The organism is Nocardia brasiliensis ATCC 700358 (assembly GCF_000250675.2).
GTDB classification, from domain to species: Bacteria; Actinomycetota; Actinomycetes; order Mycobacteriales; family Mycobacteriaceae; genus Nocardia; species Nocardia brasiliensis_B.
This window is the reverse complement of the sequence record NC_018681.1, coordinates 5,051,812-5,282,497: the sequence shown is the minus strand read 5'-3', so window position 1 is coordinate 5,282,497 and position 230,686 is coordinate 5,051,812. Positions and strand designations below refer to the sequence as shown.

Annotated in this window: 151 protein-coding genes and 2 pseudogenes (2 of these 153 running past the window's edge); 95 read left to right on the top strand and 58 right to left on the bottom strand. The window is 68.2% G+C overall.

The window, feature by feature from the left end; all coding sequences use genetic code 11:
- The 10 genes from O3I_RS23195 to O3I_RS23150 form a co-directional block, all read left to right on the top strand.
- Positions 1–419 carry the end of an ATP-binding cassette domain-containing protein gene (locus O3I_RS23195; RefSeq protein ID WP_041564216.1) on the top strand. Its footprint begins 499 nt before the window's first position, so the window shows 419 of its 918 coding nt (coding positions 500–918); its start codon lies off the left edge, out of view; the stop codon is at positions 417–419.
- The gene (locus O3I_RS23190; RefSeq protein WP_014985420.1) at positions 416–1,195 is read left to right on the top strand and encodes an ABC transporter; all 780 of its coding nucleotides are present in this window, start codon (positions 416–418) and stop codon (positions 1,193–1,195) included. Before O3I_RS23195 ends, O3I_RS23190 begins: the two co-directional genes overlap by 4 nt.
- Positions 1,192–2,334 carry a sensor histidine kinase gene (locus tag O3I_RS23185; RefSeq protein WP_014985419.1) on the top strand — a complete coding sequence of 381 codons (1,143 nt, stop codon included), beginning with the start codon at positions 1,192–1,194 and terminating at the stop codon, positions 2,332–2,334. Before O3I_RS23190 ends, O3I_RS23185 begins: the two co-directional genes overlap by 4 nt.
- A complete protein-coding gene (locus O3I_RS23180) occupies positions 2,331–2,987 on the top strand; it encodes a response regulator (RefSeq protein ID WP_014985418.1) in 657 nt (218 codons plus the stop codon). Before O3I_RS23185 ends, O3I_RS23180 begins: the two co-directional genes overlap by 4 nt.
- A 21-nt stretch (positions 2,988–3,008) precedes the next feature.
- On the top strand, positions 3,009–4,451 hold the full coding sequence (locus tag O3I_RS23175; RefSeq protein WP_014985417.1) for an FAD-dependent monooxygenase: 1,443 nt from the start codon (positions 3,009–3,011) through the stop codon (positions 4,449–4,451).
- A 72-nt stretch (positions 4,452–4,523) separates the two neighbouring features.
- Positions 4,524–5,591 (top strand): hypothetical protein, encoded by a 1,068-nt coding sequence (locus O3I_RS23170; protein ID WP_141692045.1) that lies wholly within the window; start codon positions 4,524–4,526, stop codon positions 5,589–5,591.
- Positions 5,592–5,928: 337 nt separating this feature from the next.
- Positions 5,929–6,741: an SAM-dependent methyltransferase gene (locus tag O3I_RS23165; RefSeq protein ID WP_014985415.1), complete on the top strand. Its 813-nt coding sequence runs from the start codon at positions 5,929–5,931 to the stop codon at positions 6,739–6,741.
- A 108-nt stretch (positions 6,742–6,849) separates the two neighbouring features.
- A complete protein-coding gene (locus O3I_RS23160) occupies positions 6,850–7,329 on the top strand; it encodes a hypothetical protein (RefSeq protein WP_014985414.1) in 480 nt (159 codons plus the stop codon).
- Between the two features lie 15 nt (positions 7,330–7,344).
- A complete protein-coding gene (locus O3I_RS23155) occupies positions 7,345–8,082 on the top strand; it encodes an ABC transporter ATP-binding protein (protein ID WP_014985413.1) in 738 nt (245 codons plus the stop codon).
- Positions 8,079–8,918, top strand: coding sequence for a hypothetical protein (locus O3I_RS23150; RefSeq protein ID WP_014985412.1), 840 nt, complete (start codon positions 8,079–8,081; stop codon positions 8,916–8,918). Before O3I_RS23155 ends, O3I_RS23150 begins: the two co-directional genes overlap by 4 nt.
- Positions 8,919–9,667: 749 nt before the next feature.
- Here the strand turns inward: O3I_RS23150 and O3I_RS23145 are convergent.
- Positions 9,668–10,975 carry a cytochrome P450 gene (locus tag O3I_RS23145; protein ID WP_081594085.1) on the bottom strand — a complete coding sequence of 436 codons (1,308 nt, stop codon included), beginning with the start codon at positions 10,973–10,975 and terminating at the stop codon, positions 9,668–9,670.
- 417 nt (positions 10,976–11,392) lie between these two features.
- Positions 11,393–13,030, bottom strand: coding sequence for a PucR family transcriptional regulator (locus O3I_RS23140; protein ID WP_014985410.1), 1,638 nt, complete (start codon positions 13,028–13,030; stop codon positions 11,393–11,395).
- 229 nt (positions 13,031–13,259) lie between these two features.
- Here O3I_RS23140 and O3I_RS23135 point away from each other — a divergent pair, with 229 nt between their 5' ends.
- From O3I_RS23135 to O3I_RS23095, 9 genes are all read left to right on the top strand, one after another.
- Positions 13,260–14,132 carry an ABC transporter ATP-binding protein gene (locus O3I_RS23135; protein WP_081594084.1) on the top strand — a complete coding sequence of 291 codons (873 nt, stop codon included), beginning with the start codon at positions 13,260–13,262 and terminating at the stop codon, positions 14,130–14,132.
- On the top strand, positions 14,113–14,928 hold the full coding sequence (locus O3I_RS23130; protein ID WP_014985408.1) for an ABC transporter permease: 816 nt from the start codon (positions 14,113–14,115) through the stop codon (positions 14,926–14,928). Before O3I_RS23135 ends, O3I_RS23130 begins: the two co-directional genes overlap by 20 nt.
- Positions 14,925–15,953, top strand: a complete 1,029-nt coding sequence (locus tag O3I_RS23125; protein ID WP_041562794.1) for an ABC transporter substrate-binding protein — start codon at positions 14,925–14,927, stop codon at positions 15,951–15,953. The genes O3I_RS23130 and O3I_RS23125 overlap by 4 nt, the downstream gene beginning before the upstream one ends.
- Entirely contained in the window at positions 15,946–16,764 is an 819-nt protein-coding gene (locus tag O3I_RS23120; protein ID WP_041562793.1) for a polysaccharide deacetylase family protein, read from the top strand. Before O3I_RS23125 ends, O3I_RS23120 begins: the two co-directional genes overlap by 8 nt.
- 3 nt (positions 16,765–16,767) lie before the next feature.
- Positions 16,768–17,538 carry an ABC transporter ATP-binding protein gene (locus O3I_RS23115; protein ID WP_014985405.1) on the top strand — a complete coding sequence of 257 codons (771 nt, stop codon included), beginning with the start codon at positions 16,768–16,770 and terminating at the stop codon, positions 17,536–17,538.
- Positions 17,535–18,356 carry an ABC transporter permease gene (locus tag O3I_RS23110; RefSeq protein ID WP_014985404.1) on the top strand — a complete coding sequence of 274 codons (822 nt, stop codon included), beginning with the start codon at positions 17,535–17,537 and terminating at the stop codon, positions 18,354–18,356. Before O3I_RS23115 ends, O3I_RS23110 begins: the two co-directional genes overlap by 4 nt.
- A 98-nt stretch (positions 18,357–18,454) precedes the next feature.
- Positions 18,455–19,348 (top strand): ABC transporter substrate-binding protein, encoded by an 894-nt coding sequence (locus tag O3I_RS23105; protein WP_014985403.1) that lies wholly within the window; start codon positions 18,455–18,457, stop codon positions 19,346–19,348.
- A 91-nt stretch (positions 19,349–19,439) separates the two neighbouring features.
- Positions 19,440–19,673 (top strand): hypothetical protein, encoded by a 234-nt coding sequence (locus tag O3I_RS23100; protein WP_193364879.1) that lies wholly within the window; start codon positions 19,440–19,442, stop codon positions 19,671–19,673.
- Positions 19,674–19,856: 183 nt separating this feature from the next.
- Positions 19,857–21,251 (top strand): amidase, encoded by a 1,395-nt coding sequence (locus O3I_RS23095; protein ID WP_051066730.1) that lies wholly within the window; start codon positions 19,857–19,859, stop codon positions 21,249–21,251.
- Between the two features lie 69 nt (positions 21,252–21,320).
- On the opposite strand, the gene O3I_RS23090 is transcribed toward O3I_RS23095, so the two are convergent.
- Complete coding sequence (locus O3I_RS23090) at positions 21,321–21,992, bottom strand: TetR/AcrR family transcriptional regulator (protein WP_014985400.1); 672 nt, start codon at positions 21,990–21,992, stop codon at positions 21,321–21,323.
- 160 nt (positions 21,993–22,152) lie between these two features.
- Between O3I_RS23090 and O3I_RS23085 the strand changes: the two genes are divergently transcribed.
- The 4 genes from O3I_RS23085 to O3I_RS23070 all read left to right on the top strand — a co-directional run bounded on the left by O3I_RS23085 (position 22,153) and on the right by O3I_RS23070 (position 25,543).
- Positions 22,153–23,832 (top strand): hypothetical protein, encoded by a 1,680-nt coding sequence (locus O3I_RS23085; protein WP_014985399.1) that lies wholly within the window; start codon positions 22,153–22,155, stop codon positions 23,830–23,832.
- A gap of 51 nt (positions 23,833–23,883) precedes the next feature.
- Positions 23,884–24,282, top strand: a complete 399-nt coding sequence (locus tag O3I_RS23080; RefSeq protein ID WP_014985398.1) for a VOC family protein — start codon at positions 23,884–23,886, stop codon at positions 24,280–24,282.
- A complete protein-coding gene (locus O3I_RS23075) occupies positions 24,282–24,650 on the top strand; it encodes a VOC family protein (RefSeq protein WP_014985397.1) in 369 nt (122 codons plus the stop codon). The genes O3I_RS23080 and O3I_RS23075 overlap by 1 nt, the downstream gene beginning before the upstream one ends.
- Positions 24,651–24,910: 260 nt before the next feature.
- Positions 24,911–25,543: an SH3 domain-containing protein gene (locus O3I_RS23070; RefSeq protein ID WP_014985396.1), complete on the top strand. Its 633-nt coding sequence runs from the start codon at positions 24,911–24,913 to the stop codon at positions 25,541–25,543.
- A 36-nt stretch (positions 25,544–25,579) separates the two neighbouring features.
- On the opposite strand, the gene O3I_RS23065 is transcribed toward O3I_RS23070, so the two are convergent.
- The 3 genes from O3I_RS23065 to O3I_RS23055 form a co-directional block, all read right to left on the bottom strand.
- Positions 25,580–26,833 carry a cytochrome P450 family protein gene (locus O3I_RS23065; RefSeq protein WP_014985395.1) on the bottom strand — a complete coding sequence of 418 codons (1,254 nt, stop codon included), beginning with the start codon at positions 26,831–26,833 and terminating at the stop codon, positions 25,580–25,582.
- Between the two features lie 58 nt (positions 26,834–26,891).
- Positions 26,892–27,506 carry a GNAT family N-acetyltransferase gene (locus tag O3I_RS23060; protein WP_014985394.1) on the bottom strand — a complete coding sequence of 205 codons (615 nt, stop codon included), beginning with the start codon at positions 27,504–27,506 and terminating at the stop codon, positions 26,892–26,894.
- Between the two features lie 213 nt (positions 27,507–27,719).
- Positions 27,720–28,088, bottom strand: coding sequence for a hypothetical protein (locus O3I_RS23055; protein WP_014985393.1), 369 nt, complete (start codon positions 28,086–28,088; stop codon positions 27,720–27,722).
- A gap of 412 nt (positions 28,089–28,500) precedes the next feature.
- On the opposite strand from O3I_RS23055, the gene O3I_RS23050 reads away from it, so the two are divergent.
- The 7 genes from O3I_RS23050 (at position 28,501) to O3I_RS23020 (ending at position 34,888) form a co-directional block, all read left to right on the top strand.
- A complete protein-coding gene (locus O3I_RS23050) occupies positions 28,501–28,866 on the top strand; it encodes an STAS domain-containing protein (RefSeq protein WP_014985392.1) in 366 nt (121 codons plus the stop codon).
- Positions 28,867–28,910: 44 nt separating this feature from the next.
- Positions 28,911–29,357 (top strand): ATP-binding protein, encoded by a 447-nt coding sequence (locus O3I_RS23045; protein ID WP_237748390.1) that lies wholly within the window; start codon positions 28,911–28,913, stop codon positions 29,355–29,357.
- Positions 29,358–29,403: 46 nt separating this feature from the next.
- Complete coding sequence (locus O3I_RS46100) at positions 29,404–31,065, top strand: PP2C family protein-serine/threonine phosphatase (RefSeq protein WP_014985390.1); 1,662 nt, start codon at positions 29,404–29,406, stop codon at positions 31,063–31,065.
- Positions 31,062–32,144: a cobalamin B12-binding domain-containing protein gene (locus O3I_RS46095; protein ID WP_014985389.1), complete on the top strand. Its 1,083-nt coding sequence runs from the start codon at positions 31,062–31,064 to the stop codon at positions 32,142–32,144. The genes O3I_RS46100 and O3I_RS46095 overlap by 4 nt, the downstream gene beginning before the upstream one ends.
- 148 nt (positions 32,145–32,292) lie before the next feature.
- Positions 32,293–32,622, top strand: coding sequence for a hypothetical protein (locus O3I_RS23030; RefSeq protein ID WP_141692044.1), 330 nt, complete (start codon positions 32,293–32,295; stop codon positions 32,620–32,622).
- Between the two features lie 78 nt (positions 32,623–32,700).
- Entirely contained in the window at positions 32,701–33,639 is a 939-nt protein-coding gene (locus O3I_RS23025) for a TIGR03619 family F420-dependent LLM class oxidoreductase (RefSeq protein WP_014985387.1), read from the top strand.
- 277 nt (positions 33,640–33,916) lie between these two features.
- Entirely contained in the window at positions 33,917–34,888 is a 972-nt protein-coding gene (locus O3I_RS23020; RefSeq protein ID WP_014985386.1) for an alpha/beta fold hydrolase, read from the top strand.
- Between the two features lie 8 nt (positions 34,889–34,896).
- Here O3I_RS23020 and O3I_RS23015 read toward each other — a convergent pair.
- Positions 34,897–35,325: pseudogene (locus O3I_RS23015) on the bottom strand (TetR/AcrR family transcriptional regulator C-terminal domain-containing protein); the annotation flags it as partial.
- A gap of 250 nt (positions 35,326–35,575) precedes the next feature.
- On the opposite strand from O3I_RS23015, the gene O3I_RS23010 reads away from it, so the two are divergent.
- Together O3I_RS23010 and O3I_RS23005 are read left to right on the top strand one after the other, a co-directional pair.
- Positions 35,576–36,316, top strand: coding sequence for a TetR/AcrR family transcriptional regulator (locus tag O3I_RS23010; RefSeq protein WP_014985384.1), 741 nt, complete (start codon positions 35,576–35,578; stop codon positions 36,314–36,316).
- Positions 36,317–36,358: 42 nt separating this feature from the next.
- Complete coding sequence (locus tag O3I_RS23005) at positions 36,359–36,811, top strand: STAS domain-containing protein (protein WP_014985383.1); 453 nt, start codon at positions 36,359–36,361, stop codon at positions 36,809–36,811.
- Here O3I_RS23005 and O3I_RS23000 read toward each other — a convergent pair.
- Positions 36,808–37,266 (bottom strand): ATP-binding protein, encoded by a 459-nt coding sequence (locus O3I_RS23000; protein WP_014985382.1) that lies wholly within the window; start codon positions 37,264–37,266, stop codon positions 36,808–36,810. The genes O3I_RS23005 and O3I_RS23000 overlap by 4 nt on opposite strands.
- A gap of 620 nt (positions 37,267–37,886) precedes the next feature.
- On the opposite strand from O3I_RS23000, the gene O3I_RS22995 reads away from it, so the two are divergent.
- Positions 37,887–38,690 (top strand): LLM class flavin-dependent oxidoreductase, encoded by an 804-nt coding sequence (locus tag O3I_RS22995; protein WP_014985381.1) that lies wholly within the window; start codon positions 37,887–37,889, stop codon positions 38,688–38,690.
- On the opposite strand, the gene O3I_RS22990 is transcribed toward O3I_RS22995, so the two are convergent.
- From O3I_RS22990 to O3I_RS22980, 3 genes are read right to left on the bottom strand one after another with little or no spacing between them, the layout of a single operon-like run.
- Positions 38,677–39,564: a fumarylacetoacetate hydrolase family protein gene (locus tag O3I_RS22990; protein ID WP_014985380.1), complete on the bottom strand. Its 888-nt coding sequence runs from the start codon at positions 39,562–39,564 to the stop codon at positions 38,677–38,679. The two genes, O3I_RS22995 and O3I_RS22990, sit on opposite strands and share 14 nt — an antisense overlap.
- Complete coding sequence (locus O3I_RS22985; RefSeq protein WP_014985379.1) at positions 39,561–40,517, bottom strand: MBL fold metallo-hydrolase; 957 nt, start codon at positions 40,515–40,517, stop codon at positions 39,561–39,563. The genes O3I_RS22990 and O3I_RS22985 overlap by 4 nt, the downstream gene beginning before the upstream one ends.
- On the bottom strand, positions 40,514–41,050 hold the full coding sequence (locus O3I_RS22980) for a YbhB/YbcL family Raf kinase inhibitor-like protein (protein WP_014985378.1): 537 nt from the start codon (positions 41,048–41,050) through the stop codon (positions 40,514–40,516). The genes O3I_RS22985 and O3I_RS22980 overlap by 4 nt, the downstream gene beginning before the upstream one ends.
- Before the next feature lie 122 nt (positions 41,051–41,172).
- Between O3I_RS22980 and O3I_RS22975 the strand changes: the two genes are divergently transcribed.
- On the top strand, positions 41,173–41,871 hold the full coding sequence (locus O3I_RS22975; protein ID WP_014985377.1) for a GntR family transcriptional regulator: 699 nt from the start codon (positions 41,173–41,175) through the stop codon (positions 41,869–41,871).
- A 64-nt stretch (positions 41,872–41,935) separates the two neighbouring features.
- On the opposite strand, the gene O3I_RS22970 is transcribed toward O3I_RS22975, so the two are convergent.
- Positions 41,936–42,667, bottom strand: a complete 732-nt coding sequence (locus O3I_RS22970; RefSeq protein WP_014985376.1) for a cyclase — start codon at positions 42,665–42,667, stop codon at positions 41,936–41,938.
- Between the two features lie 447 nt (positions 42,668–43,114).
- On the opposite strand from O3I_RS22970, the gene O3I_RS22965 reads away from it, so the two are divergent.
- The 10 genes from O3I_RS22965 to O3I_RS22920 all read left to right on the top strand — a co-directional run bounded on the left by O3I_RS22965 (position 43,115) and on the right by O3I_RS22920 (position 72,479).
- Positions 43,115–44,095 carry a tetratricopeptide repeat protein gene (locus tag O3I_RS22965; protein WP_041562790.1) on the top strand — a complete coding sequence of 327 codons (981 nt, stop codon included), beginning with the start codon at positions 43,115–43,117 and terminating at the stop codon, positions 44,093–44,095.
- A 139-nt stretch (positions 44,096–44,234) separates the two neighbouring features.
- Entirely contained in the window at positions 44,235–44,510 is a 276-nt protein-coding gene (locus tag O3I_RS46090) for an acyl carrier protein (RefSeq protein ID WP_237748115.1), read from the top strand.
- Entirely contained in the window at positions 44,510–45,604 is a 1,095-nt protein-coding gene (locus O3I_RS22955; RefSeq protein ID WP_014985373.1) for an acyl-CoA dehydrogenase family protein, read from the top strand. Before O3I_RS46090 ends, O3I_RS22955 begins: the two co-directional genes overlap by 1 nt.
- The gene (locus tag O3I_RS22950) at positions 45,601–46,584 is read left to right on the top strand and encodes a 3-oxoacyl-ACP synthase (RefSeq protein ID WP_041562789.1); all 984 of its coding nucleotides are present in this window, start codon (positions 45,601–45,603) and stop codon (positions 46,582–46,584) included. Before O3I_RS22955 ends, O3I_RS22950 begins: the two co-directional genes overlap by 4 nt.
- Positions 46,584–47,606: an HAD-IIIC family phosphatase gene (locus tag O3I_RS22945; protein WP_014985371.1), complete on the top strand. Its 1,023-nt coding sequence runs from the start codon at positions 46,584–46,586 to the stop codon at positions 47,604–47,606. Before O3I_RS22950 ends, O3I_RS22945 begins: the two co-directional genes overlap by 1 nt.
- Positions 47,603–49,459, top strand: a complete 1,857-nt coding sequence (locus O3I_RS22940; protein WP_014985370.1) for a non-ribosomal peptide synthetase — start codon at positions 47,603–47,605, stop codon at positions 49,457–49,459. Before O3I_RS22945 ends, O3I_RS22940 begins: the two co-directional genes overlap by 4 nt.
- 8 nt (positions 49,460–49,467) lie before the next feature.
- A complete protein-coding gene (locus tag O3I_RS22935; protein WP_014985369.1) occupies positions 49,468–53,793 on the top strand; it encodes a condensation domain-containing protein in 4,326 nt (1,441 codons plus the stop codon).
- A 26-nt stretch (positions 53,794–53,819) separates the two neighbouring features.
- Positions 53,820–54,665: a 3-hydroxyacyl-CoA dehydrogenase family protein gene (locus O3I_RS22930; RefSeq protein ID WP_041564193.1), complete on the top strand. Its 846-nt coding sequence runs from the start codon at positions 53,820–53,822 to the stop codon at positions 54,663–54,665.
- Positions 54,652–65,061: a non-ribosomal peptide synthetase gene (locus O3I_RS22925; RefSeq protein WP_014985367.1), complete on the top strand. Its 10,410-nt coding sequence runs from the start codon at positions 54,652–54,654 to the stop codon at positions 65,059–65,061. Before O3I_RS22930 ends, O3I_RS22925 begins: the two co-directional genes overlap by 14 nt.
- Positions 65,058–72,479 (top strand): non-ribosomal peptide synthetase, encoded by a 7,422-nt coding sequence (locus O3I_RS22920; RefSeq protein WP_014985366.1) that lies wholly within the window; start codon positions 65,058–65,060, stop codon positions 72,477–72,479. The genes O3I_RS22925 and O3I_RS22920 overlap by 4 nt, the downstream gene beginning before the upstream one ends.
- Here O3I_RS22920 and O3I_RS22915 read toward each other — a convergent pair.
- On the bottom strand, positions 72,476–73,105 hold the full coding sequence (locus O3I_RS22915; RefSeq protein ID WP_237748114.1) for a MerR family transcriptional regulator: 630 nt from the start codon (positions 73,103–73,105) through the stop codon (positions 72,476–72,478). The two genes, O3I_RS22920 and O3I_RS22915, sit on opposite strands and share 4 nt — an antisense overlap.
- Positions 73,106–73,228: 123 nt before the next feature.
- Here O3I_RS22915 and O3I_RS22910 point away from each other — a divergent pair, with 123 nt between their 5' ends.
- Genes O3I_RS22910 through O3I_RS22900 form a run of 3 tightly spaced genes read left to right on the top strand, consistent with a single transcriptional unit; the run spans position 73,229 to position 77,732 of the window.
- The gene (locus tag O3I_RS22910; RefSeq protein ID WP_014985364.1) at positions 73,229–75,007 is read left to right on the top strand and encodes an ABC transporter ATP-binding protein; all 1,779 of its coding nucleotides are present in this window, start codon (positions 73,229–73,231) and stop codon (positions 75,005–75,007) included.
- Positions 75,004–76,746: an ABC transporter ATP-binding protein gene (locus tag O3I_RS22905; RefSeq protein ID WP_014985363.1), complete on the top strand. Its 1,743-nt coding sequence runs from the start codon at positions 75,004–75,006 to the stop codon at positions 76,744–76,746. The genes O3I_RS22910 and O3I_RS22905 overlap by 4 nt, the downstream gene beginning before the upstream one ends.
- Entirely contained in the window at positions 76,743–77,732 is a 990-nt protein-coding gene (locus O3I_RS22900; RefSeq protein WP_014985362.1) for an ABC transporter substrate-binding protein, read from the top strand. Before O3I_RS22905 ends, O3I_RS22900 begins: the two co-directional genes overlap by 4 nt.
- 31 nt (positions 77,733–77,763) lie before the next feature.
- Here the strand turns inward: O3I_RS22900 and O3I_RS22895 are convergent, their stop codons facing one another.
- Entirely contained in the window at positions 77,764–78,654 is an 891-nt protein-coding gene (locus tag O3I_RS22895; RefSeq protein WP_014985361.1) for an alpha/beta fold hydrolase, read from the bottom strand.
- A gap of 122 nt (positions 78,655–78,776) precedes the next feature.
- Here O3I_RS22895 and O3I_RS46410 point away from each other — a divergent pair, with 122 nt between their 5' ends.
- On the top strand, positions 78,777–79,358 hold the full coding sequence (locus O3I_RS46410) for a CGNR zinc finger domain-containing protein (RefSeq protein ID WP_237748113.1): 582 nt from the start codon (positions 78,777–78,779) through the stop codon (positions 79,356–79,358).
- Between the two features lie 13 nt (positions 79,359–79,371).
- Here O3I_RS46410 and O3I_RS22885 read toward each other — a convergent pair whose 3' ends face one another.
- Positions 79,372–79,941, bottom strand: coding sequence for a QsdR family transcriptional regulator (locus O3I_RS22885; protein ID WP_202804865.1), 570 nt, complete (start codon positions 79,939–79,941; stop codon positions 79,372–79,374).
- A 97-nt stretch (positions 79,942–80,038) separates the two neighbouring features.
- Between O3I_RS22885 and O3I_RS22880 the strand changes: the two genes are divergently transcribed.
- Both O3I_RS22880 and O3I_RS22875 read left to right on the top strand, forming a co-directional pair.
- Positions 80,039–80,908: an SGNH/GDSL hydrolase family protein gene (locus tag O3I_RS22880; RefSeq protein WP_141692043.1), complete on the top strand. Its 870-nt coding sequence runs from the start codon at positions 80,039–80,041 to the stop codon at positions 80,906–80,908.
- A 237-nt stretch (positions 80,909–81,145) separates the two neighbouring features.
- Positions 81,146–81,859 (top strand): class I SAM-dependent methyltransferase, encoded by a 714-nt coding sequence (locus tag O3I_RS22875; RefSeq protein ID WP_235210881.1) that lies wholly within the window; start codon positions 81,146–81,148, stop codon positions 81,857–81,859.
- On the opposite strand, the gene O3I_RS22870 is transcribed toward O3I_RS22875, so the two are convergent.
- Positions 81,846–82,457 (bottom strand): cyanamide hydratase, encoded by a 612-nt coding sequence (locus O3I_RS22870; protein WP_014985356.1) that lies wholly within the window; start codon positions 82,455–82,457, stop codon positions 81,846–81,848. The two genes, O3I_RS22875 and O3I_RS22870, sit on opposite strands and share 14 nt — an antisense overlap.
- Before the next feature lie 92 nt (positions 82,458–82,549).
- Here O3I_RS22870 and O3I_RS22865 point away from each other — a divergent pair, with 92 nt between their 5' ends.
- Complete coding sequence (locus tag O3I_RS22865; protein WP_014985355.1) at positions 82,550–83,506, top strand: GlxA family transcriptional regulator; 957 nt, start codon at positions 82,550–82,552, stop codon at positions 83,504–83,506.
- Positions 83,507–83,524: 18 nt separating this feature from the next.
- Here O3I_RS22865 and O3I_RS22860 read toward each other — a convergent pair whose 3' ends face one another.
- Both O3I_RS22860 and O3I_RS22855 read right to left on the bottom strand, forming a co-directional pair.
- The gene (locus tag O3I_RS22860) at positions 83,525–86,236 is read right to left on the bottom strand and encodes an ATP-binding protein (protein WP_014985354.1); all 2,712 of its coding nucleotides are present in this window, start codon (positions 86,234–86,236) and stop codon (positions 83,525–83,527) included.
- Positions 86,237–86,412: 176 nt separating this feature from the next.
- Positions 86,413–88,398 carry a leucine--tRNA ligase gene (locus tag O3I_RS22855; RefSeq protein ID WP_041564189.1) on the bottom strand — a complete coding sequence of 662 codons (1,986 nt, stop codon included), beginning with the start codon at positions 88,396–88,398 and terminating at the stop codon, positions 86,413–86,415.
- Positions 88,399–89,089: 691 nt separating this feature from the next.
- Here O3I_RS22855 and O3I_RS22850 point away from each other — a divergent pair.
- The 4 genes from O3I_RS22850 to O3I_RS22835 all read left to right on the top strand — a co-directional run bounded on the left by O3I_RS22850 (position 89,090) and on the right by O3I_RS22835 (position 119,334).
- A complete protein-coding gene (locus O3I_RS22850; RefSeq protein WP_014985352.1) occupies positions 89,090–90,787 on the top strand; it encodes a fatty acyl-AMP ligase in 1,698 nt (565 codons plus the stop codon).
- The gene (locus O3I_RS22845; RefSeq protein WP_014985351.1) at positions 90,784–92,118 is read left to right on the top strand and encodes a MupA/Atu3671 family FMN-dependent luciferase-like monooxygenase; all 1,335 of its coding nucleotides are present in this window, start codon (positions 90,784–90,786) and stop codon (positions 92,116–92,118) included. The genes O3I_RS22850 and O3I_RS22845 overlap by 4 nt, the downstream gene beginning before the upstream one ends.
- A 23-nt stretch (positions 92,119–92,141) precedes the next feature.
- Positions 92,142–117,992, top strand: a complete 25,851-nt coding sequence (locus O3I_RS22840; protein ID WP_014985350.1) for a non-ribosomal peptide synthase/polyketide synthase — start codon at positions 92,142–92,144, stop codon at positions 117,990–117,992.
- Between the two features lie 139 nt (positions 117,993–118,131).
- Positions 118,132–119,334: a DUF3558 family protein gene (locus O3I_RS22835; protein WP_081594080.1), complete on the top strand. Its 1,203-nt coding sequence runs from the start codon at positions 118,132–118,134 to the stop codon at positions 119,332–119,334.
- On the opposite strand, the gene O3I_RS22830 is transcribed toward O3I_RS22835, so the two are convergent.
- Positions 119,306–119,761 carry a MerR family transcriptional regulator gene (locus O3I_RS22830; RefSeq protein WP_014985348.1) on the bottom strand — a complete coding sequence of 152 codons (456 nt, stop codon included), beginning with the start codon at positions 119,759–119,761 and terminating at the stop codon, positions 119,306–119,308. The genes O3I_RS22835 and O3I_RS22830 overlap by 29 nt on opposite strands.
- Before the next feature lie 121 nt (positions 119,762–119,882).
- Between O3I_RS22830 and O3I_RS22825 the strand changes: the two genes are divergently transcribed.
- The gene (locus O3I_RS22825; protein ID WP_014985347.1) at positions 119,883–121,184 is read left to right on the top strand and encodes a flavin-containing monooxygenase; all 1,302 of its coding nucleotides are present in this window, start codon (positions 119,883–119,885) and stop codon (positions 121,182–121,184) included.
- A gap of 82 nt (positions 121,185–121,266) precedes the next feature.
- Here O3I_RS22825 and O3I_RS22820 read toward each other — a convergent pair whose 3' ends face one another.
- The 6 genes from O3I_RS22820 to O3I_RS22795 form a co-directional block, all read right to left on the bottom strand.
- Positions 121,267–122,997 carry an acyl-CoA dehydrogenase family protein gene (locus O3I_RS22820; RefSeq protein WP_014985346.1) on the bottom strand — a complete coding sequence of 577 codons (1,731 nt, stop codon included), beginning with the start codon at positions 122,995–122,997 and terminating at the stop codon, positions 121,267–121,269.
- Positions 122,997–123,788: an acyl-ACP desaturase gene (locus O3I_RS22815; RefSeq protein ID WP_014985345.1), complete on the bottom strand. Its 792-nt coding sequence runs from the start codon at positions 123,786–123,788 to the stop codon at positions 122,997–122,999. The genes O3I_RS22820 and O3I_RS22815 overlap by 1 nt, the downstream gene beginning before the upstream one ends.
- The gene (locus O3I_RS22810; protein WP_014985344.1) at positions 123,785–124,039 is read right to left on the bottom strand and encodes an acyl carrier protein; all 255 of its coding nucleotides are present in this window, start codon (positions 124,037–124,039) and stop codon (positions 123,785–123,787) included. Before O3I_RS22810 ends, O3I_RS22815 begins: the two co-directional genes overlap by 4 nt.
- Before the next feature lie 39 nt (positions 124,040–124,078).
- A complete protein-coding gene (locus O3I_RS22805) occupies positions 124,079–124,936 on the bottom strand; it encodes a class I SAM-dependent methyltransferase (protein ID WP_014985343.1) in 858 nt (285 codons plus the stop codon).
- Positions 124,920–126,620: an AMP-binding protein gene (locus tag O3I_RS22800; RefSeq protein ID WP_014985342.1), complete on the bottom strand. Its 1,701-nt coding sequence runs from the start codon at positions 126,618–126,620 to the stop codon at positions 124,920–124,922. The genes O3I_RS22805 and O3I_RS22800 overlap by 17 nt, the downstream gene beginning before the upstream one ends.
- Before the next feature lie 115 nt (positions 126,621–126,735).
- Positions 126,736–127,626: a helix-turn-helix domain-containing protein gene (locus tag O3I_RS22795; RefSeq protein WP_014985341.1), complete on the bottom strand. Its 891-nt coding sequence runs from the start codon at positions 127,624–127,626 to the stop codon at positions 126,736–126,738.
- A 203-nt stretch (positions 127,627–127,829) separates the two neighbouring features.
- Here O3I_RS22795 and O3I_RS22790 point away from each other — a divergent pair, with 203 nt between their 5' ends.
- Complete coding sequence (locus O3I_RS22790; RefSeq protein WP_014985340.1) at positions 127,830–128,195, top strand: peptidase inhibitor family I36 protein; 366 nt, start codon at positions 127,830–127,832, stop codon at positions 128,193–128,195.
- 199 nt (positions 128,196–128,394) lie between these two features.
- Positions 128,395–130,158 (top strand): flavin monoamine oxidase family protein, encoded by a 1,764-nt coding sequence (locus O3I_RS22785; protein ID WP_014985339.1) that lies wholly within the window; start codon positions 128,395–128,397, stop codon positions 130,156–130,158.
- Between the two features lie 47 nt (positions 130,159–130,205).
- Here O3I_RS22785 and O3I_RS22780 read toward each other — a convergent pair whose 3' ends face one another.
- The 4 genes from O3I_RS22780 to O3I_RS22765 are packed head-to-tail and all read right to left on the bottom strand — an operon-like array spanning position 130,206 to position 134,781.
- Positions 130,206–131,765 carry a phytoene desaturase family protein gene (locus O3I_RS22780; RefSeq protein WP_014985338.1) on the bottom strand — a complete coding sequence of 520 codons (1,560 nt, stop codon included), beginning with the start codon at positions 131,763–131,765 and terminating at the stop codon, positions 130,206–130,208.
- A 45-nt stretch (positions 131,766–131,810) separates the two neighbouring features.
- Entirely contained in the window at positions 131,811–132,857 is a 1,047-nt protein-coding gene (locus O3I_RS22775; protein WP_014985337.1) for a methyltransferase, read from the bottom strand.
- Positions 132,854–133,984: an aminotransferase class V-fold PLP-dependent enzyme gene (locus tag O3I_RS22770; protein WP_014985336.1), complete on the bottom strand. Its 1,131-nt coding sequence runs from the start codon at positions 133,982–133,984 to the stop codon at positions 132,854–132,856. The genes O3I_RS22775 and O3I_RS22770 overlap by 4 nt, the downstream gene beginning before the upstream one ends.
- Positions 133,981–134,781 carry a tryptophan 2,3-dioxygenase family protein gene (locus tag O3I_RS22765; protein WP_014985335.1) on the bottom strand — a complete coding sequence of 267 codons (801 nt, stop codon included), beginning with the start codon at positions 134,779–134,781 and terminating at the stop codon, positions 133,981–133,983. Before O3I_RS22765 ends, O3I_RS22770 begins: the two co-directional genes overlap by 4 nt.
- A gap of 296 nt (positions 134,782–135,077) precedes the next feature.
- Between O3I_RS22765 and O3I_RS22760 the strand changes: the two genes are divergently transcribed.
- Positions 135,078–136,259 (top strand): acyl-CoA dehydrogenase family protein, encoded by a 1,182-nt coding sequence (locus O3I_RS22760; RefSeq protein WP_014985334.1) that lies wholly within the window; start codon positions 135,078–135,080, stop codon positions 136,257–136,259.
- 8 nt (positions 136,260–136,267) lie between these two features.
- Here the strand turns inward: O3I_RS22760 and O3I_RS22755 are convergent, their stop codons facing one another.
- Positions 136,268–136,726, bottom strand: coding sequence for a DUF6299 family protein (locus tag O3I_RS22755; protein ID WP_014985333.1), 459 nt, complete (start codon positions 136,724–136,726; stop codon positions 136,268–136,270).
- Between the two features lie 249 nt (positions 136,727–136,975).
- On the opposite strand from O3I_RS22755, the gene O3I_RS22750 reads away from it, so the two are divergent.
- Positions 136,976–138,262, top strand: a complete 1,287-nt coding sequence (locus tag O3I_RS22750) for a hypothetical protein (RefSeq protein ID WP_141692042.1) — start codon at positions 136,976–136,978, stop codon at positions 138,260–138,262.
- A gap of 19 nt (positions 138,263–138,281) precedes the next feature.
- Here O3I_RS22750 and O3I_RS22745 read toward each other — a convergent pair whose 3' ends face one another.
- Genes O3I_RS22745 through O3I_RS22730 form a run of 4 tightly spaced genes read right to left on the bottom strand, consistent with a single transcriptional unit; the run spans position 138,282 to position 146,505 of the window.
- Positions 138,282–138,695, bottom strand: a complete 414-nt coding sequence (locus tag O3I_RS22745; RefSeq protein WP_014985331.1) for a hypothetical protein — start codon at positions 138,693–138,695, stop codon at positions 138,282–138,284.
- On the bottom strand, positions 138,692–145,474 hold the full coding sequence (locus tag O3I_RS42850) for a putative T7SS-secreted protein (RefSeq protein WP_014985330.1): 6,783 nt from the start codon (positions 145,472–145,474) through the stop codon (positions 138,692–138,694). Before O3I_RS42850 ends, O3I_RS22745 begins: the two co-directional genes overlap by 4 nt.
- 2 nt (positions 145,475–145,476) lie before the next feature.
- Positions 145,477–146,097 (bottom strand): type VII secretion target, encoded by a 621-nt coding sequence (locus O3I_RS22735; protein ID WP_014985329.1) that lies wholly within the window; start codon positions 146,095–146,097, stop codon positions 145,477–145,479.
- Between the two features lie 21 nt (positions 146,098–146,118).
- On the bottom strand, positions 146,119–146,505 hold the full coding sequence (locus O3I_RS22730; RefSeq protein WP_014985328.1) for an SseB family protein: 387 nt from the start codon (positions 146,503–146,505) through the stop codon (positions 146,119–146,121).
- Between the two features lie 452 nt (positions 146,506–146,957).
- On the opposite strand from O3I_RS22730, the gene O3I_RS22725 reads away from it, so the two are divergent.
- On the top strand, positions 146,958–147,407 hold the full coding sequence (locus O3I_RS22725) for a hypothetical protein (RefSeq protein ID WP_141692041.1): 450 nt from the start codon (positions 146,958–146,960) through the stop codon (positions 147,405–147,407).
- Positions 147,408–147,423: 16 nt separating this feature from the next.
- Here O3I_RS22725 and O3I_RS22720 read toward each other — a convergent pair whose 3' ends face one another.
- Positions 147,424–149,376 (bottom strand): FAD-dependent oxidoreductase, encoded by a 1,953-nt coding sequence (locus tag O3I_RS22720; protein ID WP_014985326.1) that lies wholly within the window; start codon positions 149,374–149,376, stop codon positions 147,424–147,426.
- A 297-nt stretch (positions 149,377–149,673) separates the two neighbouring features.
- Between O3I_RS22720 and O3I_RS22715 the strand changes: the two genes are divergently transcribed.
- The 3 genes from O3I_RS22715 (at position 149,674) to xylA (ending at position 151,652) form a co-directional block, all read left to right on the top strand.
- Positions 149,674–149,982 carry a hypothetical protein gene (locus tag O3I_RS22715; protein WP_014985325.1) on the top strand — a complete coding sequence of 103 codons (309 nt, stop codon included), beginning with the start codon at positions 149,674–149,676 and terminating at the stop codon, positions 149,980–149,982.
- 26 nt (positions 149,983–150,008) lie between these two features.
- Positions 150,009–150,338 carry a hypothetical protein gene (locus tag O3I_RS22710; RefSeq protein ID WP_041562788.1) on the top strand — a complete coding sequence of 110 codons (330 nt, stop codon included), beginning with the start codon at positions 150,009–150,011 and terminating at the stop codon, positions 150,336–150,338.
- Between the two features lie 132 nt (positions 150,339–150,470).
- Positions 150,471–151,652: a xylose isomerase gene (xylA, locus tag O3I_RS22705; protein ID WP_014985323.1), complete on the top strand. Its 1,182-nt coding sequence runs from the start codon at positions 150,471–150,473 to the stop codon at positions 151,650–151,652.
- Positions 151,653–151,705: 53 nt separating this feature from the next.
- Here xylA and O3I_RS22700 read toward each other — a convergent pair whose 3' ends face one another.
- Positions 151,706–152,617 (bottom strand): alpha/beta hydrolase, encoded by a 912-nt coding sequence (locus O3I_RS22700; RefSeq protein WP_014985322.1) that lies wholly within the window; start codon positions 152,615–152,617, stop codon positions 151,706–151,708.
- 230 nt (positions 152,618–152,847) lie between these two features.
- On the opposite strand from O3I_RS22700, the gene O3I_RS22695 reads away from it, so the two are divergent.
- Positions 152,848–153,480, top strand: a complete 633-nt coding sequence (locus tag O3I_RS22695) for a hypothetical protein (protein ID WP_141692040.1) — start codon at positions 152,848–152,850, stop codon at positions 153,478–153,480.
- A gap of 44 nt (positions 153,481–153,524) precedes the next feature.
- Here O3I_RS22695 and O3I_RS22690 read toward each other — a convergent pair whose 3' ends face one another.
- The 6 genes from O3I_RS22690 to O3I_RS22665 all read right to left on the bottom strand — a co-directional run bounded on the left by O3I_RS22690 (position 153,525) and on the right by O3I_RS22665 (position 161,536).
- Positions 153,525–154,685 carry a 4-hydroxybenzoate 3-monooxygenase gene (locus O3I_RS22690; RefSeq protein WP_014985319.1) on the bottom strand — a complete coding sequence of 387 codons (1,161 nt, stop codon included), beginning with the start codon at positions 154,683–154,685 and terminating at the stop codon, positions 153,525–153,527.
- Between the two features lie 136 nt (positions 154,686–154,821).
- Complete coding sequence (locus tag O3I_RS22685; RefSeq protein ID WP_014985318.1) at positions 154,822–155,604, bottom strand: AraC family transcriptional regulator; 783 nt, start codon at positions 155,602–155,604, stop codon at positions 154,822–154,824.
- A 49-nt stretch (positions 155,605–155,653) separates the two neighbouring features.
- Positions 155,654–157,108 (bottom strand): NAD-dependent succinate-semialdehyde dehydrogenase, encoded by a 1,455-nt coding sequence (locus tag O3I_RS22680; protein ID WP_014985317.1) that lies wholly within the window; start codon positions 157,106–157,108, stop codon positions 155,654–155,656.
- On the bottom strand, positions 157,101–158,468 hold the full coding sequence (gene gabT / locus O3I_RS22675; RefSeq protein WP_014985316.1) for a 4-aminobutyrate--2-oxoglutarate transaminase: 1,368 nt from the start codon (positions 158,466–158,468) through the stop codon (positions 157,101–157,103). The genes O3I_RS22680 and gabT overlap by 8 nt, the downstream gene beginning before the upstream one ends.
- 72 nt (positions 158,469–158,540) lie before the next feature.
- The gene (locus tag O3I_RS22670) at positions 158,541–160,094 is read right to left on the bottom strand and encodes an APC family permease (protein ID WP_014985315.1); all 1,554 of its coding nucleotides are present in this window, start codon (positions 160,092–160,094) and stop codon (positions 158,541–158,543) included.
- Between the two features lie 11 nt (positions 160,095–160,105).
- Positions 160,106–161,536 carry a gamma-aminobutyraldehyde dehydrogenase gene (locus O3I_RS22665; RefSeq protein ID WP_014985314.1) on the bottom strand — a complete coding sequence of 477 codons (1,431 nt, stop codon included), beginning with the start codon at positions 161,534–161,536 and terminating at the stop codon, positions 160,106–160,108.
- Between the two features lie 134 nt (positions 161,537–161,670).
- On the opposite strand from O3I_RS22665, the gene O3I_RS22660 reads away from it, so the two are divergent.
- The 10 genes and pseudogenes from O3I_RS22660 (at position 161,671) to O3I_RS46405 (ending at position 174,707) form a co-directional block, all read left to right on the top strand.
- A complete protein-coding gene (locus O3I_RS22660; protein ID WP_041562787.1) occupies positions 161,671–163,197 on the top strand; it encodes a PucR family transcriptional regulator in 1,527 nt (508 codons plus the stop codon).
- A gap of 90 nt (positions 163,198–163,287) precedes the next feature.
- A complete protein-coding gene (locus O3I_RS22655) occupies positions 163,288–163,794 on the top strand; it encodes an Lrp/AsnC family transcriptional regulator (protein ID WP_424769587.1) in 507 nt (168 codons plus the stop codon).
- A gap of 116 nt (positions 163,795–163,910) precedes the next feature.
- Positions 163,911–165,299: an aspartate aminotransferase family protein gene (locus O3I_RS22650; protein WP_014985311.1), complete on the top strand. Its 1,389-nt coding sequence runs from the start codon at positions 163,911–163,913 to the stop codon at positions 165,297–165,299.
- Between the two features lie 34 nt (positions 165,300–165,333).
- Positions 165,334–166,965, top strand: coding sequence for an amidohydrolase (locus tag O3I_RS22645; RefSeq protein ID WP_014985310.1), 1,632 nt, complete (start codon positions 165,334–165,336; stop codon positions 166,963–166,965).
- 86 nt (positions 166,966–167,051) lie between these two features.
- A complete protein-coding gene (locus O3I_RS22640; RefSeq protein WP_014985309.1) occupies positions 167,052–168,521 on the top strand; it encodes a purine-cytosine permease family protein in 1,470 nt (489 codons plus the stop codon).
- Between the two features lie 61 nt (positions 168,522–168,582).
- Entirely contained in the window at positions 168,583–169,581 is a 999-nt protein-coding gene (locus O3I_RS22635) for a nitrilase-related carbon-nitrogen hydrolase (protein WP_014985308.1), read from the top strand.
- Positions 169,578–170,606 (top strand): agmatine deiminase family protein, encoded by a 1,029-nt coding sequence (locus O3I_RS22630; RefSeq protein WP_014985307.1) that lies wholly within the window; start codon positions 169,578–169,580, stop codon positions 170,604–170,606. The genes O3I_RS22635 and O3I_RS22630 overlap by 4 nt, the downstream gene beginning before the upstream one ends.
- Positions 170,607–170,664: 58 nt before the next feature.
- A complete protein-coding gene (locus O3I_RS22625) occupies positions 170,665–171,261 on the top strand; it encodes a TetR/AcrR family transcriptional regulator (RefSeq protein WP_014985306.1) in 597 nt (198 codons plus the stop codon).
- 263 nt (positions 171,262–171,524) lie between these two features.
- Positions 171,525–173,840: pseudogene (locus O3I_RS22620) on the top strand (MMPL family transporter); the annotation flags it as partial.
- Between the two features lie 30 nt (positions 173,841–173,870).
- A complete protein-coding gene (locus O3I_RS46405) occupies positions 173,871–174,707 on the top strand; it encodes an MSCRAMM family protein (RefSeq protein ID WP_237748388.1) in 837 nt (278 codons plus the stop codon).
- Here the strand turns inward: O3I_RS46405 and O3I_RS22615 are convergent.
- On the bottom strand, positions 174,702–175,925 hold the full coding sequence (locus O3I_RS22615; protein WP_014985304.1) for an FAD-dependent monooxygenase: 1,224 nt from the start codon (positions 175,923–175,925) through the stop codon (positions 174,702–174,704). The genes O3I_RS46405 and O3I_RS22615 overlap by 6 nt on opposite strands.
- Positions 175,926–175,948: 23 nt before the next feature.
- Positions 175,949–177,379, bottom strand: coding sequence for an MFS transporter (locus O3I_RS22610; protein ID WP_014985303.1), 1,431 nt, complete (start codon positions 177,377–177,379; stop codon positions 175,949–175,951).
- Positions 177,380–177,500: 121 nt separating this feature from the next.
- Here O3I_RS22610 and O3I_RS22605 point away from each other — a divergent pair, with 121 nt between their 5' ends.
- Together O3I_RS22605 and O3I_RS22600 are read left to right on the top strand one after the other, a co-directional pair.
- Complete coding sequence (locus O3I_RS22605; RefSeq protein WP_014985302.1) at positions 177,501–178,067, top strand: TetR/AcrR family transcriptional regulator; 567 nt, start codon at positions 177,501–177,503, stop codon at positions 178,065–178,067.
- A gap of 122 nt (positions 178,068–178,189) precedes the next feature.
- Positions 178,190–179,431, top strand: coding sequence for a glycosyltransferase (locus O3I_RS22600; protein WP_014985301.1), 1,242 nt, complete (start codon positions 178,190–178,192; stop codon positions 179,429–179,431).
- Positions 179,432–179,604: 173 nt separating this feature from the next.
- Here the strand turns inward: O3I_RS22600 and hutH are convergent, their stop codons facing one another.
- The gene (hutH, locus tag O3I_RS22595) at positions 179,605–181,176 is read right to left on the bottom strand and encodes a histidine ammonia-lyase (RefSeq protein ID WP_014985300.1); all 1,572 of its coding nucleotides are present in this window, start codon (positions 181,174–181,176) and stop codon (positions 179,605–179,607) included.
- 732 nt (positions 181,177–181,908) lie between these two features.
- Here hutH and O3I_RS22590 point away from each other — a divergent pair.
- From O3I_RS22590 to O3I_RS22565, 6 genes are all read left to right on the top strand, one after another.
- A complete protein-coding gene (locus O3I_RS22590) occupies positions 181,909–185,046 on the top strand; it encodes a type I polyketide synthase (RefSeq protein ID WP_014985299.1) in 3,138 nt (1,045 codons plus the stop codon).
- 23 nt (positions 185,047–185,069) lie between these two features.
- Positions 185,070–186,038 (top strand): AfsA-related hotdog domain-containing protein, encoded by a 969-nt coding sequence (locus O3I_RS22585; RefSeq protein WP_014985298.1) that lies wholly within the window; start codon positions 185,070–185,072, stop codon positions 186,036–186,038.
- A 93-nt stretch (positions 186,039–186,131) separates the two neighbouring features.
- Positions 186,132–192,650, top strand: a complete 6,519-nt coding sequence (locus tag O3I_RS22580) for a type I polyketide synthase (RefSeq protein WP_014985297.1) — start codon at positions 186,132–186,134, stop codon at positions 192,648–192,650.
- A gap of 30 nt (positions 192,651–192,680) precedes the next feature.
- On the top strand, positions 192,681–194,717 hold the full coding sequence (locus O3I_RS22575; RefSeq protein WP_014985296.1) for an AMP-binding protein: 2,037 nt from the start codon (positions 192,681–192,683) through the stop codon (positions 194,715–194,717).
- Positions 194,714–201,112: a type I polyketide synthase gene (locus O3I_RS22570; RefSeq protein WP_014985295.1), complete on the top strand. Its 6,399-nt coding sequence runs from the start codon at positions 194,714–194,716 to the stop codon at positions 201,110–201,112. Before O3I_RS22575 ends, O3I_RS22570 begins: the two co-directional genes overlap by 4 nt.
- A 33-nt stretch (positions 201,113–201,145) precedes the next feature.
- Positions 201,146–202,468 (top strand): FAD-dependent oxidoreductase, encoded by a 1,323-nt coding sequence (locus O3I_RS22565; RefSeq protein ID WP_014985294.1) that lies wholly within the window; start codon positions 201,146–201,148, stop codon positions 202,466–202,468.
- Here O3I_RS22565 and O3I_RS22560 read toward each other — a convergent pair.
- From O3I_RS22560 to O3I_RS22515, 10 genes are all read right to left on the bottom strand, one after another.
- Positions 202,462–203,688: an FAD-dependent oxidoreductase gene (locus O3I_RS22560; RefSeq protein ID WP_014985293.1), complete on the bottom strand. Its 1,227-nt coding sequence runs from the start codon at positions 203,686–203,688 to the stop codon at positions 202,462–202,464. The genes O3I_RS22565 and O3I_RS22560 overlap by 7 nt on opposite strands.
- 100 nt (positions 203,689–203,788) lie before the next feature.
- A complete protein-coding gene (locus O3I_RS42840; RefSeq protein WP_167829162.1) occupies positions 203,789–204,379 on the bottom strand; it encodes a TetR/AcrR family transcriptional regulator in 591 nt (196 codons plus the stop codon).
- A 200-nt stretch (positions 204,380–204,579) separates the two neighbouring features.
- On the bottom strand, positions 204,580–205,020 hold the full coding sequence (locus O3I_RS22550; RefSeq protein ID WP_237748387.1) for a nuclear transport factor 2 family protein: 441 nt from the start codon (positions 205,018–205,020) through the stop codon (positions 204,580–204,582).
- 124 nt (positions 205,021–205,144) lie between these two features.
- Complete coding sequence (locus tag O3I_RS22545; RefSeq protein ID WP_014985290.1) at positions 205,145–206,560, bottom strand: aldehyde dehydrogenase family protein; 1,416 nt, start codon at positions 206,558–206,560, stop codon at positions 205,145–205,147.
- Positions 206,557–207,372, bottom strand: coding sequence for an HpcH/HpaI aldolase family protein (locus O3I_RS22540; RefSeq protein WP_014985289.1), 816 nt, complete (start codon positions 207,370–207,372; stop codon positions 206,557–206,559). The genes O3I_RS22545 and O3I_RS22540 overlap by 4 nt, the downstream gene beginning before the upstream one ends.
- Entirely contained in the window at positions 207,357–208,142 is a 786-nt protein-coding gene (gene hpaH / locus O3I_RS22535; RefSeq protein WP_014985288.1) for a 2-oxo-hept-4-ene-1,7-dioate hydratase, read from the bottom strand. The genes O3I_RS22540 and hpaH overlap by 16 nt, the downstream gene beginning before the upstream one ends.
- 11 nt (positions 208,143–208,153) lie before the next feature.
- Positions 208,154–209,188, bottom strand: a complete 1,035-nt coding sequence (gene hpaD / locus O3I_RS22530; RefSeq protein WP_237748386.1) for a 3,4-dihydroxyphenylacetate 2,3-dioxygenase — start codon at positions 209,186–209,188, stop codon at positions 208,154–208,156.
- Between the two features lie 113 nt (positions 209,189–209,301).
- Entirely contained in the window at positions 209,302–210,828 is a 1,527-nt protein-coding gene (hpaE, locus tag O3I_RS22525) for a 5-carboxymethyl-2-hydroxymuconate semialdehyde dehydrogenase (protein WP_014985286.1), read from the bottom strand.
- Positions 210,829–210,848: 20 nt separating this feature from the next.
- On the bottom strand, positions 210,849–211,547 hold the full coding sequence (locus O3I_RS22520; RefSeq protein WP_041562785.1) for a GntR family transcriptional regulator: 699 nt from the start codon (positions 211,545–211,547) through the stop codon (positions 210,849–210,851).
- Positions 211,529–213,016, bottom strand: a complete 1,488-nt coding sequence (locus O3I_RS22515) for a fumarylacetoacetate hydrolase family protein (protein ID WP_014985284.1) — start codon at positions 213,014–213,016, stop codon at positions 211,529–211,531. Before O3I_RS22515 ends, O3I_RS22520 begins: the two co-directional genes overlap by 19 nt.
- Positions 213,017–213,161: 145 nt before the next feature.
- Between O3I_RS22515 and O3I_RS22510 the strand changes: the two genes are divergently transcribed.
- Genes O3I_RS22510 through O3I_RS22475 form a run of 8 tightly spaced genes read left to right on the top strand, consistent with a single transcriptional unit; the run spans position 213,162 to position 224,345 of the window.
- Positions 213,162–214,517 carry an MFS transporter gene (locus tag O3I_RS22510; RefSeq protein WP_014985283.1) on the top strand — a complete coding sequence of 452 codons (1,356 nt, stop codon included), beginning with the start codon at positions 213,162–213,164 and terminating at the stop codon, positions 214,515–214,517.
- Positions 214,518–214,520: 3 nt separating this feature from the next.
- Positions 214,521–216,449 (top strand): FAD-binding monooxygenase, encoded by a 1,929-nt coding sequence (locus tag O3I_RS22505; protein ID WP_014985282.1) that lies wholly within the window; start codon positions 214,521–214,523, stop codon positions 216,447–216,449.
- Positions 216,446–217,918 (top strand): APC family permease, encoded by a 1,473-nt coding sequence (locus tag O3I_RS22500; RefSeq protein ID WP_014985281.1) that lies wholly within the window; start codon positions 216,446–216,448, stop codon positions 217,916–217,918. Before O3I_RS22505 ends, O3I_RS22500 begins: the two co-directional genes overlap by 4 nt.
- Positions 217,911–219,575 carry an amidohydrolase gene (locus tag O3I_RS22495; RefSeq protein ID WP_014985280.1) on the top strand — a complete coding sequence of 555 codons (1,665 nt, stop codon included), beginning with the start codon at positions 217,911–217,913 and terminating at the stop codon, positions 219,573–219,575. Before O3I_RS22500 ends, O3I_RS22495 begins: the two co-directional genes overlap by 8 nt.
- A gap of 23 nt (positions 219,576–219,598) precedes the next feature.
- On the top strand, positions 219,599–220,732 hold the full coding sequence (locus tag O3I_RS22490) for a tyramine oxidase subunit B (RefSeq protein ID WP_014985279.1): 1,134 nt from the start codon (positions 219,599–219,601) through the stop codon (positions 220,730–220,732).
- An 11-nt stretch (positions 220,733–220,743) separates the two neighbouring features.
- A complete protein-coding gene (solA, locus tag O3I_RS22485; protein WP_014985278.1) occupies positions 220,744–221,865 on the top strand; it encodes an N-methyl-L-tryptophan oxidase in 1,122 nt (373 codons plus the stop codon).
- 6 nt (positions 221,866–221,871) lie between these two features.
- Positions 221,872–223,410, top strand: coding sequence for a GMC family oxidoreductase (locus O3I_RS22480; protein WP_014985277.1), 1,539 nt, complete (start codon positions 221,872–221,874; stop codon positions 223,408–223,410).
- A complete protein-coding gene (locus O3I_RS22475) occupies positions 223,407–224,345 on the top strand; it encodes a helix-turn-helix domain-containing protein (RefSeq protein ID WP_014985276.1) in 939 nt (312 codons plus the stop codon). The genes O3I_RS22480 and O3I_RS22475 overlap by 4 nt, the downstream gene beginning before the upstream one ends.
- On the opposite strand, the gene O3I_RS22470 is transcribed toward O3I_RS22475, so the two are convergent.
- The 3 genes from O3I_RS22470 to O3I_RS22460 are packed head-to-tail and all read right to left on the bottom strand — an operon-like array spanning position 224,342 to position 226,381.
- Positions 224,342–224,737 carry a nuclear transport factor 2 family protein gene (locus tag O3I_RS22470; protein WP_014985275.1) on the bottom strand — a complete coding sequence of 132 codons (396 nt, stop codon included), beginning with the start codon at positions 224,735–224,737 and terminating at the stop codon, positions 224,342–224,344. The genes O3I_RS22475 and O3I_RS22470 overlap by 4 nt on opposite strands.
- 14 nt (positions 224,738–224,751) lie before the next feature.
- Positions 224,752–225,567 (bottom strand): molybdenum cofactor biosynthesis F family protein, encoded by an 816-nt coding sequence (locus tag O3I_RS22465; protein WP_014985274.1) that lies wholly within the window; start codon positions 225,565–225,567, stop codon positions 224,752–224,754.
- A gap of 10 nt (positions 225,568–225,577) precedes the next feature.
- Positions 225,578–226,381: an SDR family NAD(P)-dependent oxidoreductase gene (locus tag O3I_RS22460; protein ID WP_041564170.1), complete on the bottom strand. Its 804-nt coding sequence runs from the start codon at positions 226,379–226,381 to the stop codon at positions 225,578–225,580.
- Between the two features lie 179 nt (positions 226,382–226,560).
- On the opposite strand from O3I_RS22460, the gene O3I_RS22455 reads away from it, so the two are divergent.
- The 4 genes from O3I_RS22455 to O3I_RS22440 all read left to right on the top strand — a co-directional run.
- Positions 226,561–227,610 carry an ABC transporter permease gene (locus O3I_RS22455; RefSeq protein WP_202804864.1) on the top strand — a complete coding sequence of 350 codons (1,050 nt, stop codon included), beginning with the start codon at positions 226,561–226,563 and terminating at the stop codon, positions 227,608–227,610.
- Between the two features lie 30 nt (positions 227,611–227,640).
- Positions 227,641–228,708, top strand: a complete 1,068-nt coding sequence (locus tag O3I_RS22450) for a sugar ABC transporter substrate-binding protein (protein WP_014985271.1) — start codon at positions 227,641–227,643, stop codon at positions 228,706–228,708.
- Entirely contained in the window at positions 228,705–230,210 is a 1,506-nt protein-coding gene (locus tag O3I_RS22445; RefSeq protein ID WP_041562783.1) for a sugar ABC transporter ATP-binding protein, read from the top strand. Before O3I_RS22450 ends, O3I_RS22445 begins: the two co-directional genes overlap by 4 nt.
- Positions 230,211–230,274: 64 nt before the next feature.
- Positions 230,275–230,686 carry the 5' end (the start) of an AraC family transcriptional regulator gene (locus O3I_RS22440; protein WP_041562782.1) on the top strand. It continues 575 nt past the right edge of the window, so the window shows 412 of its 987 coding nt (coding positions 1–412); the start codon lies at positions 230,275–230,277; the stop codon falls past the right edge of the window.

Genomic DNA, 230,686 nt, shown 5'->3' with positions numbered 1-230,686 from the left:
GCGGACTGTTGCGATCGATGGCCGAGCAGGGCCGCACGGTGCTGCTGTCCAGCCATGTGATGAGCGAGATGCAACTGGTCGCCGACCACCTGCTGGTGATCGGCGCGGGCAAGTTGCTCGCGGACGAGCCCATGACGCGGTTCGTCGAGCGGCATGCGGACCCGGTGGTGCGGATTCGCGCGGCGGAGCTCCCGGTGTTGGTCGACGCGATCGGCGCCGAGCCGGCGCGGGTGGAGCTGCACGGCGATTCCGCTGTGGTGCAAGGGATTTCGTCGCGGGCAATCGGCCGGGTGGCGGCGCGGTGCGGCATCGTACTCGATGAGCTGACGCCGGTACACGCCTCGGTGGAGGACGTGTTCACCCGGCTGGTCGAGCAGCATCAGCAGTTCGCGTCCGGCGACCAGAGGCGGGCGGCATGAGCGCGGTGCGTGTCGCCGTGCCGCACCGATCGCTCCTGGGCGACCAAATCCGTTCGGAGACCGTCAAAATCAGGTCGGCACGGTCGCTGTCACTACTGCCCGTGGCGGCGTCGGTGCTGGGCCCGGTGTCGGCGGTGCTGGTGGGGGTGACCGGCAGCATGTCGCCGGGCGACACCCTGATGGGGGGCGCGCTGACGGGAGTCTCGGCAGCACTGGCGGTGGTCGCGGCTTGGGGTGCGCTGGTGGTGACGACCGAGTACTCCGCGGGCACGATCCGCCCGGTACTGGCCGCCACTCCGCAGCGGACCGTGGTGCTGGCGGCGAAGGCGATCGTGGTCGCCGTGGTGGCCGCGGTCGTGGGCGTGCTGTCGCCGTCGGCGTCGCTGCTGGTCGGGCTGGCGACCATCGATGCGGCGAAATATCCAGTGGGCGAAGTGTTTCCGGGCCTCATCGGGATCTGGTGTTGTTTCCCGTTGGTCGCGCTGTTCGGCGTCGGCGCCGGGGTGCTGCTGCGCGGTTCGGTGGGTGCGGTGGCGATGGTGTCGGCACATGTCGTGGTGCCACAGCTGACCGCGGCGCAGGCGTTCGGGGAGTTGCACAAGTGGATGACCGTGCCCGCACCGAGCGCCGTGGTGGCGAAACTGTCGCACAACGCCGATGCCGCCCCCGAGCTCATGGGTTCGCTCGGCGGCTGGCCGCGGCTGGCGATCGTGGCCGCCACCACTGTGTCCGCGCTGTATATGGCGCGGCGGGCGCTGGAACGCAGGGACGTATGACGATTCGGATCGGGGAGCGGTGGATGGTGCCGGCGGTGCTGGCCGTCGCGGTGTTCGTGTTCGTGGTGGTCGACCACACGCTGGTGTCCGACACTGACCTCGGCCTTCGGCAGTCCACCGGCTTGGCGTTGCTGCAAGCCCTGGCGATCGTGTTGCAACTGCGGTTCGCCGTGCTCGGCTGGCTGGTCAGTGCGGTAGCGCTCGGGTACGCGTCCATCGCGGTGGGCGGGCCGTCGTGGGTAGAGCCGATGTTCAACAGCTACCTGGTGGTGCTGGCCCTGCTGGCGGTTCGCGTGCCCTGGCGCACCGCCGCGGTGGTGTGGGCCGCCACCGCCGGTATGGGCGCCGTGCTGACTTTTGCGATGCCGCACGCGCAGTGGACCGATATCGTCGGGTCCGCGGTGCTGGCGGGTTTGGTGCTGGTGGCCGCGGCGGCGGTGCGGGCGGTGATCGACGCCCGCCGCGCCGCGTACGAGCAGGCGCGGGCATCGGCGCACCAGCAGCAACGCACCGTGCTGCTCGAGGAGCGGGCCCGGATCGCGCGTGAGTTGCACGACGTGGTCGCCCACCACATGTCGGTGATCGCGATCCAGGCCGAATCCGCGCGCTACCGTGTCGCCGACCCGCCGCCGGAGTTGCTGACGAGTCTGTCCGCGATCCACGCGGGGGCCTCGGCGGCCCTGAGCGAGATGCGGCGCGTTCTCGACGTCCTGCACGCCGAAGCCGACGGGCCCACCCAGCCGCAGCCCCGCATCGCCGATATCGACGGCCTGGTCGAGGGCATCCAGGCGGCTGGACGCCAGGTGTTCTTGCGCCGCGAGGGGTCGGTGCGGGAGCTTGCGACGGGCGTGGAGATCTGCGCGTACCGCATCGTGCAGGAAGCGCTGAGCAATGCGGTACGGCACGCGCCCGGGGCCGATATTCGAATCGAACTGTGTTATCGCACTGCGGAACTGGAGATATCGGTGACCAACGGGCACGGGGGCACCGCTGTGCCGTCGCGAAGCGGCGGTCGTGGGCTGATCGGAATGCGCGAACGCGTCGCCGTCTTGGGTGGCGGTCTCGAGACCATGCCGACACCGGAGGGCGGCTACTCCGTCCGGGCCGTCCTGCCGCTCACGGAGACGAACACACGATGACTATTCGCGTGCTGATCGCCGACGACCAGCCCCTGATCCGCGATGGACTCTCGGTGCTGCTGAACGCCCAGCCGGATATCGAGGTGGTCGGCGAGGCCGCCGACGGCGTCGAAGCGGCCCGGCTGACGGCCGACTGCCGACCGGACGTGGTGCTGATGGATATCCGGATGCCGCGACTCGACGGGCTCGAGGCCACCGCTCGCATCGTCGCCTCCGGCGCACCCACCCGGGTGATCGTGCTGACCACCTACGATCTCGACGAATATGTATTCCGCGCGCTCCGCGCCGGAGCCAGCGGCTTTCTGCTCAAGGACGCCAGCGGGCTCGCGATCGTGGACAGCGTCCGCACGATCGCGCTGGGGGACGCGATGCTCGCGCCTTCGGTCACCCGGCGTCTGCTGGACGAGTTCGCGCGCTTACCCGCCCGGCCCCGGCCGGACGCGGCGCGCCTACGGGCACTCACCGACCGCGAAACCCAGGTGCTGACCCTGATCGCCCGCGGGCTATCCAACGCCGAAATCGCCGAAACCCTCGGCATCGCAGAGGAAACCGTGAAGACCCACGTCGGCCGGATCCTGGCCAAACTGCGGCTGCGTGACCGCACCCAGGCCGCGATCGCGGCCTACGAAACCGGTCTCGTCACACCCGGCTGACCCACCCCGGAGATATTGCCCATGCGCACCCACACTCTCATCAGCGGGGCCGGACCCACCGGCCTGACCTTGGCCATCGACCTCGCTCGCCGCGGAATCCCGGTCCGGATCGTCGACAAGGCGGTGCGGCACGCGACCGGTTCCCGGGGCGATACCCTTCAGCCACGCACGCTCGAAGTCTTCGACGACCTCGGCATCATCGACCGCGTGCGGCATGCCGGTGCGCCGCAACCGATCGTCATCGCCTACCGTGCCGGCACCACGCAGCGCGAACTGCGCATGACCGACCCGAAACCGCCGAGTTCTGCTGTGCCTTATCCGAATCCGTGGACACTCGGCCAAGCCGATACCGAGGCGATCCTGCGCGCACGCTTGGCGGAGTTCGGTGTCGAGGTCGAACTCGCCACGGAATCAGCAGGATTCGCGGCTGACGACACCGGAGTCACGGCGACCCTGGTACACGCGGGAACCACCGAAATCGTCCGAGCCGACTATCTGATCGGCGCGGACGGCGCGCACAGCCTCGTGCGCCGCACGCTCGGGATCGAATTCGACGGTTCCACAGACGAATCCACCCGTCTGCTGCTCGGTGATGTCCGTGCCGACGCCCTCGATCACACGCACGGTCACTGGTTCGCTTCCGCCGACGCCACCACCGGGATCGTCTTCTCTCCGCTACCCGGGCGCCGGCACTTCCAAGTCGGCATGCCGCTGCACGCGGGGCTCGAACCCGGCCTCGACCTGCTCCAAGACGCCGTCGACACCTACTCCGGCCGCGCCGATATCCGCCTGACCGACCTGAACTGGTGCACTGTGTGGCGCCCGAACATCCGCCTGGCCAGACGATTCCGGTCCGGCCGGGTCTTGCTGGCCGGCGACGCCGCCCATGTCCACCCGCCCACCGGCGGGCAGGGACTGAACACCGGCATCCAGGATGCCTACAATCTCGGCTGGAAACTCGCCACCGGCGACGACGATCTCCTCGACACCTACGAGGTCGAACGCCGCGCCGTCGCCGCCGATGTCCTCGGCATCAGCACGGCATTGCTGCACCGCGCCACCAGCGGGGCCGAGGACGCCCACCGCCGGGACCATACTCACCAGCTCGACATCACCTATCGTGATCCGGCCGCCACCGGCACCCTCGTTCCAGGCGACCGCGCACCCGACGCATCCGTCACCGACACCGCCGGACAGCGCCTACGGCTTTTCGACCTCTACCGCGGGCCGCAGCACACCCACCTGTCCTTCGGCGAAAACGCGCCTTGCACAACCGATCCCGATGTCCACGTCTGGGTGGTGCACGGCCCAGGGCAGTGCCCGGACGATCGGGGAATCGGCCGCCACGTCATCGACACCGACGGTCACGCCTTCCGCGACTACGACGCTCGACCTGGAACTCTCATCGTCGTCCGGCCTGACGGCCATATCGCCGCGCGCACCGACCCCACTTCGTGCGGATGACCCTCGGACGGTCCTGGTGGAGAGCCGATGTGCAACACTGGCGCGGTGCAGCCTAAGCGCAGGATTCACTTCGTGGGCAGCTTGCCCGGACAGTTGGACACTCCAGAGAAGGCTATGGCGTTCGCCGTCGATACCGCCGGTGAATATCTGGACGGCGTACTACCCGGCGGTGAGGCGGATCCCTATCGCGCCCAGTGGTACATCAGGCCGATCATCGACCGGCTCGACAACATTCCGGCGCTGGCGCCCGTGCGCCGCGGGGATTGGTCGACGCTGCGTTCCCGCAACACCTTTCGGCTGAAGGAAGGCCGGTCGCTGACCGAAGCCGATCTCGACGCCGCGCTCGGCTATGCGGCGGAAACCGACCGCGCCCTCGAGGCGCTGGCTGACATGCGGCGAACCGATCCCGGCCTGCGCTTTCAGGTCGGCATACCGACGCCTTTCGTCATCGGCTTCATTGCTTTCGAGGCGCGGATGCTCGTGTGGCGTCGACGCTCGGCGCAGCGCGGTGCCCGAGCCTTCCCCTATTACCGTCCGATCGTCGACGCCACCGTCCGGGAAATCGTCCGAATCCATGAGAAGTTGGGGAACAACGTCGTCTTCCAACTCGAGCTGGCCGCGGAGACGCTCATCTGTGCGCGCATGCCCGGGGTCCTGCGGCAGGGCCCGGCCAACGCAGCGGGCCGCGCGATCGGCCGGCTCGTCGCCCGGGCGCCCCACGATGCCCACTTCGGCGTCCATCTCTGCTTCGGCAGTCTCGACGACAAACCGGCGGTGGCGCCGAGGTCGGCGGCGGCGGTCGTAGATCTGGCGAACGCGATAGCCCGATACTGGCCCGCGGGAAGACATCTCGATTTCGTCCACATGCCCATCGGCGACGGCAAACAGGCGCCGGTCCGGCCGCGGTACTACGCGCCCCTGGCCCGTCTCGAACTGCCCGCCGATACGCGTGTCGCCGCCGGGCTCGCGCATGCGGCGCAGCCGCTCGCGCAGGCCCGACAGGCGCTGGCGGTCGCGGAGGCGGCCTACGGCGGGCCGTTGGACGTCGCGGCGCCTTGCGGTCTAGGGCGCTATACGACCGTCGAGCGGGCGCGCTCCGCGGTCGCGCACGCGGTCGCCCTGGCGGAAACGGATCTGTGAAACGAACTTTGGTCACAGTGGCCGTTGTCGGTCGTCGCCCACCGAGGTGAACACGCGCAGGCATAGTGCGCACCGTGACGGGAACGATCCGAACCGCGGCGAAAGGCGCAGCCGCACGCCGGAATCGGCTCATCGGCGCTGCGAAATCGGCGTATATCGGACGGCCGGTGGCGTAGCGAACACCGTTGTGCCGGAGCGCGGTTCGCGCCCGGCACAGACCGAAGGGCCGGTTTGGAAGGGGCGATTCGGGGTACGGTGCCGCGAATTCCAACACATCCGCGTGCCAGATCCGTGGAGGAGCACACACCTGCGGGGGTGATCGGCTACGGTTACACCCGTGGTCGAAGCAACTGAAGGGCCTGCGCCGGAGAGCGACCGAAAGCCGGAACCGTTCGACCCCGGCGCGCTGAACTCTGCGCGGGTGTACGACTACCTATTGGGCGGGAAGGACTATCGCGAGGTCGACGAAGACATGGGCAACGAAATGCTCACTCGCGCACCCGAAATCAAGACCGTGGCGTGGTTCGCCCGCAGCTTCATGCTCAAGGCGGTCCAGATGGCTGCCGATGCGGGCATCCGGCAGTTCATCGATCTCGGCTCGGGTATCCCGACCTCGCCCAACGTGCACGAGGCGGCTCGCGAGATCGAGCCGTCGGCGCAGGTGGTGTACGTCGACTACGACCCGGTCGTGCACGCGCATTGTGACGCGCTGCTGGCCGGCCCGCGCGGTGTCACAGCACTATTGGGCGATGTTCGTCATCCCGACAAGATTTTCGATCAGCTGAAGAACCAGACCCTGATCGATTTCAACGAGCCCGTGGCCATCACCATCATCGGTGTGCTGCACTACGTGATGGACGAAGAGGGCCCCGGCGACATCATCGCGGCCTTTCGTGATCGGTTGGCGCCGGGCAGTTTGCTGGCGATCACGCACGGCTCCACCGATTCCGCCCCCGAGGTGCTCCAGGTGCTCACGGCTACCAAGGAAACATCCGCCCAGGTCTGCTTCCGGTCCCCGGCACAGACGAAGTCCTTTTTGGACGGCTTCGAGCTGCTCGAACCCGGTGTGGTCCCGGTGCAGGAGTGGCTGCGCCCCGACTTGCCGAAAACTCGGATGATCATGGACGCCGCCATCGGCCGCAAACCCTGAGAATCCGGCAGCAACAAGAGTAATGTCGGGTACGCCAATTTGTTGTTGGCCGCCTGCACATTCGAGCGTGCATCAGGTGCTGTCCCAGTCGATCAAGAGGATGAAACAATGAAGACCCTCACAACTGTCGCTGGTGTCGTGTCGTCGATCATGACGGTCGCCGTGGTCACGACCGGTGCCTCGGTTGTCAATGCCCCTATCGCCGCCGCCGCGCCGGGGGATCTCATCACCGACGATGTCCCGACCCTGGGCGAACTCGACGATCAGGTCGCGTTCCTGATCGAGCTGCCCGGCTCCGACGAGGCCAAGGCCGCCCATATGGAAGGCGGTACGCGGGCGGTCGTGGTTGCCCGCACCCTGTACAACATCGGCTGGTACCGCGCGCCGCGCGGATCGAACGAGATCACCGGCCCGGAAACCCACGAGGGCAACGTGCACACCGCCATGTTGCGCAGCAAGTCGGCGGGACAACCAGATCTCGTTGCGCGCGTGGTCTGGAAGCGGATCGATGGTGTCTGGAAGCTGTCCAACAGTTCCGTCTGCGAGGGCGTCAAAGCCGTCGGGCTGGCCATGGGCTGCGACTTCTGACCGACTCCGAACGCCGTGATCGAAATCCGTGACCTGACCCTGGGCTATTCCGGCGTCACCGTCCTCGAGGTCCCCGAACTGAGCGTGGCAGACGGGGCACTCACCTACCTCATCGGTCTCAACGGCACCGGCAAGACCACGCTGCTGCGGTGCGTCTGCGGCGTTATCACGCCCGCTGTCGGTACGGTCCGGGTCGACGACACCGTCGTCCGGGCCCACCACAGCACGCCGGCCTCGCTCGGCATGCACCTCAACTACCGGGCCTTCGACCCGCGCCACACCGCACGCCGGCACCTGCGCTGGATCGCCCGGGCTCGTGGACTGCGCACCGGCCGGGTCGACGACGTACTCGAGATCGTCGATCTCGTCCGGGTCGCCGATCGCCGGTTGGGGCACTATTCGCTCGGCATGCTGCAACGGGTCGGCATCGCCGCCGCATTGCTCTCCGAGCCGCAGACCCTGCTGCTCGACGAACCGCTCAACGGCCTCGACATCGCGGGTATCCGGTGGATCCGCGGACTGCTGCGCGACCTCGCCGATGCGGGGACGTGTGTCCTGGTCGCCACCCACCTGCTCGATGAGGTCGAACGCAACGCCGACCACATCGTCATCATCGGAAACGGACGCGTTTTGGCCGACCAGCCGTTCGCTCACCTCATGAACACCCTGGAGCCCGGCGAGGCCGGTCTCGAAGACGCCTACCTGCGCATCGCCGGACTGCCCACTCAACTCCCGTCGGGAGTGACGCCATGAGCGGCCCCGGCCCGGCCACCCTGATCCGCCGCGGCATCGCCGCCGAATGGACCCGCACTGCGGGACGCAGCTTCCTGTGGACCGTGTCCGTCCCCCTCACCTTCGCGCTGCCGCTGATCGTCACGTTCGCGATCGCCGCTGTCGCAGAACGACTTGCCGATCTCCCCGGGCAGAGTTACGTAGCCACGGTCTCCACCACCAACTCCGTGTACTGGGTGATCACCCTGTCCGTGTCGGTCATGATGGTCACCGCCGCCTACGCCCACGCCACCCAATGGCGCGGTCAGACAAGCGATCTCAACGCCTTCCTGTTTCCCCGGTCCTGGACGGTCGCGTTGGCCCGGTGGCTGTACTACGGCGCCATCACGGCGATAGCGACGACGGTGCTGCTCGTCGTCGTCATGGTCACGCTGCCCGCTCAGTTCCCCAAAATCTATGGGGCGGTAGACATTACGGACGCCGCCGGGATCCGGTTCCTCTGGACCGTCCCGAGCTACGCGTTCGCCGCATGCGGAGTGGGGATCGCGGTCGGGTCGGTGATCCGCACCCCGTCCGCCGCCATCGCCGTCCTGCTGTTCTGGGTCTATGTAGCCGAGAACTCCGTCAACCTGCTACCGCATGGCCTCACCCTGCAGGCGTACGCCCCGTTCCTCAACGCCGTCGCCGCCACGGGTCAGGAGGTCGCCTTCCTCCCGCGTTTCGGCCGTAACGGATCCCTGCTCTATTTCGTCGTCGTCGCCACGACCCTTTTCGTCGTCACGGCCGCCCTGCCGATCCTGCTTCGCCGCGTGTCCGGACAACGCAAAAGGACCCTCACCAAATCTGGCACACCCTGACCCGAGCGTCGTGGCTACGGCGTCGACTGTTCGACTGGGCTCTGTCTCGAAGTCCAACCGCGCCTGCCTAGTTCGGTGCACCTGCTGCGGGAGTTGCAGGGATAGTGCTGAGCACGTCGTGTGCCGTACCCGGCTGTAGGTGCAGGTCAGGTGTATTCGGTGGGGTTCCGGCGTGGTCATCTGGCTGTGGTGGCGTCTCGAGCGGCTTGGGAAAGACAGGGCGGTTGGGTAGCGGACCGTTTGGTCTGGACCAAGCGACAGATAGGTTGGGGATCACAGAGTTTTCGTACTGCTCACAGGGTTTATAGCTGCTGTGAACCGTATGGAAAGTCTGTGACCCCGTGACTCGCCCAGCAAAGCACGCCGAGCCATAACCCCACCCACCCGAAACCGCTGTTACCTCGTCAAGGAACTCTCGAAAACAGCACCACAGCCAGACGACCACGCCGGAACCCCACCTAATACACCTGACGTGCGCCTAAAGCCGGGAACCCCACCTGACGCGCCCAGCACCATCCCGGTAACTCCCGCGGCAGGCACACCAATCCGGGCAAGTCACACTTCGGCAGCCAGCCAACAAGCCCGAACGCAAGCAAACCAAGCGACAGTTAGCCCCGTGCCGACACGCGAAAGCCACACACCTGCACCACTTCTCGGGATCAACACCCCTTCTGGCCGCCCAGAAAAGGTGTGAATCCCGAGAAGTGGTGCAGCTGCTAATGGCCGGCCTCACCACTTCGAGACAGAACCTAGCCGGAGACTGGATCAACCTGGAGCGGAAGCCTTTTCATCACCGGGATCGGTCCCATGGCTCGCCCTGGCCTCTTGATCGGGACGGGCCGGAACTCCCACTTCGACAGCAGACTGAAGAGCGTGGTTTGCAACGCCATCCAGGCGAAGTTATTGCCGATGCACATCTGCTTGCCCATGCTGAACGGAGCGAAACTCCGGTGTTTCACGTCGGCGGCGGACCACCGATCGGGGTCGAAAACGTCCGGATCGGGGAAGATGTTCGGGTTGCGGTGAATGGCCGCCAGGCTGTAGCCGATATCGGTTCCGGCGGGGAATTCGAAACCGTCGAGTTCGACCGTGGTGACGCTGCGCCTTGTCTGCAGCAGTGCCGAATGGGAGCGGGTGACCTCGTTCAGGAACTGGTTCAGGTAGTCGAGTTTGTCGAGGCTGCTGGGACTGAAATCGCCTGCGGCGGAGATCTCTTCCCGCAGTCTCGAAGCCACCGCGGGATGGTGTGCCAGCTCGTACAGCGTCCAGGTCAGCGTGGCGGTCAGGGCGTCGATCCCGCCGAAGAGCACCGTCATGGCCTGCTCCACCAGGAACTCGTCGCCACGCTGTGCGGCTTCCGGTGAGTCCAGCAGGATGTCGATCAGGTCGTTCCGGCGGACACCACTGGCCCGGCGCGCGACCAGCAGCTGCCGGCAGAAGCCGCGCAGTCGCGCTCCTCCCGACCGGAAATTGCGGTTCACCGGCAATGGCAGGCTGGCCACCCGCTTCGGCAAGATACTGCCCACGATGGCGCCTGCGCCGATATCGCTGATCAGACCCGAGATGAGTTGGATGTCTTCGTCGCTGGGTTCGTGCGAGAACATGGACCCCAGCAGGTCGGTGATGACCAAACGCAACAGAACAGGAGTGAATTCGATGACCTGGCCCGGCTGCCACGAACTCGCCAACGCATCCGCGTTACGCTTCATGATGTGCGCGTAGCTTTCCAGCTCGGTGCGATGGAACGCCGGCTGGAGCATGCGACGAATATCGTTGTGTTCTTGGCCGTCCGCGACGATGAACGATTCCCCGAATATGAGACGAATGCGTTCGAAGAGGAGTCCGCGCTCGTAGGTGCTGGAATTCTCGATCAACACCCGGTGCAGGAGCTCGAAATCGGTGATCACATAGATGACCAGGCTGCCGATATCGACCCGGGCTATCTTTCCGACGCTGGACAGATCCACCATGAACTGGACCGGATCACGCACCAACCGCCAACCGTGTCCGACAACAGGCAAACGTCCGGGACCGCACGGGACGTCACGAAGGTCCACTGTGTCTTGCCCTTTCTCCGGGTAGGTCCAAGGTCAAGGACTTCGGCGGATCCGACCGCTATCGCTGAGGCCCGTTGTCGATCGATACGTTACCTTAGCTCGGATTTCCCTGACGGCGGGGGCGACAAGCGAAAACGTTTGTCCTACTGCGATCATCGCGGCACGGGCCACGCCGTTCGACTCCCTGCGGTGTACTGATCCGGGCCGCGATATGGACGGCGACACACTGAACTGTTACCTGTTCGGACTTGCGGCGGAACGATTTACGCGATAACAGCACCGAACAATGGCGGGGCGAAAATATTCGCCGCGCCGGGCGCGTCTGGTCCGGAGCGGGTGCATGGCTTGCGGCACTACCACGTCGCCTGCGCGATTTTCGAACCAGCGCAACAGGTTCCGCGCGAACAGGGGAGTCGCTCAGTGAGGCGCCGAATGGTTGCGGCGTCGTAGCTCGCGCACGCGGAGTTGGAGATGGGCGAGCAGCATCGCATCGGCGTCCTCGGGGTCCAGGCCGCAGACCTCCCTGATCCGCCGCATCCGATACCGCACGGTGTTGACGTGGAGCTGCAGTGTCTCCGCGGCGACCTCGGCCCGGCCCGCGCTGTCGAGGTAGGCCCGCAGGGTGGCCAGGAGCGGTCCCTGCGCTCCGTCCTGATCTGCCAGCACCCGCAGTGCGCCGACGAATTCGGGAAGCGCGATGGAATCGGCGTAATTGGCGAGCTGCAACAGATCCAGCTGCAGCAACGTACCGTCGAGATTCGCCACGGCATCGGCGGCGCTGGCGGGGTGGCACATCGTCCGCAATATTTCCTCGGCCTGAATACGCGCCTGGCTCAAATCCGAAACGGACTGGGCGGGCGGGCTCACCGCTATTCTGCAGGAAACGGGAAGCGGCGTTCGTCCGGCGAAGTCGGCAGCCAAGGATTGCGCCGCGGCGCATGCTTGCTGACGCGTCCGGTGCGGCCACGCGAGTATTCCGTAGACCATATGGTCCGATCGGATTGCCACGCCCGAGGTGTGTACCGCGGCCAGATAATGGGCGAGCGAATCCTCGATGCGGCGCAAATCGGCTGTTTCCGCGCAGATACCCGCGGAAGGCGTCGCGCCGCGAGCTGTCGCGGACCGTGCGAAGCCGAGCGCCAGCACCGACACCGGTCCCTCGGACAGGCCCAGCTTTTCCGCTGTGGCGATCCGGGTGGGCCCGCCGGCGATCAAGGCCTCGGCCAGTTCGCGGCGACGTCGCTGCGCTCGTCCGCACGTGTCGTGTCCCGCCGCCAGTAGGTGCGCGGCGACCAGTTCGCCGGCCGCGGTCAAGCGCTGGGACAGCCGGGCCGACAGCGGCTCCGATACGACGAGCCAGACGTAGCCGAGGACGGATCCGCCGCCCCGGACCGCGAGCGCCACCCGGGCCGCGGCACCGTCGCCGGCGACGCCCTGGGGGACGAAAACAGGATCGGGGCTGGTCCGCAGCCGCTCGAAGATGCCGTGCTGTTCCAGCGCGCGGAGATGTTTGCCGGGAACAGTGCGCGCGAAGATCGATTCGGTGCGCATCGGGTCGGCCGTCGTCTGCTGCGCGGACCATGCGAGCACAGTGGAGCGCCAGTCCTCGATCGTCACCGGGGCGCGCACCGCGGCGCTGATGGTGTCGGCGACCGCGAACAGATCGGCGGCGGCTTCGGCGGGGGACCATTGTCTTTGCACGTGCTCGAGTAGCTGTTCACGTAACGCACTGGCCAGATCCATCCAGGAAACGTCGGACCGGACCCGCACGATCGTCAGCGGCACCGAGGCGGGCAACGGCGGTATTTCGCCTTTGACGGCAACCGCCGCGGCATTGTGGCGCGACGCGTCGTAGACCACGTCATGCAGGCAATTCGCCCCGAGGTCGGCGGCGACCAGGATGAACGCCCCGTCTCGGGGAACACCGCGCACCGGATCGTAGAACTCGATGGTCGAAACCTGCCGATCGCCGAAACGGGCACCGGCGACCACGGTGAGCGGCTCCATGGCGAGGCTGCTGACGAGACTGTCGACCGTTGCTGTGCCGGTGAACACGAAGCCTGCTCCTTTGGTTCGAATGTCCCGCCGACCGACAGTACGGAACCGGGCCGCAGATCTGCCCGACGCCGTTCGGCATTGTCGAACGACGCGTCGAGTATCGCGGTTTGTCGAAACCGACAAACCGCGTATCGCACAACGTTGGCTTGCCACAAGAGGCCCGTGATCGTTTCTGGCACGCTGATTTATCGGCTGCTTATGCGAAGGGAAAAGAAATGTGCAAGGGATGGGAAAAAGACGCTGGCGCAGCGGCTTTCGCTACGGGCGTCACCCTCGTGCGGGCGTCTTGATCCGCGCCGGAGAAACGGCGGTATCGCTCGACTCGCTGACCGTGTCCTACCCTACGGCGAGCGGCGCGCATTGTGCGTTGTCCGAGCTGGACCTCACGGTCGAAAAGGGGCAATTCGTTGCCATTGTCGGCCCGACCGGTTGTGGCAAGTCGACCGTCCTGAACGCGGTGGCGGGCCTGTCGGCACCCTCGGCGGGGCGGGTGCTGATCGATGGGAAGCCGCTGTACGGTCGAAACCGCAAGGCGGGCTATCTGTTTCAGCGTGAGCCGCTGCTACCGTGGCAGACGGTGCTCGACAACGTGGCCTTCGGGCTACGGCTGCGGGGGATGCGCTCGGCGGAGCGGGAGCGACTGGCGCTGGAGTGGCTCGCCCGAGTCGGCCTGTCCGGCTTCGAACGTGCCTTCCCGCACCAACTTTCGGGCGGCATGCGCAAACGGGTGGCGCTCGCGCAGATCTGGATCGTCGATCCGGAGATCCTGCTCATGGACGAGCCGTTCGCCGCCCTGGACGTACTGACCCGGCAGGTGATGCAGCACGAGTTGCTCACGTTGTGGACCGGCAGCGCGAAGACGGTGCTGTTCGTGACCCACGACCTCGACGAAGCCATCGCGCTGTCCGATGAAGTGGTGCTGATGTCGGCCGGACCGGGCAGTCGCGTGGTCGGCCGCTACCGGGTGGACCTGCCGCGGCCGCGCGACCTGTTCGAGATCCGGGTACAGCCGGAATACGCGAAGATTCATCGCGCGATCTGGACGGCACTGCGCGACGAGGTCCGTAAGACCTTCGCCTATGTCGCTACAGCGCAATAGAAGTCGGCGTCAGGTCGCCGCGATCCGGATCGCGCAACTGGGGCTCGGGGCCATCGTGTTGCTCGGCTGGGAACTCGCTGCCCGATACGGGGTCATCGACGAATTCTTCTTCTCGCGGCCCGGTGATATCGCTGTCCGCCTGGGCGACTGGTTCGGCTCCGGTTCTATCTGGCGACATATGCGCATCACTGTGCTCGAGGCGGCACTCGGGCTGGGCATCGGCGGTGTCGCCGGTCTCGTGCTCGGCTTCGCCTTGGCCCGAATGCGATTCGTCGCCGCGGTGGTCGAGCCGTATGTGCGGATGGGCAACGCGCTCCCGCGTGTGGTGCTGGCGCCGATCTTCCTGCTCTGGTTCGGGCTCGGGATCTGGTCGAAGGTCGCGCTCGGCGTTTCGCTGGTGGTGTTCATCGTCTTCTTCAACACCTATCAGGGTGTGCGCGAGGTCGATCAGCTACTCGTCGACAACGCTCGGATGCTCGGTGCGACCGAGCGGCAGCTGTGGCGGTATGTGCTGTTGCCGAGTGCGTTGACCTGGATTCTCGCCAGTCTGCGCCTCAGTGTCGGTTTCGCGGTGATCGGGGCGGTCGTCGGCGAATACCTCGGTGCCGCGGATGGTCTCGGCTACCTGATCGCTCAGGCCGAGGGAACCTTCGACACCACAGGTGTTTTCGCGGGCATCGCCGTGTTGTGCGCGGTCGTGGTGGTCGTCGACGTGGGTGCCGATCGGGCCGAACGTCATCTGCTGCGTTGGCAGCCCGTGCGCGGCACGGCAATTACGAAAGGCAAGCAAGGATGAGAAAACACAGATGTGCGGCGGTGCTGCTGGCAGCGGTGGTGCTGGTGCTCGCCGTCGGCGGTTGCGGCCGGAAGCCGGAAGGCGGCCAGCGCATCGTCGTCGGAGTCGGCGGGCGGACGCTGCCGGTGTATCTGCCGCTCGTGCTGGCCCAGCGCCTCGGCTACTTCGGCGAGGAAGGAGTGTGGGTCGATATCCAAGGCCTGCAAGGCGGGTCGAAAGCGTTGCAGGCGTTGGAAGGCGGCAGTGTCGATGTCGTCGCGGGATACTACGACCACACCATTCAGATGCAGGCCAAGCGCCGGGCACTGACTTCGTTCGTGACCATGCTGAACCGGCCCGAGCTGGTGCTGGCGGTTTCGCCCGCGGCGAGTAAGCCGATCAAGTCCATCGCCGACCTTGCCGGTGCGAACGTCGGAGTCAGCGCGCCGGGATCGTCCACGGACTTCTTCCTGAAGTACGTGCTGAGCAAGCACGGTCTGGCGGCGGACGCGGTGCGCGTGCAGGCGATCGGGACGGCGGCGACCGCGGTGGCCGCGATGGCGCACGGCCGGGTCGACGCGGCGGTGCTGGTGGATCCGGCGTTTTCGCTGTTGCAACGGCGGGCCGGCGCCGACAAGGTCGAGGTGTTGCTCGACGCACGCAGCCGCGAGGGCGTCGAGCAGACCTTCGGTGTCTCGAAATACCCTGCCTCGGTGCTGTATTCGAGCAGCCGATGGCTCGACGGCAACCGAACGACAGCGACCGCGCTGGCCAAGGCGATCGTGCGGACCTTGCAGTGGATCCAGGGGCATTCCGCCGAGGAGATCGCCGCCCGGATGCCCGCGGAGTTCGCACAGGACGACCGGCCGACCTACGTCGAAACGATCGCCAAGATGAAGGACGGCTTCTCCACCGACGGGTTCCTCGCCGCCGACGGCGCCGAGGCCGTCCGCAGGGTGCTCGCGCAGTCCGACCGAACCGTCGCTACCGCCGAGATCGACCTGTCGCAGACCTACTCCAACGACTACCTGCCCAGCCATGCGTGAGGGCGGAAGGGATTCGTCGCGGCGCAGGCTGCTCGCCGTGCTCGCTGCCGGTGCGCTCTCGCTCACCGCAGGGTGTTCGCTGGACAACGACGAGGCAGAACGGCATGTCTTGCGTCCCGCGGCGAGCCCCGTGGTCCACGGCGGACCGCCGGTGCCGCCGTCCCGCCAGCCGGGTGTCGCACGGATTCCGATGCCCAGCGGGGTGGTATCGGCGATTCCGGGGGAGGGCGACAACATCGCGCTCACCATCGATGACGGCACCAGTGCGGACGTCGTCGCGGCCTACATCCGTTTCGCGAAGGACAGCGGCGCGCGGTTCACCTTTTTCGTCACGGCGTGTTACTCGTCGTGGACAGTCAACAAGTCGATGCTGCAGCCGCTGGTCGACCGAGGGCAGATCCAGCTCGGGAACCACACGTGGGATCACCCGGATCTGACCCGGCTTTCGGACACGGACGTGGCGGCTCAGTTCGCGCGAACCAAAGCGTTGTTGCGCAACAACTTCGGCGTCGACGGAACCCCGTTCTACCGGCCGCCGTACGGCTACCGCGACGCCAGGATCGACGCGCTCGCCGCCGATCACGGCTACGCGGTGCCGGTCATGTGGTACGGAACGCTCGGCGATCATCGCATCATCACCGAACAGGAGCTGGTGGCGAACGCTCGCAAGTACTTCACAGCGCAGTCGATCGTGATCGGCCATGCCAATCAACGACCGGTCACCCGAGTCTATGACCAGCTGCTGCAGATCATTCGAGATCGGCGCTTGACGATGGTCACGCTCGATGACGTGTTCGAGCGGAGGCACTGAGCCATGGTCTTCGTGGCGGAGGATGTCTCGAAAGTCTTTGTGGGCGAACAGCAGCCGGTGTGGGCGCTGCGAGATTGCTCGCTTCGGGTGGCGGCCGGTTCGCTGACCTGCGTCGTGGGTCCGTCGGGGTGCGGGAAGTCCACGCTGTTGCGCATATTGGGCGGTCTGGACACGCCGACGTCGGGGCGCGTGCGGATGCCGTCGGCGGAAGGGCGAATTCCGGCGTCCGCGTTCGTCTTCCAGGAGTACGGCGTGTTCCCGTGGTTGAACGTGCTGGACAACATCGCCTTCGGCTGCCGGATGGCCGGAATGCGGCGCGCCGAGTACACCGGGCGGGCACGAGAGTGGCTGGCGCGGACCGGTCTGGCGGGTTTCGAGCGTGCTTATCCACACCAGCTGTCGGGTGGCATGCGGCAACGGGTCGCGCTGGCACGCGCTTTCGCCCTCGAGACACCGGCACTGCTGATGGACGAGCCCCTCGGCGCCCTGGACGCGCAGACCCGGCTGCTGATGCAAGAGCAACTCGTGCAGCTGTGGGAGGCCGAACGCAAGACGGTCGTGCTCGTCACCCACAGCATCGACGAGGCGTTGCTGCTCGGCGATCACATCGCCCTCATGTCGGCGCGGCCGGGCCGGGTGGCAGCCGAGTTCGCCGTGCCGTTCGCGCGGCCGCGCAGCCTGGAACTCACCCTGACCCCCGAGTTCACCGCGCTGCGGCACCGGATCTGGACCGCGCTGCGCGCGGACGTGGCGGCAGCGGTGCAGGCCGGATGAGCGCCGAGGTCGACGCCATCCGGAGCCGTGAGCGGTATCGCCGCCGCCGCGACCTGCTGCTCGCGCTCGGCTGCCCGATCCTGCTGCTGGCCGGCTGGCAACTCGCGGCACGGCTGGACCTCGTCGACGCCCAGTTGTTCCCGCCGCCGTCGGCGGTCCTGACCCGCTGGGTGCGGCTCGCGGGCAGCGGCGAGCTGCGCGAGCACGTGAGCGCCACCCTCTACCGGCTTTCGGTCGGGTACTTTTCGGGTGCGTGCGGCGGTGTCGTCGTCGGCTGGGTCATGGGGCGCCGGCGCGCGGTCGCGGCGGCGCTGGGTCCGTTGTTCTCCGCCCTGTACGCGCTGCCGAAGGTCGCGGTATTACCGTTGCTGCTCTTGATTTTCGGGCTCACCGAAACGCCGAAGATCTTGTCGGTCGCGATCACGGTGTTCTTCGTGCTGCAGATCAACACCTTCGCCGGTATGCGCCAGATCGACCCGCGAATCCTCGAAGCGGCCACCGCCTATCGCGCCGTGGGCTGGCGGCTGTGGCGGTTCGTCCTGCTGCCCACCTGTGCGCCCGCCATCTTCACCGGCCTGCGCGTGGCCGCGGGGCTCGGGGTCGCGGTCGTCATCGCGGTCGAGTTCGTCGCGGCCAACAGCGGGATCGGCTACTTGATCTGGAACTCGTGGCAGCTGTTCCAGCCCGAACGAATGTATGCGGGCCTGTTGACCGCGGCCCTCCTCGGTGCCTGCCTCACCGGTGCCATCACCGCCGCGGAGTTCGTCGCCATGCCGTGGCGTCGCAGTCTCGAAAGGATCAGTGGAAGGAAACAATGATCGCCAAACGTCTTCTCTCAGCGGCCATTCCAGTTCTGGTGCTCGTCGCCGCCGGCTGTGGCGGCAGGGCGGCACAACCTGTTGCACCGGCAGGCAAAGTGACTGTCGCGCACGTCCCGTCCACCTTGTTCGCGCCGCTGTACGTGGCGGCCGGCAAGAAGTACTTCGCCGAGGAGGGTTTGACCGTCGAGTTACAGACCATGAAGGCGGGGCAGGACGCGATACCGCTCGCGGCGGCGGGCAAGGTGGATGTGGTCGTCGCCGGTTTCTCCGCCGGTCTGTTCAATGCCGTGCACAGCGGACTGCGCCTGAAAGTGGTGGGCTCCATGGGGATTGCGCCCGGGGATCCGCAAGCCTCGCCGTCCGCGTTGGAGGTCTCGAAGAAACTGGTCGACGCGGGCGAGGTGACCTCGGTGGCCGAGCTGCGTGGCCGCAAGGTGGCGGTGTCCGGCGGCGCGGCCGCCGCGGGCGGCTACCAATTGGCGGCGATACTGCGGCAATCGGGGCTCGCGCTGCGGGACGTACAGATCGTCAACATTCCCATCCCGGATCAGCGGACCGCGCTGGCGAACGGCGGCGTGGACGCGGCCTTGACGGCCGCGCCCTTCACCACCCGGATAGAGCAGGCCGGTATAGCGGTACCGCTCGCGGTACCCGCAGCGGGTGTCTCGGCGACCGGCGTCATCTATGGCGGTGCGTTCACCGAATCGCCTGCGGCGCATGCGTTCTTCCGCGCGCTACAGCGGGCGAGCCGGGATCTCCAGGACGGCGGCGTCAAGTCGCCGGAGAACCTCGCCATCCTCGCCCAGGCGACCGGCCAGGACCGTGCGGTGCTGGAAGCGACCCCGGCGTATCGCTGGCGACCCGATCTGCGCCCGGACGCGGAGCAACTGACCGCCCAGCAGCAGGCCTACCGGGACGCCGGACTGCTCGACTACACCGATGTCGTCGAGGCGGGCACTTACGTTTCCACCGCCTTCTCCGCCGGTTGACCACGCTCGGCGGCCGCGGACGGACTCCCGTCGTCGCCGAGTTCAGCTGCACAGCAGCGGGATTGGTCTGATCATGTGGTGGTTCCACCCGATGGCACCGAGTGGAACCACCCACTACGGCTTGTCCGTGCGTGGTCAGGACTACACGCACGGCCTGCCCGGTGAGCAGGAGTGCGCCTACGGTCGCGAGCTGCTGGGCAGCGGCGCGCGCTGGCATGAACTGCCAGGGGACCGCGACAATCCGGTTTTCGACGGTCGGACCACGTTGGTCGGGACCGCCGACCAGCGCCCGTACATTCTGCTTCCCGTCATTCCCCACGCGTAGTTTCTGGAACGCGCGCGCCGGTTCCGGCTACCCTCGGGCAACCAGGGGCAGCCGCGGCGGCATTCTATCGCACGCCGTTGTGGCCCAATCGGATAACGAATCCGGGCGCGGAGCTGCCGGAATGACAGCGAAGTGAGGCCGCCGTTATCCGCTGGTGTTAGGACCGGTGTTAGACACGATGGAGTGAAGTTGATTTCAGAACTGACTCGTTGGTTGGATGCGACCGATCAGGCCGCGCTCGTTGCGTCGGGAAAGGTGAAGCCGATCGATCTGGTCGAGGCCGCGATCGACCGGATCGAGGAGCTCGATCCGGCCCTCGGCGCGGTGCCGTTGCGCTATTTCGACCAGGCGCGCGCGGCTGCGGTGGATCCGACCGGGCCGTTGGCCGGCGTTCCGTTCCTGATCAAGGACCTGCTCACCGACGTCGAGGGCCAGGTCTGCACCGACGGCAATGTCGCGCTCGCGGCGCAGGCCCGCCCGGCCGCGGCCGACGGTCCGTTGGTGGCGCGTTTGCGGGCGGCGGGGCTGATCTTCGCCGGACGGACGTCGACTTCGGAGTTCGGTACCGTGCCCGCCGCCGATTCGGTCGCCTGGGGCGCCACCCGAAACCCTTGGAACACCGCACTTTTCTCGGGTGGGTCCAGTGGCGGAGCGGCCGCCGCGGTGGCGGCGGGGATGGTGCCCGCCGCCCACGGCACCGATGCCGGGGGCTCGATCCGTGTCCCGGCCTCGTGTTGCGGACTCGTCGGGCTCAAGCCCTCCCGGCCGGCCGGGCAGGCGGTCGCTTCGGTGTTCGACCTGGTCGCCGAGTCCGCGGTCACCCGCTCGGTGCGCGATTCCGCTCTGCTGCTGGATATTTCGCGGGACACGTCGGGCGCGGGCGGTTATCTCGCCGCCTCGGGCGTCGAGCCGGGCACACTGCGCATCGGGGTGCTCGACACCCGGCCCGACGGGTCCCCGGTGGCTCCGGAATGTGCTGAGGCAGTGCGCGTCTCGGGGCGGCTCTTGGAATCGCTGGGCCATCACCTGGAGCCCGGATTCCCGGCGGCACTGGGTGATTCGACATCGGACGGCCTGTTCGGGACGTTCTGGTCGGCGGGCATGGCCACGCTCCTCGACGACCTCGCGCGCCGGTTGGGCCGCGAGGTCACCGAGGCCGACGTCGAACCGCTCAACTGGATGCTCGGTGTGCTCGGCGCCCAGGTGACCGAGGCGCAGCGACAGGCCGCCGTCGAGGGCGTCGCCGGTTTCGCCGGGGCGGTGCTGAGCTGGTGGGACGAGTACGACCTGCTGCTCACCCCGACCCTTGCCGAACTACCCCTGCCCTCCGGCGCCCTGCTCTCCGACGCCGCGGACCCGATGGCGGCGCTGGGGCGCAGCGTGCAGTTCTCGCCCTTCACCCCTTTCGCCAACTTCACCGGCCAACCCGCGATCAGCCTGCCCCTGCATACCACCGCCGACGGCCTGCCCATCGGCATACAGTTGGTCGCCGCTCCCGGCCGCGAAGATCTGCTGCTACAGGTCGCCACGCAACTGGAGATCGCGGCACCCTGGCGGGATCGTCGCCCCACCGTGTAGCCCCGCGTCGTTCTGTGCTGTTCTGTCGCAACGGCTTTGCTGCGCACCCGGGCTCTGCAACAGGCCGTTTCACGCATTGTCTGCTGCCGCATGGCCTTTGAACGGATCTGGATCGCCGGCAGCAGAGGTTCCGCTCAGGTAGCGGAAGAGCATCGCGGTGAGTTCGTTCTCGAAACGGGGGAGCGCGATCGGCTCGTGAGACGCAATCAGGTGGTGCACAACCAATTCCACCGTGGAGACGACCAACCGGGCTGCGGTGTAAGTGTCGACGACCCGGACCTCTGGATGCCGGTCGAGGATGTGCTGGAGGTAGGCGACGCGCTCTTCTCCGTGCGCGGCGATCTTCGCCAAGAGTTCGGCAGAGCGGGGGGTCTGCTCCATCATCACGCGCAGCAACTGCGGGTCGTCGAGATGGTTCTCGATCGCCGCCCGCACGAACATCCGCATCGTCTCGGCCAACGAGTCGGGCAGTCGCTCGTTGCGGAGCCGTTCGACGGTGGCCGCGCCCGCGTCGAGATGGCGGGTCATCAGCTCGACGAGGATCGCGTCCTTGTTCGGGTAGTACTGGTACAGCGAGCCGATCGAGATCTCTGCCTGCTCGGCGATCCGGTTGGTGGTACCGGCGGCGTAGCCGTGCTCGGCGAAAACTCGCGCGGCCGCGGTGAGGATGCGCTGTCTGGTGAGTTCGGCCCGATACTGGCGCGGCTGTTTGCGGGGGTTGAGCCGGCGCTGGTCCGTCATCGAGGCACCTCCGGGAAAGCGAGTAATTGCTCATAGTAGTTTCCTGGCCGGCCCCTGGTGCGGATCACGGGGATCTGCGCTCGTCGCGCCCGACTACCCGTGCTCGCCCGCCGAGCGCGTCCGTGGTTGCATGTGGGTGCGCAGGACCGGGCGGAGGATCATGGGATACGACTGCACATTGCATCTGGTGGACGAGGACGCGATCCGGGAGCAGTTCGTGCCCCGGCTGCTCGGCAGCTCCAGCGGACCGACGGTGTTGGATCGAGTGCATCCGGATGCGGAGAATCTTTGGCGGCAGGTGCGAGAACTGCTGCTGGGCAAGGACGGACGGGCCGCGGCAGCCGCCGTGTCCGTCGCGGCGGTCATGTTCAGCGCCTCGATGCTGCCCTACCGATACGAGCGCGGACTGGCGCTGAGCCTCGCGTTCGAGACGGGGCGGGTGTTCCCGGATTCGGTGTTCCTGACCGAGGCCGCGTATGCGCCGGACGGGCTGTTCGCCGAAGTCGTTGCGGCACATCCGCACTTGAGCGGGCAGTTCTCGTCGGGATGGTTCGGTGGGAACTACACGACCGGCCTCTACGTGCCCGCTGCCCATGTGGCGGAGGTGCTGGCGTGGGTCGAAGAGCAACTCGTGCCCTTGCCGAAGGGCGAGCAACGTCAGTATCGAGGGATCGTGGCGACGCTGCGGGCCGCGGTGGATCGCAAGCTGGGATATTGGGAGGCAACCGATCTCGCGGTGCCCGCGGCCGGGGAGTTCCCCGGTGACCCGGAATTGATGTGGGCGCAGTACCTGGGCAACGACGGGACTGCGGCCGTCGCGGTGGAGACCGCACCGGCCTCGTCGATCGCGAGTGTCCTCGACGATATCGTCGACGGATTCCTGTTGTCGCACAGCGCCGGTCGCACGCCACGGGTGGAATTGTGGGATCTCTCGGCATGGCCGCCGCGTTTGTCGTTACAGCGCAACGAATTCTGGGTGGCGGCCGCGCGGTCGCCCAGCGGTGGGTGGCTCGCGCAGTCGACCGCCGACACGAAAGCGCGCCCACGCGTATTCGGGCCGATCCTGGTGGACGGCTCGGACGACGCGCCGCGCGTGCTGCTGCCTGCCAAAGGACCCGGCGACGCCGACCTCTACGCGCACGAATGCTACTTCCTCGGTGCACGTCCCGTGGTGTTGTACGAGGTGAAGACGCACCTGCTGCGATTCGGCGGGATGAATGTCGGTGACCCGCTGCCCGGCCCGCTGTGGCTCGCGGAATCCGGTGTGTGGGAAGCGATTCCGGGAATCCCCGACGCTGCCGTGGTGAAGAGTGCGCTCGGCGACGCGGCGCGCCCGATGACCGGCGCCGCCCGGCTGGCCGACGGCAGCTCCGTATTGATCTGGGACGGAAACGGATACGAACTGAACGCGGCAGGCACCGGCTGTGTGCGTGCGTTCGACATGGCTGCGCAGCGCTCGTTCGTCGAGTTCACCTCGGTACCCGCCGGAGACGACGGATTCTTCTATCTGTCCGATCGCCGCCTGCACGAGATCCATCGCGCAGGGACTCCGATCCGGCACGGCGAAGCCTGGACGAACGTGATGGCGGTGCGGCCGGGGCCGGACGGTGGGCTGCTGCTGAAGTTCGGCGGTAACGACGAAGGCGACGTCGGGGTGCTCTACTTCCCGGACGACCGCACGTACATCCCGCTGCCGCCGGAGATGTTCGACGACAAGTCCAGCTACTCGGCTCTGTACTGGAGCGAGGGGTCCGATCATATCGTGGTGGTCGGCGGTGGCTATGTCGCCGTGCGGGCGGATGTTGTGCTCGCGCGGCCGAGGTCGGCGTTGCCGGAGTGACTCCTGCGGGCCGCACCGATTAGTTTCGTCGCCACGCGCCGTCTATTCGGTATGACCACACCCACCATCGGCAGTCTGCTGTTGTCCAGCACCGACCCGGCACGCTTGCGTGACTGGTACGCAACCGCTTTCGCGGTGAAAGTCGACCGCACGCCCGGCGACCCTGGCTACGAGGTGCTCGATTTCGGCGGCTTCTACGTTTTCATCGACAGCCGCGACGACGTCGGGGACACCAACCCCGAACCGGGACGAGCGATCCTGAACGTCGACGTGGACGACGCGCGCGCGATCGCAGGCCGCATCGACGACCTCGGCGGGCGGTGGCTGGCCGAACTCGAAGACCGCGACGGCAGTCTGTTCGCCACCGCGATCGACCCCGACGGCAACTACATCCAGCTCATCCAGCTGAGTCCGCAACACCGCGCCGAAATGGCAGAAGGGGGCAAATGATGCTCGCCGACAGCAAAGCCTTCAGCGGTTTCTCCGTGGACGACATCGAGGCGGCCAAGGCCTTCTACGCCGAGACCTTGGGCCTGAAGGTCTCCGAAGAGCACGGAATGCTGCAACTGCACCTCGCCACCGGCGCCACAGTCCTCGTCTACCCCAAACCCGACCACACCCCCGCCTCCTTCACCATCCTGAACTTCCCGGTCCCCGATATCGACACCGCCGTCGACGCCCTGACCCGCCGCAACGTCCACTTCGAACGCTACGACTTCGCCGAACAAGACGAAAAAGGCATCCATCGCGGCGGCGGCCCCCTGATCGCCTGGTTCACCGACCCCGCCGGAAACCCCCTCTCCATAATCCAGGAGTAGTCGCCGGTTCGGGAACCGTTGTCTGCCTGCCGACTGGTGGTAGCTGAACGCAGCTACCACCACTCGTTTCGTCGGGCTTTCCCTCGTGTGGGACCGTTCCCGCTGCGCGATCTCCCCGCGTCGAATGTGCTCATCAGGCGGGTAGTGCGGGTGGGGAAGTGGAGTAGTTCGCTACTCAGGACCGGGGGTAGGGGTGCTTCTACCTTTCCAGTACAGACATCGGTGGCGGGCGTTTCGCCGACCGGAACTGGAGGAGCAGCATGTCCAGCAAAATGTTCGAGAAGGCAGTTCTCGGGGCCGCGATAGGCGCGTTGAGTGCGACCGCTTTGGTCGTGACGGCGGAGCCGGCGGGGGCCGTCCCGGTCTGTGGCCAATACGGATTCAACACGCAAGCGACGACTATCGACCAGAGCAATGGCTGGCTCGTGTATTTCCTGAATTCGGGGGACATTCAGCAAACGCATCAAGGGCGTGCGATCACGTCGATGAAGAACGGCGCGAACCTCAAGGGCGGAAACATCAGCGACGCCACCATCACCGGCCGCGACGTCCGATTCACCATACAGTGGGACGACACCGGCTTCGCGCACTACTCCGGCCGGGTGGACGACGACGGTTTCGCTCGTGGACTCGGTTCCGGCGCAGCGCCTTCCGCGTCTGCCTGGAGTTCGACGCGACCGTTTCCCTGCCTTTCGCAGCAGAACGTCGCGACCGTAACCGAGGACGTCGACGTCTACGACGCGCCAGGCGGCGCCGGAGACGTCCTCGGCGTCCTGCGCCAAGGCCAACAGGTCACCCTCGTCGGAAACTGCAACAGGAACGACTGGTGCCAGGTCACCGGCCCCGCCGTCCCCGGCGGCACCGGCTGGGTCTGGGGCGCCCTCCAGTTCTGAAACCTGCGGGCGCCCATGCTTGCTCATCCATGGCAATCATGGGCGCAGACGTACAGGTAAGGCGGTCAACCCCCGGATGGCGAAGCTTGTGCGCCAAGTGGGTTCGTCGGTGGGCGAGAGTGCCAGATCAGGGTAGCGCGCCAGCAACTGCTCCAGTCCGATGCAGCCCTGCATGCGGGCCAGGGGTGCGCCGACGCAGAAATGGATCCCGTGCCCGAACGCGAGGTGCTCGGTGTTGTTGGGACGATCGATGTCGAACAGGTGTGCATCAGCGAACCGGCGAGGGTCGCGTCCCGCTCCTGCCACCGACACGACGATCAGCTCCCCGGCGGCTATCTCGATGCCGCCCAGCGTGATTGGTGTCGTCGTGTAGCGGAACGTGGTTTCGCTGGTCGGCGACCTGAATCTGAGGACCTCCTCGATGAACGCTGGAATGCGTGTGGCGTCACCGCGCAGTTGCTGGCGAGAGTCCTTGTCGGACAACAGGGTGACCACCGCGTTGCCGATGAGGTTCGCGGTGGTCTCGAAGCCTGCCACCAGCAGGACGAGCACCATACTGCGCAGTTCACGTGGCGTGAGACGTTCGCCGTCCGCACCCGCTGCGATGAGTTCGGAGAGCAGGTCCGCCCCTGGTTCGGTGGTGCGTGTAGCTATGAGGTGATCTATGTAGGCGACGAACTCTGTTGCGGCCGTCATCCGATCGCGAGCGGCGTGCTCGCTGGACACAATGACAGTCGACCAGCTCTGGAACCTCGCTCGGTCCGGGTTGGGCACACCGAGTAGCTCACAGATCACCGACATCGACAGCGGTACCGCGTAGCGGTCGAGCAGATCCACGACTTCGCCGGCGGCGGCGATTTCGGTGAGCAGAGTGTCGGCGATTTCTGTGACGCGCGGAGCGAGGCCACGCACCGCACGAGTCGAGAACGCTTTGGTGAGCAGGGAGCGCAGGCGTGTGTGCTCGGGTGGATCGTAGAAGACGAGCATGTGCTCGAAGGGGCCGGCCTGGAGCTGGTGACCGGCCTTGTTCGCTTCGAGCGCTGCCCGGGCGCCCGCCGAGCCCAGCCGCTTGCTGATCCCCGGATGACCGAAGGCCGCTTTCGCCTCGGCGTGGCCGGTGATGAGCCATCCGGTACTGCCGTCGGGAAACGTCACTCGGTTGACCGGCCCCCGGGTGCGCAATGCGCCATAGGCACTCTGCGGATCGCGGTAGAAGTCGGGGGACAGCACGAAAGGGCGGGCCGGGTCGGCGGCCAATCCATCTGCCGCCGTGGTAGTTTCGATCTCCATCCGCCGACGCTATCAGCGTCGGGTCGACGTCCGCTTCGGCCGCCGGAAAGGCCGGGCGCTATCCCGTGTCCGCTTGAAAAGTCATGGCCCACATCATCGGTCTGTCACCAACGGGTAGACAGAAGGTGTCGGTGACCTCGAATCCGAATCGCTCGTAGAAGCCGACGTTCTTCTCTCGGGTGCAGACGAGGTAGGCGGCGGTGTCGGGTGATTGCGTGAGGCGGTCATCGACGAGCCGGGCGGCGTAGCCGTGCCCGCGGTGGGTTTCTGGTGTCCCGAGGTTGGCCAGGTACCAGTGCAGTGGCATCGCGGGATGGTGCGCGTCCAGTGTGCCGCGGACTGCGATCGCGGCGCGCGTCCGGAGGCCCAGCGCCGGCAGGAGATCGGGTATGGCGCGCAGGGTGCGTGCGAATGGTTGATCCCATTTCCCTGGCGGATCCCAGACCGCGACACCACCGAGATGACCGTCCGGGTCGGCGGCGACCTGCACGCCGCCACCGGGCACATGAAAGTGGCGCAGGGAGGCGGCGAAGTAGCGGGGGAGCGCGCGGTGTCGTTTCCGAGGGTCCGGCCAAATCGCAGCCATAACTGGATCTTCGGCGAAAGCTTCCGCGAGTACACGTGCGCAGGCGCCGATGTCGACCGGTGCGGCGGTGCGGGTCGTGATCGACACGGCGGTACCTCCTTGCTTGCTATTCGATGCCGGTGTGTGTGAAACCCGAAGCAGGTCAACGTTATACGCTTATTCGACCGTTGTCCTCGAAGTGGAACCGACTCAGCGCGGCTGTTGGGCGCAAACCTTCAGCCGTGGATTACCCCGGTAAGGCGGGGAGGAGCAGTCCGGCAACGACCTCATCGACTACCGCGCTGGATCGTGGAATGCGGCTCAGTGACGCTGCGCGTAGTTGTGGCCCGCGCATCCGCAGTTCCGCGTCATCACCACCTTGGTGACGTTGCCGCCGACGGAGTAATAGCGGTTGCTCTGCGATCCCGCACTCCAGACCAGGGCTCCGCTCGCGTTGTACATCCACACCGAGTAGGTGGCCTTGCACAGGGTGCCACCGCAGTTCTGGTCGGACCAAAGATTCAGCGTGAACGTGGGGTGACCGTTCGGATAGGTCAGGGTTGTGGTCACGTCCGGGTCGAACGCACCCCAGACATTGTTGAAAGTGCCGGCCGACGTGACGCCTGGACTTGCTGTGGCAACCGCGAAAGCGGCCATGCATCCGACTGCGAACATGCGCGCCCCGGCCATCGATAGCTTTCTAGCTGACATGACGAAACTCCTTGTAGCAGAGAGTAATTAGATATCTGTCGACGTTAGTTCCGGAGCCGGACTTGTTGTATCCATCAATCGGACCACACGTATTGACGACCGAAGCCGTCGTCGGCTGCCCGGGTGATCCCGCACCGCAACGCCGGTGGGGGATTCGGGACCGGGAGGGCTGGGTCGCCACCGGTTGACTAGACTCGGATATTGCGTCGTGGTTGAAAACACAGCCGCGCATGCGCCCTGACGGCGGACTCGGGTGGACTCGCCCCTGTCGCGTCCGGTGCATCGCATCGTCTTGTGCCCACGGTCGCGGAGGGGGTCTGCGCCGGTCGAGGTGAGTCGTGCGTGCGGCGGGGTAGGGCGCGGTGCTCGGTACTGCCAGAAAGGTCGTCTAATGCGTCACAAGGACCAACTGCCCGGTTTCGCGGTCGACATCGTTGCCAAGGGTGAGGCGATCGTCGTGGTCGTCGCCGGGGAAGTCGACATCTACACCGCGCCGCGGATGGCGGAGGCGCTGGAGCAGGCCGTCGCCCGCGCACCTCGACCGCTGGTCGTCGACCTGTCCGCGGTGAAATTTTTCGACTCGTCGGGATTGAACGTGCTGCTGCGTGGCATGCAAGCGACAGCGGAGTTGCGTGTGGTGGCCTCGCCGGTCGTGCGACGGCTGGTCGAAGTCACCGGGTTGACGACTGTGCTGCGGATATTCGACCGCGTCGACGACGCGATCACCGCGACCGGTGACATCAGCGATCATCGGTGAGCGGACGAGGCACGAACGAACGGACGAGGTCAGCGTTGGACGGTGTGCACCAGGGAGTTCCGTCACTCCAGCTCGAGTTCAGCGCGGTGGCCGAGGAGCTGGGCCGGGTGCGCGAGGCGTTGCGGTCGTGGCTGGCACAGGCCGGTGTGGAGCGGCAGTTCGCCTACGATTTGCTGTTGGCGGTGAACGAGGCGTGTTCCAACTCGATCGAGCACGGCCACGGCGGCGACGGCGGGCCGATCTCGCTTCGGGCCGGCGCGGACACGGTGATTCGGGTCGTCGTGTCGGATACCGGGCACTGGCTGGACCGGCCGCCGGACCGGACGACCGACCGCGGCCGCGGTCTCGCGATGATACGCGCGCTGGTGCCCGATACCCGTGTGACGTCCGACGAGTCGGGTACCACGGTCGAATTCGTGGCCCCGCTCGGTGACGCGCCCATCCCGCGCGACACCGATCAGGAAGGTTTCGATCGAGCCGGCCTGCGGTAATCCCACCGGTTCGGGTCGGCCGCGTCGTCATGTCTTTGGAGGAGATTTGCTGGAGGAGTCGGTCGACGTGGCGCATCCGGTCGGGGATCCGTTGCCCGCGCTCGAGTACCGCGCTCGACTGTCGACGGTGCCGTATCCGGCACTGATCGCCGACCCTGCGGGGATCGTCGTGGCCACCAGTCCCGGCGTGCAGGACCTGCCCATCGCACTCGCCACGGGTGCGCGGCTCGAGGACACTGCGCTGCACTGGTTGTCGGACGCGCACAGCGCCCTGTCCGCTGGGACGGCCACGGCGAGCGCGGTGGTGTCGGGGCGGCTGGGTGATGAACCGGTCGAAGCGCACGCCACGCCCCTGTCCGACCGGTCGGTGGTGTGGTGGCTGGTCGAAGACGACGCCCAATCGTTGCGCCGGGCACACGCCGCGCTGCGCGAGGAACGGGAGCGGACCGCGTTTCTCGCCGAGACGTCGGACATGCTGCTGGCGTCGTTGAACGTCGAACGCTGTAGGGAAGCGACGGTGCGGATGGCGGCACGCCATATCGCGGATGCCGCCGTATTGGTGGCCCCGGCCGTCGGCGCTCGACTGCCGATCACCTACTGCTGTTCCGGCGATCGGGTGAGCCACCACACGCTCGAGCAGGATCCGGCCACCGTGGCGGGGCTCAGCGAGGCGCTGCGCGGCTTCCCGCCGGTGCCGTCCCGCTGGATCGACGCGGCCACGTTGCCGAACTGGCTTGTGCCCGAGGGCTTTCCGGGACCGGTCGGCTCGGTCGTGATCACCCCGCTGCCCGGCCACGGGGTGCCCGCGGGCGCGCTGGTGTTGTTGCGTCGCACCGGCGAGCAGGCGTTCAGCGAACGGGACGAGGTGTTCGCGCAGCTGTTCGCCGCGCGGGCCGGCGGCGCGTTGTCCGCTGCCCGGCTCTATGCCGAGCAGGCGAGCATCACCGGTGCGTTGATGCGCGAGTTGCTACCGCCGCGACTACATCGGATGGACGGTATCGAACTGGCCGGCGGCTATCGGGCCGCGGAGAACCACGAGATCATCGGCGGGGATTTCTACGACGTGCATCCGGCGGTGACATCCGACGGCGAAGCGCTCGTCGTGCTGGGCGACGTATGCGGCAAGGGCCTGGAGGCGGCGATTCTCACCGGCAAGATCCGCAACACCCTGCACGCGTTGGTCTCCATGGCCGAGGACCACGAGCGCGTGCTGAATCTGCTCAACAGCGCGCTGTTGTCGTCCGGGCCGACCCGTTTCGCGACGTTGGTGCTGGCGTCGATGCGGCGGGCCGAGGGCGGTGTGCGCCTGCGGTTGACCTGTGGCGGTCACCTGCCCCCGCTGCTCGTGCGACGCGACGGCACGGTGGAAAGTGTTGCGACACAAGGGCAATTGGTCGGCGTTCTGCCCCGGGTCAGCGCGACCACGGTGACGACGGTGCTGGCGCCGGAGGAGACCTGCCTGCTCTATACCGACGGTGTCACCGAGGCGCGCGGTGGCCCATTGGGCGCGGACATGTTCGGCGAGGAACGGCTCGCGGCAGCCCTGTCCGACTGTGCCGGGATGCCTGCCGAGGCCGTCGTCGAGCACATTCGCATGCGCGTGGCCCACTGGGTCGGCCAACGTCAGCACGACGACATCGCGGTCGTCGCGATTACGGCGCCGCGCCACGTCCGCGCCGCCGACGGCGACCGTGTGAGCGCCGCGTGACACTGGACGCTGTGCCGGTCGCCGAACTGCGAGATCGCCTGTGGGACGCCGTTTCCGGACGAGACGAGTACGCGGCCGCGGATCTCGTGCTGGCGGCCGTCGACGCGGGACTGAACCCGGAGCAGGTGCTGCTCGAGGTGATCGCGCCGGTCCAGTTGCGCGTCGGGACCGAATGGGCGGCGAACCGGATCACCGTCGCGCAGGAGCACGCCGCCACCGCGATCAATGATCGCGTCATCGCCGCACTAGCCCATCATCCGGCCAGTAGGCCGACGACGGTGGCGGGTCGCGTCACGATCGCCTGCGTCGACGGCGAATGGCACGCGTTGCCCGCCCGGCTCGTCGCCGAGGTGCTGCGGCTGCGCGGCTGGCAGGTGGATTTCCTCGGCGCGCAGGTGCCCACCCACCACTTGGTCGCCCACCTGCATCAGCACAATCCGGTGGCGGTGGCGCTGTCCTCGTCGCTGCCGACTCGGCTGCCCGCCGCGCACGCCGCCATCACCGCCTGTCAGGCCACCGGCGTGCCGGTGCTGGTGGGTGGGGCGGCGTTCGGGCCGGATGGGCGCTACGCCTGGTTGCTCGGCGCGGACGCCTGGGCGCCGGACGCACCCGCCGCGGCCGATCGCCTTGCTCGCGGGCTGCGGCGTACCGGCAGGGGGACCGCCGTGCTGGCGCACCTGGCCGACCAGGAGTACACGATGGTCGCCCGCAGTGCACCGCAATTGGTCGGGGCGACGGTGGCCGAACTGGAGAACCGGTTTCCGCCCATGCGGTCCTACACCGGCCCGCAACGGGACCGCACCGTCGAGGACATCGCGCACATCGTCGATTTCCTGTCCGCCGGGCTGTACACCGACGACAGTGACCTGTTCCGCGACTTCATCGTGTGGACCGCCGAAATCCTCACCGCTCGTGGTGTTCCCGCGATGTCACTGCGGGCGACCCTCGACGTGCTGACCGGTGCGTTGCAGGACTTTCCCCGCGCACTGCGCCTGCTCGCCGAGGCCAGTGCGGCGTTGCCCGCCGGTGCGGCGAGCGCCGACGATATGATCGCAGCCGCGCCGTCCGCCGGGGTGTGATCCTCGCGGATGCCGTCGATCCCGCGGGTTCCTCGGGAGTGAGGAGCCGATGTGAAAATAGCCACAGAGTTGCTAACATAATCCCACGGGTAGGCGATGCTCGCGTTGTGATCGCCGATCACGGTTGACGAACCGAGGAGGATTTCTGATGAAACGTGCCGCAATGCTGCTCGCCGCCGTGGCGGGCATCTCCGTTCCCGTGGTGTCGATGGCCGGGGGAGCGACCCTGACGCCGACCGCGGCTGCCTATCCGGTCGGCCCCTGGGGTGTGGACGGGTGCAACGGCAAGGCGCCGGACCAATGCCCCTTCAGCCCCTCGGAAGACGGCCTGACCTGGGCCTGGCACGGCGACGCCTGGAATTACGACAAGACCGGCGCGTTCGTCTGCATGTCCTCGCAGTTCTGGTGCCCCCCGGTGATGTCGGTCGTGCGCGCGCTGCCGCCGACCCCGATCGGCTCCTGGATCCACCCGTCCTGACCGACCCGACGGCCGGGCAGTTCGCTGCCCGGCCGTGGCATCCGATTCTTGGTGGCTGATCGACAGAAGGCGGCGGAAATGCAGTTCGGTGTCTCCATCCCCAATTACGGTGCGGCGGTCTCGGGTGAACGACTGGCCGAATGGGCTTCGGGTTGTGAACGTCTCGGCTTCGATCTCGCGATGGTCACCGATCATCTGGCCCAACCTGCCGATGTGCGGCAGGCATATCCGGAGGACTTCTACGAAAGCTTCGCCGCACTGACCTATCTCGCCGCGCTCACGCGAACGATCAGGGTGGGCACGTCGGTCGCGGTGCTGCCGTTGCGGCACCCGCTGCACACCGCTCGGGCCATCGCCACGATCGACCAACTCAGCGGCGGCAGAGTCGTTTTCGGTATCGGCGTCGGTGGCGCCGAACTCGAATACCGGTCGCTGGGAGTCGACTTTCGCCGTCGCGGTGCCATCGCCGACGAATACCTGAACGTCATCACCCAGCTCTGGCGCGGCGAAATCACCGGTTTCGCAGGCGAATTCGTCAGTTTCGACGACGTCTTGGCGACGCCGTCGCCCGCGCAGCGCGGTGGTCCGCCCGTCTGGGTGGGTGGCGCTGCGGCCCCCGCCCTCCGTCGCGCCGTGGACCACGACGGCGTTTGGCACCCCACCTTCCCCACTCTGGCGAGCCTGGACAGTGGCATGCGCACCGCGAATGCGATTGCCGCCGAGCGCGGCAAACGTCCACCCGGCATCGCGCCCAGGATCCGGCTCGCCATTCACGCCGAGCCCGTGCCCGAACCCGACCGCCCGCTGGGCGTGGGCTCGGTCGATCAGATCGCCACCGACCTGCGCGGACTGGCCGACCGCGCGATCACCGCGGTGGTCTTCGACCCGGTGCACCACCCGTTCATGCCGAACGCGCCCGAGTCGCGCACGGTCGCCGAGGACAACCGCGCCTGGGATGCGATCGAACAGCTCGCCGCCGAGATCATCGACACCCGCGCGCACGGCCTCCGACGCTGAGCCTTCGTACGGCGGGTCGGTTCGAGAGATCAGCGTCACAGCGTGAACGGGTCCGAGCAGGACTAACTTGGAATTAAGTGGAGCTAATATCTCCACATTAGCTGAATGCTGTCGCGCGCGTCTGATGAAGGAACTGCTGCCGAGCTTCGCGCGGTGGCTGAAAATGCTTGGCTCGCAGTAAATCGCGTGATCATCGCTCTTCCGCAATTGCTCAGCTCGGCCGTCGCGCAGCTTAGGGTGGCGGTGTCCTGAATTCCGATCGAGAGGAGTCCAGTCGATGCGTATCCTCGCCACTCTGATCGCCGCGGCGATGGTCGCCGGTACCGTCTGTGCCACTACGGCATTCGCCGAGCCGACCGCCGAATTCCCGATCGGTGAACCCGGTTCGGTCAGCAACGATGGTGTGCGAGTCGGGTACTTCGAATACGGTCCCGCCGACGGTCCGGTGGTCGCCACCACCGGCGGCTGGCCGGGTGACTCCAAACTCGCCGCGCCCCTGGCCGCCGCGCTCGCCGAACGAGGCATGCACGTGATCCGGTGGGATATGCGTGGTGCGGGCGCCAGCGACCATCCGACGGGCCCGCACGCCTACTCGATGGAAAACCTGGTGGCCGATTTCGGGGCGGTCATCGACCATGTGGCGCCGCATCGGCCGGTACACATCGTCGGTGAGGGCTGGCCCGCGTTCATCGCGAGCCAATACACCAATGACCATCCCGGCCGCATCGCGTCCATCTCCTCGGTCGGTTTCCCGGCACTTGATCTGGCGGGCAATGCATTACGGCGTGTGCCCCAGGAGAAGCCGCAGCTCATCGGGCAGTGGGCCCAGCAGATGGCGGCGCTCAGCTACCTGGCCGGCATCCAGATCCCCGAACTGCCGGAGCTGGCTGTTCGCACCGGTATTCCGGTGGCCCTACTCGGCATCGTCGCGCAGGCCATGACCGATCCCTCGGCGCAACTCCCGCCCACCGACCCGCGAGACGATGTCGACGGCCTGCAACGCTATCGCCAAGCCAATTGGCCGCACCTCACCCAGCCCGCCTACGACTACATCGATGTCCCTGTCCTGCAGGTCTTTCAGATGGACGACGACTTCCTCGAGACCCCGATCCTGATCGACGGTCTCGCCGAGCGCACCCCGCACCTGGAACTGCATACGCTGCACGGCAACCACTTCAACGCCATGAGTGGTGACAACGGCGTCCAGATCCTCGATGCCGCAACCCGGGTCATCCGCGACACCGAGTGACGGTCTCGTCAGCGGGCGGCGCGCATCCGTTCGATCCGGTCCAGCACGGCTTCGAGGGCGTCGTCGAACTCGGCGGCACTGTGGTCCTGGGAAAGCTTGGGCTGCAAGCGGAACAGGTTCGGGAAGCCGCTCAGTCCGTCGTCGCGGGACCGGTGCAGTTCGGTCGCGGCCGGGCCCTGCGCGGCGACCTGTAGCAGCAGCTGCCCGAGTAGGAAGGTCGTGTACGAGCGGTAGGCGTTGACGGCGGCGTCATCGTCGAAGCCGTACGCCAGCAACGTGTTCAGGAACGTTTCCATCCACCGCAGGCTGCCCAGCGGGGGACGCACCCACGGCGCCTGCGCCGGAGCCGTCGCCGCGAGCGGGAACAGCTCCGGATGGTCCAACGCGACCTGACGCACCCCGTGTGCCAGCCGCACCAGAAAGTCCTGCCACTTGTCCGACGATGACGCGTCGATCAGGCACCTGTCGATCACATCGCCGGTCTCGGTGGCACGCCCGTCGACGGAGCCATGACCGCACATTCGACACAATGTAGCTGGCGGCGTTTACCTTGTAAACTGTGCAGGTCAGAAGCTGGATGGACGCGGGGCCGGGTGTCGTTGCCGTTGCGCAGTTGGGTAGTGGGTGGAGGGTGAAATAGTCTGACCGTTGGTCTTGCTTCAACGCGTGCAGTGAGGGGAAGTCCCGGTGGACGAACATCACGACGATCGCGTAGAGGATTTGGCGACGGTGCCGGACTCTCGCGACTCGGAGTCGAGCGAGCGCGATGAATCGCGGGCACCGTTGAGTCGCCGCCTGATCCTCGAGTTGGCGATCGAGCTCGTCGATCAGGAGGGGTTGCACAAGCTGACCATGCGCCGGCTCGGTGCGGCGTGCGGGGTCGAAGCGATGGCCCTGTATCGATATGTGCACAGCCGTGAGGACTTGCTCAGCGGGATGGTCGACCTGCTCATCGACGACCTGCACGCCGACCAGCTCGCCGCCCGCAGGCAGGAGGACGGCTGGCAGGATTTCCTGGTGCGACTCGCCCATGGGGTACGGCAGATCGCGCTGGATCATCCGGAACTGTTTCCGCTGACCGCGACTCGGCCACCCGAGGCGCCGTGGGTGCGTCCGCCATTGCGGAGCCTGCGGTGGATGGAGACTTTCCTCGATACCTTGCTGTCCTACGGCTTCGATGACGACGCCGCTGTCGGCGCATACCGCTCGTACACGACCTTCCTGCTCGGGCAGCTGTTGCTGGAGGTCGCCGCGCGAGCGCCGATGCCGGGCACTGATCCGGGGCGCTCGCCGGCCGGTTCGCTGGCAGAGTTCCCGCATCTGTTCCGGCTGCAGCCCAAACTTTCCCAGGACCATAGCGCCGCCGAGTTCGAGGAAGCCCTCGAAGCCCTGCTGGACCGGCTCGAACTCACGCTCACCACCGACTGACGCGGGCCCGATACGGGCGAGGATACAATGTAAACTCACCCCGTGACCGACTACGAGCCAGGGATCCCGCCGCCGGAACGAACTGCACGTCCCGCTGGGACCTGGCTGACCACAGCGCGCGAAATGCTCGACGGCGTGGCCGTCGTGCGGGTCGGCGGCGAGATCGACGTGCTGACCGCGCCGAAGTTGGCCACCGCCATCGACGACGCGCAGACCACCGACACGCCGCACGCTCTCATCGTGGATCTGTCGGAAGTGACCTTCATGGCCTCATCGGGACTGACCGTGCTGGCGGCCGGCGCGCAGCCCAATCCGCGTGGCACGCGACTGGTCGTGGTCGCGAGTCATCCCGCGACGTTGCGGCCGATGCAGCTGACCGGCTTGACCGACCTGCTGAGCGTGTATCCGACGGTCGCCGAGGCCCGTGCGGCGCTGCGCACCACGCCTGCCGAACCATCCGAAGACCGGCACACCCAAGCCGAACAGTCCGGCTAGCGGCGAACCAGCACGTCCATCTCGACGACCGTGCCCGAATCTCCCGGGCACACTCGCACGGAATCCATCAGCGCTCGCATCATGGCGATGCCGTGACCGCGAAACGATGCCGGGTCGTCCACCGGTGGTCGCCAGCACCCCGCGTCGCGGACGGTGACCCGTAAGACGTTCCCCTCGATCAGCGCCCGCAGCCGGATGGTCGCGCCATCGCCGCGATGCCCGTGTTCGACGGCGTTGGTGCACGCTTCACCCACCGCGAGCACGACATCCATCTGCTGGTCCGCGGTCATCGCCGACCTGTTCAGCCAATCCCGCAGTGCGTTCCGGACGACGGGCAATTGCGACGCGTCGGCACGGAAGTCGAGGTCGAGCGGATCAGGCGGAGCGCTGGTGCTCGCGCTGCCGGTGGAGTACTGCGGATCCTGGGGACATGGTGAGTGGCGGGCTCGAGTCATCGTGGCTGTACGACCTCCGTCCTTTTCGCGATAGCACTCGCAATACCCGCTTCGTGTGCGCGCAACCCGCTGCGCTGTCGCGTTTTCCGGCACACCGAAAATTCGGATCGGGGTGCATGGCCGCGGATCGAGTGGGTATGGCGGTGGCTATGACGACCAACAGGGCACCTCATGCTCCGGCAGTGCGGTACCTGCCGGTGGTGGCAGCCACGTTCATCCACTGGGTGGGTTATTCGGCCATTGCGGCTTCGGGTTTGAGCGTGGCGGTGGTCCTACCCTTGGGTCTGCTGCGCTGACGGTGCCGTGCGCCGCGGCGAGGTCCGCTGCGGCGCAACCGGTTCGGATGGGGCAATCGACGCCGCGCTCGCGCCATTGGCCGTCGATGGCGAAATAGCCTGGAGGCCAGGCACTTCGGGCATTGCCTTCGGGCTCGTCCGCGTGGGCTTGCGCCTCGCGTCGAAGTCGAGGTCGCGCTTCAGCGCCTGCGCGGCGTGCAGGTACTACCGAACCTGGTCCTGTCGATGTGGCACGGTACTGCCGGACGGCACCGATGAATCCCGGACCGCCGGGTCGTCGTTACGTCTGTACCGAAAGACATGATCGACAGAAGGAATCCTGGCATGACGAAGCCGTTTCGATTCGGGGTTGTGGCACCGCTCATGAGCGAGGTGCCGACGTGGCGAGATCGGGTGCGCCGCATCGCCGACAGCGGCTATTCGACGCTGCTGGTACCCGACTTCCCGTTGACCCAACCCGCGCCCGCCGCCATGCTCGCGACCGCTGCGGCCCTGACCGATCTGCGGGTGGGCCCCTGGGTGTACGCCTCGCCTTTCCGGCCGCCGTGGCTGACCGCCTGGGAAGCGCACTCGCTGTCGGTGCTGACCGAAGGTCGTTTCGAGATGGGCATCGGCACCGGCAGGCCGGGAATCGAGGACGAGCTCCGCGACAAGGGACTGCCCGTCGTACCGCCCACCGAGCGACTGGATCAGATCCGGGAGACCGTGCGGGCGCTGCGCGAACTCGACGGCCCCGGCCTGCACACCCCGGTCGGGATGGCCGTCCTCGGTCCGAAGGCCCGGGCGATGGCCGCCGAGATCGCCGACACGGTCACTTTCGCACTGGGCCCGCAGTCGCGCGCCGAAGTCGAGCGGCTCGCCGGCGATGTGCGCTCCCGCGGGGACGTAGAACTCGCGCTCGCCGTGCCGGTCATCGGCGACGCCGTGGCACCCCACATGGCGCCACCGACCACCGACCCCGCCGCCCTGCGCGCCGCCGACGCCCTGACCGTGCTCCCGGACGACCCGGCCGCCGCCATCGAGGAAATCCAGCGCCGCCGCGAGGAAAACGGCTTCTCCTACTTCATCTTCGGCGCCGACTTCGCCGAACGCTTCGCCCCGGTCGTCGCCGAACTCAGCGGACGGTAGACCCGGCCCCGATAGGTTCCTGCCCAGCGGCCGATTCCGCTGGGCGGTATTCGTCCGGCCCGACGATGGGGGTGCGGAGCACGCCGATCGATTCGATCTCCACTTCGACGTTGTCACCGGGTCGCAGGTACTGCGGCGGGGTCATGGCCATCCCGATGCCTGCCATCGTTCCGGTCGCGATCACGTCGCCGGGGAGCAGGGTCACGGTGTCGCTGATGTAGGCGATCAAGCGCGGAATGCTGTGCAGCAGTTCGGCTGTGTTCGCGTGCTGCCGGAGTGCACCGTTCACCCGGGTGCTGATGTCGAGCCGGTGCGGGTCGCCGATTTCGTCGGCGGTGACCAGGACCGGGCCGATCGGCCCGCTGCGGTCGGCGTTCTTGCCCAGCGTCCATTGGATGGTGTCGGTCTGCTTCCTGCGGGCGGTCAGATCGTTGAAGGCGGTGTACCCGAGAACCGATGCCAGCGCGTTGTCTTCGGTTGCGCACCAGGTGCTTCGGCCGATCACGACCGCCAGTTCGCCCTCCCAGTCGAGACCCTCCTCGTTCGGCGGGACCGGAACGGGGTCGCCGTCGACCACCAGGGTGCTCGGCCAGCGGCCGAAGATCAACGGCAGCGCCGGCTCGGCGACGCCCGCCCGCTCGGCTTCCTCCGCGTGGCAGCGGTAATTGATGCCGGCGCAGAAGATTCGGGCTGTCTTCGGCACAGGCGGTACCGAGCGCAGTTCGGCGAGGAGAAGATCGGGTTCGGTGCCGGTGCTCGCGGCAGCCTCGGGATCGGCATAGTAGTCGTCGATCGGGCCGAGGTCGCGCACTGCCGCTCCGCGGATTTCGCCGATCCGAGGTCCGGTGGGCGATTCGAAGGCGATGAGTTTCATGGGTGGCTTCCTTCGTGAGATAGCTTGTCGGGCTGGAACTCTCGGCCGTGTACCGGGATCAACCGGTAGGTGTCGCCGTCGCGGACGAGGTGACCGCCGGTAGGTGTGCCGAAATGCGTTCCGAGCACGAGGGTCGGCGAGTCGGCGAACCGTTCGAGGAAATTCCGCCTGCTGTCGGCGGCGGCCGTGCTGTCGGTGTCCATCTCCACCGACCAGTCCGGACGCGCGACCTGGAACTGGCAATGCATCAAATCGCCGGTGATGACGGCACTTTCGCCGCCGTCCTCGATGAGGACCGACACGTGACCCGGCGTATGCCCCGCGGTGCTGAGCAGTGAGATGCCGGGAACGACGGTCTGGCCGGGCTCGACCCAGGTGATCAGTCCCGCGTCTGCTATCGGGGCGAGGGAGTCCGCGAAGACGGCGGCACCGTCGACCATGCTGTGGCCGAACTCGGAGTACGCCGCGTGCGCGTGCGGGTCCTGCGCGAAGGCCGCCCAGTGCTCGTATTCCGTACGCACGAAGAAATATCGGGCGTTCGGAAAGGTCGGCTGCCAATCGTCGTTCTCGCGGATCGTGTTCCAGCCGACATGATCGATATGCAGATGGGTCGTGAGGACCCCGTCGACTTCCTCGCGCGGCCACACCCGTTCGAATCTCGCCAGGAAATCGGTGTCGAGATCATCGAAGGCGGGCGCGATGCGCTGCTTGCCGTTACCGATTCCGGTGTCGACCACGATCTTGTGGGTGGGCGTTTGCACCAGCAGCGAGTGGACCATGCCGTTCATCCGGTCGCCGTCGAAATAGGTCGGGCGTAACCAGTCGATTCGTGCTATCTCTGCCCGCGTTGCGGCCGGAAACACCTCGAGCAGGAAATCGACGGGCGTCCAGCCTTGCAGCTCTTCGATTTTCGTGATCGAGATATCGCCGACCTGCCACTGTTCGGTCGTCATGCGGCGACCGTTTCGGCGGTGGCGGTCAACACCGCGCGACCGAGGATATGTCCCGCGATGGTGAAGCCGAGGTAGGCGGGGGTGGCGTCGGCGGGAACGCCGATGGTCTCGATATCGAGGGCGTGCACCACGACGAAGTACCGGTGCACGCCGTGTCCGGCAGGCGGTGCGGCGCCGAGGAAGCGGGCGACGCGGGCGTCGTTCGGCAACTGGAAAGCACCTTCGGGCAGGCCCGAACCGGTGTTGTCGCCCGCGCCCTCCGGGAGTTCGGTGACGGTGGCGGGGATATCGGCCACGGCCCAGTGCCAGAAGCCGGAACCGGTCGGTGCGTCGGGGTCGTACACCGTCACGGCGTAGCTCTTCGTACCGCTCGGGGCACCGCTCCAGCGCAGGTGCGGGGAGACGTCCTTGCCGCCGGGCACGCCGGCGGAGAACTGCTCGGGCGACCACGCGTCGCCGTCGGTGACGGTGGTGCTGGTGACGGTGAAAGCCGCGGCCTCGGGGAGGCGGGCGAAGGGGTTGTTGCTGTTCATGGCGTCTTCCTGGGAGAGCGTCTACGGGCGGGAACACGATCCGCACCCGGGGCTGAAGCACCAGCCATGATCGACAATAGCACTAATAATCGATTATCTGTCCAATAGTCTATGCTCATGGCATGACGCAGACGGACGAATCCACGGCCGCACCGGGGAAGTTGATGCTCTCCGAGCAGGTCTACGCACATCTGCGGGACGCGATCATGCGTGGCGTGTACGCGCCCGGCGCTGCGCTCAAGCCGCAGGATCTGGCCAAGGAACAGGGGGTGAGTCTGGCTGTCGTGCGCGAGGCCCTCGTGCGGGTGGTCGGCGATGGCCTCGCCGACCGGCTGCACAACCGCGGCTTCGCCGTTCCCGCCGCCTCCGACCGGCGCTGGCAGGAGATAGCCGAGGCGCGGCGCACGATCGAGCCGGTCGTGCTCCGAATGTCCATCGCCCGTGGCGATCTCGACTGGGAGGCCCGCGTCCGCGCCGCCCATCACCGCTTGGCTCGCACGCCGCCGTACACGCCGGAAGAACCCGAGCACTACAGCGCGGAATGGGCCGAAGCCCATCGCGCCTTCCATCGGACGCTGCTGGAAGGTTGTGCCAATGCGGTTCTGCTGGAGACTTTCGATCGGATGTGGACCGCGAGTGAGTTGACCCGCCGCTGGTCCGCGCAGCGCAATCCGGACCGGGACGGTGTGGAAGAACACCGCCGCCTGGAAGAGGCGGCGCTGGCCCGCGATGGCGATGCCGCGGCCGAGATCCTGATCCGGCACCTCACGCTGACCGCGACCGGTTTGAACAACCCCGTGTCAGGTAGTGCCTTGGGATAGTGGGCTTTTGCGCCCCGGGCAGACGAAATCCCCTGCAGTGCAGGGGATTTCTGTGAGCGTTCGGCTACCGATCCTGACCCAGGCCCAGGTTGGGGAGCAGCGTGAAGACGCCGGGGGAACCCGGCTCGACCGGCTGCGGCGTCGGTGACGACTTACCGGAGCCGATGACGGTCGTGGTGAAGATCGGTGCCGGGTCCGGATAACACGACACCGGCACGTTCACCGCGAAGGGGCCCGCCTGCGCGTTGACCACCATGGTCAGGCCGGGGTCGGCGTAACTGGTTCCGGCCAGCGTGGTGGTGATCGAACCGGAGTTTCCTGCCGTGACATTCACGGTGAGTGCGGGCAGCGTGAATGTCGAGCCGCCGGGCAGCCGGTCGGTCACCTTGATCGCCGCCTTGCCGCCGCTGGTGTCGATCGTCGCCTTGACGGTGCCGCCGGTCAGCGACGAGGACACATAGGTCGAGTTGGTCGGGAAGGGGGCGACCAGTTTCAGGTCGCGGACGTAATTGATTTTGTATCCGCCCTGATCGGCGGGAATCTGTCCCTGGCCCGCGACAAGGTTGATGGCGACCGCCGAACCGGGCGACGCGGTAGCCGGAGCCGTACCGGTGACCTGCATGGGCATCGTCGATTCCTGCGGCGCGCCGATCGGCGGCTTGGCCTGGCACTTGAAATTGACCGTCACCGGGTCGGCCGCGGCAGGCCCGGCCAATAGTGCCGCGGGTGCCAGCGCCAGCGATACCAGCGCCGAAATAGTGGATACGCGAACAAAATTCGCCGAATATCTGTTCATCGCCGTTCCTCACGATTCTTTCCGGGTGCACGGCCGACCGAGACGCACCGGCCGCGAGATAGCAGACCTCATCCGAAATGTGGATGCTTCTGATTGGTACAACGATTATGTGCACCATGCACAGCCCAGAAGAAGCTGTCGGACTGGGGATTTGACTGGGGAACCGCCGGGGGCGCAGCCAGGCACGTCCGTACCCGGCTCGGAATATGAAGGGGCAGTTGATCATCCAGTCGACAAGTTCGTTACTCGCTTGGGGATCGGGCCCCGAACGGGGTACAACGCACGAAGCGTGCGAGTGGCGGTGTGAAAGTCGCCGGGCACGAACTCCGCGTTTGCTCCGCATTATTCGGCTTGAGCGGTGCTGAGCGAAGAACTAGCGTGTGTTCGCGACCGGCGCGGGTGCGCCGCAAGACTAGGTAGCGGGGCGGGATGTTGGTTCTTCGGCAATTGGCGTTCCTGGTGGCGATGCTGGCAGGCGTGGTGGCGGTACCGGTGGCGCTGATCTCGATCGGTATGGGTATCTACCTGTCGTCGCAGGATCCGAACGCGACGCCGATGTGCGACGAGCGGCCCATGACCCCGAATTCGATCTGCTACACGTACCGCAACGGCGAGCAGGCCGGCGGCACCAGCTATGACCAGGCTGTACGGGCGCAACGCAACAGCCACGAGAGTGGGAAGGGTGCGTTGGGGGTGGGTGCGCTCGCTGTGCTCGTTGGCCTCGTCGCGTTGGCGGTATACCGCAATGGTCCGCCGGACCCGGCTCCCTCCGCCGCACCTGCCCCAGGATTCGCTCCTGCGAAACCCGCTGTGCCGCAGCCGCGGAACGTGGAGGACCGGCTTCGTCGAGCCGCCGAGGGCGGCAATTCCGCCGCGATGAACGATCTCGCTCGACTGCTCCGAGGGCGAGTCGATCGGCGGAGCCGGCCGCTGCGCTGGCTGCGCAGCATCCGCAGCCAGAACGATCTGGACGAAGCCGAACTCTGGCTGCGCCGTGCCGCGGTCGCGGGGCACCCCGAGGCCATGGGTAGTCTCGCCGCTGTGCTGCAACGGGGTGATCAGCTCGACGAAGCCGAAATCTGGTTTCGCCGGGCAATCCAGGCCGGTGAGACGAGCAGGATGTGCAGCCTGGCCGAGTTGCTGGACAAGCTCGGTAAGAGTGCCGAAGCCCAGGAATGGTACCGCAAGGCCGCGCAGACTCCTGAAAAGCCAAGGCCGACAATGGTCAACGCGCCTGTTCGAACGGTCGGCAAGCCTCCGTCGAGTTCAGCGGGCGACTACGCGGTGCTCCTGAAGATGGTGATGGGCAGCCGCGCAACCGCCGAACGCCTGATCGCTTTCGAACAACAGAAGTCCGGTCTGGTCGACAGGGCCTCCCTGATAGCCAGGGCAATCGACCGCCTGCGCGAGGACCGCCGCCGGGGCTGAGTGACGGGCCGTGGCACCCCCTTTTCTTCCTTTGCCAATGGAAACCAGGGCTTGTTCGTGACCTCGGACGATGGTGTCGTGGACGCGGTCAGGTCCTGTGCGGCGCACCGTCTGGTTCGCGTCGAGAGAGCGAGTGTCGGTGGAACACGGTGAGCGGGTGGTGCAGCGCCGAGCGGAGTTGACGGGGGAGTTGCTGGCGTACTTCGGGTCGATGGCGGCTCGGGAGTTGGGTGCGGACGAGGACATCTTCGCGCTCGGACTGGTCAACTCGCTGCGGTCGTTGGAGATCGTGGTCCACGTCGAACAGTCCTACGGGATCACCGTCGAGGTCGAGGATTTAGAGCTCGACAACTTCCGCACGGCCGCACGTGCCGCGGCGTTCGTCGAACGCAAACTGTCCGGGAGCGATCTCTAGTGCTCGACGTCGCGGACCTGGTCGCGGCGGCCGCGACGGATGCGGCCCGCTGGGACCGGGAGGGATTGCCCGACGAGATGATCGCGCTCGCAGCCGGCCGCGGTGTGCTCGGCGCGGACCGGCCCGTGCGCTTCGGCGGCGGCGGTCTCGACGCGCACGAACTCGGCCTGCTCGCCGCCACTCTCGGCCGCGCCTGCACGAGTTTGCGTTCGTTGCTCACCGTGCACGGTATGGTCGCCGCCGCGGTGGACCGCTGGGGGACGGTCGCGCAGCGCGAGCGCTGGCTGCCCCGGCTCGCCGCCGGTACGACGGTGGCCGCGTTGGCCGCTACCGAGGCCGGTGCTGGTACCGATTTAGCCAACGTCGCAACAACTTTCGAAGAAGACGAGCGAGACTGGCTGGTGTCCGGTTCGAAGATGTGGGTGACCTTCGGTCAGGTCGCCGACGTCTTCCTGGTGCTCGGCACCTCGGCGGGCGGTCTGTGCGCGGCCCTCGTCGACCGAGACCGCCCAGGCGTCTCGATCCAACCGGTCGAGGGCGGGCTCGGCCTGCGTGGCGCGCGGCAGGCGCACCTCCGATTCGACCGCGTGCGCATTCCCGCCGCCCAACTGCTCGCGCCGCCGGGATTCGGTCTCTCCCATGTCCTCGGCACCGCCCTGGACCACGGACGATTCACGGTCGGGTGGGGCTGCGTCGGATTGGCGCGAGCCTGTCTGGATGACGCTGCCGCACATGCCAATACCCGCAAGCAGGGTGACACCGCGCTCGCCGAGCACCAGCTGATCCGCGCGACGCTGGGCCGGTGCTCGGCGGAAGTCGAAGGCGCACAAGCGATGTGCGCCCGGGCCGCCACCGCCCGCGCTGCCGGTTCGGCCGACGCGCTCGTCGCCACCATCGCCGCCAAGTACGTGGCGGCCGGCGCCGCGGCGTCGGTGAGCGCACGCGCCGTGCAGGTGCTCGGGGCGGCCGGGTGCGCCCCGGACAGTCGCGCCGGTCGGTTCTATCGCGACGCCAAAGTCATGCAGATCATCGAGGGAGCACAGGAGGTCGCCGAGGTGGCGATGGGTGAGCACGTCTTGCGGGGCGCGCGATGAGGAACGGACCTGTACTACTCGGTCCGGTGGCGGCCTGGTTTCCCGCCGCCACCGCGGCCGTGTCCGGGCTGGCTGAGCTGGATGCGCTGCCGCCTCCGCGCCGGGACCACGCCCTGGCCTTGGGTATCGATACGGTGCGGACGGCAGACGGATGCACGGAGGTCGATCTCGCCGCCGAAGCGGCGCAGGCGGTGCTGGCCGAGTCTGGTCGCAGCGCCGACGAGATCGATGCGTTGCTGCTCGTCACGGGTCGTGCGCCCGAGTATCTGCTGGCGTCGGAGGCGACCCGGCTGCAACACCGTCTCGGTGCGCGGCGCGCATTCACCACGGGCGTCGGTGATCTCGGCTGTGTGTCGGTGTCCGCCGCGCTGTCCATGGCTGCGGCACTGGTGCGCGCCGACCCGCACTGTCGCTCGGTCTTGGTCGTCACCGCCGCCAAAACCCCTACACCCCAGCGCTATCGGCCACCGATGACACTGCTCGGGGACGGCGCGGCAGCCGTCCTCGTCACCGCCGCGGGCCCCGGACGCTGGGAGTTCGTCGACCAGATCGTCCGCAGCGACGGCAAATACGCGGACCTGTTCCGGATCGACTACCGCGACGTCCCGTCGGACGCCTGGACCGAGCAGTGCGCGGACGAACCCACCTATTCGTTCCGGCTCGCGGTGGAGAGCAAGAAGCGACTCGACATGATCATCGCGGAACTGTTGGACCGCAACGGTATTCCCGCGGACGCGGTGGGACCGATCATCATGCAGAACCTGTCGGCGGGCGCCTTCGCTTTCTGGGAGGAGGCGCTGGACCGTCAGGTCGACAAGGCGTGCCGGAGCAACCTCGCGGCCTACGGTCACCTCGGTTCGATGGACATGCTGGTCAATTTGGAAGCCGCGGCCGCTACGCGGGCGATCGGGGAGTACGCGTTGCTGGTGAACAGCAGTCCGGTCGCGGCCTGGAGCGCCGGCCTGGTGCGGAGGGTGTGATGGATTCGACGGTGAAATGCCTGGTCTGGGATCTCGACGACACGGTGTGGCCGGGCGTGGTGCTCGAGTCCGATGGCGGAGCCCCCAAACCTGAAGCGCTGCATGCCATCCGGACGCTGGACGAACGCGGGATCCTGCATGCCGTCGCGAGTCGTGGCGAAACCGACGTCACCACCGCGCATCTGCGATTGCACGGGATCGAGGAGATGTTCACTGCGGTCGAGATCGGCTGGGGCCCGAAGTCGGCTGCGATCCGCCGCATCGCCGAGGCGCTGAACATCGGCCGGGACACGATCGCGTTCGTCGACAACGACCCGGTCGAGCTGGCCGAGGTGGCGGCCGCCTTTCCCGAGGTGCGGTGCTATCCGGCCGACCGCATCGGCGACCTGCCTGGGTTGCCCGAGTTCACGCCGGGCACCACGACTTCCGAAGCGCGGGAGCGCCGTTCGTATTACCGCGCAGAGCGGGCTCGCGAAGAGTCCCGGTCGGACTTCGAGGGCTCGGACGCGGCGTTTCTCGCCTCCCTGAACCTGGTGATGACGGTGCGGGAGGCCACTGAAGACGACCTCGTCCGGGCCAACGAGCTGACTGTGCGCACTCATCAACTCAATACGACGGGCACCACGTTCGACATCGATGAGTTGCGCGCATTGTGTGCCTCGCCCCGGCACGAGGTACTGGTCGCCACGCTGACCGATCGATTCGGCGGCTACGGCACGATCGGGCTCGCGGTCACCGAGCATCGCGGCGACGACGCCGTGCTGCTCCTGCTGCTGATGTCGTGCCGGGTGATGTCGCGTGGCGTCGGGACGGCGCTGATCGGCGAGCTGGTCCGGCGGGCCAGGGCGGCGGGGCGGCGCCCGGCCGCGGAGTTCGTCGCGACGCCGCGCAACCGGATCATGCTGGTATCACTGCGTTTCGCCGGCTTCGAAGTGGTCGAGCACGCCGACCGCATGCTGCTGGCCCACCACTCGCCGTCGGACACCATCAGCGGCACAAGCCATGTCGAGGTGCGGCGATGAGCACGACCGTGGACAGCCGGGCGACCGACCTGCTGAGCGGAATCCTGTCCCAGGTCGAACGGGTGCCCGATCGCACGGCGCTCGTGGTCGGGTCGCGCTCGCTCACCTATCGTGAACTCGACACCGCCACAGCGTCTCTCGCACGCCGGCTGGTGGCCGCCGGCGTGCGGCCGGGCCAGACTGTCATCGTGTACCAGCGGCAGAATCTGGACACCGTCGTCGGCATGATCGCGGCGCTGCGTGCCGCCGCCGCGTGGTGTGTGATCGAACCGGACCGCGGCGAGCAGTCGTTGCAAGCCGTGCTGGCGGCGACGGACTGCGCCGCGGTGCTCATCGACGGGCAAGACCCGCTCACCCCCGCAGACGTCGCCGCCACGCTCACGGCTGCGCCGTCGGCCGGGCCCGCGGTGCTCGACATTGCCGAGGCCGCAGCGACACCCGAGCTGGCGCTGCCCGCTCAGCCGCCCATGCGGGCCCCGGCCTATGTGATCACGACCTCTGGCTCCACCGGTCTGCCGAAGGTCGTCGTCGTCTCGCGCGCGAATCTCGCCACCCTGATCGGCTCGCGGGACTATCCGCACACCGAGGGCGAACTCGTCACTTTCTCGGCGATGCGCCTGATCTGGGACGGGTCGCTCATGGGTTTGGCCTGGGCACTCGCCGTGGGCGGTACGAGCGTGCTGCCCGACGCCAGAACGCTGCCCGACGTCGAAGCGGTCGCCGAACTGGCTGTGCGGCAGCATGTGTCGCATCTGGTCTCGACACCCTCGTTCTACCGGCTGCTGCTGCCTCGGCTGGCGGAACGGAAGGCGACGCTGCGGATCGTGACACTCGGCGGCGAAGTCGTGCCGGCACGACTCGCGCAAGAGCACTATGCGACCCTGCCCGACACTCGGCTGCACAACGAGTACGGTCCCACCGAAGCCACGGTTACCTGTATCTGCCATGTGGTCTCGGACAGCAAGCGCCATATCGTGCCGATCGGCACGCCCACCGCGGGCACGGCGGCCTACCTCGTGGACGGCACGTTGCGACCGGTCCGTTCCGGCGCGCGCGGTGACCTGTATCTCGGCGGCGGACAGGTCACCGACGGTTACGCGGCCCGGCCGGGTCTGACCGCGACCCGTTTCGTGGCCGATCCGTTCGCCGCCGAACCCGGCGCCCGCATGTACCTCACCGGTGATCTCGCGCGGCTGGATGCCCACGGCGACATCGAGTTCCACGGTCGCGCCGACAGCCAGGTGAAGGTGCGCGGCGTCCGGATCGAGCGGGCCGCGGTCGAGACCGTGCTGGAGAATCACCCCGCGGTGCGCGAGGCCGTGGTGCTGGCCGAGAGCGACGCCGACGACGCGGTGTTCCTCGCCGCGTTCTGGGTGCCGGCGGACAGCGCGGCGATCCCGCCGAGCACCGGTGCGTTGACCGCGTACTGCGCCCAGCATCTGGCGCCCGAGTCGGTCCCCGAGCGATTCGTCGCGATCGAGGTGCTGCCCATCGCGCCGGGCAGCAGCAAACTGGACGAGGCCGCCCTGCGCGCCCTGCTGCGCGCGCCGTCGCGGCGGCCCGCACCGTCGCGCGACACCTGGACCGAACTAGAGCGGGCGGTGGGTGCGATCTGGTCCGAAGTTCTGGTGCACGACGAATTCGACCGCGACGAACGGTTTTTGGACGTGGGCGGCAACTCGCACCGGGTGGTGGCGCTGCACGTGCGGCTGGAAGCCCGCTGGCCCGGCGCGATTTCGGTGGGGATGCTGTTCGATCTCGACACCGTGGCCGCGCAGGCGGGCGTGCTCGCAGCGGACCCGGTCCGGCCCGCCGGCCCCTCGGACAGTGCGCCGATGACATTCGAGGTGTAGAGGAAATCGTGACCGCATTCTCCCTTCGTGACGACGACATCGCGATCGTCGGCATCGGCGCCCGCTTCCCGGACGCGCCTGATCTGGCGCGGTTCCGCGCCAACCTCGCGGGCGGGCGCGACTCGATCGGTCCCATGCCGGACGCCAGGGTCGAGGCCACGGCGCTGGACCGCGGCGTCGACTACCTGCCGATGGGCCACCTCACCGACATCCACAGCTTCGATTACGCCTTCTTCGGTCTGTCCAAACGCGAAGCCGCCCTGATGGATCCGCAGCAGCGGATCGCGCTGGAGTTGGCGCATCTGGCGATCGAGGACGCGGGCTATGCGCCGGATACCTTGCGCGAGGCGACATCCGCTGTGGTGTTCAGCGCGCCGATGCCCAGCTACCACGCGATGGCGGTGGACCCGGGGGCGCTGAGCATGCTGGGCAACCTGCCTTTCGCCACCCCCGCCCGGATCGCGCACCTGCTCGGTTTGACCGGCCCGTGCTACGCCATCGAGAGCGGCTGCAATTCCTCGCTCGTCGCCGTCCATCACGCCTGCCGCGAGTTGCGCTGCGGCGAAGCGGAATACGCGCTCGCTGGTGGAGTCAGCGTGCGCGCCGGCGGCACCCCGGTGTGGACCGCGCAGACGATGACCGAGATCGCGTCGCCGAGCGGTCAGGTGCGCGCCTTCGACGCCGACGCCGACGGCACGGTGCCGGGCGAGGGCGGCGCGGCCCTGCTGCTGACCACGCTGGCGCGGGCCCGCGCCGATCGCGCGCCGGTGTACGCCGTCATCCGGGGTAGCGCCGTGTTGCACAACGGCCACTCCGCGGTCACCATCAGCACGCCGAGCGCGGCCGCGCAGGCTCGGGTCATCGAGCGGGCCTGGCGCAACGCGGCGGCTGATCCCGCCGACGCCGGATACGTCGAAGCGCACGGCTCCGCGACCCGGCTCGGCGACGCCGTGGAACTCGAAGGTCTGCGCGCCGCGTTCGCCGGCCGCACCGAACCGCTGCCGATCGGCTCGGTGAAAACCAATATCGGTCACCTCGACCACGCCGCCGGGGTCACAGGTCTGGTCAAGGCGGTGCTGTCCGTCGCGGACGGCGTGTTGTTCCCGTCCCTGCATTTCCACCGTCCCACCGGGGATCTCGACCTGCCGGCCGCCGGTATCGAGGTGCTCACCCGAGGACGGGAGTGGGCGGACACGCGACCGCGCTTGGCGGGGGTCAGCTCGTACAGCCTCGGCGGCGCCAACGCCCATTGCGTTGTCCAGCAGGCACCCGAACCGCCGACGCTCGAGGCAGCAACGCCGCGTCCACGTCTCGTCGGGGTGTCCGCCCGGACGCCGGAGGCGCTCACCGAGTTGTGCCGCGAACTGGCGGAACAGTTTCGGGCAGAGACGGTCGAACTGCCGGATGTCGCTTTCACCCTGGGGCACGGCCGTCGGCACTTCGTGCACCGCATCGCCGTGATCGCGAGCAGCACAGCCGAAGTCGCCGCACAACTCGATTCGCGCGGTCCCGACGTCGCGGCGGATCGGGAACCACTGGTCGCGCCGCGCGTCGCACTGCTGCTCTCGCCCGGGGCGCGACCAGTAGGTCAGGAGACCGCGCCGCTGCCCGGACAGATCCCCGCCGTGGGGGCGGTCGCCGACGTGCTCGCAGGTCAACTCGCAATGCACAATCGGTTGCGGGCGAGCGGTATTCGATTCGCGGCCGTCCTCAGTGGGGGAGCGTCCAAGTTCTTGTCCCGCGCATTGCTCGGATCCACGGCACCCGTCGACTCCGGCGAATTGGCCGCGGCGGCGGACGATCCGGCGGTGGACCGCGCGCGGCTGCTCGCCGCCGCGGAGACGCTGCTGCGCGAGGGTCCGGTCGTCTTCGTCGATCCGAGCACCGACGGCATTCTCGGACGTTTCCTCGCCGCGGATCTGGCGGGCCGGGCTGACGCGCGGATCGTCTTCGGCGCGGCGGAATCGGGTGCGGTCGGGTTGCTCGGCCGCCTCTACGAGCACGGCCTCGATCTCGATTGGGCCGGGGTGAACGGTGGCGACGGCCGCCGCGTGCGCTTGCCCGGACATCCGTTGCACGGCACCAGGTGCTGGGTCGAGCTGCCGTCGTCGGCGCGGCCGATCGCGCCGGAGGTGGTGGCCGTCACGCCCGTCGCGCCTGCGGATCCGACGCTCTGGTTGCGCGAGGTGCTGCGCGAACTGCTGCACACCGAGGCCGAAATCGAGTTGGACGACGACTATTTCGACCTCGGCGGCAACTCGATCATCGCCGTGCAGTTGGTCGAACGGGTCGCCGAGAGCTACGGCTTCCGGCCCAAGCTGCTCGAAGTCTACGAAAAGCCCAGGGTGGCCGATTTCGCCGAGATGCTGCGTGGCCACGCCGATCTCACGGCTGCTGAGACCGGTGCACCTGCCCGCGACGTTCCGCCGATCACGCGTACCGACGAGCTGGTCATGTCGCCGGGGCAGGAGCGCATGTGGTTTCACCACCAGCTCGTGCCGGACACGACCCTGTACAACTACCCGGTGGTCAACGTCCTGCGCGGTGCGTTCGACTTCGCCGCGATCAAGGGCACTTTCGAGGACTTCGCCGCGCGGCACGAACCGCTGCGCTACAACCTCGTGGAGGTCGACGGCCTGCCCGTGGTGCGGGTGCGTTCTTCGCTCGGCGAGTTCTTCCGGACCGCCGACGTGTCCGCAGCGCCCGACCCGGTGGCCGCGGGGCGCGCGCTGATCCGCGAGGCGGCGACCGCACCGTTCGACCTGGCGCATGACCCCCTGGTCCGGGTGCTGGTGGTGACGCTGGCCCCGGAAACCCATGTGCTGCAGGTGACCTGCCATCACTGCGTCACCGATGGGGCCACCCCGGGCATTCTCGCCCGGGAGATTCCGCTGCTCTACGCCGCCCGTCAGGAGGGCCGGGCCGCGGCGCTGGAGCCGCTGCCGGTGCGCTATCGCGACTATGCGCGCTGGCACCGCGACCTTCTCGACTCCGGCGCGCTCGACCACGAACTCGAGTACTGGACGAGCCTGCTGCGCGACGCCCCGAAACTCCAGTTGCCCACCGATTTCCCGCGTCCGAAACGCAAGACCTTCGTCGGCGATCTGGAGCCGTTCACGGTGACGGCCGCCCTGCTCGCGCAGGCCCGCGTGGTCGCCAAACGCGAATCGGTCTCGCTGTTCGTGGTCTTGCTGTCGGCGTTCTACCTGCTGCTGGCGCGGCGCAGCGGGCAGCGCGACCTCGTGGTCGGCACACCGACGACGGGGCGCGCCCGGCGTGAGCTGGAAGGGCTGATCGGCTTCTTCAACAGCACCGTCGCGCTGCGGGCCAACCTGTCTGGGCCCGCGACGCTGGCCGACCTGCTCGGCCGGGTGCGCTCGATCGTGCTCGGTGCCTTGGAGAACCAGGAGATCCCCTTCGAGCGGGTGGTCAACGCGCTCGACGATCAGCGGGATCTGTCGCGCACGCCGCTTTTCGACGTGCTCTATGTGCATCAGGAACTCAGCGGGACCGCCAACCCGCTCGGCACCGGCGAGACGGAGTTCTTCGATCTGGATCACTCGATCCACAATGCGTTCGGCGGACTGCCCTCCGGGACAGCGAAATTCGATCTCAGCCTGATCACCTACGACCGCAGCGACGGCCAGGACATGCTGGCCTGTTTCGAGTACAGCACCGAGCTGTTCACCCAGCGCACGGCCGCGGGTTTCGCGACCACCTACCTGGAGATCCTCACCGAGATCGTCGCATCGGCGCCGGATCGGCCGATCGGCGAACTGGCCGTCGCGCCGGTGCCGTCGGCTGGTGCCGTCACCGAACGTAGTGTGCCACTGGATATCCCGACGGACCGGCCGAGAAGTCAGGCTCCCGTGCGATACACCACGGGCACGGTGCACCAGCCGCTCGATGCCGAACTCGGCGACGAGGTGCTGCTCGCCGCGTGGGTGGCGCTGCTGAGCTGGTACGCGGGCGCCGACCAGGTGCCGGTGGGGTTGGCCACGGGTGTGGCCCGGATCGAGCTGGCCGACGAACCGGACGGCGCCGAGTTGATCGCCCGGACCGCGGCGGCACTGGCGGAACCGACCGCCCCCGCAGGAGATTCGGCGATCCGCTACCGGAATGCCCGTACCGCGGCAACAGAGCTGGCGCTGGACCGCGACGCCGACGGCACCGCACTGGAATTGACCTACGCGAAGGAACTTTTCGATGAATCGACGGTGCGGGAGATGGCCGCGGATCTCGTCCGGCTGGTGCGCGGACTGTTGGCGACCCCGGCGGAACCAGTGCCCGACATCGCCCTGCGCTGCGTCGCGGAAGCCGAGGTGACCCGGTGAGCGAAGAACCGAGCGCCGGCGCAGCCATGAGCGGAGTGGTCGCGGTGATCGGCGCGGGCACCATGGGGGCCGGTATCGCGCAGTGTCTGGCCCAAGTGGGCCGCGACGTCGTGGTGGTCGAGCCCGATCCGGCCGCCGTCGAGCGCGCGCGGCGCGGACTCGGCGCATCGGTGCGGTTGGCGCTGCTGCTCGGGCACGGTGACCGCGGCGTCGCGCGCGACGCCGCCCGCCGGGTGCGGTGGGTCGCGCGCATCGAGGAGTTGGGCGAGGTGGAGTTCGTCATCGAATGCGTCACCGAGCGGATCGAACTCAAGGAGCGGCTGTTCGGCGAACTCGATCGCTGTTGCCCCGCGGACGCCGTTCTCGCCTCCTGTACCTCCGCGATCCCGATCGCACGGCTGGCCGCCGCCACCGCCCGCCCGGACCGGGTGCTCGGCCTGCACTTCATGAACCCCGCGCCGCTGACCGAGGCGGTGGAGGTCGTGCGCGGCGCGCAGACGTCGGCCTCGACGCTGGACCGGGCACGAAGTCTGCTCGCCGAACTCGGCAAGACCGCCATCGTGGTCGGCGACCGGGCCGGCTTCGTGCTGAACCGTTTGCTCATGCTGAGCATCGCCGAGGCCGCCGACACACTCGGCACCGGTACCGACGCGCAGACGGTGGACGCGCTCTTCGAGCAGTGCCTCGGACATCGGATGGGTCCGCTGCGCACCGCCGACCTGATCGGCCTGGACAACGTGGCCGACACCATCGCCGTACTGCGGCAAGAGACCGGCGCAGCACACTATCGGGTGCCGCCCGCCCTTGCGGCGCTGGTCGCCGCCGGACATTTCGGTCGCAAGACCGGGCAGGGATTCCATGACTATCGCTGAGCAGCCCCGCGCCGAGACGACCGGACCGCGGGCGCCGAGTGACGCGCAGCGTGCTGCCTTCGCGGCGCGAGCACACCGCAACAGTTCCGAAACAGACTGCGTAGACCTGTATCTCGAACTGAGCGGGTCGGTGACCGCGGCAGCGCTGTGCTGGGCGGTCGACACCGCAGCGGCGGCCTGCCCGGTGCTGCACAGCGTATTCCGGGATGCCACGGGAACAGTCCAGGTGTTCCAGGCCTCGCCCGTCCCGGCCCTCGTGCAGACGTGCGACGGAGTGGACGCCGCGCAGTTCGTCGCCGAATGGATCAGCGAAGAGCGCTCGCGCGCAATGGATGTCACCGGCGACCGGTGGTACCGGCAGGTGATCTTCCCGCTCGGTGCGGGCCGGGTCGGCTGGTATCAGCGCGGTCACCGGCTGGTCGTCGACGAGCCGGGCTTGCTCGCACTGGCGGCCAGGGTGCGCGACCTGCTCGGCGGTACCGGCTCGTTCGATGATTCCGGCGCACCGTTCGGGTCCGTCGAAGAACGTCTGGAGCACGAACGCCGCTACCGCGAAGCGGGCGCGTGGGCCGCCGACCGCGAATACTGGACGAATCGCCTCGCCGACGCGATCCGGCCGGAACCCCTTCCGGCGCTGCTGGATTCGCGCGAGCAGACGAAGGACACATTGTGGGCCGAGGTGGCAGCGTCGGCGGAGGCCACCAGGATCGCCCGGCTGTCCGGCGGCGGCGCGCCCGCCGTGTTGCTTGCCGCGCTGGCGGTGTACAGCACCCGGCTGGCCATGACGCGCGAATTCGTGATCGCGCTGGCGGCCGGGGAAACCGTTGTGCCGCTGCGGATCACGGTGGCACCGCAGGACAGTTTCGGTGCGCTCGCCAAACAGGTCGGGCGCGAACTGCGTAAAGCGCGCCGCCACCGCTACATCCCCGATATCGATGATCCGTGGGCCGAGGCGCCACTGTTCGGACAGTGGCCGCTCGAAGTGCGGATGCTGCCGGGCGCGGCCTTCGATCGTCTCGGCACAGCGACCGTCACCACGGTGAGAGGGGAGGGGGCGGTTCTCAGTCTGTGCCTCGACGATCAAGCCGCCGGTGGCTGGCGGCTCGCACTGCCGGGAGCCCACCGAACGCATCGGGACCGGATCATCCGGCTGCTCGAGGTCCTCGCCCGCACACCGAACACACCGGTGGGCCTCGTCGGTCTGGCCGCTCCGAACGAGGCCGGTCCGCTCGTGGGGCAGCGCCCGGATACCGCTGCCGCGCCGTCCACCACGCTGGCCGCGTTGTTCGCCGCGCAGGCCGCCCGCGCACCGGAGGCGATCGCGCTCACCGGCCCGGAGCGCACCCTTTCCTACGCAGACCTGCACGCTGCATCGAACCGGTTGGCCCGCAAGCTTATTGGATCGGGCTTCGGTCCAGAGCATTTGGTGGCGCTCGCGCTGGAGCCCGCGGTGGAACAGATCGTCGCGCTGCATGCCGTGGCGGCGACTGGCGGCGCATACCTGCCACTGGACCCCGGCCATCCGCACGAGCGGCACGCCCACCTGCTCGACCTCGCACAGCCGGTCTGTGTGCTTACCACCCGACGTGCCGGATTCGTTGCGCCGCCGAGTATTCCGGTGCTCTATCTCGATGAGATCGACCTCGCCGAAGAGTCGCCCTCCCCGTTGACCGACGCCGAGCGAATCGCCCCGCTGCGTCCGGAGAACCTGGCGTACGTGCTGTTCACCTCGGGCTCCACCGGAGAGCCGAAAGGCGTCGGCGTCACCAACGCCGCCGTGTGTACGCACCTGGCCTGGATGCAGCACCTGCACGGGCTGGACAGCACCGACGCCGTACTGCGCAAGACCGCCCTGTCGTTCGATGTCTCGGCGTGGGAGGTGCTGTGGCCCTTCACCGTCGGCGCTCGGCTGGTACTCGATGCGGCGGCGGCACAGGGCGAGCCGAGCGCGCTGGCACACGCGATCGCCGAGAACGCCGTCACCACCGTCCAATTCACCCCCGCCACCCTCGCCGCTCATCGACTTGCGGTGGGCGCGCCGTTCGGCTCGAGCGTGCGCCGGGTCCTGCTCGCCGGTGAGGCGCTGACGCACACGCTGGCGGCCCAGCTGCCCGCTGTCGCGCCGGGCGCGCGCTACGACAACCTCTACGGTCCGACCGAGGCGACCGTCGCGGTCACCCGGCACGCGATCGGCGCGAACCCGGTCGGCCCGATCCCCATCGGCACGCCCTCGTGGGATTCCCTTGCCTACGTACTGGATACCTGTTTGCAGCCGGTGCCGCCGGGCATACCCGGCGAGCTGTATCTCGGCGGCGCGGCGCTGGCCCGCGGCTACGTGCGCCGGCCGGGCCAGACCGCGGCGCGATTCATCGCGGACCCGTTCGGGAACGCCGGGCAGCGGCTCTATCGCACCGGCGATATCGTGCGCTCGACCGAGGAAGGCGAGCTGGAGTTCCTCGGCCGCAGCGACTTCCAGGTAAAGGTGCGCGGCATCCGAATCGAGCTCGGCGAAGTGGAGGCGACGCTCGCCGCGCAGGATTCGGTGGCGCAGGCCGTGGCTGTGGTCCACGACGAGACGGCTTCGGGCAGTGGGCGATTGGTCGCCTACGTGACCCCGGTCGATGGACATCAGATCGATCGCGACGCCTTGGACCGACGTCTACGCGAGACCTTGCCGCAGTACCTGGTGCCCGCCGCGATCGTGGCGCTCACCGAGTTGCCGCGGAACCGATCCGGCAAGCTGGACCGAAAGGCCCTGCCCGCTCCGGCCTTCGAGCCGGTCGCTTTCCGTGCTCCGGGCACGGACACCGAACACGCTCTCGCGGCTGTCTTCGCCGAGGTGCTCGGCCGCGACGGCATCGGTGTGGACGAATCCTTCTTCGCGCTCGGCGGCGACAGCATCATGTCGATCCTGCTCGTCTCCAGGGCACGGGCACGCGGTATCGCGGTGACCGCGCAGCAGGTGTACGAACACCGCACGGTGGCCGGCCTCGCCGCCGTCGCCGAGACCGCAGCCGGCGTGGACATGCGGCCGCTTCCGGAGCTGTCCGGCGGCGGTGTCGGGACGTTGCCGCTCACGCCGGTGATCCGGTTCCTGATCGAACGCGGCGGCAACTTCGACCGCTTCTGCCAGGCGATGACGCTGGAGCTGCCCGTCGGAATCGACAGGGCCGCAATGGTTTCCACCGTGACCGCGGTGGTCGACCACCACGACATGCTGCGATCGCGGCTGTATCAAGACGATGCGGGCGAATGGCAGCTGACGGTCGCGCCGCCCGGCAGCGTGGATGTCGAGTCGCTGGTGCACCAGGTCGTGCACGAAGATCTGGCGCATGCGGACCTGCTGGCGCTGGCGACCGCCGAGCTGAACGCCGCCGTCGATCGGATCGACCCGGCCGGCGGCGACGTGGTGCGGTTCGTCTGGCTCAGCCCGCGGTCCCCGGCCACGCCGGGCCTGCTCGTCGTGGCCGCGCACCACATTGCGGTCGACGGCGTGTCCTGGCGCGTGCTGCTGCCCGATTTCGTCGCCGCGTGGGCCGCGGTCGCGGCGGGTGGTACGCCGCGACTGCCCGATGTCGGCACGTCGATGCGGGCATGGTCGCACGCCCTCGTCGAGACCGCGCACGCCGCCGCGACGGTCGACGAGCTGCCGATCTGGCGCGATATCGTCGAGGGCCCCGATCCCGCGTTCGGCGACCGCCCGTTCGACCCGCACCGCGATTTCGCAAATCAGGTGGCGCACACCACCGTCGAACTCGATGAGCGGGACACCGCGGCGCTCGTCACCGTCCTCCCCGGCCGGTACCGCGCCCGGGTGGCGGACGCGCTGCTGACCGCGCTCGCGCTCGCGGTGACCCGTTGGCGGTCCCGGCGCGGGGAACCCGAACGCTCGGTGCTGCTGCGGCTGGAAGGTCACGGCCGCGAACAGGACGCGGTGCCCGGCGCCGAATTGTCCCGCACCGTGGGCTGGTTCACCTCGATCGTGCCGGCCCGGCTGGACCTGTCCGGAGTAGACCTCGATGACGCGTTCGCAGGCGGTCCGGCCCTCGGCGTCGCGCTGAAAGCGGTGAAGGAACAGCTGCGGGCGACCCCGCACAACGGCTTCGGCTACGGCCTGCTCCGATTCCTCAACGCGGACACCGCCGCTCACCTGCCGCACCGGGAGCCGGGCGAGATCTCGTTCAACTACTTCGGCCACATCACCGGCGTGGACATACCGGCGGAGCTGGCAGGCATCGGCTGGCTGCCCGCGCCCGAGTACGGCCGGTTGGTGATCCGGCCCGATGCGCGCCGGGGCGCGCTGGGCGCCGTCGAAGTGGATTCCATCGTCTTCGGTGAGCGTCTGGTGACCAGCTTCGGTTACGCGCGCCCGGTGTTCGCCGAGGACGCGGGCGAAGAACTGGTCGCGCTGTGGCGCGCGGCGCTCGCCGCCCTCGCCCGGCACGCGCGCGACGTGCGCACGCAGGGCGGGCACACGCCGTCCGATTTCCCACTGGTGCGGCCCGCGCAAAGCGATATCGAAGGATGGGAGCGGCAGTATCCCGCGCTGACCGACGTGTGGCCGGTCTCGCCACTACAGGCCGGCATGCTCTTCCACGCCGTGTTCGATCCCGGCGCGGTCGACGTGTACACGGTGCAGTTGGTGCTCAGCGTGCGCGGGACGGTCGACGGGCCGCGGCTGCGTGCGGCCGCCGCGGCCGTACTCGCGCGACATGCGAACCTGCGCACCGCCTTCGGGTTCGACGCGGCGGGTTCGCCGGTGCAACTCGTCGTCGCGGAGGTGGCGTTGCCGTGGCGGGAGGTGCAGCTGGCCGACGCGCCCGACGACGAGGCCGAGCGGGTGCTCGACGCCGAACGCGCGACACCGTTCGATCCGGCGCGACCGCCGCTGTTGCGTTCGCTGCTGCTGCGTCGCGGCGCCGACCGGACGCAGTGGGTTGTCACCTACCATCATCTGCTGCTCGACGGCTGGTCCATTCCGCTGCTGGTCCGCGAGATCGTCGCCGAGTACGCCGGATTCGCGCTCGAACCACCGCGGGCCTACCGCAACTACGTGGAATGGCTTGCCGGGCACGACGCTTCGGCGTCGACGCAAGCCTGGGCACATGCACTCGCCGGGGTGACCGAGCCGACGCTACTGGCCGGTGACGCCGACTTGTCCGCGCCCTCGGTGCTACCGCTGGAGCACGAGTTCACGCTGGACGAGACGCAGTCCCGAGCACTCGTCCGGTTGGCGACCGAGCTGGAGGTGACGGTCAACACGGTGCTGCAAGCCGCGTGGGCGATACTGCTGGCCCGGATGACCGACCGCGCCGATATCGTCTTCGGCACCACGGTATCGGGTCGGCCCGCCGATCTGGTGGGCGTGGAATCGATGGTCGGTCTGTTCATCAATACCGTTCCGGTCCGAATCCAGTTGCTGCCGGAGGAGACCGCGGCGGGGCTGCTGCGCCGCGTGCAGCAGGAGCAGTTCGCGCTGAGTGCCCACCATCACCTCGGCCTGCCGGATATCATCGCCCAGGCCGACGTCGGTGAGCGTGGCTTGTTCGACACCCTCCTGGTTGTCGAGACCTATCCCGTCGACGAAGCGGCACTGCGCGCGCAGACCGCCACCCACGCGGGACTCACGATCACCGGCCTGCGCTCGCGGGAGGCGACGCATTACCCGTTGACCCTCACGGTCCGGCAGACCGACCGGCTGCATCTGACCGCCGGATGGCGGCCCGACCTGCTCGACCAGGCGAGCGTCGCGTGGCTGGGCGATCGGCTGGTGCGGGTGCTGAGTGCGCTCGCGGCCGATCCCGCTGTCGTGGTTGCGGATATCGATCCGGTCGGTGCCGCGGAACGCGGGCAGGTGCTCGCGCAGTGGCAGCGACCGGCCGAGCCGCTACCGGAGGCCACCTTGGTGGATCTGTTCCGGACGCAGGTGACCGCGCGTCCTGATGCCGTCGCAGTCCGCGACAGCTCCCGGGCACTGACCTATCGCGAGTTGGATCATGCCGCCGATGCGCTCGCGCGGGGTTTGTCGACCCGCGGCGTCGGTGCCGGATCGCTGGTGGCCGTGGGTGTTTCGCGCTCCGTCGAGCTGATCGTCGCACTGCTCGGCGTGTTGAAGTCGGGAGCGGGGTATGTCCCACTGGATCTCGGCAACCCGGCGCGCCGGCTCGCTTTCGTGCTCGCCGAGACGAATCCGGCCTGCGTGATCACCACGGACGCCGACCGAGCCGAGCTGCCCGCGACCGATATCCCGTATCTGCTGCTCGGCGAGACGGATACGGCCGAGGCGGGCGCGCGGAACCGGTCCCCGCGTCCGGACGATCTCGCCTACGTGCTGTACACCTCCGGTTCCACCGGGCAGCCGAAGGGCGTCTGTGTGACGCATCGCAATGTCGTCGCGATGCTGAGCGCCACCGCGGCGGTGATCGATACCGGCCACACCGATGTGTGGACCATGTTCCACTCGCCCGCCTTCGACTTCTCGGTCTGGGAGATGTGGGGCGCACTGGCGAGCGGTGGCACCCTGGTCGTGGTGGCCGCCGAGGCGACGCGATCGCCGCGCGAGTTCGCCGAACTGCTGGCGCGGGAACGTATTACGGTGCTGAGCCAGACACCGTCGGCGTTGTACTCGCTGCTCGACTCCGGCCCGATCACCTTGCCCGCGCTGCGGCACCTCGTGCTCGGCGGTGAGGCGCTGGACCCGCGCCGGTTGCGTCCGTGGTTCGACGCCGATCCAGCGGCCCGGACCCGTGTCTCGAATCTATACGGCATCACCGAGGCGACGGTGCACGCCACCCAGCTGACGCTGACTCACGCCGGTGCGAACCGGGTGAGCGGAATCGGCCGGGGCCTGGCGGGAATGGCGGTGCGCGTGCTGGATTCGCGTCTGCGGCCGGCGCCGGTCGGCGCGGCGGGGGAGATCTACCTCGCCGGACCTCAGCTGGCTCGCGGCTATCATGCCCGTCCCGCGGCGACCGCAGCCCGCTATGTGGCGGACCCGTTCGGCGCGCCCGGTACACGCATGTACCGCACCGGTGACCGCGCCCGCTGGAATTCCGGCGGCCAACTCGAATACCTGGGCCGCGCCGACGATCAGGTGAAGATTCGCGGCTACCGCATCGAACCCGCCGAACTCGAGGCCGCACTGCTCGAACATCCGGCGGTGGCGCGGGCCGCCGTCGTGGTCCGGACAGGAGCCGTCGGCACGCCGCGGCTGGTCGCCTACGTCGTGCCCGTACCCGGCGCGGAGCCGGATATCGAATCGCTGGAACAGCATGTCGCTGAGCGTGTTCCGTTCTATATGCGACCCGGCGCCATCGTGCGGATGGCGACACTTCCGCTGACCGCGCACGGCAAGCTGGACCGCGCCGCACTGCCGGACCCCGTCGTCGTGCCCCGGTCGGCTCAGGCGCCACGTACCGAAGCAGAACGAGTCGTGGCCGAGATCTTTACCGAGGTACTCGGCGTCGACCGGCCGGGCGTCGACGACTCCTTCTTCGCCCTCGGCGGGGACAGCATCATCTCGATCCAGCTCGCGTCGCGAGCCAGGGCCAAGGGCTGGCATTTCACGCCGCGCAACGTCTTCGACCAGCGCACGGTGGCCGGAATCGCCTCGGCGGCAACGTCGATCGGCTCGGACACCGTCGTGCCGCGGCTGTCCGAACTACCCGGCGGCGGCGTCGGCGAATTGCCGCTCCCTCCGGTCGCGCGCTGGCTGACCGAACGCGGCGGTTTCCGTCGAGTGCATCAGACCCTCACGGTCGACCTGCCCGCGAACACCACACTCGAAGCGCTGGCCGGCGCGGTCGCGGCCGTGCTCGATCGGCACGACATGCTGCGCAGCCGCCTGTTCCGCGACGACACAGGGGAGTGGCGGTTCGCCACCACGGCACCGGGAACCGTCGAGGCCGCGAAAGTTCTGCGCCGCAGCCTTGTCGACGAAGAGCCCGACGACGACGCGGTGTCGGCGCAGCTCGATGCCGCCCTGGGCCGACTCGATCCGGCCGCCGGGGTCATGGTCCAGTTCGTCTGGCTGGACCGCACCGATCCGGATCTCCCCGGCCGGTTGCTGATCTGCGCACACCACCTCGTTGTCGACGGTGTGTCTTGGCGCATCCTGCTGCCGGATCTGCTCGCCGCTCTCACCGCAGTCGCCAACGGGCAAGCGCCGCAACTGGATCCGCCGGGTACCTCGATGCGCAGGTGGGCGCACGCGCTGGTCGACGCCGCCTACGCACCCGACCGGGTCGCCGAAGTCGGCCTGTGGCAGCGCATCTGCGCCACGCCGGATCCGTTGCTCGGTGCCCGGTCGCTCGATCCCGCCATTGATCTGGCCACCCGGGTCGAGACGGTGGCGGTCACGGTGGACGAAACGGTTACCGAGGCGCTGGTGCGCATTATTCCCGGCCTGTTCCACGCGGGCGTGGACGAAATCTTGGTCGCCGCGTTCGCCGCGGCGCTGGCGCGGTGGCGGCTTCGTCGCGGCCAGGACGCACCGGTTTCGTTGCTGCGCCTCGAGGGTCACGGCCGTGAAGAACAACTTGCCGCGGGTGCGGATCTGTCCCGCACGGTCGGGTGGTTCACCTCCCTCTACCCGGTGCGGCTCGACCTCGGCGACCTCGATATCGAGGCGGCGCTGGCGGGTACGGACGAGACCGGCGCGATGATCAAGTCGGTCAAGGAGCAACTGCGCGCCGTGCCCGACCACGGAATCGGCTACGGGCTGCTGCGCTACCTGAATCCCGATACCGCACAGCTGCTACCGGAATCGATGCCGGGGCAGATCGCCTTCAACTACCTGGGTCGCGTGGACGACCGGAACGCAGATCTGTTCACGGCACCGGCCGCCGTCCCCGATCCCGACTTGGCCGCGGCGGCCGCGATCGAGGTGAACGCGATCGTCGCCGGAGCGCGGCTACATGCCGGATTCGCCTATCCCAACACCCTTCTCGACACGGGCGCGGTAAGGGAACTGGCCGAGCTGTGGGTGGCAGCGCTCGGGGCGATCGCCGGATACGCGCGTACCGGCCCCGCGGGCGGGCACACTCCCTCGGACTTCCCGCTCGTCCGGGTCAGCGGCGCGGACATCGCACGGTGGGAGCGCGATTATGGGCAGCTCACCGACGTCTGGCCACTCGCACCGCTACAGCCGGGCCTGTATTTCCACGCGTTGCTCGCCGGACGTGGCGATGGGGCCGCCGTCGACGTCTACAACGTGCAAGCGGTGCTGCGGTTGCGCGGGCCGGTCGATCGCACGCGGCTTCGTGACGCGGTCGCTCACCTCGTGCGGCGCTATCCGAACCTGCGTGCGGCGTTCGTCACCGACACCACCGCGGCGGCACGGCAAGTGATTCCGGTAGCGGTCGAAGTGCCTTGGCGCGAAATAGATCTCGCGACCGAGGACGAGCTGGACGAGCTGGCGGATCGGGACCGCGCGGCGCGTTTCGACCCGGCCCGCCCGCCGTTGCTGCGATTCACGCTGGCGCGGGTCGCGCAATCCGGGTACGCCTTGCTCGCGACCTATCACCACATCCTGCTCGACGGCTGGTCACTGCCGCTGGTGCTGCGTGATCTGTTGGCGGCGTACACCACCGGTGCGCCGCTGCCCGCACCCGGCGGGTCCTTCCGCGACTACCTCGCCTGGCACCACGGCCGTGACACCGCCGCGTCCGCGCGAGCGTGGCGGCGGGAACTCGGCGGAATCAGCGCGCCGACCCTGATAGCGGCCGGGGCGCGCGCCCACGAGATCGCGGTGGTGCCGGGCACTTACCGGTTGACGATCGATCCGGACACGACAGCGGCACTCGGCGCCGTCGCGGCGAGCGCCGGGACGACCCTCAACACCGTCCTGCAGGTGGCCTGGGCAATCCAGTTGGGCCGCAGGCTCGGTCGTGACGACGTGGTGTTCGGCGCGACCGTATCGGGTCGCCCGGCCGCGTTGCCCGGCATCGAAGCCGTTGTCGGACTGTGCATCAACACCGTGCCGGTACGGGTGCGACTCGGCGCCGGACAGTCGGTCGCGGAGCTGTTGCGCGCGGTGCAGGCCGGGCAGGCCGCGCTGATCGAGCACCATCACCTGGGCCTGGCCGAAATCCACGCCGCGGCAGGTGCGCGGGACACCCTGTTCGACACCGTGCTCGCCTATGAGTCCTACCCGATCGACACCGATCAGCTCGCGGCCGCGGGTGACGGACTGTTCGACGCCGACATCGAACTCCGCGACGCCGCGCACTACCCCCTGACGCTCACGGTCGATCCGAAGGCGGAGCTGACGATCGTGTTCGGTTACCAGCGAGCGGTTTTCGAGGAAGCACAGGTAGTCGAGATCGCCGCGCAGACTCGTCGGCTGCTCGCCGCCGTCGCCAGGGATCCGCACGTGCTCGCCGAGGAACTACGGTGACCGCCCGGCTGCCCCTCACCCGGGCGCAGCAGCACGTCTGGGTCGCACAGCGACTCGATGAGTCCGGACTCCGTTTTGTCGTCGGCGGCTATGTGCACATCCGCGGCAGGCTCGACGAGACGCTGTTCGAGCGTGCGCTGCGCATCGTGGTCGCCGGAGCGGAGTCGACGCGGGTGTACTTCGACGAGCAGGCCGACGGCGAGGTCACCCAGGTGCTCGCAGAGGTCGAAGATTGGCCATTGCGCCGCAGCAGTTTCCGCGACGTGCCCGATCCGCTCGCCGCGGCGCGCGAAGACATGGAGGCCGCACTGGAACGGCCTTTCGATCTCGCCCGGGCACCGCTGTTCGAACATCACCTCATCGATCTCGGCGCCGAAGGCGCCGTCTGGTTCCTCCGCGGCCATCACCTGGTGCTCGACGGCGCGGCCTCGGTCGCCATGATCCGGCGGGTGGCCGCCGTCTATACCGCGCTGATCGACCGAAAGCCGGTGGCGGAAAACGTCTTCGACCGGGTGGCGGACCTGGTCGACGCGGACGAACGGTACCGCGGGTCGCCGAGGTACGCCGCGGACCGGCAGTTCTGGGCGCGGCGACTGGCGGCGGCCGGGCCGGACGACGCCCCGCTGTTCGCCGGGGCGCCGTCGACCGCCGCGTCCGCTCGGTACATCAGGCGGTCCGGCGTGCTGGGCGCTGCGGCGTGGCAGGCGCTGCGGGCGCGCGCCGATGCGTCGGGAACCGCGTGGCCCGCCTGGGTGCTCGCGGCCATCGCGATACTGCTGCACGCCGATTCCGGCGTCCGCACCGTCACCCTTCGCCTCGCCGTGCCCGCGAAGCGTTCCCGTACCGCGCTCGGCGTGACCTCGAATCTCCTGCCGCTGCGCATCGCGGTGGATCCGTCGGCGACCGTCGGCGAGCTGATCCGTGCACTGCGTGCCGAAATGCTCATAGTGCTACGCCATCAGCATTTGCTGTACGGCGACATGCGTGCCGACCTCGTCGCGGCCGGTGCGGATCCCGGTGTCCTCGGCCCCACCGTCAACGTGCTGCCGTTCCAGAAAGACATCCGGTTCGGCGCGGAAACCGCCACGCTGCACCATATCTCGGGCGGTGGCTCCGACGAGCTGGTGATCGGAATACAGGACGACGGCGGACCGGAGCCGAGTTTGGCGCTGGAATCGACCACGTCGCGCTATACAGAGGCCGATCTCGCGGCCCACCATCACCGTCTCGTCGCGGCGATCGCGGCGCTGGCGACTGCACCGGACGAACTCCCGTTGGGGCGACTGCGGTTCGCGCCGGACCCCGTCGGCGCGACGATCGCCACCGCGGTGCCCGAGACGCTGCTCGACCGGTTCGAACGAGCCGTGGCGGCCCATCCCGGCGCGACCGCTGTCGTGCACGGCGACGAGTCGCTCAGCTATGCCGAACTCGACGCACGGGCACGGCGGCTGGCCCGGGTCTTGGCTGGATATGGTTCGGGCCCAGGGGAGTTCGTCGGCCTCGCGCTGCCGCGCTCGGTCGATCTGGTGGTCGCGGTGCTTGCGGTGCTGTACTCGGGTGCGGCCTACGTTCCGCTGGACCCCGGCTATCCGGAGCAACGTTTGCGGGGGATCGTCGACGACGTGGCCCCCGTGGTGATTGTCATCGGAAACGGTGTCGCGCTGCCGGAAAACCGCACCGTGCCCGTGCTGCGACTGGCCGATGCGGCCGCGGCATCCGTCGCGACCGCGATCCGGCCCACTGCGCGGCAGCCCGCCTATGTCATCTACACCTCCGGCACCACGGGCCCGCCGAAGGGCGTGGCCGTGACGCACGAGAATGTCGTCGCCTTGCTCGCGGCGACCGGGTCCTGGTTCGACTTCACCCCGAACGATGTCTGGACCCTGTTCCACGCCACCGTTTTCGACTTCTCGGTATGGGAGATGTGGGGAGCGCTGTGTCATGGCGGCACGCTCGTCGTCGTAGACGCCGACGTGGCGCGTGACCCGGACACGTTTCTCGATCTGTTGGTGGCACAGCGCGTTACGGTGCTGAACCAGACGCCGACCGCGTTCGGCACGCTGGTCGACGCCACCGCCGCCCGTCCCGCGCTCGGCGAGCAGCTGGCGCTGCGCTACGTGATCTTCGGTGGTGAACCGGTGGAGCCGTGGCGAGTGACGGACTGGTGGTCGCGGTCGGACCGGCGGTCGCCTCGCCTGGTCAACATGTACGGCATCACCGAAACGACGGTCTTCAGTACCGGCACCCCCTTGACCGAGCCGGTCTCCGCTCGCGACATCGGCACTCCGATCCCGGGCACCGCGGCGTACGTCCTCGATGCGGCCTTACGGCCCTGTGCGCCGGGCGTGCCGGGCGAGCTGTATGTGGCCGGCGCGGGCGTCGCGGCGGGATACCTGCGCAGTCCGGGGCGTACGGCCACACGATACGTTGCCGACCCGTTCGGGAATTCCGGCGCGCTGATGTATCGCAGCGGCGACGTCGTTCGCTGGAATGCCACGGGGACGCTGGATTACCTAGGGCGAGTGGACCGGCAGCTGAAGGTTCGCGGGTTCCGGCTCGAGCCGGGTGAGATCGAGGCCGCCCTGTGCGCCCAGCCAGGCGTGCGTGCCGCGGCGGTGCCCGCCATGTCGGACCGGCGGCTCGTCGCCTTCGTCGCGGGTACGGCCCTCGATGCTGCCGCGCTGCGCGCTGGGATCACGAAACAGCTACCCGCACATGCGATTCCTTCTGAAATCGTCCTCGTGGACGCGATACCGACCACGGTGAACGGCAAGGTCGACGAGCCGAGACTACGTGCTCTGGCCGCGCGCGGCCGCCGCGCGGGTACGCCGCCGCGCACCGCCGTCGAGGCGCAGCTGCGGGCGTTGTTCGTAGCCGTACTCGGGCACGAGGGGGTCGGCGTCGACGACGGATTCTTCGCGTCCGGCGGTGACAGCATCCTCGCCATCCGCCTGGCGGACCGGGCGCGGGCCGCGGGCCTGTCCGTCTCGTCACGAGATGTGTTCGAGCATCAGACAATCCGTGCGCTGGCCGAGGTGGTCGAAGCGAACGGACCTGTCGTCCCGGCCACGACAAGCCCTGCGGTCGGCGGACGGCTTCCGGTGACGCCCTTGCAGTCCGGCATGCTGTTCCACTCCCTGTACGAAGGTGGTGACGGCGACGACCCCTATCTCGTCCAGGTGGAGCTGAGCCTGCGCGGCACCCTCGACGTGGAGCGGCTGCACGCATCCGTGCGGCAACTGTGCGTGCGGCATCCGCATCTGCTGGGACATTTCGTGCTCGACGAGCGCACGCGGCCGCGGTACGAGATCCGCGACGACCTCGAACCACGCTGGCGGGTGGTCGATCTCCGCGACGCGGTGCACGTTGCGCAGGACATCGCCGCGGTCCGGGCCGAGGACGCCCGCATCGATCCGCTCGCCGCGCCGCTGTTCGCGGTGACTCTGGTGCGCACCGCACCGAGCCGCTCGACCTTGCTGGTGACCCACCATCACGCGCTGCTCGACGGTTGGTCGCTGGGACTGCTGCTGCGCGAGCTGTTGCTCGGCTACGACGGCGTGGAATTGCCGCCCGCCGTGAGCTTTCGCCACTTCCTGGACTGGTCGGCGGCGCAGGATCAGGACGGTGCCCGACGGGCCTGGGCGGTCGCGCTGGACGGCGTGGAACCGAGCAAGGTGGCGCGGCCCGGCCCGGAGCGCTGGCACCGACCTGTCGAGCGCAGCTTCGAGATGCCCGCCACCATGGTCACCGCGCTGCGCGAACGGGCCGCCGAGCACGGCCTCACGCTCAACTCGCTGACGCAGACCCTGTGGGCGCTGACGCTGGCCACACTCACCGGCAGCGACGATATCGTCTTCGGCATCACCGTGTCCGGCCGTGACGGCGGTGACCTGGGCGAGGCCATCGGTCTCCTGATGAATACCGTGCCGTTGCGGGCGCGCGTGAAACCCGGTGAGACGGTACTTGACCTGGCCGTGCGGATGCACCGGGAGCGGGTTGCGCTGATGGCGCACGATCATCTCGGCCTGCCCGAGGTGCTCGCGGCGGCCGGTGCCACCGACCTGTTCGACACCTCGCTGGTCTTCGAGAACTTTCCCCTCGACACCGCCCTGTTCGACCGCCCGGCCGCGGGTTTCGCGGTCGAGGCCGTCGAAGTCCTCGGCGGCACGCACTTTCCGCTGACCGTGATCGTCGTCCCCGATGCCGGGCAGCTGACCTTTCGGATCGCCGCGCAGCTCGACCGGATCGATGGTCTCACCGATCTCGACGAGCTGTGGTCGTGGATCCTCGCCGCCGCACGTGCGTTGACGGCCGTGCCGCAACAACAGTGGGGGCGGGTCGGATTGCTCTCGCCCGCCCGGCGCGATGAGGTGCTCGCCGCCGGGCGGGGGCGCGCGACCGCGCTCGATGATGCCGGTATCGCAGCGTGTTTCGAGTCCCACGTGCGGGCGAGGCCGGACGCCGTCGCGGTCTGGTGCGACGCAGAAGAGTTCAGCTACACCCAGATGAACGCCCGCGCCAATCAGGTCGCGCGATCGCTGCGTGAGCGGGGCATCGGACCCGGCGTTCCGGTCGGCATCGCGCTGCCGCGCTCGATCGATCTGGTGGTGGCCTTCCTCGCGCTCGCCAAGCTGGGCGCGGTCTGCGTACCGCTCAGCGAGCGCTATCCACCCGACCATGTGGCGCGGCTGTTGCGTTTCACCGGAACCGAATTGGTGCTGCGCGAACTCGATGACGAGTACCGCGGCGACGACAGCGATCTCGATATCGCTGTCGCCCCGGATGCGATCGCCGCGCTCATGTTCACGTCCGGCTCCACCGGTGCGTCCAAGGGCGTGGAAGTGACGCACCGGAATATCGTGACGCGGGCGCGGGATCGAGTCGGTGACGACACGGGGCATGCGCGTGTGCTGCTGCACCTGCCCTACACCTGGGACATGGTGGTGTACGAGCTGTGGCTGCCGCTGCTGACCGGTCGTACCGTGGTGCTCGCGAAACCCGGCGTGCTCGATGTGCACGATTACGTCGAGGTGCTGCGTGCCGGGCGGGTCACTTCGATGCTGTTGTCCACCGGGCTGTTTCATCTCCTGGCCGAACGGATTCCGGCGGAACTGGCCCGGCTGCCGCGGCTCGCGGTCGCGGGCGACGTGCTGTCCCCGCAGGCCATCGCGGCGGTCCGGCGTGGTGCGGACCCGCCTGTAGTGACGAACCTGTACGGGCCGGTCGAGGCGACCTGTTTCGCGCTGAGCTACCCGATCGCGGCGGACGCGTCGGTCGAGCGGCCGGTTCCGATCGGTCGTCCGGCCGACAATACGCGGGTGGCGCTGCTCGATTCCGCCTTGCGGCCGGTGCCGGCCGGTGTGATCGGCGAGATCTACCTGTCCGGCGCGGGTGTCGCCAACGGCTACCACCGGGCACCTGCCCAGACCGCGGCCCGGTTCGTCGCCGATCCGCACGGCCGGCCCGGCGAGCGCAGGTACCGCACCGGCGATCTCGGCCGCTGGGACGCCGACGGCCTGGTGCATTTCCTCGGCCGGGCCGACCGGCAGGTGAAGGTCAACGGCTTTCGCGTCGAGCCGGGGGAGGTGGAGGCGGCGCTCCGGCGCGAACCCGGCGTCACCGCGGCGGTGGTCACGATGCGGCGGACCGGATCAGGTCAGTCGTTGATCGCGCACGTCGCCGGTCCGGGCGCGGTCGACGTCGCCGGTCTACGCACCCGATTGGGCGCGACACTGCCTTCCTACCTGGTCCCTTCGGCGATCGTGCCGATGCGCGACCTGCCGTTGACCCCCACCGGCAAGATCGACGTCGGTGCGCTGCCGCTGCCCCGCGCGGCGGACCCGCTGCCCGCGTCCACGCCTCGGCAGCAGGTCATCGCGGCGTCGTTCGCGGAGGCGCTCGGCGTCGCCGAGGTCGGCGTCACCGACGACTTCTTCACACTAGGCGGGAATTCGCTGTCCGCGCTGCGGGTGGTCGCGGTCCTGCGATCCGCGCTGGGTGTCGCGGTGTCGCTGCGCGATCTGTTCGAGGCGCCCACGGTCGCCGCCCTGGAGCGCGCGCTGGCGAGCCGCGGGCCGGGGGATCTCGGCCCCGCCATCGCGAGTGTGCCGCGCCCGGAACCGATCCCGCTCTCGCCCGCACAGCAACGCCTGTGGACCGTGGACTACCTTTCGGGCCACCGCCCCGACTACTTGATCGCCACCGGCCTCGAACTGCTCGGGCCGGTGGACGAGGCGGCGCTCGAGGCGGCGGTCACCGATGTCGTCGTGCGGCACGAAATCCTGCGCACCGTACTGCCGTACACGGCGGACGGCCCGGTGCAGCGAATCCTGCCGATCGAGGCGATGCCACCCGACTTCCGTCTCGTCGTGCTCGGTGACGGCGAAATCCTCGAACAGGCACTGGATTCCGAGCTGTCGGCAGGTTTCGATCCGACCGTGCGATCACCGCTGCGGATCCGGCTGTATCGGCTGAACCCGAGGCAGCACGTCCTGCTCGGCGTACTGCACCACATCGCCGGAGACGGCGAATCGCTCGGCATCCTCCAGCACGATCTGCTGCTGGCCTACCGTGCGCGCACCGCCGGTCTCGAGCCCCGATGGCACAGCGCGGCAACGCAGTTCGCCGACTACGCGGTGTGGCGGCGGCTGTTGCCCGACCGCGTGCTCGAGCGGCAGGCCCGGTATTGGCGCGCCGCGCTCGACGGACTTCCCGAGCAGCCGGTGCTGCCCGCCGACCGTCCGCGTGCCGAGCGCCGCGAGAACATCGCGGGCACGGTACCGGTCGTCCTCGACGCGGACACGCACCGTGCGCTGGCCCGCACCGCCCGGGATCACGGGGCCAGCTGCTACATGCTGGTGCACGCGGCACTGGCCCTCGCGCTGCACCGGCACGGCGCAGGCGTCGATCTGCCGATCGGAGTCGCGTTGAGCGGCAGGGACACTCAGGAATTGCGGGACGTGGTCGGGTGTGTGATCGACACGGCCGTGGTCCGGGTGGACCTGTCGGACGAGCCCGGCCACCGGGATCTCATCGCGCAGGTGCGGGAGCGTGTGCTCGGCGCCTACGAGCACAAAGAGTTTCCCTTCGACCGCCTGGTGGAACTGCTCAATCCACCGCGCTCGCGCACCCACCATCCGCTGTTCCAGGTGATGGTGACCTATCTGCGCGGCGTCGACAGCGACGGCGAGCAGGACGGGTTGGTGGTCCGGCACCGTCCGGTCGCACCGCGGCACACGGTCTTCGACCTCCTGCTGAACCTCCGGGAGGAGTACGGGCCGAACCGGGAGTGCGCGGGCATCCTGGGCGAGATGATCTACGCCGCAGAGCTGTTCGACCATGCGACGATCGAATCGCTGGTCGCAACGATGACCACCGCGCTGACAGAGTTGTGCGCGGCTGCAGAGCCGGCGTCCTAGCGTTCCGCGTTGCGCCGGTACTGCCGCTGCCGGCAGGCACGCGAGCAATACTTGCGACGCCGGCCACGGTCGGCCTGCGTCACCGGGGCCGCGCAGACGACACACGGGTGCGGCCGCTCGATATTTTCGTCACGCGGCAAACCGCTTTCGTCACAGTCCGTATGGGTCGCGGACGCGGGGATCGACTGAGCGGCCGCGATGAAATCCGCAGTGGCGAGCCGTCCGCGCGGGGTGTGGCGCATCAATTCGTCGTCGAGGTCCGGGCATTGGCCGACGATGTCGTCGTCCGGGCATTGGACCAGATGCAGCAGGTACTCGTGCGTGCTCCGCAACTGCTCGATCTTCTGTGCGATGACCCCGGCGTGCTGCTGCACCGTGCGCTGCCAGCGCTGATCCCGGCTGCCCCCGGTGACGACGGCGGCCTGGTCGAGCGGCATCGCGCCGACGACACAGCACAGATACGCCAGGCCGATCCGCCGGAGTTCGGTCTCGGTGTAGACCCGGTGGCCGTTGACCCGCGGCGGCGCGGGTAGCACCTGCTGGTGCTCCCACCAGCGCAGCGTCGAGGGCGCGAGGCAGTAGAGGGCGGCCGCCTGGCCGATCGAGACGCCGTGTGCAGTGTGCATCTGTTCATTTGACATGAAGTCGACTTCAAGTTCCACCATGTGGCGAACAGGTTAGGCAAACCTTGGCACGCGGATCTGCGCCAGTCGGCCGACCACCGACGACCCTGGGAGGAACACAGACCTATGGACACGGCAACCAACACCGCCTCGGCGGGTGACCGGCCACCCGGGCTCGCGAAACCCGGTGCACTGGCGCGCCTTCTGGCACCGGTGCGCCCGCATCTCATCGGTTGCGGACTCATGTCGGCGCTCGGCGCTGCCGCGGGTCTGGTGCCCTATCTCGCCGTCGCCGAGATCGCCCGGGTCATGCTCGACGACCCGACCGGCGCGCACACGGCCGTCCGGGCCTGGATCGGCGTCGGCGCCGCGGGCGCGGCGGTGTGGTTGCTGATGTTCGTGCAGTCCTCGCGGCTCGGCCACTACGCGGACGCCGCCATACTGCACGAGCTGCGCGTGCGGATCGTGCGGCATCTGGGTGCCTTACCGCTGGGCTGGTTTCGCGCCGTGGGTTCGGGCCGGGTCAAGCGCGCGATGACCGGCGATCTGGAAGAGATGCACGAGGTCATCGCGCACGCGCTCGGGCAATTGACCGCCGCGGCCACCGTGACCGTGGTGGCGACCGGCTACCTGTTCTTCGTGGATCCGGTCCTGGCGCTGATCGCGCTGGGCGTGCTCGTCGTGATGGGGATCTGCTACCGCGTGTCGATGCGGTCGATGACGACTCACGTGAACCGGCTGATCGCCGCCGAAGGACGCATCAGCGCGGCGAGCGTGGAGTACGCAGACGGGATTCAAGTGGTCAAGGCGTTCGGCACCGGAGGAGAGGTGCTGCGCCGCTTCGACGCCGCCGTCGAGGAGTACGCGCAGGCCTTCGCGGACTGGGTCGCCGAGGTGCGCTACAGCTCGGCGGCGTCGCGGCTGCTCGGCTCGGAGATGGCGGTGCTCGCGGCGGTGGCCACCGCCGGGCTGATCTTCGTCGCCCGCGGCACGCTCCCGGTCGCGGATCTGGTGGCGTTCCTGGTCGTCGCGGTCGGCCTGCCCGCCTCGATCCTGCCCGCGGTGTCGGCTACCCAGGGGATCCGCAAGGGGCGGATGGGGGCGGCGAATATCGAACGGCTGCTGGCCCGTTCGCCCCTGCCCGAGCCGGCTGAGCCGCGCTCGCCGGGCGGGTACAGCGTCGGGTTCGACCGCGTCACCTTCTCTTACGACGGGGTGACCAACGCGGTGGAAAACGTGAGCGCCGTCTGCGCGCCGGGACGGGTGACCGCGATCGTGGGGCCCTCGGGTGCGGGCAAGACGACGCTGGCGAGCCTGCTGCCGCGCTTCTACGATGTGTCGGCTGGGCTGATCCGCATCGGTGGGGTCGATGTGCGTTCGATCCCGTCGGCCGAGCTGCTCGCCTCGATGTCGTTGGTGTTCCAGGACGTAACGCTGTTGCGCGACAGCGTGTTGGAGAACATCCGGATCGGCAGACCCGACGCCGACGACGCACAGGTGCGCCGGGCGGCGGCCGCGGCCCACGTGCACGAGGTGATCGAACGCCTGCCGCAGGGCTACGACACGCTGCTCGACGCGGGCGGCGGCGGGTTGTCCGGCGGTGAGCGCCAACGCCTGACGATCGCGCGCGCCATCCTGTCCGAGGCCCCGATCGTCGTCCTGGACGAGGCGACGGCCGCGCTCGATCCCGACAGCGAGGCGGCGGTCCAGGATGCGTTGGCCGCCTTGGCGATCGGCAAGACGGTGATCGTGATCGCGCACCGGCTGCACACCATCGCCGGCGCGGACCAGATCCTCGTGCTCGACCACGGACGGCTGGTCGAGCACGGCGACCACAACGAATTGCTCAGGCACGGTGGGCTTTACGCGCGGATGTGGGCCGCGCAGGAAGGGGTGCTCGCATGATCCGCCGGTTGTACCGATTGTGGCCGGACCCGCGGCTGCTGGCTCGGCTGTGGTTGCTCACGGCGGCGCAGGCGGTACTACAAGGTCTGCTGCTCGGCCTGCTCGTGCCGATTCTGGCCGCCGTGGTGCGCCCCGAGCCCGATATCGCCGGGGCCACACCGTGGTTGGTGCTCGGCGCGCTCGGCACCGTCGCCTACGCCGTGTTGAGCATCGTGGCCACGCCGGTGGGTTTCGCGGCGGGCGGCATGCTCGGCGTGCAACTGCGAAAGCGCCTGATGCGTCACGTGAGTACCCTGCCGCTGGGTTGGTTCACCGCCGAGCACAAGGCGCGGCTCGCGCGCGGGGTCACCGCGGACGTCGGCGATGCCGCACAGCTGGCCGTCACGATCGGCGGGCCGGCCATCACGTCCACTCTGCTGCCCGCGACGATCGTCGCGGTGACCTTCGTGGTGGACTGGCGGATGGCGCTGCTGCTGTGTGCGATCGCGCTGGCCGCCGGATGGGCGTTGCAGCACGCCGCACGAGTCGCCGCCGACGCCGAGATAGCGCTGGAACGCGCCTCGACCGCGGTGGCGAGCCGGGCGATCGAACTCGGTCAGGCCCAGCCGGTCCTGCGCGCCGCGGGCCAGGCCGACGGCACACCCCGGATGCGGGCCGCGCTCGAGGACCACCGGGAGACCTACCGCGAGGGCATGCGACGCGCCCGTCGGCCGTTCTTCGGCTACACGGCGGTGGTCGCGGCCGGATTCGTCGCGGTGCTGGTACTCGCGGCCGAACTGATGCTCAGCGGGCGCAACACGGTCGCCGAGACGATCGCGCTACTGGTGCTGGCCGCCCGGTTCTTGCAACCGCTCGGCAATCTCATCGACCTCATCGGTGCGCTGCGCGCGCTCACCAACAAGATCACCCGACTGGAAGGGTTGCTGGCCACGCCGACGCTGCCGGTGCCCGACGCACCGAAGACGACTATCGAATCGGCCGAAATCGAGTTCATCCGAGTCGATTTCACCTATCCCGGCGGTGCGGACCCCGCGTTGCACGCGGCATCGATGCGGTTCGCGCCCGGCACCATCACCGCGCTCGTCGGCCCCTCCGGCTCGGGCAAGACGACGGTGACCCGGCTCATCGCCCGGTTCTTCGACGTCGACGCGGGGCAGGTACTGGTGGGCGGAGCCGATGTCCGCGAACTGGATCCGGCCGCCCTGCTCGACGAGATCGCCATCGTCTTCCAGGACGTCTACCTGTTCGACGACACCATCGAGTACAACCTGCGCCTGGCGCATCCGGCGGCGTCCTGGGACGAACTCGCCGCCGCGGCCGCCGCCGCGCGCCTGGACGAGGTGATCGAGCGCCTGCCGGACGGCTGGCAGACACGCGTGGGGGAGGCGGGTGCGCAACTGTCCGGCGGTGAGCGGCAGCGTGTCGCGATCGCCAGGGCGATCCTGAAGCGGGCGCGGATCGTGCTCGTCGACGAGGCCGGTTCCGCGCTCGATCCGGAGAACGAGGCCGCGATCACGCAGGCGATCGCCAACCTGGGTGCGGACCCTGACCGTACCGTGATCGTGATCGCGCACCGGCCCGCCACTCTGGCCGCCGCCGATCGCGTGGTTGCCCTCGACGGCGGACGCGTCGTTGAAAGCGGTACGCCCGCAGAACTCTTGCGCACGGGCGGTACCTTCGCGAGGCTCAGTGACCAGTACGAGCGAGCCCGGCACTGGCGCATCGCGAGCCACCGATGACGCGCCCGCGCCTGCTCGCCATGCTGCTCGCCTCGGTCGTGCCGTTCGCCGCCTGCGCCACCGCCGCGCCGCCCGGGTCCGGACCGGCGGCCGAAACGGTCACGGTGGCAACGGCGAACGGCGAAACCACTGTGCCTGTCACCGATACCGGAATCTTGGCGTTGGACTATCAGACCGCGGTGAATCTCCTGGCCCTGGGCGTGGTTCCAGTCCACGCGGGAAAATACGCGTACGCCACCGATCCTTTCGTCGCAGCCGCCTATTCGATCCTGGAACAAGCCGGGGTCGAACTGATCGAGCCCGGCAATGCTGAGCTGATCGCCGCGGCTGAACCGGATCTCATCGTCGGCCTACCGCGCACCGGGAGCGACGAAATCGTGCCGAAGCTCGGCGCCATCGCCCCCGTTGTGCTGCTGCCCGAATTGCCTTTTCTGGCAGATGAACTCGACACGTTGGGCGCTGTGACCGGCCATCAGGAACAGGCGCGGGCGGTGACACGACGCCTCGACACGGCGGAACACGAGCTGGCGCAGCGCATCCGGGACTCGGAGTTCGCGGGCGCGTCCGTCTCGGCGTTGTCGGCCTGCGGCGCGGACTCCTACTGCCGCTACGGCAACGCGCGCGGCTTCGGCCCGATCCTCACCGGCCTCGGCTTGACGCGCCCGCCGTCGCACGCGTCGAAGGGCAACCAGTGGGGATACGAACGGGTTTCGCCGGAGAAACTCGACGAGCAGGCCGCGCAGATCATCATCGCGTTCGTCGGCTCGATCTCCGCCGGGGCGATCTCACCACTGCGGAATCCGTTGCTGGACACCTCGGCCGCGGTGACCGGGGAGGTGGACTTCTCCGCCTGGTTCGGCGTCGGTCCGCTGAATCACCTGTGGGTGCTCAACGACCTCGCGGCGATCCTGTTCGGCACCGGCCGCGTCGCGACCGAATCGGACGGCCCCGCGCTGTGGGCCCGGCTGACGCGAGACGGGCCGTGAACCGCGCGCCGCCAAACCTCCTCGCCGGGAACTAGACTCGCCCCGCCGCCACTTCGCCCGTGAAGCGGGTCACCAGCGTCGCGCATTCGTCGTGATGGGTTTCCAGGAGCTGGTGCCCGCTTTCGAAGACGTGGATCTCCAGCGATCGCAGGTCACGGTGATAGGCCATGATCTCGTCCATCTCGAAGAACGGATCATGTCTGCCCCACAGCAGCAGGCACGGTGGCTGGTGCTCGTGGTGGTAGGCGCGCAGAGCCGGGAAGCGGGCGATGTGTGCGCCGTAGTCGGCGAAGATCTCGAACTGGATGTCCATGATGCCGGGCCGGGACAGGCGATCCCAGTCGAACTGCCAGCTTTCCGGAGGATAGAGCCGCGCCAGGCGCTCGGGTTGCGCACCGATGTACTGCTGCCGGGTGGTCTCGAGGTTCATCCACTCGGGTAGCGCGGCCTTGGTCGCAGCGGTGGGGTCGGCGAAGTATGCCTTCGGGGCGTCCCAGTCCGGCCCCAGCCCCTCGTCGTGGGCGTTGCCGTTCTGCACGATCAAGCCGAGGATCCGACCCGGGTGGCGGGTGGCGAGATGGTAGCCCACCGGTGTGCCGAAATCGGTGACGTACAAATAGAACTGGTCCACCTGCAGCTCGGCGAGGAACGCCTCGACCGTATCGGCGAGGTGCGCGAACGTGTAGTCGTAGGCCTCGGGATCCGGTGTGGCGGAGAACCCGGAGCCGGGCAGGTCCGGCGCGACGACATAGGCGGTGTCCGCCAACGGCTCGATGATGTCGCGATACGCGTGCGACGAATTCGGGTAGCCGTGCAGCAGCAGGATCGCCGGATCTTCCGGGTCGCCCGCATGCCGGTAGAAGATGTCCAGACCTTGGACCTCGATCGTCTCGTGCCGGGTCTTGTGCCGATGGTTCTGCATCTCGCAGCACTCCCTTCTCCGGCCTGACGAGCGCCCCGCCTACCGGATACTATGCTTATAGGGGTTACCGATCGAGTAACTGCTAAACATGCAAAATGAGGTTACGACCCGTGGAGTATGCGGTGACGCAATGGGTACCGGAGCATTTCATCGGCGGACATCCCGCCCTCGACCTCGCGAACGCGGTGTTCGATCGCCGGGTACCCGAGCCCGATAACGAGCTGCTCGGATCTGCTCGCGATATCGGAAACTGGCTGGTGGCGACGGGGCTCGCCGGTACTCGCGCGGCCACGGCGGTCGCCGCGATCGAAGCGGAGCCGTTCGTCGCGCGGGTGCACGCGGTGCGGGAGGCCGCGGCTGAGCTCTTCGGGTCGATCGTCGCGGGCGGGAACCCCGACGCTCAGGCGTTCGGTGTGCTCTTGGCGACCGCGGGGAGTGGATTGTCCATCAGCGCAATGAGATTGGATGGCACCAGGCCACACTTCACCCTCGCCCGATGGCGGGATCCCGACGCCGTCACCGCTTTGCTCGCCCTGCTCGCCGTCGAAGCCTTTTACACCCTCCCGCGCGACCGCCTGCGGTCCTGTCCCCGCTGTGCCTGGCTCTTCCTCGACACGTCGCGCGGGGGAAAACGCCGCTGGTGCAGCATGCAGGTGTGCGGGAACCGGGAGAAGGTTTCGCGCCATCGCGGGCAGGTCCGCTGAACACCGGCCGCGCCTATCTCAGCATCCGGCGGATCACGGCGGCCGCGGCGTCGATATCGTCGGGTTCGCCGGTGATCAGCTCGCGGAAGTAGAAGGATTCGCCGATCCGGATGACGGCGTAGGCGAGGGAATGCGGGTCGATATCGTCGAATTCGCCGACGTCGTCGCGGATGAGTTGGGCGAAGGTGGCGACGAACCGGCGCTGGATCACCCCGTCGCGCGAGGTGAGCACGCGCAGCGCGGTGTCGGTGTGCTGTGCGACGAAGGTGCGCATGGCCGGGTGACCGGCGGCGAAATGCAGGCTGCGCCGGATCATTTCGGCGATCCCGTCCGCCCCCTGGCCGCCGCATTCGCGGCGGATGTCCTCGAACCCGGCGGTGGCGATCGCCCAGATGGCCTCGCCGATGATCCGGTTGCGATCACCGTAGCGCCGATACAGCGTCGAGCGGCCGATACCCGCCGCGGCGGCCAGTGCTCTGACGTCGATCCAGCCGTCGCGCCGGAACATTTCCACCGCGGCACGCAGGACGGCATCCGACTCGGTCAACTGGGGAGCTGGGGAATCTAGCGGTAGCGACATCATCAATTCTAGTGTGGCATGGGACACCATTGGTTACGTGTCCCAGCCTGGCGGATCGCACGCCATGGCCGATTCACTCCGGATCGCACGGGAGAATTCGATGTTCAAGCAACCAGCCTTCCTCTTCATTCTGCTCGCCCTCGTCGCGGGTACTGTTGCCGCTCCGGCGGTTTCGGCCACCCCGGACGCGGCTGCGCCCGCCTACCCGTCTTACGTTTCGCTCGGCGATTCCTATACCGCGGGATCGTTCTTGCCGGTGGCCGACGCGCGCTGCGTCAGGTCCAGCCGGAACTACCCGAATCTCGTTGCGGCAGCGCTGAAACCCAAGTCCTTCACCGATGTCAGCTGTGCCGGCGCGGCCACGGACGACATGACCGGCGCGCAACTCCCGGCCGGGAACCCGCCGCAGTTCGCCGCGTTGCGGCCGGACACGACGCTGGTGACGCTCGGCCTCGGCGGTAACGATGTGCCCGCCTTCGAGATCATGTTCAATTGCGCGGTGCGTGGCGCGTCGATACCGCACGGTTCGCCCTGCAAGGACTACTACACACAGGACGGCACGAACCGGATGGCCGAACAGATTCGCGCCATCGGTCCCGACCTCGGTGCGGTGCTCGACGGTATCCGCACTCGGTCGCCGAAGGCGAAGGTGCTGCTGGTCGGCTATCCGGCGCTGTTGCCCGAAACCGGCCCCGGCTGCTGGCCGATCGTGCCGATCTCCGATGGTGACGTGCCGTTCCTGCGCGAAGGCACCAAGCTGCTCAACCGGGTGCTCGCCGAGCAGGCGGCGAAACACGGTGCGACGTACGTGGACACCTACACCGGCAGTATCGGCCATGACATGTGCCGAGCGCCGGGCACGAAATGGATAGAAGGTCCCGTCCCCACCGACCTGGCCGCCCCGGTGCACCCGAACGCACTCGGCGCGCAAAACCAAGCGCGCCAAGTGCTCGCCACGCTGCGCGGTTAACCCTGGATCGAAATATCCGGCGAAAATGGGTGCAGCCGAATTGCGCTTTGTCAAGGGCCCTGGGCGAACGTGCAGGTCAACGCAGATGTGTTGGCCTGCTTAGGGTTTCGGTTAGTGGCGAGTTCGCGTGCGGAATTCTCGAGAGGTGACAGAGTCCGCCGCAGCTGCATTCACCACCGCTCCGTTCTGGATATGGTTCGAGTGTTGAATTCGTAACTAGGTGAAGGGGTGGTCGTCGTGACCGAAGGTAACGCAAAACTGGCTATGGATCCGACAAAGGTCGATTTCGAGGAGGCTTACTCCACCGGGGTTCTCGGCCCGGGCGTCGTCATGGAGAAGCTGCCGTGGGAGATCGACAAACCGCAACCGATTCTGGTCGAGCTCGAGCGTGCCGGGCACGTGCAGGGTGACGTGCTCGACGTCGGCTGCGGCCGTGGTGATACCGCCGTCTATCTGGCCGAACTGGGCTATCGGGTGACGGGCGTGGACATCTCGCCGACGGTGATCGGCAAGGCCCGCGACCTGGCGGCCGAGCGCAACGTCACGGCCACGTTCGACGTCGCGGACGTGACTGTGCTCAGCGGATACGAGGGATCGTTCGACACGGTTGTGAGCAGCGCGCTCGTGCACTGTCTCGACGAACAGCAGCGCAAAGCGCATTGGGACGCACTGGTACGCGTGCTGCGCCCGGGTGGCCGGTTGATCCAATTCTGCTTCGCCAAGTCGCCGGGCAGCGACACCTATGCTCCGTACACGCTCGGCGAGGAAGAATATCGGGCGGTTTTCTGCGCCCCGGCATGGGAGATTCTCGAGCTGCGGCGGGACAAGATCTCCGCACTCAAGCCGCCGCAAGCGTTTTGGGATCTGCTCGGCGAAGAACTCTTCCCGGAGTTCGAGGGTGAGGACGGGATGTTGCTGCCGGTCTGGCTGCTCGAGGTCAAGCGGGTGTAGTCCCGCGCTGCAGCGGGTTGGCGCGCAGCTTGCGTGCCAACCCGTTTCGCATGGCCGCGGCGGCGGCGCTGCGGGGCTTGCGTGCGGCCTGACGATCGAAGCAGTCGGTGAACTCGTCGGCCAGTTCCAGCCGGGGCCAGAGCGTCAAGACCTGCTCGCGGACCGGTAGCGGGATCAGGTCGGCTTCCCGTCCGGAGATATCGATTCCGGTCGAGCGGGCGAGCAGGTGTCCTTCGGGATCCTGGTCGACCTCGACGTGGTCCCACATGTGCCGCACGATGATCTCGTGCAGCCGTCGCCTGCGCCGCTCGGACCAGCCCGCGCCGGCGGCGAACACGGCGGCGACATGCCCGCCCGCATCCTCGAAATCGACTGCGTAGCTGTCGAATTCATCCGCCAGGCCGATGTCGTGGAACATCGACGCCACATAGAGCAGTTCTGTGTCGACTGTGATCGATTCCGCTTGCGCGAGCAAAGCCGCCCAGATGAACGCTCGCGCAGAGTGATGGAACAACGACGGAGAGCAGTACTGTCGCGCCACCTCGCGTGCGGCGCGCGTTGTCACCGTCTCGACGTCGGGCAGCTCGATCGCGCTCATTGCTTCCTCCTTGTATCGCGGTCACCTCACGATGCCGCGGCGCGCTACACTGCCGCCATGTCATCCGGGACAGCTGAACCACAGATTCGGACATGACGCATCGGGTCGGCGTCCTCGTCTTCGACCAGGTCACTCTCCTCGACGTCACCGGGCCGGTCGAGGTCCTGCACACCGCCGGCGTAGACAATCTGTACGAATCGGTGCTGATCTCCGCGCGCGGTGGACTGATCACCAGCGCCGCGCACATCGCTCTGGCCACCACCGCGGTCGCCGACGTGGACACGATCGATACGCTCATCGTGCCCGGTAGCGGCGCGCTCGCCTACGCGGCGATAGATGATGAAATACTGAGCACCACAAGCCTTCTCGCTGATATGGCGAGCCGCGTCGCCGCGGTGTGCACCGGTGCCTTCGTGCTGGCGGAACTCGGTTTACTCGACGGCCGCCGGGCCACTACGCATTGGCGGCAAGCGCCCATCCTCGCGCGCCGCTATCCGCGAATCGACGTCGTGCCCGACGCGCTGCACATCGGAGACGGCCGCTACTTCACCTCGGCGGGCGTCAGCGCGGGCATCGATATGGCGCTCGCGCTGGTAGAACACGATCACGGCCCCGACATCGCGCGTTCGGTCGCCCGCGAGCTGGTCGTGTTCATGCAGCGGCCGGGCGGCCAGTCCCAATTCTCCGCGGCCTTGGATACCCCGCGCCCTCGTACCGCGACGTTGCGGGCCGCGCTCGACGCCGTCCTGGCCGACCCCGCCGCCACCCATTCCCTCGACACCCTCGCCGCGGCGACCGCACTGAGCACCCGTCAGCTGACCAGGCTCTTCCATGTCGAACTCGGCACGACCCCGGCCCGCTGGATCGAGCGGACCCGCCTCGACCGCGCCCAGCAACTGCTCCTCGAAGGCCACACCATCACCGCCGCCGCCCGGCGCAGCGGCCTCGGCAGCGACGAGACCCTGCGCCGCGCTTTCGCCCGCCACCTGGGCGTCACCCCCACCGAGTTCAAACGCCGGTTCGCCACCACCCACGCCGAAGCGCGATAGGCGCGCGGTGCGGTCGCCTCATGCCTTCCCGGTGCCGTGCAGCGTGATCTTCAGGCGTGGGTTCCCGTTCTTCTGATTGATCTTTATCGTGGCGTCGAACTGTCCGACATCGGGCGGGTGGAACACGACCCGCAGATAGCAGTCCGTTTTCCCCTGCGGCGGTGGGCATTGGCCGTCGAGGATGGTGAAGGCCTCGCCGTCCATCCCGTCATCGAGTTGTACCACAGCCAGGTTGTCGCACTCCATGTACGCGAAGGGGATGTACTTCTTGACCGCTTTCCCGACCTGAGTGATGTCGTAGAAGACGGTCGTGTTGTACGGGGTGCACGGTGGCGGCTTCGGTGTCGTAGTGGGCGGGACAATCGGAATCGGGACGACTTTTGTTGTGACGGTTGTCGATTCGGGAGGTTCGGCGGTGGGGGTCGTGGTGGGCGGCGGCGCGCTCGGGGCGGCCGACCGTGGCTGTCCGGTGCGGGTCGGTACGGCGTCCGGAGGTTGTTCGGGCTCTGCCACCGGGGCCTCCGGCGTCGCGGTGGTGGGTACTACTTTGTCGGTAGCGGCGATCTCGGTGGGCGGGGGCATGATTCGCGTGCAGGTGCCCCACAGGCCGAGCACGAGGGCGACGATCACCGCGCCGATCAAGGTGCGGGGGATACGAGGGCGGCCGCGGCCCGCGGGCCGGTCGGGTGGGGTCCGCCACCCCGAGAGGGTGTCGCGCACCCGCCGGGTCTCGGGATGGTCGGCGCCGAGGCGCGCGGTGAAGTTGGGCAGCCACGCCTCCCACAACTCGATCCGTTCCGCGCGCGACGCGGAGGGCAGCGCGTACAGCGCGCCGAAGGCGCCGACCGGATCGCCCGCACCGAGGTAGTGCCGGACGGCGGCGACTTCCCGATACGCGGCTGCTTCGGCGGTGCCGCTCTGCCCGAGCGCGGCGATGATCGCCCGGTGCGCGCGGACGCTCGACACGTCCTTACGCGGATTCGCTTTGCGCAGTGGGTCTTTCAACGCTGTGTGCGCCACACCGAGATGTTCGCCGGTGGTGCCCGGGCGCCGCCGGGCGAGCAACGCGCCGAGCCCGACCGCCAGGTCGCGTACCTGCGATTCCTCGATGGTGCGAGCGCCGAGGTCGTGCAACGCGAGCCGGACTACGTCGATCGGCAGTACCGGTCCGGTTTCCGCGGCGACCACGACGGTGATCAGCAGCCCGACCGCCTCCGCGTGCGGTCCGGTCAGCGACCACTGCAGATGCCCGAGCCGATGCCGGACGAGGACGGCGATGGGGAGGCCCGCGGTGAAGTCGGCGTCCACCAGATATCGGTCGACCTGCAGGATCAAGCGGGCGTGCAGCCAGCCGCCCACCGCGCGCCACGGGCGGTCCGGCCACGGCGCGTCGGTCACGACACCGGGATCGACGGCGGTGAGCGCGCGCGTGACCCGGGACCTCGGCCACGGGGCGCCCTGTTCGTCGCGTGCGTGCCGCAAGAGGAAGGCGCCGATGTCGCTCGCCCCCGGCATCGGTAGTTCGAAACGCCACATGCGAAGGGCCACCGGCAAAGCCGGGGCGTCGGTGTCGCTGCGGGTGGTGCCGATCACCCGGACGTGCGCGAAATCGGCATGACTGGTCAGTGTTTCGATCGCGGTCCACAGTTCGTCGCGGTGACCGTGCTCGGTCGGTAGATCGAGGCCGTCGACGAGAAGTGTGGTGGTGCGGCCGGTGTCGCCCAGTGTGCGGAGTGCGCGCGCCAATCGCGCTGCCACCTTGCGGTATTCGCCGGCAACGGGCGCGGCGGGGGCCGGTTCGAGCTCACCCGCGGCGACGAGCAGTGCCACCCGGCGCTCGAGCTGGACGGCCAGTTCGTCGGTCATCGCGCGCAGTGTGCTGGTACCGGTCAGGAAGACGGCGGCGCCGATATGCGCTGCGCTGATGGCGGTTTCGAGGCCGAGCAGGTCGGGGCGTACCAGCAGGGCGACGGCGGTCGACTTGCCGCTGCCACCCGGTCCGAGCAGTATCCGCAACCGCTCGTTGCCGTGCTCGGCCACGGTGTTCACCTGCCCCCGCAGTGTCTTGGTGATCTGCAGGCCACGGACGAGTTCGTCGACAGTGCCGGCGTCCGGGCGGTCGCGCACCGCGTCGCGGGCCCGAGTCACATTGGGCACCAGCCACAATCCGTGATCGGCGACGGCCGCCGGCGATCCCGCGGCGAACGAGAAGTGCTGCGGCTGCTGGTGTGCGCAGGCCTGGGCGACGGGCGTCAGGAGGTCCGCGGGCAGTAGGTTCTCGCCGCTGGTGGGAACGCCGGTGCGAAAGGTGGCGAGAATGGTCTCGGTGAAACATCCGCTGTAGGCGTTGCCGTCGTCGCTGGCGACCAGGAGGTCCACGCGGCCGGACGCCTGCCGGATCAGGGTCGGCCAGCTACGTGCCCCCGCGTCGGCTACCGCCGCGGCCTCGCAGGTGTCCACCACGACCACCAGGCCGTCCAGCCCGGACGAGCCGCTGAGCCGTTCCTTGAGGGTCTGCGCGAGGTGCACGGCGTACTGCGAGTCCAGGATCGGCTTGCCGTCGGCGTCGGATTCGAGGGAGTCGTGGGCGAGGAAGTAATAGTCGCCATTGGTGCTGAGTCCGTGCCCGATAAGCCACAGCAGCAACGTTGCCCGCTGCTGTGCCGCGGACTCGAATGCCGCTCGCAATGCGGTGTGTAAATTCCGGACGGTCGGATTCACGATTGTCATACCGCTGGGTATCGCCGGTTGCCACTGACCGTAATCGATAAGTGCGGCAGCGACTTCCGGGGCGAGACGGGCGGGGAATCCGAGGTGGGGGAGCGCGGCGCATTCGGAGCCGATAATCAGCGCCAGCCTTCTCCCCACCGTTCCGATAATAATGCCGAGAACTCTGGCACGTCCGATTACGAACACAACTCTGCGGGGACGATGTTCACCAGATTCGGGGCGCGCACGATCACGTCGGCGATGCCCGCGCCGCGCAAGGCGGCGGTGGCCTTCGCCGAAGCGAGCGCCAGTGCGCGCAGTGCCGCGGCATCGATGTCGACCGGCACCTCCAGCCGGTCGCGTACCTTACCGGCCACCTGCACCACGCAGGTCACCTTGTCCGCGGCGATCAGTGCGGAATCACAGTGCGGCCAACTGTATTCCGTCACCGAAGCCGCTCGTCCCAGCCGTTCCCAGGCCTCCTCCGCGGTGTACGGCGCGACGCAGGACAGCATCCGGGCCAGGGCTTCGGCCCCTTCGCGGACCGCCGGGTCCGCCGCGCCGGGCCCGCTGTCGATCGCCTTGCGCAGCGTGGCAGTCAACATCATCATCCGGGCGATGGCCACATTGAATCGTCGGCCGTCCATCGCGGTGGTGGCCGCGTCGATCAGTCGATGTACTCCTCGGCGCACCACAGGATCACCTGCTGCAGAAGAGTTTTCGTGCGACTCGGCGATATCGCCGCTGAGCCGCCAGACCCGGCCCAGCCACTTCGCCGCCGCCGCGGGCGCGACATCGGCCCAGTCGATATCGTCCTCGGGCGGCCCCGCGAACAGCATGGCCACCCGCACCGCATCCGGTCCGTGCGCGGCGATCTGATCCTGCAGATCCACCAGGTTGCCCAAGCTTTTGCTCATCGCTTTGCCCGCCATGAGCACCTGGCCCTGATTCGTCAGCCGGGTGAACGGCTCGACGAAGGGCACCAGTCCCAAGTCGTACAGCACTTTGGTGATGAACCGCGCGTAGATCAGATGGCCGGTGGCATGTTCGCGGCCGCCGATGTACTCGTCCACCGGCAGCCAGCGCCGCACCCCGTCGGGGTCGAACGGGCCTGCGGTGTATCGGGGATTCGGATAGCGCAGGAAATACCAGGACGAGTCGACGAACGTGTCCATCGTGTCGGTGTCGCGTTCGGCGGGGCCGCCGCACGCCGGGCAGCGCACAGTCAGCCATGCGCGGGCGGTGGCCAGCGGTGGCACGCCATCAGCAGGGCGCAGCTGATAACCGTTGTCCGGCAATCGAACCGGCAGCTCGGCCGCGGGTACCGGCACCGCGCCGCAGTCGGTGCAGTGGATGATCGGAATCGGCGTGCCCCAGTAGCGTTGCCGCGATATCAGCCAGTCCCGCAGCCGGTAGGTCACCGCGGCCCCACCGGCATCCTGCTCGGTCGGCTCCGGTGCCGTGCGGCCTTCGGTCTGTGCGTCCGTCGAGCGCCCGATCCAGTTGCGCTGCATGGTCAGTACCTCGGCGGGCCACTTGCCCTGCAGTTCGGCCATGTCGTCGAGCAGGCGTTCGGCGTACGCGGTGATGCGGAAGAACCACTGGGTCAGCTCACGCACCGTCACCGCGCTGCCGCAGCGTTCACATCGTCCGCGCACCACCTGCTCGTTGGCCAGTACGGTCCGGTCGTTCGGGCACCAGTTCACCGGGGCCGCCTTCCGATAGGCCAGGCCGCGTTCGAACAGGCGCAGGAACAGCCACTGGTTCCACCGGTAGTAGTCCGCGTCCGAGGTGTGCAGGCGGGTTCGCCAATCGAACGAGATACCCAGCCGGGCAAAGGATTCGGCTTGGACATCGATATTGTCGTAGGTCCAGCGGCGCGGATCGCGGTTCCGTTTCACGGCGGCGTTCTCCGCGGGCAGCCCGAACGAATCCCAGCCCACCGGATGCAGCACATCGTCGCCTCGCAGGCGTCGATAGCGGGCGATGGCGTACACCTCGGCGTGGCCCATGTGCAGGTCGCCCGAGGGGTACGAGTACATGCTCACCACGTAGGAGCGGGGACGATCGTCACCATGGGTACGCCCGTCGGCGTCGAAGACGCGGCGCTGCCGCCATATCCGCGTCCACTTGTCGATGATTGCGGCCGGGTCGTAGACATCAGGGGCACTGTGGTCGTTCATGGTCACCTCACGGCGCAAGCTCCGGATCGACCCGCGAGCTGTCGCGGGTCGAACGCGGGCACCGCCTCCCGCAGGAGGTCCGCCGTGCTGACTGTGCCCGCTCAGAACCGGGTCAGCACGGCCCGGTAAGCGCTGTCCCCAGGAACGTCATGCGCGCATCGTAACGCGCACCGCCGCGGTGGTGCGAATGCTTTTCCCCGCCGGTCAGTACCCCGATATCGGTACCGATGCGGGATCGTCACCGATGTTTCGGCCGACACGATTGGATAACAACGATCGCGACACGTGCCGAGCGGCAAGATATTTCCGTTGTCGTGTGCATCGAGACCTCCGCTGACTCGGCGTAATCGCTCGCAACCTCTTACCCATCCGCGCCAGGGGCCGTAACGAACTAGGAGGAACACTCGACCGCTGCCGTTGCGCCTCGCCCTGGAAGGAGAACAGTGATAGGCGTCAGTCCGATACGTCCTACCGTCCCGCTGACGAAATGTTCCCGGAGCTTTCCCCTGACCGGAGTCGAGTGCACGAGGCGCGTGTAACGAGCGGTGGTGTAGTAACTTTCGCTGTCGGTATCGGCGGCATTCGGAGGCCGATCGGCTCGGTTCGATACGTGCTGCCGGGGGGTGGCTTCGGCCGGCCTGAATATCGTTCGTCCAGTGTGGCTGTAGCTGACTCGGGAGGTCGAAGGTCGATGAGTTACGAACAAATATCGGAACGTCCGTCGACGCTGGCGGACGTCTTGGTGCGTCGTGGTGTCGAAGATCCCCACCGAGTCGGCTACACCTTTCTCGACGCAGACGGGCACCGCGAAACAGAGGATTACGGGCGGCTCTTGGATCGTGTGGTCGGCTTGGCGACGCGGTTGCAAGAAGTGAGCGCGCCGGGTGACCGCGTCCTGTTGCTCTGCCCGCCCGGTCTGGACATGGTGCACGCCTACTTCGCCTGTCTGCTGATCCGCCGGGTCGCCGTACCGCTGTACGTGCCGACCGGGCAACGGCATTCCGAGACCGTGGCGGCGATCGCCCGCGACAGTGGCGCGGCGGCCGTCATCGCGCCGCAGCAGGTCGCCGCGGTGGCCCGTGAGCTGCTCGGTTGGCCCGACGAGCGGATCCTCGACAGCACGGGGATCGAGGGCGGCGGTGCCAGGGAGCTGCTCGACACGCCGCTCCCGACCGAAAACGAGGTGGCACATCTGCAATACACCTCCGGCTCCACCGGCAGCCCGAAGGGCGTGGTGGTGCGGCATCGCAATCTGATGCACAACCTGGAATGCCAGCGGCGCGCCTTCGGGCACACCGAGCGTAGTTCGGCGGTCCACTGGCTGCCGCCCTCGCACGATATGGGCCTGGTGCTGGGCATTCTTTCGCCGCTCTTCGCCGGATACCCGGCGACGCTCATGGCGCCGCTGACCTTCCTGCGCAAGCCGCTGACCTGGCTGCGCGCGGTGGCCGAGCAGGCGAATACCACTGCGGGCGGGCCGAATCTGGCATTCGGCATCTGCGCCGAGCGGGTGTCGGCGGCCGAGGCCGAAGAACTGGATCTGTCGCGGTGGGACGTCGCGTTCGTCGGCGCGGAGCCGGTCAATCCGATCATTCTGCGCCGCTTCGCCGACAAATTCGCCGTCAGCGGTTTTCGCCGGGAGAGTTTCTTCCCCGGCTATGGACTTGCCGAGGCGACTTTGTATGTGAGCGGCGGGCCGGCCGGTTCGGGTCTGCGCACGCGCTCGTTCGCGAACGAGGAACTGGAAAAGGGTTTCGTCGTCGCGACGCCGAACGGACGCGAATTGGTCGATCTGGGCCCGGTCGGGGCCGCGACGGCGGCGGTGATCGATCCGGTGACGTCGCGGCGATCGGATCCCGGCCGGGTCGGCGAAATCTGGTTGACCGGTGAAAGCGTCACCGCCGGCTACTGGAACAAATCCGAGGAGAGTGAGCGGGCCTTTGCGGCAGAAATCGCGGGCGAGGCCGATACGCCATATCTGCGCACCGGCGATCTCGGTTTCTTGGCCGACGGGCACCTTTTTGTCTGCGGCCGGCTCAAAGAGGTGATGATCATCAACGGGCGGAATCTGTTCCCGCAGGACATCGAGTGGAGTATCGAGTCCACTCATCCGCGATTGCGTCGCGGGGGCTGTGCCGCATTGTCGACCGAGGTGAACGGTGAAGAGCGGTTGATCGTCGTGCAGGAACTCGATGAGGAAATCGCGGACGACACTGTGGCCGCGCTCGAGCAATCGATCAGGTCCGCGGTCAGCCGGGATCATGCCGTGGCGCTGTACCGAGTGATATTCGTCGACAAGGGCAAGGTGCTGAAAACGACCAGCGGGAAGATCCGGCGCTCGCAGCTACGTCACCTGTACGCCAACGAGATCGGATCGAGGGCCATATGAGCGAGCCGCAGGGCCGCGCCGACACCACGACGTTCTTCCTCGGCTGGGCAAAGCAGCGTCTGGGACTCGAGCAGATAGATCCGCGGACACCGCTCACCGCGCTGGGCCTCGACTCGGTCAAGGCGGCCGAGCTGTTGACGATTCTCGAGGACCGATTCGGCATCGAGGTGTCCGCGGAGGACATCTACGGCGACATGTGCGTCGCCGATCTGGTCGACGAGGTGGTCAACCAGGGCGAGGCCGGTGCCGTCGCCGCAACCGTGGCCTCGTGCGCGCCGGATCGCCGGGCCGGTGCGGCCGTGGAGTTCGGCCTGTTCTTCTTCGCCAGCGACGCGCAGCAGCGTAGTGCGCAGCGTTACCAGCTGTTGTTCGACAGCGCGCGGTTCGCCGACGCACACGGCTTCTCCTCGATCTGGTTGCCGGAACGGCACTTTCACAAGTTCGGTGGCCTCTACCCGAACCCCGCCGTGCTGGCGGCGGCGCTGGCGCCGGTCACCGAGCGGGTGCGGATCAGGGCGGGCAGCGTGGTGCTGCCGCTGCACGATCCGGTACGGGTCGCCGAGGACTGGTCGGTAGTCGACAACCTGTCCGACGGTCGAGTCGACGTCGCGTTCGCCACGGGCTGGAACCCCGACGACTTCGTGCTGGCGCCCGACCGCTACCGCAGCAGGGTCGAGGTGATGCGCGAGGGCATGCAGACCGTACGGCAGCTGTGGCGCGGCGAACCGATCTCGCTGCCGAACGGCGCGGGTGAACCACGTTCGGTGCGCATCTTTCCCACCCCCATCCAGCCGGACCTGACCACCTGGGTGACCTGTAGCGGGGGCGTGCAGCGCTTCGAGATGGCGGGCGAACTCGGCGCGAATGTGCTCACCGCCTTGCTCTTTCAGGACGTGGACGAGCTGGCGGACAAGATCACCGCCTATCGCAAGGCCCGTGCCCGGCACGGCCACGACGCCGCCGGCGGCCGGGTCACCGTCATGCTGCACACCTTCGTCGGTGCCGACGACACCGCCGTGCGGCAGACCGTGCAGGGGCCGTTCAAGAATTACCTCGCCGATTCGGTCGACCTGTGGCGGCGCGGCGCGCAAGCCCTCGACGAGTTGGACGACCGGACGCGAAACAAGGTGCTGGACTTCGCCTTCGAGCGGTACTACCGCACCAGCGGGCTGTTCGGCACGCCCGATTCGGCACTGCCGATGGTGGCGAGCCTGCACCACGCGGGCGCCGACGAGATCGCCTGCCTCATCGACTTCGGTGTCGCCGAGTCGGCCGTGCGCGCGGGGCTCGAGTCGCTGGCCACCCTCGCGCACCACGCACGTTCTCTTTGAGCTTCGGATCTTCAGGAGGCGGGATGCTCGACCACGAATCACCCCTGCATGCCCATGCCCGTCAGCTGAGCACGTATCCGCTGACCGCGGCCCAGCGCGCCATCCGGTTGTTGCAGCAGCTGGCCGGCGCCACGCCGCTGTCGAACGCGCTGTACGTGGAACTCGCGGGCGAACTCGACGCCGTGCAGCTGATCGCGTCGTTCCAGCGGGCGCTCGACGAGTTCGAGGTCAGCCGCATGCGGTTGATCGAGGTGGACGGCGAGCCGAGGCAGGTGGTGGACGAGGTCGCCAACAGCGCGGTCCGGTATCTGGACTACGCCTCGGCCACGGATCCCGTTGCCGCGGCACTGGATTGGATGCACAGCGACTATCGCACGCCCATCGATCTCGGCCACGGACCGGTGGTGCTCGGGGCGCTGGTGCGGGTCGCCGAGCGGCGGTGGTTGTGGTACCTGCGCGCGCACCACATCGTGCTGGACGGCATCGCCGCGCTGAACATCCTCACGCGCAGCGCGCGGCTCTACACCGCCGCGGTCGAGGGCACCGAGCCTGGGGCACAAACGATTCGGCGGCTGGGCGAAATCGTCGCGGCGGACGAGCAGTACCGCGCATCCCAGCGCTTCGACGACGATCGAGTGTTCTGGTCGAAGTATGTGGCCGAGTTGCCCGAGCCGGTCACCCTCGGCGATCGGGTGGCACTCGCCGAGGCGCACCCGATCGCGGTGAGCGCCGTGCTGTCCACCGGTACCGACGATGCGCTGCGCGCCGCGGTCGAGACGCGCTCGGTCGGCCCGGCCGTGCTGGTCCTCGCCGCGTTCGGGCTGTATCTGGCGCGTATGACCGGCGCCGACGATGTGGTGCTGAGTTTGCCGGTGTCCGCGCGGGTCACGGCATCCATGAGCCGGTCCGGCGGGATGACCGCGAACGTCGTGCCCTTCCGGATCACCGTGACTCCCGGCCTGACCATGGGGTCACTGCTCGCGGAGACACAGCGCACCCTGATGGATGTCCTGCGCGCGCAACGGTATCGGCACGAGGACATGCTGCAGGACTCGGAATCGGTTGCCGCCCGGCATCTTCCGCAGGCGGCCGGTCCGATGGTCGACCTGATGATCCTGGACACGAAGATCGTTCTGGGCGAGATCACCGGCCGGTTGCAGGTATTGAGCCCGGGTTTGATCTCCGACCTCTCGGTGAACGTCTACCCGGCGGTCGGCGGCGAAAGCACCCGGGTCGACTTCTTCGCCAACCCCGGCGTGTACACCTGCGAGCAAGTCGCCACTCATCACCGGCGTTTTCTGAGCTTCCTCGACCGATTCTTGGCGAGCGTGATCGCCGATCCCGGGATCGCCGTGCGTTCGGTGGGATTGCTCGACTCCGCGGAACTCGAATCGGTGCGGGAATCGTCGGCCGGCGGCGCGGGCCCGGAGCAGATCACATTGCCCCATCTGCTTTCTCGGGCTGCGGCCGCGCATCCGTCGCGGACCGCCGTCCGCGACGTCGCGCGCACCTGGACGTATCGCGAGCTGGACGAGTGGTCGAATCGATGTGCCCGGGCGTTGCTCGACGGCGGCGCCGGCCCGGAGACCACGGTGGCGGTGGCGGTCACCCGCTCGGCGGCGTGGGTGCGGGCGGTGTGGGCGGTCGCCAAGTCCGGTGCCGCGTTCGTGGCGCTCGATCCTGCTCATCCGCTCGAGCGGAACCGGTTCATTCTGGCCGATTGCGCCGCCGCGATCTTGCTGATCAGTAGTGAAACAGACACGGGGGCAGCGGGACTGGGCGGTCCCGGGACCCGGGTTATCGATATCGACCGGCTCGAACCGCAGGAGTTCGATGCGGCCCCGATCGCCGCGGCCGACCGGCGCGCGCCGGTGCGGCTCGAGAACACCGCCTACATCGTGTACACCTCGGGCTCGACGGGCACGCCGAAAGGCGTTGCCGTCACCCACGCCGGGTTGGCCGGGGTTTCGGACACACTCGGCGCACAGTATCGGCTCGACTCCGAATCGCGGGTATTGGCCGTCGCGGCACGCACTTTCGACGCGGCGGTGTTCGAGCTGCTGGCGGCGGTGTCGGTGGGGGCGGCGCTGGTCGTCGCGCCGGCCGACGCTTTCGCCGGTGCGGCCTTGACGGAGTTGATGCGTGCCGATGATGTGACCCATGCTTGTTTGACTCCGGCTGTCGCCGCCACGCTCGAGGCGCGGCGGCTCGACGGCTTGCGCGTGCTCATGGTCGCAGGCGAGCCCTGCCCACCCGCGCTGGTGCGGCAGTGGTCGGCGAGCGATGCCGCCGGCAGGCGAACGCTGTACAACCTGTACGGGCCGAGTGAGACCACGATCTGGGTCACCAGCGCGGCTTTGCGTCAGGGTGACGAGGTGTCCCTGGGTTCGCCGATACCCGGGATCCAGGTGGCGGTGCTGGACAACTGGCTGCGGCCCACGCCGTTCGGTGTGGCAGGGGAGTTGTATGTCTCCGGTCCCGCCGTGGCTCGCGGGTACCTCGGCCGGGTCGGCCTGACCGCAGCGGCCTTTGTCGCCGATCCGCACGGCCCGGCGGGCGCGCGGATGTACCGCACCGGCGACCTGGTGCGCTGGGAGCGGCGTGCGGAAGACGCTGCCACACTGACTTTCGTCGGCCGTGCCGATACTCAGATCAAGATTCGGGGCCAGCGCCTCGAACTCGGGGAGATCGAAGCCGCGCTGACCGGTTTGGACGAGGTGCGGCAGGCTGTTGTCACCACCTTCGGCGGACATACCGAGGGGACCGAAACCACGAGTGTGGCAGCCTATCTCACCGCTGCACCGGGACGTGCCGTCGACCCTGACACGGTCCGGCAGGCGCTGGCGCGACGGCTGCCCGCGTACATGATCCCCGAAACCCTCACGGTGCTCGGCGAATTGCCGATGACCTCGAGCGGAAAGGTGGACCGTCGCGCGTTGCCCGCGCCGCGCCGATCGAGCACGTCCTACCGTGCGCCGGCGTCGCCCCTCGAAGAGATCGCCGCCGTGGCCTTCGCCGAGGCGCTCGGCGTGGACCGGGTCGGCGCCGACGACGACTTCTTCGCCCTCGGTGGGCATTCGATCTCGGCGACGCGGGTGGCTGCGCAGCTGGCCGAGATGACCGGCCGGGCGATCGGTGTGCGCGACATATTCGACGCGCCCACCGCGGTCGGCGTCGCTCGATTGCTCAGCGAGCGCCAGACCGGCGCGGGGCCGGTGCGGCCGAAGCTTGCCGTCCAGGCGCGGCCCGAGCGAATTCCGTTGTCGTTCGCGCAGTCACGCATGTGGTTCATCAACCGATTCGAACCCCAGTCGCCGACCTACAACGTCCCCCTGGTCTTCCGTCTGATCGGATCGCTGGACACGGCGGCGTTGACCGCGGCGCTCGGTGCGGTAGTCGCGCGCCACGAAGCGTTGCGGACGCGCTACCCCGACCTCGACGGGGTGCCGTATCAGGACGTGCTGTCGAGCGCGGCGGCGGTACCGGAACTCGAGATGGCCGCCGTAGATCCGGCACGGTGGCGCGACGCGGTGGCGGAGCGAGTCCGCCGCGGGTTCGACCTGCGCGCGGAGCTGCCGTTGCGGGCGACCGTGCTGCAATGCGGCCCGTCCGAGCACGTCATGGTGCTGGTGCTGCATCACATCGCCGCGGACGGCATGTCGATGACCCCGCTGGTCCGGGACCTGTCCACGGCATACGCGGCACTGCGGACGGGGCGCGTACCGGAGTGGGCCCCGCTGCCGGTGCAATACCCGGATTACGCGCTGTGGCAGCACGAGCTGCTGCGCGCGGAATCGACGGCCGAAAATGTGCTGACGGCCCAATGTCGTTATTGGGAAGCGGAATTGGCGGGAGCGCCGCAACCGCTGTCGCTGCCGGCCGACCGGCCGCGCCCACCCGTGCTGAGCAATCGCGGTGACGTAGTCGAATTCGTTGTCGAGGCACCCTTGCGCGAGGCGCTGTACCGGCTTGCGCGGGAACATCGGGTCAGCGCGTCGATGGTGCTGCAGGCGGCGCTGGCGGTGTTGCTCTCGCGGCTCGGCGCGGGTGCGGACGTCTCGATCGGCAGCCCGGTCGCCGGGCGTACCGATGCCGCACTGCGGGACCTGGTCGGGTTCTTCGTCAATACCTGGGTGTTGCGGGTGGATCTGTCCGGAGATCCTTGTTTCGAGCAGGTGCTCGACCAGGTGCGCCGTAAAGCTCTGTCCGCCTACGAGAATCAGGATGCGCCGTTCGAGCGGCTGGTGGAACTGCTCAACCCCGTGCGGTCGACGGCGTATCACCCGCTGTTCCAGGTATCGCTCGAGGTGCAGAACGACGCCCTGCCCGCACTCGAACTGCCGGACGTGGCCGCCGAATTCGTGGCCGTCGGCACCGGCAGTGCCAAGAACGATCTGCATGTCGATCTGATCGAGCTGCCCGGGACCGCCGGCGTTCCCGCGGTGCTGGCCGGCCGGATCGAATACGCCACCGACCTTTTCGACCGCCGCACGGTGACCGGTATCGCCGAGCGCTTCACCCGCGTCCTGCGGGCGGTGAGCGCGGATCCGACGACGTCGATCGCCGATATCGACCTGCTGGCCGCTGCCGAACGCGAGCAGCTTCTGACGCAGTGGAACTCGCGCGCGGGCTCCGTGGCGACGGAATCCACCATCGTGGCGGCGTTCCGGGCACGCGTCGCGGCGGCACCGGCGGCGGTCGCACTGCGCTGCGGCGACGCCGAACTGACCTATGCGGAATTGGCCACGCGGGTCGACGGTTTGGCGCACGTGCTGGCCGGCCGGGGCGTGCGCCGGGGTTCGGTGGTGGCGGTCGCGGTGCCACGCTCGATGGAACTGGTGACGTCGGTGTTGGCCGTGGTGTGCGCCGGTGGTGCGTATCTGCCGATCGATCCCGAGTATCCGAGTGAACGGCTGGAGTTCATCTTCGGTGACGCCGATCCGGTGCTCGTGCTCACCACGGACGCCGTCGCGGCAGGTCTGCCGCTGGGGGAGCGGCCGGTCCTGTGTGTGGACGACGTGGCAGCCGCAGCGCCGCGCGCATTGCCGGATCTGTCGCCGGACGACGGCGCGTACGTGATCTACACCTCGGGTTCCACGGGTCGGCCGAAGGGTGTGGTGGTCGAACACCGGGGTGTGGTGAACATGGCGGTGTACGGGTGGCCCGGTGGTCCGGGTAGCCGGGTCTTGTTGCACTCGTCGATGGCGTTCGACGCATCGGCCTACGAGCTGTGGCCCGCGCTGCTGGCGGGGTCGGTGCTCGTCATCGCCCCACCCGGCCGTTCGGATATCGCGGAACTGAGCCGGACCGTGACTCGCCATGACGTGACCTCGCTGTACGTGACGACGCCGCTGTTCGAGCTGCTGGCGAGCGCGGGGCCGGAAACCGAACTCGGACGGGTGGGCCGAGTGGTCACGGCAGGCGACGCGCTGCGGCCCATCGCGGTCGCCCGGTTCCGGGACCGCTGGCCCGGCATCGACGTCGTCAATGCCTATGGGCCGACCGAGAACACCGTGTGCGTCTCGACCTACGAGATCGCCGATTCGCCGGAGTGGGCCGGTGGGGGCAGCGTCCCGATCGGCGAACCCGTCGGGAATATGCGCGTGTTCGTACTGGATTCGCGGCTGCGGCCGGTGCCGGTAGGTGTCGCGGGCGAATTGTATGTGGCCGGAGTGCAATTGGCGCGCGGCTACCGGAACCGGGCGGGCTTGACCGCAGAGCGGTTCGCCGCCTGTCCGTTCGGGTCCGGTGCGCGCATGTACCGGACCGGTGACGTGGTGCGGTGGACGCGTGCGGGCGTGCTGGAATTCGTCACCCGCGCCGACGATCAGGTGAAAGTCCGCGGATACCGCATCGAACCCGGCGAGGTCGAGAACGTGCTGACCGCACACCCCGCGGTCGCGCAGTCGGTGGTGATCGCGCGCGAGATCGGCACGGCGAGTGCTGATTCGGCGAGCCTGGACAAGCGGCTCATCGGGTACGTCGTGCTCGATCGAACCGCCGGAGCGCGGCCCGAGACCGTCGGCCCCGAGGAGGTGCGGCGCTTTGTCGCGGGTCGGCTGCCGGAGTACCTGGTCCCCTCCGCGATCGTCGTGCTGGACCGAATGCCGTTGACACCCAACGGGAAGGTGGATCGACGCGCGTTGCCCGCGCCGGTTTTCGGCGCCGCAGCACACCGCGCGGCGTCGACGCCGGCCGAGGCGCACATCGTCGCCGCCTTCGCCGAGGTGCTCGGCCTGGAGCGGATCGGGGTCGATGACGATTTCTTCGCGCTGGGCGGGCATTCGCTGTCGGCGATGCGGGTGGCCGCGCGCCTGACCACGGTACTGGGGATCGAGGTGGGTGTCCGGGACGTCTTCGAGGCTCCCGCCCCCGCTCGCCTGGCACAGGCGCTCGCCGCACGCTGCGCCGGCACCGGCCCGGCGCGACCGGCACTGGAAGCTCGGCCGCGGCCGGAGCGAATACCGTTGTCCTACGCCCAGTCCCGGCTGTGGTTCATCAACCGGTTCGAACCGGACTCACCGGCTTACAACATCCCGATGGTCCTGCGGCTGCACGGGACGTTGGATCAGGAGGCGCTGGCTGCGGCGCTGGCGGACGTGGTGGCCCGGCACGAGAGCCTGCGTACGGTCTTCCCGGATGCGGACGGGGTGCCGTTCCAGCAGGTGCTGCCGGCCGACCGCGCGACGGTGCAGCTCGAGACGAGTACGGTCGAGCCGGGCGGCCTCGACCGGGCCGTGACGCGTCTCGTACGGCGCGGCTTCGACGTCTCGACCGCGACACCGATGCGAGTATCGCTGTTGCGCAACGGTTTCGACGACCACGTCTTGGTGCTGGTGCTGCACCATATCGCCGCGGACGGTTGGTCGATCGCACCGTTCGTGCGGGACTTGACGGCCGCGTACACCGCTCGCAGGCAGGGGCGGGCACCGGAGTGGACGCCGCTGCCGGTGCAGTACGCGGACTTCACGCTGTGGCAGCGTGCGGCCTTGGGCGCCGAGTCGGATCCGGACAGCGTGCTGGCGACGCAATTCCATTATTGGGAGCGCGAACTGGCGGATGGTCCGCAGCCGATCACGCTGCCGGCCGACCGCCCGCGTCCACCCGTCGCCACCAACCGCGGCGACGTACTCGAATTCGCCTTCGATGCCGCCCTGTGCGAGCGGCTGTACCGGTTCGCCCACGACCGCCAGGTGACGGTGTCGATGCTGCTGCAGACGACCCTCGCGGTGCTGCTGTCACAGGTCGGGGCGGGCGAGGACATCTGCATCGGCGGCCCGGTGGCCGGGCGTACGCACGAGGCGACGCACGATCTGATCGGCTTCTTCGTCAACACCTGGGTGCTGCGGGTGGATCTGTCCGGCGACCCTGCCTTCGAGCAGGTACTCGACCAGGTCCGCCGAAAGGCCCTGACCGCCTACGAGAATCAGGACGCGCCCTTCGAGCGGCTGGTCGAGTTGCTGCAACCGACGCGTTCGCCGGCGTATCACTCGCTGTTCCAGGTGTCTTTCGCGTTGCAGAACAATCTCTTGCCCGAGCTGCGACTGCCCGAGCTGGCCGTCGAGATCGTGCCGGCGATCACCGGGACCGCGAAGTTCGACCTGCACGTCGACGTGGTCGAACGGATGAATCCCGTGGACAGCGCGGCTGTTCCGTCGCTGGCGGGCCGGATCGAGTACGCCACCGATCTGTTCGATCGCACCACCGTCGCCGACCTCGCCGCGCGCTTCCTGCGGTTGTTGCACACCGTCACCGCCGACCCGGGAATGCGCCTGGGACAGCTGGATATCCTCACGCCCGAGGAACGCGAGCAGGTGCTACGGGTCTGGAACGACACCGCGGCGCCGTTGCCCGAGGCGATGTCGCTGCCGAACCTGTTCGCTCGACACGTCGCGGCCGGGCCGGAGGCGGTCGCTGTCGCACACGGGGACGGCGACCTCACGTATCGCGAATTGGCGCTGCGGGTGGACGGTTTGGCGCGGGTGCTGGTCGCCCGGGGCGTTCGGCGTGGTTCGGTGGTGGCCGTGGCCCTGCCGCGGTCGGTGGATCTGGTGACCGCGGTACTGGCCGTCGTGGTGGCCGGTGGCGCGTATCTGCCTATCGATGCCGAGTATCCGAGCGACCGGCTCGAGTTCATCTTCGACAATGCCGATCCGGTGCTCGTGCTGACGACCGTGGCCGGGGCGGCCGCGCTGCCGTTGCGTGGGCGCGCGTCGTTGTGCGTGGACGATCTGGGCGCAGCGACCGGCACCACGGCCGCGCTGCCCGCGTTGTCGGCCGGTGACGGTGCGTATGTGATCTATACGTCGGGTTCGACGGGCAGGCCGAAGGGCGTGGTGGTCGAGCATCGGGCCGTCGTGAACATGGCGCGGTACGGCTGGCCCGGCGGTCCGGGCGAGCGGGTGCTGTTGCACTCGTCGATGGCGTTCGACGCGTCGGCGTACGAGTTGTGGCCCGCATTGCTGGCCGGGTCGACGATCGTCATCGCGCCGCCCGACCGCCTCGATCTCACCGCGCTCATGCGCACGGTCGGCCGCCTTCGTGTCACGACGATGTTCGTGACGACGGCCTTGTTCGAGTTGCTCGCGACCGCGGGGACCGAACTCGACGCCGGTCCGGTGCGTCAGGTCGTGACGGGCGGCGATGCGCTGAGTTCGGCTGCGGTAGCGCAATTTCGGGTGCGCTGGCCGGGCATCGACATTGCCAACGCGTACGGGCCGACCGAGAACACCGTGTGTGTGTCGACCCATGAGATCCTTGCCGCGCACCGCTGGAGCGCCGATGAGCGGGTACCGATCGGTGCTCCGGTGCCGAATGTGCGGGTGTTCATTCTCGATTCGCGACTGCGCCCGGTCCCGGTCGGCGTGGCGGGCGAATTGTACGTCGCTGGCACACAATTGGCGCGTGGGTACGCGGGACGGCTCGGGCTGACCGCGCAGCGGTTCGTGGCGTGCCCGTTCGGCGCCGCCGAGCGGATGTACCGCACCGGCGATGTGGTGCGGTGGACCCGCCGCGGGGTGCTCGAATTCGCGGGCCGCGCCGACGACCAGGTCAAGGTGCGCGGATACCGGATCGAACCCGGCGAGGTCGAGGCGGCATTGGTGGCGCACCCGGCGGTCTCGCGCGCGGTGGTCGTCGCGCGCGATATCGCCGCCGCCCCCACCGAAGACACCGTCGACAAACAATTGGTCGCCTACGTCGTGCTCGACCGTGAAACAGCGGTTTCCGACAACGACGACCGGGCCACCGAGCTGATCGACCATTGGCGACAGGTCTACGACAACCTGTACGCAGGCAAGGAAAGTTACCTCGACACCGAGCACGCGGCGGCCGAGCCGATGGCGTTGGACGCGGATTTCGGCGGCTGGAACAGCAGCTACACCGGGCAGCCGATTCCCGTGGCGCAGATGCGGGAATGGCGGGACGCGGTCGTGGCCCGAATTCTCGGTGTGCGACCGGTGCGCGTGCTGGAAATCGGCGTCGGGTCGGGTTTGCTGATGTCGCGGTTGGCGGCACAGTGCGAGGAATACTGGTGCACCGATTTCTCGGCGGCGACCATCGGCAATCTCCGCGCGCGATTGGCCGAATCGGCCGTCGACTGGGCGGATCGGGTGCGCTTGCGGGTGCAGTCCGCCGACGACGTCGCGGACCTGCCGGTGGACCGATTCGACGTGGTGGTGGTGAACTCGGTAGCGCAGTATTTCCCGAACGCCGCGTACCTGATCGACGTGATCGAGAAGGCCATGGGGTTGCTGGTGCCCGGTGGCGCGCTGTTCCTCGGCGATATCCGCAATCTGACGCTGCTGCGGCAGTTCGCGACCGGCACACAGTTGGCCCTTAGCGATGCCGCGGACACGGTGGCGGCCGTGCGCGAGCGGGCGCGGCGCGCACTGCTGTCCGAACAGGAATTGCTGGTGGCCCCTGAGTTCTTCCTCGCATTGCGGGACCGGATCCCCGCGGTGGCCGCGGTGGATATCGAACTGAAGTACGCGCCGGTCGACAACGAGCTGACGCGATATCGCTACGACGTGATCCTGCGCAAATCCCCGGCACAGGTGCGGTCGGTCGCCGAGGTGCCGCAGCGCGCCTGGTCCGAATTCGGTGACCTGGCGGCGTTGCGCGCGCATCTGGTGGCCGAGCGTCCGACGAGTGTGCGACTCGTCGGCATACCGCAGGCCGGTACCGCGGTGGATGTCGCGGCCACGCGCGTCCTCGACGGTGCGGACGAGCGCGCGCGGGTCGCCGAGTTGGACCTGGGCAGCGCCGTCACCGGCGTGCTGCCGCACGAGATCCGCACGCTCGCCGCGGAATTGGGCTTCACGGCGGCCGTCACGTGGGCGCCGGTGGCCGGCCGGATGGACGCGGTGCTGGTGCACGGTGCCGACGAAACCACGGTGCTCGACGAGATCTATTCGAGCGCAGGGCCGTTGGCCGCGTCGAGTACCTATGCCAACGATCCGGGGATCACCGACCTGGTGGCCGAGATCCGGGAATTCAGCGCGGATCGCCTGCCGGAGTTCATGTTGCCGGCGGCCATCGTGGTGCTGGACGAGTTCCCACTGACGCCCAACGGCAAGGTGGACCGCCGGGCGTTGCCCGCGCCGCAACTGGCCACCTCGGCCTATCGCGCCCCTTCGACGCCGATCGAGGAGATCGTCGTCGCGGTCTTCGCGGAAGTGCTCGGCGCCGACCGGGTCGGTGCCGACGACGACTTCTTCGCGCTCGGCGGGCATTCGCTCTCGGCCACGCGGGTCGCGGCCCGCGTGGCGGCGGCGACGGGCCTGCCGGTCGAGGTGCGCGACGTGTTCGACGCACCGACCGCTGCCCGGCTCGCAGCAGTTTTGGCGGCCCGCTCCGCCGAGGTCACGGCGCAGCCCGGCCCGGTGTTGATGCCGCAGGAGCGGCCCGCCCGAATACCGTTGTCGTTCGCGCAGTCTCGGATGTGGTTCATCAACCGATTCGAACCGGATTCGCCCGCGTACAACGTCGCGATGGTGTTGCGGCTGCGCGGGCAGCTGGATGCGGCGGCACTGTCGGCCGCGGTCGGTGACGTGGTGGCCCGGCACGAGAGCCTGCGCACGGTGTTCCCCGACGAACAGGGCATACCGCGCCAGCAGATTCTGCCGTTCGCAGGTGCCGCGGGAGTACCCACGGAGACAGTCGATCCGCTCGGCCTCGCGGAGCGCGTCGCGAGCATCGTGCGCCGGGGATTCGACGTATCCGCGCGACCGCCGTGGCGAATCACGCTGCTGCGCACCGCGTCCGACGATCACATGCTGGTCGTGGTGCTGCATCACATCATCGCCGACGGGTGGTCGATCGCGCCGCTCGTGCGCGATCTGTCGCTGGCGTACACCGCACGGTGCGCCGGGCGGACACCCGAATATCCGCCATTGCCGGTGCAGTACGCCGACTACACGCTGTGGCAACGGGCGTCGCTCGGTGCGGAGTCCGACCAGAACAGCGTGGCCGCACGCCAACTCGAATACTGGACCGCGCATTTGGCCGAGCTGCCCGAGCGGTTGGAGTTGCCCGCCGATCGGCCGCGGCCGGTGGTGGCCTCGCAACGTGGCGGTAGCTGTTCGTGCACCCTGGACGCCGCGACGGTAGCCGGATTGACGGCGGTCGCGCGAACCCATCAGGTGACGGTGTTCATGGTGGTGCACGCCGCGCTGGCGGTGCTGCTGGCACGGTTGTCGGGCAGCGCCGACGTGGCGGTGGGGACACCGATCGCGGGCCGTGGTGCGTCCGCGTTGGACGGATTGGTCGGCATGTTCGTCAACACACTCGTCCTTCGCACCCGAGTCGATCAGGCGGGTTCGTTCACCGACCTGCTCGACCAGTGCCGTCAGGTGGACCTGGAAGCGTTCGCGCACGCCGACATCCCGTTCGAGCGCGTCGTCGAGGCCCTCGACCCACCCCGCAGCCAGGCGCACCACCCGTTGTTCCAGGTGATGCTGGCCTTCCAGAACCTCGATCTGGACCCGTCGCTGGCGCAGTTGCCCGGGCTCGACGTCGAGCCCCTGCGGAGTCTCGATATCGGGGTCGAACGGTTCGATCTCACCATCACGGTCGCCGACTTCCCTTCCGGCGCAACCGGTGACGTCGAGGGCGGTGTGCCGATCACCATCGGCTACGCGCTGGACCTGTTCGATCACTCGACCGTCGCCGCTTTTGCGCGACGCTTCCAGCGCACCCTGCGTGCGGTGTCGGCCGATCCGACGGCCGCTTTGCGCGGCCTGGACCTGCTCGCGGCTGACGAGCGAATGCTGTTGCGCCAGTGGGCTGATGGTGGTACCTGCGCCGCATCGGACACGTTGCCCGGCGTGCTCGCGCGCGCCGCGGCGGAATTCCCGGCGCGACTCGCGGTCGTGGACGCGGAACGGGAATGGACGTACCGGGATCTCGACGAGTGGTCGAACCGGTGCGCGCGGGCGCTGATCGATCACGGTGCCGGGCCGGAAACCGTGGTGGCTATCGCCATTCCACGCTCGGCGGACTGGATGCGGGCGGTGTGGGCGGTGGTGCGGACGGGCGCCGCGTTCGTCTCGCTCGATCCCGCGCAGCCGCGGGAGCGTAACCGCGGCATCCTGGCCGACTGTGCGGCGGCGGTGGTGCTCACGAGTGGTGACACAACCGGGGAGTGGGGAACGCCCGATACCGTCGTGCTCGACCTCGATCGGTTGGACCTGTCCGCACGACCTGCCACCCCGATCCGCGACGGGGACAGGCCCGCCGCGGTGCGGGCGGACAACACCGCGTACATCGTCTACACCTCGGGTTCGACGGGCACCCCGAAAGGCGTCGCGGTCACCCATTCCGGGTTGTCCGCGATCGTGGCGGCTACCCATCGAGACCATCGGATGACGCCGGACTCCCGGGTATTGGCGGTCGCCGCGCGCACTTTCGACGCGGCGATCTTCGAACTGCTGCTCGCGATACCGGTCGGCGCCGCGTTGGTCATCGCACCCGACCACGTCGTCGCCGGGCCACCGTTGGCGGCATTGCTGCGCGCGCAACGCATCACCCACTGCTTCCTGTCGCCGATGGTCGCGCTCTCGATCGAGACGGCCGGGCTGGATGATCTTCGAGTCCTGCTGACCGGGGCCGAAGCCTGCCCACCCGCGCTGGTGGAGCGCTGGTCGCGCACCGATGCGGCGGGCATCCGCAGCGTGCACAACCTGTATGGACCCAGCGAGGCCACGGTGTGGGTGGCCGGTGTGGAATTGCGTGCCGGTGACCAGGTTTCGGTGGGCGGTCCGATTCCAGGGTTCCGGGTGGCGGTTCTCGATGCCTGGCTGAACCCGGTGCCGCCGGGCGTGGTCGGTGAGCTGTACGTCGCCGGGCCCGGCGTCGCCCGCGGATATCTCGACCGGGTCGGCGCGACGTCCGCGGCGTTCGTGGCGGATCCCTTCGGCCCGACCGGATCGCGGATGTACCGCACCGGAGATCTGGTGCGGTGGTTGCCGAATGGCGCCGAAGACGGGGTATTGGTCGTCGTCGGTCGCGCCGATAATCAGATCAAGCTCCGCGGCCAGCGCCTGGAACTGGGTGAAATCGAAACCGTGCTGGCCGGATTCGACGAAGTCGAACGTGCCGTGGTCACCCAGTTCGAGCACGGTGGAACCGCGCGGCTGGCCGCTTACGTCACCCTCGCGGCGGGGCATCTGCCCGATCCGACCGCCCTGCGCGCGGCCGCGGCGCACGAACTCCCGTCGTACATGGTCCCCGACGTCGTCACCGTGCTGGCCGAATTGCCGCTGACCACGAGCGGGAAGGTCGATCGGCGCGCATTGCCGCAACCGCGTTGGGCCACCACGACTTACCGGGCTCCCGCGACCCCTGCCGAAGAAATCGTGGCCGCGGTATTCGCTGAGGTCCTCGGCGTACAGCGGGTGGGCGCCGACGACGACTTCTTCGCCCTGGGCGGCGACAGCATCGTCTCGATCCAACTCGTGGCGCGGGCGAAGGACCGCGGGGTGGTCTTCACCCCCAAGCAGGTTTTCGAGGCCCGGACGGTTGCCGCGCTGGCCCGGGTGGCCGCGTCCGTCGAGCCCGCCGCGACGCTCGCCGAGTTGCCCGGCGGTGGCGTCGGTGAACTGCCGCTGACTCCGATCGTCCGGTGGATGGTGGAGCACGGCGATTTCCGGCGGTTCAACCAGACCGTGGTCCTCACCGCGCCGGCCGGACTGGACCGCGCCGGGCTGGTGGCGATCATGGCGGCGGTGCTCGACCGGCACGACATGTTGCGAGCCCGGCTGTGGCACGACGGCCGGGACTGGCGGCTCGAGACCCGGCCGACTTCGTCGGTGGACGTGGCGGCGCTGGTGCATCCGCTCGTCATCCCGGACGGCGACGCGCAGCGCCGCGATCAGCTCGTGCGGGCAGCGGTGCGGTCCGCGCTCACGCGGTTGGAGCCGGCTGATGGTGTTGTTCTGCAGGTGATTTGGGTTACCGACGCCGATGCGACGGCACCCGGACAGCTGATCTTCGTCGCCCATCACCTGGTGGTCGACGGTGTTTCATGGCGCATCCTGCTGCCGGACCTGATGTCGGCGTGGCAGCAGTACCGTGCCGGTACCACGGTGTCGATGCCACCGGTGGGCACGTCGATGCGGCGTTGGGCCCATGGTTCGGCCGAGGCGGCCCGCTCACCGCAGCGGGTGGCGGAACTGCCGCTGTGGCAACGGATCGTCGAAGGTCCGGACCCGCTGCTCGGATCCGGTGCGGTCGAACCCGCAGGCGCGGTGTGCGTTCGGCGCGTGCGGGTCTCGTCCGATATCACCGAGGCGTTGCTGACCCGGGTGCCCGCCGCCTGCCACGGCGACGTGCAGGACGCGCTCGTCGCGGCACTGGCACTGGCCGTGACACGCTGGCGATCAGCCCGGGGAGTGTCCGAGCCGTCGACCCTGCTGCGGTTGGAGGGACACGGCCGCGAAGAGCAGGCGGTCGCGGGTGCGGACCTGACCGCGACGGTCGGCTGGTTCACGACCGTCTATCCGGTCCGGATCGATCTGGCGGGAATAGATCTCGATGCGGCCTTCGCCGGCGGACCCGCGATCGAGACGGCGGTCAAGAACACCAAAGAGCAGTTGCGCGCGATCCCGGACCACGGCATCGGCTACGGACTGCTGCGCTATCTCAATCCGGAGACCGCCCGGGCTCTGCCCGCCGGGCTTCCTGCGCAGATCGCCTTCAACTACCTCGGCCAGCTGTCGCCGAACAGATCCGCCAGCGGGACAAAAGCTTCCGGCTTCGCCGTCACCGACGAACTCGGCGCTCCGCTCGCCGACGCGGACCTGCACGCCATGTCGACAGCGACCGTCGACATCACGGCGGTCGTGACCGAGGGCCGATTGTCGGCCACCTTCGGTTACCGCGAGGCTGTGCTCGACGCGGCGGAAGTAGATGCGCTGGCCCACTTGTGGGTCGAGGCGCTGCATGCCATTGTCTCCCGGCTGGACCGGCCGCACGCCGGTGGGCACACGCCGTCGGATTTCCCGCTGGTGCGGGTGACCCAATCAGATATCGCGGCCTGGGAGGCTCGGTACCCGAGCCTGGTCGATGTTTGGCCGTTGTCGCCGTTGCAGACCGGCCTGCTGTTCCATGCTCAGCTGGCCGAGTCGGCCGTCGACGTATACGCGGTCCAGCTCGCGATCACCCTGTCCGGACGCGTCGACGCGGTACGACTGCGGCACGCGGCCGAGTTCCTGTTGCGGCAGTATCCGAACCTCCGGGTGGCCTTCGGCACCGACGCCGCGGGTGCGGGCGTGCAACTCGTCCTCGACGCCATGCCGGTGCCGTGGCGCGAGATCGACCTGCGCGCGATGACAGGCGTTGCGGCCGAGTCCGCCCTGGCGGAGGTGCTCGACAGGGACAAGGCCGAGCCGTTCGATGTGGGGCACGCACCGCTGCTGCGCTGCACCCTGGTCGCGCGCGCCGAGGATCGGTACACGCTGTTGCTCTCGTACCATCACGTGCTGTTCGACGGTTGGTCGATGCCGACGCTGCTGCGCACCCTGCTGGCGGTGTACGCGGAGCCGAGCGCGGCCGTGCGCGCGGAACCGGCGGGCGCGTATCGCGCCTACCTCGACTGGCTGGGCCGCCAGGATCGGCAAGCCTCGCTTCAGGTCTGGCGCGAAGCGCTCGACGGCGCCGAGGCGACGTTGCTCGCCCCGCGCACCGCCGCGCAGCAGACGGCGACGCGAATGGGCTCTGTCCCAGTGGAATTCGACGCGCAGGCCACCGAACAGCTGCTGGCCGCGGCATCGTCGGCCGGGGTCACGGTGAACACCGTGTTCCAGGTGGCGTGGGCGATTGTGCTGGGCGGCCTGGCCGGTCGAGCCGATGTCGTGTTCGGCACGACGGTGTCCGGGCGGCCCGCGGAGCTGGCCGGTATCGAATCCGCGGTCGGCTTGTTCATCAACACCATCCCCGTGCGGGTCCGCTACAACCCGGGCGAACCCTTTGCCGCGCTGTTGCACCGGGTCCAGGCGGAGCAGTCGGAACTCCTGGGGCACCATCAGGTCGGCCTGACCGATATCCATGCCGCGCTGGGTGTCTCGGCGCTGTTCGACACGGTTCTGGTGTTCGAGTCCTATCCCGTCGACGAGGCCGCGCTCGCGGCACAGGCCGCGGCGCTCGACGGCATGCGCGTCGAGGAGCTGCGGTCGAACGACGCCGCGCACTATCCGCTCGCGCTGGTGGTGGTCAAGGGACAGCCGTACCGGGCGCAATTGCAGTACCGGCCAGGGGTTTTCGAGGAAGAGCAGGTGCATGCCTGTGCCGACCGGCTCGCCCGGGTGCTGGCTGCGATCACGGCCGATACCTCGGTGTCAGCGGCGTCGATCGACCTGTTGACCCCGGCCGAGCGGGCTCGGCTGGTACCGGTGCGTCGTCGTCCGGCGGAGCCCGCGCGGGTGTTGGCGGAGCTGCTCGGTGCGGGCGCCGCGATCGATCCCGCGGCACCGGCGGTGGTATCGGACGCGACGACCCTGAGCTTCGGCGCGCTGGACCGCCGTTCGAACCAGTTGGCACGGTTGCTGATCGGACGCGGTCTCGGGCCGGGCGACGCGATCGCGCTGGCGATGCCGCGTGGGATCGAATTCCTCGTCGGACTGTGGGCCGTGACCAAGGCCGGTGCGGCCTTCGTGCCGATCGATCCGCGGCATCCCGCGGACCGGGTGGCGGGCATGACCGCCGACGCCGATGTGCGCCTGGCACTGTCGGTCGCCGGCACGGTGGGCACGGTGCCCGAGGCACTCGATCGGTTGCTCCTCGACGCGCCGGATCTGCCTGCGCGCCTGGCCGAATTCTCCGCGACCGCCGTGACCGACACGGACCGGGTCCGCCCGCTCCGGTCCGGCCATGCCGCCTACGTGATCTACACCTCGGGGTCGACGGGCACGCCGAAAGGTGTTGTGGTCACCCACGAGGGCTTGGCGAACTTCACCGCAGAGCAGCGCGCGCGGTACCGCGTGGACCCGACGGCGCGGGTATTGGCGGTCTCTGCGCCGGGTTTCGACGCGGTCATGATGGAACTGCTGATGGCGCATCCGAACGGGGCCGCGTTGGTGGTCTCGCCGCCGGACGTCTTCGGCGGCCCGCACCTCGCGGAAATTATCAGCCGACAACGGGTTTCGCATGCCTTCGTGACAACGAGCGTGCTGGCGACGATGTCGCCTGCCGGGTTGGGGTCGCTGCGGGTGCTGATCACCGGTGGTGAACGGGTGCCGGAGGAACTGGTCTCGAGCTGGTCGCCGGACCGGCAGCTGTACATCGCGTACGGCCCGACCGAGACGGTCATCGTCACCACGATCAGCGAGCCGATGACCCCCGATGCGCCGGTGACGCTCGGCCGGCCGATCCGCGGTGTCGAGGCGGTCGTGCTGGACGCGTTGTTGCGGCCGGTGCCGGTCGGTGTGCGTGGTGAGCTGTACCTCGGCGGCGTCCAGCAGGCGAGGGGCTATCTGAACCGGCCGTCGCTGACGGCCGCGTCCTTCGTCGCGAATCCGTTCGACCGCACCGGATCTCGCCTGTACCGGACCGGCGACCTGGTGTGCTGGACCGCGCAGGGTGACCTGGAGTTCCTCGGACGCAACGATTTCCAGGTCAAGGTGCGTGGGCAGCGCATCGAGCTGGGCGAGATCGAGGCCGTGCTCGCGGCACAGGCGGGTGTGCGCCGAGCCGTCGTGGTGCATCGCGCCGAATCCGACCGGCTCATCGGCTATCTCGTCGGCGAGGAGCTCGCCCCGGACCGGGTACTGGCCGCCGCGGGACAGCGGTTGCCCGCTCACATGGTGCCCGACGCGTGCGTGGTGCTGACCGAGCTGCCGCTCACGGTGAGCGGAAAATTGGATCGCGCGGCCTTGCCGGAGCCGGAGCAGGCCACCCGGGTGTACCGCGCGCCGGCGAGCCGCACCGAGCAACTGGTGGCGGAGGTGTTCGCCGAGCTGCTCGGCGTGGACCGAGTGGGTGCGGACGACGACTTCTTCGCACTCGGCGGGCATTCGCTGTCGGCGATGCGCGTCGCGTCGCGCCTGTCGGCGACGGCCGATGTCCGGATCGGTGTGCGCGAGGTGTTCGAGGCGCCGACGCCCGCGCGCCTGGCGCGGGTGCTGGATGCCGCGGCCCGTGGTTCGGCGCAGCCGGAACTCGTTGTCCGGGAACGACCCGACCGGGTGCCGCTGTCGTTCGCGCAACTGCGGATGTGGTTCATCAACCGATTCCAGGGCGCGGCAGCGGGATACACCATCCCGCTGGTCCTGCGGCTGACCGGTGATCTGGACACGGCGGCCTTGGTGGCGGCGCTCGGCGACGTGGTAGAGCGGCACGAGAGCCTGCGCACGGTGTACCCGGACGACGAAGGGACGCCGTTCCAGCAGGTGCTGTCCGCCGAACAGGCGGCAGTGCCCGTCGAGGTGCGGCCGGTGGATTCGACCCGCCTCGCCACTGCGATCGGTGCGTCCCTGCGTCAGGGGTTCGACCTGGCACAGGAGCTGCCGTTGCGGGTCACGGTGCTGGACAGCGGTTCTGGCGAGTACGTGCTGGCGATGGCGATCCATCACATCGCCGCCGACGGGTGGTCGATCGCGCCCCTGGCCCGCGACCTGTCCACCGCCTATGCGGCGCGGCGAGCCGGGCGGGCACCCGAGTGGGGTCCGTTGCCGGTCCAGTACGCGGACTACACCCTCTGGCAGCGTGAGATGCTGGGCTCGGAGACCGACCCCGAGTCTGTGCTGGCGCGCCAGCTCGTTTATTGGACAACGCATTTGGCGGATACGCCGGACCGGTTGGACCTGCCTGCCGATCGGCCGCGGCCGATGGTCGCCTCGCAAACCGGTGGCAGCTATGCGTTCGCGCTGGACGCCGAACTGTTCGCCCGGATCGGCGAATTGGCGCAGGCCCATGAGACGACCGTGTTCATGGTGTTCCATTCGGCGCTGGCGCTATTGCTGTCGCGATTGTCCGGTGCCGACGACATCGCGATCGGTACACCGATCGCGGGGCGGGGTGCGGCGGCCCTGGACGAAGTGGTCGGCATGTTCGTCAACACACTGGTGCTGCGGACGCGGATCGACGAGGCCGGATCGTTCGCGGATCTGCTCGATCATGTGCGGCGGGTGGATCTCGAGGCGTTCGCGCATGCGGACATCCCGTTCGAACGTGTGGTGGAGGCCATCGACCTGCCCCGGTCCCAGGCCCATCATCCACTGTTCCAAGTGATGCTGGCGTTCCAGAATCTCGACCTCGATCCGGCGTCGGCCCAGTTGCCGGGTGTCGCGGTCACTCCCGTGCACCTCGAGGCCGGCGTCGAACGGTTCGATCTGTCCATCACCGTCGCCGACATTCCGGACGCGAACGGTGCGGTCCCGATCACCATCTCTTATGCGACGGATCTGTTCGACCGGTCGACGGTCGCGGACATGGCGCGGCGGCTGGAGTCGATTCTGCGTGCGGTCGTCGCCGATCCCGCGCACGCGCTGCGTGAAGTGGCCGTGCTGGCCGCGCGGGAACGGGAGTCGTTGCGGGAGTGGGGCGATGGTGGGCCCGGACCTGTTGCGCGCACGCTGGTGGAGCTGCTCTCGGCGGTGGCTGCCGAGTTCCCCGATCACCTCGCGGTCGTGGACGCGCGTGATCGCCTGACCTACCGGGAACTGGATCATTGGTCGAATCGGTGCGCGCGGGCGCTGATCGACCAGGGCGCCGGGCCGGAAACGGTGGTGGCGATCGCTCTCCCGCGCTCAGCGGCCTGGGTGCGGGCGGTGTGGGCGGTCGCGAAAACGGGTGCCGCCTTCGTGTCGATCGATCCGGCGCAGCTGGGGGAGCGCAACCGGTTCGTCCTCGACGATGTCGCCGCGACGGTCGTGCTCGTCGACGGAGAATCCGCCGATGACGCGGCCGGATCGGCTATCGCGGAATTGCGTTGTGCCGGTATCCCGGTGCTCGATCCGGAGCGGCTCGCTCTCGGAGGGTACCGCGACGCGCCGTTGACCGACCATGACCGGCGCGCTGCGGTGCGGCCCGGCAACAACGCCTATGTCGTGTACACCTCGGGGACGACCGGTACACCGAAGGGCGTCGCCGTCACCCACGCCGGTCTGGCCGCCGTCGCGACGGCACAGCGCCTGCGGTTCGATCTCGGCGCGGAGTCGCGGGTGCTGGCCGTTGCCGCACGCACTTTCGACGCGGCGGTCTTCGAACTGGTGGCGGTGGTCTCGGCCGGCGCTACTCTGGTCGTCGCCGCCGATGACGTCTTCGCGGGTGACCCGCTCACGGAATTGATCGCTGCCGAAGGAGTTACGCATGCGTGCCTGACACCGGCGGTGGCGGCCACGCTGGATGCCGAGCGGCTCAACGGTTTACGGGTCCTGATGGTCGCCGGCGAAGCGTGTCCGCCCGCACTGGTGCGGCAGTGGTCCGGTACCGACGCCGCCGGTGTTCGTGCGCTGCACAACCTGTACGGCCCGAGCGAGGCCACGATCTGGGTCACCGCGGCCGAATTGCGTGCGGGCGAACCGGTGTCGTTGGGCGGGCCGATCACCGGTGCCCGGGTCATGGTGTTGGACGGCTACCTGCGTCCGGTGCCGCCGGGTGTCGTGGGGGAGTTGTACACGGCCGGTCCAGGTGTGGCGCGCGGATACCTCGAGCGGCGGGGATTGACGGCGGGGTCGTTCGTCGCAGACCCCTTCGGGCCGCCCGGATCTCGGATGTACCGCACGGGCGACCTGGTGCGGTGGGTGCAGTCGGGCGCACAGCGGGCGTTGATGTTCGCCGGCCGCTCCGATCGTCAGGTCAAGATTCGGGCACAGCGGCTCGAACTCGGCGAAATCGAAAGTGTGCTGGCCGGATTGGCCGAGGTGCGGCACGCGGTGGTCGTCACGCACACCGCCGTAGATGCGCCGGGTGGCGCGATGCGGTTGGCCGCCTATGTCACCGCGGCACCCGGGCATCTGCCCGACCCCGACTCGGTCCGGCGGTCGGTCGCGCAGCGGTTGCCGTCCTACATGGTGCCCGACTCCGTCGCGGTGCTGGATGAGCTGCCGCTGACCTCGACCGGCAAGCTGGATCGGCGCGCGCTGCCCGCCCCGGACCGGTCGGTCGCGCCGTATCGAGCCGCCTCGACGCCGTTCGAGGAACTGGTGGTCGCGGTCTACGCCGAAGTGCTGGGCATCGACCGGGTCGGTGCCGACGACGACTTCTTCGCGCTGGGCGGGCATTCGTTGTCGGCGACCAGGGTGGCGGCGCGGGTGAGTGCGGTGGCAGGCACCGAGGTGAGCGTGCGAGATGTGTTCGATACGCCGACCGTGACCGGTTTGGCTCGGATACTCGGTGCGCGCACGACCGGCGGTGCGGATCCGGCACGGTCCCGGTTGCTGGTGCGCGAACGGCCCGATTATCTGCCGTTGTCGTTCGCGCAATGGCGGATGTGGTTCATCAACCGGCTCGAACCGGACTCACCGGCCTACAACATTCCGCTCGTGCTGCGCTTGACCGGCGCGCTGGATGTCCCGGCACTGATCACTGCCATCGGTGATCTCGTGGCCCGCCACGAAACCTTGCGCACGGTCTTCCCGGACCGGGACGGAAGTCCGTACCAGCGGATCGTGCCCGTGGCCGAGGCCGCACCGACGGTCGAGGTGCGGACCGTCCACCCGGCCGAACTGGAGAACGCCGTAGTGCCGCTGGTGCGACGCGGATTCGAGCTGTCGAGTGCGTTCCCGTTGCGGGTTACGTTGCTGGACAGCGGTTCCGGTGAGCACGTACTCGTGCTCGTGCTGCATCACATCGCGGCGGACGGTTGGTCCCTGGCGCCGCTGGCGCAGGATCTGTCGGTGGCGTATACGGAGCGCCGGGCGGGCCGGGCACCGGCGTGGGCGGACCCGCTGCCCGTGCAGTACGCGGATTACACGCTGTGGCAGCGGGAAATGCTGGGCGCGGAGTCCGACCCGGCGAGCGTCGCGGCCCGCCAGCTCGCGTATTGGATCGGGCAGTTGGCGGGTTTGCCGGATCGGCTGGAGCTGCCTGCCGATCGGCCCCGGCCCGCCGTGGCCTCGCAGCGCGGTGGCACGTATTCGTTTGCGGTGGACGCGGAGACGATGGCCGGTCTGCACCGGGTCGCGCGTGCGCGGCACTCGACGACGTTCATGGTGGTGCACGCGGCCCTGGCGGCATTGCTGTCGCGGCTGTCGGGCAGCGGTGACATCGCGATCGGTACGCCCATCGCGGGGCGGGGCGCCGCCGCATTGGACGGCTTGGTCGGCATGTTCGTCAACACGCTGGTGCTGCGCACTCGGGTCGAACCGAGTGCCTCGTTCGGCGATCTGCTGGATCAGTGCCGCCGCGTCGATCTGGCGGCGTTCGCGCACGCCGACATCCCCTTCGAGCGTGTGGTGGAGGCGGTCGATCCACCACGGGACCAGTCGCATCACCCGCTGTTCCAGGTGATGCTGGCGTCCCAGCACCTCGACCTCGAGCTGACCGGCGCGCAACTGCCCGGGCTGCGATGCACGCCGATGGATCTCGGCGTCGAGGTCGAACGCTTCGACCTCACCGTCACCGTGTCCGATACCCCGGACGCGGACGGTGGTCTGCTGATCGGGATGAGTTACGCCCGAGACCTTTTCGATCAGCGGACGATCGCCGCGATGGGGCAGCGCTTCCGGCGAATCATCGACGCGGTGGTCGCCGATCCCGCGGTGCGGTTGCGGGAACTCGAGGTGCTGGACGCGGGCGAGCGAAAGTTGCTGTCGGCGTGGGGTGCTGGTGGACCCGGACCCGAGCCGGTCACCTTGGCCGAGATCCTCGGTCGCGCCGCCGTCGAGCACGCGGATCGGGTCGCGGTCATCGACGCCGGGGCCGAGTGGACCTACCGCGAGCTGGACGACTGGTCGAACCGATGTGCGCGGGTCCTGATCGATGCCGGAGCGGGCCCGGAAACCGTGGTCGCGCTCGCGGTTCCGCGTTCGGCGGCGTGGTTGCGCGCGGTATGGGCGGTCGCCAAAACCGGTGCCGCGTTCGTATCGATCGATCCTGCGCATCCAGCCGCACGCAATCGTGTCATTCTCGCCGATTGTGCCGCCGCGATAGTCCTGGGCAGTGGCGAAAACATCGCGCAAGCAACCGGTTCCGCTGTGGATGTGGTCGCGTGGAGCAGTGTCGGCACGCGGATGATCGACCTGGACCGACTCGACCTGTCCCGGTGCAGTGCTGCGCCGGTCGGCGATCTCGACCGGGGCGCGCCGGTACGGCCGGCCAGTACGGCGTACGTTGTCTACACCTCGGGCTCTACCGGCACACCGAAGGGCGTGGCCGTCACCCACGCGGGCCTGGCGGCCGTCGCGGCGGTCCAGTGTTCGAGGTTCCGGGTCGGCCACAGCTCCCGCGTATTGGCTGTTGCCGCACGCACTTTTGATGCGGCGATGCTGGAGGTGCTGCTGGCCGTGCCGGCCGGTGCCGCCTTGGTGGTTGCCTCGGCCGATGCCTTTGCGGGAGAACCACTGGCGCAGTTGATGCGGGCCGAGCGCGTCACGCATGCCTTCCTGTCGCCCGCGGTCGGTCTCTCGGTCGATCCGGCCGGGCTCGACGACCTGCGGGTGCTGCTGACCGGTGCCGAAGCCTGTCCGCCGGAGTTGGTGCGGCGGTGGTCGGGTACGGACGCCGCCGGTGTCCGCGAGGTGTTCAACCTGTACGGGCCGACCGAGGCCACCATCTGGATCGCGGGCGCGCAGCTGGCGATCGGTGATCAGGTATCGCTGGGCGGCCCGATCCCGGGCGTGCGGTTGACGGTGCTGGATTCGTCGCTGCGGCCGGTGCCGCCGGGCGCGGTCGGTGAGTTGTACGCGGCCGGGCCCGGTGTGGCACGTGGATATCTGAACCGGGCAGGGTTGTCCGCGACGTCGTTCGTGGCCGACCCCTTCGGGGCGGCAGGGTCATCGATGTACCGCACCGGAGATCTGGTGCGGTGGCAGGCCGTCGGTGCGAACGACGCGGTATTGCTGTTCGTGGGACGCGCCGACGGGCAGGTCAAGATTCGCGGGCAGCGCCTCGAACTCGGCGAAATCGAAGCGGCACTGGCCGGATTGGCCGAGGTACGGCATGCGGTGGTCACCGTCCACGCCGGCGGTGGCGGCGATGCGCGCTTGGCGGCCTATGTCGTCGTCGCGAATCGGCGCGACGTCGACGCGGCGATGATCCGGCAGGCGGCCGCGCAACGGTTGCCGTCGTACCTGATCCCCGACACCGTCACCGTGCTGGATGCGCTGCCGCTCAACGCGAATGGGAAGGTGGACCGGCGGGCACTGCCCGCACCGGAGTGGGTGGTCGCACCGTATCGAGCCCCTTCGACGCCGCTCGAGGAGATCGTCGTCGCGGTGTTCGCCGAGGTGCTCGGCGCGGCGCGGGTGGGCGCCGACGACGACTTCTTCACCCTGGGCGGCACTTCGGTGGTCGCCATGCGGTTGGTGGCCCGTCTGCGTTCGCGCACCGGGATCGCCGTTCCGTACCGGCTGATCTTCGCCGACTCGACACCTGCCTCGCTCGCGCGGTATCTGGCGCAACCGCAGTCGGAGTTGGGCGTATCGCTCGGCGTGCTGACGCCGCTGCGGTCGGCGGGCCGTGCCACCCCGTTGTTCTGCGTCCATCCGGGCGGTGGTCTCGCGTGGGTGTACGGCGCACTCGCGGGGCACCTGGATCCGGACCGCCCCGTGTACGGCTTGCAGGATCCCTATATCGTCGAGGACGGTGCGCGTCTGGAATCGGTGGAGGCGTACGCCGAGCGTTACGTCGACGAGCTCTTGAAGTCGTTCCCGGACATCACGTTCCATCTGCTCGGCTGGTCGTTGGGTGGCAAGATCGCGCACGCCATGGCGGCGCGGCTCCAAGCGTTGGGTCACTCGGTCGGCCTGCTCGTGCTCGTCGATACCGGTATCGCGGAGAACCTCGAGCTGCCGCCCGCGTCCGAGCCCGACGACGTGCAGGGCCGCCGGGCGCTGACCGAATTCCTGCGCGGCTGGCGGGATTTCCTCGGCATGACCGACGAGCAGCAGATCGATGATCCCGAAGAACTGTTCCCGCTACTCGCGGAGCGACTCAGCAGCGAAGGCATTCTGACCACCCAACAGGTGCAGCGGGTGACGGAGAGCTTCATGGCTCCGGTGCCGCATGCGCCCGGGTATTACGACGGCGACGCCGTGCTTTTCGTCGCCGCCCGCGAGTCGTATCGCGACCAGATCGCGGAAACCTGGCGCGGGCACATCACCGGGACCGTTCAGGAGATCCCGATCGACGAATGGCACACGGGCATGATGAACCCGCGAGCCGCCGGTGCGATCGGCCCGATCCTGAACGATCTGCTCCGGGCGAAGGAGGCGTGACGCGACGTAACTGCCTGCGCCGATAGGGGGCCGCGCGAGCCTGCCGTGCTGGGCGGCCCCCAGAACTCACTGCTCCCGAGGGGCGGACCCGGGCTGTTACCGTCCGAGCGGACGACGACGGACGCCACGGGGGTTGTACATGCGAACTGCTGGTCCAGGCAGCATATTTCAGCAGCGGTCGGGCTCGGCGTCGTGGTTGTGCCGCGGCGTCGGGGTGCTGGCGGGCGTGCTGGTCGCGACGGCCTGCTCCGGTGGCGGGCCGGAGGGCCCGCGATACGCGACCGGATTCACGGCACTGCCCGCATCGTGTGCCGAGGTCGGCGCGATCGCGGCCGATGCGCTACGCGGTTTCGCCGCGACCTTGCCTGCGACCGACGCGCAACTTTTCACCAAGCATCAGTACACCACCGCCGTCGGGGGTTCGCTCGAGTGCGAGGCCACCTTCGAGGATCCGATCCCGCGGCCCGGACAGGTCGCCGAAAGCGTGCCGTTGTCCCGCGCGGCGACCATTCGTCTCTTGTTCCTGGACGGGCCGACTCTCGCGGACCGCAGCGCCACGGCGACGACCTCGGCCCCGCCGGGAACCGCCACCGTGACGCCGCTGCCCGGCATCGGCGACAGCGCGACCGCCTACTTCCAGCCCACCGGCGATCGCCGGGTCGCGGCGATGGTGTCGGCTCGAGTCGCCAATCTCTCCGTTTTCGTCCAAACAGCAGGTCTGGACTGGTCTGCCGCGAGTGGCGGCACACCTACGGGTGACTCGCCGAAAGTGCGCACGGATCTGGCCGGCGGCGCCCGATCGATCGCCGAGGTCCTCACGCGCAGCCTGTCAGCCAGTCTGCCGCGCCGCACCTTGGACAGCATCCGTGAGACTACGCCGGAGCCCGCTACCTCCGTGACAACTGCTGCGCCCCAACCGGTCTGGGATCCGTGCGGCATTCCCGACGACGACGTGACAGCGGCCGGGCTGGACCCGCGGACGAAGAGTCCGACCGCGGTCAGCGAGGTTCAGGGAGGATGCGGTTGGTCCGCCGGCTGGTACGACGTGGACGTGTACGCCAGCAACCGACGTTTCACCGAATTCGTCTACGACAGTGCCTTTTTCCTCCAGCCGGTGCCGATCGCGGCCGCGGACCGGCGTGCTGTGCTCGCGCGTCGCACCAGAGCCGAGTCGTCCTGCTCCCTGCTGTTCGATGTCCCGCAGCAGACCAGCGGGGGAGTCGACACCGGCATCGTCGAACTGGAGGCATCGGCCGGCGATCCCGCTCGCGGCGACGAACTGTGCACCGCACTCGCCGGGCTCGCGGTGCCGCTCAGCGCCCACTTTCCTGCCGGTCGCTAGCCGCGATCATCAGGTCGTCGGTCATGGCGCGCAGGTAGGGGCAGTCCTCAGCGGGATTGGGATCAGGGCAGGCCAGCAGGTGCTCCAGCATCGTCCTGGCGGCCAACAGGCGTTCCTGTTGCTGGGCGATCTCCTCGAGGCGTTCCTGGACCGCATGCCGCCACTCATGATTGCGCGCGGCCAGGACCGTGCCGATTTCGTCGAGGTTCATCAGGCCGGTTTCGCGCCACATGTGGATGAGGCCGATGCGATGCAGTTCGTCGTCGCCGTAGAGGCGCCAGCGCGATCGCCGCTGGGCCGGGCGGAGTAAGCCACGCTTCTCCCAGTAGCGCAGCGCTGATTCTGCCAGGCCGAATCGCCTTGCGGCCGTGCCGATTCCGACCAGGTCGTGGTCCAGCGGCCGGTCTGCCGCAGCGGTGTCGTCCATCTCGCCTGCCGTTCTCGTCGTTGTAGGACTTGATCTCTACTCGACTTCAAATGTTTGAGTAAGGCAAGCCTAACGAACAGGGTGGAACTACGACCGTCGCGCAGCGCGGAGAGGACGTCCGATGACCATCGAATACGCCGAAACTGTCATCATCGGTGCAGGCCAGCAGGGGTGCGGGGTGGCCGCCTCGCTACAGGAGATCGGCCACGATGCGGTGATCGTGGAGAAGGCCGAGGTGGGCCATGCCTGGGCGCACGAACGGTGGGACAGCCTGCTGGTCGGTAGCGGCAACCGCACCATCCAGTTTCCCGGCTGGGAGTACGACGGCACCGATCCCGACGGCACCATGTCGGGCCGCGAACTCGCGGGGCACCTGCGTCGCTACGCGGAGCGGCGACAGCTTCGGGTGTGGCAGCACACCGAGGTCCGCGCGGTCGAGTGCCCGCCGACAGAGTCCGATCGCGACGATGTCAGGTTCCGGACGTCGCTGTCGACCGGTGCCGTGCTCGAATCCCGCAACGTCGTCGCGGCGGTGGGCGGTTATGCCAAGCCTCGGGTGCCGGACTTCGCGGCCGATATCGATCCTGCTGTCCGGCAAATGCATTCGCGCGACTACCGCAACCCGGCGACACTGCCCGACGGCGCGGTCCTGGTGGTCGGGGCGGGCATCAGCGGCCAGCAGATCGCCGACGAACTCGCCGACACCGGTCGCACGGTGTTTCTGTCGGTCGGTCGGCACCGGGTGTTTCCGCGCCGCTATCGGGGCCGGGGCATCCACGAGTGGATGTACATCTTCTCGTTGTACGACGATTTCGTGACCGGCAATTTCGACAGTGCCGATCCGGCCAGGCTGCCCGGTCTGCCGGTGACCGCCGTGACGAACCGCGGCGCGGACCTCAACCTGGGCACCTTGGCCGAAAAGGGCGTCGGCCTGGTCGGTTCCGTGCGGGCGGCGCAGGGCGCAGTACTGTCGTTGGCGGACAATGTCGTTGCCGTCGCGGCGGACTCCGCTCGTTCGCTGCGCGCGATCCTGCATCGGATCGACACCGGAATTCGGCTGCGCGGCTTCGTCGCTCCGGAACAGCACCCGCCCCTCGATGTGCACATGACGCATATCGCCGATTTCGGCAGCAAGCTCGACCTGGCAGAGCACGACATCACGGCGATCATCTGGTGCACCGGCTTCGGGCCGGACTACCGCTTCCTGCCGCGGCAAGCCCTCGACGAGCACGGCGTGCCCCGTCAGCAGCAGGGCATGCTGGGCGCGCTACCCGGCCTCTACTACGCCGGACTCCCCGATGGAAACTCGTTGCACCTCACCGGCATCCCCGCCACCGTCGAATGCGGGCACTTCATCGCCCGCCAAATCCACATCGACTCCGTCCTGCGCTCCGGCTCCCCGGAATCCGTGGTCGTGCGGTAGGCGCCGCCCGGCGGGTTGCAATGAGCCGCGAGACTCACTGCAACCCAGGGCATTGCGATTCCTGAGGGCCGATCCAGGCTCTCTACGCCGACGGCGCGGCGTGCATCGCGGTGGTGTCCCGGGCCGCGGTGACGGTGCGTTGCACGTAGTCGGGGTGGGCCAGGGGGACGTCGAGCAGGGCTGCGGGGACGTCCAAGAGGTCCAGGACTGCGGCGTGATCTTCGGCGCAGCGATCACTCAGCTCGCCACGCTGGGTGAACAGGCCGCGGATGGCGGGGCCGTCGAGCAGTCCCTCGGCGGTCAGGTGATCGGCAAGGCCCAGTAGGCAAGTCACCGCGTGCAACAGCCGGAGGCGGTCGTCGACGGGACCCCGGGAATGCGCCGCCCATCGACGCAGCAGCGCGGCGCTGCAACTGGCGTGCACGTGCGGCCGGCACAGTGCGCCGCTGCGAGTTTCGCGCCACCGCCGTAACAGCAACCGCGCCAGGGCTTCCAGCAGGTCGACTCCCTCGGCGCAGGAGCGCAGACCGGCTTGTGTGACGGTAGATGCGGTGGGCAGGGCACGGTCGGCCTCCGTGGTCTTGGCGACGATGCGGACGCTTTCATAGCAGAGGACGTTGTTGTCGCCGCCGAAGGTGGTGTTGATCTCACCGTCCACCCGGGCGGTGACGATCTCGTTGTGGCTGTGGAATCCGTGCCCGCCGCACAGCTCACGCAGTTCGACGAGTGCCGTGTTGGCGGCCCAGGAGGCGTGGGCTTTGGCCGCGGAGGTCAGCCCGTGCAGCGGTCGTCCGTGCAGGGTGATCGGCTCGGTCGGATAGCGGCTGGTCCACTGCTCGATGAGGTGTTCGGTCAGCTGCTGTAACGCGAGCGCCTCGGCGACGACGGGCATCAGGCGTTCGCGGTAGTGCTCGAAGCTCAGCAGGGACTTTCCGGAGGTCTCGCGATATGTGCTGTAGCGCAGTGTGATCGCCGAGCAGCGCCGCATGACGGCGGCCGCTCCGGTGACCGGAAAGATGCGTTCCTGGGAAAACGTCCCGAGGCAGCGCAGATAGCGTTCGCGACTGGGGATTTCGCTCACGTACGTGCCGGAGTCGTCGATCTGCGCCCAGCCGGACATCAGGGCGTCCAGCGGCATGCGGTACTGGTCGAAATGGAGCATACCGGTCTGGTTCCCGGGGAGCCCGCCCTTCGGATCGGCCCGGTGAATCCGGATGCCGGCGAACGGCATCGCGCCCTCGCTCGGACGCAGCGGCACCCGGAACCAGTGGTGCCCTTCGTCGCTGCCGTCGACCACGAGCCGGGCGAGGACCATCGCGTACGTCGCGGAGAACAGGCTGTTGCCGATCCAGTATTTGGCCGCGTCGTCGGACGGGGTCACCAGGGTCAGTGAGCGGTCATCGTGGCGATAGTGGGCCTGTGTCCCGGTGGTGATGAGGTTGGTGCCGCGGCCGATCTCGGTCGCGGCGAACGCGTACACCTGTGCCATCCGGTCGATTTCGTCGCGATAGGTGGCGACCTGCGCCGGGCTGCCGTGTGCGAGCAGCGCGTTGCCGGCCAGCTGTTGGTTGCCGGTGGTGGCGACCAAGGAGATGTCGAAGGCGCTCAACCAGCCCGCGGTGCGGACCAGATCGGGGAAGCGGTCCTGCCGGTTGCCGCCGCACCACGCCTCACTGCCCACGATTCCCTTGGCGTGCAGTAGTTTCGCGCGCTCGACGGTCAGCCGCATCAGGTCGTCGACGTCCAGGTGGTAGCGGACGTGCGGATCGAAGAGCGGGTCGCTGAGCAGATCGATCACCGGTGATCCGGGCACTATCGCTCCTTCCGGTGACGGGTGGGTGCGGGCAGATCGTGGCGGGTCAGGTGCAGTGCCGAGAGGGTGGGCGCGACGATGTCGCGCAGGTAGACCTGCGCGTTGATCCCGGTGGAGCGCATCAGAACCGAGCGCGCCTCGGGATCGGGCAGCAGCTGTTCGGCGGGCATGCGAAAGGTCCGCAGCACATGGGCCAGATCGGCGAGGGTGCCTGCGCGGTCCTCGTCGAGCAGCAGCGCGACCATGTGCTGATAGAACTTCGTGTGCGCCATCTCGTCGCGGCCGATGATCCGATAGATATCGGCCAGGACCGAGTGCCCGGTCTGGCCGGCCAGGGCGCGTTGTGAGCGATAGACGACGAAAGTCGTGAGTTCCTGGATCATTCCGTAGATCAGCATCTCCCGGGGACTCTCGTACGGCCGTTCCCAGCGCTTGGCCAGGACCGTGTCGGCGTAGTCGTGGAGTTGCTCTTGGGTGCGCTGACCACTGCGATGCAGATATTCGCGGAGCACGAGCGCGTGTTTGGATTCCTCGTACCCCCAGTTCGCGGCGAACCAGGCCTGGGCGTAGTTGCGGCCGAACAGTTCCAGGTGCGTGTTGAGGTAATCGGGGAGAAAAAGTTCGACACCGCAGAATGTTTCGGCGTTGGTCGCGAGCTGCGCGTCGCTGCGCGCGGTATCGAGGCCGTCCCAGTCGATGTCGTTGAACGGATTCCAGCGGCGCGTGCGCTCGGCGTTCTCGAAGAACGTCATGTACGTGCGGTGGAAGGATTCGCGCAGATCTCTGTTCATCGATCGACCCGATGCGCGAGCTCGGCGAGGATGAGCTGGCACAGCCCCTCGACATCGGTGACGGCATAGAGCTTTTCGTCGGGCAGGCGGATGTCGAGCTGCTTCTCGGTCCACGTGACGAGCTCCAGCAGCTGCACCGAGTCGATGCCGGAGGAGAAGAGGTCGGAATCCGGGCGCAACGGCGGATGCGCTGCGGCGGTGACGTCGCGCAGACCAGTGCCGAGCAGGGCCAGCAGTTCGTCCTGGGTCATAGGCGTTCCTTCGATGTGGTTTCGTTGGGCAGAGAGCTGCTACTCGGGCTCGTCGACACGACGCAGGCACCACTGCGACAGGCTCATGTGCCTGCGTGCGAACGAGTTGATACAGCAGGTCAAATAGCGGTCATAGGTATCGAAGAGGTCGCCGCCCCAGCGATCGCGAATTTCTTCCTCGTGCGCGCGTAACCGGGTGCGCCAGTGCGTCGTGGTGCGTTCGTAGTCCTCGCGCCGCGTGCGCAGTTGCATGACCTCCCAGTAGGGGCCGACGGCCATGATGATGTCCTCGGCCCGGGGCGTCATGCCGCCGGGAAAAATGGTCTCGCCGAGCCAGCGCAGCTCGCGTGCCTCCGCAGCGCGGCGCGGCAGGCGGTCACGCAGACCCGTCTGAAGCGCGAAGTATGCGCCAGGGTTGGTCCATGTCCACGCCCTGCGGAAGTAGTCGCGGTACCGGGCGACGGCCCGGCCGGCGCGGGCGTCCTCGGGGGTGCAGACGTGTTCGATCATGCAGATCGACTGCACCGCGTCGAAGGCGTACTCCGGCGTGAAGTCGCGATAGTCGACGCAGGAGACGGTGACGCCCGGCAGGTCGCGGCGCACGATGTCGTCGTATTGGGCTTGCGACAGGGTGATGCCGTGCGCTCGGGCGACGTCGCGTTCCTGGGTGAGGTAGGCCAGGTTGTTGCCCCAGCCGCAGCCGATGTCGAGCACCGTGCGGTCGGGCGCGATGCGCGCGAACTCGTGCAGCACCGCGAGTTTGGCGAGTTGGGCGGTGTCGAGGTCGTCGGTGTCGTCGAAGACGCCGCAGGTGTAGTTCATCCGGCTGTCGAGCCAGAGCCGATAGAACTCCGGGTCGAGGTCGTAACTGACGGCGATCTCAGCTTTGCTGGACATGCAGCGCCCCTTCCAGATAACGGCGGCGGGTCTCTTGCCGTCGTGGCTTTCCAGAGGTCGTCCTGGGCACGGTGCCGGGGGCCACGGTCACCACGTCGTGCACCGGGATGCCGAGGGTGGCCGCGACCGCTTCCCGCAGGGCCGCTGGTATTTCCGTCGTGTCCGCGGTCCGGCATTCCGCGACCACGACCAGTTCCTCGGAGCCCGATCCCGGCCGGGTGCAGGCGACGACCCCGCCCGCCCGCACACCGGCCACGGTCTCGGCGACCCATTCCACCCGTTGCGGATCGATGTTGCGGCCGTTGAGGATCAGCAGATCCTTGACCCTGCCGGTCACGAACAGTTCCCCGTCGGCGAGGTAGCCGAGGTCACCGGTCCGCAGCCAGCCGTCCGGCCGAAACGTGTTGTGCGTCGCGGAGAACGCGCCCAGATAGGTGCGTGCGATCGAAGGCCCGCGCACCCAGATCTCGCCGATGCTCCGCTCGGCGACCGTTTCGCCGGCGTCGTCGCGCACGACGATCTCATGACCGGGCAAAGGTGGTCCACAGCTGACGATCGTCGCCGTTTCCTCGGAAACGCCAGTCGCGGTGTTATTTTCGGTCTGCGCTGGGATCCCGTCGGCTGCCGCCGGATCGAGTGGTACGGCGCGTCCGCCGGACAATTCGCTGGCGCGGATACGGTCCACGCGGTAGGGGCGATCCGGCGTGGCGAGCGCGACCGCGAGGGTTGCCTCGGCGAGTCCATAACACGGTGTCAGCGCTTCGGGTTCGAGTCCCGCGGGCGCGAAGGTGCTCAGAAAGCGTTGCAGCACAGCATTGTTGATTGGTTCAGCGCCGCACCCGAGCACGCGCACGTGATCGAGCTTCAGCGCGGCGATCTCCTCGGGCGAGGTCCGGCGGGCGCTGAGCGCGTAGGCGAAATTGGGGGCGAAACTGATCGTCGCGCGCCGCTCGGACATGGCGCGCAACCACAGGCCGGGGTGGCGGACGAAGGCGCGGGTCGGCACGAAGGAGACGGGAACGCCGATCAGCAAGGGCGCCAGGACGAATCCGACCAGCCCCATGTCATGGTGCAGTGGCAGCCAGGACAGCCCGCGGTCCACGGCCGGATCGCCGCGCAGGCCGTCGCGCATGATGGCCATCCCGTTGGCGCGCACCGCGGCCACCCGGGCCGGGATCGCGCGCGGAGTTCCGGTGCTGCCGCTGCTGAACTGCACATACGCGGTCGCGTCGGGTTCGGGATGGCAGGGGTCCGTCGTGTCCGGTGCAGCGGCCACGACGGTATCCAGGACGATCGTCCGCTCGCTGCCCGCGGGTGCGGCGGTGCCGGCGCGCAGTGCGATCGCCCGGGTCTGCGCTGCCGCCGCCATCGCTGCCACGTGATCGTGCCAGGCGGCGCGACGTCCCTGCGGCGGCGGTGGCGGCACCGGAACCGGCACGACACCGGCCCACAGGGCGCCGAGGAAGGCCGGGACGAACAGGTGCGGGTCGGTGGCCTCCATCGCGACCCGGTCACCGGGTCGCGCACCGGCCGCACGCCATCCCGTGGCGGCAGCGCGCACCCCGTGCAGTAGCTCGTGCCGGCTGACGACGGTCCATTCGCCGTTCTCGCCGAGGTATTCATGGGCGGGCGCGTGGTCGTTCTCGTAACCGGCCACGACATCGGTGACCCAGTTTTCGCGCAAGTGTCGATGCCCCTCTCGCACAGTCGATTTCGAAGAATCGGAGCGGTCGTGTTCCGGGTCTCAGTACACGTGACCGCGTGGTGCGGGGGCCAGACACAGAATTGCGGAGCGCCGATCAGTTCTTGCGGTACACCGAAGGCCGGATGCCGGTGTAGCGCAGGAACGCGGTGGACAGCGCGCCGGCGCTGCCGAAACCGCAACGCGGCGCGATCTGTTCGATCGAGAGCTCGGTATCGCGTAGCAGCCGCTTCACCTCGTCGACCCGCAGCCGGAGGAGGAACTGGTGTGGTGTCGTCCCGGTCGCGGTCCGGAAGACCCGGACCAGGTGGTAGACGCTGAGATGCACCTCGCCCGCGATATCCGCCAAACTGATCGGCTCGGCGAAGCGTTCGCGCATCATCGTCACCGCCGCGCGCACGCGCCGATCCTCGCGGGTCGGTGCCGTCGGCGCCGCCGCGCCGGCATGCCGGACGAGCAGGTGCATGCTCAGAAAGGCGGCCGCGGACTCGGCGTAGAGATCATCCGCGCCGCTGGGGACGGCGAGCGCGCGCACCACTTCCTCGATCAGCGGATCGCCCTGCGTGAGCGCCGCGGACACCGCCTCGAAATCCACGCCCTGTTCGCCCAGCTGGGCCGCGGCCGCGTCGACCGTGTTGCGCGGGATGTGCACCTGCACGCTGCGCATCGGTCCGTCGCCGCGATAGCTCACAGAAGTGGCCTGGCCCGGCAGTTTGGCGTCGATTGTGCCGGGCAGCCAGGTGGACCGCACGCTGCGCCCGCCGTTCCGTGTCTGCATCACCGCTTTCCCGGTCAGCGGTAACACCAGATGCAGATCCGCCGCGGCAGGCAACGGCATCTCGCGTACCACCGGCGCATGCTCGAACCGCTGTACGAGCAGCGACTGCCAGCCGGCATCCTCGAAGCTGCAATACGTCCGTCGAGCGCAGCCGTCGAAGTCGAAACCGGCATAGGGTTGCAGATCGAAACGAGTGGAATCGAACACCATACCCCGACCCTACTCAGCGAGTATTTCGCAACCGTAAGTACTCGATGAGCTACCGGTCATCGTCTGCGAGAACGCGGGCAGGCGCAGCTCGAGTGGGGTCGCAACTGGGGAATGCGAACGACTCCGATTGTCCTACTATCCATTCGACGGCAGGCTCGCTCGAGCCGCCTCACAACGGGAGGGGTACGACAATGCGATTTCGCATGACTTTCAAACAGGCCGTGGCGGCGGTCGCTACGGTTGCCGGAATGGTCGGAATGGGCGCGTTCGCTGCCCCCGCGCAGGCCGAAGCCGCCGGGTACGATCGCTGTCCGAGCGCTCGGTTCTGTATCTTCAGCGCACCCAACGGCGGCGGGCGAATTGCCTACTTCCAGCTCGGTTCGACCGACCTCCGCCTGCAGAACATGGACGGCCAGGTCTATTCCCTCTGGAATCGCACAGCGCAATCGTGGCAGGGATACACCGAGTACAATTATCGCGGCGGTATCATCTTCAATGTCACGCCGGGCTGGAAGTCCGACGTCCCAGCCGACGTCGCCATGCAAATTCATTCCGTGCGTGGTATCTGAATCGCGACGTCAGTCGGCGAGGAGGTATCGAGCGAAGGGCGAAACTACGCCGTGCCGCGCGGCCCATCCGCACCGTAGCAAATTCCGTCGGCGTGCCTGCCCGGTCGACATCGCTGCCGTCCGAACCATCCCTGCTAATATCCGGCAACATCGTCAGAAATGAGCCGGGTCGTGGTCCACAGAAGGGATCGGTCGGGGCGTGGCGGAAACTGTGATCGGACGGCGTGCGTTGTTGACCACTGCGGCCGCGGCGGGAGCGTTGGCCGCAGGCGCGACGACCCTCGCCTGCGGTCCGCCTGCCGCTCGAACCGACTTCGCGCGGTCGATGGATCGCAGCGTGGAGTTGGCCATGGAGATGCTGGGGGTCGACGCCGCGGGGAACGATCTGCGGCTGACTTACCTGCGCACGCTGATCGATACCGGTCTGCCCGAAACCGCCGCGCCCAAACGAGTTCTGGTGATCGGCGCGGGTCCCGCCGGACTGACCGCGGCGAATCTGCTGGCCGACGCCGGGCACCGGGTGACGGTTATCGAAGCCAATGGCAGCCGAACTGGCGGGCGTGTCAAGACCTTTCGCGGCATGTTCAGCGATCCGAACCTGTATGCGGAGGCCGGGGCCATGCGGTTACCGAGCGCCCATCCCATGGTGCTCGCGCTCGCCGACAAATTGGGCCTGCGGCGGCGGCAATTCCACAACGCGGATGTCGCGCCGGAGGCACGTTCCGCGGCGGTCACGCCCGTCGTATATCGCTCCTTCACCGGCGAGCAGTGGAGCAACGGTCCCGCTGCCGAGTTCCGGCCACCGCCCGCGGCAGGCCGTACGCTGATCAACACCAACGGAAGGATCCTCACACGCGCCGAGTATGCCGGCGATCCCGCGGCGTTGCATCGCGACTTCGGTGTGGACCTCACCACGCCGGCCAGAGTTGCGCTCGATTCGGCGTTGCACAAAGTGGGGGTGCCTGACGACTGGCCCATCGAGCGTCGAATCGATGGCTGGGCAAAGGTTTTCAATACCTACGAGGACTACTCGACGCACCGCTATCTGATGGAGCACGGCTGGAGCCTTGCGCATCTCGCCACCGTGGGCACCCTGGAGAACCTGACCTCCCGACTGCACTACGGTGTCATCTCCGCGATGGTGGACCATGCCCTCATCCGGCCGGACGCGAGCTACTGGGAACTCGAAGGCGGCACCGCGACGTTGACCGATGCGCTCACCCGCAAACTCGGGCCTGCGGTGCGTCAGGGCAGACGGATGACCCACCTGGAGCAGACCGATCGCGGTGTAAAGGTGTGGACCACCGCCGAATCCGGCAGCGAGCACACCGATGGCGCACCGATGGATCCGATCGAATCGTTCGAGGGCGACTACGCCATTCTCGCTATCCCCTTGACCGCCACCCGTTTCTGCACCTTCGACCCACCGCTGTCCTATCCGACCCGTCGTGCCATCACCGAGCTGCACCATGATGCCGCCACCAAGGTATTGCTCGAGTTCAAGACCAGGTTCTGGGAGCAAGGCGCTCGCGGATTCCGCGGCGGTGGGTGCGTATCGGACTGTCCTAATCGATTCACCTATTTCCCCTCCCACGTGCCCGAGTCCGACGGCGGCGTCGTCCTGGCCAGCTACACCTGGTCCGACGATGCCATGCGCTGGGATTCGCTCACCGAAAGCGAGCGGGTGCATTTCGCGCTCGCCGGGATGCGTCGCATGTTCGGTCCCCGCGTCGACACCGAATTCACCGGTGTCGGTGTCTCGCAGTCCTGGCAACGAGCCCGCTATGCCCTGGGTGAAGCGGTCATTCCCACCCCCGGGCAGCTACACGAACACCACGCCGCGACCCGAACGATCGAAGGGCGAATCCATCTGGCCGGCGACCACACTACGCTGAAGCCGGCATGGATCGAGGGAGCGCTCGAGAGTGCGGTTCGCACTGCCCTGGAAGTCCACCAGAGATAACGGGGCGGTGTCGATCGCGGGTAAGGCCGCTGCCGAAAGATTCGAGATCAAAGGAGATACTGGGCGACGATGTGGCCGGAGTTTCCGGAGACGCCGGCGCCCGGCCAGGTACCAGAGCCGAGGACGTAGAGGTTGGGGACGAAGGTGCGGTGACCGGGTGCGGCGGAGATCGGGCGAAGGGCGAAGCTTTGCGCGAGGTCTTGGGCGCCGCCGTAGGGGTCGCCGGGCCCGCTGTTCGGGTTGAACGCGGAAAGAGTCGCGGGAGTGACGATTTCGCGGGCGATGATGGTTCCGCTCAAGCCCGGGACATGCCGTTCGACGACCTCGAGTACCCGGTCGGCGAAATGGTGCACCACGTCGGTGTTCCAGGTGCCATCGGTGGTGATCGTTCCTGCCGCGTCGCCGGAGGGCCGGGTGGGCACATCGGTGACCTGGATGCGCAGCACGCTGGTGCCTGCGGGTGCACGCGTGGCGTCGTGCGTGGTGGGGGAGTCGATGGTCATCGTGGGCCACGCGGGCAGCAACCCGGCCCGCGCCTGCGCGACGTGCAGCGACAGCCCGTCGAGCGAATCGGTGAGGAACGGCTGCCCGATCCGTTCGAAACGCTTGTCCGTCCAAGGGATCGGCGCACTGGTCGCGAGGTGGAGCTGAAAGAGCCCGGTGCCGTAGCGGTATCGGCTCGCTTGCCGCAGGATTCGTTCGGGCACTTCGGTTTCGCCGAGCAGCCACTCGTAGAGCTGGTCGGGGTTGACGGAGGCGACGACGCTGTTGCGGGCCCGATACGCGCTTCCATCGGACAGTTGTACGCCCACGGCGCGTCCGTCGGTCACTCGAATCCGGGTGACGGTGGCGCCGGTCTGGATCACACCGCCCTGGTCGGTGATGATGCCCGCGAGCGCCTCGGCGAGTTTCCCGATGCCGCCCTGCGGAATCGGCATGCCGCCCGCGGTGAAGCCGAGCGGGAAGATCGTCGTCCAGAACGCGCCGCCCGCGTCGTCGGGCCCGTGACTCACGTGCGCCGGCCACGACCCGAAAAGGCTTCGCATGGCGGGGGATTCGATTTCCGACACGGCCGAGCGCGCGCTGTCCAACGCGATCTCGGCGACTTCCGACCAACCGTTACCTTCCCGCACCAGCGCAGCGATGGTGGCGCGGGCCGCATCTCCGGTCAGATCCTGGCCCAGCAGCCCGAATATCGGGCCCACCGCGGGCCCCAGCGCCGACACGATCTCGGCGACCGCCGAGCTGTCGCCGGGGTGCAGACGGTCCGCCTCTTCCGCGAGCGCCAGCGGATCCCGCGGGAACACCGCCGTGGTTCCGTCTTCCATGGACACACCGGTCGGGAATTCCGGCTGCAATATCTGCAGACCCTGTTTCTCCAGGTCCGGCCCGAGGTCACGCCACGCGGGCCCGCTGGTGAAGAGGGGGATCGCGGACGAGAACGGGTCGTAGACCACCCCTGGCGTCAATTCGGCGCTACGCACGAACCCGCCCACCCGATCATTGCGGTCGATGACGAGCACCTCATGGCCCGCTTTGCTCAGATAGGCCGCGGCGACCAGTGCATTGTGGCCGCCGCCGACGAATATGTGGTCGAAAGTCTGCATATGTTCAGTCGACCAGCACCGGCCGGGGGACGTCGATATTTCTTGTCACTCACCGGACCGGAACCCTGTTTCGGCCATGGGCTTGGTGGCGACCAGGATGTCGAACGGCCCGGGCAGCACCGCGGCCTCTTGGAAACCGATCTCGCCGAGCAGTTCGAGATAGTCGGCCGCTTCCCGCAACATGCTCGTGCAACTGTCCACGCCGATGAGGAAATATGACCAGAAGAATTGCCGGGCGAGCCGTTCGGTATCCCGGAATTCCTCGCAGATGAGCACCCGCCCGCCCGGTGGGAGGGCGCGATAGGCTTTGGTCAGCATTTCCCGGGCCTGCGGTCGCTGCCAGTCGTGCAGGACGCGCACGAACGACAGGATGTCGTACCCGCCCGGCAGCGGTTCGGCGAGGAAGTCGCCGCCGACGAAACCCAGCCGGTCGCCGCAGCCCGATTCCGTCCGCGTACGTTCCACGAGGGGCCCCAGCGCGGGGAGGTTGTAGACGTCGGCCCGCAGGGACGGCTGGTTCCGCAACAGGTGCGCGGCCAAGGTGCCGTCGCCGCCGCCGACGTCGAGCAGCCGTGCGGCGTCCCGCCACAATTCGGCGTGCATTCGCAACGCCTCGGCGATGGGACCGATCCCGGCCGCCATGCTGTGTTCGAATCCGGCGATCTGCTCGGCGTTGCCGAGGGGCCATTCGAACGCCGTGGACGGCATGCCACGCGTGCCGTGGAGTACCTCGGGTAGACGGCCGTAGAGCGTGCGCCACGGGTAGGTGTCCCGGTCCCGTTCGAGGGAGGCCGGGCCCAGCACGTCGGCGACCGCGTCGCGCGCACCGTCCACCGCGTGATATCTGCTGTCGCGCAACAGTTCCGAGGACTGCCGAGCGACCAAGCCGAGGCATTCGAGACAGTCGAGCAGCTTGTACAGGCGGATCGGCACCACCTCGAAGTGATCACACAGAGCACCGAGCGACGCCAGCCCGGTATCCAGCGCATCGAAAAGGCCCATCTCCCAGGCGGTTCGCACGACATCGATGGCTTTGTCGCCGTGGAACAGCAAACTGAGCAACGCGCGCGGCGAAACGACGATCCCGGTCATGCGCGCAGCGCCTTTCGCTCGGCAGCCAACGCGTCCATGAACGTGTCCACTTCGTCCACCGTGTTGTAGATATGGGGAGCCACGCGTAGTCCCTCGCGCCAGCTGCACACCATGCCGCGCTCGACCAGCCGCTGCTTGACCAGCTCGTCACCCGGAAAGCCAAGGCAGACAACGCCACCGCGGTGCTGCACCGCACGCGGGGTGCGCACCGTGAGGCCCGCTGCGGCCGCCCGTTCGATGATGCGTTCGGTGCAGCGCAGCGAGTGCGCCCGGATCGCCGGCATGCCCACCGAAGCCAGCAGGTCGAGGCCGACGCGGGACATCATGGCGGTGAGCGGAATCGGCGTGCCGCCCGCGAGCCGCCGCGCATCGGCGGCCCAGTCCTCGGCAGGCCGGAACGACAGCGGATCACGACCCGCGAACCAGCCGGTGGCGGCGGGCCGCAGTGTCGGCAGGAGTTCGCGGCGTGCGTAGAGGAACGCGGTGTGCGCCCCGCACAGCCATTTACCCGCCCCGCCGAGCACGAAATCCGCACCGATCGCGGGCAGATTCAGCGGCACCGCGCCGACGGTTTGGAAGGCGTCGACGACGACCAGCGCACCAATCCGATGGGCGCGCGCGACGATCCGTTCGAGATCGAGTATCGCTCCCGTGGTGTAACTGCCATGGGCCACACAGACGAGCAGGGTCCGCTCGTCGATCGCGGATTCGATTGCCTCGGTATCGAAATCGACCATTACGCGTTCGGCGCCGTAGCGGGCGAAGCCTTGCCACAGGAACGGCACGGTGGGGAACTCGCGGTCGGTGGTGAGCACCTTGGGGCGCTCGCCGCGGAAGTCGAAACAGGTGGCGAGCCGGCCGAGCAGCGTGGAGAGGTTCGCGTCGGTGACGATCGTTTCCGCTGGGGCGCCGAGGAATTCGGCCAGCGCGCGGATGTAGCCGTCCAGTTCGCCGAGCCATCCGCCCCACGCGTCGTCACGCCAGCTCCGCATAGTCGCCCAGTAGCGATCGAGGACCTGTTCGACACCGCGCGGCAGCGCCCCGGTCGAATTGCTGTTGAGGTACACACAGGTGTCCAGCACCGGGAATTGCGCACGCAGAGTGTCGATATGGCTGATGTCGTTCATCGGGCCGTCGCCGTACGTGCCGCTCCCGGTGCGTATCCGCCCTCGCGTCGCCAACTCTCGGTCAGCTCGATCCGGATCTGCCACAGCGAGCGAAACAGGGGCTTCGTCATCCGGCCGGTCAGTACCCGTGTCGGCACTCCGTCGAGGGCGTGCACCCCGTGCCCGACGCCGATCGTCCGGCGCACCAACATGAAATGGCTGATCAGCCACAGCTGGAACCGTTCGTCGAAATCGACCAGCAGCTCACAGATGCGTTCGAGCTCGGGCTGCGCGGCTGCGTAGACCGCCGCGAGGCCCACTCCGTGGCGGTCCAGCAGCCGGTCCATCGCCGCGTCGATGTGTTCGGCGGCGAGGAGAACGGCGTTGTAGCCGGGTGATTCCTGCCCGCTGCCATTGCCGAGACTGCGCCGGATGACCTGGTAGGTGCTCGGTGTCAGCGTCTCGAGCACGCGGATCTCGCGGGCCAGGCACTCGGCGATCCGGATCGTCCGATCGAGCCGCGCGGACACCCGCCACAGCTCGTCACCGTCGAGTTCGCCTACGACACCGACGAGTTCGTGCGCGATCAGCTTGAGCCAGACTTCCTGCGCCTGATGGACGATCTGGAACATCAGTTCGTCCGGATCGGTGAGCCGGTCCACCTCGGTCTGCAAGGACAGCAGCTCGGTGGTGCGCAAATACACCTCGTAGTCGGAAGTCCCGTCGCCGACCCAGGCTTTCAAGACGGTGTTGAACATCGGTTTCGACAGTGCCTCCCGCAACTGTGCCGCCGCCGACCCGTCTTCGATCGTGGACATGAGCGTTCTCCCCCCGGGCGGCATCTCGCCGCCTGTTCGAAATACCTTGTGCCCCAGATTTCGCGACCGCGCAGCCGGGACGCATCGCGCCGGTCCACCCAGCGGATCAGCAGCCGGTGACAGTCAGTGCGCGGAACTGCAACGAGGGTTCGTGACCTGCGTGCGGTCCGCTGAGTCGACCGAGGTCTTTACACGGCGGGGATGGGGTTCGAAAGTGGTGGTTGGTGCCGGGGTTGCTCGGCGGTTGCGAAATGAGTTGGGCCCCAACGCTATCTACATGTAGGAATAATCGTCGTATGACTGCTTCGCCTCGGCTGCACATCAGCAAAGAATTCCCCGCGATGCTGGAACGGATCGATGCGCTCGCCGAATCGATAGAAGCGAACGCGGCCGCGGCCGCGGAACGCGGTAGCCTCACCGACGAAGTGGCGCAGGACTTGCTGGCCGCGGGAATAGTCCGAGCCGGGCTGCCGGAGAATCTCGGTGGCTACGAATTCTCGCCGCTGCAGTTGATCCAGACGATCGAGCGGCTCAGCTATCACGACGCGTCGGCGGGATGGACGATGATGGTGTTGCAGATGGTGACGGGCACTACGGCGGCCTATCTCGGTGCGGTCGCGGCGGCCGAGTTGTTTCCCGATGTCGCTGCGGGTGAGCACGCATTGCTGTCCGGCCACGGCACCCGGCCAGGACGAGCCGTCCCGGTGGACGGCGGCTACCTGGTGAGCGGGGAGTGGCAGTTCGCCTCGGGTATGGCACTGGCCACGCACGTCCACAGCGCGATTCAGGTGGCGGGGACGGGTGAGCCGCGGATTCTCGCGATGCCCAAATCGCAGGTGACGCTGGTGGACAACTGGGATGTGCTCGGGCTGCGTGCGACGAGCAGCATCGACTATCACTGCGCGGAAGTCTTCGTCCCGCAGACGTATACCTACCCCGCGACGACGATGACTCCCGCCAGTGGCGGTGCGATCTATCGCATCGGTGTGGTGAACATGTCCGCGATCGTGCACACCGGCTGGGCGCTCGGCACCGGCCGGCGACTGCTGGACGAGCTGCGACGGTACGCCGTGCAGAAGTCCGGCACCTTCCACGCCGCCGTCGACACCGCGCAGTTCCATGCCGAATACGCCAGTGCCGAAGCGAAACTGCGATCGGCCCGCGCCTGGGTGATGCGTGTCTGGCAGGACCACGAAGAGACGCTGACCGACGGGGATCCGCTCAGTACCGAACAGGAAACGTTGGTCCGGTTGGCGCTCAACCATGCGACGTGGACGGCGCACGAGGTCGGCCAGACCGTGCACCGCTGGGCCGCGACGACGGCGATCCGGCGCGGCCCGATCGACCGGTTCCTCCGGGACCTCGAAACCGGCACCCAGCATGTCACTTCGGGCCCGGTGGTTTTGCAGAACTGCGGAAAGTGGCTCAGTGGTGCGCAACCCGGAGCGCACTGGGAATTCCTGGATCTGGTGGAGTGAGCGGACCGTCAGTTCTGCAACGTGATCGGTGCGTTGACGAGTTCGGCCTCGGTGGGGTCGCCGTTGGCGTCGTAGAACAGCCAGACACTCGTGAATGTGGCGGGGCCGGGCTGGAAAACGAAGTAGCTGCCGGGCGGGAAATGAATGGTGTAGGGGTGTGCGGCGCCGTCGCAGTTGCCGGGCACCGTGACCGACGGTGACGAGACACCCGCGTCGTCCTGGTACAGCCCCGAATCGCCGCGGATGATGCTGCTCGGCCCGCCACTGCACGTGTAGGTGCCCGCGACGTCCACGCTGCGGTCGGTGTTCAAGTGCGCAACGCTGTCCACCGTGAGACTGGGCGGCGGTGCCATGGCACCGGCGGTAGGTGCCATCGCGATACCGAATCCCGCTGTGGCGGCGACGGCCAGTCCGGCGATCCGGTGCTTGCCGATACGCCTTCCAACGCTTCGGGCATGGTCGACCATCACATGACTCCTGTTGTGTAGGAGAGAAATTCGAAGACGCTTGCCCCAGCGAGTCTATCTCCGTCCCGATCCGTCCCACGATCCCCGGAAAGTACGGTCATCGCGCTCAGGCGGGGATCGCGCGAACGGATTCGTTGCGGCGTCCCGATACCGCGTGCAGCGCAGCCTCGACCAGCCGTCGCGGTTAGGCTCAGGGCGCGAGTCGACGACTCGGGCGGGGCAGCCCGTCCGCGACGGAGGGGTGGAAGTATGACTGGTTCTCCGCATGGAGCCGGTGATCGGTCAGCGGCGGATGGCAAACCGTTGCTGATCGTCGCCGGAGCGGTCGGGGCCGGGTTGCTGCTGGTGATCGTGGTGGTGATCGGTTTCGTCGCGAGCAACCGGGACAGGGGCGGTATATCGGGCACTCCGGTTCCGGTACCCGCTACGTACTCGGTGGCGGCCACCGCGAACGCCTGCGATCTCGTCGACCGCGCCGTGTTGACGAAGTGGGCAGCGGCACCGCGGCTCGAGCCCGATCACACGGAGACCCGGAACTCAGGCAGATCCGGCACGCTGAACTGCACTCTCTTCTACGGCAACGCACCCGGCGACAAGTTCCCGATGAACACTGCCGCCCTTCGGGTCCGGGCCGACGTCGTGGCGGGATCGGGCGCACGGACCTACGAGCACTGCAAGCGCAGCACCGCCGATCTCGCCGATACGGGCTCCGAGGTGACCTCCGGGGAGTTCACCGGCATCGGGACCCAGGGTTACTGGCAGTTCGAAGCAGACAACTTCGGCGGCATCGTCGACGCGAAATTCGTTGTGTGCGTGTGGGAGGGCGAAGCGGCGGTGAAAGTCGACCTCGCCCTCTCCCGCGAGAAGGCGGCTCCCGAGATCGGCAGGGACGAACTCGATTCGGTCGCGCGCTCCCAAGCCCGCAAGGTGCTGGACGGCTTGCGCACTACCGGTGCGTCGGTGCCGCCGTCCGCCGCCGCGACGAGCACGCCACCGTCCGAACCCGCGCCGGGCAACTATGCGATGAGCAAAGCCGCCAATGCGTGCGACCTCGTCGATCCCACTGTGCTGCAACGGTGGTCGTCCACGCCGGACCAGCCGCCCTCCCATCGCGAAACCCAGCCGAGCGCCCACGACCCCGGCAGTCTGACCTGTCAGGTCAGCTTCAAGAGCCTCGCCGGCGACGGCGTGCAGTGGAATCAAGCGGCCATCGACCTGCGCGTCGAGTTCACCGCGGCGGGCGCCGCTCCCGCCTACGACGAGTGGAAACGCAAGGACACCACCACAACTGGGTCCGGGCTGGATTCGGGCGACGTGCCCGGCATCGGCGCCCGAGGTTATTGGCATACGGCGGTATCGGATTCGAGCAGCACCACCGGCATGGACTACGTCGTCGGCGTGCAGGACAGCAACGTGTCGGTGCGCGTGCGCATCCCCCTCCTACGCCAGCACGGCGAACCCCCGGTGCACCTCGACGAGGTCGGCGCGGTCGCCCGAAACCAGGCCCAGCGCGCTCTGGACGCCCTGAGGAAGTAGTGCGCACCGCACGCGAGGTTCAGTCGCCGTATTGGTCGTAGGCCTCGAACTCGCCGAACCCGTCCTCGAACCAACCCAGATCGCGCCAAGAGCCCGAGCCGTCGAGCGGGCCCTCGTAGACGATCTCGAGATAGCTGCCGGACTGGTCGTCGAGTCGCACGCGGCGGCCCCGGCTGTACAGGAACAAAGACACGCTGATGTCAGGCTTTCCGTCCTCATACGCCATACCGAGCACCCCCTCCCAGGCCACCTGGAGCGGCCCGGACGGAGCCGGACCCCGTAGGAGACAGGAGAACCCTTCGTCGAACTGGTTCGACTTGACCACGGTCACCTCTTCGCCGAGATGCGCGCCGAAGCCTGCGACGAAGGTATCGATCGTCGCCTGCCATCGGCCGGATGGCGGGTTGTCCTGAGGGTCGTTTTCGACCGTCACTGCCAGCTGTTCCCTTCCCAGCTCTCCCGCGTGGGATACACCACTTCATGAGCGCCGTTGTTACGGGTGATTTCGACGTAATGCTCGCTCTCGGCCCATTTTTCCGGTTTGAGCGCTTTCGGCTTCTTTTCGTTCTTGTCGATCAAACCATAGGCCGTGATGACGGAGTTCTTGTTGCCTGCCTCGGTGACGACAATCGAGCCTTTGCTGTAGTAGACGTCGACGGGGCGGATGTAGGGCTCCTTGGTGACATGGTGCTTGCCGTGGTAATCCCCGCTGAAGATCCGTTGCGGGTTGTTGAGGATCGATGCTTGAACCTCAGGGGTGACACCGTGTTTCTGCAGCGCGTGCCCGATTCGGCCACCGGGGTAGGGGGCCGGTGCCCGTTGCAGTTCCTTCGGCGTGACCTTCCGGTAGAAGTTGGCGAAGCGTTCACACGCGGTCGGCGTCAAACCGAGTGGGTCGATGAACCGGAGCGGATTGCTGGTGTAGGCGTACGGGTTCGGTGCGGGGTCCAGCCCGAGCGGATCGGGTGTCAGGTACTGGCCGGTGTCCGGGTTGTAGTACCTGAACATGTTGTAATGCAGGCCGGTTTCGGGGTCGTGGATCTGGCCGGGGAACCGTAACGGTGAGCCGGTTCGCCCGCGCCAAGTCGTCCGGCCCCATAGATCGGTGTGTGCCTCGGCCACAGTGTCGGCGGTGGCGGGGTCGACCAATTCGGCGGGGGCACCTACGAGATCGGCGACGATCGCGTAGAACTCGCGATCGACCGTGCCCTGGTCGGTCGACTGGGTGAGCGGCGTGTGTGAGCCGGGTTGGTACTGCCAGCGAACGGTCGCGGTACCGCTGGACTGCTCGATGAGATGTGTGCCGTCCCAGAGATAGTCGACGCGCTCCAGGACAGTGCCGTCGGTAGCGAGGTGTTGTTTGGTGGTGCGGCGGCCGAGGGCGTCGTAGGTGTAGTGCCACCACTGGCGATCCGGCGTCCAAGCGTCGGTCAATTGGTCGAAAGCGTTGTAGCGGTAGTGCCATACGTCCGGTTTCCGGGACAGCCGGACAGTGGTTTTGCGAATCAGCCGTCCGGCGGCATCGTAGTGGAACCGGGTGCGGCCATCCCGGACGAGGAGAGCGCCGCGGTACTCGCGACGACCGTTGTCGGGCGGAAAGTCAGGTTTGCCCCCAGGTGTCGGTGCTGACACGGTGGCGCTGGTGATGTTGTCGAGTGCGTCGTAGGTGTAGCGCTCGGTGGGCGCGCCATCGGTCGAAACGGTGGTGACCCGACCGGCGGGGTCGAGTTGGTAATCGCGTCGCAAGGGGTTGGTCTGCGGACGGTCGATGGTGTGGGAGATGAGGTATCCGTCTGGGCGATAGGCGAATTCGTCGCGACGAAGGCGGGTCGGGTCCGGTCGAGCCGACGGCCCGGCTTCCAGTGACAGGGAGCGTGGCGGAAAGGCGGTCACCTCTTGGTGCGTCACTCGGCCGAGGGTGGTGAGACCACGCGTGACGGCCACTTCGCCTACCCGCCAGGTGGTCAGCCGCCCGAGCGGGTCGTAGTCGAAGGTGATGTCGTGGTCGTCGGCGTTGAGATGGTCGAGGCGGCCGGTGACATCGTGGTGCCAGGTGGCGACGGCGCCCGAAGGTGTGGTTCGGCGCGTGCGGTGGCCGCGCCTGTCGTGTTCGAAGAGCATCGGCGGGTTGGCGTCGAGTTTCTCGGACACAACGGCACCGATTGCGGTGTACGCGAATTCGAGACGATGGGTGAGATCCGCGCCGACGCCGTTCACCGCAGCCAGGACGCGGCCTGCCGGGTCGTGGGTGTAGCGGACCCACTCGTCGCCCGCGGAAATCTCCGTCAGGCGGCCGAGGACGTCGTGGTGCTGGTGACGAGTCGCGCCGGTTGCCGGGGTGATCGCGTTGACCCGCCCCGCGCGGTCGTACGCATATCGGGTGGTCGCGCCGCTGTACGTGGTCTCGGCGACCAGCCTTCCGGCACTGTCGTATTCGTAGGTCCAGTTCTGGCCGATCGGGTTGTGTACGGCGACGAGGCGGCGTTCGGTGTCCCAGGTGTAGCGAGTGGTCGAGCCGTCCGGATCGGTTCGGGAGCGCAGGAGGTCGAAATCGCCGTACACGAGCCGGGTGACCGCGCCGGTGCGATCGGTGCGACTGCGGATGTTGCCCTCGCCGTCGTAGGTCCACGATTCGCTGCGCCCGTCGGGATCCGTTCTGCGCAGCAGCTTTCCGGCGGCAGACCAGTCGAAGCGGGTGACCTCGCCGAGGGGATCGATGATGTGGGTGGTACGGCCTGCGGCGTCGCGGCGGATATGCGTCACCGCGCCGTGCGGCTCGGTGACCTGGGTCAGCAGCCCGGCCTGATCCACCTGAAAGGTGGTGCGGGCACCGTTGGCTTCGACGACGGACGCCAGTGCGCCGTTGGGGTGATAGGTGAATTCGGTGCGGTTTCCCATGGTGTCGACCGCCGCGGCGAGATTGCCGTCTGTGGACCATTCCCGGCGCGTTACCGAACCGTCGGGCGAGGTGATGGTGAGCGGACGGTTGCGCCAGAGATACTCGACCTCGGTCGAATACCCATCCGGTCGAACGACTTTCGCACAGTCACCCGCGCCGTTGTACTGGTAGCGGGTGGTCGCGCCGTCCGGACCGGTGACGGTCAGCGGCCTGCGGTCGGCGTTGTAGTCGATGTGCGTGCGGCCGCCGATCGGGTCGACGAGATCACGCAGTTGCAGTTCGCGGTCGAAGCCGTGCGACGTGGTGGCGCCGAACGAATCCGTGACCATGGTGAGCCGGCCGGTGCCGTCGGGGAGTTCCAGGTAGTCGTAGTCGCAGTTCAGCATTCCGGCGGTGCCGCGCTGGAAAGCGACGCGACCGGCCTCGTCGTAGGTGTTCACCATCTGGTTGCCGTTGGCATCGGCCCACGACGTCATCCGGTGCTCGACGTCGTAGGTGTACCGGGTGGTGGCTCCGTCGGCATCGGTGACCGCGACCAAATCTGTTCCGGCGTAGGTGAACTCCAGCACCCGGGTGGACGATTCGGGATCGTCGGAGAGCAGCGACAGGCCGGTGATCCGCGCACCGTCCGAATCGATCCGGACCCGATACCCGCCCGAGTGTGTGACCTCGACCGGCACACCGTCGGCGTCGTAGTGGAAACGGATACGGTTGCGGTGCCGGTCGGTGATCGCCGAGATCGCGTAGTTGCCGAATCTGGCCTCGATGCCGTCGAGCCCCAGTTCCGGCGCGAAATGCCAGAGCACCTCCGCTCGTTGATCCCATACCCGGTACCCGCCGGTATCGGTGCGGGTCAACGACCACTGCTGCCCTTCGGTGAGCGGGTGCACCGGAACGCCGACCTCGGCATGCGGGTAGGCGAGCATCATCGCGTTCTCGCCGATGAACGTGACACCCGCGTCCTCGACCACGATCCTCGCGTCCAGCGTGCTGGACCACGACGGACCGAACCAGCGTCCGAACCTGTAATTCGAATGATGGGCCCGCTGCAAGGTCAGCGGCAGCACACCGGGCAGATCGAGATCGGTGTCGGGAAGCAGGAATTCGCCGGTGCTGATATCGACCGGGTCGGTGGAACAGGTCCGCTGTGCCGGTGTCCGATCGGCCTCGGGGCCCGACTCTCGCGCGTGCTCGTGCGCATTCCGGTCGGCCTCGGCGCGATCCCGGGCGGGATGATCGGCGTCGGGGTCGCGGTACTCCCGCGGCGGGTTGTCAGGATCGTGCGGACGGTCGCGGTCGGTGTGGCGATCGCGGGGTGCGTCGTCGAGGTCGCGGGGGCGGTCGTTGTCGTGTTCGCGGTCCCGGGTGCGTTCGTGGTCGCGGTCGGAGTGGCGGTCCCGCGGTGAGTGCTCGGGGTCGTGTGGGCGGTCGCGGTTGTCGGTGCGGTCGGGGTGGCGGTCGCGCGGCGAATCGTCTGGTCCGCGCTGGTGGCCGGGGCCACGATCGTGGGTTGGTCGGCGGTCGTTCTCCGGGTGGCGTTCGCGGGGTGTGTCATCGAGGTCGCGAGGACGGTCGTGTTCGGGGTCGCGGGTTGGCCGGTGGTCGCGGTCACGCGGGTGATCCAGGTCGGGCCGAGAATCGCGTCGTGGGTCGTCGTGCCTGTGCGGGCGCTGATGGCGGTCACCGCTATCCGGTGTGCGAGACGGATCCTGATGGGGCGTAGGCCTGTTCGCGTGGGGATCGGCGTGCCGACCCGGTTGGTCCGGTTGCGTGCGGGCCGAAGGTTCAGCGTGTGCGCGCTGTGGAGCGCGGTCGGGAGTGGGCCGGGCAGTCGACGGGTCGGCACGGTTGGTGGGGATCGTGTCGCGGTGCGGGCGGGCGTCCGGTTTCGGATCTGCGAAGGGACGCGTGGCGGGGTCCGGCTGCGCCCGTCCGGCAGGCGTTCGATCCAGCGGGGTGCGGGCCCCGGGTTCCGGTCGTGACGAAGAGGGGAGATCGGAGTAGGCGCGCGTGGGGTCCGGCTGCGCGCGGACACCCGGTGCGGGATCCGGGCGGGGGTACGGCGCCGGAGGGTCGGGATGCGACCACGGACCGGTCTGCCAGACAGGTGCGGGATCGGGTTGGCGTGCGGGGCCCGGCTGCGTGTCGGGCGTGTGCGGGCGGACCGACGTCGGGTCGGTCTGATGTGGCGTGGCCCCGGAGTCGGCGCGTGCGGGCGGCGCTTGGTCCGGGTTTGTGGTCGAAGCGTGGTCCGGGTCGGTGCGAACACGCGGCGCCGCTTCGGAATTCGCCTGAGGCGATCGTGTGGGGTCAGGGTTCGCTCGTGCGTCGGGTGCCGCTTCGGGGTTCTCTCGAGGTGACCGCGTGGAGTCGGGGTTTGCGCGCGTGTCGGGTGTGGCGTCGGAGTTCGCGCCCGGTGATCGTGTCGCATCGGAGTTATCACGCGTGCCCGGTGTGGTGTCGGTGTGCGGCGTTCGTGTGGTGTCGGGGTTCGCGTGGGTGTTCGGTGTGGTGTCGGCGCTGACGTGCGGGGATCGTGTCTCGGGGTTTGCTTGCGGCGCATTGGAATTGGCGTGCGGCGAGTCGGCGTCGGTGCGGGAATGGGGTGCGTGTCCGGGATCGGGGTGCACCGTCGAGGGGTTGTCGGTGTGGGTCGTGGGGCGCAACGCCTCTGGCCGGGGGTCGGTGCGATGCGGTGGTGGATCCGAGTCGGGGCGCGCGGCCGGGGTCGGGTCCGCGTTCGTGTGTGGCGACGGTGCGGGGTCGGGATCGCGGTGGGTGACCGGCGACCGGTCGGGGCCGGGATCCGCGTGCTGGTTCGGGGTGGGCGAGGAGTCGGTATGCGAGGTAGGGGAGGGGTCGGCATGCGAGCTCGGTGCGGGGTCCGGATCCTCGTGCCGAGTGGGTGCCGGATCGGGCGCGTGGTGCGCCGGACCCGAGGCCGGGGACTCCGGCCGATGGGGTCGCTCGGTCGCCGAATCGTTTGCACCGCCGACATTTTCGTGCCTCGGGGCGTGGGTCTCCGGACGATTGCTCGCCTGCACCGGGTTGGTGTCGGTGGGCGTATGCCCGTTGTCCACCCGGGTGGGCGCGGGTCGCTGCGAGGTCTCCATCGACATGTGCGACGGCGTGCCGCTCGGGGTGTGCGTCGAATTGGGCAGGTGCCGTCCGACGTCGCCGACATCGTCGGCGACACGGGCGAGCCGGCCCGCGTCCTTCATTTTCCGCAGCGCACTGACGGCGACCTTGGCGCTACCGCCACCGCCGGTAGCGGCGGTGAGCAGCGCGTCACCGGTCAGCGCGCCCATGAATTCGAACGGATTCTTCCTGGCGTCGGACAGTATCGCCGAGACCGTCGCGCCCGGATCCGCCACTGCGACAACCAGTCCCGTCGCGAGATCGGAGAGGCCGGCCGCGTATTCGGCGGGGTGGGTCATGTTGTAGATGTCGGTCGGGTTGACCTGACGCACGAACTGCACGAGTCCGGTGAAGCTGGTGAGCAGCCCGGAGGTGAAGTTCAACGCCCCGTGTTCGAGAACGCCGCCCATATCCGAGAGGTTGGCGATCCAGCGGTCGGTGAAAGGTGGTTCCTTCGGCGCCTTGTCGGTGGCGGCGCTGAGCGCGCCCACGGCGATGGACGCCCCGTTGTCACGCTGAGTTCGCGCTCCGCGCAGGATCTCTCGCGCTTCGTTGCGCATCGACGTCCAGGTGTCGACGAGCGTGGTCTGCGCCTGCTGTTCGCCGGTGAGCGAGTTCCACCAGTTCTTCTGTCTGCGTTCCTCCGCGTCGGCGGCCTTCCACTTATCGATGGCGTCGGCGGCCTTGCCCTGTCCGGTCTTCACCTCGTTGTGCCAGGCTTCCATCGCCTTGGCTGCCGAGGTGAAGGCGTCGGCGCAGTCGAACCACAGTTTCGGCTGCTTGTCGTAGACCGCGTTGAACGCGTCCGCGCCGTCGCCGACCCATTCGGCGGCATCGATCTGCTTGAGCGCCTGCCCGGTCGAATCGATGGCGGTGGCCATCTTCTGCAAGGTCTGTGCGGTGGAGCTGATTTCGGTCGGCTCGCCGCGGATCAGTTCTTTCGGATCCTCGGTCTCGCCGAGTTCTTCCTCCTCGACGTCGCCGCCGGTCCCGGCGGCTATGTTGTCGCCGAGGTCGTCCAAGCCCTCGGCAATGCCGTCGAGGCCGATCGCCTTCGCGCCGTCGGAGAGCAGGTCCAGCGCGTCGTCGGCGACCTGTCCGACGCCCTCGACGACCGCTTCGACACCGTCCTCGATCGCGTTGCCGATGTCGTTGACAACATCCCAGAGTCCCAAACCTACTGCCCTTCAGACTGTTTCATGATTTCGGCGGCCTTCTTCGCGGCGCCGGTGTCCCACCCGGGTGTCTGACCGGAGAGCAGGCTGCCGCTGACCGGGGACACATTCGCGATCGCCTGCGGGGCGACCGCTTCGATCACTTTGAGGTTCGTCATGATCTTCTGGTTCGCATTGTCGAACGACTGCATGCTGTAGTCCGCGTTGCGAATATGGTTGAAGGCGTTGTCGGAGAAGGTGTCTCCCCAGGAACGGGCGGTGATCTGCTCGTCGGTGAGATGCGGGTTACCCGCCAGGTGGGTCCACATCTTCTTGAGCATGCCTTCGGCTTTCTCGTCCATCTCGTGGTAGCGCCCCGCCGCCAGGCCGAGCGTCCTGGCGATCGAGTTGCCCGCCTGCACCAATGCCCGGACGCCCCACGACCAGCGCTCGGTGAACTCCTCGAAGGTCTTCTGCACCGTGTGCTTGCCCGCCTCCATCGTCGACAGGGTGAGCAGGGCGAAACCGCGGCCCATGTTGCCGGTTTCGCCGATGCCCAGGTTCGACAGCTCGCCGATGGTGGACTGAATGCCTTTTGCGGCCTGCTGCAGCACCGCAGGATCGACCTTTACCTGCTGGGTCACGCTGCCCCCTCGATTCGTGTGTTACTCGGTTACTTCGGGTGGAAATGCCATGGGGGTCGACCCCACGATGTCTACGGCGATGCCGGTGGGTTGCTTGCACGATTCGGCGTAGTCGAGCAGTCGCCAACCCGAGAGGGTGTGGTACCGGTACTCCCGGTCGGCCTCGATACCGTCCTCGGCCAGATAGCCGCGCGCCGTCATGTAGCGGGCGTATTCCTCGATGCTGGTGAACGCACACAGCCAATCGACACCACCCACCTGCGAGGTGGAGATGCGCTCGTCGTCGGTCACCGGCACGAACAGCGCTGCCTGCCGAAACGCGGCCTGCAGGGCTTCGGCCTGACCGAAACCGGCATAGAATGCGGCGATTTCACCGCGCAGAATCCCCCGGCCGTCGGCGTCGGACATCCCCCGAACCCTCCCCTGTGATTATGCATTGTCCGCTGAACGAGTTCAACAGAGTGTACGCACATCTCGCCACCCTGCGGTAACGCTACAAAGTTGCTGGAGCGCCCTCATTTTCACCGGCACGAGAGATCTCAGCTGGCTGGCCTGTGTTCGACAGGGAGGTGGCAAATCGAGGGCGTCAGCCTGTGCCGGTGGAACTGGGGGCATCGAGGCCGTCTGACGGTGCAGTACGTTTGGTCGTCAGCACAGCTTCGAGGCGGGGAATCGCGCTGGAGATAGTCGGCCCGTTGTGTCCGGCGTCTGTTCCGCAGCACCCGCTCGACGGGATTCGGTGAATCGTGACCGTCGACAGACCGCAGCGTTCGAAGCTCCGGCGGCTGGGAGGCGCATTGCTTCTGCCCTGGGTCGTTTTCGCGACAGTGGCGGCGTGCACCCTGCTCTCGGACAACGCAGTGTCCACATCGAGCGACCTCCAGCAGGCGCTCGGTGAAATGCCGGGAGTACAGCAGGTTTTCGTGTCGACCGGTAAGACGATCACGGTCGAGGTCGTCCTGATCGAGAACGCGTCGGCCGAACAGGCCGCAGCGGTGGTCCGAACCTTCCGAAACCGGACGGCCGAGCCCGGCTTCCGTTGGCGGGAGCCGCAAATCGAGGTGCGCCGAGGTGTCGATCCGAGCTTCTTCGACGTCGGGGTGGATAACATCAGCCTGAACCTGGTGCGCACGAGTGACTTCCGAGCGGTGAGCGCGGCCTATCGCCGCCTCGGCCGCGAGTTCACCGCACTGTCCGGTGCGCGGTGGCGCATCGGGTCCGCCACCGTCGCGATCCTCGGGTGCACTCGGCGCGGTTATACGCCGGGCGCGGTCGAGCAGAAGCTGGCGGATCGGTACGAGAGGTGTTGAGCGCCGCCGCGACAGCTCAGGTCAGCCTGGCGGCCAACCTCTTCGCGTTCATGTGGGCGATCGCCTCGATGGAGAGCATCGGGTTGACGCCGGAGGCGGTGGGGAAGCAGGAGCCGTCGGCGACGACGACGTTGGGGACGTCCCAGGTGGCGCCGTCGGGATCGGTGGCGGACAGCTGCGGGGAGCCGCCCATGCGGGCCGAGCCCATGATGTGCAAGGCGCCCATGGCGCAACGTCCGGGCCCATAGCCCGCGGCACGGCAGGCGGCGGCGAATTCGGCGTGCGAGCCGCGGCGACCGGGCTCGTAGTCGACGCCGGCCTGATGGCCGGAGAAGATGCGACGGGCGCCCGCTGCTTCGAGAATGCCTGCGGCACCTTCGATCCCGGTGTGCAGGTGTGCCGCGTCGTAGGGGGAGAGGCGATAGTTGACGATCGGTTCGCCGGATTTGTCGACGGTGACGGTGCCCGAGTCGCGGTCGCGGGTGATGACGCCGATCGGCGTGGTGCGGGCGAAATCGAGCAGGGTGCGCCGGTGTGCGTCCGCCCCGCGCCATCCCATGAAGCCGAGGGCGAGGCCGGGATGCACCGGCCCGGTCTCGTAGAGGACGCCGTAGCCGTTGCCGTCGAGATTCGCGTGCTCACGGCAGATTCGGCCCTGTAGCGCGCCCTCCCAGCCCCGCAGTTCCTCCTCGAACACGCCGAACACCGCGGCGGCCGGATGCAGGCGCAGGTGGCGTCCGATGTTCTCGTTGCCCAACCCGGATCGGCGCAGCAGCGCGGGCGTCTGCACCGCGCCCGCGGTGACGACGACGGCGCGGGCCCGCACCTCGATCTGCGCCCCGGACTCGGTGGTCGCCGAAACACCCTCGGCGCGCCCATTTTTCACGTGGATACGGCGCACGTTCGCGTCGACGACCAGCCGCGCACCAGCCGCGGCCGCGTCGGCGAGCCAGGTCTTGGTGACGGATTGTTTGGCGCCGACGCGGCAGCCGTAACCGCAGGAACCGCATTCCTTTCCGGCGTCGCAGGCGTCGGTCACGTTGCGCGGCAAGGTGCTTACGTCCCAGCCGAGCGCTTGCGCGCCGCGTTCCAGCACGCCGTCGCGGGCCGAGAGGGGAGAGCGGGTGTCGGTGACGGCCAGTCGTTCGCTCACCACCTTCAGCGCTTCGTCGAACTCGGCCTCCGCGAACTGCTTCGCGCCCAGCGCGGCCCATTCCGCACGGACGGTATCGGGAGTCGGCAGTGAGGTGCTCCAGTTGACCACCGTGCCGCCACCCAGGCAGGTGCCGGCGACCAGGGTGATCTGTCCCTCCGCGGAACTGGCGCCGGGCGCGTAGAGCTGTTCCAGTGCGGCGAGTTCGCCCGCGCCGAAATCCCGATCGTCGTAATAGTTTCCGCGCTCCAACACGATCACGTCGAGGCCCGCTTCGGCCAGCACGGCTGCCGCGGTGCCCCCGCCCGCACCCGATCCGACGATGACGACATCGCAGGTGAGCGTGGTGTTCTCGGTGTAGCGCAGGGGTGTGAGCGCGGGTTGCGGGGCGCTGCCGAGCGGTCCCTGCGGCGCGGGGTAGCCGATTTCCCGCCACAGGGGATTAGTGCCCGTCGGGCCGGGCGTCACGTTGTAGGCGAGCAGCGAGGCCTGTTTGAGCGCTTGGAAGATCGCCCGCACCGGCCCCAGCCGGGAATCACCCAGCCGCAGTAGTGCCTGCTCCCGTTCCTGTTGCGACAGTGTGGAAAACCGCCGCGGCCCCGCACCGAGAAGTACGCCGGTGAGACGAGAATCCCACCACCCCAACAACATTGCCAGCTGCTTTCGATCCGCCTCCCGCGGGCTGCGCCGCAACAGCCGGAACACGGTGTCCACCGCCCCCAGTTCACTCGCCGACGGCAGCGTCGAACCGTCGCCGGGAACGAAGGTATCGCAAATCATCCGCAGCGCTGCCCGCTGCTCGCCCGTCGGCTCCATCCGAATCTCCCCTTCTCCACTGCCGCCCGAGTTAACCACGCCGCGCGGTCCCATCGCACAAATTACTGAAAACATGCAGGTAGAGTATGTGCAGTGGCAGAATGGACATTCACTTTCCGGGGTGATCGGGGACGTAGCCTTGGGGATTTGGTCGAAGAACTGGGCCTGAATCGGGGGCGTGGTTTACTGGCTGGCCCGGTTCGCTGACAGGACCGGATCGTGGTCTCCCGGTGGCTTTCCTGACACCCTGCGAAGGGATGGCACGGTTGGAGTGCCGCTTTCGGGAGGGGTGATCAGATGAAGGGGCAGTGGATAGCCTGGCATGAGGCTTGGAATCAGACTGTCAGCATTCAGTATTCGTTCGCGCCGGTGACCGCTGTCGTGCAGATGAGTCTGTCGTCCAGATTCGATTGGGACGAATGGGCGACGCCGATCGCGCGCGCCATCGCGGCATGGATCCGCTATCGGACTGCGGACGGGGCCATGCACGACCTACCGGTCCATACGCCGACCTTCTACGCGCGGGACATTACCGAGGTCAGCGGGCTGCTGATTTCCGACAACTGCCACACCGACGTGGTGCTCAACTGGTTCATCTGGGCGTGATCCCAGCATATTTCGGAGGAGTCGAGATGGAACTTCCACTGTTGCAGGGCGCTGGAGAAGTGCCCGAAGTAACCAGCGTCCGCACCGTCGCGCTCTACGAAGCCGGATCCGGTCGAATCGTGCACCAGCACGTCGCGGTCGTCTTCGCCGGCGGACGAGACATACCCGAAGCCGAAGCTATCGAGACCGCCCGCGCCAGTGCCGCCGAAGCCGGTCATCAGCCGAAGGAACTGAAGGTCGCACTGAGCAACGACCCCCGACCCCTCCGCGGCCCCCATCGCATCGATCCCGGAACGGGCGCATTCGTTCGCATCGCGAATCCGGAAGCCGGGCGCCGCGGCCCGTCGGTGTCCTGATCGGTCGAGGCGCGGACGATCTCCTGCGGAAGCTGCGTGGAGTGGACCCCGTCGGTCATGCGGTGGTTGCTTCGGGGTGCGGGCGGCGGGATAGTTGCTCAGGTCAGTATCTGAGCGAACTCTAGGATCGATATGGTGGCGCCGACTCCTGCGGACAAGTTCTCGTTCGGGTTGTGGACGGTGGGGTGGCGGGGGCGGGATCCGTTCGGGGACGCCACGCGGCCCGAGCTGGATGCGGTGGCGGCGGTGCATCGGCTCGCGGAACTCGGTGCGTATGGTCTCAGTTTCCACGATGACGATCTGATCCCGTTCGACGCCTCCGCTGCCGAACGCGCGCACCGGGTCGAGAATCTGCGAAAAGCGTTGCAGGAGACCGGGCTCGTGGTGTCGATGATGACCACGAACCTGTTCACGCATCCGGTGTTCAAGGACGGCGGGTTCACCAGCAACGATCGCGCGGTGCGCCGGTTCGCGCTGCGCAAGGTGCTCCGAAACGTGGAGCTGGCCGCCGAATTGGGGGCACGGACCTATGTGCTGTGGGGCGGTCGCGAAGGCGCGGAGTACGACAGCGCCAAGGATGTGCGCGCCGCACTGGACCGTTACCGCGAAAGCCTGGATGTGCTCACCGGATTCGTCCGCGAGCGCGGCTACGATCTGCGGTTCGCGATCGAGCCCAAACCGAACGAGCCACGCGGCGACATCCTGCTGCCGACCGTCGGGCACGCGCTGGCATTCATCGGTACGCTCGCGCATCCGGAGCTGGTCGGCGTCAATCCCGAAGTGGGACATGAACAGGTGGCCGGATTGAACTTCGCGCACGGCGTCGCGCAGGCGCTGTGGCACGGCAAACTGTTCCATATCGACCTCAACGGCCAGCGCGGCATCAAATACGACCAGGACCTGGTTTTCGGGCACGGCGACCTGATGAACGCCTTCGCCCTGGTCGACCTGCTGGAGCACGGTGGCCCGGACGGTGCGCCCGTCTATACCGGCCCCCGGCATTTCGACTACAAACCGTCACGGACCGAAGACATGGCGGGCGTGTGGGATTCGGCCGCCGCGAACATGCGGACGTATCTGTTGCTGCGCGAGCGCGCGCGAGCGTTCCGGGCCGATCCCGAGGTGCGCGAAGCTTTGGCAACCGCGGGTGTCGACGAATTGCGCACGCCGACTTTGGCGGCGGGTGAAACCTATGCCGGCCTGCTGGCTGAATTCGATTCGACCGCTTTCGACGCCGATCGTGCCGGCGCGCGGGGTTACGGCTTCGTCCGGCTGAATCAGCTTGCGCTGGAACATCTCCTCGGCGCGCGGTGAGTTCAGGAACCGCGCGGCACGGTGCGAAATAACGAAGCTGGCTACGCAGCGGTTCAGCGCACCGTCTCGGCGTGGTCGAGGATGACCTGTTGCGCGATGGCCCACGCCGAGGAGGTGGCGTCGGCGAATTCGCCGTGCCCCGTGCCCGGCAGCAACCGCAGGTCGGCACTGTTGCCCGCGCGTCTGGCCGCGTTGACGTAGCGGCGGCTTTGTTCCGGCGCCACTACGGTGTCGGCGTCGCCGTGCAGCGCGGTGATGCGCATACCGGTCGGCAGATGGGCGATGGGGGAGGCGTACCGGTAGCGTTCGGGGACCTCGCTGGGCGAGCCGCCGAGAAGTTTCCGGACGAATCCGTCGCGCCCTTTGGTGACGGCGTATTCGGGATCGAGCACCGCGGACATGAGGGTGGCACTGCGGATTCGCAGCGCCTTGGGCTCCGGCGACCGCTGGAACCGTCCCGCCACCCACGCGGCCAAATGACCGCCTGCCGAGTGTCCCGCGACTTGGATCCGCTGTAGATCCAGCGCGTTCCCCGACTGCTGCTGCACGGTTCCGGCGAGCGCCAGCACCGCGTCCGCGACGTCGGTGAGGGTGACCGGCCAGCCGCCCGCCCCGTTGACCCGACGGTATTCGATATTCCACACCGCCACCCCGTGCTCCGCCAAAGCCCTTGACTGGGCGTCGAATTGGGTGAGCGTGCGATTCTGTGACCAGCCGCCGCCGTGGATCAACACCACGACCGGAAACGGGCCCTGTCCGGTGCGCGGTAGATAAAGCTCGCCGAAACAGTCCGGCGCCGTGTCGTACGCGATGCGCAACGGCTTGTCCGGGGTAGCGGCCACGATGCCGGAGCTGACCATAGCCGGTGCGATGGGTTCCCGTGGCCCGTACGCGATCGCCAGGGTGACCAGCGCGACCAGGACGGCAACGACCAGCCGGCGGAGTCGCCGCGATCCGATCACCATGATGGCCGGCACCTCCTCTTCCCTAGCGCATCGCCGACACCCTACTGGTCCCGGGTGTCCGCTATGGGAGCCGGCGGGCAACAGGTGTCGACCGTCACTCCAGGGCTCGCACCGGCCGGGCACAGCGCATGATCGAAGGGGCTGCCCATCCGTAGTCGCGAGACAAGGACTCGACGAAAGCGAGCGAATGCATGGACCGGAGAATCCACAGGTTGCGCACCGTGTCGGTGGTGGCTGCCACGGTCGCGCTGGCCGGCGCGGTGTCGTACTGCGGTTCGGCGGCCGCCGAACCGATCGCACCGGCTGGTTGTGCGACGCCGGACTTGTGGACCGTGCCCACTCGACCGGCGGAATCTCTCACGATGATCGTCGCGTACAGCTTCGGCTACCGGAGTCCGGCCGATCCGTCCAGCGGCGACCATGAACCGGGTCCGGTCAACGAGGCACTCGCCGACGCGGTCGTCGTCGCGCGTGAGGCGCGCGATATCCCGGTCTTCGCGCAGTCGGAGATCGCGGCGGTGCTGCGGTCCCGGTATGGGATGCACGATGTGATCAGCATCGACGGTGACGTGCAGCCGGACGGTTCGCCGATCTATCTGTCCACCGAAGGCGTCGCCGCCAAGGTCGCCGCGTTGCGCGGGAGCGCCCGCGACACCGACATCGCGGGTGTCGTCGCGTTCCGTGATCACCTGTGGCGCGCGACCCGAACAACGGCGGCCGCCGGTTTCGTGGCGGCGGCACCGGCAGGCGTCACGATGCCTGAGCGATATGACCCCCTGTCGGCCCAGCCTTGGACGACCGGTCCCGAACGCTATCTGCCCGTCGATTACGCGGGAAGGGTGAAGTTCCTGAGGTGCGGCTGACCGTGCCACCGCCCCGATTCGGGCGGTGGCACGATTCTGCCGAACTACGCGGAAAGCGGTTCGGCCGCAGGTGCTTCGGACATGCGCCGCAGTTCGGCGAGCGCGAGTTGCTTGCGAAATTCCCCCGCGTAGGTGGCGTCACCGCCGTTGTGCATGATTTCGGTGATTTGCACCGCCGCGGTCTGGACGTTCCAGATATGGCGCAGGCAGGTTTCGGTGTAGGCGTCGAGCAGGCTCGAATCACCTTGCGTGACTTGGTGAATGGCGGCACGCGCGAACACTTCGGCGTCGTGCAGCGCCATGCTCATCCCTTTCGCGCTCATCGGTGAGACGAGGTGTGCCGCGTCGCCGAGGAGATAGAGGTTGCCGTAACGCATGGGGCTGTACACGACGCTGCGCAGCGGCACCAGTTGGCTATCGGTGATCCGGCCGGGGCCGACCGGATAGCCGAAGCGGGCGCCCAATTCGCTCCAGATACGTTCTTCCGGCCACTCGTCGAGGGTGTCGGTGAGCGGGCATTGCAGATAGAAGCGGCTCGCCTGCGGGCCGCGGGTGATCTGCCCGGCGAAACCGCGCGAGTGCACCGCCATCACCGCGGGCGGATCCGCCGGGACGTCGGCGAGCACGGCCAGCCAGGCGTATCCGTGCTCGTGGGCGTAGCGGGTGAGGACGCCGTCCGGTATGGACGACCGGCTGACGCCGCGATCGCCGTCGCAGCCCGCGACCAGCGCGCAGCCGATCACCTGCGGGTTCCCAGCGGCATCCTGATAGCGGACCGTCGGCCGATCCCGCAGATCGGCCAAACCGATGTCTCGCGCTTCGAACCGAAGGTCGCCGCCGTCGCGCAGGAAGACCCTGATCAGGTTCTGGACGAGGGCCTGCTGTGTGCAGAAGATGCCCTCGGTGTCGTCGCCGGTGGCGTTCCAGAGCCGTGTCTCGCCCTCGATCAGCAGCGGCATATAGGCGGTGTCGGCCGTCCTGGTCGAGAAACCGTCGACCACCTCGCCGAAACCCCACTCGCGAAGCATCCGTACACCGCGGCCGTCGAGCGCCCCGGCTCGTTGCCGCTGCTCGACCTGCTCCCGGCTCTCCTTCTCCAGGATGACGCAGCCGATACCGTTGCGCAGCAAGAAATTACCGAGCGTGAGCCCGGCCACACCGGCGCCGACGACGACTACGGCCGGGTGCTCAGCTGTTCTGCTCATGTTTCGAAACTCCTCTTGGGAAATAGCTCAGTAGGGGTGGCCGTTCGCGGCCCGACCACCACTCTGGTCCCGGGGCGCAGATGCTGCCAACCGGTGAATGGACAGCAGATACGGCAAACTCGCCAAACTGCCGCGGCTACGTTCCGTCGCGGAGATCGGCCTGGTAGCGGCCCGGTGTCTGGCCGACGACGGCGGTGAAGGCCTCGATGAAGCTCGTGGGATTGGACCAGCCGCACGCGATCGCGGTGTCGGTGACGGATCGGCCGGCGCCCAGCTCGACCAGCGCGTGATGGATGCGCAGGATGGTCCGCCAGCGGTGGAAACTCATCCCGAGCTCGTCGTGGAACAGGCGGGTGAGGGTACGCCCGCTCGCTCCGACGACGCGGCCCAATTCCACCAGCGTCGTGGTCTGTGCGGGATCGCCACGCAGCAGATCGGTGACCGCGCGCAGCCGGTCGTCCCGGGGTTCGGGCAGATGCAGGGACTGTCCGGGTGCCTCGACGAGTTCGTCGATCACCACCGCACGTAGCCGTTCATGCGCGCCGGGACGGACTTCCGGTCGCGTGGTCAGCGCCAGAATGGCTTCGCGCAGTAAGGGATTCACGGCGAACACCGCGGGCCGCGGCACCAGGGCAGGACACAGCTCGGCGGGAACGACGACCAGCCGCGCGTCGGTCCCGCCGTAGAAGCGGTGCGAGTGCACGAATCCCGGTGGCGTCCACGTCACCCGGTTGGCGGGCGCGACCCAGGTGCCGCGCTCGGTCGTGGTGGCCAAGACCCCCGACGCCGCGTACACCAGTTGGCCGTCGGTATGCGAATGCGCGTCCATGTGGAAGCCGTGCGCGAGCCAGCCCGCACCGTGCGGCGCCGGTTGCGGCAACGGCGCGGGAGACTCTGCGTTGTGGCGATTTTCCAGCATCGACCGCTATTTTATCGACACTTGGTCGCCCGATTCGGTCGGCCGACGGTCAGCGCAACGCGAGGTATTTGGTTTCGAGGTACTCCTCGATGCCTTCGGTGCCCGCCTCGCGGCCCAGGCCGGATTGCTTCATGCCGCCGAAAGGGGCCGCGACGTCGGAGACGATGCCGCGGTTGACGCCGACCATGCCGGACTCGACCGCTTCGGCGACACGGAGGGCTCGATCCAGATCTTTGGTGTAAATGTAAGCGGCCAAGCCGAATTCGGTGTCGTTCGCGGCTTCGACCCCTGCGGTTTCGCCGTCGAAACCGGTGATCGCGGCGACGGGGCCGAAGACCTCCTCGCGCAGGATGCGGGCGTCGGCGGGGACGTCGGCGAGGACGGTGGGCGCGTAGAAGAATCCTTCGCCGGGCAGGCTGTGACCGCCGGTGGTGACGACCGCCCCCTTCGCCACGGCGTCGAGTACCAAGTCGGAGACCGTGTTTCGCTGTCGCTCGTTGATCAGCGGCCCGACCTGGACACCGTCGAGGTGACCGGGCCCGAGCTTCAGTGCGAGCATGCGGGCGGTGAGTTTCGCGGTGAACTCCGCGCGCACCGCATTGTCGACGTGGAAACGGTTGGCCGCGGTGCAGGCCTCGCCGGTATTGCGCATCTTGGCGGCCATCGCGCCGTCCACCGCCGCATCGAGGTCCGCGTCGGCGAACACCACGAATGGGGCGTTGCCGCCGAGCTCCATCGACGTGCGCAGCATCCGGTCGGCGGATCGGGCGAGCAGGAGCTTGCCCACGGCGGTGGAACCGGTGAAGGTGACCTTGCGCAGGCGCGGATCGGTGAGCAGGGGGCCGGTCAATTCGGCCGCGCGTGCGGTCGGCAGGATCGACAGCACACCGGGCGGCAGGCCGGCCTCGGCGAACATCCGGCCGAGCAGCAGCATGGTGAGCGGAGTTTCGGGGGCCGGCTTGACCACCATGGTGCAGCCGGCGGCGAGCGCGGGCGCGATCTTGCGGGTGCCCATTGCGAGCGGAAAGTTCCACGGCGTGATTGCCAGCGTGGGGCCGACGGGCTGTTTGGTCACCAGGATCCGGCCGTTGCCCGAGGGCGAATGGGTGTAGCGGCCGTGTACGCGCACCGCTTCCTCGGCGAACCAGCGCAGGAACTCGGCGCCGTAGGTGACCTCACCGTGGCTCTCCGCCAACGGTTTTCCCATCTCCGAGGTCATCAGCAAGGCGAAGTCGTCGCGCCGTTCGAGCACCAGTTCCCAGGCCCGATGCAGAATCTCGGCGCGTTCGCGGGACGGCCGCGCGGCCCAGTCCCGCTGCGCCGCCGCGGCGGCGTCGAGCGCGGCGGCACCGTCGGCGACCGTGGCGTCGGCCACCTCGGCGAGCACCGCCCCGGTCGCCGGATCATGGACCGGGAACGTGGCGGCGTCACCGGCCGCCACCTGCCGTCCCGCGAGCCACAGCCCGGTCGGCACCTCATCGAGTAGAGCGGTTCGGTCACGCATCGTCGGTTCTCCTGGTGGTCGAAGGGGCTCGGTAGCGGATCGCCTCGGCGAGCACCTCGACGCCGTCGGCGAGCAACTCGTCCTCGATGACCAGCGGCGGCAGCAGTCGGATGACGTTGCCGTAGGTGCCGCAGGCGAGCAGTAGCACGCCCCGCGAAAGCGCATGGGCGACAATTTCTTTGGTCAGCACCGGATCCGGCTCGGTACTGCCTGGGCGCACGATCTCGAGGGCGAGCATCGCGCCGCGTCCGCGCACGTCGCCGATCACGTCGACCTGCGCGGCCAGCGCGCGCAACCGCGGCAGCACCGCGGCCTCGATGGCCCGGGCACGGGCGGGCAGGTCGAGCTCGCGCATGGTCGCCATGGTGGCGAGCGCGGCCGCGCAGGCCACCGGGTTGCCGCCGTAGGTCCCGCCGAGTCCACCGGGATGCACGGCATCGAGCAGCTCGGCCCGTCCGGTGACGGCCGCGAGTGGCATACCGCCCGCGATACCTTTTGCCATGGTGACGATGTCGGGTACGACGCCTTCGTGCTCGCTGGCGAACCAGGCGCCGGTGCGGGCGAAGCCCGTCTGCACCTCGTCCGCGATGAACACGATGCCATTGCGCGCCGCCCAATCGGACAGGGCCGCAAGGAAACCGGGGGCGGGCACGATGAAACCGCCCTCGCCCTGGATCGGTTCGATGATGAGCGCGGCCACCGCGTCGGCGCCGAGCTGCACCTCGATGCGGGAGATCGCGCGCCGCGCGGCCTCCGCGCCCGACAGGCCGCCGTCGCGGTACGGATACGACATCGGCATCCGGTAGATCTCCGGCGCGAACGGACCGAAATTCGCCTTGTAGGGCTGATTCTTCGCGGTCAGCGCCATCGTCAGGTTGGTCCGGCCGTGGTAGGCGTGATCGAACGCGACGATCGCGCTGCGCCCGGTGGCCAAGCGCGCCACCTTGATCGCGTTCTCGACTGCCTCCGCACCGGAGTTGAACAGCACGGAGCGCTTCTCGTGCCGTCCGGGCGTCAGTGCGGCGAGTTCCTCGGCGACCTGTACGTAGCCCTCGTAGGGCGTGACCATGAAACAGGTGTGGGTGAACCGTGTGGCTTGGTCGGCGATCGCGGCGGTGACGGCCGGGTGGGCCGCACCGACACTGGTGACGGCGATCCCGGAACCGAGGTCTATCAGCGAATTCCCGTCGACGTCGACGATGATGCCGCCGTCGGCGTCGGCCGCGTAGACCGGCACCGAGGACCCGACTCCGGCCGCCACCACGGCCGAGCGGCGGGCGGCGAGCGCCGCCGATCCCGGCCCCGGTAAGGCGGTGACGAGATTGCGCTGCTGCGCCAAACGGTGGGCGATATCGAGCATCGAAGACTCCCTAACGGGTCGAATTGTCTGGGCATGCCGAAAAGCGTTCGGCCTCTTGCGGTACCGGTGGTGCTAGCGCAGTTCGGCCGGAACCAAGCCGGGGACAACAGGTTCGGTGGGCACCGCATCCGTGCGCGCGGCCACGCCGTCACGGAAGAAGCCGGGATTCCACCATCGTGCGGCCAGCATCAGGACCGCGCCCAGGCACAGCATGCCGAAGCCCATGAAGAACACCAGCCCGATGCCGCCGATCGACGCACCGCTGCCGTTGTCCGGATTCATGCTCTCGCGCACGGAGACCGCGAAGACCGCGAGCAGCATCAACCCGCCGAGTAACGGAAACGCGAACTTGAACACGACATTGCGTGCGCTGCTGAACAATTCGGCGCGGAAATGCCACACGCAGGCGAACGCCGTGATGCCGTAGTACCAGCAGATCATGATGCCCAGCGCGGCAACGGTATCCATCAGCGTGTGCTCGGAAAGCAGTGTCACCAAGGTGTAGAAGATCCCGGTGACAACACCCGCGACCACGGTGCTGAACGCGGGTACCCGAAAACGCGGGCTCACGGCGGCGAACTTCTTCGGGAACGCCCCGTAGGCGCCCATCGCCAGCATCGTGCGGGCGGCGGGCAGGAACGTCGTTTGCAGGCTGGCCACCGAGGAGGCGAGCACCGCCAGCAGGAGCAGCGGTCCGGCCCAGCCGAGCACCGGATCGGCCAGCGCGCCGAAGACATTGTTCGCGTTCGCCGCGTTGCCCAGGCCGAGACCGCTCTCGCCGACCCCGGCGTACATCATCACCGCCACCGCGACCAGCAGGTACGTCAGCAGAATCGAGAGCACGCACAGCAGACCGGCGCGGCCCGGCACCTTGTCCGGGTTCTTGGATTCCTCGCCGAGGGTCAGGCAGGTGTCCCAGCCCCAGAACGCGAAGATGGATCCGGTGACGCCGATCGCGAACGCGCTCACTGTGATTCCGGCGAACGGGTTGAACCAGTCGAGCGCGAAGGACAAGCCGCCGGGCGCATCGCCCGTGCCGACCCGGACCAGCGCGATGACCGCGAAAGCGAGCAGCACGACCATCTGGAACCCGACGAGCACGTATTGCACCCGTTCGCTGGTGGTGACGCCGCGCCCGGCGACGACCGTGGCGATGGCGATGAACAGCAGCGTGGTCGCGATATTGACGGCCTTGTTGCCTGCCAGCTCGGCGAGGGCGCCGTTGCCGGATATCCGCGCGAGGAACAGGTAGAGGAATTCGACGCCGATCGAGGCCAGATTGGACAGCACGATGATCGTCGCCATCACCATGCCCCAGCCGCACATCCAGCCCACGTACGGCCCGAAGGCCTTGGTGGACCAGGTGAACGAGGCCCCGCAGTCGGGCATCCGCGAGTTCAGCTCGCGATAGGCGTAGGCGGTGAGGAACATCGGGACGAAGCCCGCGATCAGAATGGCGGGCAGTTTCAAACCCACGGCGGCCACGATCAGGCCTAGGCTCGCGGTCAGCGTGTAGCCGGGCGCGACGGTCGAAACACCCAGGACCGCACCGGCGAACGCGCCGACCTGCCCCGAGGCGAGTCCTTTGTCGACCAACTCCGGACCCGGGGCGTTGGTTGTGCTCATCTATCTGCCGCCTAGTCGTGCGCGCTCATCACGTGCTTGACGCGCGTGTATTCCTCGACGCTGTAGGCGGAAAGGTCCTTGCCGTAGCCGGAGTACTTGAAGCCGCCGTGCGGCATCTCGGCCACCAGTGGGATGTGACAGTTCACCCACACCGCACCGAAATCCAGTGCGCGGGTGCAGCGTTCGACCGTGGCGTGATCCTTGGTCCAGACGCTGGCGGCCAAACCGTAGCGGACGCCGTTGGCGTACTCGATGGCCTGTGCTTCGTCGCGGAACGGTTGCACGGTCAGCACCGGGCCGAAGGTCTCGTCCTGGACGATGTCGTCGTGCTGGCGCACCTGCGTGACGATCGTCGGCTCGACGAAAAAGCCCTTCTCGCCCAGTCGATGTCCGCCGGTGACCACCTTGACGTGCGGGGGTAGCGCGGCGAGTTTGCCGAGTACCGCGGCGAAGTGGCGGGCGTTGTTGAGCGGGCCGTAGAACGTGTCCGGGTCCTCGGGCAGGCCGGGTTTCAGCGTTTCCGCTTTCCGGACCAGCGCGTCGACGAGCTGATCATGGATCGATTCGTGCACGAGCACCCGGGTCGCCGCAGTGCAGTCTTGTCCCGCGTTGAAGAATGCGGCTTCGGCGATACCGCTTGCGGCCCTGTCGATATCGACGTCACCGAAGACCACGGCGGGTGCTTTGCCGCCGAGCTCGAGGTGGGCGCGCTTGAGTTGCTGCGCGGCCGATCCGGCCACCGCGATACCCGCGCGCACCGAGCCGGTGATCGACACCAACCCCGGAGTCGGATGGCTCACCAGCTCGGTGCCGGTGCTCGCGTCGCCGAGTACGACGTTGAAAACCCCGTTCGGCAGAATGCCTTTCGTCAGGCGGGCCAGCACCAGCGTGCTCTCCGGTGTGGTGTCGCTCGGCTTGAGCACGATCGTGTTGCCCGCGGCCAGCGCGGGGCCGATCTTCCAGATCGCCATCATGAACGGGTAATTCCAGGGCGTCACCTGCCCGACCACGCCGATCGGCTCACGCCGGACGTAAGAGGTGAACCCCGCCATGTACTCGCCGGCGGGGCGGCCCTCCAGCATGCGGGCCGCGCCCGCGAAGAACCGGATCTGATCGGCGCTGACCGCGACCTCTTCGGCGGCGATCACCGCTTTCGGCTGTCCGGTGTTGCGGCATTGCGCCTCGACCAGTTCGCCGGAGTGCGCCTCGATGGCGTCGGCCAGCTTCAGCAGCGCGGACTGGCGCGCACTCGGCGTTGTCCGGCCCCAGGATTCGAATGCCCTGGCGGCCGCGGCCATGGCGGCATCGATGTCCGCGCGGTTCGAGATCGGTGCCCGGCCCACCACGGTCTCGTCCACCGGATTCACCAGATCGAGTGTTGCGGCGGCGCCGGAAGCCACGAATTCGCCGTCGATAAAGTTCTCGAGTACCGGCAATGACATTGTTCACCGTCCATCTCTCGGGGCGTGTCCTTCGGTTCGCCCTGGGATCAGTGTGCCCTGAGACACACTCCCGCGCCTCTCGACAAAATGGTGAATCAAGTGACCAGTCATCGCCGTTCTGTACACTGCACTCGATGGCTGTACCGATTAGCTGGGTGTTGTCCCAAGCGGATCTCGCACTCCGGCTCCGGGGCGGTGCCGGTGGTGTCGGTCGCGAGGTGGATCTCGTGCTCACCACCGAACTGGAAGATCCCTTCCCCTGGCTCTCCCGCGGCGAACTGGTGCTCACCACCGGTATGCGGTTGCCACGCACCAGCCGGGAGCGCGCGGCCTACCTGCGCGCCTTCGACGACTGCGGCGTGGCGGCGGTGGGTTTCGGCACCGGCCTCACCTACGCCGAAGTGCCCGCGGATCTGATCGCCGCCGCCGATGCCATCGGTATCCCGCTGATCGAGGTGCCGTTGCCGACGCCGTTCGCGGCCGTGGTCAAGAAGGTGTCGGCGCGCGTCGCCGAACTCCAGTACGACGCGCTGCTGCGGGCCTCGCGCGCACAACCGCGAATGACCAAGGCGCTGCTCAAATCGGGCGCGCGGGCGATCGTCCGGGAACTGGCCGGCTCGCTGGCTGCCACGGTGCTGATCGTCGACGCGGCGGGCACGGTCACCGAATGTCACCCGGAGGCGCCGTCGGACGCGCTGCTGCGCGCGGTCCGAGCCGCCCTCGCCGCCGATCCGGCCACCGCGGCCAGCAGTGTCCGGACCGATACCTCCGGAGCCTCGATCACGCACCAGCGGATCGGTGTCGACCGCCGCTCGTTCGGCGAACTGGTGGTGGTCAGCCCGGCGCCGCTGAGCGGCGTGGATCAGATTCTGCTCGGGCACGCGAACTCGTTGCTGGCGTTGGATTTCGCGAAACCGGTTCGGTTGCAGGCGGCGCAGCAGCAGCTCAACAGTCAGGCGCTCGCTTTGGCGCTGAGTGCGGAAGCCGATCTGGCGCCCGCGTGGGCGCAGCTGCTGCCCGCCGCCGACACGCACGGCCGGATTCGCGTGCTCGTCGCCGAATGCGATTCGGCCGCAACGACGTCCGACGTTCGTGAGGTCGTGGCGGCGGCACTGCACGCCGCCGGGAACCCGGTGTTCCTGCATGCCGCGGACCAGCGGGTATCGGTGCTGCTGCCCGGCACCGAGGGGGTCTCGTTCGCGCGCCGCCTCGCGCTCGAAATCGGCTCCTCGGCACGGAAACTCACCCGTATCGGGTTGAGCGGCGGACATCGGCTGCGTGATCTCGGTGCGGCGGCCGCCAACGCGACCCGGGCGGCTTCGGTGGCCGAACGTGGCAGCGCCCCGGTGGAATTCGACGCGATGACCGGTCGCTCGTTGCTGGCGTTCGACGCCACCAGACAGGTGCTCGACGCGATGGCCGACACCGTGCTCACCCCGCTCGTCGAGCACGACCGGAGCAACGGCACCGACCTGCTGAACGCCCTGCACGCCTTTCTGGAAGCGAACGGGCAGTGGGAGTCGGCCGCGGCGACGCTCGGCGTGCACCGCCACACGCTGCGTAAGCGCATCGCCTTCGTCGAGGACCTGCTCGCCTGCGACCTCGACAACGCCAGGGTGCGCGCGGAGTTGTTGCTCGCCATCCTGGTGCGCCGCTCGTAGCGCTCCGGCGGTGAATTCGACGGATTTCGTTGCCGAGCGGGTTACCAGGTGCCGGATCGGACCGTCGACATCACCCGCCGATGCTTGTCGGTGTCCGGGTGTTCGGGCAGGATGCCGGGCGTGAGCGACCAAGAATCGAGCCGGACGGCGCCGGTGCTGGATGACACCTCGAAGAAGATCATCGCCCAGTTGCAGGAGGACGGGCGGCGCGCCTACGCGACGATCGGCAAGGCCGTCGGGCTGTCCGAGGCCGCGGTGCGGCAGCGAGTGCAGAAGCTGTCCGACGCCGGGGTCATCCAGATCGTCGCGGTCTCGGATCCGTTGCAAGTCGGACTGTTTCGGCAGGCGATGGTCGCGATCACCGTGGACGGGGCGCTGCAACCGGTATCCGACGCGCTCACCGCGATGGACGAGATCAGCTATGTGGTCGAATGCGCGGGCCGCTACGACGTGCTGTGCGAGGCGGTCTGTGCCGACGACGAGGCGCTGCACGACCTGGTGTCGAACCGGCTGCGCACACTGCCCGGTGTCCGGCACGCCGAGATCATGATCTACCTCAAGCTGCGCAAACAGACTTACCAGTGGGGGACCCGCTGATCTGCGCAACGAAATCCGTAGCTGTCATCGGCATTTTTGGCTGGATCGATCGGCAGATGGTTATTTTGCAACGGATCTAGTTGCAGGCCTGCGTGTGATGTGGGATAACCGAAAACATGACCGCTATCACCGATCCGTCCACCGTGGGCTCCAGCGACTCGGCCCGCGTCGTCCGTGACCATCTCTGGATGCACTTCACCCAGCAATCCGAGGACACCGACGCCGAGACGCCGGTGATCGTGCGCGGTGAAGGGGCCTACATCTGGGACGCCGACGGCAAGCGCTACCTCGACGGTCTCGCCGGCCTGTTCGCGGTGCAGGTCGGCCACGGCAGGGCCGAACTCGCCGAGGCCGCGGCCCGGCAGACCCGGGAACTGGCCTACTTCCCGCTGTGGGGATACGCGCATCCGACCGCGCTCGAACTCGCCGAGCGCCTGGCCGTGGCGGCCCCGGGCGACCTGAACCGGGTGTTCTTCACCGTCAGCGGCGGCGAATCCGTGGAAACCGCATGGAAACTCGCGCGGCAGTACTTCAAGCTCGTCGGCAAGCCGACCAAGCACAAGGTGATCAGTCGTTCGATGGCTTACCACGGCACCTCGATGGGTGCCCTGTCGATCACCGGAATCCCCGGCGCGAAAGCGGATTTCGAGCCGCTGGTGCCCAGCACCGTGCGGGTGCCGAACACCAACTTCTTCCGCGCCACCGAACACGCCGACGACTACGACGCGTACGGCCGCTGGGCCGCCGACCGCATCGAAGAGGCGATCCTGTTCGAAGGCCCCGAGACCGTCGCCGCGGTGTTCCTCGAACCGGTGCAGAACACCGGTGGCTGCTTCGTCCCGCCGCCCGGCTACTTCCAGCGGGTCCGGGAGATCTGTGACCGGCACGACGTGCTGCTCGTCTCCGACGAGGTGATCTGCGCGTTCGGCCGCCTCGGATACGATTTCGGCGCAAAGCGTTTCGGCTATCAGCCGGATATCCTCACCACCGCCAAGGGACTCACCTCCGGGTACGCCGCACTCGGTGCGGTGCTGGTCAGCGATCGGGTGGCCGAACCGTTCCGGCACGGCGCCACGTTCATGCACGGCTCGACCTACGGCGGCCACCCGGTCGCCTGCGCCGTCGCCCTCGCCAACCTCGACCTCATCGAGCGCGACGGCATCTACGAGCATGTGCTGGCCAACGAATCCCGGTTCAAGTCGACCCTCGACAAGCTCACCGATCTGCCCATTGTCGGCGAGGTGCGCGGCGCGGGGTACTTCTATGCGGTGGAGCTGGTCAAGGATCGAAATACCAAGGAGCGCTTCACCGATGAAGAAGCGACCCGCATCCTCAAGGGCTACGTGTCGAAGTCGCTGTTCGAAGCGGGCCTGCACTGCCGCGCCGACGATCGGGCCGAGCCGGTCATCCAGCTGGCTCCGCCGCTGATCTGCGAGCAGGCCCAGTTCGACGAGATGGAACAGATCCTGCGCGAAACCCTCACCGGCGCATGGTCATTGCTCTGACCGGCCGGATCGGCTGGACGAAGGGGAGACCTGGATGACGAACACCGGCGAATACGCCGATCTGATCCTGCTCGCAGAACGGGTGCACACGCTCGATCCGGCGCGGCCGCACGCACAGGCGGTCGCGATGAAGGGCGAGCGCATCATCGGCGTCGGCGGCCCGGCCGATGTCCGGGACTGGCGCGGTGCGCGCACCGAGGTCATCGACCTCGGCGCGGCGACGATCACCCCTGGTCTGGTGGACGGACACGCCCATCCGCTGGTCGGCGCGGATATGACCAACGGTGTCGACCTGTCGTCGGTGTCGAACGTAGACGAGCTGATCTCGGCACTGAGCGCCGAGGGCGTCGCGCCGGTCGACGGATGGATTCGCGGTTGGGGCCTGGACCCGAATGTTTTTGCGGACCAGCCGATTACGTTCGAACCACTGCTGCGGGCCGTCGCCGAGACGATCCCGGTGTACCTCGACTTGAACGACGCGCATTCGGCGCTGGTGAACCCGGCGGCGCTGCGGGCGGCGGGTGTGACCGGCCACCGCGAATTCGATCAGGGTGCGCGCATCGTCTGCGACAGCGACGGCCGGCCGACCGGGCATCTGCTCGAACCGGCGGCGATGGACCTGGTGCTCGACGTCGCCCCGGTGGCGCCGATGCGCGTGCGCCGTGGTCGCGTCGCCGAGGTGCTGCGGGGGATGGCCGCGACCGGACTCACCGCCGCGAATGTGATGGACTTCGACGGTGACAGCGAGGAATTGATCACCGGCCTGTCCGCGGAACTCGAGCTGCCCGTCCAGTTGCGGTTCGCGCCACGCTGCCACCCGGGTACCGGACGCGCCGGACTCGAGCACATCGTCGACCTGCAGCGCCGCGGTGGCCGCCGGTGGCAGGTCGACGGAGTCAAGTTCGTCATCGACGGAACGATCGACGGCGGTATGGCGTGGCTCGACGAACCCGACAGCCATGGCGAATCGACGGTGCCGTTCTGGCCGGACCCGGCGCAGTATCGAGAAGCCGTGCACTACTTGGCCGCTCGTGGAGTGCCGACCGTCACCCACGCGATCGGCGACGCCGGCGTCCGGTATGCGCTGGAGACGCTCGCCACCGCGGCGTTGCCGCCATCCGGCGTGCGGCATCGCATCGAGCACATCGAAACCATCCCGACCGAACTCGTCGCGAAATTCCGGGAGTACGGTGTGGTCGCGAGCATGCAGCCGACGCACTGTAGTCACTTCACGCGTGCCGATCACACCGACAACTGGTCGTCGCGATTGGGTGACGAGCGTGCGAGCCGTGGGTTTCGCACTCGCGATCTGCGTGATTCCGGTGCGACGGTCGCCTTGGGCTCCGACTGGCCGATCGGCCCCTACGACGCCCGCGCCATTTTGGCCGACGCGCAATTGCGCCGTCCGGCAGGGCGTTCGGAGGTCGAACCGGTGTCGCCGACGCAATCGCTCACCGCGGCAATGGCATTGGAGGGCTACACCTCGCATGCCGCACGCGCGGCGGGACGGGAAGGCACGGCCGGGCGAGTGGCGATCGGGTGCGCGGCCGATCTCACGGTGTTCGCGCTCGATCCGCTGGTTGTCCCGCCCGATGAATTGGCCGGTGCGCCGATCGCTGCGACGGTCGTCGCCGGAGCCGTGGTGCACCGCGCCGAAATCGCTTGAAGTCGTTGTGTGACAAGGGAGTAACGAACGATGAAAGCCAGCGCCACGGTATTGACTGAATATTCAGTTGAGAATACCGTCACCTCATGAAAGAGCATGTGGACCCGACCAGTGATCGGGTCGGCCGGATCGAACAAGCAGGCGTCGAATATCTTCCGGAGGCGGCCCGGGATTCGTCGCCGTGGAATGTGGCCGCGGTATTCCTGGGCAGCGGATTCACCTGGACCGCGGTGATCTACGGGTGGGTGGCGATTCAACTCGGACTGTCGTTCTGGCAGGCGCTGCCCGCGCTCCTCGTCGGCGGGCTGATCGGCGCCGTGGTCGTGCTGCCGACCGCGCTGATCGGCCCGCGCACCGGCACCAACATGACCGTCGCGAGCGGTGCCGAGTTCGGTATTCGCGGGCGCTTCATCGGTTCCGGGCTGGCCTTGGCGACCGCCGTCGTCTTCGGCGCGATCACCGTGTGGACCAGCGGTGACGCCCTCGTCGCGGCCGGCGCGCGGTTGCTCGGGACGCCCGACGCCGGGTGGGTGCGCGGCCTCGCCTACGGCGTGATCGGCGCCGCGATGGTCGCGATCGCCCTCTTCGGGCACGCCACAATCGTTGCGGCACAGAAGGTTATCGTGCCGGTGGTCGGGCTGCTGATGCTCGCGGGGGTCTTCGCCTTCGCGGGCCGGTTCGATGCGGACGCGGCGCCGGGGGAGTACGCGCTCGGCGGATTCGTGCAGACCTGGGTGGTGGCCGTGGTGATCTCCGCGTCCGGGCCGATCTCGTATGCGACCACCATCGGCGACTACACCCGCCGGGTATCGCATCGACGGCACAGCGACCGCCGCATCGCGGGAGCGCTCGGTCTCGGCCTGTACTTCGGCGGCATCATTCCGGCGACGTTCGGTGCGTTCACCGCATCGACCCTCACGATCAACACCGGCTCCTACACCACCGACCTGGTCGCCGCGGCACCGCTGTGGTTCACCTTCGCGATCGTGGTGATCTCGATCCTCGGCGGTTTGGGCCAGGGCGTGCTGTGCATCTACGGGAGCGGCCTGGACCTGGAGGGGGTGTTCCCGCGATTGCTGCGCGTGCAGACCACGATGATGACCGCGGTCCTGGTCGTCGTGTTGCTCTACGTCGGCGTCTTCGTCTTCGACGCGGTGGATTCGGTGAGCGCGGTCGCGGTCATCCTGAACGCCGTGGTCACGCCGTGGGCGGTGATCATGGTGATCGGTGCGCTGCGCCGGCGCGTGCCCGGCTATGACGTCGTGGATCTGCAAAGCTTCGCGCAGGGGCGCACCGGCGGTCGATACTGGTACACCGGCGGCTGGCATCTCGGCGCGGTGGTGGCGTGGGCCGCGGGCGCGATCGTCGGCGTGCTGGCGATCCACACCACGGTGTACACGGGTCCGATCGCTTCGATAGCGGACGGAATCGACATCAGCATGATCGGTTCCGGAGCGGTCGCCGCGGCGGTCTACCTTGTCGCCCTGCGTATTCGGACCACCTCGGCCGCGTCGGTGCCGCTGGCACGGGCGGTGTCCGAGCTCAACGAGGCATGAATTTTCGTCCCACCCATATTGACTGAATATTCAGTTATGTGATTCGAGAAGGCAGGTAGTGATGACCGAGCAGACCTTCGTGGTGACCACCGCACCGACACCGCCGGTGTCACCCGCGCGCGCCGCGCCGGGCGACCGGACGCCGCTACGCGTCGGACTGGTTCAGCACCAATGGGTTCCGGATGCCGAAGCGTTGCGCGCCACGCTGTACGAGGGCATCGGCCTGGCCGCCGCCGAGGGGGCGCGTGCGGTGTTCCTCCCGGAACTGACGCTGTCCCGCTATCCCGCCGACGTGCGAGCGGCGGCGAATCCGGGTGCGGCGGCCGAGGACCTGCGGACCGGGCCGACGTTCACCTTCGCCGCCGCCGCAGCCCGTGCGCACGGCGTCGCGGTGCACGCCTCCTTATACGAAAAAGTCACCGGCCCAGATGGTCTCGGCTACAACACCGCCATACTGGTGTCGCCCGCGGGGGAACTCATCGGCCGGACCCGCAAGTTGCACATCCCGATCAGCGACGGCTACTACGAAGACACCTACTTCCGGCCGGGCCCCGCCGAGGAGGCCTATCCGATCTATCGACCCGCCGCGCTGGACGGTGCCGCCATCGGCCTGCCGACCTGCTGGGACCAGTGGTTTCCCGAGGTCGCCCGGATGTATTCGCTCGGTGGCGCGGAAATCCTGGTGTACCCCACGGCGATCGGGTCCGAGCCGTCGTTCCCGGGCTTCGACACCCAGCCGCTGTGGCAGCAGGTCATCGTCGGAAACGCCATCACTGCGGCCACTTTCATGATCGTGCCGAATCGGTTCGGTGACGAGGGCGGTGTCACCTTCTACGGATCTTCGTTCATCGCCGACCCGTACGGGCGGGTGCTCGCGCAGGCGCCGCGGGATCGCGCCGCCGTGCTGGTCGCCGACCTGGATCTGGATCAGCGCAAGGACTGGCTCGGTCTGTTCCCGTTCCTCACCACGCGACGGCCCGATACCTACGACCGGCTCACCGAGCCGGTCGATCGGGACCACGCCTTCGGCGCGGATCAGGTCCGGAGCCGGGCGTCATGAGCTGGGTGATGCCGTCGGAAACAGCACCGCAGGAACGGATCTGGATGGCCTTTCCGCCGCTGGGCGCGAGCGTGTTCGCCACGGCGGAATCCGCGCACGAGGCGCGCGAAGCCTGGGCGCGGGTGGCGCACGAGATTCTCGAGTTCGAGCCCGTCACGATGGTCGTCGACCCGCGTGATCGGCAGGCGGCTCGAAAGTATCTGTCGGACATGGTCGATGTGCTCGAAGCGCCGCTCGACGACGCCTGGATGCGCGATATCGGCCCGTCCTTCGTGCTCGACGCGGACAGTGGCAGGCTCGGCGCCGTCGACTGGACGTTCAACGGCTGGGGCAGGCAGGAGTGGGCGAATTGGGCCCGTGACAGCGAGATCGGTGCGACTGTCGCCCGCGCGGCCGGTGCCGAAACGGTCGGCTCGAAACTGGTCAACGAGGGCGGCGGCATCCAGGTCGACGGGCTCGGGACCGTACTGGTCACCGAGACAGTGCAACTCGATCCGATGCGTAATCCCGGGCTCGACAAGGCCGCGGTCGAAGCCGAATTGGCGCGCACCATCGGCGCGCGGCACGTCATCTGGTTGCCGCGCGGACTGACCAGAGACAACGAACAGCACGGCACCCGCGGGCACGTCGATATCGTCGCCGCGATTCCGGCGCCGGGAACCCTGCTGGTGCACGCCCAGCGCGACGCCGCGCACCCGGACTGGGCGGTGACCCGCGAGCTGCTGGCACTGCTGCCGGACACCACCGATGCCGGTGGCCGGGCGTGGGAGATCGTCGAACTCCCTGCCCCGCGGGTGCTCCGGGACCGCGAGGGCTGGGTGGATTACAGCTATATCAACCACCTCGTCGTCAACGACGGCGTAATCGCCTGCGGCTTCGGCGATCCCAACGACGGCGTGGCCCAGGGCATCCTCGCCGAGATGTATCCGGGCCGGCAGGTGCGCACGGTCGATGCCCGGGAGTTCTTCGCCCGCGGCGGCGGTATCCACTGCATCACCCAGCAGCAGCCGAGGGTGCTCGACTGAAAGTTCAGTTGGGCTATGTTGGTTCGGGAACCGGAGCCGACCGACTGGAGCAACTGCGATGGCGAGCCGACGCGAAGCGATCCTGCGGGCGAGTGCCAAGGCGATCGCCGAGCGGGGTGTGCGCGGGCTGCGCGTGCACGATGTCGCCGAGGTCGCGGGCGTCTCACCCGGCCTGCTCTACTACTACTTCAAGGACCGGGACGGCCTGCTCGCCGCCGCGCTGACCTATATCAACGACCGTGCCCGCGAATCCGGTACCGCCAGTGAGGGATCGGATTCCCCGCTGGACCGGCTGCACGCGCACGCGCTCGCCGATATCCAGGACGAGCCCGAGGTGTTCGAGAACGCGTTGGTCTGGCACGAATTACGGGCGTCGGCGGTCTTCGAGACGCCGCTGCGGGCACCGCTCGCGACGACCTCGCGGCAGTGGGACGCCGAGATCGCCGACGCGATCCGGTTGGCACAGGCGGCGGGAGACGTGCCGCAGTCCGTGGATCCGAAAGCCATGGGCCTCATCGTCACCGCGCTGACCGACGGCCTGTCCGCACGCTGGCTCTGCGGCGAACTCAGCACCGAGGAGGCGCGCTCGCACCTGTCGATCGCGCTGAAAGCCCTGCTCCCCGCGACGAATCGCGCGTCCGCGGACCAGGGATGACGCCACGTGGCGGCCGCCGCGCCGGGAAGGTATGACACGCTGGGATTTTCGACCGAATGGGCCGAAACGCTGACATCGGCGATGAGATCTGATAAAACATCGGCCGTACTAGAGGTTGCTCCTCCGCTTACGTCCACGCCCCGCCTACCGTGCGGTAGGTAGAAGGACGGCGTGGGGGAGCTGTTCGCATGCAAGCGGGCCGCGAAGGTGCTGTACGGGCCCTGATCTCAGCACAACCCGGTTACCTCGAGGAGAGCCCGTTCGTGTCCGTATACCTCTACAAATGGGGAAAGTTCGCGTTCCGCCGCAAGTGGATCGTGCTGCCGCTATGGCTGGTGCTCCTCGGTGCGCTCGGCGCCGGTTCGCACCTGCTGAGCAAGTCGATGAGCGACGAGTTCAGCATGCCCGCGCTGCCGTCGGAGCGCGCGACGGAAATCCTGGACAAGCAGTTTCCGGGCATGTCCGCGCAGTTCGGCATCGACGCCGTCAGCGGTACCTACGTGATTCAGGCGCCCGACGGTACGAAGCTGACCGACAAGGACAACAGTGCCGCCGTAGACGCGCTGATCACCGATCTGCGGGCACTGGTGGCCGGGGACGACCGGCATCGGCTCGTCGCCGAAAAGGCCGGGGCGGCTTTGCAGAACCCGGTCGCCGCGACCCAGGCGATGGGCTGCCTGACCACCGCCGATCCCGCGACGTGCGCGGGCGCTCCGCTCAACGTGCTGAACAAGGAAGCCCCGGCGACCGTCGCCGTGCTCACCGTGCCGTTCGACATCGCCTCGGCGATGGACATCACCGACGAGCAGCGGCAGGTCGCCTACGCCGTGGCGGACCCGGCCCGTGCGCGCGGACTGGTGGTCGAACTCGGCGGGTCCATCGCCCGCGAGCAGGAACAGCCCAGCGGGCAGGCCGAGCTGATCGGCATGGGAGTGGCGCTGGTCGTCATGGTGATCGCGTTCGGCGCCATCGTGGCGGCTTTCGTGCCGATCGTCACCGCCATCGTCGGCCTGGGCGCCGCGATGCTGGTGATCTCGCTGAGCACCGCGGTCGTCGAGGTGCCGAGTTTCACGACGTTCCTGGCCTCGATGATCGGTATCGCGCTGTCGATCGACTATGCGCTGTTCATCGTCTCCCGGTACAAGCACGAATTGCGCGTCGCGGCGAATCCCGAAGAAGCGGCGGGTATTTCGGTGGGTACGGCCGGTTCGGCGGTGGTGTTCGCCGGGCTCACCGTCATCGTCGCGCTGGGCGCGCTGAGTATCGTCGGGGTGAACTTCCTGACCTTCATGGGTCTCGGCGGTGCCGTGGCCGCGTTCTTCGCCGTCCTCACCGCGATCACGCTGATGCCCGCGCTGCTCGGCGCTTTCGGCCGTTTCCTGTTCAAGCCGAAGCTGCCGCTGGTCGCGCGGCACGACCCGGAGGACGACACCTCCGTCACCAACGGCATGCGGGTCGGCCGACTGATCGGCAAGCGGCCGTGGTTCGCGCTGATCATCGCGGTGGCCGCATTGGCTGCGCTCGCGACGCCCGCGCTTCAGTTGCAGTTGGGCCTGCCCGGTGAGGACAGTCTGCCCACCGAGTCCACGGCCCGGCAGGCCTACGACATCCGGACGAACGGCTTCGGCGAAGGGAGCAACGGCGTTCTCACCGTGGCCGCCGACCTGGAGCAGGTGCCAGAAGGTGAGCGCAAGGCCGCGGTCACCGCGCTGCGCGACCGGCTCGCGGAGTTCCCGGAGATGGATTACGTCACCACAGCGCAATTCAGCGCGAACGGGCTGGGCGCGATGCTCAGCGGGGTGCCGAAATCGGGACCGAACGATCAGGACACCAAAGATCTGGTGCGCGACGCGCGTGCCGCCGAAGACGAACTGACCGAGCGTTACGGCATCCGATACGGCATCACCGGCACCACCGCCATCTACGCGGACATGGACCACGTCCTGCTCGGCAAGATCGTGCCCTACCTGGCGATCGTCGCGGGCGCGGCCTTCGTGCTGTTGATCCTGGTGTTCCGGTCCATTCTGGTCCCGCTCACCGCGGCGCTGGGGTTCCTGCTCTCGATGGCGGCCACCTTCGGCGCCACGGTGCTGATCTTCCAGGAGGGCACCTTCGGCCTGATCGCCGATCCGCAGCCGATCGTCAGCTTCCTGCCGATCATGTTGATCGGCCTGGTATTCGGGCTCGCGATGGACTACCAGGTGTTCCTGGTGACCCGCATGCGCGAGGAATTCGTGCACGGCAAGTCGCCGCGCGACGCCATGATCGCCGGGTACCACCACGGCGCGCGCGTGGTCACCTCGGCGGCGATCATCATGATCTCGGTGTTCGGTTCCTTCCTGCTGGAAAAGGACGTGACCGCGAAGTCCATGGGGTTCGCGCTGGCGGCCGGCGTGGCCATCGATGCCTTCGTGGTGCGCATGGTGCTGGTGCCGGCCCTGCTGGCGATCATGGGCAGAGCGTCGTGGTGGATGCCGAAGTGGCTCGACCGCATCCTGCCGGACATCGATGTCGAAGGCGCGAAGCTGCGCGCGTTGCAGCGCAAGCGGTTCGGTGCGGCCGAGCCCGAGCCGGTCGGGGGCGAACCGGCTCCGGCGCTCGACGCGGCCGTGGATACCGTTGCGTTGCAGCAGTTGCCGGACGTGGAAGGTGCACAGTTCGTCGCATCCAACGGCAGGTCGATCTTCGGGCGGGTGTGCCGCGACGACGGCTATCCGGTGCCGGACGCGGCGCTGACTTTGATCGACCAACGTGGACAACAGGTTTCGCGGGCGGCAGCGGACGATGACGGCAACTACGCGATCGAGCCGCCCACGCCGGGCGGCTATGTCCTGATCGTCTCCGCGAACCGGCATCAACCGGCCGCGGTGAACGTCACTGTCGCCGAAGGAGGCGCACACCACGTCGACGTGACCCTGCAGGGATCCGGCGAGCTGTCCGGTGTGGTGCGCACCGCAGCCCGCGAGCCGGTGGCGGAGGCCACGATCACCGTGACCGACCTGCGCGGCGAGGTGGTCGGGGTAGCGGTGAGCGCGGCGGACGGCGGCTACGCCTGCAAGGGCGTGCTGGCCGGAACCTATACGCTGGTGGCGGTCGCCGCGCGGATGCGGCCCACCGCGACGACGCTGACCGTACCCGACAGTGGCCGTTTGCGTTTCGACGTCGAACTCGCGCCCATGGCGATGCTGTGGGGCACGGTGCGCGCGGGCGGCCGCGCGGTTCACGACGCCAGGATCACCGTGCTCGACTGGTCCGGCACGATCGTAGGCACCGCGCACACCGACGAGGACGGCCGCTACGCGGTGGCCGACCTGCCAGAGGGCGAGTACACCGTCGAGGCCCGCGGCTACCCCCTGGTGACCGGCCGGGTCACCATCACCGGCAGCCAGGTCGACCACGATGTCCGCTTGGGCTTCGACATCGACGAACACGCGGAAATGTCATGAGCCACAGCCGTTTCGGTTCGCAACGGGCAGGGGGTCGGGCAAGGTCAGAGCGGTATGCGCGGGGCGGCCGGTGTGCGGGGGCAAGGTGGTGAGGCTGCGGAGTCTGGCGTTGCGTTTCGCCAGAGCTTCGGCGGTGGTGGGGAAGAGGGCGGCGTCGCCCGCGCCGACCAGGGCCTGGTTCTGTTCCACGAAGCCACGGAGGCCGCGCTCGTAGGCGGCGAAAGCCGCGGTGTGGTCCCGGTGGGTGGCCAGCGCGTGCGCGAGCATGTACGCGCCGACGAGAGCGAGGCTGGAGCCTTGCCCGGTCAGGAACGACGGAGCGTGCGCGGCATCGCCGAGCAACGCGTATCGCCCGCGGGTCCACCGGGGCATGCGGACCTGGCTCACCGTGTCGAAGAACGCATCGGGTGCGTCGCGCAAAGCCGCGACCATGGCCGGGACTTCCCATCCGTCGTTCGCGAAAGTGGCTGTGACGAGCTCACTTTGCGCCGCGGGGTCGCGCAGGACCGCGTACGGCGGTATCGGGTGCGCGAAATTGAGGAAGGCGTGCAGTTCGTTGCTGTCCTCGACCGCGTAGAGCGCAGCGCCTCGCCCCGGTGTGTTCCAGATGACCGCCTCGTGCGAGAGCCCGTAGGTGTTGGGCATGGTGAAGATGGCGAAGCAGTAGCCCAGGTAGCGGTGGAACTGTTCCGCGGGACCGAACACGAGTTCCCTGATCCGCGAATGCAATCCGTCGGCGCCCAAGACCAGGTCGAAACTGCGCTGGACGCCGCTGCGGAAGGTGACGTCGACGCCGTGCCGCTGTTCGGTGAGCGCGGCGACGGAGTCGTCGAACACGAACTCCACATCGTCACGGACGTTCGCGTACAAGGCTTTCGACAGATCTCCGCGCGATACCTCGAGGTCATGCCCCTCGACTCCGCCGACCACCGTTTGCGGGTGCACCACCGCCGCGGTGGTGCCGTCGGCGTTGCGGAAGGTCAACCGGCGTGACTCGATATGCGCCCGCTGCAGCTGCGTCAGGATGCCCATCCGGCGCGCGACCTCCACCGCGGTGCCCCGCACGTCGATCGGGTATCCGCCGCTGCGTACGCCGGCCGACTTCTCCACCACGGTCACCGTGAACCCGTGGCGGTGCAGCCAGAACGCGACGGCAGGACCGGCGATGCTCGCCCCGGACACCAGGACCGACGGCTTCGATGCGGTCTTACAGTTCATGCTCAACTCCTGAATCGAGACGGTCACACGAGGCCGCGGCGGGTGTTGCGGGCGAGGACGACAGACAGCACGGCGGCGAACACGAACGCGCCGGAAGCGATTGCGATGCAGCCGAATACGCCGGTGGCCGAATTCACCGTCGCGCCGTCGACGACGACGGTGGTCGAGTCGAGTACGGCCGCGCCCACGAAATTCAGCACCACCGACCCGATCGAAACCATGACCATGACCAGGCTGGAGACGATGCCCTGCCGCTCGGCCGGGGCCAAACTGCCCGCCATGTTGAACCCGGCCGTCCCGAGCGCGCCCACCGTCACGCCCAGCAGGAAGGCGAAGCACAGTGCGGCCGCCAATTGTGAAGCGCCGAGGAACATTCCGACGGTCACCACCGTGCCGAGCACGATGGCTCCGGCCAAGGTCGACGCCGGCCCGATGCGCGCCGCAAGCCAGCCGGCGCCCGGACCACCGAGCATCACGCCGAGTCCCGGCGCCGCGAGCAACAGCGCGACGGATCCCTGGTCGGCCAGTCCGTACCCGAGGTGCTGATCCGCCGAGACGTCACCGATGAGCGGGATGAGCTGCAGCATGCTCTGATACGAACCGGCGCCGAGGAAGACGACGAGCAGCGTGAGCACCAAGGGGCCGTTGAGATCCCGGATGTCGATGAGGGGATCGGGCTTTCGATTCGCGACCAGGAACCAGCGGGCCAGCGCCGCGACGCCGCCGAGGAGCAGTGCCAGCGGACCGGCGGCCAGCCAGCCGAGATCCGAGCCGAGGCTGATGTAGCTGAGCACCGCGGCGAGACCGCCGCCGAGCAGCAGCGCGCCGCCGACGTCGATCCTGCCGGGCGTCTTGACCAGGGATTCGGGCACGCTGCCGCGCACGAAGATCGCCATCGCCACCGCGACGAAAGCTGAGACCAGGAACAGGATTTGGAAGCCGTACCGCACGGCCAGTTGCTCGAGGAGGAACCGGGACGCGATGTTGAGCACCGCCGACCCGGAGGTCACGATCCCCACGATGATCATTCCGATCCGGGGCGCGCAGACGCTGCGAACGATCGCGACGGAGAGGAACACGGCCGCCAGCGACGCCCCTTGCAGCATGCGTCCCGGTACGAAGATCCAGATGGTGGGGGCTACGGCGCACACGAGCGCCCCCACGCCGCTGACGAGCAGCGTCAGCACGAGGACGGTGCGTTTGCCGTAGATATCGGCGCTCTTGCCGAGCAGCGGCGCCCACATCACGCCGGCCAGCATCGCGGTGGCGTTGAGCCACGCCGCCTGGTGGGTATCGAAGTGGTCGAGCATCTCCGGCAGGACGAGCAGCGGCGCGGTGATGGCCGAATCGACCACGAAGTTCACCAGGGCCAGTACCGCCACCAAGCCGATGAGCTGCGCGTTCCAGCTCGAGTGCAATCCGGTGCCGGTACTTCCGGACACGCTCCGGTGCATCAGGGACTCCTTGGTACGGGTGCGCGTCAGAGCGACGCGCAGGCAAATAAGATACGATCAAGTTTCTTAATTGCGAGAGTAGGCTACCCGATAAGAAACGTCAAAGGATCTAAGGAGTGCGGTGTTACGACGGCGCGGCGAAGCGCTCGAGGCGGCCATCCTCGAGGCGGCATGGGCGGAGCTGAGTGAGCGGGGTTACGCGAACCTGACCATCGATGCCGTCGCCCGGCGAGCTGGCACCAGCAAGCCGGTGCTGTATCGGCGCTGGGCCGACAAACAACAGCTGGTCGAGGCGGCGGTGGTGCGCCGCAACGTGATTGCGCTGATCGATCCGGCGGACACCGGGTCACTGCGCGGTGATCTGATCGCCACGCTCACCGCGGCGAGTGAGAAGCAGGGGCCGTTTCTGGCCCAGCTGAGCCTGCTGCTCGCGGGCTACTTCGCCGAGACCGAGACCAGCTTCGCCGACCTGCGCGACATGATCGTCGCCGGTCGCCGCTCGGGACGCGACGAGATCATGCAGCGGGCGATCGAGCGGGGCGAACTCGATCCCGCCAAGCTCACGCCGCGCATCGCGGCATTACCCTTCGACCTGCTCCGCGCCGAGACGATGATGACGCTGCGACCGGTCGCGCCCGAGGTGATCGAGGAGATCGTCGACACGATCTTCCTACCGCTGGTTCGCTAGCTCGTGCGCCGATGGCGCAGACGTCCGACCCCTCCCTCTTCAACATATATCGCACCGGGGGGCTTGCGGCAAGGCCCGGGTGGTGCCGCAGAATAGCCGACCGGAACTCACAACCTGCGGAAATGGGGTATTGCGAAGTGCGTGTGCTGTTGACGACGTGGGGATCGCGCGGGGATGTCGAACCGCTGGCCGGGCTGGCGGTCGCGTTGCGAGAACTGGGCGCGCAGGCACGGGTGTGCGCGCCGCCGGACGACGAGTTCGTCCGACTGCTGGAACGCGCGGGTGTGCCGCTGGTGCCGCTCGGCCCGACGGTGCACTCGATCGTCGCCAACCCGAAACCGCCGACCGCACAGGACGCGTTCCAGCTCGCGCCCGCGTTGGTCGCCGCCCGATTCGAGACACTGATGACGGCCGGTGCGGGCTGCGACGCGTTGCTGGCGACCGGTCTGATGCCCGCGGGTGCCCGCGACGTGGCCGAAAAGCTCGGCATGCCTTATGTTCTCGCGTGCTTCCATACCCTCGGCCTGCCGTCGCAGCACTTCCCGCCGGGGCGGCGGCCGGGTACGCCGTCGCCGGACGGAGAGACCGACAACCGGGTGCTGTGGCGGCAGGATGCCGAGCGGGTGAATGCCCTGTACGGCGACGCGCTCAACACACGCCGGGCGGCCATCGGCCTGCCGCCGGTCGACAACGTCCGCGACTACGTGTTCACCGACCGGCCGTGGCTCGCGGCCGACGAGACGCTGTGCCCGGCCGCCGGAAAAACCGACCTCGACGTGGTGCAGACCGGTGCGTGGATCCTGCCGGACCACCGCCCGCTCCCGGACGACCTGGAAGCTTTCCTGAATGCCGGTGCGCCGCCGGTGTATGTGGGTTTCGGCAGCATGGCGTCCTACACCGCGACGGATATCGCCCGGGTCGGTATCGAGGCGGTCCGCGCGCAGGGGCGCCGAGTCCTGCTGGCCAGAGGCTGGGCGCGGCTCGCGCCGATCGACGATGCCGCCGATTGCTTCGTCGTCGGCGACGTCAATCAGCAAGCCCTGTTTCCTCGGGTGGCGGCTGTGGTGCACCACGGCGGCGCGGGGACCACCACGACGGCGGCCCGCGCGGGCGCGCCCCAGGTGATCGTGCCGCACATCGCCGACCAGCCGTTCTGGGCCGCCCGGATAGCCGAGCTGGGAATCGGTGCGGCACATCAGGGTTCGACTCCGACCGTCGACTCCCTGTCCGCCGCCCTCGCCACGGCCCTGACCTCCGACACCCGCACCCGCGCCGAATCCGTCGCCCGGGACGTCCGCGGCGACGGTGCCACGGTCGCCGCGAAAATGCTCCTCGACCTCGCGGCCGGGAACGGTCGGTCGTAGGCCGATCGACCGGTGCAGGCCCGTGGTGCGGGTTGCCGCGCGTCCAGGGGGCTAGCCTGGGGTTTCGAATAAGGCGGCCCCAGGCATCGCACCTGGGGCGCCGGCCTCGGCGGGCAGAGGTGAGTAAGGCAGTATCGCCGTGCCGCGAGGCTCGCCGGACAAGGCCGCCCTGGCTACGCTCCGTCGGGCGGCTTGTCGTATGCGACGCCTAAATCGATCGCGCCCGAGCGGATCAGGTCGGTGACCACCGCGATCTCGGGTGCGAGGTGGCGATCGGGTCCGGGGCCGGGGACGTACTCGCGCAACAGGTCTCGGGCGGCGGCCGTGGCCGGGGCCGGGCGCAACGGCGCGCGGAAGTCGAGAGCACGTGCGGCGGTGAGCAATTCGATGGCGAGCACCGTGCTGAGTCCGTCGACCGCGCGGCGGAGTTTGCGCGCGGCGGCCCAGCCCATCGACACGTGATCCTCCTGCATAGCGCTGGTGGGGATGGAGTCGACCGACGCCGGTGCGGCACAGCGCTTCAGCTCCGACACCACGCCGGCCTGCGTGTACTGGGCGATCATGTAGCCGGAGTCGACCCCGGGGTCGGCGGCCAGGAAGGCCGGTAGGCCGCGGGAGCGCTGCGGGTCGAGCAGGCGATCGGTGCGCCGCTCGGCAATGCTCGCGACGTCCGCGACCGCGATGGCCAGGAAGTCCGCTACATAGGCGACGGGTGCGCCGTGGAAATTGCCGTTCGACTCCACCCGTCCGTCGGCCAGGATCACGGGATTGTCGATCGCCGAACGCAATTCGCGTTCGGCGACGCCTTCCGCGTGCGTCAGCGTGTCCCGTGCCGCGCCGTGCACCTGTGGCGCGCAACGCAACGAGTACGCGTCCTGTACGTAAGGGCAGTCTTCGCCGCGGTGGCTCGCCACGATCTGCGACCCCGCCAGGGCGGCATGGATGCGGGCGGCCGAGACCGCCTGGCCGGGGTGCGGCCGCAGCGCGTGCAGGTCGGCCGCGAAGACCCGGTCGGTGCCGAGCAACGCTTCCACGCTCATGGCGGCGGTGAGGTCGGCGAGATCGAAGAGCCCGTGCAGGTCGGTGATCGCGAGCACCAGCATGCCGAGCATGCCGTCCGTGCCGTTGGTGAGCGCGAGTCCCTCCTTCGCCTCGAGGGTGATCGGGGTGAGCCCGTAGTCCCTGAGCGCCTGCGACATCGGCCGTTCCCCGGCGAACCCGACCCGCGCGCCGTCGGCGTTCAGCGCGGATCCCTCGCCCATCAGCGCGAGCGCGACGGCGGCCAGCGGCGCGAGGTCGCCGGAGGCGCCCAGCGAACCATGTTCCGGCACAACGGGAATCAGTCCGCTGTCCAGCAGCGCGGCCAGCGCCACCGCCGTCGCGGGACGGACGCCGGTGCGACCGGACATGAGGGTGCGCAGCCGCAGCAGCATCATCGCCCGAACCACTTCCGGTTCTACCGGTGCGCCCGCCCCTGCGGCATGCGAGCGGATCAACGAGCGCTGTAGCTCGGTGCGCCGCTCCGGCGGAATGTGCTGCCGCTCCAGCGCTCCGAAGCCGGTGGTGACACCGTAGACCGGTCGCGTGCCGTGGGCCAGTTCATCGACTTGTCGGCGGATCTCGGTCAAGCGTTGCAGCGCAGCCGGATCGAGTTCCACCGGGACGCCGTGGCGCGCCACCGCGACCACGTCGTCCAGCGTCAGTGCTGTCGTGCCTACCAGCACCTGCCGGGTTCCGATCGTCATGAACACTATTCCAGCTGTTCCCGGCTTTCGGATCGAGGGTTGTGCACTCGGCGATGTCATGAGGTGTTTCACATCGACATGCGGCCGTGCTGTGTGCTATTTCGCGGGAATGTGTGGCGCCGTGGGCGCGACGGCATAATTTATCGGTAATCGGAAACGTCAACTCGCTGAACAAAATTTAGGAATCGGTCATTATTTCAACCTGGCCGGGGGGTGGTGGTGTACGCGATTTTGTGGTGCGGGGGTGTGCGGGCCTATTCGGGAACGGCGACTTGCAGGATGGATTTTGGACGCGTACCGAATTATGAGTGAGGGCGGCTGAGGTCGTTAGTGGATCGGCCGGCTACCGATGCGCAAAGTCGCAGCATTGTCGAGTGTTTCGAGCGCGGGCCGGGATGGGCGCGAGTGGTCGGGCACTATGCAACGGCGGCGGATTCGTTGATTGATCGCTCTGTCTGGTCCGTAAGGAAGTAGGATCGTTGTCCGCGCTGGAGTTCGAGTGCAATTCGCATTGGACAGCACTCTGGTAGTGGTTCATCGCCGGTGCCGAAAATGACGATCGGTATTGCCGGGTTGTCTGAGCGAGTGCTAGCTTTCCTATTGTCCATGGGCGGGTGGCGCTGGAACAACGCTCGAAACTCTTGGCCTCTCCTCCGTCTGAGTAAGGGTAGAAGCGTGGGCGAAAAGCTGGAGATCGGCTTGTGTGTCGGGACCGAGAAATGAGGATGACCGATGGCCGACGAAGCTGAACTACGCCGATACCTGAAGAAGGCGGCCCGGGAACTGCACGAGACTCAGCGGCAGCTGCGTGAACTGCGGGCCAGGATCGGGGAGCCGATCGCGATCGCGGGGATGGCGTGCCGGTTCCCGGCCGGGGTGCGCACGCCGGAACAACTGTGGGACAGCGTGATCGGGGCCGAGGATCTGGTCTCGGAGTTCCCGGCCGATCGGGGCTGGGATCTCGACGCGCTCTTCGACGCGGACCCGGACAACTTCGCCACCTCCACGGTCCGCCACGGTGCTTTCCTGGATCGTGCCGGTGAATTCGACGCCGGGTTCTTCGGTGTCAGCCCGCGCGAGGCGTTGGCGATGGACCCGCAGCAGCGGCTGGTGCTCGAAGTGGCCTGGGAGGCGGTCGAACGCGCCCGGATCGACCCGGTGTCGTTGCGCGGCAGCGACACCGGCGTCTTCGTCGGAATGACCGGTCAGGGTTACGGATTCGGCTCGCCGGCGGCGATGGACGGCGCCGAAGCGTATTTCATGAACGGCAATGTCGCGGCCATGGCCTCGGGGCGGGTCGCGTACTTCCTCGGGCTGCACGGACCCGCAGTCACCGTCGACACCGCCTGCTCGTCGTCGTTGGTGGCGTTGCACCAGGCGATCCAGTCGTTGCGGGCGGGTCAGATTTCGCTGGCTCTGGTCGGCGGTGTCACCGTGATGGCTACACCTTTCGCCTTCGCGACCTTCTCCCGGCAACGCGCGCTCGCCGCGGACGGCCGCTGCAAGGCGTTCGCGGCGGGCGCGGACGGCACCGGCTGGGGGGAGGGCATCGGCATGGTCGTCGTCGAGCGGCTCTCGGATGCCGAGCGCCACGGCCACCCGGTGCTCGCGGTGATCCGCGGGTCCGCGGTGAACTCCGACGGGGCGTCCAATGGTTTGACCGCGCCCAGCGGCGTGGCCCAGCAGAAGGTGATTCAGGCGGCCTTGGCGGACGCGCAGGTGCGCCCGGATCAGGTGGACCTGGTGGAGGGACACGGCACGGGCACGGTGCTCGGTGACCCGATCGAGATCGAGGCGTTGCACGCCACCTACGGCAGGCAACGCGATCCCGGCCGTCCGCTCTGGCTCGGCTCGGTGAAATCGAATGTCGCGCACACTCAGTCGGCGGCGGGGATGGCCGGACTGATCAAGACCGTGGCGGCGCTGCGGCACGGCGTGGTGCCGCCGACCCTGCACGTGGACGCGCCGAGCCCGCACGCGGACTGGTCGGCAGGCACGATCAGGCTGGCCACCCAGGCACGTCCATGGCCAACGGGCGCGGGCCCACGGCGGGCGGGCCTGTCCTCGTTCGGCATCAGCGGTACCAACGCCCACGTCGTCCTCGAAGAATACGTCGCAGCCGACCCTAGCCCGGAACTCCCCACCGAAAGCGCGGCTCCCGCAGCAGCTTTGGCTTGGGTGCTGTCCGGGAAGAGCGCGGCCGCGCTGGATGCGCAGGCGACCAGGCTGCATGCCGCGCTGCTGGCCGATCCGGACAGTGACCCGGTGGCAGTCGGCTATTCGCTCGCCACCACCAGGACCGTGTTCGACCACCGTGCCGTGCTGGTGGGCCGCGACCGTGCCGAATTGCTCGGTCAGCTCGCAGCTCTGGCGGACGGGGCCGCTTCGAGTTCGGTGATCCGGACCCATCATCGCGGTGGGAAGACCGCGATGATGTTCCCGGGCCAGGGCAGTCAACGGGTCGGCATGGGCCGGCGGCTGTATGACGAATTCCCGGTCTACGCGGCCGCGTTCGAGGAACTGTGCCGGAGTTTCGCGCCGGTGCTCGACCGGCCGCTGGAGCAAATCGTCTTCGGCTCCGCCGGGCAACACCTGCTCGACCGCACCGAGTACGCCCAGCCCGCACTGTTCGCCGTCGAGGTGGCGCTGTTCCGCCTACTCGAATCCTGGGGTGTGCGGCCGGATTTCGTGATCGGCCACTCGATCGGTGAGTTGGCCGCCGCACACGTGTCCGGGGTCTTCACGCTGCCGGACGCCGCCACGATCGTCGCGGCGCGCGGGCGGCTGATGCAGCAGTTGCCGCCGGGCGTCATGGTGTCGCTGCGGGCCCGCTACGACGAGGTGGTGGAATCGCTGGCCGGGTTCGACGGCGACGTGGCGGTGGCGGCGTGCAACGGGCCGAACGCCACGGTGATCTCGGGCGGCGAGGCGGCGGTGCTGACCCTCGCGCGCGAGTGGCGCGAGCGCGGACGCCGGGTGCAGCGGCTCCGGACCGATCGGGCGTTCCACTCGCCGCACGTCGACGCGATGCTGGCCGATTTCGGGCGCGTCGTCGCGAACGCGCGACGCGGGAGTGCGTCGATTCCGGTGCTTTCCACCGTGACCGGTGCACCCGCGTCGACGGCGGAGCTGGGCTCGGTCGACTACTGGTTGCGCCAGGCGCGCGACCCGGTTCGCTTCCACGCCGGGCTGAACCATCTGCTCACCGCGGGCGTGACCACGCTGATCGAGGTGGGACCGGGCACGGTGTTGTCGGACATGAGCTACGAGTCCATCGGCGAAGCGCGGTGTACCGCGGTGCCGATGCTGCGCTCCGCCGACGGCGCGAGCGACGGATTCCTCAGAGCCGTTGCGGGCGCGTGGGTTCGTGGCACATTCGTGGATTGGGGCGCGGTCTTCGCCGGCCGGGCCTCGCGCACGGTGGATCTGCCCACCTACGCGTTCCAGCGCCGGCACTATTGGCTGCGCAGCGCCCTCGTGCCCGAAACGACCACGGCTACAGTCGCGTTCGGTGTCGACCCGGTCCCGGAGGCGCCATCCGCGACCCAGCTCGCGCCGGTTCGAGCGCAGCTGTCCGCACTGCCGCCCGCGCAGTGGTCGCGGCACCTGTGCACCGTGGTCGAGGCGCAACTGCGCGAAATCCTGGTGGGTCTGTACGACACCGAGATGGATATCGACGCGACGGTGCTGGACCTCGGGCTCACGTCGCTGTCGGTCCTGGAATTCCGCAGCCGGATCAACGAGGCCGCCGGAACCACGCTGTCGGTCGAGGATCTCTTCCGTCATCCGACGCCCCGCGGCATCGCCGAATTGCTCGCTGCCGCCATCGAATTGCCGCAGCGGCAACCGACCACCGCGATAGCCGTATGAGAGCGCGCCGAGAAAGAACAGCCATGACGAAGAATCTGGCGACGGGCTCGGTCCCGCCGCGCGACGGCCTCACCTTCGAACAGACCGTGCCCCGCGCGCTCGCGCACCGGCGGGCGCTCGGCGAGGTGTTCGTCACGGACACCGCGCAGGTGGGGGCCGACGAGTTCCTCGCGGCCATCCAACTGCCGCGGGCCCATTCGCTGTGGTTCGACCGCACCGTCGACTATCACGATCCGCTGTCCACCGTCGAAGCGATCCGGCAGGCCATGCTCGTCGTCGGGCAGCGCTATGCGCAGGTACCCCCGGATTCGCCGCTGAGCCTGCAACGTCTGGCGTGCTGCGTGGAGGATCTCAGCGCATTCCGGGACGACCGGCGAACGCCGCTCGAGGGCATCGTGCGGATCCGCTCCGAGCAGGGCAGGCCGGGAGACTATTTCGTCGACACCGCGTTCGAGGCGACTCTGACGATCGATACCGCCTTGGCGATGACCGTCCGGGGTGGCGGCGTCGTATTCACCCGCGACGCCTACGACGGTCTGCGCGTGGTCCAGCGCGCCGAACGCGCTGCGCCGGAGCCGGACAGCACCGGCGCCGGTACGCCGCTCGCGCCGGGTCTGGTCGGCCGCCGCGACCACCGCAATGTGGTGCTGGCGACGACGGCTCCCGATGCGGACCTGGTGCTGATCGTGGACCAGAGCCACCCTTCGTTCTTCGATCACCCCTACGATCACGTGCCCGGCCCGCTGCTGCTCGAGGCTTTCCGGCAGGCGGCGATTCTGGCGAGCGCCGACCCGGATACCCCGGTGGCCGTAGTCGCCGCCGAGGTCGAGTTCACCGGTTTCGCCGAGCTGGACGCACTCGTGACGTGCAGCACGGAATCCGGCGCGGGCGTCGCTCTGGACGGCACGGAGGTCGTCGTCGGCTTCCATCAGTGCGGCAAGCAGATCGCGCGCGGCCGGATCGAGCTGTCGCCCTACCCGGGCTCCCGCTGAGGCACGCAAACACATTCGACAGCACAGGATCTCGGGAACCGTGGCGTCCGTCGCGTCGGCACCGCGCCCCGGCACGCAGGAAGGCGAACAACGATGGCAACCGAATCCGACCTTCGGCGATACCTCAAACGGGCCGCGATCGACCTGCAGCAGACGCGGCAGCGGGTGCGCGATCTGGAATCCCGGGCGCAGGAGCCGATCGCGATCGTGGGCATGGGCTGCCGGTTCCCCGGCGGTATCGACAATCCCGCCGATCTGTTCCGGGCAACCCTCGAAGGGCGGGACATGATCACCGAGTTCCCCGTCGATCGCGGCTGGGACATCGAGTCGGCTTACCACCCGGACCGCGACAACAAAGGCTCGCTCTACATCCGCAGCGGCGGGTTCCTCACCGGCCCAGGCGATTTCGACGCCGCGTTCTTCGGGATCTCACCGCGCGAGGCCAGGGCGATGGACCCACAGCAGCGTCAGCTGCTCGAAGTCACTTGGGCGGCAATCGAACACGCGGGCATCGATCCCACGACGCTGTCCGGCACCGCGACCGGTGTGTTCGCCGGGGTCATCGCGCCCACGCATCGACGCGAACCCGACGACATGGCCGCGCTGCACGGCATGGTCATGACCGGCAACACCTGCAGCGTCGCCACCGGGCGGATCGCGTACACCCTGGGCTTGGCGGGTCCGGCGGTCACGGTGGACACGGCGTGCTCGTCGTCACTGGTCGCCATGCACCAGGCGGTGCAGTCGTTGCGCCGCGGTGAGACCGCGCTGGCACTGGCCGGTGGAGCGACCGTGATCACCGGGCTCGCCGACTACATCGAGTTCTGTGCGATGGGCGCGCTGGCGCCGGACGGCCGGTGTAAATCCTTCGCGGACAACGCCGACGGCTTCAGCGTCGCCGAGGGCGTCGGCATGCTCGTGCTCGAGCGGCTGTCCGACGCACGCCGCAACGGACGCCGGGTGCTGGCCCTGATCCGTGGCTCGGCGGTGAACCAGGACGGCGCCAGCAACGGCCTGACCGCGCCGAGCGGGCCGGCCCAGCAACGGGTCATCGCAGCGGCGCTGTCGGACGCGCGACTGAGCGCCCGCGACGTCGACGTGCTGGAGGCACACGGCACCGGCACCGCGCTGGGCGATCCGATCGAGGCCACGGCCCTGCTCGCCACCTACGGCCGTGATCGGGCGGGCGAACCGCTGCTGCTCGGTTCGGTGAAATCGAATATCGGGCACAGCCTGGCCGCCGCCGGCGTGGCGGGCGTGATCAAGATGGTCGAGGCCCTGCGCCACGGCGTTGTACCGCCCACCCTGCACGCGGACACTCCGAGTTCGCATATCGATTGGGACAGCGGCCAGGTCGAGTTGATCGCCACCGCGCGCGAGTGGCCCGCGACCGGGCAGCCGCGCCGCGCCGCGGTGTCCTCATACGGGATCAGCGGTACCAACGCGCACCTTGTCTTGGAACAGGCGCCCGTCGAGACAGCCGGGCCAGCGCCGGAACGCGTTGTGCCGACCGTGATTCCGTGGGTGGTCTCGGCGAAGAGCCGGGACGCGTTGCTCGGCCAGGCGCGCCGGCTGTCGCAGTGGATGCGCGAACAGCCCGACCTCGATCCCGTGGATATCGGCTTGTCTCTCGTACGCACGCGCGCCCGCCATCCGTATCGCGCGATCGTGGTGGGGCGCGGTCGTGCCGAATTGCTTGGCGGACTGGCCGATCTGGCAGACGGCGCGGACGTGCCCTCCGTGCTGGTGGGCGGCGGTGCGATCAAGGGCAAGACGGTGTTCGTGTTCTCCGGGCAGGGCGCACAGCGGCCCGAGATGGGGCGCGAACTCTACGACGCCTTCCCGGCCTATCGGGCGCGGTTCGACGAGATCTGTGACCTCTTCGAGCCTTTGCTGCCGCGGTCGCTGCGCGCCGTGGTGTTCGCCGCCGCCGGCAGCGCCGACGCGGCGCTGCTGGACCGGACCGACTTCACGCAGGCCGGGCTGTTCGCCGTCGAGCTGTCGATGTTCGCACTGTTGCGCGCGTGGGGTGTGGATCCCGATGTCGTGCTGGGTCATTCGATCGGCGAGATCGCCGCGGCGTGCGCGGCGGGCGTGTGGTCGCTGCCGGATGCGGTACGCCTGGTGGCCGCGCGCGGCACGCTGATGGCCGCGCTGCCCGCCGGTGGCGCGATGATCTCGGTGACCGTCGGCGAGGAGGTCGTCACGCCGCTGCTGTCCGGCCGAGCGGGCGAGGTGAGTATCGCCGCGGTGAATGCGCCGGATTCCGTGGTGATCTCGGGCGTCGAGGCGGTGGTCGAGCAGATCGCCGCGGGTCTGCGTGCGGGCGGTGCGAAGACTACGAGACTTCGAGTGAGTCACGCGTTCCATTCACCGCTGCTGACACCGATGCTCGACGATTTCGCCGCCGTCTGTGCCGAACTGGCGTATCACGAACCGGTCCTGCCGGTCGTGTCGAACGTGACCGGGCGCATAGCGACGTCGGATGAGTTGTGTGACCCCGGCTATTGGGTACGGCACGTGAGTGCCCCGGTGCGCTTCTCCGCCGGTGTCGCGGCCGCCGCCGAATTCGCCAGGGCCGGAGCCACATTGCTGGAACTCGGCCCGTCCGCCGCGGTGACCGGTTTGGTCGCCGCCACGCTGGCGGAGGATGCCGGTGCGGACGACGCGCCGGACTTCGTCGCCGTTCCCGCCCTGCGCGCGCAGCGATCCGAACCCGGTGCGCTGCTGAGCGCGGTGGCCGTGGCGCACGGCCGCGGCACTCCTGTCCACTGGGCGGAGCTGTTCGCCGGAACCGGCGCACAGACAGTCGAGTTACCTACTTACGCCTTCGACCACACGACCTATTGGGTTGCCGCGGGGAACGGTTCGAGCGACCCCCGGCGGTTCGGCGCCGGTGCGGTGGCACACCCGCTGCTGGGCATGGTGACCGGCGTTGCCGACGGCGGCGGTGTGCTGTTGTCGGGCCGGGTGTCGTCGGCATCGCACGGCTGGCTGGCCGACCACGCCGTCGGTGGCCGAATCCTGCTGCCGGGGGCGGCTTTTGTCGAGATGGCCTGGTGCGCGGCGGGGCACGTGGGCGCGGAACGGGTGGGTGAACTGGTGCTGTTGTCGCCGTTGGTGATCGGCGACCGTGCGATGCAGGTGCAAGTGCGGGTAACCGAGGGGGAGACGGCAGGGGAATGGCGACTCGGGGTGTACTCGCGGACCGAGACAGCAGAGCTGGGTGAGTGGGTCTGTCACGCGACCGGTGTCCTGGATTCGGTTGCCGTGCGGCCCGACACGGGTGCGGACCTGCGGGTGTGGCCACCGGCAGGTGCGGTGGCGGTGGACACCGAGCACGTGTACGAATCGCTGGCCGCGGCGGGGTACGGCTACGGGCCGGCGTTCCAGGGCGTGCGCTCGGTCTGGCGACGCGGCGACGAGCTGTTCGGCGAGGTGGTGTTGCCCGAGCGCGGGTCGGCGGATACCGGCGGCTTCGGACTGCATCCGGCCTTGCTGGATGCGGCGCTGCACGTGTCGCTGGTGGGGGAGTTGGACTCCGGCGATGCGGATCCCCGGGTGCGGTTGCCCTTCCTGTGGGAAGGGGCGGCACTGGCGGCGGAGGGGGCGTCCACGGTGCGGGTGCGCGTGGCGCGGACGGGCGACCGGATGGAGTTGACGCTGGTCGATCCGGCAGGCGGACTGGTCGCGCACGTCGAGGGGCTGACCGTGCGGGAGGTCTCGGCCGATGCGTTGATCGGGCCGGCCGGGACGGTCACCGATGCGCTGTTCGAAGTGCACTGGGTCGCGATGCCACCGCTCGACAGCGCGGACAGCGGTAGGTGGACCACACTGCCGGATCCGGTGGCGGCCGACCCCGCGGGCGTGCCGTGGGAACTGGAGCGGTACAACGATTCCGGGCGAGACGTTGTCGTGCTCACCTGCCCGCCGGTACGGCAGGCGGAACCGATCGCCGACCTGCACACCGGTGTGTCCGGCGTCCTGGCACGCGTGCAATGGCTCTTGGGCGCAACAGATTTCGCGTCTTCCACCGTTGTCGTCGTCACCCACGGCGGCGTCGCCGTCGATGGTGGTGCGGATATCGATCCGGCGCGGGCCGCGGTCTGGGGACTGCTGCGGAGTGCGCAGAACGAGCACGAAAACCGCATTGTCCTGCTGGACTTGGCCGCTACCACGGACGAGCGAGCGCCGGCGGCCGTCGTGGCCGAGCGGCGGTCGGCGGTGGCCGCGGTACTGGCGGCGGGTGTCCCGCAGGCAGCGGTGCGGCGCGGGATCGTCCACCAGCCGCTCTTGGAGCGGGTGGGCGCGAACACCACGAGCGGGGCGCAGCTGGCCGGCGCGGGCGCACCGTGGCGATTGGCGGTATCGGACAAGGGCACACTGAACGGCGACAACCTGATTCTCGAAGCGGACGACGACGCGGCAGTGCCGGCGGCGGGCGCGGTGAGTGTCGAACTCCGCGCGGCCGGGATCAACTTCCGGGATGTGCTGATCGCGTTGGGGATGTATCCGATCGAGGGCATGCCGCTCGGTAGCGAAGGCGCGGGTGTGGTGACGGCCATCGGACCGGGGGTGACCCGGTTCGTGCCCGGTGATCGAGTGATGGGGTTGTTCCCCGGAGTCGGCTCCACGGTGGTGACCGATCAAGCGTCACTGGTGCGGGTTCCGTCTGGTTGGGGTTTTGCGGAGGCTGCTGCGGTGCCGGTGGTGTTTGCGACGGCGTATCACGCGTTGGTGGAGTTGGGTGGGTTGGGGGCTGGGGAGCGGGTGTTGGTGCATGCGGGGACTGGTGGGGTGGGTTTGGCGGCGGTGCAGTTGGCGCGGTGGGTCGGGGCGGAGGTGTTTGTTACCGCGTCGGAGGGGAAGTGGCCGGTGTTGCGGGAGTTGGGTTTTGGTGATGAGTGGTTTGGTGATTCGCGGTCGTTGGATTTCGAGGCGAAGTTTTTGGCGCGGACCGGTGGTGCGGGTATGGATGTGGTGTTGGATTCGTTGGCGGGGGAGTTTGTTGATGCTTCGTTGCGGTTGTTGCCGCGGGGTGGTCGGTTTTTGGAGATGGGGTTGACCGATGTGCGGGATCCGGAGCAGATCGCCGCCGAGTACCCGGGCGTGCGATACGAGGCCTTTCTGCTGATGGATCTGCCCGCCCGTCGCCTGCAGCACATCTTGGAAGAACTGCTCGTCCTCTTCGAAACCGGTGTATTGCAACCACTTCCGACCGCCCGCTGGGATGTGCGCCGAGCACCGGAGGCGTTCCGGTTGCTGTCGCAGGCGCGGCATATCGGTAAGAACGTGTTGACGGTGCCGCGACCGTTGAATCGGGACGGCACGGTGCTGATCACCGGCGGGACCGGAGGTTTGGGCGCGACGGTGGCGCGGCATCTGGTGGCGCGGCACGGGGTTCGGCATCTGACGCTCGCGTCACGGCGCGGTACCGCCGCCGACGGAGCCACGGAACTGGTGGCTGAATTGACCGCTGCCGGTGCGGCGGTGGAAGTGGTGGCATGCGATCTCTCCGACGGTGCCGCGGTGCGCGCGATGGTCTCCGGTCTCGGCCCCGCACTGACAGGCGTGGTGCACGCGGCAGGTGTGGTCGACGACGGTCTGTTCACCGATCTCGACGCCGACCGCGTGGCCAACGTGCTCGCGGCGAAAGCCGTTGCGGCATGGCAGTTGCACGAGGCGGTGCAGGATCTGCCGCTGTCGATGTTCGTGCTGTTCTCCTCGATCGCGGGCACCGTCGGCGCGCCCGGCCAATCGAATTACGCCGCGGCCAACGCCTTTCTGGACGCGCTCGCGCTGTATCGACGCCGCCGCGGACTGGTCGCGACCTCGATCGCCTGGGGTCTCTGGGAGCAGGCGACCGGGATCACCGGGACACTGACCGACCAGGGCCGAAACCGATTGCGGGCGAGCGGTTTCATGCCGATCACCGCCGAGGACGGTGCGGCCATGCTGGACGTGGCGATCGATTCCGGGCACAACTACGTGGTGGCGTCGCGCATCGACGCCGCGGCCATGCAGCAACGGGAAACAGTGCCGTCGATACTCGGCGGAATCGTGCGCCAGCGGCGCAGGGCGGCGGATGCGGCGGCCGGACAGACATCGGCGCTGGTGGCTCGTTTGTCGGGTTTGGATGTGGTGGAGCAGTGTCGGGTGGTTTTAGAGGTGGTGCGTTCGCATGCGGCGGCGGTGTTGGGGTTCGGGTCGGTGGACGGGGTGGGTGCTGATGATGTTTTCAAGGATTTGGGTTTCGATTCGTTGGGTGCGGTGGAGTTCCGCAATCGGTTGCAGGGTGCGACGGGGGTGAAGTTGGCGACGACGGTGGTGTTCGACTACCCGACACCCGCCGCCCTGGCGACTTATATCGCCGCGGAGATCGCTCCGGTCGAAAACCCGCTGGACCGGATCGTCGCACACGTGGACCGGCTCTCGGGCCTGTGCGACGGGGTGGCGCTGGAGCGCGCGGACGTGGCCGTGGTCGCCGCACAATTGACCGAGATCATTCGAAGCCTGCAGGGGGACAACGGCTCCGGCTTCGATCTGGACACCGCCGACGACGCCGAACTCTTCGAATTCATCGATCAGGCCCGCCCCACCGGCTACGTCTGATCCACCGCACCGATCGATATCGAGGATCTCATGCTACGAACCGATCTCATCCGACCCGTCCCGGAGATGTTGCGCGACAACGCCGGCCGTTTCGGCGACCGCGAAGCCTGCACCGACGCACGACGGTCGATCGGCTATACCGAACTCGAGCGGCGCACGGGCCGGCTCGCGGGCAATCTCGGCTGTCGCCGCGGCGACCGGGTCGCCCTGATGCTCGGCAACAGTGTCGAGATGGTCGAGGGCTACCTTGCCGTGGCCCGCGCGGCGGCGGTGGGCGTCCCGATCAATCCCTATTGTTCCGATGCCGAACTGGACTACATCCTCGCCGACTCCGGCGCGAATGTGCTTCTTACACAGGCAGGTTCGGCAGAGCGGCGGCGACACGTACTGGCGCGTCATCCCGGACTGCGCGTCGTGGTGGCAGGTGGCGAAGAGGGCGAGCACTCCTTCGAAACACTGGCCGCCGCCGAGCCGGACACGCCCGCGCGCGACGATCTGGGCGTCGACGACATCGGCTGGATCCTCTATACGTCAGGTACTACGGGACAGCCGAAGGGTGTGGTCACGACGCTCACCAAGGCGCTGTGGGGCACGGTGGCGGGCTATATCCCCGGATTCGGGCTGTGCGCCGAAGATCGGTTGCTGTGGCCGATGCCGTTGTCGCACTGCCTCGGTCATCATCTGTGCGTGCTGGGCGTCACGGCCGTCGGCGCCGGCGCGTGGGTGATCGACGGGTTCGCCGCCGGGCCGCTGCTGGACGCACTGGCCGCGTCGCAGGCGACCGTCCTGGTCGGGGTTCCCGCCATGTTCCAGCGGTTGGTCCGCGTGGACACGGAAACCGTTCCCGCGCACGGCTTGCGGGCGTGCTGGTTCGGCGGCGCGCCCGGCTCCGACGAACTCGGCCGCGCGGTCCAGGCGACACTGGGCGTGCCCTTGCTGAACACCTACGGCGCGAGCGAGGCCACGGGCGCGATCACCGTCAATCCGCCGTCCGACCGCAACAGCCCCGCCTCGGCCGGGCTGCCGATTTTCGGGGTGAGCACCCGGATCGTCGATCCCGGTTCCGGCGTGGACGTGCCGGGCGGTGCCGAAGGAGAGCTGTGGGTCGCCGGCCCCGGCGTGATGGTCGGTTACCACAACAGACCCGACCTGACCGCCGAGGTGATGCGGGGCGAATGGCTGCGCACCGGCGATCTCGCGCGGCGAGACGAGCTGGGCTTCCTCGAAATCACCGGCCGGATCAAGGAATTGATCATTCGCGGCGGCGAGAACATGCATCCGGGCGAGATCGAGAACGTGGTCCGGCAGGTGCCCGGCGTGGCGGATGCGGCCGTCTGCGGCAAGCCGCACGACACCCTCGGCGAGGTGCCCATCGCCCTGGTGGTGCCGGAGGTCGGCGGCGTCGACGTCGGCGCGTTGTTCGCCGAATGCCGGCGGGTGCTGGCGCACGCCAAGGTACCGGTCGAGGTGTACGAGATCGACGCCGTGCCGCGGACCCCGTCGGGGAAGATCGTCCGCCGGGCGCTGCCGACGCTGCCCAGTAGGCTGCTGGGCGGCGTCGCGGTGGAAGCGGCGGAGCACGGCGACGAGTGGGCGCGGCCCGATGCCGCGGTCCGCGCGGGACTGGCGATCCGGCTCGCCGTGCTGTCGGCCGCCGACGGTATCGCCCTGCTGTGCGAAGTGATCTCGGCGGCGGTGGCCTCGGTCATCGGCGGCACGTCCGGCGAGGTCGACACGACGTTCACCGATCGGGGGATCACCTCGCTCGGCGCCGTAGGGCTGCGCAACAGACTCGTCACCGAAACCGGACTAGATCTGCCCGCCACGGCGGTATTCGATTACCCCACACCGAAAATCCTTGCTGGGCAGCTGCGTGCGGCGCTGCTCGTGGAACATCGGCCCGCGCCGCCGCCCGCCGCACGCTCCGGCGATTTCTCCCGGCGACTCGACGAGATCATGACCATGGACGCGACGGAGCTGGTCCGGCGGGCATCGGCCGGCGCGCGCACCACGTCCGAAGCCGGCGGTACGGGTGGCCGCACCGGCGAAGGAGACGGTGGACGGTGACGACGAACGAGGAACTGGTCGAAGCGCTGCGGAACTCGCTACTGGAGCGGGAACGACTGCGGCAGGCCAACTCCGAGACCGCGGCCCTGTTCGCCGAGCCCCTTGCGATCATCGGGATGGGCTGCCGCTATCCCGCGGATATCCGGACACCCGAACAGCTCTGGGATCTGGTGGTGGCCGGCGCGGAGGTGGTCTCGGACTTTCCGGCCGACCGCGGCTGGCCGCTGGCCGACCTGTTCGATACCGAACCGGGGCGGCCGGGTAAGAGCTACGTGCGCCGGGGCGGATTCCTGTACGACGCGGCCGAATTCGACGCCGGTTTCTTCGGCGTCGCGCCGCGCGAGGCGGCCGTGCTGGATCCACAGCAGCGGTTGCTGCTGGAGGTGTCGTGGGAAGCGCTGGAACGGGCGGGCATCGACCCGGCGTCGCTGCGCGGCAGCGACACCGGGGTGTTCGCCGGCGTGATGCATCACGAGTACGGATCGGATGTGGTCGGTTCGGCGGCCTCGGTCGTTTCCGGCCGCCTCGCCTATACCCTCGGCCTGGCGGGGCCCGCGATCACGGTGGACACCGCATGCTCTTCCTCGCTGGTCGCATTGCATCAGGCCGCACACGCGCTGCGGATGCGGGAATGCGGTCTGGCCGTGGTGGGTGGCGTGACCGTGCTGGCGTCACCGAGTTCGTTCGTGGAGTTCTCCCGGCAGCGCGGGCTCGCCCCGGACGGTCGCTGTAAGGCCTTCGCCGCGGCCGCGGACGGGGTCGGCTGGTCCGAGGGTGTCGGCGTGCTGCTGCTCGAACGGCTGTCCGAGGCACGTCGCAACGGTCACCCTGTTCTCGCGCTGATACGCGGCTCTGCGGTGAATCAGGATGGGGCGAGCAATGGTTTGACCGCGCCCAACGGGCCCGCCCAGCAGCGGGTGATCCGGCAGGCGTTGGCCAACGCAGGGCTCGCGGCGGGCGAGGTGGACCTCGTCGAGGCCCACGGCACCGGCACCACCCTCGGCGATCCGATCGAGGCCGGTGCTTTGATCGCGACGTACGGCGGCGAACACACCGCGGCCGACCCGCTGTGGCTCGGGTCGGTGAAGTCGAATATCGGGCACACCCAGGCCGCCGCCGGTGTCGCGGGCGTGATCAAGATGGTGGAGGCGCTGCGCCGGGCGGTGATACCGCCGACCCTGCACAGCGACGCGCCGAGTCCCCACGTGGATTGGGCCTCCGGTGGTGTGGCGCTGGCCGCCGGGCTGCGGGCATGGCCGCAGCGCGATCATCCGCGCCGGGCCGCGGTGTCGTCGTTCGGCATCAGCGGGACCAACGCGCATGTGATTCTGGAGCAGGCACCCGACACGGTAGCGGCCGCGTCATCCGAACGTGTTGCGCCGCCGTTCATTCCGTGGGTGCTTTCGGCCAAGACCACGGAATCCCTGATCGGGCAGGCCCAACGGCTCCGGGACCTGGTGCGGAGCGAGCCGTACCCGGACCCTGTCGATATCGGGTATTCGCTGCTGACCTCGCGCTCGTCGTTCGCACAGCGCGCCGTGATACTCGGGAACACGCGGAAAGCGTTGACCGACAGCGTCGCCGAGCTGGTGGACGGGGCAGCGGCGACGAACGTGCTGCTCGGCCGAGCCGATGTGCAAGGCAAGACAGTCTTTCTCTTCCCCGGACAGGGCTCGCAGTGGGCCGGGATGGCGGTCGGACTACTCGATTCGTCGCCGGTCTTCGCGGCGCAGATCGACCGGTGCGCGGCGGCGTTGGCCGAGTTCACCGACTGGTCGCTGGTCGACCTGTTGCGTGGCAACGATATTGCCGACGAGGCCGACCGTCCGGATCTCGTGCAACCCGCGCTGTTCGCGGTCATGGTCGCACTGGCCGCGCTGTGGCGGTCGATGGGGGTCGAGCCCGCGGCGGTGATCGGGCACTCGCAGGGCGAGATCGCCGCCGCGCACGTCGCCGGCGTGCTGACGCTGCGGGAAGCGACCCGGATCGTGGTGCTCCGCAGCCGTGCGGTGTGCGCCGTCGCGGGCGCGGGCGGCATGGTTTCGGTGCTGCGTCCGGAAGCCGAGGTCTCGGCGCTCGTGGAAGAGCGTTGGGCGGGTGAGCTTTCCGTCGCCGTGGTCAACGGACCCGCTTCGACGGTGGTCTCCGGTGCCGCGGTCGCGCTGGACGAACTGCTGGACCACTGTGCGGTCAGCGGGATCGGCGCCCGACGGGTGGCGGTCGACTATGCGGCGCATTCCGTACAGATCGAGCCGCTGCGCGCGCGGCTCCTGGGTGACCTGGGCGAGGTTTCCGCGCGTTCGACCGAGATCGCGGTGATCTCCGCGGTGACCGGCGACGTGCTCGACGGGGCGGCGATGGATGCCGGCTATTGGTATCGGAATCTGCGCGACACAGTGCGTTTCGACCGCGCGATACGCACGGCTTATGCCCTGCGCTGCCGCGCCTTCGTGGAATGCAGTCCGCACCCGGTGCTCGGCGTCGACGTGCAGGAATTCCTCGACGACACCGACGACGCGGACCGCAGCGTGGTGGTCGAATCGCTGCGCCGGTCCGCAGGTGGGCTCGGCCAATTCCTGGCTGCCGTCGCGGCGGCGTACGTCCGCGGTGTGCCCGTGGACTGGACGCGCATCTTCACTGGCTCCAACGCCGTCCGGGTGGAACTGCCGACCTACGCCTTCGAACGCAAGCGGTATTGGCTGGAGCCGAAACCGACTGTGCCGGATGCCGAATTCGGCGCGCACCCGCTACTGGGCACGGTGGTGGAGGTGGCGGGCGGTGGCGGCTGGTTGTGGTCGGGGCGATTGTCGTCGGATTCGCATGGGTGGCTCGCTGATCACGTTGTCGGTGGCCGGGTGTTGCTGCCGGGGTCGGCTTTCGTGGAGCTGGCGTGGTGCGCGGCGGGGGTGGTCGGCGCGGCGCGGGTAGGTGAGCTGGTGTTGTTGTCACCGTTGGTGATCGGCGCGGCCGGGGTTCGACTGCAAATGCGGGTGACCGATGGAGCGGAGCCCGGGGAGTGGCGGGTGGAAATGTTCGCGCGGCCCGTGGCCTCGGGTCCTGACGCAGGGGATTGGGTCTGCCACGCGACGGGCGTGCTGGATTCCGTTGCTGTGCCGTCCGAAGCCGGTGTGGAACTGCGCGTCTGGCCGCCGGCGGGCGCGGTGCCGGTCGACACCGCGCAGGCATACGACGTGCTGGCAGACGCGGGATATGAGTACGGCCCGGTGTTCCGGGGTGTGCGGTCGGTGTGGCGGCGCGGGGCGGAAGTATTCGGCGAGGTGTACTTGGCGGAGGACGCGCGGGCCGGTGCGGCGGAACGGTTCGGGGTGCATCCGGCCCTGCTGGACGCGGCCTTACAGGTGTCGCTGGTGGGGGAGGCGGCCACCGGTGCCGTGGACGGGCTGCGGTTGCCCTTCGCGTGGGAGGGCGCGTCGTTGTCGGCCGTGGGTGCGGCGGCGGTGCGGGTGCACCTGCGACGGTGGGGCGATCGGATGGCGGTGACGCTGGCCGACCCGGCCGGCGCACTCGTCGCGCACGCCGAATCGGTGGTGCTGCGGCCGTTCGCGGTCGAGGAGGTGTGCGAGCCCGTCCGTGCGCATGCCGATCTGTACGAGCTGAGCTGGACGGCCCTGACCGGCAACAGGATTCCCGCCGTCGACGAGAGGTGGCACGTCGTCGAGACGAATCGCGGCTGGCAACTGGAGCAGCCGGTCGCCGATCGGACGGTCCTCGCGTTGAGCCGACCGGACGGCAGTTCGCTTTCGACGGTAGAGCGCACGTATGAACTGGTGCACACGGTGCTCGAGGCGGTCCGGACTGTGCTGTCGGACAACCGATTCGACACGGCGACGCTGGTGGTGGTGACCCGCAACGCTGTGGCGAGCGACGGTGCCGATATCGATCCGGCCCAGGCAGCGATCTGGGGGTTGCTGCGGAGCGCGCAGAACGAGAATCCTGGGCGGATCGGGATCCTCGATATCGACGACGCCACCGATTCCCGTGCCGCCGTCCGTGCGCTGACGCGTTCGGGTGAGCCGCAGGCCGCCGTGCGGCACGGCGTGATCCACGTCCCCCGCCTGATCCGCGAAGGCGCGGACAGCGTGGGCAACGCGGGTCTGGTTATCTCGGGAAGGCCTTGGCAGCTGTCAGATTCGGGCACCGGCACCCTGGACGGGGAGAACCTTGTGCTCGAACCGGCCGATGTGGGCGACGAATTGGCTTCCGGTGAGGTACGGGTGACGCTCCACGCCGTCGGGATGAATTTCCGGGACGTGCTCATCGCCCTGGACATGGTTCCGCTCGAGGGCATCGCGGTCGGTGGTGAGGGTGCGGGTGTCGTCGCGGCGGTGGGCTCGGCGGTGACCCGGTTCGTGCCCGGTGATCGAGTGATGGGGCTGTTTCCACGAGTCGGTTCGACCGCGGTGACCGAGGAGTCTTCGCTGGTGCGGGTTCCGTCTGGTTGGGGTTTTGCGGAGGCTGCTGCGGTGCCGGTGGTGTTTGCGACGGCGTATCACGCGCTTGTCGAATTGGGTGGTTTGCGGGCTGGGGAGCGGGTGTTGGTGCATGCGGGGACTGGTGGGGTGGGTTTGGCGGCGGTGCAGTTGGCGCGGTGGGTCGGGGCGGAGGTGTTTGTTACCGCGTCGGAGGGGAAGTGGCCGGTGTTGCGGGAGTTGGGTTTTGGTGATGAGTGGATTGGTGATTCGCGGTCGTTGGATTTCGAGGCGAAGTTTTTGGCGCGGACCGGTGGTGCGGGTATGGATGTGGTGTTGGATTCGTTGGCGGGGGAGTTTGTTGATGCTTCGTTGCGGTTGTTGCCGCGGGGTGGTCGGTTTCTGGAGATGGGGTTGACCGATGTGCGGGATCCGGCGCAGATCGCTGTCCGATATCCCGGCGTGCGGTATGCCGCCTTCGAACTCATGGAGCTGCCCGGTGCGCAGCTGCAGCGAATTTTCGGCGAGCTGCTGACTCTTTTCGAAGCCGGTGTGTTGCACCCCATTCCGGTGACGCGGTGGGACATCAGGCGGGCTCCTGAGGCGTTCCGGTTTCTGTCGCAGGCGCGGCATATCGGTAAGAACGTGTTGACGGTGCCGCGACCCTTGGACCGGGACGGCACGGTGCTGATCACCGGCGGCACGGGTGGTTTGGGTGCGCTGGTGGCACGGCATCTGGTGGCGCGACACGGGGTTCGGCACCTGGTGCTCGTGTCCCGGCGCGGTGCCGCGGCCGACGGTGTCGAAGAGCTGGTCGATGAACTCACCGCTGCCGGTGCCGTCGTTCGGGTGCTCGCGTGTGACGTCTCCGACGGTGCGGCGTTGCGCGCCTTGCTGTCCGATCTGGATCCGGCGCATCCACTGACGGGCGTCGTGCACGCGGCGGGAGTCCTCGACGACGCTCTTTTCGCCGATCTCGGGACGGATCAGGTAGGCAGGGTGTTCGCGCCGAAGGTGGACGCGGCGTGGCAGCTGCACGAGGCGGTGCAGGATCTGCCGCTGTCGATGTTCGTGCTGTTCTCCTCGATCGCGGGGACGGTCGGCTCGCCGGGACAGTCGAATTATGCTGCGGCGAACGCTTTCCTGGACGCACTCGCGTCGTACCGGCAGCGGCGCGGTCTGGCGGCGACCTCGATCGCTTGGGGATTGTGGGAGCAGGCCACCGGGATGACCGGGGCGCTGACCGAACTCGATCGCGGTCGATTGCGGGCGAGTGGTTTCGTGCCGATCACCGCCGAGGACGGTCTGGCGATGCTCGACGCGGCGCTCGGTTCCGGACGGGACGTCGTGGTGGCGTCGCGGATCGACACGGCAGCTCTGGCGCAGACACCGACCTTGCCACCGGTGTTGCGTGACATGGCGCGGCGGCTCCGGAAAGCCGCGGCGGCAGGACCCACGGAGGTGTCGGGTTTGGTGGCTCACCTGTCGGGTTTGGGTGTGGTGGAGCAGGGTCGGGTGGTTTTGGAGGTCGTGCGTTCGCACGCGGCGGTGGTGTTGGGGTTCGGGTCGGTGGATGGGGTGGGTGCTGATGATGTTTTCAAGGATTTGGGTTTTGATTCGTTGGGTGCGGTGGAGTTCCGTAATCGGTTGCAGGGTGCGACGGGGGTGAGGTTGGCGACGACGGTGGTCTTCGACTACCCGACACCGCGCGCGCTGGCGAAATATATTGCGGCAGAAATAGTGCCGGCCGAAGAGGTGGTAGACCGCATTGTCGCGCAGGCGGATCTGCTCTCGGGCCTGTGCAGCGGAGCGGCGCTGGACCGCGCGGATATCGCGGTGGTCGCCGAGCGGCTCAGCGCGATCCTCCGCAGCCTGCAGGCCGGCGGCACGGATGTCGATCTGGACGCCGCGGACGACGACGAACTCTTCGACTTCATCGACAGCGTGCCGCCCGCCCACCAGTGAGCCGCACCGACAACAAAACCTGGAGGACCGACGATGGCACCGCAACAGCAGTCGACCACGAACCGATACGCGGTCGTCGGCGCCGGAATCGCCGGGCTCGCCGCCGCGCATCGACTGCGGCGAGCCGGACATGACGTCGAGCTGATCGAACGTGACGCGGTGCTCGGTGGCCGCATGGGCCTGGATCGGCTCGGGACGCGACCGATCATGGTGGGCGGTAAGAACCTGGGCCGCAAGTATTCCGAGCTGCGGGCCTTCCTGACCGACCTGGGCGACCCGGCGCTGGAACCGTTCGGCATCAACACCTCGCGGGTCGTGCACGGGCGACTGCTGACCTTCGACAGCACCGCGAGCCCGCTGCGCAGGCTGCGCGTGCTGCTGGACGGTGGCTCGATCGCCGACTTGGTGAAGTTGTTCCGGCTCGCCGTGCAGGTCCGGCGGAAGGAGGAGAACAGATTTCTCGGCTCCGCGGATTTCACCGAGATCGCCGAGCGCAGCGACGAGCGCCCGCTGAGTGCCCACTTCGGTCCGCGGGCGGTGCGTAACATATTGCGCGCCATGACGGTTCGGATGAACGGGGCCGAGCCGGACGAGGTCTATCTCGGCACTTTCGGGACGAACCTCGGGATGCTCATGGACACCTTCGATCAGCTCACCGACGGCATGGACCCGGTCATCGCGGCCTTGGCGGAACAGATCTCGGTCTCGACCCGCACGGTGGCAGTGGGCCTCGTCCTGAGCGACGGCGGCGTAGGCTGCCTGCGGGTCACGCAGGACGGTGGGCCGCCGCAGGAGCAATACTATGACGGTGTGGTCGTGGCACTGCCCGCGCCTGCCGCCGCTCAGCTGTTGGCGAGCGAGATGCCCACGCTGAGCAAGCAACTCGCCCAGGTCGCCTATTTCCCGGCCGCGGTGGCGGTCGTCGAATACGACGAGCCGGTGTTCGGGATGACGACCCGTGCCATCGCACTCGACGACGGACCGTGCAGCAACGCCGGTGTTTACGGGACCGACGATCTGCACATCGTCCGGTACACCTTCAGCGGCCGGGCGGCGCGTTCGTCCACGACGGGCGAGGTGGACGAGTGGCTCGACCAGGCGGAAGCGCGGATCGCGGGCCTGCTCGGCCGGACCCGGATGACGCGGGTGCGCACCGTCGTCCGGCAGTGGGAGGCCGCCTACTGTGCGTACTTGCCGTTCCACGGCAGCTTCCTGAGGCAGGTGCGCACCGAGACGGCCGCGGTGCCCGGACTCGAACTGGCCGGTGACTATCTGCGCGGCGCGCCGCTGGAGGCGGCGTTCCGCTCCGGTGTCGAAGCGGCGGACCGACTGCTCGCGTCGGCGCACGGTCAGTAGATCGAGGTCGCGCCGGGGCGCATGCCGAGCCGCCCCATCGGCGGGACCATCGCCAGCCAGGCACCGGCCAGCGGAAAGCGCGGCGCGATCCGACCGGCGATCTCGCGGGTGAGGAAGGTGATCGGATCGCGGGGTCGCATCAACCGGAGGGCGGCGGCCGCCGCGTCGCGGTTGTAGCGTCCCGCTGCGCGGCGGTCGTCCGCGCAGGCGTCGATGTGCCCGGCTGCGGCCGTGCTGTCTTCCGCCGCAAGGGCTTTCGCGATGGCGGTCGCCGCGTCGGTCGCATCGATCACGCCGGAATTCAAGCCGCGGCCGCCGCCGAACGGTGCGAACAGATGGGCCGCCTCACCCGCGAGCAGGATGCGGCGCCGCGGGTCGGTATAGGTTTCGGCGACCACCTGCTGGAAACGGTAGGTGGAGATCCAGCGGATGTGGTCGGCGTACCACGGGTCGAGGATCTTCGGCAGCCATTGGCGTACACCCGCCGGGTCGGCCAGGTGTGCGACATCGTCGCCGCGCCTGCACTGCAGGTCGATGCGCATGCCGCCGCGAAAGGGCATGTGCATGACGTTGCGGCCGCCCAGTTCGGGTGTGCGGTAATGGAACAACGCAGGTGCGGTGGCGGTCGAACCGTCCGGCAGTTCATCGACGTCGACGATGATGAACGGTACGTCGTCGGTGTGACCCCACATGCGTAGCCCGAGGCTTTTGCGCACGGCGGAGCGGGCGCCGTCGGCCGCTATCGCATAGGGCGCACGCACTTTCGTGCAATTCTGCAGGGTCAGCGTGACGCCGGCGTCGTCGGTGTGCACGTCACGGACCTTTGCGTCCCAGCGGAATTCGACGCCGTGTGCCACGCATTCCGCGTACAGGATCGCCTCGGTCTCGGTCTGCGGCAGACTCGTACCCCGGGTCATGGCGGGCAGGACAGGAGAGTGGAAGTCGAAGATGCGCCGCCCGGCGTAGTAGCAGTCACCGCCGCGCACCTGAATCCCGGCTTCGCCGATCCGTTCCCCCAGACCGGGCAGTACCTCGCTGAATCTGCCCAGCGTCCACGGCATCAGGAAGATCGCACGGCTGCCCGGGCGGGGGCGACCCTCGGGCTCGGCCTCCAGCACCAGTACTTCCAGGCCGAGGCGGCGCAACGCCAGTGCGGCGGTCAAGCCGACCGGCCCCGCTCCTGCGACGACGACCGGCTGTTGGTGATTCTCGTGCCACATAGTCACTCCCACGCTAAGTACGGACCCGTACTTACGGTGACATAAGTACGGGCCCGTAACAAGAGTGGATCGAGCTGGGCTGCCGACGGGTTGCGATGGTTCAGCCGACGGTGCGTCGGCCGGCGGCGAGAATCTCGACCGCGTGCGCCACGAACCGGCTCAACCGATCCGGCCCGTATTCTGCGGGATTCGTCACTGCCTGGCGGACGAAGTGTTCCCCGACCGCGAGCAGGGATTCGGCGAGCAGGTCGTCGTCCAGGCCGGTCACACCGCCCGCGCGCGCCCGGTCCCACGCGATGAGCGCGCGCAGATTGTCCAGTGCGACCTGACGCGCCCGTGCCGCATGGGCGCGCACCTCCGGCGGCGCGTCGTCGGCGGGCGTGAGCAGCAGCCGGACCCCGTCGGGGTACGCGGCCGCCGCGTGCAGCATGTTGCGGGCTGCCGACTCGAGGGCTCCGGCGAAGTCGGACTCCGCGGTGAATTCGGGCATCGCCGCGCCGAGCGCGTCGATCGCGCGCTGTTGCTCTCGTTCGAACAGTGCGGACAACAGCGGGCCGCGTCCGGGATAGGCGGCATAGACGCGCGGTTTGGCCAGTTCGGCGGCCCGTGCCACGGCCTCCATGGTGACCGCCGAATACCCCTGCCGGACAACCAGGTCCAGCGCAGCGTCCAGTACCTGCGTGCGTCGCACGGTCAAATCCATCCGCGGTTGCCGAGGTCGTTTCGCTGCCTCGCTCATTGCCGCCCCCACCGTTCGTGCCGTCGTACCGCCGCGCACCCACGACCGCTCGGCGACACCTCCATAGGCCCGTACCCTAACGTAACTACGAGCCCGTACCGAGCGTCGGCAGCAGCAGTGCGCAGGTGCTGGGGCTCGGCAGCGGATTCTGTTCAGTGGGTGGCCGGGTCGGGCTCGGGGAGGCCGTGGGCCCAGCTGCGTTGCTGGCCGCGCTTGACGATGCGCCAGCCGCCGGGGGTGCGGACGTATTCGTCGATGTACCACATGCCGAGCAAGGTCACCGTGGGCTCGCGGTCTTCGACCGGCAGGAGCAGCGCGTTGTAGCACATGATCCGCCCGGTCGCCCGGTCACCGTCGAGGTGGATCTCCGGGTTGCCCATCAGATGCTGGGACGCCGAGATCGGCGCCATGCTCTGGGTCAGCCACTCCTTCATGTCGGCCAGTTTTCCCGCGCTACCGCCGAACGCCGTCAGATCGATGTAGGCCTCCTCGACGAACACGTCGTCGAGCGCATCGAAATTCCGGTTGTCGACCGCGGTCGCGTACGCGACCACCAATTCCTGGATCGCCAACCGATCCGAGATCTTCTGCATGTCGAGCACCGAACCTCCTAGAACCATGACTGGAATTCGGAAGTTACCGGCGCGCGTATCGCCGCCTCCAGCCCCCAACGGGCCGTTGGTATCCCGCCGATCGGCGGAACCTGCCGGACACAGTTCAGCCGTTGATGATCTGTGGCGCGGCGACGGCTTTGAGGCCCTCCGTGCCGAATTCGAGGCCGTAGCCGGATCTCTTGGTGCCGCCGAAGGGGACTCGGGGGTCGAGGCCGCCGTGCGAGTTGATCCAGACGGTGCCCGCCTCGAGGCGGGTGGCGATGGCGCGGGCGGCGGTGCTGTCACTGGTCCAGACGGACGCGCCCAACCCGACGTCGAGGGCGTTGGCCATGGCGATGGCTTGTTCGACGTCGTCGTAGCGGATGATCGGAAGGGCAGGGCCGAACTGCTCTTCGGACACCAGCGGGTTGTCGTTGTCGATATCGGCGACCAGGGTGAGCGGATAGAAGTTACCGGGTGCCGCGAGATCGGGATCACCGCCGGTGAGCAGGGTCGCGCCGGACGCGCGCGCCGCGTCGACGAGCCCGGCGACGATATCGAACTGCTTGCGATTCTGCAGTGGCCCCAAGACATTGGCTTCATCGAGTCCCCGGCCCATCGGCATGGTCGCCGCGACCTCGACGAGCGCTGCGCACACCTGTTCGTAGACGTCGGTGTGCACGTAGAGCCGTTTCATGGCCGCACAGGTCTGGCCGGTGTTGATGAACGCGCCCCAGAACAGATCCTGGGCGATCGCGCGCGGATCCACGTCCGGCAGCACGATACCCGCGTCGTTGCCGCCCAATTCGAGGGTCAGCCGCTTCACGGTATCGGCCGACCCCTTGATGACGGCCTGCCCGGTGCGGGTGGAGCCGGTGAACATCACCTTGTCGATCTCGGAGTGACTCGCGAGCCGGGCGCCCAGCTCGCCCGCACCTGGCACCGCCCGCAGAATGTCTTGCGGCAGTACGCTGTTGAGCACCGCGACGAGCGCGAGCACACTCAACGGCGTGTACTCGGAGGGTTTGACCACGGCGGTGTTGCCCATGCGCAGCGCGGGCGCGACCTGCCAGACGGTGATCATCATCGGCCAGTTCCACGGGCCGATGGCGCCTACCACCCCGAGCGGGCGGTAACGCAGTTCCGCGTGGGCGGTGTCGTCGTCGACCACGGTTTCGCCCGGCAGCGGAGTGGTCGCGGCGGACCGTAGCCACGCGGCGCAGGCGCCCACCTCGAAGCGGGCATTGGGGCCGTTGAGCGGTTTGCCCTGTTCCCGCGAAAGCAGTTCTGCGAGTGGCTCGCTCGCCGCTTCGACGGCCTCGGCCGCGCGCAGCAGGAGTTCGGTGCGCGCCGTGTCGGTGCGCGCCGCCCACCCGGGCTGTGCGGCGCGGGCCCGAGCGACCGCGGCGTCGAGTTCGGTGACCGGCTGGAAGCGGACCCGGCCGATCTCCGCACCCGTCGCGGGGTCCGAGATCACCCGGCCGTCCGGGTCGGTGACGGACGCGAGGAGGTTCTCGTAAGTGACGGTCGGAGAGGTCATTGCGCAATCCTTCGGTGTCGGTCGGGCTCGTCGCGTGGCGAGCCGATGAATCGGTGGGCCAGCGCCTCCGACCCGCGGGCGAGCAGCGCGGCGTCCGCTCCGACGAGCAGGAACGTCGCCCCGTGGTGGGCGTACACCGCGGCCTGATCCGGGTCGAACGCGTTCACGCCCACGGGTTTCCCGGTCGCCAGGACTTCGGTGAAGGCGTGGCGCACCCGGGCGGTGACATCCGGATGGGTCTGCTGACCGAGCAACCCCATCGCGGCCGCGAGATCGCTGGGGCCGACGAAAACTCCGTCGATGCCGGGGGTTTCGGCGATGGCGCGGGCATTGTCGATGCCCTCCGGCGTCTCGATCTGCACGAACACCGACACGTGGCCGGCGGCCTCGGGGAGGTAGCCGTCGACGCGATTCCAGCGCGCGGATCGCGCGAGCGCGCTGCCCACCCCGCGTCGCCCGAACGGCGGGTATTGCGCCGCCGCAGCGACATCGCGCGCTTGCTCGGCGGTGGCGACCATCGGCACCAGAATGTTCTGCGCACCCAGATCCAGGACCTGCTTGATGATCACGGTGTCACCCACGGGTACCCGGACGGCCGGCGTCACGGCGTAGCCGGACACCGCATACAGTTGCGCGAGAACGGATTCCAGCCCGTTCGGGGCGTGCTCCATGTCGATGAGCACCCAGTCGAGCCCGGACCCGGCCATGATCTCGGCGACCACCGGCGACCCGGTGGTGATCCAGCCGCCGTACAGCGGCCGGTCGGTGTTTGCCAGCACCTCGCGCAAGGTCGGATTCAGGCGAAGCGGCATGCGATCGTTCCCATCGGTCCGTAGTCGGCGAGGATGGTGTCGCCCGGCTCGACCCACAGCGGCCGGGTGAACGAGCCGGCGAGCACGAGCTCGCCGGCGTCGAGCCGGTCGCCGTGCTCGGCGAGCTTGTTCGCCAGCCAGGCGACCCCGGTCGCGGGGTGGTTGAGCACCGCGGCGGCCACACCCGATTCCTCGATCGTCTCGTTGCGATAGAGCAGTGCGGACACCCAGCGCAGGTCGACCGTGTTGGGCCGCACCGGGTTTCCGCCGTAGACCAGTCCACCCATCGCCGCGTTGTCACTGATCGTGTCGACGATGGTCCGGCCCGTCAGGTCGATGCGCGAGCTCAGGATCTCCAGCGCCGGAACCACGTATTCGGTGGCCCGCATGACATCGAAGATCGTGGCGCCGGGGCCGTCGATCGGCGCACCGAGCACGAAGGCGAGTTCGACCTCGATCCGCACGTTGGCGAACCGGCCGTGTTCGATGACGGCGCCGTTGCCGTAGACCATGTCGTCGAAGATGGCGCCGTAGTCCGGCTCCGTGATGCCGGTCGCCGCCTGCATCACCTTGCTGGTGAGCCCGATCTTGCGGCCGACGGGCTTGCGACCGTTCGCGATACCGCGCCGGCGCCATTCGTTCTGCACCGCATACGAATCCGCGACCGTCATCTCGGGGTAGCGAGCGGTCAGCAAGGGGATGGTGCGGCGGTCCTGTTCCGCGGCGGCCAATTCGTCGGCGATCGCGGTGATTACCTCGCTGGGCAGCATCGGTGCTCCTGTCAGAGTTGCGCGCCGAGCTTGTACTCGCCGGGCGCCCGGCCGGTGTCGCTGCGGCTGTCCGGCTTGCGGGTGTAGGAGAAGCCGTCGGCGCCGATCGTGACGGCCATCTCCGAATCGTCGGTCCGCGCCGCGATCGGCTGCGGATTGCCGTCCAGGTCTAGCACGAGGGAGGCCTCGGTGTACCAGCTCGGCACCACCGCCGTGCCCCACCAGTCGCGGCGCTGATTGTCGTGCACTTCCCAGGTGACCACCGGATTGTCCGGGTCGCCGGTGTAGTAGTCCTGCGTATAGATTTCGACGCGGTGCCCGTCGGGGTCGCGCAGGTACAGGTAGAAGGCGTTCGATACGCCGTGGCGGCCGGGTCCGCGCTCGATCCGGTCCGAGAGGCGCAGCGCGCCGAGCTTGTCGCAGATGGCGATGATGTTGTGCTTCTCGTGCGTGGCGAACGCGACGTGGTGCATGCGCGGCCCGTTGCCGCCGGTCATCGCGGTGTCGTGCACCGTGGACTTGCGGCGCAGCCACGCCGCGTACACCGTGCCCGCCGCGTCCTGGATGTCCTCGGTGACCCGGAAACCCAAGTCCTCCATGTACTTCACGGCCCGCGGCACGTCGGGCGTGACCTGGTTGAAGTGGTCGAGCCGGACCAGCGCGCCCGGGGTGTGCAGTTCGTAGTGCCAGGCCAGCCGCTCGACGTGTTCGGCGGCGTAGAAGAACTCGTACGGGAAGCCGAGCGGATCCTCGACCCGTACCGAGTCCCCGATGCCTTTGGTGAAACCGGTCGCTCGCCGTTCGACGCGACAGCCCAGCTCGGTGTAGAAAGCTACGGCCCGGTCGAGTTCCGCGGGATCGCGGACGCGGTAGGAGAAGGCCGCGACGGCGGCGATCGGCCCCTGGCGCAGCACGAGGTTGTGGTGGATGAATTCCTCGAACGACCGCAGGTAGACCGTATTTTCGTCTTCCTCGGTGACCACCAGGCCGAGGACATCGACGTAGAAGTGACGCGAGCGCGCGAGGTCCGTCACGACGAGTTCCATGTAGGCACAACGGAGCACGTCCGGCGGCGCGGAATCCGGCGTGCGGAGCGGATCGGCCGGGCGAATCGGATTTTGTGCGGTCACAACAGGTTCGGGGGAGTCGGGAGTGATGGTCACGCTGATGCCTGCTTGCCGAAGGTGGGATTGTGGGTGGGTCCGAGGGTGATGTGCACGGCCTGCTGGTCGGTGTAGAAATCGATGGAGCGGTAACCGCCCTCGTGGCCGAGTCCGGAGGCCTTCACGCCGCCGAACGGGGTGCGCAGATCGCGGACATTGTTGGAGTTGAGCCACACCATGCCGGCCTCGACCGCCTGCGCGAAGGTGTGCGCGCGTTGCAGATTCGTGGTCCAGACGTAGGCGGCGAGGCCGTAGCGGACCCCGTTGGCGAGCGCGAGCGCCTCGGCGTCGGTGTCGAACGGCGTGATGGCGACGACCGGGCCGAAGATCTCTTCCTGGAAGATCCGCGCGTCCGGCGCGACATCGGCGAACACGGTCGGCGCGACGAAGTTTCCGGAGTCGAACCCGTCCGGCCGCCCACCGCCGGCGACCAGGCGCCCCTCGGACCGGCCGATGTCGATATAGCTCATCACCTTGGCGTAGTGCTCTGGATGGACCAGCGCGCCGACCTCGGTGGCCGGATCGTGCGGGTAGCCGACGGCTACCCGTTTCGCCTGCGCCGCATAGCGTTCGACGAATTCGTCGTAGATCGATCGTTCGACGAGGATACGGCTGCCCGCGGTGCACCGCTCGCCGTTGAGCGAGAAGACGCCGAAGATGGTCGCGTCGACGGCGGCGTCGAGGTCGGCGTCGGCGAACACGATCGCGGGACTCTTTCCGCCCAGCTCCATCGACAGCCCCTTGAGCGACGCGGCGGCGTTGCCGAAGATGATCTGGCCCGTGCGACTCTCACCGGTGAACGAGATCAGTGGCACGCCAGGGTGTTTCACGAGCGCGTCGCCCGCTTCCTCGCCGATGCCGTTGACGAGGTTGAACACGCCGCGCGGTAGTCCGGCCTCCTCGAAGATCCCGGCCCACAGCGACGCGGACAGGGGCGTGAACTCGGCGGGCTTGAGCACCACGGTGTTTCCGGTGGCCAGCGCGGGCCCCAGCTTCCACGACTCCAGCATGAACGGCGTGTTCCACGGGGTGATCAACCCGGCGACGCCGATCGGCTTGCGGTTGACGTAGTTCAGCTGCTGCCCGGGCACCTGGTAGGCGTCGTCGACCTGGGCGACGACGAGATCGGCGAAGAACCGGAAGTTCTCGGCCGCGCGGCGGGCTTGGCCGAGCGCCTGGGTGATGGGCAACCCCGAGTCGAACGATTCGAGTTCGGCCAGCCGCGCGTCCCGGGATTCGACGATGTCCGCGATCCGGTACAGGATGCGGGACCGCTCGCGCGGGCGCATGCGCGGCCAGGGTCCGTCGCGAAAAGCGCTGGCCGCGGCGGACACCGCGCGGTCGATATCGGCTCGCTTGCCCGCGGCCGCCCGGACGTAGACCTCGTTGGTGACCGGGTCCAGGACGCCGAAGGTGGCGCCGTCGACCGAATCGACGAAGGCGCCATCGATGTAGTGCTGGATCCGCGTCGGCAGGTCCGCGGGCAGATGCGGGGTGGCGGCTGTGCGCACCGCGTTCGTCATGAACGACTCCAGTTCCGGGTTCAGGTGGCCGGTAGGCCGAAAGTCTCGTCGGGGTGTTCGTGGATCAGATAGGCGTCGAGCGTGGCGGCGCGGTGGCGGCGGGCGACCTTCTCGATCTCGCCGAGCGGTGCGCCGATCTCGATGAGGCGCACGATGTTCTCGTGTTCGCGCACGGATTCGTGCGCCCGCCCGGGGACGAAGGAGAACGTCGAGGACCGCAGATGCCCGAGACGCGCCCATTCCGCCTCCACGAGGGCGACCAGGCGGGGATTCACGCACTTGGTGAACAGGATCGAATGGAACTCGTGGTTGAGCGCGGTGAAGGCGCTCGGGTCGAAATCGCCCAGGGACTCGACCATGCGCTCGTTCACCGCTCGCGCGCGGCGCAGGTCGTCCTCGGTGAGGCGGCCCGCGGCGAGCGCGGTGGCCGCACCCTCGAGTACGCTCAGCGCCTGCATGCTGTGCCGGTACTGCGAATCGTCCACCATCGAAACCTGCGCGCCGACATTGCGTTCGAAGGTGACCAGGCCCTCGGCCTCGAGCTGGCGGATGGCTTCGCGCACCGGGACCACGCTCATGTCGAGTTCCTTGGCGATGGTGCTGAGCACCAGCCGGTAGCCCGGCGTGTACTCCTGCCGCGCGATCCGCTCCTTGAGCCAGTGGTACGCGACCTGTGATTTGCTCTGCGTAGCACTGGGATTCACTGGCTCTTGCGCCACTCTCGGTACCTCGCCTTCCATTCCGCATCGGGGGGAAACAGCCCGTGCACCGGATGGCCGGCGCCGACCTGCTCGGCGATCCAGCCGTCTTGGATCTCCTGCTCGAGAGCATCGTCGACGACTGCCGCGGCCAGGCCAGGGGGTAGGACGAGCACCCCGTCACCGTCGCCGACGATGATGTCGCCGGGCTGGACGGTAGCCCCACCGCAGCAGATGGTGAGATCGGCGTCCCACGGCACGTGCCTGCGGCCGAGGACCGCCGGATGCGGGCCCGCCGTGAAGACCGGGACGCCGATCTCGGCGACCGCGTCGTGGTCGCGGACGCCGCCGTCGGTCACCACGCCCGCCGCCCCGCGCACCTGCGCCCGGAGCGCGAGGATATCGCCCAGCGTGCCCGATCCGGCCTCGCCGCGCGCCTCGATGACGATCACCTCGCCCGGCGCGACGGTGTCGAAGACCCGCTTCTGCGCGTTGTAGCCGCCGCCGTGCGCGTCGAAGAGGTCTTCGCGATTCGGCACGAACCGCAGTGTGCGCGCGATGCCGACGAGCCGGGTGCCGGGACGCACCGGCCGCACGCCGTCGATGGTCACATTGTTCAAGCCACGCTTGCGCAGCTGCTGTGACAACGCCGCGACCGGCACCCGGGACAGGTTGTCGCGCAACTCGTCGGGAAGCACGGCACGGGTCGCGGGTAACCCTGCGGCGCTTCGCGATCCCCATGCCTCGATCCGCTGGGTGTCATCGATCGACGGAAGTGAGCCGAGCGCGGGGTCGAATTCGTGGCTGCCCTGCTCGACCGTGGTGACCAGGCGCCCGGAGCTGGGCGTCGCCGCCACGCCGGGCGCGTCGACTTCCACCTCGACCACGTCGCCGGGCACGACGACCGACGATCCGGCCGGGGTGCCGGTGAGGATCACGTCGCCGGGTTCGAGGGTGAAGTGCTGCGAGAGGTCCGAAACCAGTTGGGGGAGTGCGAAGATCATTCCTGCCGCGCAGTCTTCCTGGGCGAGTTCGCCGTTGACCCACGTGCGCACGCGCAGGGCGGCGGGGTCGACGGTGCGCGCATCGATGAGTTCCGGGCCCAGCGGCGTGAATCCGTCGCCGCCCTTGGCGCGTACGTTCGAGCCCTTGTCGTTCGTTCTGAGGTCGTACAGGCCGAAATCGTTGGCTGCGGTGACCGAACCGACGCACTGCCAAGCGGATTCGATCGGCACTCGGCGGGCGGTGGTGCCGATGATCAGGGCGATCTCGCCTTCGAACGCCAGCAGTTCGGTGCCCGCGGGCCGCTCGACGACACCGCCGCTCGCCGCGACCGAACTGCTCGGCTTCAGGAAATAGGACGGGTGTGCCGGCCGGCGACCACGCTGATCCGCGCGGGAGGCGTAGCTGAGATGGACGGCGACGATCTTGCCCGGCCGGCTGGGCAGTGTGGAAAACCGTTGTGCGCCAGCGTCGTTGCCGATCTTCATAAACCTCCTCAACCACTCTTGCATCGTATTTCAAATCGTATATCATTGGTGAATCGCGTCGCAAGTGACGCAGATCGCATTTCACCGCCGTAGAGCATGTCCGGCATCGAAGGAGTCCCAGATGAGCGCGCCACCCCGGTCTGGGATGCCGAACCCGCCGGTCGTCAGCGAAACCGACCGCCGCCGAGTCGTTTTCGCGACCGTGGTCGGCACGACGATCGAGTGGTACGACTACTTCGTCTACGCCGGGGCCGCCGGACTGGTCTTCGGCAAGCTCTTCTTCCAACCCGCGGGAGACTCGATCGCGACCCTGCTCTCCTTTCTCACGGTGGGGATCAGTTTCCTGTTCCGCCCGCTCGGCGCGTTCCTGGCCGGTCATTTCGGGGACAAGTACGGCCGCCGCGTCATCCTGATGGTGACGCTGGTGGCCATGGGCGCCGCGACCACGCTGATCGGCCTGCTCCCGACCTACGCCACGATCGGTATCGCCGCTCCCGTCGCGCTGATCCTGCTGCGCATCCTGCAGGGCGTCTCCGCGGGCGGGGAATGGGGCGGGGCCGTGCTCCTGGCCGTCGAACACGCACCCGCCGGCAAGCGCGGGGTGTTCGGGGCCGCGCCGCAGGTGGGCGTCCCGCTCGGGCTGCTGCTGGCCTCCGGCGTGCTGGCCCTGATGACGGTGATCGCGCCGGGGGACGCCTTCCTCGAATGGGGTTGGCGCGTCCCGTTCCTGCTGTCCATCGTGCTCATCGTGATCGGCCATTACATCCGCAGGCGCGTCGAGGAGAGCCCGGTCTTCGTGGAACTCGCCGAGCGCAGTGAACGGGCGACGATGCCCGTCCTCGAGCTGTTTCGCAGGCACGGGCTGCTCGTCCTCGTCGCGGCGCTCGTCTTCGCGGGCAACAACGCCGTGGGGTATCTGACGACCGGCGGTTATATCCAGAACTACGCCACCGATGTGCACGGGCCGGTCGGTCTCGACCGCGGGCCGGTACTGTGGGCGGTCGCCGGTTCCGCGGTCACCTGGTTACTCTGCACCTGGCTCGGTGCCGCGCTCAGCGACCGAATCGGCAGGCGCACAACCTATCTCATCGGCTGGGTGCTTGTACTCGCCGCCTTGATTCCGCTGTTCCCGCTGGTGGACACCGGCAATCCGTGGCTGCTGTGCGGTGGACTCGCGCTGCTGACGGTGGGCCTCGGCTTCACCTACGGCCCGCAGGCCGCGCTCTACGCCGAGCTGTTCCCGGCGTCGGTCCGCTTCTCCGGCGTCGCGGTGTCCTACGCGCTCGGGGCGATCCTCGGCGGCGCGTTCGCGCCGACGATCGCCACGGCGCTCGTCCGGGCCACCGGCACGACCACCTCGGTCGTGCTCTATCTCGGCGGGTTCGTGCTGCTGAGCCTGGTGGCGACCGCGGTGCTGCGCGATCGCAGCGGGATCCCACTGGGGCCGGATCACGAAGCGGCACAGGCGATCAGCCCCATCAGAGGAATGACGAGGGTCTGAACAATGCAGTTCCACCATTACGGATACGTGTCCACCGATCCGCGCATCCAACCGGCCGCGGGCGTCGGCCTCGACCGCCCGGACGAACTCCCCGACGAGGTGGACGTGCTGATCGTGGGCACCGGCCCGGCCGGCATGATCACCGCCGCGCAGCTGGCGCAGTTTCCCACCGTCGTCACCCGGATCATCGAACGGCGCCCGGGTCGGTTGGCCATCGGACAGGCCGACGGCATCCAGGCGCGCAGCGTGGAGACGTTCCAGGCGTTCGGCTTCGCCGAACGCCTCATCGCCGAGGCGTTCCGCATCACCGAAATGACGTTCTGGAAACCGGATCCCACGGATCGGAGCCGGATCGTGCGCGCCGCACGGACCCAGGACGATCCGACCGGGATCAGCGAGTTCCCGCATCTGCTGGTGAACCAGGCCCGGGTGCTCGACTACTTCGCCGAGGCGATGCACAACGCCCCCACCCGGATGCGGCCGGACTACGGCTACGAGTTCCGCGACCTGGAACTCACCGGCGGCGCTTATCCGGTGGTGGTCACGCTCGCGCACTCGGCGGGCGAACGCGACGGACAGCTGCGGACGGTACGCGCGAAGTATGTGGTCGGCGCGGACGGGGCGCACAGCCGGGTGCGTGCTTGTATCGGCTGTGTACCGAAGGGCGACAAGGCATTCCACGCCTGGGGCGTGATGGATGTATTGGCCGTGACGGACTTTCCGGATATCCGCACAAAATGCGCCATCCAATCCGGTTCCGGCGGCAGCATTCTGCACATTCCGCGCGAGGGCGGCTATCTGTTCCGTATGTACGTCGACCTGGGCGAAGTCCCCGCGGACGACAACGGCAAGGTGCGTGCCACCGGTATCGAGGCGATCATCGAGCAGGCCAACGCGATCCTGCATCCCTACACCCTCGAGGTTCGGAATGTCGCGTGGCACAGCGTCTACGAGGTCGGCCATCGGGTGACCGATCGCTTCGACGATGTGCCGCTCGACGAGCTGGGCAGCCGCACGCCGCGGGTGTTCATCACCGGCGACGCCTGTCACACGCACAGCGCGAAGGCCGGACAGGGCATGAACGTCTCGCTGCAGGACGGCTTCAACCTCGGCTGGAAGCTGGGTCACGTGCTCGCGGGCCGGAGTCCGGAGACCCTGCTGGCGACGTATTCGGCGGAGCGACAGGTGATCGCGCGCAAGCTCATCGACTTCGACCGCGAATGGTCGAGCATGATGGCCAAACGTCCGGAGGAGTTCGAGTCGCCCTCCGAGTTGGAGGATTTCTACGTCAAGACCGCGGAATTTCCCGCCGGATTCATGACGGAGTACCAGCCGTCGATGATCGTCGGGGACCGGACCCAGCAGCATCTCGCGCCCGGCTTTCCGATCGGAAAGCGCTTCAAATCGGCACCGGTGGTCCGGGTCGCGGATGCGAACCCGGTCCATCTCGGTCATCACCATCGCGCCGACGGGCGTTGGCGCATCTACGCTTTCGCGGCCGATGCGGCCACGGCGGGGACCGCGCTGGACGGGTGGGCGCAGTGGCTCGCCACGTCGCCGGACTCTCCGGTGGTCGCGTACACACCGAAGGACGCCGACATCGACAGCGTCTTCGACGTGAAGGTGATCTACCGGCAGGCACACACCGAGGTCGACCTCACGGCGGTGCCGGCGACCTTCCTGCCGACGGTCGGGCCGTTCCGGGTGGTCGACTACGAAAAGGTGTACGCGACCGATCCTCAGGTCGACATCTTCGCCGAACGCGGCATCGACAGCAGCGGCGCCGTGATCGTCGTACGCCCCGATCAGTATGTGGCGGCGGTACTTTCGCTCACGGCCACCACGGACCTGGCCGAATTCTTCGGCCGTATCCTGCTTTCCCCGCACCGCCCAGCGGCAGCGGTCGCCGAATTCGCGAAGGACGAAGCGTGACCAGAGAGAGCCCGGTGTCGAACGAGCCGGTCCGGCACGACGATCGGTTGCGCCGCGGTTCGCTCGGCGTGTTCGGCGTGACGTTCTTCGTCATCTCGGCGGCGGCGCCGCTGACCGCAATGGCGGGCGGCGCGCCGGTGGCGATGCTGCTCGGCAACGGGCCGGGCGTGCCCGGCGCCTATGTTCTGACCGCGGGCACGTTGCTGGTGTTCGCCATCGGGTATACGGCGATGGCGCGTCATCACATCAGTACCGGCGCGTTCTACTCCTACGTCACCCGTGGTCTCGGTCCGCAATGCGGCGGCGCGGCAGCGTATCTCGCGTTGCTGAGCTACAACGCCATGCAGATCGGTCTCTGGGGCCTCTTCGGCGCCGCGACCGGTGGTTTCGTGGCCGACGAATTCGGGCTCACGCTCGACTGGTGGGTGTACGCGCTGCTCGGCATCGCCCTCGTCGCGGTGCTCGGATACCGGCAGATCGATCTCTCGGTCAAGATGCTGTCGGTGCTGGTGGCCGCCGAGTTCCTCGTCGTCCTCGTGCTGGCGGCGGTGATCGCGGTGCGCGGTGGCACCTTCGGCAGCACCGCACTGAGCGGGGCGCCACTGACACCGAGCGCGCTGACCAGTGGTTCCCTGCCGATCGCGCTGCTGTTCTGTTTCGCGTCGTTCGTCGGTTTCGAGGCCACCGCGATCTACGGTGAGGAAACCGCGGACCCGAAGCGGACGGTGCCGCGCGCGACGTTTCTGTCCGTCCTCACCATCGGCGTCGTCTACACCGTCGTCACCTTCCTGATGATCAATGGTGCGGGCGTGGACGATACCCGCGGCTTCATCGAAAAGCTCACGGACCCGACGACATTCCTGTTCGAACTCGGCGATTCCTATATCGGGTCCTGGTTCACCACGATCATGCGCCTGCTGTTCTGTACGAGCGTCTTCGCGGCTGTGCTCGCCTTCCACAACGCGGGTGCCCGCTACACCTATGCGCTCGGTCGGGAAGGCCTGCTGCCGGACCGCGCGGGCCGGACCCATGCGGTGCATCGGAGCCCGCACGTAGGTTCGATCGCGCAGTCGGCGCTGGCGCTACTGGTAGTCGCGGTTTTCGCGGTCACCGGGCAGGATCCGGTGCGCGCGCTGTTCACCTGGCTGACCAACCTCGGCACGCTGGGCGTGATCGCGCTGATGGCCGCGTGCTCGTTCGCCGTCGTCGCGTTCTTTCGCAGGAACCGCGACCTGGACCGCAACGTGGCCCGAACGCTTGTCGCCCCGGTCGTCGCGGGCCTCGCCCTGATCGCCGTACTCGGTTACGCGATCGGGAATTTCGACATGCTGATCAGTTCCGGCGGAATCCTCGTCTGGCTGCTGCCCAGCTTGCTTGTGGTGGCTGCGCTGCTCGGAGTCGCTGCGGCACTGCGGCTTCGAACCCGCGCCCCGCAGCGGTACGCGGAGATGGGACGGCACTATGTCTGACAAGGGCGCGATGGCAGATTCGGCCGAGCTGCACACCGACGCGACGGTGTGGACGGCCGACGAATCGGTACCCCGAGCCTCGTCGTTCCTGGTCCGCAACGGGATCATCGCCGCGGTCGACCCCACCGCCGAGCTGCTGACCGGGCGGGAGACCGTGGTCGAACACGGTGGCGCGTTCGTCCTGCCGGGGTTCGGGGACGTGCACACGCATCATCTCGTAGCCGGGCGCGCCGACCTCTACGAGTTGGCGTTGCGCGCCACCGACTCGCTCGACGCGGTGCTCGGGGCCGTCGCGGACTGGGCGGCGGGTCTCGAGCCGGACGCCTGGGTCGTCGGCGGTGGTTGGGGAAGCACACTGGCAGAGACGATTTCGAGCCAGGATGTGCTGAGCCGGCTCGACCGAGCGGCCGGGGGACGCCCGGTGCTGCTGCGCGACGACAGTTGCCATAATCGCTGGGTCAGTTCGCGCGCCATGGAACTCGCGGGGATCGACGGTGCGAGCCCGGATCCCGCGGAGGGCGCCGTCGTGCGCGACCGGGTGACGGGAGCGCCCGTCGGACTGCTCATCGAGTCGGCGCTCATCCCGGTGGAGCGGGCATACGCGACGGCACTGGGCGACAGCACCGCCCGGGATGCGGCGGGGTGCCGCCGGGCCGTCGAGATGCTGCACAGTTACGGCATCACGCACTTTCAGGACGCCGCCGCGTCGCTGCCGATGCTGCGCGCGCTCGCCGACCTCGACAAGCGTGGCGACCTTAGCGCGTGGGTGGTGACGTCGGCGCAGATCAACGACCGGATCTTCGGCACGCACCCGGTCGGCGCGCCGCTGCTCGATGCCGCCGAGCAGTATCGAACCACCCATCACCGGCCCGATTTCGTGAAGATCTTCCTCGACGGCGTCCCGACCTCACGGACCGCGTTGTTCCTGGAGCCGTACCTGCCCGACGCTGAGCACGGCAACGCGTGGGTGGGGGAGAGCGCGATGACGCCCGCCGAACTGACCGGCTGGCTCATCGAAGTGGCCGGGCGCGGGCTCGGCGCCAAAGTGCACTGCACCGGCGACGGTGCGGTGCGCATGCTGCTCGATGCGGTGGCCGAGCTCCGCGCCGCCGGGTACGCGGACACGATCGTGCAACTGGCGCACGGCGAATACATCGCCGACGCGGACCTGCCGCGCGTCGCCGAACTGAAGGTCGTCGCGGATCTCTCACCGCCGCTGTGGTTTCCGGGCGTCATCTTCGAGGCGCACTGCCACTGCCTGCCGCGCGAGCGCGCGAACCGGATGTGCCCCAACCGGACGCTGCTCGACTCCGGTGTGTTGCTGGCCGGTGGTTCGGACTGGCCGGTCACGCCGAGCCCGAATCCATGGATCGGAATTCAAGGTCTGGTCACCCGTGCCGACCCCACCGGCGCGTACCCCGGCACCCTGGGCCTGGAGCAAGCGCTGACGTTGACCGAGGCGTTGCGCGCGTACACGATCGGCGTCGCCCGCGCGAGCAGACTCGGTGCCGTCACCGGGTCGCTCACGCCGGGCAAGTCGGCCGATTTCACCGTGCTGGACCGCGATCCGTTCGAGGCCGACCCGACCGCACTGATCGAAACGAAGTCCGTCGCCACCTGGTTCGCCGGACGCGCGGTCCATCGCGCGGCGTCGTAACCGCGAAAAGACAAGGAACGTGCATGGATAAGCCCTCGATCGATTTCCTCTACCTGTCCGAGCCGGACATGATCGCGGCGGGCGTGACCGATATGGCCGCCTGCGTCGACGCGATGCAGGAGACCTTCGTGCTGCTGCATCAGGGCGACTACCGCATGGCGGGCCCGAACAGCGACTCGCACGGCGCGATGATCACCTTTCCGGACGACTCGCCGTTCCCGGCCATGCCGGCCAATACCCCGGAGCGACGGTTCATGGCGATGCCCGCCTACCTCGGCGGCAGCTTCGGCACCGCCGGGATGAAGTGGTACGGATCGAATATCGCGAACCGCGCCAAGGGATTACCGCGGTCGATCCTCATGTTCCTGCTCAGCGACACCGACACCGGCGCGCCACTGGCGCTGATGTCGGCGAATCTGTTGTCCGCGTATCGAACCGGCGCGGTGCCGGGCGTGGGCGCGCGGCTGCTGGCGCGCCGCGACTCGCGCGTGGTCGGCCTCGTCGGTCCCGGCGTCATGGCCCGCACCTCGCTCGCCGCGTTCGTGGCCGCGTGCCCGGACCTCGCGGTCGTCAAGATCAAAGGTCGCGGGCAGGGGAGCATCGCCGCGTTCCGCGAGTGGGTCGCCAAGGAATATCCCCAGCTCGAAACGATCGTCGTGGACACGAACGAGGAAGCGGTCCGGGACAGCGATATCGTCACCTACTGCACCACCGGTGTACCCGGCGATCCGGCGAATTACCCACTGATCGTGCGGGATTGGGTGCGTCCCGGCGCGTTTCTGAGCATGCCCGCTCCGTGCGATATCGATGCGGGCATGCAGGCGCCGGAGATTCGCAAGGTCGTCGACAACGTCCGGCTCTATCAGGCGTGGGCCGAGGAGGTCGGACACCCGTCGCATCATCGGATTCCGATCGTCGGCTGCAAGTTCATGGACATGATCCAGGCCGGGGCGATGGACGAGAGCGATCTGGTCGATCTCGGTGCGATCGCCGCCGGAGCCGCGACCGGACGCCGCGCCGACGACGAGATCGTGCTCCTCTCGGTCGGCGGCATGCCGGTCGAGGATGTCGCCTGGGGCACCGTGGTGTACCGCAACGCTGTGCGACGGGGGATCGGCACCACGTTGAACCTTTGGCAATCGCCCGAATTGGCATGAGAGGCCGAACCATGGATGCGGATGTGATCGTCGTCGGACTCGGCAGCGCCGGTTCGATGGCGTTGTGGCAGTTGGCGAAACGCGGGCTCGACGTGATCGGTATCGAACAGTTCGGCATCGGTCACGCGCGCGGCTCCTACGCGGGCGACTCCCGCCTGTTCCGTTCGGCCGTGCACGAAGGTCCGCGGTATGTGCCACGGCTGCGGCGGGCGCGCGAATTGTGGCTGGAGCTGGAGCGCGAGACGGGCCGGTCACTGTACGACGAATGCGGTGCGCTGCAGATCGGTACGGCGGGCTCGGGCGGTATCGCCAAATCCATTGCCTCGGCGGAGCAATTCGACCTGCCGCACGAGGTGCTGGACGCGCCCGCGTTGCGGGCGCGCTATCCGCAGCACCGGGTCGACGACGATACCGTCGCGGTGCTGGACCGGCACGCGGGCAGCCTCTATCCGGAGGCGAGTGTGCTCGCGGCCGTGCTGGCGGCACGGTCGCACGGCGCGCGCGTGCTGACCAACGCCGCGGTCACCGACTTCGACGAGGAGGGCGGCGGCCTGGCGGTGGTGACGCCCGATATCCGGCTCACCTGCGCGAAGGTGGTGGTGGCCACGGGTTCCTGGACGCTTCGGCTCCGCCCCGACCTCAAGGGATTCCTGCAGATTTTGCCGCTCTCGCTCACCTGGTTCATGCCGCATCATCCCGAGATGTTCGGCTCGGACCGCTTTCCGGTGTTCATCCGCGATGCCGACGGGGTGCATCTGTACGGGACGCCCAGTCACGACTCCTACAGCGTGAAAGTGGCGACCGAACCGCTGTGGCCCGCGATCGCCTCGCCCGACGACGTTCCCGTGTTCAGCCGGGAGGACCTGCGTCGAATCGGCCGGTGGGCCACAGATTTCATCCCTGACCTCAATCCCGAACCGGTGCGCTACTCGATGCATCACGACCTGTGCGCGCCCGGTGACCTGCCGCTGGTGGATCTCGACGAGGACACCGGCATGCTGCTGCTGACCGCGTTCTCGGGACGCGGCTTCAAGTTCGCCCCGGTCTTCGGTGAGATCGCCGCCGATCTGCTCACCGGTACCCGTAACGACCTCTGGGACAGCAACTTCGCGCTGTCCACGCACCCGAGGTGAACGCGGGTGCCGGACTACGAACTGCAGGCCGACTACATCGTCGTCGGCGCGGGCACGGCCGGTTCGGTGCTCGCGCGCCGGCTACTCGACCGCACCGACGCCACCGTCCTGGTCTTGGAAGCCGGTGGCCCCGATACCAATCCGGCCATCCGCGACCCGCTGCGGATGCACGAGCTGTGGCACGCGCCCGAGGACTGGGACTACTTCAGCGTCGCACAGCCGCACGCGGCCGGCCGTCGCCTGCACCTGCCGCGCGGGCGGGTGCTCGGTGGATCGCACGCCCTCAACGCGACCATCTACGTGCGCGGCAACCCGGCCGACTACGACTCCTGGGCCCGGTGCGGTGACGCCGGCTGGTCGTGGCGGGAGATCGAGCCGCTGTTCCGGCGGATCGAGCGCTACGACCACGACTCCGGCGGTAAAGGCACCGCCGGACTGCTCGATGTGCTCAGCGACTATGCGATCGATCCGATCCAGGAGGCTGTTCTCGCCGCGGCCGGGCAGGTAGGGATAGCGGCCAACCCCGACTACAACAGCGGAGTGCAGGACGGCGCGGGGCGCGCGCATTTCACCCTGCGCGACGGCATGCGCCTGACCACCGCCGAGGCCTATCTCAAACCGGCGCTGGGCAATTCCCGGTTGTCCGTGCGTACCGGTGCACAGGTGCACCGCGTCTTGACCCGCCGGGGCCGCGCCTACGGTGTGGCCGGGAGCATCGACGGCCGCACGTTCCGGGCGTCGGCGCAGGCGGAGGTGGTGCTGACGGCGGGCGCGATCGATTCGGCCGCGCTGCTGCTGCGCTCGGGCTTCGGTCCGGCCGCGGAACTGCGGGCGGCCGGCATCGAGCCGGTTGCGGATCTGCCCGGCGTCGGCCGGAATCTGCTGGATCACTGGCTGGTGCCGGTGCTCTTCACCGCCGAACGCGAGATCGTGCACACGCGTGGGCTGCCGCACGCGCAAACCCACTTGTTTTGGCGCAGTGTGCCAGAACTGCCGGTACCCGATGTGCAGCCACTGCATTTCAGCGTTCCGCTCTACGACCGGTCGTGGATGTCGGGGCCGGACAACGGGTTTTCGCTCATAGCGGGGCTGATCCGGCCCGACAGTGTCGGGCGGCTCACCGTGGCCGGCGCGGAGGGGCCGACGCTGATCGATCCGAAAGTGCTGTCGGCACCGGTGGATCTGGATCGGCTGGCCGCCGCGGTCACGCTGTGCAGACAGATCGGCGCAGCACCCGCCCTGCGGGAGTGGGGCGCGGCCGAGCGGTATCCGGGACCCCGCGTACGTTCCCGCGCGGACCTGCGGGACTACATCCGGCGGACGGTGATCACCTACCACCATATGTGCGGCACCTGCGCACTGGGCGTGGGACCGGACGCCGTGGTGGACCCGGCGCTGCGGGTGCGCGCGGTAGCGGGCCTGCGGGTCGCGGACGCCTCGGTGATGCCGACCATCACGACCGGCAACACCAACGCACCAGCCATGGTGATCGCCGAGCGGGCCGCGGACCTGATCGCGCCCGCACCCGCGATGCGGGGCCGATGATGGTGACCCGCATCGACTCCGCGACCGGGAGCCGCGCCCCGGCCCGTCCGGACTCGCCGCTGGATATCGTGGTGGACGACGCGGCGCATTTTCGTGGTCGCATCCGCGGGCACGTCGCGGGGGAGCTGGTGTTCGCGGAGGTCTCCGCGATCCCGCATCGGGCCGACGGCACGGTGCGGGATCGGGCCGAGGCGTATTACAAAGTGCTGGTGCCGGTTCGGGGGTCCTGCCTGCTGAGCCAGGGCGGTCGGCAGGTACGCCTGGGCACGAACGATGTCGCGGTGCTGGATACGGCGCAGCCGTATTCGGTGCTGTTCGACGCCGCGTGCCGGTTACAGGTCGCGGCGTTTCCGCGCCGCGTACTGCGCCTGCCCGCCGCCGGTGTCGAGGCGAGTACCGCGACGGTGCTGGCCCGGCGACATCCCGCGACCGCGCTGCTGTCGACGCTGTTGTCCGGGATGACCGCCAGGACCGGCGAATTGGGCACGATCGAGTTGCTCCGATTGGCCGATATCGTCGTCGATCTGGTGGCGACCGTGCTGGCCGCGCACGCCGACGAGGACCCGGCGGCGACCGCCGTCGCGCAACAGGCGGTGTTGCCGCGGGTCAAGGCGTTCCTCGAAGACCATCTCGATGACCCGGACCTGTCCCCGGCGATGGCGGCCGAGGCCGCGCATCTCTCAATCGGCTACCTGCACAAGCTGTTTCGCTCCGAGGGTGCCACGGTGTGCGGCTGGATCCGGCAGCGGCGGCTGGAATACTGCCGCGCCGACCTGACCGACCCCGCGCTGTACGGGCTCGCGGTCGGGGCGGTCGCGGCGCGCCGGGGATTCGTCGACGCGGCACACTTCAGCCGGCTGTTCAAACTGACCTACGGTGTGCCGCCCCGCGAATACCGAATCCTCAACGGGAGAGGGAACTTTCCGGCTGGTTAACCGCGCATCGCGGCTTGCACGGCAGCAGTGTCGGTGAATTGCTCGAAGCGCTCGACGCTCCCGTTCGACAATCGCCACACGTGCACGAAGCGCGCGGCCATCGCCTGTCCGGTCGCCCGGAAAGTGCCCGAGTAGGTACCGATCCCGATGACGATGCCGTCCGAGCCGCCCGCGATTTCGTCGACGGTGGCTGTATAGCCGTCCCATTCGGCGGCGATCCGCGCGAAGACGTTGTCGCGCACCGCGTCCGGGCCGATATAGGTGCCCGCGTAGGGAAATCCCGCCATCTCGGTCCAGGCCACGTTCGCGGCCAGCGGCGCCAGCATGCCGGGCAGGTCGCCACGGTCGGAGGCGGCGTAGTGGGCCTTGATCACCTCGAGGTCACGGTTCATGGCGTCGCTCACTCTCAAATCGGTTGCTCGTCTTGGGGATACTGCACGCGGCCGAGGCTGGTGATATGCGCGCCGCCCGGTGCGTTGCGCACCGCGCCGCCCTTGCCGATGCCGAAGAACTTGCCGGTGGAACGCATCGCGGCGAGATCGTAGAGCCAGGTCGCGGCGACCGGGATGAGGAACTCGCGAAAAGTGAAGACGTAGAAGTCGTCCGCGAGTTTCCAGGTGGTCGCCAGATCGACGTCGCCGTGGCCGCGCTGCTCGCCGACGAGGCACTGCCAGCAATAGCGTTCGGAACTGAGGTAGAGATGTTCGTAGAGATGGTGCGGGCTGTATCGGTAGAGGGCGCGCCAGCCGACGAGGTCGCGGGTCGGTCCGGGCACCGCACCGCTCGGGACGCGCCCGTCGCCGGGATCGACGACACCGGCCAGGAAGCGCTGGGACACCTGTGGGACACCGGGTGTCGGTTGCGCGGCGATGGTCGATTCGATCGTCACGGTCCGTGCCGTCGGCAGGTGCACCACCGTGACCTCGCTGACGTGTGGACGGTCCGCGAAGGTCTGATCGAGGAAGAACACGTCAGGGGACACCTCGATCGCCTGATACCAGTCCGCGCCGGACTCGGTGCCGCGGGTCCACCGCACCTGATCCGCCGAGCGGAAACGCAATTCGGTGTGCTCCTCGTCGGATCGGCGCAGCGACCAGCACTGGTCGGTGAGCCGATCGGTCGGCGGTATCCGGTTGCCGTCGATCCCGGCGGCGAAATCGTCCATCCCCTTCCATCCCGCCGGGACAGCCAGATCCTTTACCGCAGTGATGTTCTCGGTCATCGGTGTCTCCTCAATCGTGGGGCGCGAACGCGATCGTCGGCAGGTCGACGGCGGCGGCGCCGGCATCGGCGAGCACGACCGACCCGGTCATCGCGGCGGCATCGGCGGACAGCAGGAACGCGACGATGGTGGCGATCTCCGCGGGCTCCACCGGCCTGCCCAGCGGGGTGTCCCGGGTGACCAGCCGATAGGCGGCTTCCCGATCGATACCGCGCTGTGCGGCAAGCACATCCATCTGCTCGTCGGCCATCGCGGTGCGCACCCAGCCCGGGCACAGCGCGTTCACCCGGACGCCGTCGCGGCCGTAATCGCGGGCCAGCGACCGGGTGAGGCCGATCAGCGCGTGTTTGGCGGTGACATAGCCGGCCACCGCGGGTCCGGCGAACAACCCGGCCAGTGACGACACGACGACGACCGAGCCGCCCTGCGCCCGCAGGTGCGGCAGCGCTGTGCGGACGGTCACGAACGCGGTGGTGACATTGGTCCGCATACCGAGTTCCCAGTCCTGGTCGCCGATCTCGGCGACCGTGCCGAGGCCGTGCCCGCCCGCGTTGGCGACCACCAGGTCCAGCCGGTCGTGGCGGGCTACGGCAGCGTCCACCATGCGCTCGACGTCGGCGGTGTCGGCGGCATCGCCCGCGACGACGAGGGCGGCGTCGCCCAATTCGGCCGCCACCGCCTCGAGCGGCTCGCGCCGCCGCCCGGCCAGCACCACCGCCGCACCCTCCGCGACCAGCCGGCGCGCCGTGGCCGCCCCGATGCCGGTGCCGCCGCCGGTGACGAGGGCGACCTGGCCCGCCAAACGTTTCGTCATGTCCATACGAGATCTCCGAATCGCTGTTGTCCGGCCGACCGTAACCAGCACCACCCGGCCGCTTCGAGAGCTGCGCGGCGCGGGTGTTCTGGCGGACAAGGACTGTGCACGCAGGGACAAGGGATCTCGTGCCCCGGTGCCGGAAGCTGGTTCGCACATTCGACGACAGGAACGCGATCGTGAGCGCCAATGACACCGAACAGCGTGAACCGGCCACCCGGCCGAGTACCGCGAAGACCGCATCGACCGGTGTGCCACCGGTGGTGCGGCGGATGCTGCACGCCGAGTCCAACAGTGTCCTGCTGGCCACCATCGCACTGGTGGTGTTCATCGGCATCCTGCATCCGGATTTCCTGAGCGCGGGCCAGATTCGCGACGTCCTGCAGACCTCGGTGTACGTCGCGCTGCTGGCGGCGGGGATGGCCTTCCTGCTGGCGATGCGGGAGATCGACCTCTCGGTGGGCGCCGGATTCGGGTTGAGCCTGATCACCGCCGCGGTGCTGATGCGCTCGGGGATCAACCCGTGGCTGGCCGCGGGCGCCGCGATCGCGTTCGGCGCGCTGCTCGGCTTGGCGAACGCGCTTGTCGTCCAGGTGATCGCGATTCCGGCGATCGTGGCGACCTTGGCAACAATGCAGGTCTATCGCGGTCTGGCAGCGGCGTGGAGCAACGGGCAGCAGGTGAACGGGTTACCTTTGCGGAGTTCGTTTTTCACGATCGTCGGGGGTAATTGGCTCGGCCTGCCGGTCAGCGTGTGGGTGCTGCTGGTGGTCACCGCCGCGCTCACCGTCGTGCTGCGTTTGACGCCGTTCGGCTATCGGGTCCGGTCCATCGGGTCGAACCCGGAAGCCGCTGCCTTCTCGGGCATCTCGACGGCCCGCACCCGGCTGCTGGTGCTGATGGGCGTCGGCGCGCTGTGCGGGCTGGCCGGCGTGCTGGGGCTGGCGTTCTTCACCTCGGGCGACCCGAATGTCGGCACGGGGTTCGAATTGCAGGCCATCGCGGCCGCGGTGATCGGCGGGACACCGCTGCGCGGCGGCAGCGCGACGGTGGTCGGCGCGGTCGCGGGCGCCGTGCTGCTGAGCGTGGTGTCCAGCGGCCTCGTCTATTTCGACATCCCCGTCAACTGGAGCGCGTTCGCCAGTGGCGTGGTCGTGCTGGTCGCGGTGGCCATCGACAGCCTGCTGCGCAGCCGCCGGCGCGCCAAACGGTCCGAATTCGGGCGGTAGAGCACATTTTTCGAAGGAAGAGAGATCGTGATGCATCGATCGAACAAGTGGTTGCGCGGCGCGGTCGCGGGCTGCGCGCTGGTACTGGTGGCATGCGGCAGTGGCGGCGGCACAGGCGACGGGCCGAAGAGCGGCACGCTGCGCATGGCCTTCGTCTATGCCACCACCTCACAGAATCCGTTCCAGGAGATGGCATTGGGGGCCGCGGCCGGGGCGGCCGATGCCGGTGACGTGGATCTGACCGAGACCGCACCGCCGTCGATCAACGGGCCCCAGCAGGTCTCGCAGTTCCAGGCCGCGGTGCGCACCGCGCGCGACGGAATCGCCATGGAGACGCTGACACCGGATCTGTTCGTGCGCCCGCTGCAACAGGCCGCCGCCGCGGGGGTGCCGCTGGCCACTGTCGATACGGTGCCACCGGCCGGCGCGGACGTCGGACTGTACGTCGGCAACGACAACACCGAGCTCGGTCGCAGTCTGGCCGTGGAGATCATCAAGCACATTCCGGTGGGTACCACCGGCGAGGTGGTACTCGGCAACGACATCCCCGGGTTGACCCTGTTGAGTCAGCGTTTGGACGGCATGAAAGCCGTACTGCAAGAACAGCGTCCGACCTTGACCGTGCTCGGGCCGTTCGACACCGGATCCGAGCCCACGGACAACTACAACAAATGGAACAACACGGTGAAGGCGCATCCGGACGCGATCGCCTACCTCGGGGCCGGCGCGTCCGACGCGGTATCGCTGTCCTTGATCCAGAAGAACACCGGTCGCCGGATGCTGGTCGGATCCTGTGATCCCGACGCGCAGGCGCTGGTCGGGGTGAAAGACGGCTACGTCGCCGCGCTCGCCTCGCCGGAGCATTGGCTCAAGGGCTACCTCGCGATCCGGCTGCTCGCCGAACACGCGCGCAGCGGGAAACCGCTGACGCAGGGCTGGTGGAATCCGGGCGGGCTGATCATCAATGCCGCGAACATCGACGAGATCATCGCGCGCCAGCAGAGCGACGAGAGCAGACGGCAGTGGTTCGCTGACGCGGCCACGCGCCAGCTCGCCGACCCCGGCAGCTATCTGCGTCCGCTGGCGGACGCGAAATGACCGGTGCGGCAATGCTCGACGTCCGCGGTATCGGCAAGGCATACGGCGGGGTCACCGCCCTGCGCGATGCCGAGCTGACCGTGCGCGAGGGCACCGTGCACGCGTTGCTCGGGGAGAACGGTGCCGGGAAGTCGACGCTCATCAAAGTCGTGTCGGGTGCGGTGGCACCCGATCGAGGCACCCTGCGCCTCGGCGGGCATGCGGTGTCGTTCAGCTCGACGGCCCAGGCCGCCCGGCACGGCGTGGCCGTGGTGTCCCAGGAATTGAATCTCTTCCCGGATCTCGATGTGCTGGCCAATCTGTATCCGATGCGCGAGCCGACTCGCGGGCCGTTCCGCCACCGGGCCGCGATGGTCGCGCGCGCCGAACCGGTGCTGGCGCAGTTGGGTCTCGACGTCGATGTACGCCGTGTGCTCGGCACCCTGTCCCTGGCGCAGCGGCAGCTGGTGGAGATCGCCAAGGCGCTGATCGCCGAGCCGCGCGTGCTGATCCTGGACGAACCGACCTCGGCGCTGGACGAGGCGGGCACCCGCCGGTTGCTGAATATCGTTCGGGTACTTCGCGAACGCCGGGTCGCAGTGGTGTTCGTCTCGCACATCCTGGAGGAGGTCATGGCGCTGTGCGACGAGATCACCGTGCTGCGCGACGGCCGCACCGTGCTGTCGGCGGTGCCGCGCGCGGAGCTGGATCTGGCACAGGTGGTGACGGCGATGCTCGGCGAGCGCGGCAGCGCCGCAACCGAAGTGGCGGTGCCGCGCTCATCCGGGCCGGCCGGTGGTGCGCTGCGCGTGCAGGGCGTGGACGTGCCCGGCCGGTTGCACGGTCTCGAATTCAGCGCCGCGCCAGGGGAGATCGTCGGCATCGCGGGGCTCGTCGGTTCGGGACACACCGCCGTCATCGACGTCGTGGCCGGGCTGTGCGCACCCAGTGCGGGCCGGATCACGCTCCCGGACGGTCGATCCGGGCCGTCGGGTCTGCGTGCGGCGATCGCCGCCGGGGTGGCGCTGGTATCCGGCGACCGGCGGCGGGTCGGGCTGATGCTGGACAAGCCGGTGTGGGAGAACATGGCCCAGGTTCGATCGGTGGCGTTGGGTCGCGACGGCGGCCTGCTGACGCCCGGCAAGTTGCGGGCGCGCGCCCGAGAATTGGTGCGACGGCTGCGGATTCGCACCGCCGACGTGGATCTGGCCTGTGGCTTGCTCTCGGGCGGGAACCAGCAGAAGGTCGTGCTGGCGAAGTGGCTGGCGGCCGAGCCGTCGGTGCTGTTGCTGGACGATCCCACGCGCGGCGTGGATGTCGGCGGCAAGGCGGACCTGCACGTCCTGCTGCGTACCGCGGCCGCGACGACGGTGGTGCTGCTCTGCTCGACGGACCTCGATGAGCTTGCGGCACTGTGCGATCGGGTGCTGGTGCTGTATCGCGGACGCTTGTGCGCGACGCTCGAGGGCGATCGGATCGATCAGCACACCCTGCTGCACGCCATGAATACCGGTGCGGCCTGACCCTGCTCGCGGCGAAATCGTATATGATCGTTACCTGCCGGTGCCGCATCATCTAGGAGGGCACATGTCAGTGGCGATGCCGCCGCGGTGGCCGCGGGTGGACCGATTCGACAGCTTCCGCGACGCCGTCTCCCACACCTTCGTGCCCCTGCAGGTGGAACGCGTCGGACGCGAGCCGTTCGACGGCCGATTGCGCAGTGTGGCACTGGGTTCGCTGCAGGTGACCGAGGTCGGCGCCACGCCGCACGTGGTGCGCCGGACCGAGGCGTTGATCGCGCGATCCGATCCGGAATGCTACAAGCTGGGCGTGCAGTTGCAGGGAGCCTGCCTGCTGACTCAGGACGACCGGGAAACCCGTTTGGCCGAGGGCGATTTCGCGATCTACGACACGAGCCGCCCGTACGCGATGGCGTTCGACGGACCCTACCGTCAACTCGTGCTGATGCTGCCGCGACGCGCACTGTGCCTGCCCGAGG

Excerpts from the sequence above, each read along its gene's own strand:
- O3I_RS22845 (WP_014985351.1), top strand. The coding sequence starts at position 90,784 with ATGAGCGAGCCGCAGGGCCGCGCCGACACCACGACGTTCTTCCTCGGC.
- O3I_RS23075 (WP_014985397.1), top strand. The coding sequence starts at position 24,282 with ATGCTCGCCGACAGCAAAGCCTTCAGCGGTTTCTCCGTGGACGACATC.
- O3I_RS22835 (WP_081594080.1), top strand. The coding sequence starts at position 118,132 with ATGCGAACTGCTGGTCCAGGCAGCATATTTCAGCAGCGGTCGGGCTCG.
- O3I_RS22715 (WP_014985325.1), top strand. The coding sequence starts at position 149,674 with ATGAAGGGGCAGTGGATAGCCTGGCATGAGGCTTGGAATCAGACTGTC.
- O3I_RS22540 (WP_014985289.1), bottom strand. The coding sequence starts at position 207,372 with ATGCCGCTTCGCCTGAATCCGACCTTGCGCGAGGTGCTGGCAAACACC.
- O3I_RS22710 (WP_041562788.1), top strand. The coding sequence starts at position 150,009 with ATGGAACTTCCACTGTTGCAGGGCGCTGGAGAAGTGCCCGAAGTAACC.
- O3I_RS22560 (WP_014985293.1), bottom strand. The coding sequence starts at position 203,688 with ATGTGGCACGAGAATCACCAACAGCCGGTCGTCGTCGCAGGAGCGGGG.
- O3I_RS22495 (WP_014985280.1), top strand. The coding sequence starts at position 217,911 with ATGTCTGACAAGGGCGCGATGGCAGATTCGGCCGAGCTGCACACCGAC.
- O3I_RS22680 (WP_014985317.1), bottom strand. The coding sequence starts at position 157,108 with ATGCGTGACCGAACCGCTCTACTCGATGAGGTGCCGACCGGGCTGTGG.
- O3I_RS22880 (WP_141692043.1), top strand. The coding sequence starts at position 80,039 with ATGTTCAAGCAACCAGCCTTCCTCTTCATTCTGCTCGCCCTCGTCGCG.
- O3I_RS23080 (WP_014985398.1), top strand. The coding sequence starts at position 23,884 with ATGACCACACCCACCATCGGCAGTCTGCTGTTGTCCAGCACCGACCCG.
- O3I_RS22885 (WP_202804865.1), bottom strand. The coding sequence starts at position 79,941 with ATGATGTCGCTACCGCTAGATTCCCCAGCTCCCCAGTTGACCGAGTCG.
- O3I_RS22945 (WP_014985371.1), top strand. The coding sequence starts at position 46,584 with ATGGATTCGACGGTGAAATGCCTGGTCTGGGATCTCGACGACACGGTG.
- O3I_RS22950 (WP_041562789.1), top strand. The coding sequence starts at position 45,601 with ATGAGGAACGGACCTGTACTACTCGGTCCGGTGGCGGCCTGGTTTCCC.
- O3I_RS22505 (WP_014985282.1), top strand. The coding sequence starts at position 214,521 with ATGCAGTTCCACCATTACGGATACGTGTCCACCGATCCGCGCATCCAA.
- O3I_RS22840 (WP_014985350.1), top strand. The coding sequence starts at position 92,142 with ATGCTCGACCACGAATCACCCCTGCATGCCCATGCCCGTCAGCTGAGC.
- O3I_RS22755 (WP_014985333.1), bottom strand. The coding sequence starts at position 136,726 with ATGGTCGACCATGCCCGAAGCGTTGGAAGGCGTATCGGCAAGCACCGG.
- O3I_RS22930 (WP_041564193.1), top strand. The coding sequence starts at position 53,820 with ATGAGCGGAGTGGTCGCGGTGATCGGCGCGGGCACCATGGGGGCCGGT.
- O3I_RS22575 (WP_014985296.1), top strand. The coding sequence starts at position 192,681 with ATGCTACGAACCGATCTCATCCGACCCGTCCCGGAGATGTTGCGCGAC.
- O3I_RS22810 (WP_014985344.1), bottom strand. The coding sequence starts at position 124,039 with ATGACCCAGGACGAACTGCTGGCCCTGCTCGGCACTGGTCTGCGCGAC.
- O3I_RS22995 (WP_014985381.1), top strand. The coding sequence starts at position 37,887 with ATGACGAAGCCGTTTCGATTCGGGGTTGTGGCACCGCTCATGAGCGAG.
- O3I_RS22635 (WP_014985308.1), top strand. The coding sequence starts at position 168,583 with ATGACCGAGCAGACCTTCGTGGTGACCACCGCACCGACACCGCCGGTG.
- O3I_RS22775 (WP_014985337.1), bottom strand. The coding sequence starts at position 132,857 with ATGACCGGGATCGTCGTTTCGCCGCGCGCGTTGCTCAGTTTGCTGTTC.
- O3I_RS22770 (WP_014985336.1), bottom strand. The coding sequence starts at position 133,984 with ATGAACGACATCAGCCATATCGACACTCTGCGTGCGCAATTCCCGGTG.
- O3I_RS22895 (WP_014985361.1), bottom strand. The coding sequence starts at position 78,654 with ATGCAGAACCATCGGCACAAGACCCGGCACGAGACGATCGAGGTCCAA.
- O3I_RS22700 (WP_014985322.1), bottom strand. The coding sequence starts at position 152,617 with ATGGTGATCGGATCGCGGCGACTCCGCCGGCTGGTCGTTGCCGTCCTG.
- O3I_RS23150 (WP_014985412.1), top strand. The coding sequence starts at position 8,079 with ATGAGCGGCCCCGGCCCGGCCACCCTGATCCGCCGCGGCATCGCCGCC.
- O3I_RS22630 (WP_014985307.1), top strand. The coding sequence starts at position 169,578 with ATGAGCTGGGTGATGCCGTCGGAAACAGCACCGCAGGAACGGATCTGG.
- O3I_RS22910 (WP_014985364.1), top strand. The coding sequence starts at position 73,229 with ATGGACACGGCAACCAACACCGCCTCGGCGGGTGACCGGCCACCCGGG.
- O3I_RS23120 (WP_041562793.1), top strand. The coding sequence starts at position 15,946 with ATGCGTGAGGGCGGAAGGGATTCGTCGCGGCGCAGGCTGCTCGCCGTG.
- O3I_RS22475 (WP_014985276.1), top strand. The coding sequence starts at position 223,407 with ATGATGGTGACCCGCATCGACTCCGCGACCGGGAGCCGCGCCCCGGCC.
- O3I_RS23065 (WP_014985395.1), bottom strand. The coding sequence starts at position 26,833 with ATGGAGATCGAAACTACCACGGCGGCAGATGGATTGGCCGCCGACCCG.
- hpaE (WP_014985286.1), bottom strand. The coding sequence starts at position 210,828 with ATGACGAACGCGGTGCGCACAGCCGCCACCCCGCATCTGCCCGCGGAC.
- O3I_RS22980 (WP_014985378.1), bottom strand. The coding sequence starts at position 41,050 with ATGAACAGCAACAACCCCTTCGCCCGCCTCCCCGAGGCCGCGGCTTTC.
- O3I_RS22765 (WP_014985335.1), bottom strand. The coding sequence starts at position 134,781 with ATGTCCACGATCGAAGACGGGTCGGCGGCGGCACAGTTGCGGGAGGCA.
- O3I_RS23020 (WP_014985386.1), top strand. The coding sequence starts at position 33,917 with ATGCGTATCCTCGCCACTCTGATCGCCGCGGCGATGGTCGCCGGTACC.
- O3I_RS23025 (WP_014985387.1), top strand. The coding sequence starts at position 32,701 with ATGCAGTTCGGTGTCTCCATCCCCAATTACGGTGCGGCGGTCTCGGGT.
- O3I_RS23030 (WP_141692044.1), top strand. The coding sequence starts at position 32,293 with ATGAAACGTGCCGCAATGCTGCTCGCCGCCGTGGCGGGCATCTCCGTT.
- O3I_RS22510 (WP_014985283.1), top strand. The coding sequence starts at position 213,162 with ATGCCGAACCCGCCGGTCGTCAGCGAAACCGACCGCCGCCGAGTCGTT.
- O3I_RS22925 (WP_014985367.1), top strand. The coding sequence starts at position 54,652 with ATGACTATCGCTGAGCAGCCCCGCGCCGAGACGACCGGACCGCGGGCG.
- O3I_RS23160 (WP_014985414.1), top strand. The coding sequence starts at position 6,850 with ATGAAGACCCTCACAACTGTCGCTGGTGTCGTGTCGTCGATCATGACG.
- O3I_RS23055 (WP_014985393.1), bottom strand. The coding sequence starts at position 28,088 with ATGGCCGGGGCGCGCATGTTCGCAGTCGGATGCATGGCCGCTTTCGCG.
- xylA (WP_014985323.1), top strand. The coding sequence starts at position 150,471 with ATGGTGGCGCCGACTCCTGCGGACAAGTTCTCGTTCGGGTTGTGGACG.
- O3I_RS22545 (WP_014985290.1), bottom strand. The coding sequence starts at position 206,560 with ATGACCTCTCCGACCGTCACTTACGAGAACCTCCTCGCGTCCGTCACC.
- O3I_RS22690 (WP_014985319.1), bottom strand. The coding sequence starts at position 154,685 with ATGAGCAGAACAGCTGAGCACCCGGCCGTAGTCGTCGTCGGCGCCGGT.
- hpaD (WP_237748386.1), bottom strand. The coding sequence starts at position 209,188 with ATGGAACTCGTCGTGACGGACCTCGCGCGCTCGCGTCACTTCTACGTC.
- O3I_RS22870 (WP_014985356.1), bottom strand. The coding sequence starts at position 82,457 with ATGAGCGCGATCGAGCTGCCCGACGTCGAGACGGTGACAACGCGCGCC.
- hpaH (WP_014985288.1), bottom strand. The coding sequence starts at position 208,142 with ATGCTGCCCAGCGAGGTAATCACCGCGATCGCCGACGAATTGGCCGCC.
- O3I_RS22795 (WP_014985341.1), bottom strand. The coding sequence starts at position 127,626 with ATGGTGTTCGATTCCACTCGTTTCGATCTGCAACCCTATGCCGGTTTC.
- O3I_RS22805 (WP_014985343.1), bottom strand. The coding sequence starts at position 124,936 with ATGTCCAGCAAAGCTGAGATCGCCGTCAGTTACGACCTCGACCCGGAG.
- O3I_RS23180 (WP_014985418.1), top strand. The coding sequence starts at position 2,331 with ATGACTATTCGCGTGCTGATCGCCGACGACCAGCCCCTGATCCGCGAT.
- O3I_RS22585 (WP_014985298.1), top strand. The coding sequence starts at position 185,070 with ATGACGAAGAATCTGGCGACGGGCTCGGTCCCGCCGCGCGACGGCCTC.
- O3I_RS22940 (WP_014985370.1), top strand. The coding sequence starts at position 47,603 with ATGAGCACGACCGTGGACAGCCGGGCGACCGACCTGCTGAGCGGAATC.
- O3I_RS22815 (WP_014985345.1), bottom strand. The coding sequence starts at position 123,788 with ATGAACAGAGATCTGCGCGAATCCTTCCACCGCACGTACATGACGTTC.
- O3I_RS23185 (WP_014985419.1), top strand. The coding sequence starts at position 1,192 with ATGACGATTCGGATCGGGGAGCGGTGGATGGTGCCGGCGGTGCTGGCC.
- O3I_RS23175 (WP_014985417.1), top strand. The coding sequence starts at position 3,009 with ATGCGCACCCACACTCTCATCAGCGGGGCCGGACCCACCGGCCTGACC.
- O3I_RS22865 (WP_014985355.1), top strand. The coding sequence starts at position 82,550 with ATGACGCATCGGGTCGGCGTCCTCGTCTTCGACCAGGTCACTCTCCTC.
- O3I_RS22790 (WP_014985340.1), top strand. The coding sequence starts at position 127,830 with ATGACTTTCAAACAGGCCGTGGCGGCGGTCGCTACGGTTGCCGGAATG.
- O3I_RS23115 (WP_014985405.1), top strand. The coding sequence starts at position 16,768 with ATGGTCTTCGTGGCGGAGGATGTCTCGAAAGTCTTTGTGGGCGAACAG.
- O3I_RS22450 (WP_014985271.1), top strand. The coding sequence starts at position 227,641 with ATGCATCGATCGAACAAGTGGTTGCGCGGCGCGGTCGCGGGCTGCGCG.
- O3I_RS22470 (WP_014985275.1), bottom strand. The coding sequence starts at position 224,737 with ATGAACCGTGACCTCGAGGTGATCAAGGCCCACTACGCCGCCTCCGAC.
- O3I_RS22580 (WP_014985297.1), top strand. The coding sequence starts at position 186,132 with ATGGCAACCGAATCCGACCTTCGGCGATACCTCAAACGGGCCGCGATC.
- O3I_RS22685 (WP_014985318.1), bottom strand. The coding sequence starts at position 155,604 with ATGCTGGAAAATCGCCACAACGCAGAGTCTCCCGCGCCGTTGCCGCAA.
- O3I_RS23125 (WP_041562794.1), top strand. The coding sequence starts at position 14,925 with ATGAGAAAACACAGATGTGCGGCGGTGCTGCTGGCAGCGGTGGTGCTG.
- O3I_RS22850 (WP_014985352.1), top strand. The coding sequence starts at position 89,090 with ATGAGTTACGAACAAATATCGGAACGTCCGTCGACGCTGGCGGACGTC.
- O3I_RS23190 (WP_014985420.1), top strand. The coding sequence starts at position 416 with ATGAGCGCGGTGCGTGTCGCCGTGCCGCACCGATCGCTCCTGGGCGAC.
- O3I_RS23135 (WP_081594084.1), top strand. The coding sequence starts at position 13,260 with ATGGGAAAAAGACGCTGGCGCAGCGGCTTTCGCTACGGGCGTCACCCT.
- O3I_RS22905 (WP_014985363.1), top strand. The coding sequence starts at position 75,004 with ATGATCCGCCGGTTGTACCGATTGTGGCCGGACCCGCGGCTGCTGGCT.
- O3I_RS22490 (WP_014985279.1), top strand. The coding sequence starts at position 219,599 with ATGGATAAGCCCTCGATCGATTTCCTCTACCTGTCCGAGCCGGACATG.
- O3I_RS22665 (WP_014985314.1), bottom strand. The coding sequence starts at position 161,536 with ATGTCATTGCCGGTACTCGAGAACTTTATCGACGGCGAATTCGTGGCT.
- O3I_RS23050 (WP_014985392.1), top strand. The coding sequence starts at position 28,501 with ATGCGTCACAAGGACCAACTGCCCGGTTTCGCGGTCGACATCGTTGCC.
- O3I_RS22750 (WP_141692042.1), top strand. The coding sequence starts at position 136,976 with ATGACTGGTTCTCCGCATGGAGCCGGTGATCGGTCAGCGGCGGATGGC.
- O3I_RS22720 (WP_014985326.1), bottom strand. The coding sequence starts at position 149,376 with ATGGAGCCGACGGGCGAGCAGCGGGCAGCGCTGCGGATGATTTGCGAT.
- O3I_RS23000 (WP_014985382.1), bottom strand. The coding sequence starts at position 37,266 with ATGACTCGAGCCCGCCACTCACCATGTCCCCAGGATCCGCAGTACTCC.
- O3I_RS22855 (WP_041564189.1), bottom strand. The coding sequence starts at position 88,398 with ATGAACGACCACAGTGCCCCTGATGTCTACGACCCGGCCGCAATCATC.
- O3I_RS22915 (WP_237748114.1), bottom strand. The coding sequence starts at position 73,105 with ATGCACACTGCACACGGCGTCTCGATCGGCCAGGCGGCCGCCCTCTAC.
- hutH (WP_014985300.1), bottom strand. The coding sequence starts at position 181,176 with ATGACGATCGGAACCCGGCAGGTGCTGGTAGGCACGACAGCACTGACG.
- O3I_RS22975 (WP_014985377.1), top strand. The coding sequence starts at position 41,173 with ATGACGCAGACGGACGAATCCACGGCCGCACCGGGGAAGTTGATGCTC.
- O3I_RS22645 (WP_014985310.1), top strand. The coding sequence starts at position 165,334 with ATGACGAACACCGGCGAATACGCCGATCTGATCCTGCTCGCAGAACGG.
- O3I_RS22830 (WP_014985348.1), bottom strand. The coding sequence starts at position 119,761 with ATGGACGACACCGCTGCGGCAGACCGGCCGCTGGACCACGACCTGGTC.
- O3I_RS23085 (WP_014985399.1), top strand. The coding sequence starts at position 22,153 with ATGGGATACGACTGCACATTGCATCTGGTGGACGAGGACGCGATCCGG.
- O3I_RS22985 (WP_014985379.1), bottom strand. The coding sequence starts at position 40,517 with ATGACGACCGAACAGTGGCAGGTCGGCGATATCTCGATCACGAAAATC.
- O3I_RS22590 (WP_014985299.1), top strand. The coding sequence starts at position 181,909 with ATGGCCGACGAAGCTGAACTACGCCGATACCTGAAGAAGGCGGCCCGG.
- O3I_RS23110 (WP_014985404.1), top strand. The coding sequence starts at position 17,535 with ATGAGCGCCGAGGTCGACGCCATCCGGAGCCGTGAGCGGTATCGCCGC.
- O3I_RS22550 (WP_237748387.1), bottom strand. The coding sequence starts at position 205,020 with ATGCAGAAGATCTCGGATCGGTTGGCGATCCAGGAATTGGTGGTCGCG.
- O3I_RS22900 (WP_014985362.1), top strand. The coding sequence starts at position 76,743 with ATGACGCGCCCGCGCCTGCTCGCCATGCTGCTCGCCTCGGTCGTGCCG.
- O3I_RS22615 (WP_014985304.1), bottom strand. The coding sequence starts at position 175,925 with ATGAACTGTAAGACCGCATCGAAGCCGTCGGTCCTGGTGTCCGGGGCG.
- gabT (WP_014985316.1), bottom strand. The coding sequence starts at position 158,468 with ATGCTCGATATCGCCCACCGTTTGGCGCAGCAGCGCAATCTCGTCACC.
- O3I_RS22660 (WP_041562787.1), top strand. The coding sequence starts at position 161,671 with ATGGCTGTACCGATTAGCTGGGTGTTGTCCCAAGCGGATCTCGCACTC.
- O3I_RS22465 (WP_014985274.1), bottom strand. The coding sequence starts at position 225,567 with ATGACCGAGAACATCACTGCGGTAAAGGATCTGGCTGTCCCGGCGGGA.
- O3I_RS22650 (WP_014985311.1), top strand. The coding sequence starts at position 163,911 with ATGACCGCTATCACCGATCCGTCCACCGTGGGCTCCAGCGACTCGGCC.
- solA (WP_014985278.1), top strand. The coding sequence starts at position 220,744 with ATGGATGCGGATGTGATCGTCGTCGGACTCGGCAGCGCCGGTTCGATG.
- O3I_RS22625 (WP_014985306.1), top strand. The coding sequence starts at position 170,665 with ATGGCGAGCCGACGCGAAGCGATCCTGCGGGCGAGTGCCAAGGCGATC.
- O3I_RS22445 (WP_041562783.1), top strand. The coding sequence starts at position 228,705 with ATGACCGGTGCGGCAATGCTCGACGTCCGCGGTATCGGCAAGGCATAC.
- O3I_RS22730 (WP_014985328.1), bottom strand. The coding sequence starts at position 146,505 with ATGTCCGACGCCGACGGCCGGGGGATTCTGCGCGGTGAAATCGCCGCA.
- O3I_RS23100 (WP_193364879.1), top strand. The coding sequence starts at position 19,440 with ATGGCACCGAGTGGAACCACCCACTACGGCTTGTCCGTGCGTGGTCAG.
- O3I_RS23130 (WP_014985408.1), top strand. The coding sequence starts at position 14,113 with ATGTCGCTACAGCGCAATAGAAGTCGGCGTCAGGTCGCCGCGATCCGG.
- O3I_RS22860 (WP_014985354.1), bottom strand. The coding sequence starts at position 86,236 with ATGACAATCGTGAATCCGACCGTCCGGAATTTACACACCGCATTGCGA.
- O3I_RS22760 (WP_014985334.1), top strand. The coding sequence starts at position 135,078 with ATGACTGCTTCGCCTCGGCTGCACATCAGCAAAGAATTCCCCGCGATG.
- O3I_RS22610 (WP_014985303.1), bottom strand. The coding sequence starts at position 177,379 with ATGCACCGGAGCGTGTCCGGAAGTACCGGCACCGGATTGCACTCGAGC.
- O3I_RS22600 (WP_014985301.1), top strand. The coding sequence starts at position 178,190 with ATGGGGTATTGCGAAGTGCGTGTGCTGTTGACGACGTGGGGATCGCGC.
- O3I_RS22825 (WP_014985347.1), top strand. The coding sequence starts at position 119,883 with ATGACCATCGAATACGCCGAAACTGTCATCATCGGTGCAGGCCAGCAG.
- O3I_RS22670 (WP_014985315.1), bottom strand. The coding sequence starts at position 160,094 with ATGAGCACAACCAACGCCCCGGGTCCGGAGTTGGTCGACAAAGGACTC.
- O3I_RS22780 (WP_014985338.1), bottom strand. The coding sequence starts at position 131,765 with ATGCAGACTTTCGACCACATATTCGTCGGCGGCGGCCACAATGCACTG.
- O3I_RS22640 (WP_014985309.1), top strand. The coding sequence starts at position 167,052 with ATGAAAGAGCATGTGGACCCGACCAGTGATCGGGTCGGCCGGATCGAA.
- O3I_RS22990 (WP_014985380.1), bottom strand. The coding sequence starts at position 39,564 with ATGAAACTCATCGCCTTCGAATCGCCCACCGGACCTCGGATCGGCGAA.
- O3I_RS23070 (WP_014985396.1), top strand. The coding sequence starts at position 24,911 with ATGTCCAGCAAAATGTTCGAGAAGGCAGTTCTCGGGGCCGCGATAGGC.
- O3I_RS22565 (WP_014985294.1), top strand. The coding sequence starts at position 201,146 with ATGGCACCGCAACAGCAGTCGACCACGAACCGATACGCGGTCGTCGGC.
- O3I_RS22970 (WP_014985376.1), bottom strand. The coding sequence starts at position 42,667 with ATGAACAGATATTCGGCGAATTTTGTTCGCGTATCCACTATTTCGGCG.
- O3I_RS23090 (WP_014985400.1), bottom strand. The coding sequence starts at position 21,992 with ATGACGGACCAGCGCCGGCTCAACCCCCGCAAACAGCCGCGCCAGTAT.
- O3I_RS22515 (WP_014985284.1), bottom strand. The coding sequence starts at position 213,016 with ATGAAGATCGGCAACGACGCTGGCGCACAACGGTTTTCCACACTGCCC.
- O3I_RS22460 (WP_041564170.1), bottom strand. The coding sequence starts at position 226,381 with ATGACGAAACGTTTGGCGGGCCAGGTCGCCCTCGTCACCGGCGGCGGC.